Raw genomic sequence first — 168,189 nt, forward strand, 5'->3', positions numbered from 1 at the left:
AATGATAAGGCCGGATAAACTACATTGTCAATAGCGTTTATTTTCTGATTTTTTAAAAGAAAAATGGTTTGACAAGTGGAAGGATCCTCCATTACTATTCAAATACAACTTGTATACAACCTGTATCAAGAAAGGGATGTACCCATGAAAAAAACGTATTTGAAAGATGTGGCCTATCAAAAACTTAAAGAGAAAATTTTGACTGGTCATTATTCTGATAAGAATCATACGTCCGAAAATGAGCTCGTGGAAGAGTTCGAAATGAGCCGCACTCCCATCCGGGAAGCTCTGCAGCGCCTGCAGGCGGAGGGTCTATTGAAGATTTACTCCAACCAGGGTGTCTTCTTTCACAGCCCCTCGCTGAAAGAGACGCATGATCTATTTGAAATGCGCATGGCGATCGAAATGTTTGCCATTCGGAAAGCCGCTCAATTGATTACGAAGCAAAACATCGTTGAGCTGGAGGAAAACCTGGCCTTACAGCGAGAAGCGATCGATCAGGAAGACACCTACACCTACCTTCAGCACGATATGCAATTTCACCGCTCTCTCGTCGGCATCTCTGACAACGACATGTTTGTCCAGACCATGATTAATATTCGGGAGCGCATGTTTTATCAAGCGTATACCATTCTGAAAAAGAACCCTGCACGCATGCTGCTCTCCCACGAAGAGCACATCGCCATTTTGAATGCCTTGCAAACAGGCAATGCGGAGAACGTGATCAAGCAGATGGATGTGCACTTTGAAAAAGGTCGAATCGAGTTGTTCACACCTTAACGGCATACAGCTCCCTCTCTCTTTCTGCTGCTACTGGCGGCAGGATATCTGTTCTCCTACATGTATCCGCTTTCATAATGTTGCACATACGAATAAGCACCTTCTGCTCGTCCTCACTTCACGCTCTCTGGCATTGTCACACCTACAAAAGAGGAAGTGATCTCTGTGCAAATCGATCAAAACGTTGTGCAGCCTACGGATTCACCCCTGCTCTCGACGAGCAAAAGAAAACCGGGATACTTTCGCTGGTCCCTCGCCTTCCTCTTTTTTATCATCGGACTGATCGCTTATATGGACCGCTCCAATATCGCTGTCGTCGCCGAGCCTATGATGAAAGACTTGGGAATGAGCAAAGTACAATTCGGTCTCCTGGCTTCCTTGTTCTCCCTCGGGTACGCCGTCTCGCAAATCCCGGGGGGAATCCTTTCTGAACGGTTTGGAACGAGAAAAATCGTCACGCTCGCCCTGTTTTTCTGGTCTGTCTTTACGATGGCTACTGCCGCTGTCTCCAGTTTTTTTGCTATGTGCATCGTCCGTTTTCTTTTCGGGGTCGGTGAGGGTCCTTTGTATCCTGCCAATGCCGTGTTCAATACGTTTTGGTTTCAAAAGCATGAAAAAGCGCGCGCTGCCGGTGCCTTACTCGCTGGCTCGTATTTCGGCCCGGTGATCGCACCAGCTATTTCAGTCGCTATCTATCAGGTGTTGGGCTGGCACGGTGTCTTTTACGTATTCGGAATAATCGGAATCATCATCGCGGGCGGTTGGTACCTCATCGGGCGTGATAAGCCTGAGCAGCATCCTTGGGTTACGGAATACGAGCGCGCCCTGATTATGGGGAATCGCTCTGTCACGGATGGCGAAAAGAAAAAAGCGCCGTGGGGCCGACTCCTGCGCAATTCACAGTTTTGGGCAGTTGGCCTGCAATATTTGGCTGTCGCCTATATGACCTCGCTGTTTATGACCTGGCTCCCCACCTACTTGCTGGAGGCGCGTCATTTCTCCCTGCAGACGATGGGCTTTGCAGCGAGCTTCCCTTGGCTTGCCATTTGTCTCGTCGTTTTGTTTGGCGGGGGCTTTTCCGATGCCCTGCTGCGCAAAGGACACTCGAGAATGGTCGCGCGCGGCATTCCTGCCATGGCAGGCTTGGCTATCTTTATCGTCACGATTTATTTGGCTTCGATTACCACCGATCCTTGGCTGAATGTGCTTTGGCTGTCGCTTGCACTTGGCTCTCTCGGCCTGCCCGTCGTCACCTCGTGGGCGATCGCTGCTGACAAAGGCGGCGAGTTCTCCGGTTCGGTCAGTGGCTGGATGAATACGTGGGGAAATGTGGGCGCCGTCTTTTCCCCTATCATCTGCGGATGGATCGCGCAAAACATGGGCTGGGATATGGCTTTGCTCTCGAGCATCATCCCTATTTTGATTGCGATTTTCTTATGGTTTTTGATTAAGCCTGATGATTCATTGGCAGAGATATAATCGCGAGTAAAATCACGCTCTCTTCCCTCCTTTGCGGAAGAGAGATTTTTTTATAGGCTTTACCGAATCATCGGCTTGTATATAATGGACTTGTCACGACTGACGGAGGTGAGTCCATGTCCATCCGTATCAAACTGCTGCTTTCCTACACCGGGATGCTGGTCCTGAGCCTCTTGATGTTTGGAGTGACGGCAGGCTTGTTTACCATTGCTGCTACGGGGGATTTGCACAGCATACGCGATTTTTACAAAGTCCACTATCAGCTAAATCCACTCACCGAACAGGAAGAATCGATCTTCCTGGAGTTGAAATACCTCGCCAAGAACGACCCGGACGAGCTGCTGAACAAAGACCTGCTCATCGACTATGACTTCAAGCTGCGGACGGTTAGAGCCGGACTTTACGTGCGCCGGGAAAGCAACCAGGTTTTTGAGTCCTTTACCTTTCATCAGCCAGAGCTGGAGCAGTTTCTGCCGCCCTATGATTTAAACAACAGCCAGATTCGCAACACCTTTAACATCGGGGAGCGATTCTACGCCTACGCCAAATTCGACTTCGCCTATTCGGATGGCGCCAAGGGCAGCGTATTCGTCATTCGGGAACGCAGTCCGTTTGCCGAGGTGACTCGCCGCTTGCTCCCGATCCTGTCGTTTATCTTGATCGGCGTGCTCGTCATCGCCAACATGCTTCTCTATCGCTGGATTACCAAAAGCGTGATCAAGCCGCTGAATCTGCTGCGCAGCTCGGCGGAGCGCATCCAGGAGGGCGATCTGCAATTTGCCTTGGACCTGCATTCAAAGGATGAGATCGGCAAGCTGAACGAAGCGTTTGAAAACATGCGAAAACGGCTTCAGGAATCCGTCCAGCTCCGCCTGCAGGACGAGGAAAACCGCAAAGAGCTGATCTCGAATATTTCTCATGATCTGCGAACGCCGATTACCAATATCAAAGGCTACATCGAGGGAATTCGGGACGGGGTCGCCGATACGCCCGAGAAAATGGACAAATACGTGCAAATCATCTACTCCAAAGCAGTCGATCTCGACAAATTGGTCGACGAGCTGTTCCTCTACTCCAAGCTGGACTTGAAGCAGGTGCCGTTTACGTTTGAGCCCGTGAACCTCGCTTCGTTTCTCGATGACTGCATCGATGAGCTCCATTACAGCTTGCAGGAGCAGGGCATCCAGATAGCTTGGACCCGGCGAACGAGCAAGCCGGCATGGGTCCTCGCAGACGTGGAAAAGCTCAAGCGCACTGTCGTCAATATCATCGACAACGCCCAGAAATTTATGGACAAACCGCAAAAACAGATTGATCTGGCGCTGACCTTGGATGATCAGTGGGTCACCGTGGAAATCCGAGACAACGGCATGGGGATCCCCCCAGAAGCCATCCCTCATCTGTTCGAACGCTTTTATCGTGCGGAGCAGTCGCGCAACTCGTCGACAGGTGGCAGTGGTCTGGGGCTAGCGATTGCCCGTGAAATCATCGAGGGACATGGCGGGAAAATTTGGGTGACCAGCGAGCAAGGAAGTGGCACCAGCCTGTTCTTCACTTTAAAACGCACGTCTGTACACGGAGGCGAACACGCATGACACGAATCCTGATCATTGAAGACGAGACGACGATCGCCCAGCTGGAACGCGATTACTTTGAGCTCAACGGCTTTACCGTCGATCTGTGTCATCGAGGTGATGAAGGCTTGCAGCTTGCCCTGCGCGAGGAATACAGCCTGATCATCGTCGACCTGCAGCTTCCCGGATTGGATGGCTTTTCTTTGTGCAGCAAGATTCGTGAGGCCAAAGAAGTTCCCATCCTGATCGTCTCAGCCAAAAAGGAAGAGTTTGATAAAATCCGCGCCTTCAACCTCGGGGCGGACGATTACATTACCAAGCCGTTCAGCCCAAGTGAGCTGGTCGCCCGGGCCAAAGCGCATTTGACTCGCTACGAGCGGCTGCTGGGCAAACAGGAGAAGTCGCCTCAGGACGAGATCCATATTCGTGGACTCGTCATCGATAAAGCGTCCCGCCGGGTATATGTACGAAATCAGGAAGTCATTTTCACGACGCGCGAATTTACGCTGCTTGAGTTTTTAGCGACGCACCCGAACCGCGTTTTCAGCAAAAACGAGCTGTTTGAACGCATCTGGGGCATGGACTCCAGCGGGGACATTGCGACAGTGACCGTGCATATCCGAAAAGTGCGGGAGAAAATCGAAATAGACCCGTCCAATCCCCAATACATCGAAACGGTCTGGGGGGCAGGGTACCGCTTTACAGTTTGATTCAACCCGAGTTTAGCTTTTTTTAATATCTAGTTTCGTTTCTTTTAAGACCACGTTTCTAGGCAGTTTAGGTCTCTCCTCTATCCTGTGAGTAAGGCAAGCAGCACCAGCCAACACGATCCGATACGAGGAGGACTTTCTTATGAAAAAGATTTCAAATAAAGTAGCCGCTATGGTTTTAACCGCCGCATTGGGAACTGCCTCTCTCCCCTTTGCAGCACTGACCACGCACGCCGCCACTTCCCCACTCACAGCCCAGGAAATTACCGAAGCCGTTAACCAGCTGGCTCGCCAGGGAGTCATGCAAGGCTACAGCGATCGCTCGATGGGCGCCCACAACCAAATCAACCGTGCCGAGCTGGCCAAAATGGTCGTAAAGGCATTTAAACTGGAAGGCAAAGCAAAAAATCCTGCACAGCTGACAGACGTACAGCCGAAATCTTGGGCATACAAATACGCTTCTGAGCTGGTCGGACTGGGAATCATGCAGGCAGAAGATGGTCAATTCAATCCAACGGGAACCGTCACAGATGCCGAGCTCGTTCAGATCGTCTCGAAAGCTCTGGGCCGTGACGTGAAATCCGTGAACTACTGGATGGAACGCTTCTACTCCGGTAATCAGGCTGCATCTCGCGGCGAGGTTGCCTACCTGCTGAAAACAGCGCAAAAAGCGATCCCTTCCGACAAAGCGAAAATCACAAGTGTACAGTCATTGAACGCCATCACGCTGATCGTTACCTTTGACGCGCCACTGACTGCCGAGGATGAAGTCTTTGCAAAGGCAAAAGCCGATTTCGTCTTCAATGACGGACTGACACTGACAAACATGCCGCGGCTGAAAACGGGCTCCATCTCCACCTACATTGTACCGACTTCCGTGCAAAAAGCAGGCACAACCTATAGCCTGACCTACAAAGGCAATAAAGCAGGAACCTTTACAGGAAACGCAACCTTGCTGCCAATGAACGAAAGCAGACAGGTTACCAACGATACCTTTGAAGTCGAAGCACTGAAATCCGACAATGTCACCGACTACGGATATGTCATTTCTGCCTACAGCGCTGGCCGTGGAGACAATGCTTTCGTGCTGGATCAAAACAACCGTGCGAACGGCACCACGTATCAAATCATTTCGTCCATGCAGGCAAGACAAGTAACGATCACACCTGAGGGCGGTCAACCGATTGTGGCGAAATACGTGCCATTCACCCAGTCCACTGATGGTGTGCAGGAGCCAAAATTCCGACTGCCTGAAGGTCAGGTTTTGACTCCAGGTGTAAAATATACCGTCACTTCGGATTGGGCAACGATCAAGAATCCGTCATTCGTCGCAGAAGAGATCGATCCACTCGAAATCACCGAAGCAGAAGCGCTCTCGGAAACGTCGATTGCCGTGACTCTGGCAGATGATCCACGTGATGAGCTGTTCTCCGGACGCAGCGTAGAGCTGACGGCAGAAAATGGCGAGAAGCTGCTGGCTACCTACAAGTACTCCAGCCGCAAAGGGGCAGTCGGTATCTTTGACATCCAGCAAAACGGCAAGCTGTCTGCTGGCACTACTTACACGGTTACCCCTGTTGGCGATTGGGCTGGCGATTCCCAAGCTGAGCTGACTATGGAATAATAGGAAAAATGAGCCATTTCAAGCCAGCAGAAAGGGGAGGGGTCGCCTTGCTGCCCGTGATCATGAGTACAAAATCACTGATTGCGATCACACTGCTTCTAACAGGCTGTGAAATGAATATGAACACCTTGCTCCAGAGCCACGAGCAACAGGCGACCCAAACGGTGAATATGGAAAACAAAAAGCTGAATCAGTCCTTGTTGAAAGCCGCACAGGAGGGAGATACGGAGGCGATTTCCCACTTGCTTGCGGAGGGTGCCGACATCAATGCCACGGATGAGTCCGGCAGAACCTCTGCCATGATCGCCGTACACACCAATCAGCTGAATGTCTTTACGCTGTTGGTGGAGCAGGGGGCCAATATTAACATCCGGGATCAGCGCTTGGACAATCCGCTTCTTTACGCCAGCGCGGAAGGCAAGCTCGATTTCGTCCGAGCTGCGATAGCAGCGGGAGCGGATACGAAGGTCACCAACCGCTTTGGCGGAACGGGTCTGATCCCTGCGGCAGACCGTGGCCATGTCGAGATCGTCGAAGAGCTGTTGACCCGCTCCGATGTCGATATCGATCATGTCAATCGCCTCGGCTGGACAGCCCTGCTGGAAGCCGTCATCCTGGGCGATGGCGGTGAACGACACCAGAAGATCGTCAACCTGCTGATCGAGCATGGCGCCGATGTGAATTTGGCAGACCATGACGGGGTCACTCCACTGCAGCATGCGAAAAGCCGCGGGTATCAGGAAATGGTGGAAGCCTTGAAGCGTGCAGGAGCGAAGTGAAATTTTTCCTATATGAAAAAACGGCCGGAATCGCTCCGGCCGTTTTCTTCGTTTTTCTACCCGTTGATGAGAGTAGGATCATCATTCGTTTTGCTCGCTTTTGCTCTTTTAAACAAGTACGTATACAGCTTGATGTACTGCCCAACCAGGATCGCATTGATGATCGTACCTTCGCGGATAAACTTGATCTCCCCCAGGAAAAGCAGGCCGATGCACGCGGATACAACCAGCAAGGAGCAATCGAAAACCGTTTTGATGTTGCCCCATTTCTTTTGCGTCTTTTTAAAGAGAGTGTTCACGAACAAATCGACAGGGATCAGGACAAGGTTGGCTTGAATCATGAGAAAGAGTCCAAAGGCCAAGGCTGCATCTGCGAAAGCGAGAAGGATGACTTTTGCGTAGTAGACTTCGAGCTGAATGAAGCTGGTCAGCATGAGATTCAAATCCAAAAACAAGCTTAACGCAAGGGCTGGGATGAGCCCGGCAAAGTTCTTCAGCTTAAAATCCTTCGGCAGGACCAAATATGCGAAGAACAGCATGAGGAGCTCCAGCATGAACGAATACGTTCCTTGGGTCAGTCCCGGATAAATCAGTGTCATCGTTCTGGTCAAGCTGCTCTGCGGCGAGATCCCAATGCCTGCTCGGATCGCCAAGCTGATGCCAAGAGTCAATATATAAATGCCCACTAAATAAATGATCCATCGCTTGGTTAATGTCCCGCTCATTTGCAGCTCGCTCGAATGATTGCTTTGCATATACCATCCCTCTTTCTGATGAAAATTCACTAGCCTTTCAGATGAACCGATTTTTTCAAAATGCAGGGATTTTTGTTACCGCTTACAAAAGCATGAGTTCGCGGGGCAGGACGATGCTCTCTTCTCCCCAGCACCGGCCCGCCCAAGCCCTAGAACCCACTTCCTATCCTCTGCCCGCTTCGTTCTCTCTCTTTTATTCCATGAAGCGGAAGCGATGGAGGGAAATAAACAAGCTCAAAAGCTTATTTACAACCGGCTCCCCTTCGTTCTGGTTACCCAGCTCCTCCAAGGCCGCATCGATCGCACTCGCACTCGAGGTCAGCTCATCCACGGACATATTCGTCATCATGCCGTAAATTTCAATCGGCATCACACTTTTATTGGTGTGGTTCTCCGTTACGATGCAAGCTCCTGAATACTTGTCCGCCTCTTTGACGCAGTAAGCCATTTCATCACTTTCCTGCCCGACTACGACAAAATAAGGGATGGGGGCTGGCCACGAGGTTGCGACAGCACCTCGCTCCACAAATACACCTTTAAACAATCCATTGACGACATGACGTTTGCCATCTGCATAGCGGCGAATGACAGACAGGCGGCTATACGTTTCGCCATCGTATTCTGGTACGATCTTGCCATCTTTTACGGGCACCCATACTTCTTGATAAAACTTGGCGTGGCCGCGGCCGTACACATCGAATAGATACACCTTTGCTTTTGTACCGTCTTCAGAAATTTCCAACGGTTCAATATCCAGCTGCTCCGGTGCCAGGTCATCCAATCCGGATATGCCCTTCGTGACCATAGCCGAGTAGTCTATTTCCGTATTCTTTACCATTTTTTTATCTTTTGCAATCAGCTCGCCGTCTTTAAAGACGTAAAGCGGAGTAATTTTTGACAGGCTGTCCGTCAAGACGATGTCTGCGAAACGTCCCGGTGTCAAAGAGCCGATGAGATGATCCATATGGTAGGATTTTGCGGTATTGTACGTCGCCATCTTGATCGCCTTGATCGGATGGATGCCCATTTCCGCGCACAGAGAAATGATCCAATCCATATGCCCCATTTTCAGCAGACGCTCAATCGAGATGTTGTCCGTGCACAGCATGAAGTTCTCGGTAGGAAACTTGCGATCGACAATCGAGCGCAGCAGAGTCTTGATCACTTCACTGCTGCCTACACCAAACTTGATTTGGGTCGGGAAACCGTAGCGAATGCTCTTTTCGATATCGTCGCCATTCCACACGTCATGATTGTTCGATACGCCAATCGCGGGCAAATAGTTCAGCGTCATATCGGAAAGTGCAGTCAAGCCCCAGTGCCCGTTCATGAAACCGCCTTTCTCTCTTACCCATGCCGCCTTTTGGAAGTCATCCTCATCCCCCTTGCTGTATGTAAAATGTTCGAACTCTCCTAAACCAATGACGGGCTCCATTTCCAACACTTCTTTTGTTACCCACGCGGCTGTTTTCTTGCCAGGTGCAAAGGCATACAGGCGGTAGGGGAGCTTATCGTAATCGCGGAACAAATTTTGCGCGGCACGGACGCCATCTTCTCCAGCTGCACTCAAGAGGTCCAGACATTCTGCAAAAATCGTGGTGGTACCGCAGGGAACCATCGCCTCCGCCAGTGCTGTCGGATGTGCCAATTGCGATTCAAAGTGCAAGTGGGCATCGATCAGCCCCGGAATGGCATAAAGACCTTTCCCATCAAATACTTCCTTCACTCGGATCAGCGATTCATCTGGATTCAGTGCAACAATCCGCTTGTCGTAAATGAGCAGCGATCCTTGATAAACCGTCTCTCCGTGAACATCCAGGATGTTCAGGTTTTTCAACAGGAGGTCTGCTTCCTTTTTGCCATGCAGGACATCATAGATCGCGCGGACCTTTTCCAGGTGATTCGTTTCTGTCTGTTTCATGAGCGATTTCTCCCTTTCTTTCTTGGCATCTATATAAGAAGAGCTAGGCTCTTAACTTATCATCTTCATTGAGAATTTCTCTTTAGTTAAACGTTTAACTAACGGAGAAAAAAGAAGTGATGGACCGAAGTGTCTTTCTAGTTAATCGTTTAACTAAAAGGCAAGTAAAAGCCGTTCGACTTTTTATCTCGTTTTGACGAGGAATCAAACGGATTTTCGTTCAACGATAAATGGCTGCAGTACGGTCGTCGGTTCATACTCTTCCTTGCGAATTTGGCTGAGAATGATCTTTGCGCTTCTGCTGCCCAGCTCCCTGTTCTGCAGATCGACACAAGTCAGCTCTGGGGTAGAGATCTCGGACATCAGCGAATTCCCCAAGCTCAAGACAGCCATATCCTCAGGCACACGCAGATCGGCTTGCACGAGGGCCTTCGTCAAATAGACGGCGCTCAATTCATTTAAGACGAATACACTATCCACCTTGTTTTGAATGAGCGTGGGAACACAATCTCTGGACAGATCCATCCCCTCTTCGATCTCCAGAACCAAAGGCGTTTCTTTGCTCTTACTCGCTTGGCGGTAGCCTTCCAGAAAGTGATGCAGCAATTCATCTGGCAAATGCTTATGTACAAAAGCCATTTCCTTTTTGCCTTTTGCGAAAAGGTATTCTGTACCGAGCTTGCTTGCTTGTACCAAGTCCGGGTACAGCAATGGAAAACCGGTATATGGAATGCATCTGTTTGCGTACACAACCGGAATGTTCCAATCGATCACGCTTTGAATGCTATTTTGAAAGGACATATCGGAAAACAGGCCAATAAAGATAATGCCCGCGATCATGTTTTCGCGCATGAGCTGAAGAATCTCTTCCTCGTTTAAATTCAGGTTTTCTACCTCATAGATGTACAGATTATAGTGATGCTTCCCTAGCGTTTGACTGATGCCGGAAGTGATCTCGGAGTAATACAGGTTGTTAATCTTCGGCACGATGACCGCGACATTAAAGGTCTCCCTGCGCTTGAGCGACTTCGCGACGACATTGGGGACATAGCCGAGCTCTTTGATCGCACGCTGGATTCTTTCCTCGGTTTCTTTTTTGACGACGATATCGGAATTTAAGTACCGGGAAACCGTACAAGCGCTTACATTTGCCTGCTTTGCAATATCTTTTAGAGTTGCCACTGCGAAACCTCCCTGCTACGAGGTTAATCGTATTAGTTAATCGTTTAACTTATTTGTTGGGAATATCATATCATGTGAAAATAGTGAATTGCAAGAAAATTATCCGAGAGATGGATAGGCTGTTGGTCTGGCTGTAGGGGAGGGGAGGAAAAAGGAGAAAACGCTCCAGATACTTGGGTCCCTTGCTTAGGGGTCATTCCTGTATAGCTCCAAAGATCTTCGCTTATTTCTCCTTTTTCCTCAGCCAGCTTTTTGCTGCGAACACTCCATACGTTCTGACTGATGATTAATCTCCTTCTCCCTTTTTTCCGCATAGGAAAAGGAGCCGGAATTCCTCCAGCTCCTTTTGACTCGCTTTCGCTATCGGATAATATTTTTCCCGTAATAAATTTCGTCCATCTCGTTGTGCAGCCGCTCTGTGATTTCCCGCTGCTCCTCGGGCGACAGCTTGTCCTTGGTATAGCCGAACAGGTAGTTGTTTAAATCAAAGCGCTTCAGCTTGCATTTGGTGTGAAAGATATTTTCCTGGTAGACGTTCACATCGATCATGTCGTACAGCTCGATGACTTCATCCGGGATGTAATTTTGGATGGAGCTGATGTCATGGTCGATGAACAGCTTGTTGCCATCGATATCACGCGTGAAGCCACGGACGCGGTAATCAATGGTCATCGTGTCCGTCTCGAACGAGTGGATCAAGTAATTGAGGGCTTTTAGCGGAGAAATCTCCCCACAGGTCGACACGTCGATATCCGCGCGAAACGTACTGATTTCTTCGTCGGGATGGTATTCCGGATACGTATGGACGGTGATATGGCTTTTGTCCAGCTGCATCACTACCGAGTCGGGCAAAGGTCCCGGCGATTCCTCGTACGACTCGGTTGGGACCTCCACGACCGGCCCCTCCGAGACGAGAAAGGTAACACTGGCTCCCTGTGGGACATAATCCTGCTTGGCAATATTCAAGACGTGAGCACCAATGATATCGGAAACGGTCTTTAGAATGTGGGTGAGACGGTCTGCATTGTACTGCTCGTCTATGTACTCAAGGTACGCTTCCCGTTCTTCTCTCGTTTTCGTATAACAAATGTCGTACATATTAAAGCTCAGAGACTTGGTCAAATTGTTGAAGCCGTGCAAGGTGACATGCTGCTCTGTCATCGGTTTCACGTTTTCATCTCCCTTCCGCTATGCACTCTTTGCTAATTTACCCAATTGCATGCTTTCACCATCATGAAAAGGAAATTTTCTATGCAACAAGTCGCAAGTCCATTTTCTTGACCTAATAGGATCAAAAAAAGCTGAAGAAAAACGAACATTTCCCCAGCTTCTTTACTCTATTTAAGTGTTTTTTCAGCGGCTCCCTAAGATGTTTTTTTGCATGTCCCTTTTATAAGACAGCTGCGAGCAAATGGGACTGCTCCGGGATGCGGCTGACGATTTCTTTACCAATCTCGATCGAAGCAGTAGCAGCCGGAGAAGGCGCATTGCACACATGGACCGTACGTTTTCCTAAAATAATGTGAAAGTCATCCACCATATTGCCATCGCTCTTCAACGCCTGGGCCCGTACCCCTGCTGGTGCCGGAATCAGATCGTCTTCTCGAATCTCGGGAATCAGCTCTTGCAGACTGGCTGTGAAGCGCGCTTTACTGAAGGAACGATAATATTCTTCCATCCCTTCCTTCATAAATTTGCTGGCCAGCTTCCAAAAGCCTCCGTAGGTGAGCACCTCAGCAAGATCTGCCAGATTGATGTCCGTTTTCCGGTAGCCTTCCCGCTTGAAGCTGAGCACCGCGTTTGGTCCCGCGTCCACTTCTCCGCTGATCATGCGAGTAAAATGCACTCCGAGAAACGGAAATTTCGGATTCGGCACCGGATAAATCAGATGCTTTACGAGGTACCGCCTTTCTGGTTTGAGCTTGTAGTATTCCCCACGGAACGGTACGATTTTCATGTCTGTTTGATAGCCGGCGGCGGTCGCTACCCGGTCACTATGCAGTCCGGCACAGTTTATCGCCATCCGCGCCTTCACTGTGCCACGATTGGTCTCTATCGTTACCGCATCCGCTTCCTCCCGGATATTCTCCACTTTCGTCCCCAGACGAATTTCCCCGCCATGCTCGCGGATGATTTCAGCAAACTTCTCACTCACCTGTCTGTAATTCACGATTCCCGCCATTGGTACACGGATGGCAGCCAAGCCTTTGACGTGTGGCTCGATTTCTTTTAGTTCCTCTGCAGTAATCTTTTGAATCGCCAGCTCATTTTGCAAGCCGCGCGTATATAAGTTATCGAGCAGCGGCAGCTCCTCGGGTTTCGTAGCCACGATCACCTTTCCACATATATCGTGATCGATTCCATGCACCTGGCAAAATTCTGTCATAGATTTGCTGCCTTGTCTGGCAAATCGCGCTTTAAAACTGCCTGGCTTGTAGTAAATACCGGAGTGAATCACTCCACTGTTATGACCAGTCTGGTGCTCCGCTACCACCGCTTCTTTTTCAATGACTACCACTTTCGCATTAGGATATTGCCGAAACAGGGCCATACCCGTAGAGAGACCGACAATTCCTCCCCCAACCACTGCAAAGTCGTACATGAATTCTCCTCCTCATCTCTTGAGTATGTTAGTTTGTCAATTATCGTCTGGTACTGAAATGCCGGCAGCCTCAGCGAGATACTCAATTAGGTGCAGAACGCGAACCGAGCTACTCAATCCTTCTCGTTCGACTCCAAGCTTCATTTGCAGCAAGCAGCCAGGGTTTGTCGTAATGATGACCGCCGCATCGGTTGCCTTTGCGTGCTGCATCTTTTCATCCAAAATCTGCATCGAAGCATCGTAATGTACAATATTGTAGATACCAGCCGAACCACAGCACATCTCTGCCTGGTCCATCTCGATAAACAGTATGCCCGGTACACGTTTCAAGAGGTCGATTGGTTCCTTTGACACCTTTTGCACATGGGTCATGTGACAGGAACGCTGGTAGGTGACTCTTTCCTCACGCGGATTAAAAGGCGGTAATTCGCACAAGGCCAGGATCTGGCTAATGTCTTTGGATTTGGCGGAAAAAGCTTCTGCCCGCTCTGCCCACTCCTCCTCAGAAGCTAGCAAATGACCGTATTCGACCTTCATAGCTCCGCATCCACCCGCATTGTTCACGATATAATCCGCATTGACTTTCTCAAATGCTTCAATATTTCGCTTGGCGAGCTCCTTGGCTTCTTCCATTTCTCCGGAGTGGGCATGAAGCGCTCCGCAGCAGGTTTGATTTTGCACGACGATGACATCACAGCCTGCCTCTGACAGCAAACGAATCGATAGCTGATTGATACGATGAAACATGGCATCCATGATGCAACCGGTAAAAAAGGCGATGGTGAATTGCTTCGCTCTCCTTGCCTTTACTTCCCCGGGCGCTCTCTTCCGCTCAGCTGGCGACACAGGCGGAGGTACGATCGACTCGAAAGCTCCCAGATGAAAAGGGAGCGCTTTCGTAATCCCGGACGTACGCAGTGCCTTTTTCAGTCCACTTTTCTCATACAGCCACATAGCGTCTCCCGTCAGATTCATCATCTTTCGACTTGGAAACACCTTTTTCAGCATCGACTTGCGAAGTATGCGAACAGGTACCGTAAATCGTTTCCTTCTCACGATAGCAGCCCGCGTCGCCTCCAGAATCGCACCGTATTCCACCCCAGTCGGACAAGCTGTTTCACATGCGCGGCACCCCAAGCAATAATCAAAAGGCTCTTCCAAAACGGACAAATTCGTAATCCTGCCTTCTCCTACCATTTTGACGAGGTTAATCCTGCCGCGAGGGGAATGTGTCTCCTTGCCGAAGGCCATGTATGTCGGACAAACCGGCAAACAATAACCGCACTGGACACAATTGTTGGTTTTATCGTATAGAAGCTCTTCTCGCAATTGCTTTTGTGTTGACTCCACCCTAACTCAACTCCAATTTTTGTCCCGGGACAGGAAAAATCTTCCCAGGGTTCATGATCTCATTAGGGTCCCACGCATGCTTGATCCGCTTCATCATGTCCAGGCCAGCTGCGCCAAGCTCCATCTCCATAAACGGAGCCTTCATCGTGCCGATGCCGTGTTCACCAGAGAGAGTTCCTCCCAGTTCAACTGCAGCTTTGAATATCGCAGTGACAGCCTGTTCCACTCGCCGCATTTCTTCGTCATCCGTCTTGTCACAGATGATGTTCGGGTGAAGATTACCGTCCCCGGCATGTCCGAAAACAACGAGATGGATATTGTACGTTTCGCGAATTTCTTGCAAACGCTCACACATTTGCGGAATTTTGCTTCGTGGTACCGTCGCATCCTCTGAAATCTTCGTTGGCTTGATTCTTACAATCGCGGGAGAAACGAGCTTTCGCGCTTTCCACAGTTCTGCTTCTTCTTTTTTATCCTTAGCGATTCGCACTTCTCTCGCCCCGACAGCTTGGCACAAGGCAGCTGCCTGTTTCGTTTCTTCCTTTAGGGCAAGGGGGTGCCCATCAATTTCAATCAAGATGAGAGCAGCAGCATCTGTCGGAAGACCCAGTGGTTCGTACTGCTCGACGGCGACGATCGACGCCTGGTCCATCAGCTCCATTTTGGAAGGCAAGATTCCTGACGATAGAATTTTGGAGATTGCACTTCCCGCATCAACAAGGGAATCAAAGATTGCCATCATCGTCGCGGTTTGCTGCGGCTTGGGGATTAGACGCAATATTGCTTTTGTAATGATGCCGAGCGTTCCCTCCGACCCTACGATCAGTTTGGTCAGGTCATAACCGGTCACATTCTTTACGGTTCGTCCGCCTGTTTGAATGATCTCTCCTTCGGGTGTGATGACTTCCAGCCCGATGACATAATCCTTTGTCACGCCATATTTCAAGCCCTTGGGACCACCTGAATTTTCCGCCAAGTTTCCTCCGATCGTCGAGACGTGGGAACTGCTTGGATCAGGCGGGTACATGAGTCCTCGACGTTCTGCCGCTTTGTGAATCGCTGCCGTCAGCACACCGGGTGAGACGACGGCGACGAGATCCTCCTCGTATACTTCTAAGACATCATTCATGACGGATAAATCGAAGACCATTCCGCCTTTAACTGGAAGCGGTCCACCGCTTAAACTTGTCGATTGCCCTCGCGGATAGACAGGGATCTTTTCGCGGTTCGCGAGCTTCACAAGAGCAGCCAGCTCATCGACGCTTTTCGTCTGAACGACAGCATCCGGCAAATATGTTCCAAACGAACCGTCAAAAGAATAGCTGAAAAGGTCGCTCTCATCCGTCAGTACCCTACCAGTGGCTACGATCGCTTGGATCTGGGTCAGATGTTCGGCAGTCAATACCTTTCTTCGCATATTTTCCCTTCTTTCTTTAACCGTTTTGGTTAAAAACAGTTTATTTGCATTACAACTATTAAAACAATAAGTTCGCCAAACGAGAATTCACCTTTATAAATTGCGATTTTACAAAACAATAATAATATTCACAGGTGTGTTTGGCAAGAAAAATCACGTTATTTGTATTACAAATTCCACTCCGTTCTGGAAACTAAAAAAACGGCAGTCCAGGAGGCGTGCTACCTAGCCATCCAGACTGCCGTTGCATCTCTTCAACTGTCAGACAGACCTCTGCATTTTTACTGATTCAAACATAAATTCACCGTCAACCTGATAACGATATACTTCTGGTCGCGGGCAGTTCCTCAATCCATTCCTTCATCATCGTTAAATAACAAGAACAGCTTCTTCTCAGCATTTTTTAAATGTATGGAGCATTGCACTTTGGCCAGCTCCGGCTCCTCCGCTTCGATCGCGAGCACAATATTTTGGTGCTCCTTGTAGACGATCTCTCGTTTCCGCTTCAGCCCGATATTTTGCTTGAGCGTAATCGCAAGTGTACTCATGTAAAGAGAAGACAAGCTTTCCATCGTTTGAATCATCACTGGATTGTGAGTCGCCTGGATCAAGGCGCGGTGAAACGCAAAGTCCGATTCAACGCCAGTCTTGTCCTCAGTAGAGAGATCGTCCTCTAAGAGCTTTAATACTTTGTGCATTTCCGCCAAATCCTCGGGTGTACGTCGCAATGCTGCTAGATAGGCAGCCTGAGGTTCTAAAATTTGTCTCATCTCAAATAGATACCGGATATGCTCCGCATTTCCACCGTGCATGTTGAGATGCTGAATCAAAGAGAAAGGTTGGATATCTTCTACATAACTCCCCCCACCTTGCTGCGAAGTAATGATCCCCATCGCTTTCAACACACTGAGTGCTTCGCGGATTGGCACTCTGCTAACCCCGAATCTGGCACTTAACTCCATTTCTGTCGGCAGCTTAGAGCCTGGGGGAAACTTACCTTCCTCAATCATCGTCAGTAGCTCACGCGAAATTTTTTGCGATATTTTTTCTTTTTTATCCATATGTATCCTCCGCGTTTTTTTCTATGCGGTTCATGCGATGCTTCCGTGATGTGTTTTTCTGATTGTAACGATAGAACTAGGTTCTACTCAAGAACAGGTTTTGAAAAAATCACGGAGCTCACTCATCACAATAAATTTGTATTATAACTACCGAGAAATCATCAATTAAAAGTAGACAAATTCCTCGACCTTTTGTATTCTATATGAGTAATTGTACAGATTTTTTCTATTTCACACAATAGAACGCTGTATTTGTAACACAAATTTGTATTACAAATTTTTATTTCATTCTATTTTTAGAAAGGAGTCCTCATGCAAGTAGATATTTTATACGAAGGCTTCCCTGGTAAATCAAGCAGAGGCTTTTTAGGGTGGAGCAGCTGCGCATTGATCCGACCGAACCACTCGAAAGCGATCTTGTTTGATACCGCTGGATTTAATGAAAGATATTCATTACTATCTAGGCTGGATGCACTGCAAGTCGCCAACGAACAAATTGGAAGCGTTTTTATAAGTCACTTTCATTTTGATCACGCAGTCAATTACCCCCTTTTTGAAAATGCTCAATTTTATATGCATGAAAACGAAGTCGAGCACATCCGAATGAATGGAAGGACCGATCTAGCCGTCCCGGTAGAAATGTACCAAGCTCTCGCAGAGAGTGGACGGCTCACGCTTCTTACTGGTAGCGCGGGAGAAGTAGAAGGAATCCATTGGCGACTCACCCCGGGACATACGCCTGGACTGTGCTCCCTGTTTTTTGAGTATAATCACGAAAAATGGGTCCTGGCATCAGACGCAATCAAAAACAGATACGAGTTGATGACAGAAAAAGCAGCCATGACCTGGGACAATGACGAAAGCACAAAAAGCATCCAGATGATCAAGGAGTGGGCAGATATCGTCGTAACCGGACATGACGGAATCATCAAAATAATTCGTGAGCAAACCGGAACCATGGTCAAAGCACTGACGAATCCAACAGTAGAGATCACACTTCCCACCGATGCCAGCGGGAAACCAGACATCCGCTCGTTAAAGCTCTAATTTCAACGAACGATCATACACCATTCATCTAGGAGTGAAAGAAAAGCATGTTAGGGATCAAAAATGCAATCGATATTCACGTTCATTCCAGTCCAAGCATTTTCCCGCGTTCTGTTGACGATTTTGAGTTGGCTGAGCAAGCTCTGGCAGCCGGTATGCGGGCTATCGTTCTAAAAGCGCACGAGGAATCTACCGTCTCCAGAGCCAAGATCGTAACCAAATTTGTTAAAGGGATAGAAGTATATGGCTCTCTCGTGCTAAACGAATACGTCGGAGGGCTGAACCCTTATGCGGTAGATATAGCAATCCAGCAAGGCGCCAAAATCATTTGGATGCCTACTGGCTCCGCCAAGCACCACCTAGATTACTACGGAGGCAAGAGCGATTACAAGGAGCAAAAATCCACCATTCGGCTTCTGCCGCAAAAAGGAATCACGATTTTTGGTAATGACGGACAAGTTCTGCCTGTCGTATATGAGATCGTCGATTTGATCAAAGGCTCCGATGCTGTCCTCGCGACCGGACACCTTTCTCCACTGGAAACGAAGGCACTGGTCAAGATCGCTTCAGAACGCGGACTTGAGAAGATCCTTGTCGCCCATCCGGACCTGAAGATTAATAAAATGGACCTCTCGCTTCAGCTAGAACTGGTAAAGATGGGGGCCTTCGTAGAGAAGTCGATGTTGACGCTGATGCCTAGCTGGCAGTCCATCCAGCCTGCCGAACTCATCCACGGTATGAAGTTGCTCGGTTTTGATCGGTGTGTTCTGCAGACAGACTTTGGACAAGCCAACCATCCGACTCCAACCGAAGGCTATTCCCAATTTATCCAATTGCTATTTGATCATGGATTAAAGGAAGAAGAAATTAAAAAAATGGCCTGTGATGTCCCCGCAGAGCTACTTTCCTTATAAAAACATAACATAAAGAGAAGAGAGGTAAGTAAATGGAAAAAGTCCCGCAAATGAAAACTTCTTCCCGTCCAATTCCCTGGTACCGAGAAATCAACTCCAAACAATGGAAAACCCTAGTAGCCGCAAGCACCGGTTGGATGCTGGATGCGATGGACGTGACTTTATACGCCATGATCATTGTATACATTATGGCCGACCTGCAAATGACACAAACGACCGCAGGATTGTTGGCTTCTCTTACTCTGCTCAGTTCTGCCTTTGGCGGACTCATCTTCGGGATGATAGCCGATAAAAAAGGAAGAACGACTGCGCTGATGATCAGCATGATTGTCTTTGCCCTGTTCACAGCGCTGGGTGGATTTTCCCAGACGGTCACACAACTGGCGATTGCTCGCTTAATCGTCGGTCTCGGCATGGGCGGTGAATGGGTAGCAGGTGCCGCTCTCATCACAGAAAGCTGGCCCGCCAAGCACCGTGGGAAAGCCATGGGCCTGGTGCAAGGTTCATGGGCGATCGGTTACGGTCTAGCCGCTGTTATCAGTGGTCTCGTCCTCCCTACTTTTGGCTGGCGCGGCGTTTTCTTCGTTGGAATTATTCCTGCTCTGTTTGCTATTTGGGTCCGTCTCGGAACAGATGAGCCTGATATTTGGGTAGAAAAACAAAAAGAAAATGCAAAAGCGACCCACAAGGAAAAAGGCAGTAGCGTCGGTAAGCTGTTCGATAAAAAAGTTCGTCGCTGGACCATCTTGGGCTCGGCATTAAGTATTTGCGCGCAATTTGGATATTGGGGACTATTCACCTGGATCCCTACCTACTTGGCTACGCCTGTTGCAAAAGGCGGCGCTGGACTTGATTTGATGAAGCAAACGAGCTGGATTGTCATTATGCAGGTCGGGGCATGGCTCGGCTATGTCATCTTCGGGCTACTGGCAGATAAAATTGGTAGACGCATCACGTTCATCCTGTTTTTTGCCCTAGCTGCAATCCTTGTACCGCTGTACGGTTTCTCGCAAGACCCTGAAAAACTGCTGTTGCTTGGACCTCTGGTGGCGTTTTTCGGTTCTGGGTACTTCAGTGGTTTTGGCGCTATTCTTGCGGAGCTATTCCCGACCGCCATTCGGGCAACAGGTCAAGGCTTCTGTTACAACTTTGGTCGAGCCGTTGCCGCTTCCGCTCCCTTTACCATCGGTGTATTGGCAAATACTATGGGGCTTGGAGTCGCATTTAGCATTACATCTGTCGCTTTTGGTCTTGCTGCTCTGCTTGTGCTGTTCTTTTTGCCTGAGACAAAAGGAAAAGAACTTGCCTGATCCAGAGCAAGTTCCAAGAGCCTTTCAAAAGTCGGCTATCCCTCTACGCTGGAAAGCCGGCCTTTTTCTTTTGTGAGGAAAGCGAACGATATTTCCCACCTTCGTTGCGTTATTAAAGAACCTTTTAGACAAGACCTCTGTTCCTAGCGGCTCAACCGGACATGGGTGACAGCAGTCCATGTCCCGGTCTCTCCCGCACGTATAGAGGGATGCCTCATCGCAACATTTCCTTGCAGGACGTAATGGCGCAGGTTCAGCAGCGGTTCATCCTGGCTGAACAGCGTTCCTACATAAGAAGCAAACTCGGTCTCAAAAGCGATTTGTCTGGCCGCTTCGTTCCAGATTCCTTGAATGGGAATAAACGTGCCGCGAAAGTTCACAGCACCTTGCAGCCTGCCGTTGATGACATTTTGAAGAAACAGCGTCCCCTGCGAGGTCGGTCTTCCTCCAAATCTGGCCTGAATGTCCCAGGTCGTCGGGTAAGGCAAGCTTACTCTCGTCATTTGTCCGATTGCCACGGCTACCCTCTCCTTCATGCATGATGGTTACGATCGAGCAGAAAGGTACCCTACAGTATATGAACCCATGGGGAGGTGTCACGTAGGCAAACGTACATTATTGGGAGAGCCTTTTTTGCAGGACGAGCCAGGCCGGTTCCCTTTTACAGTTGGACAATCCAGCGTTCCAGCGCCGTCGAAATCAACAATAGCAGTATCGCTTCCATCGTATGGCAGCGTGGGATAATGAACGGACTCAAGAGTTTCCATCCTCCTTTTCCCTCCCGAATCAAACCCCTCTCGCTGCCATCGTAGAATATTTTCGTAAAAAATTCTGTAATAAGGCTCACAAAAAAGGCAATCCTCAGCCATTGTCTGACCTTCGGATTGCCTTTTCCTTTTCGTTTCGATTTGTTCCGGCTATGCCCGATCTACCCGCGTTATCCGCTCTGCCGCCGGTACACGCGGCTGTGCCTGAGGGATTGCTGCCGGATAGCCGATGTGGAGATTTCCCAGCACCTTTTCTCCCGGCAGGATGCCCATGGCTTCACGAAACTCTGGCTCGTGAATCCACGGATACGTCTCCCACGTAAGGCCAATTCCTTTTTCCCACGCGAGCAAGCTGAAATTGTGAATCACAATGCTCGTCGCAGCGAAATCATCCTGGCGTACAATCAGGTTTTGGCTCTCCTGCATGATGACCGTCATCAGCATCGGAATCGCCATGATCTTGTTGTAAAACTTTTCACCGACCTCTTTCTTCCTAGAGGCATCTGGTTCGCGTTTCTCTTTCATGATCCGTACAGCTTCCGCGATTCTTCGGCGCCCTTCTCCATACGTAAGGATAAAACGCCAAGGCTGCGTCATGTGGTAATTTGGCGCCCAGACAGCCGTATCCAAAAGCTCGGCTACCAGATCCGGATCTACCTCGCGATCCTCAAAGCGGTGAATGGAACGGCGCTCTCGCAATAACTGGACCAGGTCCATCAGATTCCCTCCTTATCTCTCACAAGCCTCATTGCCTACGCCTTCCCGCCTTTTCTTTTTGCCCTCGCCAGCAAGTAAAAAAAGTAGGGGACTCCGATAATCGAGATGACGATCCCTACCGGCAGTTCAACAGGAGTAAAAACGGTTTTCGCTATAAAATCAGACACGATGACCAAGAGCATGCCGATCGCCCCTGACAGCGGAAGAACCCGCAGGTGGCGAACCCCAACGATACGCTTTGCCACATGAGGCGCGATCAGCCCGACAAAGCCGATGTTTCCGGAGACGCTGACACATGCGCTAATCAAGCCGATGCTTGCGAGCAGCAGTCTATTTCGCTCCTTGTTCGTAGCTACCCCCAGGCTGATCACACTTTGCTCCGACAGCTGGAACAAATCGAGATAATACGCCTTTCGGATGAGCAGGGGCAAGAGCAGGACGATCCATGGGAGCATGGAAGTAATATGGGACCAATCTGCATTCCAAATGCTCCCGGTCAGCCAGACGGTAGCCATTTCAAAATCTTGGGCATCCATCTTGAGTGACAGATAGAGTGTTCCTGCCCCCATACCTGAGCCGATGGCAATCCCCACCAGGAGCAGCCTTTGCGTATCCAGAACGCCGTTGTGCCTGGAAAGCCAGTAGATGATCAGCGCTGTTCCGACACCGCCGATCCATCCGAAAAGAGGCATGCTGAACACAGACATCCAATCGGCGGCTTTGAGCTGTCCTTGAAAAAGGAACATAAACGCTACGATGCCGAAGCCTGCACCTGCGTTGATCCCGAGAATCCCCGGGTCAGCCAGTCCATTTCGCGTGATTCCCTGTACGACCGCCCCGGCGACACCCAAGCTCATGCCGACCAATCCGGCAATGACGATGCGCGGCAGCCGAAAGTCAAAGATGACCAGATCATGCTCGGGTATCGGGTCGATGCGCAGTAGGGTGCGGATTACGTCCATCACGCTCATGTCAAAAACGCCGTTGGTCAGACTGATGTAAAGTGCTGCTGCGATCAGAAGCACGGTGACGCTCCAGATGACCGCAAGCCTTGTACCCGCTGGTTTATCCATGCCTTCCTCCCCCCTTCTTGTAGATCAGATAGAGGAAAAAGGGCACACCAATGATGGAAGTCACAACGCCGATCGGAGTTTCAAACGGATAGTTCATAAAGCGGCTCAGCACATCGCAAAGGCCAAGGAATACCCCTCCGAGAACACCTGCACACGGAACGATCCACCGATAATCCAGTCCCACCAGAAAACGGGTGACATGCGGTATAATCAATCCCACAAAGGCGATCTTGCCTGCGAGCGCCACGGAAATTCCCGTAAGAATCACGACAGAGGCAGTTGCGAGCACCTTGACCGTTGTTGTTCGTTGACCTAGACCTGTGGAAATCTCTTCTCCCAGTGCCAGGATCGTAATCGATTTGGACATGGAGATTGCCAGGACGATTCCTACTACAGCGAATGGAATGGCAAGCTTCACCAGCTCGGGCTCAAGCATATGCAGCCGAGCATTATACCAAAAGCTGACGCTCTGCGAGACTTGAAAGTACGTAGCAATCGCTGCAGACAGCCCGCTGAGAAATGTACCCGTGATCGTACCAATGATCGCCATCCCTACCGGCGTCATGCCATTAGGCAGAAACCGGGCCAGAAACATGACCATCAATACCGCAAATACGGAGCCGATCAGGGAGCTTGCTATCATTTCGGTGGTGGTAGACTGTGGCAGCAGCACCATGCACAGGGTGATGGCAAAAGCGGAGCCATCTGTTACCCCCATGATGGACGGCGATGCCAGGTAGTTTCGCGTCATCCCTTGCATCAGAGCACCTGATATAGCCAAAAATGCACCGATCAAGAGAGCCCCGACGGCCCGCGGAATCCGGGAATGCATAATAATCTGGTGGTTGACATTCCCGGGATCAAACCGTAAAAACGCGTCCCGGACCGTGCTGGCATCGATATCTTTTGCGCCGTACAAGACAGAGAGCAGAATGACCAGCACAATCGCAACAGGCGCGAGGGATAAAATCACAACAGGAACGGTATTTCTCGTTGGCATCAGCCTAACTCGCTTTCCCTAGTTGGCAGACAGTTTTTCGACAGCAGCTTTCAGGAAGTTTGTTTTGCTCCATGCCGTACCGCCTTGTGCAAGAGGGTCGACCACGTTCACAAACACCTTCCCGTTTTTCACTGCTGTAATGCTTTGCCAGATTGGATTTTTTTGCAAATCGTCCAGCGCTTTCGGATTGTCTTTATTTTCATCCGGCGAGAACTGAACGAAGAGGTAGTCTGGATTCAGTTCACTGAACTTTTCCAGCGAAACGATTTCTTGTGCTTTCGCCGCTTTTACTTCTGCGGGTACGGCCAGACCCAGATCAGTGTACAGCGATGGATTGAAGAAGACCTTCTCCGGATAAATATTGATGTCGCCCTGGCGGATCCGAATGACGACTACTTTTTTGTCCTTCAATGCTTCCCCCAGCTTTGCTTTGGCAGCAGCTGCTTCATCCTTATAGGATTGCAGGGCCTTTTGGGCTTCCTCCTGCTTGCCAGTCAGCTCCCCGAGCAAAAGCAGATTCGCTTCCCAGTTGGTAGAGATGTGTGATACGGGAAACGTCGGTGCGATTTTCTCTAATTTCTGAGCAACCTCTGGCGGAAATTTGGACGACCCCAGGATTACATCTGGCTTTAGCGACAGAATCGTTTCCAGGTTGGGCTGGGTCTTTTCCCCGATCGACTGTGCCTGGGATGTCACCGGAGCAAACATCTCAGGGAACTTGCCGCCTACGGAAATCGCTCCGATCGGATTGACGCCGAGTACCAAAGAGTCCTCCATCGACTCCATGCTGCCCGTGATTACGATGCGATCTGCTTTTGCAGGGACTGTGTACTCCTTGTCCAGATATTTGATCGTACGAGTTTCTTGTTTATTCGTTGTTTCTGCCGGTTTTTCAGTTGCTGGGGCTGCTGCCTGACTGTTCGTTGGAGCTGCTGCTTCCTTTTGTCCTCCGCAGCCCGTAAGTGCCATAGCCAACAAGGCAACCATGCTCAAGCCGAGATAAAGCTTTTTCATGAATCGATGATCCCCCTCTACATTGGATACTTCATTTATTGATAATGATTATCAATGCAGATTGTAAAGCATCCACCTACCCACGACCATGGACGAAATCCAGAACTATTTGGGACGATCTCCTGTTAGCAGCAGAAACGCCTCGTCTACCAATCGATCATGCGCGGTGGCGGAATACTCCCTCCACGGATCAGCGGGTATGCGGGATACCTTGTTTGCACGCACGGCTTTCAGTTCCTTCCAGCCTATTGACTGTTTCAAAGCTTTCCAATACTCTAGCGTCTCCGCCTCCTGGCATATGAGAAGCAGCAAATGCTCTGGATCGAGCAAGGCCAGCTGCTCGAGCGTCATTTCCATGTCGTATTCGCGGGCATCGCTGGGAAATGCCGGATTCATTTGCAAATCGCCGTAAAAAACTTCTCCCATACTGCGATTGCAGTGAAGGTACATGCTCCCTTTCCAGATGCGGAGAATGGCTACCGTCTCGTTTTGCATGACACGATGAAGCTGTTCTCGCCGCTCTTCCGTCTTTCGGTTGAAAGCACGCAGCCAGCTTTCCGCCTCTGCCTGTTCCCCTACCCGTTCAGCTGTAGCCAGCAATTGCTCCCGCCAGCAGCTCTTCCCAGCCGGAATCGTAAAAACAGGAATGTCTCCCTCCTCCAGCCGCTCTTTTTCTACCGCTGTCAGATCATCCAGGCTCAAAATAAGATCCGGCCGAGCCTTTGTCAGTGTCTCGATATTGGCTTCCCAATCCTGCATTTGACGAAAGGCGCTCAGGTGTACGGGGACATCGTTTCGATACATTTTGTGATAGTAAGCCGTCCATTTCGGATGGAGCGGCGCAGCATACGGGATCATCTTCAAAGCCAGCATATAACCCATGAGCGGGGCATGATAGACCGCTATTTTTCTCTGGCGGCTTTTCATATAGACGGTAGGGGACACGCCTACTTCTTTTTTGAACTTGCGGCTGAAATAAAACTCGTCATGATAGCCAACCTGATGAGCGATGTCTCGCAGCTTTGTCGGCGACTTCGCCATCAGCTGCTTTGCTTTGTTCAGCCGCACCTCCCCCAGATAATCCATTGCACTGATGCCAAACGTCTTTTTATACAGATCGACGAAATATTTAGGGCTTACCTGTGCGATTCGGGCCAGCTGCTCGATCGACAGATCCTCCGCATAATGTTCTTCGAGATAGGCTTTCGCGAGCTTTACCGCATTTTTGGAATCGTTGCCGATAAAGTTCTGGTGCTTGAAAATATGCAGGAGCAATTCAGAGAAGGCGAGCTGTCCCTGAAAGCGGCCAAAGCCATCCTCCTGCTGCCAGTGGCCCAGTATGGTATGACATAGGATTCCAAGCTGTCCTGCGGATTGGATAGGAATCTCGCCAATGAAGGCTTCCAGCTTTTCTCCCTGTATGAGATGAGAATGCTCTGCTGACTCGCTGTACACATCGAAGCGCAAAAGGAACAGCTCTATTTCTTCCAATGATTCTGAATCGATCCCAAAGGTAGCGTGAGGCGGGCACAAGTAAACCGCGTCCTTGCGCAGCTGATGTCCCTCTGTCTCCAGTGTCAATCGCCCGTTGCCTCCCGTGACGACAACCATCACGTACGAGGGCGTAAACTGCTGCTGCAGCCGCCCGTGACGATCTCCTTTTACCCATTCAATGTCCCGCAGCTTGAACAAAACATCCCCAAGCCCGTTCTCCAAAAAATGATGAAACGTGGATGAATCCATATCTACCACCTCAACCTTCGTAAACTCCATCTATACATGATAATGATTATCAATTACAATTAATAGGAGTATACCAAATTACGCACCAACGAGCCAGTCATTCCAACGAATATCGACGATCCCATGGAAGGGAGTTACTCCAATGGATGTACCTGTAACAATTCCCCGCACCCACAAAAAAGTGATTCACTCCCGAAACAGGGAGTACCATCTCTTTGTCAGCATCCCAGTCGAAGCCCCGCCTCCCGAAGGCTTCCCCGTCATTTACCTTCTGGACGCCAACTCCGTATTCGGAACCATGACGGAAGCAGTCCGCGCCCAATCTCGCTTTCCTGAGAGAACAGGCGTCTACCCTTCCGTCATCGTCGGGATCGGCTACCCTACCGAGATGCCGTTTCATATCCAGCGCCATTACGACTTCACATCACCCGTACCGCTGTCCGAGCTGCCAGCGAGCCCGGATGGCAGTGCATGGCCAGAGCAAGGCGGCGCCGCGTACTTTCTGGACTTCCTCGAGGATGAGGTCAAGCCGATGATCGAAAAGGAATTCCCAGTCGATCCCAAGCAACAGACAATTTTCGGCCACTCGCTCGGAGGCTTGTTCGTTCTCTACGCCCTCTTCTCCCGTCCGTACAGCTTTCAGAATTACATTGCCGGAAGTCCATCTATTCATTGGAACGAACGGGTACTGCTGGAGAAAGAACGGGCATTTACGGGCATGCTCGAGGAAAAGAAAACGATCCGCTTGTTCCTTGGTCTTGGCGAACTGGAAGCCAGCCACCCTAGCCAGCTGAGCAAGAAAGCAGCTGAGATGTACGAGCGCCTGTCCTTGCTGCAAGACCAAAACGTCTGGGTCACCTATCGGGAATTTCCAGATGAAAGTCATATCTCCGTCCTGCCTGTTCTGATCAGTCAGGCCATTCGCTTTGCTTCGAAAAAAATCGGGCAGCCCCAGCAGTCTGTGTAGACCGCGGGGCTGCCCTGCTTTTTTCATTTCCCCCTCTCCCGTCTGGAATCAGGTCGTATCATTTCCATTATTTTGCTATACTCGTTATGTTTGGTGGAAAGCATGCCCATGTAAATTCGTTCATGATCAGGGCTGCAGCAGACTGCTCGCCCCTTTTCGATTCAAACGAAAAATAACCGTTTGGGAGGCGGCCATGGACCAATCACTTATGGAACATTTGAGCCAATTGCACGAAGAAGACGAGCATCAGGAAATTGTGGACTTGCTCTTAGCCATTTCCGAGGAGGAACGGGACTATGAGGCAGTCAACCGACTCGGCAGAGCGTACAACAACTTAGGACTATTTGAAGAAGCACTCCGGGAATTGAATAAAATTGCTGACAAAGGCAAAGAAGATCCACTGTGGCATTTTCGGGTAGGCTTTGCTTATTATCACCTCAAAAGGTATGAGGAAGCCGTACAGGCATTTCGAGATGCAGACAGGCTGGAAGCGGAAGATCCGAATACCGAGCTGTTTTTAAAATGGAGCTTGCGAAAGGTGGACAAACAGCAAAAGTATGAACAGCGGATGGCAGCAAAAAAAGCAGCCGCCTCGAAGTCCCAAGGGTCTGAATCAAAGCAGGTTCCCTTTTCAGGAATGTCACTGGCTGACTTTTGGGAAGACAGTGAATACGCGCGCGAGTCCTATCAATCCGAGCCACCCACTGATGAAGTCATCGCCTCTATCGAGGAAGAGCTGGGATACAAGCTGCCCTCGTCCTATCTTGCACTAATGAAGCAGCAAAATGGCGGAATACCGAAGAACACCTGCTTTCCAACAGAGGAGGCGACCTCATGGGCAGAAGATCATATTGCGATTTCAGGCATTCTGGGGATTGGGCGCGAGAAAAGCTATTCCCTCTGCGGGGATCTCGGCAGTCGGTTCATGATAGAAGAATGGGGGTATCCCGACATTGGCGTGGTGATCTGCGATTGTCCATCAGCAGGTCATGACGTAGTGATGCTAGATTATCGGGCATGCGGCAGAGACGGTGAACCTGAAGTGATACACGTCGATCAAGAGGATGATTATGAAATTACTTTCCTCGCTGAAAACTTCGAAGCGTTCATCATGGGCTTGGTGAGCGAAGAAGAATTCGATACCTCTGCGGAGGACAAGGAAGCTGACCTATACAAAGTCAGCCACGGGAAATTTTCCACCCTGCTCGAGGAGCTTTGCACCCGCGTATCGGAAGTGGACCAGATCGAACAGAAAATACGCAGGATCTGCACACGAATTGTGGAAGAAAAAGGCCATTTTTCTTTTCATGCGGATGAGCTGTCGTATCTGATGTACGATGTGCAGTTTTGGCTATACACCAAGTCATACCCCGATACCAGCCGCGAACAGTATGTGGCTAATTATGAGAAAATGATCGCCTTCGGTACCGGTGGTGAATTCCGTCAAGGCGGCTATGCCCCTGGCTGGATTACCGACTGGCTGGACAAACGCATGCAGGAAGGACATATCCTTCAGGAAAAGGGTCGCCTGCGGCCCGCAGAATCATTCGTTGCAGAAGTGATTCGCCAGCTGCAAGAGGTGTAATAGACTGGCCCCGTTCAGGCAAGCAACGAGAAGAGCCCACGTTCATCGCGGGCTCTTCTCGTTGCTGTCACGTTATCCTCTGGACAAACGAACACATAAAAAATGCCTTCACCCAGATGAACGAAGTCTGCCTTATTGACTGTCAATGCGAGTTTTTTTGGTAGGGAGCAAAAAACGAATGAGAGTCCGTCAAAACTGGGGGTAAGCAAGCTGAGATTGGAATGTAGATATGTCAATGCAGTATTTTATCTCAGAAAAAGCAAAAAGGCAGGGGATAATCCCTGCCTTTTGCGAACGAAAGTGAAAAAGAGCGAAAGTTAAAACGAACGAATGCTATCAACGGAAGGTTGCTAGCGAATATATTACTCATTTTATCAATGACTGTGTAATTGTCAAGGACTATTCTTTAGCACTTGCTGCTTGGCTTGCCCCAGACTTAACTTCAGCAATCGCAACATCTGAAACTGTACTAATTTTTTCCAATCCTTTAGTAGTCAATTTATTGCTTGGTTTTTTACTTGTTTGGTTTAAATTACGGTGAAAGAATTCTTTAGACTGTTTCTCAATCAACTTTTCCACTACCAAACGCTCAATTAACTGGCTACCTATGTCTTGTGGAATGCTAAGCTCGTTTTGAAACAATTCCTTTAACACAGGATCACCTAGGAACCTTGATTTGTCCGTCTCGTATTTGTCCGTCCACCCTTTAATTGCACGTAGTGCTGGTTCGATTAACGTATCAAGATCATACTCTTTTGTTTCGATTCCAAGAAAATCAAGGAGATCAACATGCTCATGAGCATAACGATTCATATCAAACTGTTTTGAAGTAGCGGAAGAAATCGAATAGAGTTCAACCCGTTTACCCTTATACATTAGTCGGCTCATGATTGGGATCATATCGCTGTCTGCAGTTACGAACACAAAGCAAGAAATGTTTGGATTCTCATTACAAAGCTCGATTGCATCCAGACACAATTCTATATCCGATGAATTTTTCCGGCCTTGCTCCTTTTTTCCATTTGCGTAAACATGACGAATCTGAATCCGTTTTTTCTGAAGACTAGTCAAATTTGATTTGATCTGCTCATAATCGGCGTATGATTTGAAAACCCGGATATTATCACGATTGTATGTACTTGTTAATTTTTCGAACAGATTTTTGGACGGGTCTTCACAATCGGGGTCATGCATGTAACCCTTGGATAGAGTCCAATAAATATTGTCATAATCTACAAAAATAGCAACATTGTCATACATGGAGGTCCGGTTAAACTGCCTGATTCCTTTGAAAATGGGATCAATGAAGCTACGATGCATAGACTCAGCCATAAATTCATGAAACTCTGGACTTAGCAATTCCTTTTCTACTGAGTTGGGCATTTGGACAACTGAACTTTGCGGTTTATCAGTTTCGCTCATTGTGAAATCACCACCGATTCAAAATTTGAAGTATGTTCATCTTCTTAAAGAATACCATCCTATTCCATTTCAGTCATCCAAAGTATAATTTCCCGCTCCAATTAAAATGCCCTTGCTCATTAGTAAAGGATTAACTTCATTGATCACAGTTATTATGTTTAGACTAAAATTTTATTTAACACTGCATTTTTATAGCAATTCTGTGGCGCCTTATATTACTTATGCGATTCCCTGATTAACTCAGTTAGCTCTCTAGCCAATATATCGATGCTTTCTGATATATCAACTCAAGATTATAGATCAATTTACAAATTGAGTCATCGACGCATCGTGGAATAGTAACGAACTAACTTAATGTGTCTATCATTATTGTGTTATGTCATGCACCTTCTATATTCGATAGCTACAAAGTATCTACAGAATATCGTTTATCGACGCGAATATTCACACGTTAAGGAGAGAACATTGTAAAAAATAGAAATGGCGCTATATACTAATCAAATGGATTTGATCGAAAAAATACAGCTGCTCCCACTTCATTCAAAAGGGTGATCTCTTTGAAAAAAATATTGCTGTTCCTCTATGATTCCTTTGCAGAATTTGAAATCGTGACTCTCTTAACGGCGCTCAAGGGAACGGATTACACCCTCGTGACGTTTTCGACCAAATCGGAAGGCGAAGCCGTTACCGGATTATCGACGATGCGCTACCTCCCTGCCTTATCTGTGAATGACATCGTGGTAGACGAGTACGCAGCACTGGTTATACCCGGAGGCTCGCCCCACCCTCTTTTGCAAAACCAAGAACTGATCAAAGTGATTCGCGCCTTCTATGACCAGGGAAAATTGCTTGCAGCCATTTGCGGCGGTCCTTCCTTGCTCGGTGCAGCAGGCATTTTACAGGAGATTACGTATACGGCCTCACTGGAGCCTGCCGACCTTGAGTACCGTGAAGTCATGAATTGGGAAAACAAACGAAGCGAGCTGCTGGTCATCGATAAAAACGTGATTACCGCAACCGGCTCCAACTATCTCCAATTTGCCGAGGCAGTTCTTCGTAAGCTTGGTGCTGTACTTCCAACGGAGGAGAACCCGCTGCAATACTTCCGCGAACCCTCCCTGTCGTAGCGAAATAAAGAACGCTCTCCGCGTTTTGTGTAACCTCATCTAGTAGGGAGAAACGAAAAGACAGCCGGTGCTTTTGCTGGCTGCCTTACTTATTCGGGCTCCACGTATCCGCTTTCTACGAAATGGCTCCTCCCGCTTTTCTCGCTTGTCTCTCGTGTAATTTCTTCATGGCGAATCGCGCTATAGGCTGTGCCAACAACAGTTCAATCCATAAAGCGATGCCGAAGTTTCTCGGCCAAATATGCAGGAACCTTTCAAACGGGGCCAAGCTGATTTCTCTCATCCCCACCCAGGTTCCGATCATCGATAACCAAAGGGATATCACCGTTACATTTAATAAAATCGTGAATAGGACGCGGGCATTGAAGCTATCTGTCTGTCCCACGAATTTTGGCAAAAGCTTGCCCACAATCGGTCCTGCAATCAACCGTACGGATAAAACGGCGATGATCCACATAATCGGAAGAATCTTTAGCGTTTCTAAGTACGTTTCCTTACTAAAGCCACGTTCCAGTCCCACAATAATGGGGGCGATCGTGTTTACCGAAATGATTGAGATAATCAATAAAAACAGGATGCCTTCTTTTCCGTTTCTAGGCAGCCTTGCATCCGCAAGCATTTTGTTCGTCACCTATGCATCATCCTTCTTTGTTTTTTGTCATGTTATAACAGGGGAAGGGTCCCTCATAAGTGAACATTCCGTGAACTTTCCTCCATCATTTTGCCCATAAACAAGAAAAAAGGAGCCGGATGATCCGAGCTCCTTTTATTTAAACCAGCCTTTTTCTTTAAAATGCGTAATCGCCTCGATGCGATTGCTGACCCCGAGCTTGTCGAGAATCACGGAGATGTAGTTGCGAACGGTCCCGGTGGTGAGGAAAAGCTGACTGGCGATTTCCTTGGTGTTTTTCCCGTCGGCGATCAGCTCCAGCACTTCCTTTTCCCGCTCCGTCAACGGGTTTTCCTGGCCGTACGCTTCGTCCACCAGCTCGGCGGCGTAGATCCGTCTGCCTGCCATGATGCTGCGGATCGAGCTGGCCAGCTCCTCACTGGGGCTGTCCTTGAGCAAATAGCCGTTCGCGCCTGCACGCAGCGCCCGTTCAAAATAGCCTGGGCGGGCAAAGGTCGTGAGAATCATCACCTTGCAGCCGCAGCCCTTCAGCTCCTCTGCCGCATCCAGCCCGCTTTTAATCGGCATCTCGATATCCATGATACAGATGTCCGGTTTATGCAGATGAACGAGCTTGACGGCATCCTCGCCGTTGCTCGCCCGTCCCACGACCTTCATATCCTCTTCCAAATCGAGCAGCGAAGCCAACGCACCCAGCAGCATCCGCTGATCCTCAGCAATGACGATACGAATCATACCCCAGCCTCCTTTTCCGGTTGTTTGAAGACGTTTGGTACTTTGATCGTAACAGTAGTGCCATTTTGAGCCGAGTCGATCTCCATGCTTCCATTTACAAATTCGAGACGTTCTTTCATGCCTCGCAAACCATTTCCGCGCAGATAGGCGCATTCCTCTGCCATGCCGATGCCGTTATCTTTCACCTTGAGCAGAAGATCGGTGCGCAAAGGCTCGATGACGACAGAGCAAATCGTCGCACCACTGTGCCTGACGACGTTGGTGACAGCTTCCTTCAGGCACATGCTGAGGACGTTTTCCGTCATCAGCGAGGTATTCTGCAGGTTTGGGTCTCCCTCGAGCACAAAATCAATCTCGGCAGCCTTCGTGATCTGCCGCACCCGAAACACTTCGTCCTCCAGCCGCGTCCCGCGCATCTGCGTGACCATATCACGCACTTCTTTCAGAGCGATTCGCGCCGTTTGCCGAATCTCCTCCAGCTCCGTCTGCGCTCGGCCCGGATTTTTGCTGATCAGCTTGGAGGCGAGGTCGCTTTTCAGCCCGATCAGACTCAGCTTTTGCCCCAGCGTATCGTGCAGATCGCGAGCGATTCGCTGCCTCTCCTCCAGTTTGACCAGCTCGGAAATCCGTTTGTTGGCGTCCTCCAGCTGACCTTGCAGCTTCTCACGCTTGTTCCAGTTATAGGTCGTGACCGGAAGCAAAATCACAGCCACGAGACTGACGAGGACAAAGGGCAGCTGGTTGAAGAACTCCGCATTTTTCGATAGGAAGCCCATATTGATCGTGACGACCGTACTGATCAAATGGATGGTGTACAGAGTAAAGAAGCCGATCTTGTTTTGAATGTGTCCGATAAAAAACGCCAGAAACAGAGAAAAGTACACGTAGCCGAACAGGACGGTCATCGCAATCGATATAATGATTTGCCAACTCGTCCAGAAGTAGACTGCCCATCCTTTCGACAAAAAGGAGAGCACGTAGCATACAAAAAACATCAAGATCATCACGATCCCAATCACCACTTCGTACGTGGAGGAGGACCGGAAGATGAAATAAAACGGAAGGATGTAAAAGACCACCCAGACATACGGACTTAGCCCCGTATTTTTATGAAGAATTTGATACCATTTCTGCATATTTGCCCACCTATTTCTTTGCACTTACGCTAAGTGTAGCGGAAACGAAGGGGGAATGGCAGGGTTATTTTCCTTCCAAGCTCGGTCTTGGTCCGGAGATTGTTTCCGCCATTGGCTCGGCAAGAGCAGCTGGACGGCGAATATCCTGAAAGCCGACGAATCTTTTCGCCTCTTCATCCCACAGTCGGAAGCGCAGTGATTTCAAGCTGGACTTCAAGGTGATTGTCGTGGCCATCTGGAGCGGCTTGGTCTCGTTGTGCGCTCTCTCCAGGTTGTAGTTCGGAACCTTAGGACTTAGATGATGCACATGATGAAACCCGATATTTCCCGTAATCCATTGCAAAACCTTTGGCAGCTGGTAGTAGGAGCTTCCCTCAACTGCTGCTTTTACATAGCTCCACTCGGCTTCTTCTTCAAAGTAGGAATCTTCAAAGGTATGTTGGACGTAGAACAGCCATACACCCATCAAGCCCGAGAAGAAAAAGATCGGACCTTGAATCATCAGAAACGCTTGCCAGCCGATGGCCCAGATGATCAGCGCGTATAAACTGGCAATCAAGACAGACGTCAAATACGTGTTGAGACGCTCTTTACGGCGTGCTCCCTTGCGATTGAAGCGGTATTGGAAAACGAACACAAAAGTAGGTCCGAAAATAAACAATGTGATGGGATGGCGGTACAAACGGTAAGCGATACGATGCCACAGCGGTGCAGACACGTACTCTTCGACCGTCATCATCCAGATATCGCCCACTCCGCGTTTGTCGAGGTTGCTGCTGGTTGCGTGGTGGATGGCATGGCTATTTTTCCACTGCTCATACGGACAAAGGGTCAAAACACCCGTAATATTTCCAAGAATGTCATTGGCCATACGGCTTTTGAAAAACGACTGATGGCAGCAATCATGAAAGATGATAAACGTGCGGACCGTAAACCCGGCAGCGACGAGCGTCAGGGGAAGGGTCAGCCAATACGAAACAGACAGGCAAAGATAAGCCGCGTACCAAAGCAAGATCAGTGGTCCAATCGTGTTGATCACTTGACGAATACTTGCTCTCGTATCCGTTTTTTCATAAGGAGCCACATCTTTCTTCAGATGGGCAATGTTCGCTTGATGCATGGGGTAGCCTCCTCGGATCTGACGCGCGCTGGACAAGAGCCAAACGCTGTTTACTTAACTTTCACTATTATTGTAGAAAATACAGACTTTTTGCTGAAGTCATAAACGTCAAGTCGAGGATATGACAAATGTCATACTTGAAAGCGATTTCTTCATGATTTTTACCAATACAGGAACATTTCGGAAGTAAAATGGTTTGCGTGCAAGCTTTACAAAAAAAAAAATGACCCGCAAGCCGATTCGTCGACTTGGGGTCACCTGTCTGTCTTTCCTTATTTCTTTTCGCCCGCTTGGCTCTGATAGACTGTCTTTCCTTCCACCAGCGTCAGCAAGACCTGCACGTCCTTGATCTTGCTTACCGGAGTCGTGAACAGGTTTTGATCCAGGATGACCAGATCGGCTTTTTTACCTGGCTCCAGGGATCCTGTGATGTCTTCTACATGGTTGGCATAGGCGCCATCGATGGTGAAGCTCGCGATCATATCTGCCAGTGTCGCCCGCTCATCCGGATTGGCGATCTTGTTCGGGTCGGTTTCCCCATCTGCGATCCGCGTTACGCCTTGTTGGATACCGTGCAGCGGATTGAATTCAGGGGTCACGATGTAGTCACTGGAGGAGGCGATGTGTACACCTTTCGTAATAAAGCTCTTCATCGGATATTCTTTTTCCGCACGCGCTTGTCCCAGATACGGTACTTCGATCTCATCGTAGTAGCCATCCTCCTGCATGAACCAGAACGGCTGCACGATGCCGACTGCGCCGAGCTTTTTAAAGCGCTCGATGTCCGTTGGGTTCACCAGCTGCAGATGCACGAGGGAATGGCGAGCGTCGTGCGCACCATTTTGCTTTTCCGCATACTCCATTCCATCCAGCGCGATGCGAGTGGAAGCGTCGCCGATCGAGTGGACGTGCAGCTGGAAGCCTGCTTTGTCCGCAGCTGCGGCGGTCTTGTTGTAATTGTCTACCTTCCAGATCAGCTCGCCGTTTGTTTCTTTATGCTCGTACGGCTTTTCCAGATAGGCGGTAGCACCCTCGACAACCCCGTCCATGAAGATTTTCACCGCGTTCACTTGGAACAGCGGATATTGTTCGCGCTCTCTGATTTTTACGAAATCCGCTATCTGCTCCGGTCCTTTATCCGGGTTGGCGGTAACCGCATTGCGGAAACGAATCGTCAGCTTGTTTTCTTTCGCCAGCTCTTCATAGGCTTCCAGCACGTTCGGATAACGCAGCATATCCGGGTCACGGACAGTCGTGACACCGCGCTCCACTGCTTTGAGCTGATACTCTTCAATACCCGATTTATATTGAGAAACCGTGTACCCACCGATTTTTTTCAGGACCAGATCCATCGCTTTTTCACGCAGCGTTCCAGATGGCTCTCCTGTCTTCGGATCGCGCTCGATGATCCCGCCTTCTGGATCCGCCGTATCTTTCGTGATACCCGCCAGAGCCAGCGATGCAGAGTTCACCCACAGGGAATGTCCGTCATCGGATGTCAGGGCGATTGGCGTTTTCGCATCGATTTCATCCAGCACCTCTTTGCGTGGACCGATGCCAGGTGCTACCGGGTTGGTCCAGCCGCGTCCCTGCAGAGTTGGCTCATTCGGATGCTCCTTGATAAAAGCTTTGATGGTCGCGACATACTCTTCGATGGACCCGCCGTCAAACAGGTCGATGGAAAAAATCAGTCCGGTCGTTTTGCTCGCATGTGTGTGACTGTCGATGAAGCCTGGCAGCACCATTTTGCCTTGCAGGTCCGTCACCTTGGTCGTTTTGCCAATGTACTTTTTCGCGCCTTCGCTGCTGCCGACGTACACGATTTGGTCGCCGCGAATGGCGACAGCCTGCTCTACGTTGCGATTGCGGTCTACCGTGTACACGACACCATTGGTAAATACCTGGTCCGCTGGCTGCAATACGGCTACTGCCGCAGGTGCTAAAGGCGCTCCCGGCGCTAAAGGCGCCCCAGACGCTAAAGGCGTCCCTGTCCCCGCCCCTTGCGCAAATGCCGCCATCGGGCTCATCATAGCCGTTATCAGCAATGCGCTTGTCATTTTCTTAAACAAATAGATCCCCACCTATGCTGCTTTGTTGCTTTTCTCTCTATTCGATCTGAAAGCACAAGGACGATTGTAGCACTGCAACTCAGAAAATTCCATGAGTTTCCTCGTTTCGGTATCTTCTCCCTCTATCAGCCTCCACCAATTCAGACTTGACACCTCGGAATTATATCTCTTAAATGGACGTAGACAATCATTTCAAATGAAATGGGGCGTAATCACATGGCCAAAAAACGGATCGATCACGTAGGTATGGTCGTAAAAGATTTTGAGAGGGCAATCGAATTCTATCAAACCATCGTAGGCTTTGAGCTGAAAGGGAAAATCACACATACAAACGGCGTCTTCCAGCTCGCCTTTCTCGGGTTCGGCGGCACGGATGAAACGGAGCTGGAAATCATCCACGGCTACAACGACAGCCTGCCCGCAGAAGGCAAAGTACACCACTTTGCCGTCCACGTCGACAACCTCGAAGAAGAATACGAGCGCGTCAGCAAGCTTGGCGCAGCCTTCGTCGAAGAAGGGATCGTCGAGCTGCCCAATGGCTATCGCTACTTCTTCATCTTTGGTCCAGAAGGAGAATGGGTGGAATTCTTCCATCGTCCCTAACCAGCTTTATTAGAAAACTTGACTCCGCCAAGCTTTGTGGCGGAGCCTTAGTACCCAAAGGGCACAAGTCTTGCTATCTCACTTCGTTCGAAGTCTCGCTATGTTGCACTTATCCTGGCTAAGAATCCTATACATTCTTACTGTACAAGAAAGGAGCCACTCTCTCTTAGAGAAAGCGGCTCCTTTGCATGGATCGAACGAATCTAGCATTTTTCCCGGGCAACCGGCTTTCGCATGACCAGCTCGCCGTCATACTGCTCACCAGTCTCCACAAATCCAAGGCGACGGTACAGCTGCAAGGCGGCAGCATTATGCGGATAAACCGTTAGCCTTACCTCCTGGCACTGGGAGAAGCGTTTGGTGATGTACGCAATCATCTCGAGCATCGCTGCTTTTCCGTACCCTTTCCCCTGGTGGGCAGCGTCGATGAGAAAGCCGTTGATCCAGTACATATCGGTTGTTTCTTCAACAAATGCATGCATGATGAAGCCCACCAGCTGCTCCTCGCGATAGATCGCAAAGGGCAGATACACTACGTTGTCCCCATCCGGTTTGATGGATACCTTCGCGAGCGATACCGCCACCGCCGGTACAAAATCCTTTTGATCCTCGCTTACTTGCAAGGCGATAGCCGCGAGCCAGTTCTCTCTCGTCACCGGCACCAGTCGAATGTTCATTCCAGACTCCCTCTCCTACTTGACCCCATGCAAAGCGTCCAGGGCTTCTGTTTCCGTCGGTAGAAACCAGAAGCGCTTCCCTTTATTGCTCTCGTGAATAAAGTCGCTTAAGCTTTTGCTGTTATAGCTGCCAAACTCTCCTACGATCGCCAGCTTCACCTGGTAGTTGGTATATTTTTGCAGGATTTCCCCAGCCAGCTTCGTCTTGAGCTCGAAGAAGTCGTCCACGATCTGTTCCTTTTTCAATAGGATCTTATCGCAGCCCTCGTTGTACTGGACGCTCACCATCAAGTCCAGCGCATCTTGGACATTTTGGATCACAATCTCCTCACTTACCACGACTGCTACCTTCGAATCGTTTCGTTGATCCACTCTGATTTCCATGGAAGGCTCCTCCCTATACTGGCTTGCCTAGATCCACCCTCTGCGATACATTTCCCCGATCGCGTGCGAGCGATTTTGCGCACCCAGCTTCTTGATGGCCGATTTGATGTACTGCTTCACCGTAAACTCACTAATGCTCATCGAGTCCGCCATCTCCACTGTATTTTCACCCCAAGCTATTCTGCGCATAACCTCTAGTTCCCTTTTGCTCAATACCTGCAAGTGGTTTTCTGCGCCCTGTGAATCGAGCAGCAATTTGCCCACCTGTCTCCCAAATTGGGTGAAATCCTCCAGCAGCTGCTCATTGATGCCGTCTTGCTCAAAATCGGAGCTGCATATGTACCCGATCACAACCGGACCATAGCAGATCGGTACAACAAGCAAGGTCTGGATGGTGGATGTAATGTCTTTGCTGCTCATTTGCTTCAGGTACTCCAGCCCTGTACAGAACTTCGCCTGTCTCTCCCGAATGGCAGCGTAAATAATCGGATACGAGCGAATATCTTCCCGGATTTCTCCAATATACACCAGACTCGATTCCTGGATCGAGATAATCCCTTCCGCGAGGTGACCCAGTGGAGAATATCTCATCAAAAAGGCATTGCGAACAGGAAACAGCTCGAGAAACAGCTGCAAGAACGTGTACATCTGCTCTTCATGACTGGAGATTGCTTCGAGCTTGTGCATGTGCTCCTGAATGGTAGTAGAAGGAAGCATCCGACCATCTCCTTTTGGGTTACTGGGCATACGAAAAATGGGGAATTTTCAGATTATACAAACAAAATTATCCTGTAGATAGTCACTTTTTGCAATGGAACCATCCACTTAAGAAAACCTCTATCGAGGCCTGATTCAAGGAGGAGCGACCGCGATTTAGCGGAAAGTTTTCATGCGCTCCGGATTTCATAATCGTAAACGCTTATAAAATCCTACACGTTGAGAAAGGGAAATACGAGATGGCAAATCTAACCCCGAATGCAGTCAAGCACGTGGAAATGTTTCAAGGAATGTCGAGCTTCCCGACCATGGAGCCAAAGGCCGTTCGAGACCTGCTGGCACAAGCCCCTCCGCTGGAAGTAGAGCTCGCCCCTCTCGCAAAGGTCGAGGACAGAAGGATTCCCGTTGAAAGTGCTACCGACATACGAATCCGCATCTACACACCTGAAGGAAATGGACCTTTTCCGCTCTTTCTCTACTTTCACGGAGGCGGCTGGGTCATCGGCGACATCGAAATGACAGACGCGAGCTGCCGCCTGATTGCCAATCGTACCGGAAGGGTGGTCGTCTCCGTGTCGTATCGTCTCGCTCCCGAGCATCCGTATCCGACACCGGTCAATGATTGCTACGCCGCCTTGCAGTGGGTCGCAAATCACGCTGACGAGCTTTCTGCAAACGCTTCCAATCTGGTCGTGGGCGGAGACAGCGCAGGCGGCAATCTCGCAGCCGTCGTCGCATTGAAGGCCCGCGATCAAAAAGGGCCTGCCATTGCCGCGCAAGTCCTGATCTATCCCGTCACCAGCCTCGACTATACGACTGGGTCGTATGAGCAGTTCCAGGAAGGCTTCGGACTGGATCGCGAACTGATGAAATGGTTTGGTCAGCTCTACGTTACCAGGGAAGAGGATCTGACGCATCCTTATGTCGCCCCTCTCCTCGCTGAAGATGTCAGCAGCCTGCCACCTGCCTATATCATTACGGCGGAAAACGATGTGCTCCGCGATGAGGGGCAAGCCTATGCCCGCCGATTGCAGGAAGCTGGTGTCCGCGTCGAGTCCATATGCGAGGAAGGACTGGTTCACGGCTACTTTTCCAACCTCCTGCTCTTTTCCGATCGCATCGAGGAAGCTATTGCGAAGATGGATCGTTTTTTGACTGAAACCACTAAATAGAAAGGCGGTAATCCCATGAATATTCCTTCTCGCGGCAACAACGACTTTGATGCCATCGTCATCGGAGCAGGCTTTTCCGGGCTGTACATGCTTCATCGTTTGCGGGAGGCAGGCTTCCATACGCGTGTATTTGAAACAGGGGATGGCGTTGGTGGCGTCTGGTACTGGAACCGCTACCCGGGAGCCCGTTGTGATTCCGAAAGTATTTATTACAACTATACCTTCTCCGAGGAGCTTCTCCAAGAGTGGACCTGGTCTTCGCGTTATCCCGAGCAGCCGGAGATCCTGCGCTATCTTAACTACGTCGCCGACAAATTCGATCTGCGCCGGGACATCCAGTTCCAGACGCGGGTCACAGCGGCGCACTATGACGAAGATAACCATCGGTGGCGAATCACCCTCAAAGATGGCACACAAGTATCTGCCACATACTTCATTTCCGGAGTAGGCTGCCTGTCCGCTGCGAATATCCCGAAGTTCAAAGGCTTGGATACGTTCCAAGGAAAGTGGTATCACACGGGGCACTGGCCGCAGGATGAAAAGGTCGTTTTCAAAGGGAAACGTGTCGGGGTTATCGGCAACGGCTCCAGCGGGGTGCAATCCATCCCCGTCATCGCCAAGGAAGCCGGGCATCTCACCGTTTTTCAGCGGACTCCCCAATACACGATCCCAGCCCGAAATCATCCGTACGATCCTGCATTCATCCGCCAGACGAAGGAGACTTACTCCCAGATCATTCCACAGCTGCACGAGTCGTGGGCGGGCTTTCCCATCGCGCCCAGCCCCCGTTCTGCGCTGGATGACTCCCCAGAGGTACGTCATCAGGTGTATGAGACTGCTTGGGAAAAAGGCGGCTTCTTTCTCACCTATACCTATAACGACTTGACCATAAACGAAGCGTCCAACGAAACGGCCGCTGCATTCATTCGCTCCAAAATCAGAGAGACCGTCCACAACCCCGAAGTAGCCGAAAAGCTGGTTCCCCATTACTACTTCGGAACCAAACGCCCGATTCTCGACACGCATTATTACGAAACGTACAACCGGGAAAACGTCACACTGGTCGATGTGAAAGCAGCCCCGATCGTCGAGATTACACCAAAAGGGATACGTACGACCGAGGCTGAGTACGAGCTGGACATCCTCGTATTTGCAACTGGCTACGATGGCATGACAGGTCCTCTGTTGAAGATCGATATTCGCGGAAAAAACGGTTTGACTCTCAAGGAGAAATGGGCAAATGGCGGTCATGTCCAAACCTATCTCGGACTCGCAAACGCCGGGTTCCCCAACTTTTTCATGATCACCGGCCCGGAAAGTCCCTCTGTTCTCGCCAATATGCCTCTGGCAATCGAACAGCACGTGGATTGGATCGGTGATTGCCTCCAGTACCTGCGCGGTCACGGCGTATGCGAGATAGAAGCAACCCCAGAAGCGGAGCAAGCCTGGAGCAAGCATTGCAAAGAGGTTGCCGACACCACCCTCTATCCCAAAGCCGATTCCTGGTACACCGGCGCCAATATCGCGGGCAAGCCTCGCAGCTTTTTGATCTACCTCGGGGGCTTTGGCGTCTACCGCAACATCTGTTTGGACGTCGCAAGCAAAGGATACGAGGGCTTCTCGCTGGTCACTTCTCCCAAAACCGTGTCATAAAAACGGGAAACAAAAGGAGGTCTTTTCATGCACAGTCAAAATCGTGTAGCCGTCATTACGGGAGCCGGGAGCGGGATTGGGCGATCAGCCAGCTTGCAATTAGCGTCGCAAGGAATGAAAGTCGTGCTCGTCGACTACGATGCAGGACTTGGGGAGGAAACCCTCTCGCTCATCAAGGAAAAGGGTGGGGATGGCATCTTCGTCCAAGCCGATGTTTCCCAAAATCGCGACGTCGAGAGCTTTGTAAAAGCGGCGCTCGACACCTACGGCAGCATCGACGTATTTTTCAACAACGCGGGAATTCTGGGAACGCCTGGACTGTTGGCGGACCAGTCCGAAGAGATGTTCGACCGCATCATAGCCGTCAATCTCAAAGGAGTCTTTCTCGGACTCAAGCACGTGCTCAAGGTCATGGAACAGCAGCAATCCGGTGTCATCGTCAATACCTCCTCGGCTGCCGGAATCGAGAGCTGCCCACATCTCGGCGTCTATGCTGCGAGCAAGCATGGCGTAGTCGGCTTGACGCGTACGGCAGCCGTTGAGTATGGCCCGAAAGGCATCCGAATCAATGCCATCTGTCCTGGCGGTGTCGTGACGAATATGACCAAAGGGATGGACATGAACAATCCCGAGCAGAACGGACCTGCCCGCCGCCCGGCTTCCCCGGATGAGATCGCCAATGTCGTCCGATTCCTGGCCTCTGATGAAGCCAGCTACATGAATGGTGCGATTATTCCAGTCGATGGCGGATTGACGAGTTAAATCGAAAAAGGAAACGGGCATGATCGCCACGCTACGGAAAGCGCAAGCCATCATGCCCGTCATCTATAGCAGCTGCTTCCTTTCCCTTGTTCTTCCACCGCTCTCCTTTCCACAAATAAAAAATGGAGGACTGTTCGCCTCCATTTCCATTCCTTGCTCTTCATTTGTGTATGCTTATGTCCAGTTAGCAACCGCTTCGATTTCTACCTTTGCCCCTTTTGGCAGTTTGGACACTTCCACCACGGCTCTGGCAGGGATTGCTCCCTCTGGAAAGAAGGACGCATATATTTTGTTGATCCCGTCAAAGCAATCCATATCGGTGACGTAGATCGTCGTTTTCACGAGATTTTCAAAGCTGAGCTCTGCTTCTTTTAAAATCGCACCAACGTTTTTCAGAGATTGCTCGGTCTGCTCGTAAATGTCCTGGGATACCATTTCATTGGTCTTGGGATCGATGGGAAGCTGTCCGGATATGTACAAGAACGTCCCCCTTGCCGCGACTGCCTGTACGTATGGTCCTACTGCCTTTGGCGCTTCCGTGGTTGCTATTCTTTTCATCAGAATGGCTCCTTTTCTTCCTACCGTTTTATTCACATCACACTGGACATCTGATTTTCCTTTGGCTGTGCCGGTTTCTGGTAAAAGGATCGCAATGTCGGGGAGAAGATCAGCATCAAGACTACGAGAATGACAAAGCTTCCGCCTGTTGTCAGCATGTTCATCTTGGGCGGGATCATCTGGCTGAGAGATCCGTACAAGAAGTTGCCGAATGCCATCGCCCCGGAAGCGAGAATGAAGTTGACACTCGCCACCCGTCCGCGGTATTCGTCGCTCGTCCTCTGCAAGAGAAAGGACAGGTTGATTGCCATGAAAACGGCTTGGGAAGCTCCTACCGTGAGACCGACGATAAACGCAAGCACAGGCGTATAGGTGAAGCCGAGAGCAAACAACGAGAGTCCGCTTGCCACTGCCATCGTCAAGTAGAGGATTCCCTGTCCCCGTGGTGTCGAAATGGAAGCGGTGCTCAAGTTTCCAATAATCGCTCCAAGCCCGATCAGCATCATGAGCGTACCGTAGATCCCGCCGTCTGCTGCCAAGTCATCGCGAATGAACTGCGGCAAAAGCGACGTATAGGCCATCGTCAGCAGACAGTGCAGCCCGACCATGACAATCAAAAGATTCAATATAGGTGTCTGGCGAATATAGCGGATGCCCTCCAGAATCGGGTGAAACAAATTACCGGACAGAGGTGCGCACTGTAGGTGCGAATCGCTGGACGAAACGAAATCGCCTGGGACTGCACACATGCCGCTGTGTACAACAAAAAGCACAGGGTAAAAACAGCTGCCGGCCCTACCCACACGAGCAGCGGACTGGCTAATGCGGATCCCAAGAACCCCGCTCCATGCTGCACACTTCCTTGCAGGGCAGTGGCATTAAACAGCGATTGTTTCGGGATCAGATCCGGCATGATCGCGTTGGTGCAGGTCATTTGCAGATTAAAGAAAACACCCAAGAAAAACGCGCTGGTAATGACGACAAACGGGTTGATGACTCCTACTCCGCTCAGGATCGCCAAGCACCCGGTATTGCAGGCGTTGCACAAGAGGGCAATCGACAGCAGCCTTTTCCGATCAAAGCGGTCAACCATCACACCAATGATAGGCCCGAACAAGACTCCCGGGATCATGGTGGCAAATACAGCTGCTCCAACGAGCGCAGTCGAATTGGAGAGCGAAAAAATCAGCCAGCTGGCGGCGACGGTAAACGCGTATTGACCGGAATTGGCCATCGCTGTACTCAGCCACAAAAAACGGAAATCGCGAATCCCCAGCGAAGCAAAAATTTTAGGAGTTTTCATCTCGCATCCCCTTTAGGGCCTATTCATCGTACGCCACGAGTGCATTGATGCTATGTGCGAGCGCTGCCCCCGCCTTCAACGCGGTTGCAACCAGGATGGTCTCTGCCAGCTCTTCTTTTGTCATGCCCAATTTTTTCGCCTTTTTGGTATGCGCATCGATGCAGTACGCACATCCTGTGACATGTGCGACTGCCACTGCAATCAGCTCTTTCTCTTTTTCACCTAATTTCCCCGGCTTCATCGCCTGGCTGGAAAACTGTACATACGCTCGGAACAGCTCAGCGTTTTCTTTGCGAAACTCATTGTAGTGCGCCATGTTTGCCAGTGTGTAAAGATCGTCCTCGCCCGTTTCGTCGTAGGCTGCAAGGGCATTGGCTCCATGGGCCATCGCCGAACCTGCCTTCAGCGCCGTTGCGACCAAAATCGCCTCTGCCATCTCTTCCTTTGTCGCTTCCAGGCGCTTTCCCTTTTTGACGTGAGCATCAATGCAATACGGGCAGCCGGTTACGTGTGCGACTGCGACTGCAATCAGCTCTTTCAGCTTGACGGGCAGCACTCCCTCCGCCATCGCTTGTTGATTAAAGGTGTTAAATGCCTGAAACGTGGTCGGTGCCAGTTTTCCTAACTCTGCGAGTCTGCGACTGTTCGAGCGTTTGTACAAGCTATCGTTGCTCATGGGTATTCCTCCACTCCTCTTTTTAATTGGCGACACTTCGGCAGCTGCTTACCGCCTTTGCAATTCGCTCGAGTCCTTCTTCGATCAACGAACGCGGGCAGGCCATATTCAACCGGATAAACTGCTCTCCACCCGGACCGAAGACATGCCCCTGATTCACGGCTACCTTCGCCTGCTTCCCCATAAATTCCTGAAGGCCTTTTGCGTCCATGCCCAGCTCCCGGCAGTCCAGCCAGACGAGGTAGGTGCCTTCCGGTTGAATCACCTTGATTCCTTTGATATGAGTCTCGATATACTCCGTTAAAAAGTCGAGGTTGCCCTGCAAATACACGAGCAGCTGATCCAGCCATTCGTCGCCATGCCGGTACGCCGCCTCAGTCGCAACGACCCCGAACGTATTGGTCATTCTCAGTACCAGCGTGCTCATCATTTTTTGGAAAGCTTCGCGATACTCTTGATTCGGGATGATGATGTTGGAGGTTTGCATGCCTGCCATGTTAAAGGTTTTGCTCGGAGCTGTGCAGATGATGCTGCTTTGGGCAAACTCCTCGGAAATAGCTGCAAACGGGATGTGCTTGTGCCCTTTCAATATCAGGTCGCCGTGAATCTCGTCAGAAATGACCATGACGTTATTTTCGAGGCAAATATTCCCGAGCTCCGTCAGCTCTTCCTTCGTCCACACTCTACCGCCAGGATTGTGCGGGTTGCACAGGATGAGCAGTTTGACGCTCGGGTCCATCTTCTGGCGCAGATCCTCGAAATCCATAAAATAGCGTCCCTCTTCGTATTTCAGAGGATTGTGGACGACTTCCCGTCCGTTATCGGCGACCACGCTGGTAAACGGATGGTAGACAGGCGGCTGGATGATGACCTTGTCTCCCGGCTGGGTAAAGACTTGAACCAGGTAGCTCAAGGCGGGCACTACTCCCGGACAGTGACAAATCCATTCCTTTTGCACGGACCATTGATGTCTTCTCTCCATCCATCCGATCACGGCCTCATAGTAGCTCTCCGGTCTTTCTGTGTAGCCGAAAATCCCGTGCTCTACGCGCGCTCTCAGTGCATCTGTAACCGGAGCCGGAACTTGAAAATCCATGTCGGCCACCCAAAGCGGCAGAAGATCTTTATCGCCAAAAATCCGATCTACTTCGTCCCATTTGACCGAGGCGGTATTCAATCGATTGATTACTTTGTCAAAATCGTAGCGCATTCGGCGCCCTCCTCTTTTCTACTCCGCTTTTCTACGAAAGGTTACGAACAGCCCCGCGAACAAAACAAGAACCATACCGCTAGCTACCCATCCTGCTACCGACCCACTTCCAAAAGTACTCGTAAAGAACGCGGCTAAGGATGCTGCATCATGAATACAAGTGGGCATGCGTGATCACCTCCTTTAATAATAATTTATTTCCATGATAAAATATTATCAATCAATAGTCAATCAACCTTTTTAAATTTTCAGACACTTACGAAAACGACCCTTTTCCAGCCAGTGAACTTCCTCTCCTTACTCCATGCGGATGGACGTTTCTCTGATCTAGTTAGGGTCCCTGCGATCCAGTCTGGCTGTCGCTTTACTGATCAATTTTACTGTTGTACCTGTACACCGTCGCTTCGGATGTCTTCAGATGCTTGGCGACCTCAGCAACAGCGCCTTTGATTAAAAATACACCTTTTTCAGACAAGCGTTGTACGACTCTCATCTTCTCTTCGGGCGACATTCTGTCAGGTGGAACATCTACCTCAGAAAGCGTTTTCATGATGATTGAAGTGGTAAGATCTTCAATCGAGGTGTGCAGATCTTCAATCGGATTTACAACCGCATCCAGACTCTTTCCTTCCAGATTTAAACCGCCAGGAGCCGCGGCACGCACCCCTTGAATCAGTTCCTCCAGATGATTTCGCGTCTCTACCAGCGAGCTGACATCCATATTGATGCAAAGCATCCCAGCTACATTGCCCAACTCGTCCTTAATGAAAAACGTGGAAGAACGCACTACCTTGCCATCTTTTGTCTTACCGGAGTAGTTGATCAGAAAGTCTTTTTCCAGATACGATTTTTCCTTCAGAATTTGCAAAGCCAAATCCGTCAAAGAGCCTCCGACTTTCCTGCTGCTTACATGACTGTTTTTGATCGCTACAATGGAGCTTTCAATGTTGCTGACATCATGAAGAACTACTTCGCAATGGCTCCCTAGCACACTTCCCAAAAATTCTACCAGGGGCACGTAGTTGCTGAGCTTTGATTCCAAACCTTTCACCTCGTGAGAATAATTTATTTCAATAATAATTTGTTTTCTAAGTGAGGTCAATCATCCTGCCTTTTTCAGGCAAAGGAAAGGAAGCCCCCAGTTGCGTACCGAGGGCAGCTAGGTGTATGCCTTCTACATGGCGAAGTGACAGGAAACCCAATGTCCCTTCCCCACTTCTTTTAGCTCTGGTATCTCGGACTTGCAGCGTTCTGTCGCCGCAGGACAACGCGTCCGAAAACGGCAGCCCGAAGGAGGATTGGCAGGAGAAGGAATCTCCCCTTCTAGCTTGATCGAGCTCCGCCTCTTCTCCGGGTTCGGCACAGGGATCGCGGAGAGGAGTGCTTTTGTATACGGATGCGTGGGGTGCGTGAACAGCTCGTCGGTCGGGGCTACCTCCACGAGCTTTCCTAAGTACATCACTCCGATACGGTCGGAGATATGCCGGACTACATCGAGACCGTGGGCAATAAACAGGTAGGTCAGGCCCAGCTTGCTCTGCAGGTCGCAAAGCAAATTAATGACCTGCGATTGAACAGAGACGTCCAGCGCCGACACGGCTTCGTCGCCCACGATGAATTTGGGCTGCAGGGCAATGGCTCGGGCGATCCCGATTCTTTGCCGCTGTCCTCCTGAGAATTCATGAGGGTAGCGCTTATACCAGGCCGGGTCCAGACCAACCCACTCCAGCAGCTCCTGCACGCGATATTTCAGGTCTTGGCCTTGCAAAGAGCCATGCGCGCGCAGTGGTTCCTCGATAATATCGCCGATCGTCCAGCGTGGATTCAGCGAGCCATACGGGTCCTGAAAAATAATTTGCATCTCTCTGCGCGCCTCACGCATCTCCTTCCCATTCATCTGAAAAAGATCGCGGTCTTCGAATAAAACACGCCCGCTTGTCGCCTGTTGCAAGCGAAGCAAGGTACGGCCGAGGGTAGTCTTGCCGCAGCCCGATTCCCCGACAAGTCCAAAGGTCTCTCCTTGGAAAATTTGAAAAGTCACCCCATCGACCGCCTTGATTTGCCCCGTTACGCGGTTCAGGATTCCTTTTTTAATCGGGAAGTACTTCTTCAGATCCTGGACGTCGATCAGCACGTTTCTGTTAGGATCCTCTTGGGTACCTGCCTCCGCTCGCTGTGTATCCCCTCTTGCTGTCTTTGCCTGAAAGAGAAGCACATCTTTGTCTCTTTCCGCGATTTCCTTTGCATGCCAGCAGGCTACCTGCCGCCCGTCCAGCTCTGCCAGCATGGGCTCGTGGGACTCACAGTGCAGGGTTGCATGCGGACAGCGGGGCTGGAAGCGACAGCCAGAGGGAAGATTCGTCAGGCTGGGGATCGTCCCCTTGATGGAGTGCAGTCTGCTTCCTCTTTCTACATCAATAGAAGGAATGGATTGCAGCAAGCCCTGGGTATACGGATGATAGGGCCGCTCAAACAGCTGATGAACAGTGGCTTGCTCCACGACCCTCCCTGTGTACATCACGATGATCCGGTCAGCCATTTCCGCCGCTACTCCCAAATCATGCGTAATCAACAAAATGGACATTTGAAACTCGTCTTTTAGCTCCCGCAGCAGGTCGAGTATTTGCGATTGAATCGTGACATCCAGCGCCGTCGTCGGTTCATCCGCAATCAGCAGCTCCGGATTACACGCCAAGGCGATGGCAATCATAGCTCTTTGGCGCATGCCGCCCGACAGCTCGTGCGGATACTGGTTCATCCGAATCTTTGGCTCAGGAATCCCGACGCGCTGCAGCAAATAGACGGCACGCTTCCTGGCGTCCTCCTTGCTCACGGGCTCATGGCGGAGAATGACCTCCATAATCTGAAAGCCAATCGTGAAAACCGGGTCCAGGGCTGTCATTGGCTCCTGAAAAATCATCGCAATCTTCTTCCCGCGTATTTTGCGGATTTCCTCTTGCTGCATTTGGGCGATATCCTGCTGGGCAAACCGTATCGTGCCGTCCGCGATTTGCCCGTTTGCGTGCTCAATCAGACGCATAATCGACAGCGAAGTGATGGTCTTGCCGCTCCCCGATTCGCCTACCAGACAGACGATTTCTCCTTTTTTGATGTGAAAGGATACTTCGTTTATCGCGGTCAGCAAGCCGGTTTTCGTCATAAAGTCAACAGTCAGGTCCCTCACATCTAAAAGTTCTTCCACGCGGCTTCTTCCTTTCCGAAAAGATCAGATCGAACGACCGGCTTTTGCATGCATTCATCTCTTATGGCTGATTTTGGGGTCAAAGATGTCACGCAGCTCATCCCCAATCAGGTTGACCGACAGAACGAGGAGCGTGATCGCCAGCCCCGGAAAAGTCGCAATCCACCACGCTACGGTGAGATAGTCCCGACCATCGGAGAGAAGCTGCCCCCAGCCGGGAATTTCTCCTTGCGAGCCTAGACCAAGAAAGCTCAGACCGGAGCTGACCAGAATGGAAACCCCTACTCCTACTGTCCCTACAACCAGCAGCGGAGAGAGGGAGTTGGGAAGAATATGCCGGAACAAAATGTGAGCGTGAGAAGTCCCGACTGCCTGTGCTGCATCGATAAACGTACGGCTTTTGACGCTGAGCACCTGGCTGCGCATGATACGGGCATAGCTCGGTACAGATGAAATACTGACCGCGATGATGACATTCATCGTACTCGGGCCCAGGACAGCTGCTATCGTCAATGCCAGCAATATACCCGGGAGCGTCATCAGAATGTCAATGAAACGCATGAGCAGCATTTCGGTCACTCCGCCTGCATACCCCGCAATCAATCCGATCGCTCCCCCAATCACAGCCCCAACCAATACGGATGCGATCCCGACAATGAGCGATTCGCGGCTGCCGTAGACAACCAGACTGAAGACGTCTCTGCCATAATGATCGGTTCCGAACAAATGCTGGATGCCAGGTCCCTGCAGGAGAGCGGTACTGTCCATTTCAGTCGGTGTCGATGTGGCGATCAAGCTGGGGAAGATGGCACAAAGAACCGTGAATGCCACGACCATGCTGGCAAAAATGACAGGCAGCTTTTGGACGTAGCTCGTTTTAGGGGAATGCCTGACCTTTGTCTTTTGTACGGTGCCTTTTACGGACGCAGGGGTGATTTGAGAAGACACGTCGTTCCTTCCTCCCTTCTCATGAAATAGGCCTGACTTACAGCTGGGCAAAATCAGGAACGGTTCCTGCTCGCATGACCCAATCGACATTCCATAGGTCCGAAATATTGCTGAGTGGATTGCCATCGACTGCGATGATGTCTGCTCGCATTCCCGGCGCAAGCGTTCCCACAGTTTGATCGATCCCACAGGCTTCTGCTGCGACGATCGTTGCGCTTTCGATGATTTCCTCGTTGGATAGTCCCACCATCCGAAGGGCTTCCAGTCCTCCGACGTACTTGTCATGCGGAACCAGATTGATTCCCGCATCTGTACCCGCGATAAACTTCATCCCCAACGCCTTCATCCGACTGATGTTTTGCAAACGTTCCTCCAGCCATTGACCGCTCATTCTTCCCCAACCCACATTGGTCGTCAAGCAGATGTGGATTCCTTTTTCCACGATTTTCTCTGCCGCTTCCTCCGAGTAGTCGTAGCCACTGGAAGTGACCCACGAACAGTGCTCAATCGTATCAACGCCGACATCGACGGCATCCTTGATCCCTACCGCACCGTGAGCATGAACGGCAATTTTTTTGTCCAGCCGATGCGACTCATACGTAGCAGTTTCCAGCTCTTTGCGATCAAACTGGTTGTACCAGGGCGCTGAGCCTTTCGTCATGAACCCGCCTGTATGCATGATCTTGATGAAATCTGCGCCTGCTTTCACATGATCGCGAACGGCTCTCTTGACCGCTACAGTATCGTCGCATTCGCAGCCCATAAACCAACAGTGCCCACCGGTGCTGGTGATGGGACGATTGCTTACAAGCAGGTTTGGACCGACAGCTGTTCCTTCCTCGATCGCCTCTTTCACGACCAGGTCCAGGAAGCTTCTCGCTCCCATTTCCCTGGCAGTCGTTACTCCAGAGCGCAGGAGCAGTCTCGCATTGTACAGCATGAGCACCAGAAGCTGTTCGTCGGTGCTTTTTTTCATACGTGTCACTGGATCTGCACTTCCGTCGAATCCCAGATGGACGTGACAGTCAATCATTCCAGGCATCAGTGTCCGTTCGCCGAAATCGATCACCTTCACATTGGGATCGGTATGCGCGCCTACGACATCTGCTGACCCGACTGACACGATAGACTCCCCATCTACCAGTACAGCACCATTCTTGATGACTTCCCCTTTTCTTCCGCTGAGAACGCGTTCTGCTTTCAACAAATATTTCATGGATGGCTCATCTCCCTAATTGGATGTTCGAACTCTCGGATCAATCACCGAGTAGGAAACATCGACGAGAATATTGACAACGACGTAGACGATTGCCGTAAACAGTACCGCTCCTTCCACAGTCGGAAAGTCTTTGTTCATGATGGCATCGACGATCAACCGCCCCAGCCCTTGTCTGGCAAAAACCGTTTCGATAATTACCGCTCCTGCGAGCAGCTCACCGATTTGCACGCCAACCATCGTGACAGCTGGAATCAGTGCATTTCGCAAAGCATGCTGGTACATGACGATCCTCTCTGACAGCCCCTTCGAGCGTAGTGTCATAATGAACTGTTCATTGATGACCTCGAGCATACTGTTGCGGACCATCCGGACAATAAAGCCTGCGCCCACCAAGCCGAGGGCACAAGCCGGGAGCACCAGCCTGCTGAAGCCGCCTGATCCGGTCGCGGGAAACCAGTTCAGGTGGACGGAGAATATGAGTATCAATAAGATCCCTGACCAGAAAGTAGGCATCGATATCCCCAGTAAACTGATGATCCGGATGACAAAGTCCGCCCAGCCATTTCGATGAATGGCGGAGATGACCCCCAGTACCGCTCCCAGCAAGACGGCAATTACGGTGCTCGCCAAGGTCAGCATCAGGGTGGAGACGAACTGCTCTCCAATCATCCCCATCACAGGCTCACTTCTGACGAAGGATTGCCCAAAGTTCCCCGTGGCGATGTGTCCCAAAAACGTGAAGTATTGCATGATTAAAGGCTGATCCAGTCCGAATTGCTGGCGCAGGTTGTTCATCGTCTCCTCGTCTGCCGGGGCACCCGCGAGCATGAGCGCGATCGGGTCGCCAGGCAGGAGGCGGAGAATGAAAAACACCAGTGTAGCTACACCGAATAGGACCGGAATGGCAGCGAGAATCCTCCGCACTAGAAAACCAATCATGGAAACCGCCTCCTACTTCTCCTCCTGCGTGGTTCTACTATTTTGTTTTCGCGACATCGTAGAACAAGGGGTACGCGCGCGAATCAAACTGAATGCCCGTGAATTCCTTTTGCGCCGCAACGGTATAAGGAAATACATAGGTTGGCAGAGTCAGTGCATTTTCGATCAGATACTCCTGTACCTTGGCGTAAATGTCAGAGCGAACCTTCAGATCTGTACTCTTTAAGCCATCCATTAATAGCTGGTCGATTTCCGGGTTTTCCAAGTGTCCGAGATTAAAGGCGAATTTTTGGGGAGTAGGTGTGTTGATCGAGTGGTAAATGGAGCGCAAGACGTCTGGGTCTCCCTGTACGAGACTTGTCCCAGTCATGTCATACTGCCCATTCATGATAGCGCTGACGACGGCGTTGGTCGCTTGGAGGTCGATTTTTACGGAGATTCCTATTTGCTTGAGCTGCTGCTGCATCATCGTACCGATATCATGGCGTTTTTCCCGGTTTGGCGTTCCAATCAGATAGTTCATCACCAGTGGCTGACCGTTTTTCATCCGGGTGCCGTTCGCATCCCGCTCGGTCCAGCCAGCCTCGTCGAGCAGCTGATTTGCTTTTGCCGTATCAGGCTTCCAGGAGTTTTCTACCTTTGGATCATAGCCGGCAGTGGAAGGTGTCAATGGCCCCCATGCCCTTTGGTAGGTGCCCATGTACAAGGTTTTTACGATGGTGTCCATGTCGATCGCCAGCATGACAGCTGTACGTACCTTGACATCGTCCCACGGCTGTTTGGTTGTATTGAGCATAAGCGTGTAGGGGGAGCCTGGCGATTGAGCTTCAAGCATCTGGATGTTGCTGTCGTTCTTGAAAGCAACGATGTTTTGCGGAGGAATGGTTTCCGCTGCGGAAATCTGGCCGCTTTGTACAGAGCCGACTCGTGTGGAATCCTCCGGGATGATACGGTAGATCAATTTGTCCAGGTAGGCTGCTCCTGTGTGGCCTGCGGTTTCGGGAGCCCAGTTGTAATCAGGATTTTTATTTAAGGCGATCTCACTCTTCTGAATCCATTTCTCAAAAACAAAGGGTCCTGTTCCTACTGGGTTTTGCCCAAACTTGTCACCGAATTTCTGTACGGCAGTCGGAGATGCCATTCCTAAAAATGCCTGGCTCAATGCTTCCATGAATGGCGCATGAGGCTGTTTGAAATTTACGCGGATGGTGTACTCGTCAATCACTTCCGAGGAATCATAGGGGCCAATCAGGGAGACGGCAAAGCGTGATTTTGTCTTTGGATCTACGATGCGATCAAAATTGAACTTCACGGCTTCCGCATTAAAGGGAGTTCCATCGTGGAATTTTACATCTTTTCGCAGGTGAAACGTAAACTGCTTGGCGTCAGGGCTGATCTCCCACGAGGTAGCCAGCCAAGGCTTAAAGCTGTGATCGGCGGTCTCTACCACGAGGCTGTCAAAAATCTGGCGGAACACCCGGTAGCCGGCAGCGCTCGGCTCTACACCAGGGTCTAAAACAGTGGGCTCACTAGCAAGACCGAAAATAAATTCTCCGCCGCTTGCCTTTGCCTCCGTACCGGGCGTACCTGATGCTGGGGCAGGCGCAGCGCTCTCCTTTCCACAGCCGGACAAGAGAGATGTCACGAGCAAAAGCGAACAGACTACCTGTTTCGTTCGGGTCAATCGCATATTCTGTATGCCCCCTTAGACTAGACCTTTTCACACGGATGAGAAGAAATTCTTCGCACGGCACGACAGTCGCTAAGACTTGCTACAGGTGATCACCCCGCTATTCCTATGTAATTTTGGTTTCTCTCCACTGATTTGATAATGATTTATTATCATGATAAATTATGTTTATAAACCAGTCAATATATTCTTAATATTTTGTTTATTTTGTCTTTTTCTATATCCCATAGAAAACTTACTGGCTAATAAAAAAGGACCAAATGCGAATCTGCGCATCTGATCCTTCCTAGCCTATCTATCAAAGCTTCAACTTCATCCCTTCATGAGTCGCCTGAAAGCCTAAGCGTTCATAAAAGCGATGGGCATCCTCTCTCTTTTTATCTGTTGTCAGCTGAACAAGGCGACATCCGCGTGCTTTTGCACGATCGATGGCCCATTCAATGAGCTGGCTGCCGATTCCTTTTCCTCGTACCGACGATGCCGTCCGCACTCCTTCTATCGTAGCTCTCCAGCTCCCCTGATGTGTCAAATAAGGAGTAAACGTAATCTGCTGCACACCCACAATTTCTTCCCCGAGGCATGCAACCACTACTTCATTATTCGGGTCGGCTTCGATCGCTTCAAAGGCTTTTCCATAGCTTTCCGGGAGAGGCGTTTCGTAGCGCTCCCTCGTTTTGCCGAGCTCATCGTCTGCCAGCATTTGTACAATTTGATCCAAATCGTTTGCGGTGGCGATTCTAAAGGTAACCATACCAGCCCTCCAAGCCTTCCCTTTTTCTATTCATCTTACCCTATGAAAGGAAGATTTTGGGCAAGAATCTATCGGTTAGCCGCAAGCACGGTAATATCCTTTCTCCGATACACACTCAGGATGATCCCGAACACCGCCATTTGAAGGACAAATTGTGTGCCGCCATAGCTGATAAACGGCAGGCTGACCGAGAAGATCGGAACGATGCCCAGCGCCATCAGAATGCTCCAGAAGAATGGCACAAAAAAGACAGCCATCAAGCCCCGGATCAGCAAGCTGCCAAAGCGGTCCTTTACTTGGCCCATCGCTCTTTGGATGCAATACAGCAGCAAAATCCCGATCAACAGCACGGCTCCTCCTACGATCCAGCCAAAGCTGTACACCAAATAGGCAAATACGAAGTCAGACTCGGTCACCGGCAGCTCCGCCAGCTGCGCGCCAAATCCATGACCCCACCAGCCTGCAGAACGAATCGCTTCGATCGATTGGACCGTTTGGTAGCCTGCGCCGAGAGGATCCTTGTAGGGATCGAGGAAAGCGAGCAGTCTGTTGATAGAGTAGGGCTTTGCAAGCAATAGACCGACTCCGCCCAGCAGGAGAGCAACAATAACGCTCCCAAACGCCCACACATGATTGGGCTTCATTTGCAAAGAGAACAACAAGGCGCCGTACCCCGCGACAAACAACAATCCCGGAAACAATCTTGCCACACTTATGTAAATCAAGAGCGGTACGAGGAACAGCGCCAGTGCTTGCGCAAATGTCTTCCAGCCCTCCCATTTCCACTGGCTAAATAGACCCGCCACAGACAAAATGAGGAGAAACGGACTCAGACTGAGAAAATCGATGCCGATGAACCCAACGTCCAGATAAATCATGGTGCCATTTACTTTCTTGCCCATAAAAAGCGAGCAGAGCATCAGCAGAAGCGTCGCCGTATACAGATGCTTGCAGTACGGCAAAAGCCTGCGGTAGTCGGTAAATAGAAGACCCACCAGCACTACAGCGCCCAGAACGAGGAAAAAAATCTGGCGTTGAAGCTGCGAGGACGCCAAGGATTGACTATCCAGCAAAGAGTAGAGCGTAAGCAGTCCCAAGCCGATCAAACCAGCGATCATGCCTAGCAGACTCCACTCGATTCGCGGTTTATGGGTGTGATGCAGCTCTTTTCCGATCAAAAGAGGATCGCCCATTTGCAAAATGGCTCTATCCACCGCGTCCGCTTCGCTCATACCTTCCCCCTGGTAATCCTCGATCCGATCCGCAAAATGCCCCTCCAGCTCTCGTGAAATGGCCTCATGGACTTCCTTGCTTTTGATCTGCGAACAAACCTGGCGTATGTACTCATCGATTTGTGCGTGCCGCCTCATGCCTGTCCCTCCCATAGCAATCGATCTACCGCAGTGCGAAACGATACCCATTCCTCTTTCTTGTCTTTTAAATGCCCCCTGCCTTCTTCGGTAATCTGGTAGTACTTGCGCTTTCTCTCTCCCTCCGCTTCCTGCCAGTAGGAATGCACAATGCCAGCAGCCTCCAACGTGTGCAGAATTGGGTAAAGGGTGCCTTCCTTCAAGGAAAACATGCCATTGGAGTTTCGCTCCAGCTCTTTGATCAGCTCATACCCGTACATTGCTTTTTTCTCCAGCATGGTAAGGACAAGGATAACCGTGCTTCCTTTCATTAACTCTTTGTTGATTCGCATGACGCTTCTCCTTTTTGAATACCTAGGTTTTCGATACATAGATTATCTATGTATAATCATACGAGTATCTTTAGGGAAACACAAGCTTGGAGAAAAAAAATCACCGCTCTCCGCTTGCGGAAGGGTGATTTTCGATTTCTTTATTACGCTTTTTGCTGCCAAATGTACGATTGTACCTTAAAACGGATGAATCATCTCCCAACTATTTTAGCCGCCTTCTTATCCTTTTTTACTTCATAGTTGGAGTCACTCTTATATTCAGACCAAGATTCCAAAATCATTCTTGGTTCCGCTTCTATCCGGTCTTTCACTTTTTCAATATCACCCATTTTAAATAAGCTCATTATTTCAATCAGATTTTTACGATCCCCTTCAAACAATGACAAAAAAAGAAACCTGAAATACTCAGGTCTCGATGAAGCTCGGGCGTTCGTTATGATAATTTTCTTCTACTCTATGCTGTGCTATTTCCTACATCTCAGCCCACGTATTCTCCAGCCACTTCTCAAAGTCCGTTCCTTTTTCACCCTCGTAGGCATCGTAGATATCTGTTCTCATTTTTTGCAGCTTCTCTTTAAAATCTTCAAACGTATGCCCCTTTGGCAAGCTTTTCTTGATGCGAACCAAGCTTTTTGTCGTGCCTTTAATTAAATCTCCTTTTTTCTGTGGCGGCAGCTCAACATCCTCGCCAAAGTTCTGGAGCTTTTGAAAGGCCGCCTCTTGAACCTTGTAAACGGAATCGTTGATCAACAAACGTTTTAATAGATTGATAGTTTGAGGATCTCTCCATCTGCCCAGCTCTTCCACTGCTTCCAAACGCTCCCGCCAATTGGAAGTTCGGTTCGCAGACTTTTTCAGATCCTCAAAATGAGGGGGAAACCCGTTTTTTATTTCACTCGTTTGCAAATTGCTCATTCTCCTTTAGTACCTCTTCTCTACCAGTATTCCCCACTCTCCTGTGAGCAACACCACTTTTTTACGCTCCAAAACGCTGACGATACCCACATCTTCTGCACATCTCCTCGACTGCCTCTCTACGTGAAAAGCCTTCGATGAGATTCGTTGCCCGCTCGCCATTGATAATATCAGAAAAGGAGGCTTGATTGATATTCCCCAGATTGATGACCCCTTCGCCATCCAGACAGCATGGCACGACCGTCCCGTTCTCGAGGATCGCCGCCTGTGTGCGGAGCCCATGGCAGAAGCCTTTGCCGTCATCCTCAGGGGCAGTCAGGCTTGGCCATTGGAACTCAATGTCCTGATTCAAATAAACGGTTTCGGCGATTCTGACACCGCTGCCCGGCACGACCTTCTCTTCAATCCTGTAATCCAAGCCAAACTCTTTTTCAATGATCTCCAGTGTCTCGCGGTTTCTGCTCTTTTGCAAGTTCGTAGCGTTGTCCTGCGTCAAATTCCAGAGGCGGAACGAGAAAATGACTTTATATTCTTCCGCCGCACGAACAAAGGAGAGGATTTCCCGCAAGTACCCTTCCCGGTTCGTAGAGCCCTCGTGACCGTCGAAGCTGTGCAAGGAAAAGTTCATTTGCCGCAGCGCCGGTTTGCCCAGCAGCTTGTGGCGGTTCTTTGCGATCAGCGTTCCATTCGTCGTGATATTGACCTTGAAGCCTTTCTCATGAGCGATATCCAGCAGCTCGTCGATTTTGGGATGCAAGAGCGGCTCGCCTTTGACATGCAAGTAAATGTAGTTGGTGTGCGGCTTGATCTCATCCAGTCTTTTCGCAAAGTCCTCGACCTTGATGAAGCTCTTCGCGCGCTCAGTCGGCGGGCAAAAGCTGCAGGAGAGATTGCAGACGCTGGTAATTTCTATATAAACTTTTTTGAACGTTTTCAAGATTTTGTCCCCATTCCGGCTGCCTGTGACAGGAGGTTGTTGGTTTACGATCATAACCTTCATAGTATCATAGGAGCCGTTTTACGGGTAACGGTGCTTTTTGGAGTATAGATTAGCTTTACAAATGAACAAAGAACAGAAGGTACCTTCTTAATTTTTATCAAACCAAGTCCTCGAATGTACACTAGCGAAAACAAATGTTTTTTATTTTTAGAATCCAAGTTTAGTAAGTATTAATTTTGCTATTGTGCTATAGTCAAGACTAGTCATTATTAACCGATTCTCTTCTACAGTTAATTCATTCCAAGTTTCTTCCCAATTATTTTTGTCTAATTCTGCGGCAAGCTCTCCGCTCCTTCCACCAACTGATCCTATAATAAATACTGGGATTCCTGCTCTACGGGCTAGGGATATTTCTTCGTCAACTCCTGGCATATGGCCTCCGTCAGTTGTCTTTCCTCCCATAACTATCAAAGCCCTCGCTTCTTCGTCATTTATCATAGTCTTTCGCAATTGTGTTAAACTATCTTCTCGAGAATTTGCCGCTTTAATTGGAAAAACTTTAGAATGGTTGTTCATTTCAGCTATGTTTTGATCTGTCACAAACCATTTTGAAATATAGAGATGTATAACTTCTTTATAACTAACTGGACAAGTTCTTTTGGCCATTTCTAAAATGGGGTATTGAAAAGTAGGATGTCCACCTAATATTACAATTCCTGAATGTTCAAGAATTGCTTGAGTTATCGAATGCACTGCATTCGATAAGTATTGCTGATATGTCGGATCACAGTCTGGAAAGGCACCTGAGATGATTATGCCTCTTTTTTTTAACTTATTTTTTGAGGAAGTTTCTAAGTAGCTTTCAAGACTATTTATATAATCATGAATTGAATCAACGTAACAATTGTCTGCAGTTGTTGATATTACCATATTTCGGGATTGAATAGGTGCTAACATTATTGCTGAATCATAGAAACTGCCCAACGCTGGATGTTCGTAGCCGTACTCAGATGCTAAAGGTCTGAAACTTTTCTTATCATTATGTTTAGGAAATCTTCCATACAACTGTATCAAATGAGTCATAGGTCGTTGCCAATAGCGAAATGGCTTTCGTGGAATATGTACTTCATAAAGCATTAATTTCTTATTTACCTGCTTTATAGTTAAATCATTAGCTTTGGCAAGTGATTTCAGTTTTCTAAATTGATCAAATAAAACTGTTGTATGCTCACGTGAAATTTTAAAAGCCTCATCGATCATCCTATTAACTAAATCCGGATCAAATTTGGTTTCTAAAGAACTAATTTCATTTATAACAAAATGCGGTTTACCAAGTGGAGTCACCTTTAGTTGATTTTGCTCGTTATGATTTCCAATTTTCACCCACACTATAGGTAAATTCATAGAAATTGCCATTTTAAGTTCTTTCGCAATCCACTCCGACTCATATGATTTTGGGGTATCTAAAAAAATTACAGCATCACTGTTACTAAGATTTTCTTCAATAATTTCTTGTGCATCTTCACCAACTTTTATATCAATAAGGTCACGAAATACTGATTCAGCTTGTTGTCTCAGAGATTTACAGAGAGCTGCTGCTAATTCCTCTCCATCTAATCTTCTATGGCTGATAAACAAATGCATCCTGTCTTTTATCAGTGTAGGTTGGATTTCTGAGAGAACATTCCTTGAAAATGCACTTGCAATTGTCGATAAATTTGCTTTAGTGAGAGCACGATTTCTTAAATGTTCTTCTACATCGTAACTCTGCGATTTAATAGCGCTAATTGGAGGTACTCTAAAACTCTTATCTATCGAGACAGGTAATATTTTGCAAGTTTTTTTTGTTGCTTCAAATAGAAATTCTTGTACGGGAATAGAATAATTTTTATCACTTCTAAAGAAGAATACTATTACATCATCGCTAGTTAGCGTTGTTTCTTCTAATACATTAAAGGATTTAATTGATCGAACATCAGCGTGCTCATAAAGTTCATCTTGGAAAAAATCATAAAACAATTGGGCTTCTTCATGGGCCCCAATTGTTAATCTAGGATGAATTGCTATTACAACCATGTAACTATCTTCCTCCTATATCTAATAATTACTTTTCATTTTTAAGTAAATTTTTTGAAAAATAAAATCTGCTAACTGTTCTGATGTATTACCTATTCCGTCCAAATGAGCCAAATTTTCCATTCCATCCGGTAATGGGGTATCATCTAAAATGATGGGAAGTATATACTCCCCATCAGAACAATTTTTATGTATTTTAATAATGCCTAATTCATACTGGCACCAGCTTTTTTGAAGATAATATTTGGACATAAACAAGATACATAACCGTCCAGAAGATCCAAATACTCTTTTGAAGTGATCTTTTAAGTCCTTTCCCCAAAGGAGTATTTGTTCGACCTCATCATAAAAAACATCTACATTTTTGGATATTAAAATTGTTGCAACTTCTCTTACAAGTTCTCGATTTTCACCAGCGAAAGAAAAGACTACATCATACTTTACATTTTGTTCCTCTTTCACCTTTTCATTTGGCGTGCCATAATTGATAACCTGGTCACCACTAACCATGTTTGTTATGTTAAAATTTCCGCCATTGATTATTATCCCTTTATTGGAGCTCATCTATAAATCTTCACTCCATTCCATTATGATTCCTTTACCACTGACTCAACTTTTTTTATAATGTTATGCTTAATTTGGTTACCTCCCACCAAATTTTCCACTTCGAAGTTGCCACCATTAATTGTGATTCCCTGTTGAATAATAGCTTCTTTTCGTTTGTTGAATTCCGAAACATCTACCCCTTGTGATTTTAAGTACTCAGTCATTCCCTCCATTAAATACCGCTCAACTTGTTTTTGATACATGATTACGTCTGCATCTTGAAAAAAGTTTTGCATTTTATCCGAAGCAACTATTTCTCTTAAACTCTGTGCTGCCCCGTAATCAAAAACAGGATTATCTTTAACCTGACGTTCTACCTTCCTGCTATTACCTCCTCGTTTATTGAGCAACAGATTAAGTCGCGAAATAAATCGAAAAGGGGCTAAAAAGGGACTTACTATTGCAGGAATAATAGAAATGAGAATTGTTTTCCCAATTATTGAAGCCGGAATACCCACTCGAAGCTGATCGATGGCATAATAATTTTTTTTAAGGGGTGGCAATAAATAGTAATTGACCTCAACAAACATTTGGCGATCATTTTTAGTCAATCTAAAGAAAGTAGAAAAAATAAAATTCCCCTGCCATCCAGAAATTTGTATTATTTTATAGTATCTTTTTTGCTCTGTGAACTTGCCTACATAATCTTGCATAACCTCATCACTAATTTTTGCATTGGGTGCTGATAATACATCCGGTAAAAATTCTGGATGGTTACGCAGAGTTTTACCATCAACGAACAGCCCGTCCTCTATGCTCATCCCTTTTATCTGTAAGTCTTTAATTTTCTCTCCCATGGTGTCATACATTTTTTTTAATGAGATATCAACATATTCATTCTGGTCCATTTCGCTTTGGGTACTAAACACAAATGACCAGCCGCCAATTCTATTACCTGCACCAACGAAAGGAGTATAACCACTATAATAGGTAGTGTTACCTTCTTCGAGTTGTTTAAGCTCTAACAAACGCTCAGCATAGATTGATTCAACCAAAGTTTCCTTATGCAACGAATTACCGAAGTTGTCTTTCGATAGATTGCGAGACACTTCCCAATAAGACCATAGCCTACTTCCACATATTACAAACAGTGTAAAAATAAACGCCCAAGAGGAAATCAAATTTGGAATGAAAGTTATTATTCCATAGATTAGTCCCTTATGGGAGAAATGGATAATAACATAAAATAACATAATGGCACTCAATAATAAATCAGTTGCTAAGTCCCTAGTTTGTATTCGTAAGCATTGCCGAACAACACGTGACAAATCAACCCCATAGTTCTTTGCTACGAATTTATATGGATTTTGCACTACATGCTCGAAAATAGTATCTCTAACATTCCGATTTAATTCCGCTGCAGCGCATAAGTAGCGCGTCACATCATATTTATACCTATGTTGATCACTTTTCATTTCTTTCCCTCCGCATTTAATCTACAGGTATTTGGACATAGTCCCAATAACCTACAATATTGGTTGATTTTCGACATTTTATAATATTATTCCTTTATTTGAAACGAATTTATATAATCATTCAAATTTCCAATTTGAGTGATTATATAAATATATCGATTAGATAAAGAACGTAGCAGAATCAATTCGAGGTTTGCATTTATTAACTTCAAAGAATGCACATTTCCCACTGAATAAAGACCTGTTATATTATTATTCCTTGGCCGATCACATATAGAAACTCTTTTTCACCCACAATCTATGTATAGTAAAGGAGGATTTTTGAACTATTTTAGAAAAAATAAAACTTAGTCCAACACTCGAAAGAAAGAACGTTAGGTACTTACTGAATTCAGAGTCCATTGCGAATTCTGTAGCAGTACTTAATTAGTGTCCTCAGGCTTGGGCAAAAAAGGGGACAACCCTTGACCTAACATGTCCTTTAGAAATCCCCAAGCTCAATATTTTGCAATCAGATAACCTACATACTTTAGAATTAATCAACCAGTACGAATTCTTATGTGACTTTTAACTTTCTTACGGACTACAAAGATACAGAGAAACTACAAGTAATATTGTACGCAAACCCACGTCCCACCTAGCCTCCTTCGTTCTCGAGAAATAAAAAAATAGCTCCACCTCTTTCTTGTGGAGCTAACCTATTCCCATTTTGATCACTTATCTAAGCGTCTTCAACGCCCCACTCCAAGCTACCACCTGATCCAGCATGCCATTGACATTGGTCAAGTGAAGGCTCGACGGCTTGAATACCGAAAAGTTCTCGAAATCCGTAAACAAGGATAAGGTAGGATGTGTTCGGACGTCCGCCACCAAAAGCTCACCCAATATTCCCCGCAAATGCTCGGCAGCTCGTGCACCGCCTGTAGAACCGTAGCTTACGATGCCGGCCGCTTTGTTGAACCATGGATCGCGTGCCGAGTCCAGCGCATTTTTCAGGGCACCGGTAATGCTGTGATTGTACTCCTGAACGATGAAGACAAATCCGTCCAGACTTTCAATTTTTGCCTTCCACGCAGCAAGTCCAGGCTCTTGTCCGGTTCCTTCACCAAAGAAAGGCAGTTTGTACTCCGTAATATCCACCACTTCGTACGCAGCATCTCCACGGCCGTCCGCAATTTGCTTGACCCATTGGCCAACCTGCGGGCTCACGCGTCCTTGCCGAGTGCTTCCCAGGATAATGCCGATCTTCAGCTGTTGGTTTGCCATCCTCATACCTCCAAGACATTAGGTTATTAACTTACTTTATGTTACTTAGGCATCGGAGCTTTTAGAATGGCTTCATAAAAATTAATGCTGCTCAGCTGAAAGTTATGATGAATGACACCATGAAAAAAAGCACAACCAGCACTTGTCTGGTCATGCCTTTTCCGTAATTTTGAGTTCTGCCTCACTCCATCGTCGTCAAATCCTTTTCCTCTACGACCTTCAGCTTGTATTTTTTGAAGCGCCGTGCGATATAGGCTTGCGTTACCCCGAGCCTCGCTGCTGCTTTTCTCGTGCTCTGCAGCTGTCTGTAGGTTTCCTCGATAATCTCCCTCTCGATTTGATTGAGGTATTCGGTCAAGGTCTGGTTGGCTGGCAAAGCATGCAGGGAAGATATTTGCCCCAGCTGTTCATTGCGAATTTTATCCGGAAGATCCCGCAGATCCATTTCCTTGTTTTCAACGGTAATGACTAAGCGCTCCAGCAGATTTTCCAATTCCCGAATATTCCCCGGCCAGTCGTAGTTGTAGAAAACATCGGTGAGGTTGCCAGACAAGGTATGGTCCTTCTGATATTTGTTATTGTATTTCTTCAAATAAAAGTCCAGCAGCGGGACGATGTCTTCCCTGCGTTCCCTAAGCGGTGGGATGTTGAGCGGCAGGATGTTGAGCCGGTAAAATAAATCGGCACGAAACTGTCCGGTTCTGGTCAGCTCTAGCAGGTTGGTATTGGTTGCGGCGATGATGCGGACATCCGCCTTCTGTACCTGAGAACCGCCGACGGGGATGTAGGTTTTGTTCTGCAAAAACTGAAGCAACTTTGACTGCAGATGCAAAGGCAGCTCGCTGATTTCATCCAGGAACAGCACACCGTTTTCTGCCGCTGCGATGAGACCTGTCTTGCCGTTTTGATTCGCACCGGTAAAGGCACCCTTTTTATAGCCAAACAGCTCCGACTCAATCAAGGCTTCGGGAATGGCGGCGCAGTTCAGGTGGACAAACGGCTTGTCGCTTCGATCACTGAGCTGGTGGATCTTCGCGGCAAATGCGCTTTTGCCGACCCCTGTTTCCCCGGTAATCAGGACGGTTGTGTCTACATCGGCGACTTTTTCCAGCCATTCGAGACTGGCTACATACGCTTTGCTTTTTCCGATGAAGGACTCTTCCCCGTTGTCCTTGTTTTTTTCCCAAATCAGCTGGCGGATCTGACTCTTGTAGCGCTGCAGCAGCTCTTCCGCCTTTTCCAGCTCCATGTTGGTATTCAATGTCTCGCTCAGCGTTCGGGCATGCGAAACGATGTATTCGATGTCGCCGTTTTCATCCGGGATAAAATCGCCCGACACGAGCAGCTTCTGATTGTTCTGGGTGACCTGCACCGTGTTGATGAAATGCTTGCTTTCCGTGACCAAACGGGCAATCGACGGATAGAAGAGGCCCCTTTTTTCCATTTCCAATACGTTCTGATTGACGAGATCGATGTCGGAAACCTCGAATAATCCCCGCTTCGCCGCATTATTGACCCACAGGACGTTTCCGTGTTTATCTAAAACCCAGAGAGCATCCCGAATCGAGTTCATGATATCGAGGAACAGTTTATTTCTTTCGTCGCGAAAAATAGCGGATTTCTCCATAAGCTCTCCCACTTTCTACGGGCGTTTGCACAAATATATCACAATATTTGAAACAAAGGTACAAATATGAGTCGAAATCGATTCGATTCACCCTGCTAGAAACAGAGGAAACGGGTGGAAAAGCGTCATTTTCGCGTTTTTTGAGTCGAATCCGATTCATTGAATTGATTAGTACAACACTCGCTCCCCCTCTCTTGCCTGAAAAGCCTGATTCTAGCAGGATTTTTGCTTTGGCACAGGGCTTGCTATAGAAGCTATACACGTTCATTTACAACCAGAGGGAGAGGATTACCGTTGCTTCATCTAATCAACAAGCACGTACGCGAAATCGAAATATCCGGGATTCGGAAAGTGGCCAATATCGTAGCGAACGACCCGAGCATCGTGAACTTTACAATCGGTCAGCCCGATTTTGCCACTCCGGAGCCCATCATTCAGGCGGGGATCCGGTCCCTACAGGAGAAAAAAACAGGGTATACGCACAATGCAGGGCTGCTTGATTTGCGTAAAGCGATCGCAAGCTTTGTGGACCGCAAATATGGGCTGCATTACGAGCCCGACGGCGAGATTCTCGTGACAGTTGGCGCGAGTGAAGCACTCGATATTGCCTTTCGCACCATTCTGGATGAAGGCAGTGAAGTTATTTTGCCAGCCCCGGTGTATCCAGCCTATGAACCGCTGATCAGGCTATGCGGTGCCGTACCTGTTTTTATCGATACCCGAGAGAGTGGCTTCAAGCTCAATGCGGAGATGATCCGCGCAAAATTAACGGACAAAACCCGCTGTGTCCTGCTTCCCTATCCGTCCAATCCATGCGGAGCGATTCTGAAAGAAGACGAGCTGCAGGACATTGCCTCTCTTTTACGCGAGAAGGATGTTTTCATTCTTTCAGATGAGATCTACAGTGAATTGACGTATGGAACTGCCCACCGATCGATTGCCTCCTTTCCCGGCATGAGGGAAAAAACCATCGTCATCAACGGTCTATCCAAATCCCATGCGATGACTGGCTGGAGAGTCGGCTTTATTCTCACCCCCAAATACCTTCTGGAGGAAATGATCAAAATCCATGTGTACAACACAGTGTGTGCGACCTCTGCCAGCCAGTATGCTTCCCTGGCGGCGCTCAAAACGGATTTGCCGGAAGCGGACAGGATGATCGAGGAATACCAAAAAAGAAGAGATTATGTCTACGACAGGGTCACTTCCATGGGGCTGCCGGTCGAGCGGCCAGATGGATCGTTCTATGCATTCCCTTCCATCGAGAAAACGGGAATGAGCTCGGAGGAATTTACCCACAAAATGATCCGGGAAGCAAAAGTTGCCGTCATTCCCGGCAGCGCTTTCTCCACCTATGGAGAAGGATATATCCGGATTTCCTATGCCAACTCGATGGACAACCTGAAAGAAGGCTTGGACCGAATGGAGCAATTTTTAGCAAAAATGAACGTATAAGAAAATCGGAGGTGCCTCGATGAAATGGTATAACTGGCTTGCCATCATCCCGTTCTTGGGATTTCTCGGCGGATTGGGATTCGCCAACCGTATGGAACCGTTTGTGCTGGGTCTTCCCTTTCTGCCATTTTGGATCGTGCTGTGGGTCGTCCTATCCTCGCTGATTCTTTCTGTGATTTATACATTCCACTACGCCAAGGATGAGGAGGAAAACCAATGAATGCATCTATTTTTGTCATTCTCGGCTTTCTATTGATCAGCATTTATTGGGCCGTTGGCGCCAGCAAAGGCCAGCAAAAGAGCATTGAGCAATGGGCCTTGGGCGGCAGGGGCATGGGAACCATCATTACGTTCTTCCTGCTCGCAGGAGAATTTTTCACCACGTTCTCCCTGACAGGGTTGATCGGTCTTGGGTACAACAGCGGTGTCTCCGCCATGTATTTCATGACCTATATTACGCTAGGCTGCGTGGTCGGATTTTGGCTCCTGCCCGCCATCCGCCGCTACGGCTCCAAGCACAATCTCATTTCTCAATCCGACTTCTATGCGAAAAAATACGACAGTCCCCTGCTCGGAAGATTGGTTACATTCGTTGGGGTCGTCTCCATGATTCCGCTGATGATCATTTCGTTAAAAGGCTTAGGCATTCTCGTATCTGTCGCTTCGTACGGTAGTATTAGCCCTACCATGGCGATCTGGATCGGCACCATTGCCGTTGTCATCTATACCATGCTGTCAGGCTTGCACGGTTCATCCCGGGTTGCGTTGATCAAGGACGTACTGACGTTTGGGATTCTGGTGTTCCTCGGCATCTATCTTCCCTACCACTATCACGGCGGGATCGCCTCCATGCTGCAAAGTGTCAGCTCGGTCAAACCCCAGCTTCTCACTTTGCCGGGAGCTGGCATGAGTGTGACCTGGTTTATCTCTACTGTTGTACTAAGCACCGTGGGCTTCTTCATGTGGCCGAATGCGTTTTTGTCTACCTTCTCTGCCAAAAGCGACAAGGCGCTCCGCAGAAACTCCATGATGCTGCCTCTGTATTCACTGATGCAGCTGTTCTCCATCATGGTCGCTTTTACGGCTGTGCTGAGCATTCCTGGATTAAAAGGGGCGGAGGGTGATCTGGGCTTGATCAAGCTTGCTTTGCAAACCTTCGATCCGTGGTTTGTCGGATTGATCGGCGCTGCCGGATTGCTAGGCGCCCTGGTGCCTTGCTCCGTTCTTTTGATCGCCTCCTCTTCGATGTTGACGAAAAACGTCTACGCGTCCTTTGCGCCAGCTTCCTCTGATCTGCAGCTTGCCAAGGTGGCAAAGGGGATTACACTGCTTCTAGCTCTTGTCGTCCTGTACTTTACGCTAAATGCCGGCAGCGCTCTCATCACGTTCTATTTGATGAGCTACAACTTCATCACGCAATTGGCACCCGCACTGTTTTTCAGCTTGTTGAAGAACAACTTCGTCACGCGGCAGGGGGCCATCTCCGGAATGGTTGTCGGCCTATTGCTGGCCATCTATGTAGGCATGACCAATATGACAACGGCTGCACTCTTTCCAGCCATGCCTTCGTTCATTCAAGACATCAACATCGGCCTGCTCATTCTCATCGTGAATCTTATTACGATGTTGATTGTCAGCTCGGTTACCAAGCCAAAGGACGTCGCGATTTGAGAGGAGAAGAAGATTTTAGGAGATCACAGCGAAATAGTAGAGGTCTCTACCGAAACAGTAACGGCACGAATCTTATTTGAGGGGAGCATCGCCTTTCGCGATCTTCCTCTACTACAAAGGAGGCAGGCTTACGATGGAAAAGAAAAATTGGGAGTTAGCCGTGCAGCTGCGTCATGAATTGCACCAGCATCCGGAGGTTTCGAATCACGAGGTATGGACCAAGCAGCATTTAATCGATTTTCTAAAAACGCACACCCGTCTGGAAATTGTGGATCGAGGAAGATGGTTTTATGCGATCTATCGCGCAGGGGAAGGAAAGCCAAACATCGCCTTCCGCGCCGATTTTGACGCGCTGCCGATGGAGGAAGGAATCGATCTCCCCCATGCATCCATGATTCCGGGAGTCTCTCACAAATGCGGACACGATGGCCACTCCGCTACGCTGGCCGGATTTGCTCTGGAGGTCGACCAAAAGGGGGCGGACAAAAACATCTACTTCCTTTTCCAGCACGCAGAAGAAACGGGTGACGGCGCTGCCGAATGCGCTGTATTTATCGAGGAACATCACATCGAAGAAATCTTTGCCTACCATAACATGAGTGGCATGCCGCACAACTCGGTGAACGTGATCGATGGCACCGCCCATTGTGCGTCCAAAGGAATGACGATCCATATGGAGGGCTCCCCTGCTCATGCCAGTCAACCCGAAACGGGGAAAAATCCTTCTTTTGCAATCGCCAAGGTGATCGATGCGATCCCCGAGCTCATCTCGCCCAAGAATAATGAGGGCTTGGTTCTCTGCACGGTTGTTCAGGTCCATATCGGGGAACGGGCATTCGGCATCGCGGCAAGCAAAGGCGACCTGCTCTTGACCATCCGAGCGCTCTACGAGGCAGAGCTGGATAAGCTGCAGCAAAACCTGGAGACCCTGGCTCAGGCGCAAGCCGAAATCTACGGTCTGAAGGTCAGCTTCTCTTACAACGACGTATTCCCGGAAACCGTCAATCACAAGGAAAGCTCCGACAAAATCAGAAGAGTCGTAAAGGAAAAAGGACTCACACTCGTGGAAATGAAAGAAGCCTTCCGCGGTTCGGAAGACTACGGACATTATACAAAGCTGACAAAAGGGGCCATGTGCTATATCGGAAACGGGGAAGATTATCCGCACGTCCATACGTACGAGTACGATTTCCGAGACGATATTATGGAGACGGCAGTAGAGGTTTTTAAAGGACTAGCTACCGTGTAGTTTCGTCTGTCTGTTACTACAATCTTTGTATATCCCCTGTCCACGGATGGGGGTTTTTTGCTGGAAAAGAATACATATATTTTCTCGTCCTTCGGGAAAGCTATTTCTAAATTATCTCAAATGGAGATTCTCATGGATAATCGTGAAATACGGGATCATCACCTCATCCGTCAATTCGAAAACAACGCTGACTTTAAAAGGGAGTATTCGGAGATGTGTGGTGTGGAGGTCCTCATCTGCTATTTAGACAGCTTAGTGGACACCGCCGCTTCCGTAGAGCTCAAAAAACTAATGAGAGAGCTGAACGTATCTCCTGACTCCTGGAAGCCACTGGATGCGAAGATCAATGTCGGGATCGATCAGCTGGAGAATGCCATTTTAACAGGGCATTTGGTCATTCTTCATGCAACGGGGAGCCTCGTGCTCAAACCCAAAATGCGGCAGCTGGAACGCTCGGTCACAAGTCCAGAAAGTGAAACCTCTATTCAAGGTTCTTCCGATGCGTTTACGGAGAGCGTCCTGTCCAACATCGGAATTCTGCGAAAGCATCTGCGGTCATCACGCCTACACATACAAGAGATGGACATGGGAGAAATATCGCGGCGAAAAATCGCTGTTTGCTATCTCCCGGGTACTCCAAGCGAGTCCATCGCCAAACGAATTCTCGCGTTATTATCCGCTCGAAAGAATCGGGAGATAAACAGCGTTCAGGATTTAGCAAAAGCTTTAGGACAACGTTATTGGAGTCCAGTACCTTTATTTTTCACATCGGAGCTGCCCGAAGATACTTCTACTCTCTTGTTGAAAGGACGAGTTGTTTTACTTCTGGATCAGCTGCCTTTCGCACTGGTCACTCCGACGATCATATCGGATTTATGGACCGTTGACTCCGACAAAAACATGTCGCAAAGCATTGTTGTGACGCTGTGTACCTTGCGAATCATCGGCATCCTCATTTCCTTGCTTGTCCCTGGATTGTACGTCGCGCTTGTCAGCGTCAATCCAGAGCTGTTTCGAATCGAAATGGCTTTATCCGTAGCCATGAGCAGAGAAGGCGTACCTTATCCCGCCATTATCGAAATGATATTGATGCTGATCGTCATCGAAATGATTGTATCCGCCAGCATTCGTCTCCCCAAAACAGTAGGTCCCACCATTACCATGGTAGGTGGGATTATCTTGGGTCAAGCCGCTGTTCAGGCGCAGATCGTGAGCAACCTGCTCCTGATTGTCCTGTCCGCGACCGTGATTTCCAATTATACCTTTGTCGGAACGCAGAACGCCCTGATGATTCGTCTGTTCAAATATTGCAACGTCCTGCTAGGATCGATATTTGGTGTTCTAGGAATCCTTGCAGGCTTAGTCGGCACTCTCTTTTATTTTGCCAGCATTACCTCATTTCAAGTTCCATTTTTAGGCTTTGGAATGAGAGCAGAAGGGACTGATGAGTAAAAAATGAGATTGTCGGTAGTTTTCATCGCGATTCATCTCAGTTTAATTTTTTACTTATACCCTAGTGATATGATAGGAGTCTCCCATTTTGGGCACTGGCTTTATATTATTACCGGCTTCTTGTTCGAGTTTCTGCTCCTGTTCCTTTACCTATCTGGCCTCTCTGCTTTTCCCAAAGAAGACATCATCAGTATCGTAAAAAAATGCGGTCTTTGGTGGGCTAGGCTGCTTTTGCTCCCTCTCCTCGCCTATTTTTTCATGAGCTTTGTCTTACTAAACCGCAGTCACGCCGAACTATTAACCATCATCTTCTTGCCGACAACACCGATCTGGGCCATACTGCTTCTCTTATTCATCATCCCCCTATTTGTTTCCATCCATGGCCATCGAACGATTCTGCGCGGCTCCTTTGCCTTGATGATCACCATCTTGCCGCTCATCTTATTCTCTTTGTTTTCTTGCTTTCAAAATATCAACATCCATTTCTTCTTTCCCATAGAACCCATGCCCACGTTTTGGTATGACGAGCATTTTTTAAATAGCTTGTTAGCTCATTCTCCCTTTTTAAGTTTAGGTATTTTCTCGAGATACTTGAGCTTTGCCGTCTCCAAGACACGGAAATACATCTACGCAGCGATGCTGTTTTTGCTTCCCTTTTACTTGCTCGCCGTCTATATCCCCATACTGACATTTGCTCCCGATACAGCCCAGAAGCTGCGCTATCCGATTCCGGTCGCACTGGATACCGTGAATGTGGAGTGGCTTTTTTTCGATCGGATCACTATGTTTTATGTGGTCTCAACTGTCTCATTCATTTATGTGTATACGTCCGTTTTGGTTTGGATCATGTCCACTCTCACTGTAAATTTATACACTTCCGTCTCCCGCACAAAAATATGCTGGGGGATTATTGGGATCGCTTATTTCATTTGTATTTTGGTGCCTGATTGGGAAACCATTGATTGGCTCATTTCCTTGGATACGCCCTTACGCTTGTACTGCCTTATCTTCATCCCGCTGCTCATTTATGGAATTGGCTTATATTACAGGAGGCGCGCTCTCACATGAAGCGATTTACATTGGTTTTCCTGAGCCTGCTCCTTGTTTTTCCACTCACAGGATGCTGGGACGCAAAATCGATTGATAAGCGCTTGCTTCCTGCCATCATGGGTGTGGAGCTTGACAAGGATAAAAAAACCTACATTGTGAGCCTGCGAATTCCCGATCCTCAAAGCAAGGATTTTCATACCGTACATGCCAAATCCAAAACGATAAGCGATGCCCTGGATCATATTCGCATGAATGAAGAGCGCAGTATCGATGTTTTGCATCTCACCCTCATCATCGTAAGTGAAGAGCTCGCGAAAAAAGGGATTGAGGAGTTAATTCAATATGCCATTCGATCGCGTGAGATTAAATCAAAAGCCCTTCTTGCCGTTGCCAAAGGAGACATCTACAAGTTACTGCAAAGCAGAAAGAATTTACGGAAAGAAAAAGGAATTGAAATGCTCGATTTATTTAGCCCCAATGCAGGCTGGACACCCAATGTTTCGCTGAACTACATATGGGAAGCTTACCGAGATATTCAAGCAAGCACGGTAGATATGGCTGTCCCTCTACTCAAGGAAGGCACAGAGACCCTTTTTGAAATGGAAGGCTCAGCCATCTTCCACAACGATAAGCAGGTCGGCACGATCTCAACAGACGAAACCTTTTTATATAATCTATTTCGGGATCGATTTACCAGCGGAATCGTCGAAATTACCCCCTCCGCTAGTCTTGAAATTGTCGATGCAAAAGTAAGTCATCGAACATCCTGGGTCTCGGATCGACCTAAAATATTCAGCACCTTACATCTGAAAGCGATTGTCGTGGAGGCGGACGAGAAAACCAGATTGAACACCAACATCTTGAAGCTGGAGCTGGAGAAGCTCCTGGAAGATCGCTTTCAAAAGCTTTTTGGCACAGCACGCAGTAAAAAGGCGGACATTTTCATGACGGGTGTCATTTTCCGCAGCAAGCTCGCACCCGATCAGGTTGATTTATGGGAAGACCAGCTGTATGAAAAGCTGATCATGGATTTAAAGACGGATGTCATTATTCGAAACACAGGGAATGTACGTTTAGGACAGTAAATAGCAAAGGACGGAAGACAAAAAAGCACCCTACCCGGGGTGCTAGCAAAGGAAACAGGCAACTTACGTATGGTTTCTTTCTGAAGCCAAAGCAATGGCCTTCGTTTCATGAACGGTGCCAAAGGGATGCTCAGGCGGTGCATAGATCGCGTACACTTTCAGCGGGGTATAACCCGTATTGATTACATTATGCCAAGTACCTGCTGGAATCATAATGGCATCGTCGTCACAGACGCTTTGTTCAAAATCTACTTGCTCTTTACGAGCCCCCATTTGCACAAGCCCTTGCCCTTCTTCAATGCGTATGAATTGATCCGTCTCGGGATGGACTTCTAAGCCGATGTCATCTCCAACATCGATACTCATGAGTGTGACCTGCAGATGCTTTCCGGTCCACAAAGCAGTGCGGTACGTATTATTTTGTAGAGTGGCCCGGTTTATATTCACGACTGCTGGCTGTGGCCCATAATCTCTTAATACAAGACTTCCGCTGTAAGAACTCTGGCTATAGCTCCCATAGGAATAGGGTGGACCCCAATGGTAGCTCCAGCTACTCGGGCTCCAGCTGCTGGGCATCAGATGATACCACGGGTAGTGATAATGGATAGGTCGATACATGTCTAAGCTCCTTTCTTCATACCTTGCACGTCTTTATCCTATGCATCTGCCTAGAAGAAGGTAAACGATTTGGGCACGAGTCCAGTAGCAAAAAAGACGGACCCGACATGTGTCAGATCCGCCTGAAAAGACTCTATGAATATCCATGCTCCCTATTTTGTCTGTGCCAATCCACTTTTCGGCTCGCCTAGCAGAGGCGTGGACAGAACGTAGATGCCGTGGTTGGAGAACGCCCACACCAGGTTGCGGTCCCATTCTACGAAAATGGAGTGGACGGGGTTGGAGTGCTCACTCGTTTCAAACCCGCTGCCATCGTTGCTCAAGTATTCCCCAGACATCTTTGGCACGAAGTAAGCACCGATTGTCGGTTTTTTCGGGTCTTTCAGATCAAAAATTTGCACGCCTGCATTGTAGAATGCATATGGCATCACCTGCTGGTTTGGTGTGCCTGGCTGGATCGCCGCATAACCGCTGCGCTTTGGACCGAAGCTGCCACGGCGTTGGCAGTAGTCTTTAAACGGCGCATTTTCTGGCGGAGTCGGTCTTGGCAGAACCGATGCAATCTTCGGATGGAGCGGATCGCGCACATCGATCGCGTAGATGTCTTTGTAAGGCTCATGGCAATCTTCTCCCAGCGGATAGCCGCTGTAGTACACCATGCCTGTCGTCTCGACCTTGGTCACGTCGATGTTGTCGCCTTCCGTACCGCTTACACTCATGGGCATGTCGATGTGGGAGACGGCTTTCATATTGGCTGGATCCGTAATGTCTACGACCCAGAAGCCAAAACCGCCCATAGCGGCATAGCCGTACTTTCCGCCCTCTTCCACCGATTTTGGAATGAACAGCGGCATTCTCGCTCCCATCCACGTCGTTTTGTTGCCTGCTCGTGGATTTTTGTTGTACTCTTTTTCCTCCCCTTTGCGCTGCCCTGGCACCCACCAGGTAGACAATCGCTTGGGTTTGGCCGGATCCGAAATATCAAAGGCCATTTGTCCTGCGGAGTACAAATAGCTCTTGTACTCGGTATTGGAGAAGCTATCGTCAGGCGCACCTGCAATAAACAAGTATTTGCCGCCATCGTACACAGGGACATCGAGTCCGCCCGAGCCTTGCTGAACTGCATCTGTTGCTTTTGCCTTTGGATCGAGCGCTGTTTCGGAGAGCAGCTTCCAATCGGTCCACAGCGGGCTCGTCACTTCATAGATGCGGAAGCCGCGAAGCATCTTGCGGTTTTTGATCGCCTCGATTTCTTCCGGATTCGTGTACTTGTTGGACAAAACACCATAACGCGGCACTTCGTAGACCTGTACGGCGATCATTTTCCCCAGTTCCTTGTTGTACTTCACATTGAACGGTCCAAATTGATGCTCGACTTTGGTATCAAACTCTTTGTAGGCGATGCGCTTCGTGTTTCGAGGATCGGTAATATCAAACACGTTGTACATGGTTGTTTCATAGTCGTACAAATAGCGGCGGCCTTGCCAGTCAAAGGTTGCCTGCCAGCTGTGGCCCCAGCCCGCTACGTACGGATAGAACGCTTCTACCTTCATGTTTTTGATGTACTGATTTTGATCCAGGTACGGCAGGCTTCCGTTGAAAGGCTGCGGTCCTTCGTTGTCCGGTGTCGCTTTTGGATGCGTAAAGGTACCCGTTTTTACATCGTACCCCCACGCTCCCGGTGCAGGTTCTTTCGGCTCTCCCGGCAGCAGCTTGTGCGCCTCCGTAGAATACGGTGCGGGTGCATCAGGGGCATTCACGTTCAGACCAGTACGCGGCGCCACGAATACGTCCTGCTGCTTGGCTGTCTCTGTACTTGCACTCACGTCGGACAGCGGAAATAATGCGCTTAGGGCCAGCGTGCTTGCGAGCAACGTCCCTACCAGTCGTTGTCTCTTCTCTTTTTTCATCGACTCGATCCCTCCAAACATTCGATTTCAAACCTATTTGTGCAGATAATCTGGTTGCTTATGAGGTGAGGTCTTTGTTGTTGCTGCTTTGCTTGGCTGAGGCTTCGTAGGCGGCTGGGTTTGCCTTTTTCCAGATGAAGTAGGCAATGGTGATCAGAAGAAGCAGAGGGAAGCCCATGGTCAGCGTGTCTTTAAACTCCGGCTGGAACCACGTGGAGAGAACCACAGCGGCCAAAAGGACTGCCCCGAAGATGGTCATGTACGGATAGCCGATCATGCGGACAGGAAGCCTGCGACCGCCCATCGCCTCCCATTTGCGGCGGAAAAACAGATGCGTGACGAATACCATAAACCAGGCGAACATCGCACCAAAGCTGGACAAGGAGATCATGACGACAAACGATTTGTCAGGAGCAACGATATTGATATAGGAAGCAATCGCGATCCCGATCGTCGACAATGCAAGCGCTTTCACCGGAACGCCCTTTTTACTCAGCTCCCCGAGTTTGGCAGGAGCGAAGCCTGCACGAGAGAGCGAGAAGACCATCCGTGTGGAGATGTACAGCTGGCTGTTCATAGCGGATAGGGCTGCTGTCAAAACGACGAAGTTCATGATGCCCGCTGCACCCGGAATGTTCATGATTTCAAAGACTTTGACGAACGGGCTTGCATCGCCGCCAGCGGATTTCCAAGGAACAACCATGAGCATCAGGGCAAGCGTGATGATGTAGAACAGGACCAACCGCACAACAGCGGATTTCAACGCCATCGGAACCGCTTTTTCCGGCTCTTTGGCTTCACCGGCACTGACTGCGATCATTTCAATACTCAAATAGCTGAACAGCGAGATGAAAATGGCAATCCACATGCCCCATAGACCGTTCGGGAAGAAACCACCGTTATTGGTGAAATTCTGAGCGCCGATCTCCGGATTGCTGCTTCCAAATACAACGAAGGCTCCAAATACGATAAACAGGATGATAGCGGCTACCTTGATCATGGAGAACCAGTACTCGACACTGCCGAACAGATTGACGCTAGTTGCATTGACATAGATCAGAACAGCGGAGAAAATCGCGATCCACACCAGTCCTGGCACATCGGGGAACCAATACTTCATGTAGACGGACATCGCCGATACTTCCGTCCCGATGGCACACACGAGGCTAAACCAGTACGCATACCGGACAGCAAAGCCAGCCCAGGGATTGATATAACGCTCTGCGTGGGCACCGAAAGAGCCCGTCGTCGGATGTGCGATGGTCATCTCCGCCAAGCAGCCCATGAGAAGCAGCGCAATTACAGCTCCGATCAAATAGCTGACAATGACGCTAGGGCCGGCGAAGCCGATGGCCATGCCGCTGCCGAGAAACAATCCCGTACCGATGGCTCCCCCGATGGCGATCATAGCGAGCTGACGCGTGGTTAACCCACGGTGCAGCCCTTTTTCCCTTTCCATAATGTCTTGAAAATCGTTTTTGCCTGACATCGCAATACCCCCTTTGAAATGGCGCTTAGGCGACGACCCCGCGCTTGTTTTCGAATTTTTCGTACGTCCTCGCAAGCATGATGGACTTTAGAATTTGCACGCTCTCCCAAACTTCCTCATACGTCGTGTAAAACGCTACAGGGGCCAGACGAAGGATGTTGGGGGCACGGAAATCCGGGATAATTCCTGCTTCCTTCAGTGCACGGGAAATGCGAACGGCCTCTTCATGCTCCAGGCTGACGTGGCCTCCACGGCGCTCATCCTCCACCGGGTTGGCTAGGGAAAATCCCATCCCTGCAAGCTCGCTCTCGATCAAATCCATCAGGTAGCGAGTCATCTTGAGCGACTTTTCCCGAAGCTTTTCTACAGTTACCTCCTGGAACATCTCCAGTGAACCGATCAGCGGTGCGACGCTAAAAATGTGTGGCGTTCCCGTCTGGTAGGCGCCCGCTGTTTCGCAGACGGTCAGGGTAAGCTCCATGTCAAACTGCTTATCTTTTTTGGAGCTGTACCATCCAGCCAAGCCTGGAAGTGTACCAAAATGCTTGCGATTGACGTAAATGCTGCCGACGCCGCCTGGCCCTGCATTGACGTATTTGTAGTTGCACCAGTAGGCAAAATCCACCTCCCACTTGCTGAATTCGTGCGGAATGGCTCCTACAGAGTGACATCCGTCAAAGCCGATCAGGATGCCTTTTTCATGCGCTGCCCTCGTCAATCTCTCGATGTCGAGCAGCTGACCGCTGCGGTAAAGTACGGTCGGCAGGACAATCAGTGCGACTTCCTCTGTCATCGCAGCGATGATATCCTCCTCCTCGATCATGCGCCCGTCTCTCGAGGAAACCAGGATCAAGTGCTCATCGGGATTGAGACCTTTTAGCCTGATTTGGCTTTGCAGGGCGTAAATATCTGTAGGAAAGTCCAGATCGGTGGCAATGATCTTGGTCTTTTTCCCTTCCGGCCGATAAAAGGTAGCTGCCACTTGATGCAGATTGATCGTCGTCGAACCTGTCACGATCACTTCCTCCGGGTCCGCACCTACGAGTGGCGCGCTCATTTGCCCCAGCTTCTCCGACAGGAAGAACCATGGATGCTTCCCTTTCGTCCATCCTTCGATACCTAGCTGCTTCCAGGAATCAACCAGGTCTTGCAGCGTCTGCTCTGCACGTTTGGACATTAAGCCGAGAGAATTGCCATCCATATAAATGCTAGGCAGCAAATAAAATTCGTCGCGGTAGCTGGCAAGCGGATCGTTTGCGTCCAGCTGCTGCGCGTAGTCTCTGGTGAGAGGAATAGGCGTTGTTGACATGGTTTGTTACCTCCTTGCATCCTTTGTGCGTCTTTTGCTAGATTTCATTTCTACTCGATTGGCAGCCGAAGGAGACACTTCCCATGCCATCCACGCTGACCTGGATGACATCTCCCGGCTGGAACAACACTGCTTCAGTGAGAGCTCCACTCAAAATGATCTGCCCTTTTTTCAAGCCGCTTCCTTGTTCGCCAAGCTTGTTGACTGCCCATGCCACTGACGCCGCGGGATGCCCGAGTACAGCCGCTCCCGAGCCCGTGGTTTGAATGACGCCGTTTATGGTCATGACCACTCCAGCGAGAGCCAAATCGAGTGACCCTGGAGCCACCCACCGGCTCCCGACCACGAAGGCTGCCGAGGAGCAGTTGTCTGCTACGACATCCGGCAAGGTAAAGCGGAAGTTTTCGTAACGGCTGTCGATGATTTCGATAGCAGGTGCGACATAGCGAGTAGCCCGCAATACGTCTTTTGCCGTGACATTCGTTCCCTGAAGATCCTCGCCCATCAGAAAAGCGATTTCCGGCTCTGCCTTTGGGTGAATAAAACGTTCGTGGGCAATCGTTTCCCATTCCGTCGCCAGCATCCCATCGGTCAAATACCCGTAGATGGCCTCGTGCACGCCCATCATTTGCTGCTTGGCCCTGCTGGTCAGCCCCAGCTTCAATCCGATGCAGCGCTCCCCTGCCTGTTCTTTTTTGGCGATCAGCTGCCTTTGAATCTCGTACGCATCCTCGATTGTCATATCCGGGTAGCGCTGCGTTATTTTCTCGATTTCGCGGCGATCCCGCTCAGCTGCGAGCAGCCATTCTACCAGGTCTTGCTTTGTTTCCGTTGTCATCGCCACCTGTCACACCCCCGCTCTTTGGATCTGCGCCCATTCTTGCGCGACATCGATGATCAAATCTTCCTGCCCGCCGACTGCCTTGCGACGACCTACCTCGAGAAGAATGTCACGCGGATCGATGCCAAAGCGTTTTCCGGCGCGCTCGGCATGCAGCAGAAAGCTCGAGTACACCCCGGCATAGCCCAAAACCAGACTACCTTTGTTGATTTCCTGTGCGTGCGGCAGGATCGGTCCGACGATGTCCTCCGCGAGATCCATCATTTTGTACAGATCGATTCCCACTTCGATACCCAGCCGCTGCAGCACGGCGATTAATACCTCTGTCTGTGCATTGCCTGCGCCCGCTCCCAGACAACGTACGCTGCCATCTATTCGCGTCGCACCTTCCTCGATGGCGACAAGCGTATTGGCGATGGCGAGGGACAAGTTGTTATGTGCGTGAAATCCGATTTCAATATCGAGAGAATCGCGCAAAGCACGTATTCGCTCACGAACCCCCTCTGGCAAAAGCGCACCAGCGGAATCCGTCACATAGACCGCCTGTGCCCCGTAGCTCTCCATCCGCTTCGCCTGCTCCACCAGCTTGTCGACCGGGGCCGAGTGAGCCATCATCAAAAACCCGCAGGCTTCCATCCCCAGCTCTCTCGCCAAATGAATGTGCTGCGCAGATACATCTGCCTCCGTCACATGCGTCGCTACCCGCACGAGGCTGGCCCCCAGCTTGTTTGCCTGCTTCAGCTCGTGGACCGTACCTACTCCCGGAATGAGGAGAACCGCGACCTTCGCCTGCTTGCAGGCAGCGACGGCCGCTTCGATCAATGCCATTTCGTTGACCAGCGAACGCCCGTACTGAATCGTCGATCCACCCAGACCATCCCCGTGGCTGACTTCGATATAGTGAACGCCCGCTTCATCGAGCCCTTGGGCGATTTTTTGCACCTGCTCTACCGTGAACTGATGGGCCACAACATGGCTGCCATCCCGCAAGCAGACCTCTGTCACTTTGATCGGTTTATCGCTTCTCCGTTCCAAGGCGCACTCCCCTCCCCGCCAAAAGATGACGCGCGATTTCTTCCCCAACGCGTACGGCCGCTGCCGTCATGATGTCCAGGTTGCCAGCATAGGGCGGGAAATAATCGCCGGCTCCCTCCACCTCGAGAAAAACGGTTACCCGCTTTTCCTCGAACAGGGGCTCCTGCTTCAAACGATATCCCGGAACGTACCTGCGAACCTGCTCCACCATCTCATAAATGGATGCACGGATCGCCGCTTCGTCCATGCTTTTCACCTCGCAATAGACGGTATCTCTCATCAGAATGGGTGGCTCTGCGGGATTCAGGATGATCAGGGCTTTTCCTTGATCGGCTCCCCCCACCAGCTCCAGGCCGCGGCGAGTCGTCAACGTAAACTCATCGATATTGGCACGTGTCCCTGGTCCTGCACTTTTACTGGCAATCGTCGTCACAATCTCTGCATAGCTCACGTTCGCTACCCGATTGATTGCATGTACGATCGGGATGGTCGCCTGCCCCCCGCACGTGATGAGGTTGACGTTTGCTACCGCTTGCTCGATCTGTTCATTTAGATTGACGGCCGGACATACAAACGGACCTCGTGCAGCTGGTGTCAAATCAATCGCGACTACGCCTAGCTCCTGCAGGATTTTGGCGTGCCGCACATGGGCTTTGGCTGAGGTGGCGTCAAAGACGATCTCTGCCAGCCCCGGATTTTCGGCCATAGCCTCTATCCCGTTTGAAAAGACCGGATACCCTCTCTCCCTCGCCCTCTGCAAGCCGTCGGACTCAGGATCAATCCCGATTACTGCTGCGATTTCGATCTGTTCGCTTCGCTCCAGCTTATACATCAGGTCTGTTCCGATGTTGCCTGATCCCAGGATGGCTGCCTTCACTTTGCTCATAGGAAATCTCCTCTCTACAGAAACGTCACGGAAACAGAGCCCAACGCACCGAATCTGGCTGTCACTCGATCACCCGAGCATACTGCTACTGCGCCACTCAGTGCACCCGGCAAAATCAGCTCTCCTGCCTTCAAGCTGATGCCAAACGCATGCAGCTTGTTCGCAAGCCACGCCACCGCATGGGCGGGATGACCGATAGCGGCAGCACCTGCCCCTGTTCCGACTTCCTCGTCATTTTTGTAGAGCGCCATGCCGACAGTACGCAAATCAAGTCCATCCAGCCGAGTATGCTGATCGCCCACCACGACTCGTGCGGAGGACCCGTTATCTGCCACCGTATCGACCAGCTTGATTTTCCAGTCTGCGATGCGGCTATCGATGATTTCCAGAGTGGGGACGACGTACTCTGTCGCCATCAGTACATCGAGGTAATTGATATTCGGGCCAACCAGATCAGCTCCCAGGACAAACCCGATTTCTGCCTCTACTTTCGGGAGAAGCAGCCCGTTTGTTTGAACGGACCCGTTATTGGCTACGGCCATATCGTCGAGCAGATGCCCGTAGTCCGGCTCGCAGACCCCCAGCATTTGCTGCATCGCTTTACTGGTCAGCCCTACCTTTTTCCCGATGACTGTTCTGCCTGCAGCCAGCTTGGACTCCATGATTTTCAGCTGGATTTGATAGGCGTCCGTATCTGTCAGCTCCGAATAGCGCTCCGTGATGGGCGCTACCGGCTGGCAGGATTTCTCCGCCGTGAGCAGCTCATCGGCTAACTGATTGATGATGTGTTCCATCTGTTGTCCGTTCCCTCCTTGCTTACAGCTTCATCGTGATCGTCTTGGCTTCCGTGTAGAAATCGAAGCTGTGACGACCGCCTTCCCTTCCAATTCCACTCGCTTTCGAGCCGCCAAATGGCGTACGCAAATCGCGAACGTACCAGCAATTGATCCACAGCAGTCCGGAATTGACGCTCGCTGCCACCCGATGGGCACGGCGCAGATCGTTCGTCCAGACCACGCCAGCCAAACCGTAAATGGAGTCGTTTGCGATGCGAATCGCGTCTTCTTCCGTCTTGAACGGGATCACCACCAGCACGGGCCCGAAAATCTCCTCCTGGGCGACTCTCATTTTGTTTTCGACGTCGTAGAGCACGGTCGGTTCGTAGTAGTTGCCTTTCGCTAGGCCCGCTACCCGTTTGCCTCCGCAAGCCAGCTTCGCCCCTTCCGCCAATCCGATCTGGACGTACTCCTCGACCGTTTCCAGATGGCTTTTCGATACAAGTGCTCCCATGTCTGTGTCCACATCGAGTGGATCGCCCACCTTGATCTGCTTAACCGCAGCTGCGAACTTGCCCAGGAACTGTTCGTAGACCGACTCCTGTACCAGAAGCCTCGAGCCTGCCAGACAAATCTCGCCCTGGTTGCGGAAAATGGCTTCCAGTGATCCTTTTACCGCTTCATCCAAATCCGCGTCTTCAAAGACGATGTTGGCTGACTTGCCTCCCAGCTCCAGCGATACGGGAATGAGCTGCTCAGCGGCATTTTTCATGATTGTCTTGCCCGTCGTCGTTTCCCCTACAAACGAGATTCTGCGCACATGCGGGTGAGTGGTCATGGCTGTACCTACTGTCCCCCCAGGCCCCGTCAAAATATTCAGAACTCCAGGTGGCAGACCTGCCTCGTTGGCAATCTCCCCAAGCATGAGGGCGCTGAGCGGTGTGTAGGAAGCTGGCTTTACCACAACCGTATTGCCTGCGGCCAATGCGGCAGACGCTTTCCAGGTCATTTGCATAAAGGGCAGATTCCACGGGATAATCAGGCTCGTCACCCCTGCCGGCGCGTATTTGGCATAGGACATGTAGCTGTGTTTATCGTAGTGCTCGTGGTGGACGTACTTGGCCATTTCTGCAAAGAAGCGCAGGTTTTGTGCAGCGCGCGGGATATCAAAGCCCAGGCTTTCCTTGATCGGCTTGCCTACATCCATCGTTTCGACTGTGGCTAGTTCCTGCACGCGGTCCATAATCAGATCAGACATCCGGCACAAAATGTCGGAGCGCTCCTCTACGGACTTCTTGCTCCATACGCCGCTCTCAAAAGCAGCCTGTGCGATCTCGATCGTGCGGTTTGTATCTCTCTCATCTGCGCACGCGACCGTCGCCAGCTTTTCGTTGGTAGCGGGGTTGATCGAATCAAACGTCTTGCCCGAGTTTGCGTCCACGTACTCCCCATTGATAAACAGTTTGGCGTCTCTTATTTGAATGCCGTTCATAATAACCCCCCTGCCTACTCCTCGATCTCCACTATCATCTCTATCTCTATAGCCGTATTGTTGGGAAGCTGCGCCATCCCGACTGCCGATCGCCCGTGCTTTCCCTTTTCTCCAAAGACCTGCACCAGCAAGTCAGAGGCACCGTTCATCACTTTGGGCTGTTCGGTAAATTCTTCTGTAGAATTGACGAAGCCCAATATTTTCACCACTCGCTTTACTTTGCCGAGCTCCCCTAGTTCTGCTTTTACCGCGCTCAAGAGGTTCAGCATCGACTGTCGGGCAGCGAGATAGCCTTCCTCTACCGTCAGATCGCGTCCCAGCTTCCCTCTGTATTGATCTACTCCCTGTCCCGCTGTAAACAGGAGATTGCCTGCGCGCACACTGGCGACGTAGTTCCCAACCGCCGTACGCAGCTGCGGCAATTCCAGATTCAGCTCCTGCAGCCTTTGTTCCGGAGTCACTGTTCCTTCTGCCATTTGTCTGTGCTCCTCTCAACGTGTCGCCTTCAGAAATTCAAGTGCGTTTGCGCCGAGCATCGCCTGCTTCTGTTCCTCGGTCAATGCAGCTGTCGCGCGAATGACTTTGCCTGGCGGGATTTCTTGCAGCAAAAACGGATAGTCGGTCCCCATCACAATCTTGTCGTGCCCGAACCGCTCTACCAGCAGCATGAGGTTCAACGGATCATAGTTAAGAGAGTCAAAATAGAAGTTTTTCGCGTAGTAGCTCGGAGGCTGCTCAGTGACACGAAGATGCGGCCACACGCTCCAGCCTTGATCCAGCCGAGGCAAGATGTACGGGAACGAGCCTCCCCCATGCGCAAAGCAAATCTTCAATCCCGGAAACTTCTCCATCACCCCGCCACTTGTCAGGCTGGCAGCAGCAAGTGCCGTTTCGCTCGGCATTCCCACGGTGTACATGAAGTTGTGACGCGGCATTCTCTCGCGCCCCAGCGTCTCCCACGGATGGACAAATAGCGGAACCTCCCACTTCTCGCACATCTCAAAAAACGGCAGGAGGTCTGGAGCGTCCAGATTTTGTCCATTCACATTTGTCCCGATCTCTATGCCTGTAAGCCCAAGCTCGTGGATGCAGCGGTCCATCTCGCGGATCGATGACTCCACATCCTGCAAAGGAACCGTTCCGAGGCCGATGAAGCGGTCTGGGTATGTACGGACCGTATCTGCGATAAAGTCATTTTGCAGTCGAGCCATCGCTTCCGCTGCTTCAGCAGGCGCCCAGTACGAGAAGGTCACTGGAATGGGTGACAAGACTTGCCGATCCACTCCATCTCGCGCCATGTCCTCGATTCGTCTTTTCGGGTCCCAGCATTGGTCTGTGATTTCCCGAAACAGCTTGCCGCCTACCATGATGTTTGCCCCGCACGAGCAGGTGCGCTCCATAACAGGCCAGCGATCTCCACCAAATCTCTGCGCGAAGTCAGGCAAGTCTTCCGGGATGATATGAGTATGAAAATCTACTCGCACTTCCACTCCTCCACTTCCTCCGACATCACATGGCCGCAATTTTTGCATGTCCGGATTTCTTCGTTTGCGTTGAAGCTGTGGATCGCTCCTTTGACCTCTGTTTCAATATCGTTTAGCTGAACGGTCACCCGGTGCATCTCATGGTTGCATGCGTCGCAAAACCAGAGGAAATCCTCCAGCTCACCCTGCTCCCTTTTGCGCTCGATCACAAGACCATACGTATCAGCGACGCGATGTGGAGAGTGCGGTACCATGGCCGGGAGCATGAAAACGTCTCCCTCTTTTACCGTTACGACCTCTCGCTTGCCTTCCTCCGTGATGCACTCCACGTAACAGTCACCTTTGATCTGGTAGAAAAACTCATCGGAGGGATCCACATGAAAATCACGTCTTCTGTTCGGCCCGCCCAAGATCATGGCAATAAATTCGGAATCCTCCCAGATGACCTTGTTGTTTACTGGTGGTTTTAGCAAATCCTTATTTTCGTCGATCCATTTTGTCAAATTGAATGCAGTCAGGCTTCTTGCCTTCATCTCGTATCACCCTTTTCAATTTTCTGTATTTTCTCGTAATTAGGATTATAGTGGGATTCCGACGTTGTGTCTATATTATTTTCGACTTGTTGTCGTAAATATTTTTTCTTACTTAACAAAGGATTTTTCATAAGCTACTGTCGTTTATGCTAGATGAAAAAAGTTATGTTATAGACGTAATGTCGAATTTATTTCGTGTAATCTCACGAGCATTTCCTCTCAGAATCGTGCCTTAGAAATCGAAACCTCGCCAAGCCATTTCGCGGAGTCTTATCTACAAAAAAACTCCCACTATGGGGAGCTACGACCTGGAAAAACTACCTGTAAATGGCGTCTACGTACATCGTTGTGAGTGTGTGCGCAATTTCTTCGAGCGAAACGGTGCTTTTCTGAAACACAATCTCCCACTGGTACATCTCGTTGGAAAAAAACCACGCGCGCGCTGCCACTTCGGCTTTTAAATCCGTACGTGCCAGCCCTTTCGCCTGGGAATACGTAATATCCTTGGTGATGCTTTGAATAAACCGCTGACGAATTTCCTCCCATTTTTCATTTACCGTTTGGGAGAGCCCGATGGCTTCGGAAAAGACCTTCATGATCTCTCTTTCCGTGTCGGCGATTTTTAAAAATTCGAACACCTGACTCAGAATGATTTCCTTTGCCTCTTCCTTTGAGGTAGGGAAAAAAGGCGTATGGGCGATATCGAAAAACTTGTTCATCACATCTTCCATCAAGATGATGAGCAGATCGTCTTTTCCCTTAAAATGACCGTAGGCGGTGCCGTAACCCGTTTTGGCATGCTCGATGATTTGCTTGATCGTTGTCTGTTGAAAGCCTTCCCGTAAAAAAACGTGATGCGCCGCGTTGATGATTTTGTTTCGCGTTTTCATCGAGCGCAAATGTCTTCCGTCCTCGATGTTGTTCTGTTGTCTCATGTCATTTCCCACCTACCACCTGCAAGGCATTTTTTATCGGATCCCACTCGTTTTCTCAGATTCATATTACCACACTCGTTTGCCAACCGGTAAAGCCGTCCTTTTCCCCATTAGAACGCTGCAGCCATAAAAGGTCAAGAAGTTTAATCAAATGAAAAACACCCGAAGGATCGTCTCTCGCAATCGTTCGGGTCTGTGCAGACAATTTTTACGTCGAATTTCTCTCTACCAAAACCGGCAGCAGTACCTGCTCTTCTTTCTCCCATACTTTTCCCTGGTTGACGATCCGCTCGTGCAGCATTTCAAATGCGTACCTGCCCATTCGATTACTGGAGCTGGAAACGGTCGTGATCTCCAGCAGCTCTCCGATCGGTTGATCATCACAGCCGATGATCGCGATGTCTTGGGGTATGTTCAGGCCCAGCCTGCTCGCCTCTTTATACAGCCCAGCTGCGATGTGATTACAGGAGACGATCATCGCGGTCGGCCGATTCTCCAGCTGCATGAGCTTGCTGGCTACCTCCATCCCGTCTTGGATCGTCACGCAATCCTCAAAGGCCCACTCAGGGGCTGGAGTCATGCCAACCGAGCGCAGCTTTTCCTCATACGCACGCTTGCGATGCTGGCTGTTGAAGCTGTTTTTTCGTCCCAGGCAGTACCCGATCCGGCGATGCCCCTTCTGGATCAGATACTCCATTCCGATGAGAAACGTCTGGTAGTGGTCGATATGCACGCTCGAGACTGTCGTCGTATCATTGGCTTCGCAGGTAATGATCGGCCCGTATTCCGCATACTCCGTGAGCGTATCGCAGGAATTGGCCCGGGAAAACATGATCAAGCCGTCGATTTTTTTGTTGGCCAGCAGCTGCAAAATGCTGCGCTCATGTTCAAGACTGTTGTTCGTTTGGCATACCATCAGCTTGTAATCGTGATGGGCTGCTTCCGCCGCGATTCCCTCGAGAATGGTACTGTAATACTGGTTGTTCACCATCGGGAGCGTCACGCCAAGCACCTTCGTTTTTCCCGTCGAGAGGTGAACCGCGTTACTGTTTTGTACGTAATTGTGCTCCTCGATAATCTGGAGGACTTTTGCTCGTTTTTGTTCGTTTACGTATTTGTGGTTGTTTAGTACACGTGAAACCGTAGAAACCGAAACACCGGCCAATTTCGCAATTTCTTTTATATTAGGCACTCGGATAACCCCTCTAAATGATCTTTCATCAAGTTTTATCACCATCAAAGCATATTCTGCTTGCTCTGAAAAGCGTTTCACATCGTATGCTCGCCTTATGTAGAAGGAAAGGAGTCTTAGATTGTGATTCGCTTAAAATTTGAATACGTTTTGTTTCTAGTCGGCTTGCTGGTTTTGGCGCTCGGTATCAACATGATGACGACCATTACCTCCTTTGGCCTGAGCCCTTACGATTCGCTCTTTATTGCCCTCTTTCAAAACTTCGGGATCTCCATCGGCTTCTGGATGTTTGCCATTAACTTTACCTTTGTTTGCATCGTCTTTTTCATGGATCGCAGCTATATTACGGTGGGGTCCCTTTTGGTGATGATTTTGATTTCTGTCTTTGTCGATCTGATCGGGTCGATCGATACGCTCATGGACGGCATCCGCACGTTGCCGCCGCTTCTGACGATGGCGCTCGGGAACATCTGCATCGGCAGCGGTATTGGGCTGTATGTATGTACACAGGTGTGTACTGCTCCACAGGAATCCTTTGTGCTCGTCATGTCGAACCGATTGAAATGGACATTTCGACGGACGGAAATTTTGCTGGCTTGCCTGTTTTTGAGCGCTAGCTTTCTGTTAGATGGTCCGATTTATTATGGAACGATCGTCCTATCCTTTACCACAGGGTACATTATTCAAGCAGCCATCAATGTCGGGAATAAGCTGCTTCAGCGGGTAAATGGCGTAAAGGAAGCGCAGGCAGCGTAAAGGCTGGACAGGAATTCTAAAAACAACGGAAAAGAGCCCAAGCGATTGAAATAGAGATCGCTTGGGCTCTTTGTGTACGTTTTCCTATCCAACTGGATTTTCTCGCTAAATTTTGTACATAGCCAAAGCAATTAGACTCCCTCTACTTTTGCAATTCCTATTACTTTACTTCTTGTTTCAATCGGATCATGGTGTACAACAAATGCCTTCGAAAAACGATTCATATACGATTGTTCATGTGACTTTGGAGTCAAAACGATCATTTTCCTTCCCAGTTCATGAACGTACAAATCAAAAACCTTTGATTTTCGATTTTCGTCAAGCGCACTGTCAAATTCATCGAGAACAATGAATCCCGGAGCTGTTTGGATATTTTGCAGCAGCGCTAGAGCAAATAAAAGGGAGCTGAGCGATTCTTCTCCTCCCGATACTCCTTTTCCTACTTTCCCGCCACGTGCTTTGATGCTGACATCCTCCATAGATCCGCGATGCCCTTCCTTCCGAACCTTTATATAAAGTTTGAAATGGACACGCTTTTTATGGTCCTCATAAGATTCCCAGTTGATGTCCCCTTCAAATTGGAAATGGCCCAAGTACGTCTTGAAGCGCTGCTGGATTTCCAAAACACGCATGTTTATCGTCGTTTCCATTTTATCGCGGAGTTGTTCGGCTCGTTCCTTGTCTTGTTCAAGCAATATGCTCGTCCGCTTGAATTCGCTGTCCAGTCGATCAAATTCGTTTTTGGCTGTCTCATAATTTGCAGGTGCTGCCGGATCGATACCGTCTTCCATCCTGGCTTGATTCCAGATTACCTTTCCTCTTTCTCGGTCATTTTGCCATTGCTGAAAGGATCCCACCCTTCCCTCGGAGTTATCCGTTAATACCAGGGAATACACATCCGGCATCAATTCCTTCATATCGGTTACTTCTTTGATGATTTGAACAAGCTCTCCTTCCGCCAGCTCTTTTTCATGCTCGCAGTTTACCTTTTGCTTCTTTCTCGAGCGTAGTCCCATGTCGATACTTTCCAGATCGTCGGACATTTTTCTGATTTTACGTTCGGTCTGTTTGAGCTTCGTGTCTAAAAGCTCGATTTCTTGCTCCAGCTTTGCAGACTTGTCATTTTCCTTCTTCTTTTGTTCCCTTTTCGCATCCGCTTGCTTGTCGAGTTCGTTTCGTTCCTCGTATTTATCTTTCAACTTCCCGAGTTCCTTGTAGAACTGTTCTTCTTCGAGTAATTGCTCCTCCAAAACGCCATGCTTGTACTGAAGGCGCGTGTAAACTCCTATCTCTGATTCCAACCGCTCTATTTCCTGCCTGAGTGTCTCTTCGTTGCTTAGTTCCTCCTTCCATTTCTTCCTCCATGCAGTCCGCTCATACTGCTTTGTCATGAAGGCTTCCGATTCCCTGACTTGATGGACAATGCTATTTAGCTCCTGCAAAGTCCTCGTATCAGCCAGAATCTGCTCCTCCAACCATGACAGCTTCTGTGAAAGCTGTCCGATCATCCTGTGTACTTCCTGTTTTCGGACATACAAAGCTTTTGCGCTCAGGATGAACCTTTCCTTTTCTTGCGGCCCTCGCATCCCTAACGAATCGATCAAGATCCCGTTTTGAATGGAAATCCTTTCACCCTTGAAACATTGCTCAACCCACCAGAGCGCTTTGATTGCATGCGGAATCTCTTCCTCCGTCAGACCTTCCCTGACCCGAATGCGAAGATCAGGAAGCTCCGTAACAGAACGGTCCGGCACAAGCTTCATCAAAGGCACATGGTACAGATCATTGGGCGGATTCACATCGACTCCGTTGAAAAACACCGTGTACTTGATCGCCTGAAGCAGTTGCTCGTCTTGCAGTTTTGCTGTTTCGGTCATTTCAATGAGCTCACGCAAAGGGTATGCCTTCACTTGTCTTGACCGAAACCATTTCATTGATTCCGCTTGACGGGCAGACAAATCGCGGCCTTCTTCAAGTAGCACCTGTTCCTCTTTTAGCTGACGCAATTCTTGGGACATGCTCCTTTTGCTCTCTTTATTCTCGTCGATCGTTTGTTCAAGAGCATCCATTCGTGCCTGGACCATATGGCTGCTTTTATACTCCCGAAGCCTTTCCTGATGCATAGCTTCCTGCTTCTCGGCAGACATCACTTTTTCTTTCAGTTCCGCAATTTGTTCTACTGTTTTCCGCCAGGTCTGCTTTTTCTCTTCTATCGCAGTCTTTACGTGATCATAAGCCTTGTTCGTTTCCTCTTTTTCTAACCTTAGCTTTTGCAGGGCAGCTTTGACTTCTTCTTCTGATCTCGTAATTTTGCTCTTGCGTTCGGTAATATCCCTCAGCTCTTTATCCAGCTCTGTCATTCGCTCCAGAATCGAACGGAGTTCCGTCTCGACATGGTCAATATTTTTTCTCGTCTCTTCCATCCATTCTTCTTTTGACACAATCTCTTGGTTGATAGCATTCATACTTTCTGCGGCACTTTCTTTTTGACTTATCTTTAATGCTTGTTCTTCGCCCATTTCTTCCATTTCTGCTTCCAACTGCTGCACAATAGCAAGCAACCTATCCTTCTCCCTGTAAAAATGGCGCTCTAACCGCAGCAACGACCGAATATACAGCTCTCCTCCTTCGCGCAGCCTATTTTGATTGTCCACATACCGGTCGAGAGCCACTTTTTTCATCGACAGCTCTTGTTTCATTCTCTTTACATTCAATTCAGAAGACCCCAGCGTTTCCTCCGTCTCCTTCAGTTTTTCCATGCTCTCTTCCCAGTCTCGTTGAACCTTGTCAATCCCATGCATTTCACTAAAAATACGAAAGCGTTCCTCCGGGTGCATAACCGCGAATTGATTGACCTCCTGCTGATACCAAATCAAGTAGAATAAATCCGGGTCTATTTTGTATTTATACTGCAGGTCTTTTTTGTAAGCCGTAAAATTGTAATAGCGATCCCCTGACGTGTACGAAACCGTTTCTTCCCATTGATCGATATGATCTCCTTTTGAAATCAAAAATTCCTTTTTAACAGGCTGACCCGGTTCTTGGACCATGTAAAGAGTAAATTCGATAAAGGAGGGAGCATCAATCTTCATCAAGCCATCGTTTTTAAAGAGAAAGGTTATTTTCGCTCTCCATGTTTCATTAGCCTGCAAATTGCGGGATCTCAGTCCCTCTGCATCTACTTTAGATGAATACAGGACCGCTCCCATGCAAAAGGAAATGGTGGATTTCCCTGCTCCATTCGGCCCTGTAATTAATATGTGACTATCAAAACCGGATAAATCCAGCGGGGTTGGCGGGTAATCTCTTACCCCAGAAAAAGTAAGCCTCCACGGAATCATTCCTGTTCTCCTTTCGGGTAAAGATTATAGCGCCGGAAAAACTTTAAAACTTCTTCTTTGTTCAGCTGGTGCGATTGGCTGAACTCGACTGTACGACGCAAAAAGGAATCAGAGAATAGGTTCGCCCCTATAGCCGTAAGCTGGTATGCCTTTTCCTGAGAATTGGTGTCGTACTCTTCAATTGCCCCGATCTTTTTCAATGGATCAATGTTCAATAAGATTCGCTGGTTCGCTTTGGTAGTTTCATGCCCCAAAGCGTTCAACAGCTGATCAAACAAAGTAAACTCATGCTGCAATACTTCCTGTTGATAAAACATGTAGAGGAGAATCGCCAAGCTTTCTTTTGTCAACGTGTTGCGAGCCGCTCGTGCTGGTACCCGCATTAACGCAACAACTTGATCGCGCTTCTCGTCATAAATCACTCGAAAATACCGACTAACCGCTTGGTTAAGTCTGGTTAAAAAGGAGTGAAATTTTTCCCCGTCATCTTGGATTTGCAGCTGCTTTTCCACTTCTTTTCGAGAAATACCAAAATTTCCGGATCGAATGGAGGCAGAGGAAGAGAAGAGGATGTTCATAAAGGTTAGCTCTTCAGCCTCTGTTAGAACGCCTTTTATTGACTGCATGACATTTAGTGGATTTACATTGATTTCAGCTCTTACTTCGCTTTCGGATGATATTGGCTCGATCTTCATGATTCATCCACTCCCATTTTCTTTCATACTCACGTAATCCTGTCTCTTCTGTTTTGGTGATTGTCATTTTTTTATTACCGACTAATGCAGAAATCGCAGTAAGAGCATTCACAGCATCGCTCCACTCGTCGGTCGTTGCTTCTATAACCACCTGTTCAATCAGTGCTTCTTCATGATTGGCCATATAAGACTCGATCTGCTCCGTTTCGATCATGGCTTTTGTGAGCATCCATTTCGAATCTCCCAGCAAAGCCTCCATCTCATGAATGGATATTTCTTCCACAAGAAATATCAACTCCTCTTCGACTTCGACCAGTGGTTCCACATAGGGCTCGTATGTCTCTAAATAGGAGACCGCTTCCTCAATGGCAGCAGCAGGAAGGGGCGCAGCAAACTTGACAGGAAACCACATACCGTCGACTGCCTCTTCTTCATACTGATTCTGCTCCATGAAACTTAGCATCTGATACACATTCGGCACATCCGATTCAAGCGGAGGATCAAACATTTGTATGATAAACTCGCGCACTTTTTCTGGTTGGATGGAGGAGGTCAATGGCGTTTTTTGCATATGAGTAAACTTCAAGTACTTGTTAATCATTCCTAGGCTTAGATTGGTTCCTTCTGCTAGAACGGCTGTCCCGTTTTGCATCAGGTTAGCCAAAACAATACTGTCTTCCAAGGTTTCAAATTGCCGAAGTCGTTCTTGCAGTTTTTGATCAAGCTCCTCCATTAACTGATGAATCAGCTCGAGCTGCGGGAGGGCGTTGCGGTCAGCCAGCATCTCCAGCTCACGCTCCTTCATCAGCTGAATGGCATTTTCGACATTGCGAATCATACTGGCGATCTTGTTCCCACCAGAAATCCCATGGTCGTCGTATGCTTCACTGATTTCAGCATCTCGTTTCGCCTGGAAAAGAGAACGTCCTATGTCATCACGCATGTAATAGGCCAACGAATCGTTAGCCAGGCGAATCAATGCATCCATCATCCGCTTCCCAAGATCTCTCATCTTCAACTGCCGCGACTGTTTGGAAATCCAGTTGTATTTCACCAAGATGTTAATGACCTGCTCCACACTCTTTTTAGAAGGCGGTTCTGGGTCTTTGTAACGATTTCGATAGCGGTAATAGACCGTCTCTGCATTTTCAATTGGGTCATCTAGGCCAAGAGCCTCTTCATTTAATAATTGAATGACACGTAAAAAACGCAAAATTTGACCAGGTGCGTGAAACGAAGCATGTGAACCCAATTCGCTTAATACTCCCGACAAAGACGCGATATCCCGCATTGATTGTATAATCTCAGGTCCAGACTCATCTGAATGAAAAATGGAAATCAACGGGCGATCCACTTTTTCCAATCCTCAGCACCTCCCAGAACCTGTTCCTGCTCTGTTCTATGTTGTTTCAAAAATGCTTTCATGTATTCCTCGTATTCCTCCCAGACGGTCATTACTTCAAGGTCATGCGTAATCCATTTAAAAGCTACGCGGTGCTGATCTACAGCCAAATATAGCTCCTTTGCGATTATCAAACCATCGGGATCATAGTCACACCAGATGATGATTTGCTCCGGTGCTCCGTTTTTCACCAGCTGCCGAATGCAGAGTCTGTGCGAGCTTCTGAGATGCCCATCAACACAAAGGACGAGAGAGTTTGTGTCCTGCAAAAAGCCTTGTTCGGCTGCCATTCGTGTCAGTATCGCCCGATTTTCAACCAGCCAAATTGTCGTTGCTTCCGTCGTGTACTCTTCTTCGGCAATTGCCAGATCTGTCAAAGCATGCACGGGTCCGAACCGATAAGCTGAAAACTGTCCCGCAATCATTCCGGAAAAATAAAGGGGTGTAATCTTCCCTAAGCTAGTCATTCCAAGAGAATCTGCCGGACATTGTGCCCACTCTTCTAATTGAGCAAGAAATTCATCCTTATAGGAATCAAATGCCTTCGATCCCCCAATCTCCCGATAATAATTGGCCCCAATTTCCTTCCAATCAAAATTCGCTCTTGAAAAGGCTAGACGTATGAATGCCACGATAAAGTGAAGAAAATTTATACGTTTGGAAACAGACCATCTTGCCGGAAAATGAGAGGATGACCCCAGCTCGCTATGCATTTGACCGGTTATTTCCGTAATCAGGCTGGCCAATGCGTGCAACCCCCTCTGTCTATGAACCGTATAGGGGATGTATGGGGTGTCTCCGAGGGTAGCCGCACTCTCGCCCAAGGTTCGAAGCAGCTCCTCAACCGCGTATTTTCGTTGCAGAGCTTTCTCGGATTCGTATTTGTGGAAGCGATATCCCATGCGATATTGCATCGAATCGACTGTTTTTCCATCTTTTTTAAACCGGACCTCCCTGATCACCCAGCCAAGCTCCAGCCATCGCATTGTTTTAGGTTCCCGGTCATCTAATGTAATTTTCCTTTTGGATGAGAAGAGCTTGATTAACTCTTCGTCAGGGTTCTCTGCGGAAGCATCCGGCTGGTTCGTCGATAATGTCAGCACTCCTGCTACCCGATAAGTTCGTTCCGTCCGTTTGATTATATTTACATCGATAAATGGCAATCCGGGTTGGTTGTTGCCCGTATCCATTTCGAGTTGCTCGGAGCCTTTCAGTATACTTTTTTCCATGTAGGATATGAGTAAAGGATCTAGCTTGTCCATCGTTTCCCCCTCTTCTTCTATTCCTTATAGTAACAAAACAATTCATTCCCGTTGGGTGGAATATCAGGGAATTTTATGAATACATACCCAAGCTTTTTCGACCAAGCCTTGTGAACAGGCAGTGAAGAGAAACCTCCTTTTTCCCAAATGAAAAAGACGGATCGAAACATACGTCCAGATCCGCCTGAAAAGATTCTATCTATTGATCAAAGGTTTTTAACTCTCGGTTTCGCCAAGTAGAGCAGTTTCCTACAGGTAGAAACTACTTTTCCTATTCGTAATGAATATATTTCCAACTATCTTTCAAAGCAGATGCATCTTAGCCTCTGCCTCCTCCCACGGCACCGAGTAGCCGGCCCCTTTGGCGCAGAAGATCGAGGATGATGTATAGAGAGGATCGGCGTCTTTCTGGTAGCCTTTCCGCTCGATCACTTCCTCCGCGTTATGGCAAAGATCGTAACCGCCAAACACGCAGCGGATACTGCCCCGCCCATGCGTAAAGGAGGCGAATTCGGTGCTGTAATTCATGAATGTGGACACTGGGACCCTCCCGGTAATGACTGCATGCGTATCCGACATCTGCGGTGGCTCAAACGTTCCTGCTGCCCGCTGTATATCAGACAGCACTCTTCCCATCTCGTCCATGCTCACCTTGATTTTGACGTCATAATAAGGCTCCAGCAGGAGGTTCTCCGCTTTCTCCAGTCCCTGCCGCAGCGCGCGGAAGGCAGCTTCGCGGAAGTCGCCCCCATGGGTATGCTCGTTATGCGCACGGCCTTTTAGCAATGTGATCTTCACATCGGTGACCGACATCCCGGTTAGCAGCCCATGATGCTCCCGTTCGTAGAGATGAGACTCAACCAGATTTTGGTAGCTAAAGCTAAGATCGTCCGGATGACAAACGCTCGCAAATTGGATCCCGCTGCCCCGCTCCCCCGGCTCCAGCAGAAGATGCACTTCTGCATAGTGCCGTAGCGGCTCGAAGTGTCCATACCCCGTCACCGTAGACTGGATCGTCTCTTTATACAAAATCTCTGGTTGACCGAAAGAGACTGCGAAACCGAAGCGCTCCTTCACTACCTGCTCCAACACTTCCAGCTGGATCAAGCCCATGACGCGAATGTGGATCTCTTGCAGGCTCTCTTCCCAAACGACATTCAGAGATGGATCCTCCGCATTCAGCAGGCGAAACGCCCCGAGCACTTGCTGTACGTGCAGGGAGCTGTCGAACTGTACTTTCGACTGCAGCGTAGGCTCCGTCTCGTAAGCAAATTTCTCAGAGTACAGCCCCACCCCGTGCCCAGCCTCCGCTTCAGACAAACCAGCGACTGCAAACAAATCTCCCGCGGCCACTTGCTCCACCGGCTGCGATTTCTTGCCGTTAACCAAGAGGAGTTGGGTTATCTTCTCTTCATAGGGAACCCCGCCGCTCTCGTAGCTGAGCAGCTCTCGCACCTTCAGTGTGCCACTCACCGCTTTGATGAACGTTAGCCTTTGCCCGTTTGCCGCATGCCGAATTTTATAAATGCGTCCCCCGAACGGAGCCGTTTCGTCATACGACACGGTCGTCAACAGATGCAGCTGCTCCAAAAATTCTACAACGCCCTCATCCTGCAGCGCCGAACCATAGCTGCAGGGAAAGAGACGCCCCTCTCGCACCATCCCCTGCATCGCGTCCAGCCAAAAAGCAGGGTCGTCTCGTCCCTTAAGAAACGCTTCCAGCAAAGACTCGTCCCGCTCCGCCATCATCTCCCGCAGCCCTTCATGGATGCTGCCCTCGACCAAGCTGCCCTTGATGGAACAAACATCCTCCGTCAGCTGACGGCGTATTTCTTCCTCCGTTCTGCCTGCATCCGCCCCGGTCCGATCCGTTTTGTTGATGAAGAAGAACGTCGGAATCCGATGCTTGCGCAGCAGCTGCCAGACGGTCTCCGTATGACCTTGGACACCCTCTACCGCACTGACAATCACGATGGCGTAGTCCATGACCCCAATCGCCCGCTCCATCTCGGAGGAAAAATCGACGTGTCCCGGCGTGTCGATCAGATAATAAACGTCGCCTTTGTAGTTCATGACCGCCTGATCGGCGAACACCGTAATGCCCCTAGTCCGCTCGATGTCATGGCTGTCCAAAAAAGCATCCTGATGATCCACCCGTCCCCGCGACCGGATGCTGTTCGTATGGTAGAGCAGCTGTTCCGCAAAAGTCGTCTTGCCCGCATCCACATGGGCAAACAAGCCGATTGTTAGGCGCTTCATGTTATCCCTCTTCCTTAGCTATTCTTTTATCATTAAAGCATAAGAATCGAGTCGGCAGATAGAGGTACCCTTTCTTCGTTCACGATGGAACGCTGAAGCGTCAGGGAAATGCTCAACAAAAGCCTGAAAAAAAACAGGGAAAAGAATGGAGGCAGCTGGTTTCCCGTTTCCCTCGATCTTTTCCCCGGAATGAAATTCGTCTTTGCAGCCATCCGTGCATGTATTAACACCTTACATGCTTGCGCTTGAAACCTAGCTGGTTTTTCTCTACTGCCTTTTGAATATTATCTGCAGCAGAAAGGAAGCTGCTTTTTCCCTTGATTCGTTTGCCTTCTACTGGCCCTACTGCTTTTGCCGTTTCGACCGCCAGATGATGGAGCGGCAAATAAGAGACTGCTACGGTGTAAATGAATTGATTCATCGCATACCTGACTCGCAGGGGTGCTTCGTGAATCGTGTTTTTCACCGTATCTAGCATGTCGGCCATTTTGCTTTCGGAAAACTCACTGTCCGGGCGATTTCCCAAAAGCCAGCAGTAGCAGCTCCATCCTGCGGACATTCGCAGCTCTTCGCCGCTTGCGATCCATTTATCGGCAACCTCTTGTGCAATATCCGCTTCCGCCAAGGTGACCGCAACCACATAATCGGACAGCATGTAAAAATAGGCCCCATCCATCCAGCGATCAAAATCCGCTGCAGTCATCGCCTTTGGGTCTGCGATTATCCCGGCAAAGTACATCGCGTCATAGTTCCCTGTAGCGTAAAGCTCCTCTGCCAACGGTTGATTGATCTTACTCTTTCTCACGATCGGCTTCATTTCGCCAGTAGCCACACCAAACAGCGGCTCGTGCGCGCCGTTGGCTATGTACATTTTCTTTAAGCGCTCCTTGCCGAGTGCTTCCAGCTCCTGCATGACCGTTTCTGCGTTCATGGTTTGAGCTCCTTTCTTTTTTGAAATGAAAGGTATGGAATCTCTTTATCATAGCAGGAAAAGCCATGGAAGTTAAAAAGCTGATTCTTTCTAAGAAGATGCACTTTCAATGTTAATTTACCAGTAATGCTACTGACTTTAGTGTTGGTCACGAAAAAGAGGCTTAAACTGCTTACTCTAGCTCTGTTAGCCACGATTCAATTCTTGCAACAGTCTGTCAGCCGCGAATACCAGCATCAAGGCGGTCAAGTTCGTGCTAGTATGTAACTGTCTTTACGTTTCGTAATTCACCTTCTAATTGTTTCATTTGCCGTTCTTTTGTCATTTGAATGGGGGCATATTTACTTATGCAACGGTTAACATCACTGCGGTTAACAGGTTTCACCAAATGCTCCGTACATCCCGATTTCAAGCTTTGCTGAATAGCCTCCTGCGATGAATTCGCGGTCAACGCTATCACTGGAGTTGGCGGCAGACCATGTTCCAATTCCCATTGGCGAATCGCTTCTGTTGTTTGATAACCATCCATAAATGGCATCTGAATGTCCATTAATACCAAGTCAAAACGCTTTAAACGAAATAATCTGACTGCCTCTACCCCATTCTCCGCTTCTTCGATCTTCACAGGGCTCTTTGAAAGATAAGCCTTAATCAAATTTCGATTCTCTTCCCTATCATCCACCAGTAATACTTGAACACTCGATGCTTCGATATGCTTCTTTTCCATTTTTGTGACAATCTCTACGATACTGGCAACTTCCTCAATCATGCCCATCTGAATGGTAAAGATGAATTTACTTCCCTTTCCCAGTTCACTCTCCACCATGATTTTTCCACTCATGGTCTCAATAAGATATTTAGAGATTGTTAATCCCAGTCCACTTCCTCCAAATCTTCTAGAAATGGAAGCGTCGGCTTGAATGAATTGATCAAAAATAGTTTCCCTGTGTTCAGGAGCAATTCCTATACCCGTATCCTTGATTACAAAGCCAAGTAGAACTCCTTGCTCCGTTTTTTGAACTATTCCTACTCGAATATGTATGCTTCCCTTATCCGTAAATTTGATTGCATTACCAACTAGGTTCATTAACACTTGCCGTATTCGTTTTGAATCACCAACCAAGATAGTCGGCACTTCAGGAGAAATCTCATAACTGAGCATCAAGCCTTTCTTATCCGCCAGAACAGACATTAGTTCAATAGTCTTTTCCATAAAAGCTTGAAAGTAAAATGGCTGTATTTCCAAATCAATTTTCCCGAATTCAAGTCTTGTCAAATCAAGCAGATCATTGATCAGAACAAGCAGCGTTTTCCCTGCATTTCGAGCAGCTTGAAGATATTGGCGTTGTACAGCTGTAAGAGGTGTCTCCCCTAACAGTTCCAGCATGCCTCCCGCTGAATGCAGTGGTGTACGTAATTCGTGGCTCATCATCGCCAAAAATTTAGATTTTGTTTCTGCAAGGTTTAACGCTTCATCCCTTGCCTCTTCTAGTTGCTTTTCTAATCGCACTCGCTCTGTAATCTCTGTCGCATATCCAGCAATACCCTTCACGGTCGTTTCATTCAGGTCATAAATAGGTTTTACATTTACTTGATAATACTCCTCTCCGACAACCAGCACATATTGAACCATCTCACCCTGAAAAGCTCTTTGAAGATCGCTTATATATTGACGGAAAATCGGAAGCACTCGTTCGTCATTAACAGGTGTTGCATCCATAACTGGGGTAGCACCTATATCTGAAAGAATTACCCCTTCCAAGTAGGTTACGACGATGTTACCACTAGCATCATATTTACACTTGAACAATACATCAGGCAGCATGTCCATTGTTTGTTTGAATTCTTCCGCAAGCAAAAGCCGCTTTCGTTCTAGACTCAAGGCAAGGAGCTGCCTCCTCGTGGCTGTCCGCAATAATATGAGCATGAAGATCGAGGAGATAAGCAGTAAGGAAATAATGAATAAATTCAGTTTAACTATCGTTGTCTCTAACCGCTTTTCACTCTGTACTAGCATCAACACCCGTTGGTCGGGTAAGGCTATGTAATGTTTGCGAAAGTTTTCCCCCTTGCTAGTGAAGTCATTGTTTTGATTTTCTTTTGTAGAGAGCAGTGCTAGTATTTTATCTTTGTCCTGTTCCAGAGCATACCTGTTATCCCCGTATAGTATCGGAACATCCGTTTGAGGCTCAATAATTTGGTTCCTCCTCCCTTTTAACCATGCACGAGTATTTAATACTGTGATTTCAGCTATATCATTATTATTGGTATTTAATTCCGCAATTAGGCTAGATATCCCCGTAAAGAGAATCAAACGGTCAATATTTTCTGAATGAACAAAGGTATTAATAATGAACTCTGTTTTCCCATCGTAGTAGTAAGCGTATTTATAAAATTTATCAGCATCCCAGTCAGACTTGGAAACGGGTCCAACCCAGTAGTGTCCCGATGCATATCCTTTGTCAACCGTAACCCGTCCATACGAAAACAACTGCTGAAAAGCAGTATACCAATATCCCCACGCTTTCGTATTTAATCCTATTTCTTCTTTTTCGCTTGACTGTACGATCTCGATTCCATTTTCTGTTTTGACCAATAAGGAAATGCCATAAACTCCCCATTGGTTTGCTAATTCCTTCAGTTCTTGACTACTGATTGATTGGGTCGGTCTCCCCTCCAAGTGATTGGAAACAGCTTTGGAGACAGCCTGTAACTTCAGATCAATTTCACGCTCCAGCTTTTCCGTAGCCACCTGTCTCGACTCAATCGCCTTGGTGATTACCCCCGTAGCTATACTAATTTCTTCTTCAAAATTATTATGGTACTCGCTGGTAATATATTGATACAGCACACCATAAGTAAACAATGTGATGATCGATATGATTATCCCTGACCGTATGAGAAATTGACGTAATACAGTATTGGACTTCATTCATCCTTACCCCTTATAGTCGAGATGCTTGTCTAAAAATAATCCAATAGTAGGTGTCTCATACGGTGTCGAGTATATCCAGAATGAAAAGATCTCTATTTTTCCGCAAATCACAGCATTCCCCTTCCAACATCACCAACGGACGTAAAGGTTCATCCGGATAACATAATACGACTTTACCATTTCTGCCGTCTTCAAAAATAACACGATGTCCAATAAAGCTTTCGGATAAGTATTTCAAAAAAGGTATGACATACCGGGGGTTCAATTTTTGTTTATACATTTCACTTTCCAAAACGATACCTGCCTGGAAAATTGTCTTCTTTCCTTTGTAAGACCTATTGGAAGAAATGGCATCAAAAACGTCCGCAACTGCCACAATTTGTGCAACTTCCGGAGTCTGCATTCCGAATTTCCCATAAGGATATCCCGACCCATCCATCCGCTCGTGGTGATAGAGCGCACCGTCTAAAATCGGGGCATCATCCGTCAGAGCTTTTAGCATTTCATATCCGTATCTGGGGTGGTTTCTGATCTCTGCAAACTCGTCTTGTGACAATCCACCGTCCTTTAGCAGTATGGCACGTGGGATTTTCAACTTCCCAAGATCATGGAAGAAACCGGCCAACGCAAATATTTCAATGCATTCCGTTTTTAAACCGATCAGCTTGGCTATGATCCCTGTAAGTATGCCTACATTAATGGAATGACGGTAGGTATACTCATCCGTTCCTTCCAGCTCGTGCACTTCATAGAGGAATCGACTATTTTTAACATACTGATGAAATAAAGGATAAAATGTATGATGAAATTCCAACAGAGGCGGCAATTTTGCATCCGCCACTAAGTGGAAAAGGGATTTTACTTTTTCTTCTGTAACCAGGTACTGCTGCTTTCTTACCGTTTCTTCCTGCACATTTTCAAGGTACTCGGGAGTAAGAACTACATTCCTTTGCTCTAAGTACCTTAGATGATTACTATCAAGTCTAACCCCTTTTACCAAAAGCAGCTGTCCGTCTTCTGCGAATACATTCTCTTTTAGAATGCGGCCGATTAATGCCACTCGTTCTCACCTGCCTTTTTATCCCTAACCCTTCACCCATTTCTCTTCGGCATGGGAATCTGTGATATTCTTCCATTTACTTTAATGAATATTACTTCCCTACACTCATCATAGACGTCCATTGCTGCCCCATTCATCACCAATCGAAGCTCAGATCCCGAGTGAACAGCAATCTTTTCACCTGCCTCCAAATAGATACGATGCCCTGATATTACTTCTCTTACTTCAATTTCCTTACCCGCAACCAACCTGCCTCCCCTGCAGGAGCTGTCCGATCGCTTGTAAACAACCTGATTTCCGGCATAAAGTTCGGATTGCACAGTCCCCGATCCTATTACATAAATATTACCAGTCGTCTCGATCCTTGTTCCGTTGGCGGAAGTAATAACCGCATCACTTTCTTCATAAATACTATCTTTAATTCTCTCATGTAATTTCACCATATAATCTGTTATAGATATGAGCTCCTGCTTCGTACTTTTTTGCTGCAGCAGATCACTTTTTCTGTACGTTCCCAGCATGCGATCCACCATCAATACTTCAGGCGGCACCATTTTACCCGCAAACTGCATGACCTCGGAATACTGCATGGCCAATTTCGCAATCATGGGGAATTTCATTTTTATTAGCAAATCAGCCAAATAACCATACGTAGCCCTTTTATCACCATTGCGCACAAAGCGCTCGAGCACTATATCAACACTGTCAACCAGTAAGGCGAACTGTTTCAAAAATTGATCCAGAATATTGTATACTTTGGAATAAAGTAGTCCCACTCGCCCTCCTGCTAGTTGGCTACCAAATATCGTCCCTGTCACATAAATATTTTGCGCTGATATCAGAGTCGATTTGTATACGTTTCCGTAAACCGTTATATTTCCAAAGGATTCTACGTGCATCTCTTCTTCCACGTCGCCATGGATAACGACATCACCGTTAAAGAAAATATTGCCGGTTTCCAAATTCACATTACCTTTGTGTTCATAAACGTGTTGGATATCAATGCATTTCGTTAAATCACCCGTGACAACGGGTCTACCCGAGCGTAAGGCAATACATTTCCCCCGAGAAATTTCTATGTGTTTTCCTGCCTTCACTGCCAGTTCTCTGCCAGACGGCGCTTCTATCGGTGTACCAAATACGGATATTCCATGCTTGCCTAGCTCTGGTGGATGGATCTCACCAAGCACCGTACCTGACTCTACAGAAGGAATGCTCCTGCCTTGGCGAAAATTCACCTTCCCATCTGTCTCTTCAAGCATCTGTGATGTAGCGTTCTCAAAATAGGTCTCCAACCAGCCATCCTTACCGGCTTGTGGAGAAATGCCTCTTGCAATCACTACAGGCTTATAAGTTGAATTGGACAATTCATGCATGACCGATACGATATCCGGAGCAACAATGCCCTGCTTGTGAAACTCTTCGTTGATTCGCCTCAAACACAATTTTATATCCCCGTCCAATTCTAATTGCGCGGACGGTGCTGCATGTACAGGTTTCAGATCTGATACTTTAGGACTCTCCAATAGCTGAAAATAAGCTTCAAGTTGGTCAGCTCTCACCCATATTTTGAAAAAGCTCCCCTTTTCTCGTAATTTCCACTCAACTTGATCACTGTTAAAAACCACTTTGCTTCCTTTCAATAGAATTCCGTTAACAAATACATCTACCGTATCCGATTCCAGCAAAAATGGCTGCTTTCCCATCTTCATTGCGTCTTTTATATATATCTGGTTATTAATTACCGATATATGCCCATCATTGTTGCTTTGTTCAAATGGATTCAAGCGATACGATTCGGAAGTCATGTAAGCTCTCCTCATCTAAAAGAATCTATTATATTCATTGGGTTATCTTCCAATCGGATCGAAATTAAGCATATGTCGTCTTTAGCGCTTGTCTCCTTATTCAGTTTTAATAAAACTTCATTCATGAAGGAGCCGCTTTCTAAACAATTCCCTTTTTTCAGGCACTCTTTTACAACTTCAATATTCTCTATAATTGACTTGCCTGGTTCTTCAACTACTCCGTCTGTATAAAGCAAAATATCGGTTACATTTTGCAGGGTGACCGTTTTTTTCAAAACCTTTAATTGGGGAACAAAACCTAATGGAGGGACTGTTTTTTCAAACGTCATAATCGAGTTATCATGAACCAAAGCAAGCCCAGGTGGGTGCCCAGCGTTGACGTACTCGGCAACTTTCTTTTCTAAGTCGATTACAATATAAAATGCCGTACAATAACGATTGCGTGATTTATGATTGGAGAAAAAACGAATCATATGATCATTAAGCAGCGTCATAACTTCGATAGGATCTATCACTTGTGTGACGAGATCCCGCAACAGCGTGCGAATGGACATGCTAACCAAAGAAGCTGATACGCCATGCCCCATTACGTCGCATAAGAAAATTCCATAACATCCGTCTCGAATCTTGTACCACCCGTACATATCACCAGACAATCCCTCAGATGGACGATATAATGCGTCAATCGATATACCCTCATCATGCATCGGTTTGCTAAGAACGCTCAATTGAACGCTTTTCGCTAGATCAATATCTCTTTGCAGCCTTCTCTCCCGTTCTTTCCGTTCATCCATTTCCCGTTTCAGAGCCAGAGTCGATCGAATCCTCACCAGTAATTCAGTTCGATTAAAAGGCTTCATAATATAGTCGGAAGCCCCAGCTTGAAAAGCCTGATCAAGATCCTGATCATCAGAACTTCCTGTCACCATCACAACTGGAATATCCCTTCCCCTATCACTTTCTTTAATCCGTCTCGTCGCCTCGATTCCATCAATCTCCGGCATTAAAATATCCATCAATACCAAGTCAATCCCCTGCAGTTTTTCATCCGATTTGCTATAGATCCCAAGAAGAGAAAACGCCTCTGAAGCTGAATTGGCCAACAGGATTTCCCTATATCCCGACTTTTCAAGAATTGTCTTTAAAAGCACCCGAGTTTCCAATGAATCATCCACAATGAGGATCAAGTCCAATCATTCGCTTTCCTTAGATTTTTCGCTTATTCTGGAAACTCCACTCTAATACTGTTCAAATACTTTGCATACTCGTCTAGCAGCGCTTCAATCGTTTGCGTGTCCCGCCTTTCAGCAGCTCTTTCTAACTCTCCGCCAACTATAGTAATAAAGTTAAATCCGTATCCGCTGCCAAAACCTTTCATACTGTGCCCCAATATCCGTATTTCCTCAAGCTCCTTGTTTTCCAACAGGTTTCGGAGAATGGAAACTTCTTTTTCACGGTTGATCAAAAACTCTGGGATCAATTCTTTCAATTCCAGATCCACCTGGACAATTATTTTCTGCATCCCGGTATGCTTGTGGATTTCGGTTAGAAGATCATGTTTTGTTACAGGTTTCGATAAATAGCTGTCGCAACCGGCTTCAAGACATCTTAATCTATCTTCTGGAAACGCGAATGCCGTCAAAGCGATGATAACTGCCTGACTGTTCCCTCTGGTCCGCTCCCAATCACGGATGGCCTTCGTAGCAGTATAACCATCCATCATGGGCATCTGAATATCCATCAAAATAAAATCAAAGTTCTTTGTCTTAATTTTTTCAAGTGCTGACTCCCCATTTTCAGCTTCCTCGATTAGACAAGGAGTGTCTCGTAAATAGGCTTTGAGAAGAAGGCGGTTATCCTTTGCATCATCGACAATTAGGATGGACAATTCCCGTTGATCCCAGATCATCTCTTTCTGCTCCGGCACCTCATTATAATTGTGATTGCTTTTAAGCAAGGGCAGTGTAAATCGGAAGGTAGTTCCTTTGTCCTCGTTGGGCTCCAGCCAAATCCTGCCTCCCATGCTTTCCACAATTTTTTTAGAAATCGTCAATCCCAAACCAATTCCCCCGTATCCTTGTGGGGCGAGCTGAAAGAAGGGTTCAAAAATATTAACATGCTGATCGAGTGGAATTCCAATCCCGGTATCTACCACCTCAAAGAGAAGTCTCTCCTCATCCTCCTTAAGGACGCGGACGTATACTCCGCCTATTTCCGTGAATTTTAGCGAGTTACCAATCAGATTTAACAGAACCTGCTGCAATCGATTAGAATCACCCAAGTAGAGTCCGCTTGCTCCTTCATCAATGTCAAGGGATAGAGAAATCCCCTTTTTGGCAAATGACCTTTCCAAAAGGTTCAAAATATCCTGGGTGAGGTCATCCAGCGAAAACTCAGCTTCCTCCAAGCTGATCTGCCCTGCTTCTATCTTGGATATATCTAAAATGTCATTTACGAGGTAACGCAAAGTACTGCATGCTTTTTTGCAAATATCCGTGTATCTTTTTTGCTGATCAGTAAGTGCTGTCTCCTGCAATAGTTCTGCCATTCCGATAATGGCATTCAGCGGGGTACGTATTTCATGGCTCATGTTGGCGAGAAATGCAGATTTTATATTTAGGGCATTAATGGCAGTGTCACGCGCTTCCTTTAGCTCGTCTTCAACTTGAATCCTTTGTGTGACATCGTTAATCATGACCATTCTTGCACTTCTACCAAAGAAGTTCATTCCTTGTGTATTAATCTCGACATAGATGAGGGTGCCGTCCTTCTTTTTGTGTCTCCACGTCTTTCCGAACGAATCGTCGCCCCACGCGTTTTCCCGCTTGATTTCCATGATGACCGGAATGTCCTCGATCGGGCGAATGTCTCGCATGGTCATGGAAAGAAACTCTTCCTCCGTATAGCCGTAATGCTGGAGCGTGGCATTGTTTACTGCCAGAAACTCCAAAGTTTCTATATCAAAAACGCACATCGGATTGGGATTGTGCTCAAACATCAAACGGTAATGTTCTTCCTTTTCAGTTAGTATCATCTCTGCCTTCTTTCGCTCAGAAATGTCGCGAGACACAATCACAAGCGACTGGACTTCGTCGTTCTCATCCAAGACAGGCATTGCATTGGACTCAAGGTATATCCAGTTTCCGTTTACTGCTCGAATCCGATATTCTACTTTGACTGGCAATTTTTCATTCAAACATTTAAGATGCCTGTCGATCAAGAGCGAAGTATCTTCCGGATGAACAAATTCAATTGGGTGGGAGCCTGAATCTATAGTAAGGCCCATCGTCTTTTCATGAGATGGAGAAGCATAGATCGCCTCCATGTAACGATCTACAACAAGGATCAGGTCACTTGAATTTTCCGCAATCAAACGATACCGGGTCTCGCTTGTCCGAATGGTTTCTTCCGCTATGCTATGAGAAATGGCAATACTCGCAAGATGAATGAAGGGCTCGAGGCTTTCCATCGTCTCCTGATCAAGGATTTGGGGGAAAGGAGAGTAACAAGAAAAAGTTCCAAATACTTCGTTGTTTCCGCTGAAAAGAGGAGTGGCGTATCCAGCACGCAAACCATGCTTGAGAGCTGTCTCCCGGTAATCCCCCATTAATGGATCGGCTGCAATGTCGGATACAATGACAGTCTCTTTTCGGTATGCTGCTGTCCCACACAAGCCAGAAGTAGGACCGACAGTTATCCCGCCTATTCCCTCAATACATTCGTGAGAGAGCCGCGCCCCTGCAACTTGACGCAAAATCCCCTCCTCGTTTAACAACAAAATAGAGAAGATCGTTTCAGGATGATGTTTTTCCATGATTTCGATCAGATTGTCCAATATGGACTCAAGTTTCTCCCCTTTTACGATTCGTTGGAGAATCTTTACCCGCTCCATGGCCACCGTCTCCACCCTTTTCCTTGTACTGACATTGTAAAAATTGAAAATAATTCCGTTTGTGTTAGGATCATCTAGATGATTAGATATAGAAACGTAGTAGAATTGTAAAGTTCCGTCTGCATGGTGTATCTTGAATTCCTCTCGTAATACATCCCCCTGCTTGGATAAGCTGGTTGTCCATGCAGCTTGCATTTTTGGCAGATCCTCTTGGTGAATGCACTCAAAAAATCTGCTAATGTTCTGTCCATACAGATCACCTAATCCTTTGCAAAAAGAAGGGCTCATGTATTGAATCTTTCCTGTTTGGTCGAGAATGAGAATGCTATCAAATGAATATTGTAGATACTTTTCTAGTCTCTTTTCTGATTGGATCATTGCCTTCTGTTTTAATTCTCTCAGGATTCCAGCTAGGAAAAGAATCAGAATCACAATGATAACAGTTACAAGTAAAAAGGTTCCTTCCAAGATCAATTGCCCATCGGTCTCCTTTCACCAAGTCCAATAGTCAATCGCCTGAATATCAAGGGCCGCGATTGTTTATTCTTTATGCAAATCCCATACCACAGCTTTTTTTCTTCCTGTTTATTGTTTAAGCATATATTGGCATAAAAAATGCTTTGTATTTCTATTCCATCCTCTATTCTCGTTCATGCGATTGTAGTCATTCTTGCCACAAAAGGCTTTTGCTGAGATTCTTGTGCTCTCTTTTATTGGTTTTTCTATATCGTTTTTCTATATCGTTTTTATACTCTCGTCTAAACTTTGGACACTATGGAAAGGAGGAAGTTGTGATGCCAACCACGTTGACTAAAAGTATATATTTCAAAATGGTGATGTTTTGGTCCGTTACCTTCCTCTTTGCTACAACCGGTTGCTTTTATACTTTTAGCATCACTCAATCTTGGGAAATTCCATTCCTCGCTTGTTTGTTTTACCTAAGTTTAGCCTGCTTTTTCACGAAATATTGGATAGAGCTCCCATACAAGGGGTATTATTCAGGATCCGCCATTCCTATACTATTGGCCACTGTCGACGTTGGCCTATGGTTTGGTGGTGTGATCTGCATTTTCACCTCTCTTTGTACTTTCATCATTTATAGACACTCGCTAAGAACAGAAGCCTTGAATTTCTTGCAGTATTGGATTTCCCTTTTGCTCGTAAGCCTATTTCTTGACTGGGGGAAATCACTCGACACGAATTCAATATGGCTTTATGCCAGTTTGCTCATGATTGCAATGTTCCTTTACGAGTTGACCTCGTTTATCCTCGTAAGTTTTTACGATTGGGCGAGCTCCAATAAGTCCTTTTTATGGACAGATGTAAAAGATTATGCAAAGGAAGCATTCATGCCAGTATTAATCTCCATCGTCCTGATTCCTTGGCCATACATCAACATGCACTATGATCGAACTTATTATTTGGTATCATTACCTATCCTCGTTGGGCTATTTCTTCTTTTCGGAAAATTGGTCAATTCATTTAATCGTATGAGAATGAAGACGAACTCACTGGTAGAATCCTTCGGCGAGATGATTGATCAAAAAACTAACAGGACACATCATGCTATTCAGGTTGGGAAAATCGCTGTACTGATTGGAGAAAAAGTGGGACTTTCACCGAAGGAACTAGACGTTCTGTTTCACGCGGCCACCCTTCATGATATTGGGAAAACGGCTCTGCTCGATCATCTTTGGACAAGAAGAGGGAAATTCACCGTCGCAGAAGAGAAAGAGTATAGAACCCATGTGAATAAAGGAGCAGAAATAATCAAGTCTATTAAAGGCTTGGAATCAATGAGCACAATCATTCTCCATCAACACGAACATTATGATGGTTCCGGATTCCCGGATGGACTAAAAGGGGAAGAAATCCCTCTATATTCTCGGATTATCCGAATTGCCAGCCGTATTGATCGACTGCAGGTCACTCCACCTTCACGAAGCCTAACTGAAGCTTTGTCATCTTTGGGAAAGAAAGAATTAGACCCCCATTTGGTTGAAATTTGCAAAACGATTAATATCAGCGGGCTGTACCCCGAGAACAATACTCCTGTTCCTCCTTCAAAGGCGTACGATTTCATCACCGAAATCAAGAACGAGTTGTACTCATCCGAGTTGACAAAACACATCGATGATTTGCAAATCATGATGTACTCTCAGCAGTCATTGCAAATGATCGATGGCGGAGTTTTCTCTTACCCAATAGACACCTTCAAATCTTGCATTGATGAAACTCTGAAATATAAAAAGACCAAGCGCGACATTGTTCGCTTTGACAACAATCAGCTTTTTGGGGTAACCTGCATCCCTTGGGAAGAAGAAAATGTCCTTATCATCGCACATCAACTCTCTGAGATTCTTCACTATGAACAAACCCAGAAACAGATATTAAGAAATATTTACAGGGATGTGCTTCATGCGGCTACGCAGGGGAAACTGGAGATTATTGATCATGAGGAATTTCAGACGCGATTTTTTGATTTTACTTTACCTGTTCTCATCCGTGTCAAAGAAGACATTGCCCTAGCTAGACAACCGTTTATGGATTTCTTGAACGGCTTATCTGTTTCAAAGGAACTCAAAATGAAAATCCTTCTTTGTGTAAATGAAGCGCTAACGAATGTCATCAAACACGCAGATATGGGACGATGCGGTTTTCGTCTCCTGGGAGAGCTCCTTGAGTACTCTATTTCAGATAATGGAAACGGGATCAATCTAGAAACCCTGCCCAAATCAACTTTGTTAAAAGGATTCTCCACGCAGCATTCAATGGGTCATGGCTTTAAACTGATGATCCAATACTGTGATCACATTGTTTTAAGCACTGGGAACCAGGGGACCTCTATCCTAATGCAATTTCGATTAGATGAGTCAGGATCGCCCAAATCCTCCGTCCATTGAAATCTCTTGTTGGTAACAAGTAACTTTCACTGTAATGGTAAAGGAGTAAAATACATGCTGTTTGAATTGTGGATGGTATCTATCGGTCTTGCCCTTTCCCTCGGAGGAAGGTTTCAACACCTGAATCAGGCTCACATTAGATATCCAGTCATACTAATTCTCTGTTTTATTGTTTATTTGTTTGGGTTTCTTTTTTATGATGTCCCACACGTTAAAGCAATCTCAGCTATTTTGTATCAGGGAGTGCTGTTTTCATTACTCATATTTCTCTTCTTGAATGTAAATACGATCGGTTTTCCCCTAATCCTTGCTGGGTTTCTTCTCAATCTGATCGTAATCGTGACCAACGATGGGGTGATGCCAGTTAACGAAAGAGGGATCATCCTCGCTGGTCTGTCGGAACAACTACAGCTCCTTCGGCAAGGCGACGGAAAACACGTTCTTATGGATCAGCACTCCAAGTTATGGTTTTTGGGTGATTTCATCCCGCTCCCTCGTCCATATGGGATGAGACAAGTCATAAGCCTTGGTGACTTTATTCTCTCCATCGGTGTAACTCGATTTTTGTACTGTTTGTTGTTGAATACAGAAAAAGACAAGGGAAAGGAAAAGAAAGAAGAAAAGGCCGTTCAGTGATAACTGAACGGCCTTTCTTTGATAAGAATAAAGATAGCCCTACGGAGATCTCGGGAATGGTGCTGTTGCTACGATGACTGTCGTAGCAAGGAGAAGAAGGGTAATGAACCAAGGTTTGGCCATCAATTTTCTCATAGCTATCCTCCATTCTAAAAATTCACCAAAATGTGGTCGGTGCTACCCTATTTAAAAAGCAATATTTGTGCCAACAATTTCTATTCTATCTAGTACTGTTCTTTCATTATTTTGAAGTTCATTTTCTACTTTTTAGATTTTTCGTTTATATTTTATCCAGAAAAATCTGGTGCACCCTCGTTTTCTTTGACCACAGCTGGAAATTATTTCTCCCCAGCCGCTTCGCTTCATAAAGGGCTTCATCTGCCCTCTTTAGTAATGTTTTGTAATTGTTGCCGTCCTCTGGATACCTTGCAATGCCCATCGAAATTGCCATGTTAATCTCTTGATCTTGGTGGAGCATGGGTTTGCTGCATTCATTGTAGATTTTCTCCGCAACCTCCCTTACGTATTCTTGTGATGTGATATGCCTTAGCAAAACGACAAATTCATCCCCTCCCAATCTGGCAATGGTATCTGTCTTTGATATGCACCGTTTGATTCGTTTTACAATCTCCTTTAGCACTTCATCTCCGCATTCATGTCCAAGGGTATCGTTAATCATTTTAAAACGGTCACAATCCAGATACATGACTGCTATTCCCTCTTCAAGGCGATTTGCATGATCAACAGCCTGTGTGAACCGCTCCTGTAACATCCGTCTATTTGGAATTTGTGTCAGCGAGTCAAAGTAAGCCATGCATCTCAGCTGGTCTTCATAAGCCTTTCTTTCGCGTATGTCCCGTTCCGTCAATACAATGCGAGCAATTTCCCCTTCCTCATCCACCACAGGAGTACCCTTTGCCTCAATCCAAATCCAGTCACCTCTAAGATGGGAGCGACGGAGTTCAACCGTACAGGAAGCCTTTCTCTCCAGCATGAGTCCAATGATCCGGCGAAATTCAGATTCATCTTCAGGATGAATTCCGTAGTAAATAGCCTCTTTCAACAGCATTTCTGGACTATGCCCGAGGTAGCTACCATGGGAGGGAGAGGCATAGATCACTTCGCCATCTACCGTGAACACCTTGATTAAATCAGATGAGTTATCTGCGATGATTCGATACTGCTCTTCGCTTTTCTGCAGTTTCTCTTCCTTCAATTTTTCAGCAGTGATATCTTTTACGATTGCATACATCCCAATCATTTTGCCAGCAAACATCATCGGGATGCTTTTGACCAAAGAATGTATTAGGTTCCCTTCCTTGTGGATACATCGGATAACGTATTCTTGCCCTTCCCCTTGAGCAGTTTCACGAAAATGAAACTGTGCTTTTTCAATATCACTCGGTTCAATGAATGAAAAGAAGGATTTAAGCAATAAATCTTTTTCGGAGAAACCAACAAGTATGTAGCCGGAAGGATTCACAGTCATGATTTTCCCTTCCATGTTAAGTGTAAAAACTGCGTCCGGATTATTATAGAAGAGTGAGTGATAACGCAGTTCGGTTAACCTCTGCGCCTGCATCGCCACCTGCTTGTCCATATGGGAAAAACCAATGGTTGCTCCTATCATCAGGCTGATCATAACGGAGATGATTCCAATTAGCGAATGGGAGATCCAGTCAGAATATACTAGACCCATATTTCCAAATACGTTCGGCGTAAATTCTATCTCTGTCATGGCCAGATAATGAGCCCCAGTAAGCGTCACGCCTGCACATAATGAGCCTGTCATTTTTCTGAGGAATAAAGATAGTCTCTCCATATGAAAAATCAAATGTAATGCCACGTAATGTCCCAAACACCCGATTAATATCGCGAAAGACACAATGAAATATGAACTGTAATGAATTCGAGCTGGTATGATTAATGACGACACAGAAGCTATATGCATGAAGATCAGACCGAGTCCTATAATTATACTGCTGACCAGAAATCGAAAAATGCTTGCTTCCCCTTTATTGACGGCGAATAGTGCCAAATAGCACATGATTACTACCACTGGCAGAGACGCAAATGCCCAGCGCCAGTCATAATTGACGGGGAGGGATACATGGAACGCCACCATACTAGTAAAAAACATCGACCATAGTCCTGTTCCCAGCGCGATTGCCCCTCCAAAGAGCCACCCTTTTCGTGTTCGTCCCAGTGTTTTCCCTTCACGAAACATCAAGTCCAGCGCTGTATAGAAAGCAAGGTTAGAGATCAAAACGGAGAGTATGACTATCCATGGGTTATATGTAGCATGTAATATTTGCATGGATATCCCTCCTTTCATGAAATTTCGTTAATCCTTCCGCAAGCCAGTTAACTTTTCTACCAGCAATTTCTCCAACTGATCAACTGGTAATGGTTTGCTATAGAGAAATCCCTGTACTTCATCACACTGCTGCTCCATGAGGAAACGTAGCTGTTCTTCCGATTCTACCCCCTCAGCGAGGACTCTCACTTGCATATTTTTTGACATTGCAATAATGGCGGATACGATTGGAGCTTGTGCGTGGCCAGATCTGATTTTTTGTATAAATGACCGGTCGATCTTTACTTTATCGATCGGAAACTGGTTCAAGTAACTTAGTGAGGAGTAGCCGACTCCAAAATCATCAAGGGACAGATGAACACCATGTGCTTTTATTTCCCGTAGCTTTTCCAATACTAAGTCAGTTTCAAACATATCGATATTTTCCGTGATTTCGAGGTCCAGATAACATGGATCCAGCTTAGTCTCAAGCAAAATTGTGGATATGATATGAACAAATGAATCTTGCTGAAGCTGCCTTGGAGAAAGATTCACCGCAATTTTTATCGGTGGCAGACCCGCCATTTGCCATTTCCTGTTTTGTGTACAAGCTGTCCGTAACACCCACTCTCCAATCGCTGTAATCAACCCCATCTCCTCAGCCAGCGGGATAAACACAACTGGAGATACCAATCCTCTCTCGGGATGCTGCCACCGAATCAAGGCTTCAGCACCAATGATCCTACCTTCCTCCACACAGTATTGAGGTTGGTAGTACAAGCATAATTCATTTCGTTCTAAGGCCCTGCTCAAATCATTAGCCATCTCCATTCGCTCACGATCATTCGTAAGACCGACGAACGATTGGAATGAATATTGGTTTCCCCCTTGCTTTTTGGCGCGATTTAGGGCGCTTTCTGCTTGTTTGAATAGATGATCAACGTTCAACATATCTCGCGTACACTGACATCCACCAATGCTAACAGTCAAAAATAACTCTTGTTTATCTAGAATTCGCAACGAAGACACTGCTCGAATCATGTTTTGTGCTGTTGTATGAAACTTCTCTGCACTAGAATCCATAAGGATGGCAACATATTTATTATCAAAACGTGCCAGAACATCGGTTTCTTTCAAACACCCCTCTAGTCGTTGCCCCACCTCATGTATGATTCGATCACAAAATAAATGTCCCATGGAATTGTTTAATAATCGGAATCGATCAATATCAATCAAAAAGAGGGCGAATTGATGGTGAGTCCCATCCAGTTGAATTAACTCGTCTACATAGTCTTCAATAAATCTCCGATTGGGCAGACCCGATACGGGGTCAAGATAAGACAATGAAACCATTGATTGTTCCTTAAATAACCGATTATCCTTAACCAGATGGTGCTCGCCCACTTTTTCCTCTCGAGTTAGACCACGTTTTATAGAAAGATACAATATACATCCAGTTAACACGATAAAAAGAAAGCCTTTGCCTGTCTGAAAAAAAGCCATACTGTTCAAATCATCTGCTAAATGGTCTACGACCTTATCTGAAAATATAATCCACAGTGCGCCTAGCAAGAGATAGAATCCCACAATCCTTATTGCCATCTGTTGTCTTCTATGCTCTTTCCTAGTCATTTTATCCACTATCTTCAAGGGGTCGCCTCCAGACCTGCAAACTTGATGATGAATCAAGAGTATATCGCCTTTGTTACCTGGTCCCGATCGTACTCATAGTTACTATCAAAGCAAATTTTATGCCATAAAAAAGCGCCCCAAATCATGGGGCACCTCACTTACCATTTTTATAAAACAAGAACGCGTATTTGTTCTCTCCATCCACAATGCGTCTAAGATATATACGTTCAAATGTCTATAATTTGAACACACGAAACTATCGCCGGTAGTTTATTCCATATTTCCTTATTTTGTTATAGATGGTGGCTCGGCTGATTCCAAGTTTCTTAGCCGCTTCAATTTTACTTCCTTGTGCCTGTTCCAAACTGTTCAAAATGGCCTGGCGCTCCAATTCTTCCATTGTAGATTTTGACTCCGTCTCGAGATGACCTAGAAAGCCAGTTATGTTCTCCACTCTGATATCCAACGCTGTCAGAAACTCACCATCACACAAAATCGCAGCCTGCTCCAAAACATTTTCTAACTGCCTGATATTCCCTGGCCAGTCATACTGAACGATTTTCTCCATTGCATCCCCGCTAACGCCACAAATGTTTAGTTCGTTGCGTTCATTAACTCGTTTTAACAAGTTTTCAATCAATGAAGGAAGATCATCCATTCTACTCCTAAGTGGCGGTATACAAATACGCACCACATGCAACCTGTAATACAAATCGGAACGAAATTTTCCTTCTATTACGCTTTGATACAGGTCAATATTCGTTGCAGCAATCAATCTGAAATCAATCCTGCTTGCTTTCGAGGATCCTACTCTAGTAATCTCACGTTCTTGAATGACCCGGAGCAATTTAGCCTGCATCTCTATTGGTATTTCTCCAATTTCGTCGAGGAACAATGTCCCCCCGTTTGCCATCTCAAAATATCCAAGTTTACCGTTTTTCCTTGCTCCCGTAAAAGCTCCCTCTTCGTAACCAAATAGTTCTGCTTCAAATAACTCTTTGGGAATCGCAGAACAATTGAGACCGATAAAGGGGCCATCATTTCTCTTGCTTTCATAATGAATTGCTTGGGCAAACACTTCCTTGCCCGTCCCGCTTTCCCCAAGAATCAATACTCCAGCATTCGTTTTTGCCACTTTTGTTGCGATACGAATGGCTTCAAGATAATCTGAATTGTTACTTGATATCTCGGCAAAGCTATAGCGAGGTATGAACGAAGAACTTTTGATAAGCATTTCTTTTTTCTTCGATATGTCTCCCACCAGCGAATTCAAGCTGTGCCGCAAAATGACCACTACTCCAGATCTTACATGAGATGAGATTTTCCGCTCATAAAGAATGAATTGGCGCTTCCCAATTGATACATTTTTCGCTATGGGAACAAAATCTTGAACCATCAAATCCTTTGATCGTGATTGGGGAAGTACTTCTTCAAAAACCCTTCCATACAAATCCCCTAATATATTTTGAGCAGCTTCATTCATAAATATGACTTGTGTTTTATGATCGAGGAAAAGAATGCAATCGGCAAGATTTTTTAACGCCTCCTCGAAAAATTCATACAGACCCGTTTGATACATCATCAATCTCCCTTCACCCGGAACCATACAGATATAAATATTATTACACTCGAATGGGTTGGCACGATAGTTGCTTATTGGAAAAACAATACGCACATGATTCTTCGCATACCTTTACCCCAATCTTGCCTTGAGCAAACTAAATTATGGAACCTAAGTGTCTGGAAGGAACCAGGCTATCATTGTTGAAGTATAGCTAAGGAAATAAACTTGACGGTCACCAAATGGTTCAGTTAGAACGAGCTCATTATGGTCACATACTACTATTGCACAGCCATCTAGCTAGGCAGTTAAGGATGGTCTAGAAAAGGGGAGAGTATAGGATGCTTAACATCCAAACGAAGCAAGATGAGATAACAGTCACGTTAAAACTAGATGGGATTATAGATTTGACGACTTACTCGGTTCTTCTTGCACGCTTAAAAGCAGAGATGGATAATGGCGTTCGTTCTTTTGTATTTGACATGGACGAAGTATTTCTCTTTGATTCTACGGGAATTGGGGAATTGTACTATTTTGTTTCGGAACATAAAGTATCCATCAATTTCGTCAATGTACCTTCTTTTATTCAAGAGACATTGGAAATGATGGGTTTCTTTGACGCATTGAAGCAAATTGAAACGGAAGTGGAAACTAACTAAGATAGGTTACCAAGAGCACAATAGATCAGGTCGTTCGTTTCATTTTTTTTAGACGAACGGCTTATTTGTTTTCTCGTTATATGAGTTGTGAAATCCTCGTTAATCCATCATTCACCTTCCTGCTGCAGATAAATGTGATATCGGTTTAATAAACGGTCCAAGTGTTGGCTAACAGCTATAACCATTGGGTCAGTGAATTCCCTATCCTCTTTTACTAGATCGATCAAGTGCTTTTTCAACAGTCGAATTCGATTTTCAAGAATTTCTATTTCCTTGTGATCCAGTATCATAGGAATCCTTTCCCCCAATAGATTTATTACATCTCTCCTCAATCTCGGTCATCCTTCATTCTTTAAAAAAGAAGACTCCTGATGAATTCAGAAGTCATTTCTTGAGTCTCACTCTCCAAGGTAGATACACCGTTTTTTCCTACTAAACTTTAAATCTACTGATTATCTGTTGTAATTCATGAGCTGTATTTGACAAAGAAAGCGCAGATGCCGAGATCTCCTCCATAGAAGCTAGTTGTTCTTCGGTAGCAGCTGAAATATTTTGTGTCCCAGAGGCATTCATTTCTGCAACTTCAGAAATTAGGTACACAGATTTACCAATCTTTTCTGCCCCAGTCGTCAATTGCAGCACCGATGAAACAACTTGGTGAATTTCATTAGCAACTAAGGAGACTGAGTTCTCGATTTGTTCAAATGCGTCACCTGCTGTATTGACTAAAACAATACCTGAAGAAACTTCATTCACGGTTTGTTCCATCGATTTTACTGCCTCGGCAGTTTCCATCTGGATATTGTGAATCAACTGTGAGATTTGTGTGGCTGAGAAGGATGATTGTTCAGCCAGCTTACGAACTTCGTCAGCTACAACGGCAAAACCACGGCCTTGTTCCCCTGCACGAGCCGCCTCAATAGCTGCATTTAATGCCAAAAGATTTGTCTGCCCAGCAATCTGCGTAATTAAACCAGATATTTTCTCAATTTCTTTGGAGCGTTCCCCCAGGCCACGGACCACATCTGACAATCGGTTCACATTTTCCTGCATAGATATCATCTGCTTCTCTGCTGATAGAATTGCATCATTACCGCTTTTCACTTTATTTGTCGTATCAAAGGTTGCATCAGAGACATGTTCGGTATTCGAGGAAATCTGTTGTACGCCCTCAGTCATTATTGTCATGATCTTTGAAGTATTCTCCGCACTTTCAGCCTGTTTACTCGCTCCTTCTGCTACTTCCTGAACCGTTAAGGCGATTTGTTGAGAAGCTTTACTGGTTTCTTCTGCACTAGCTGTTAATTCTTCTGCTGAAGCTGAAACTGTTTCTGCTGAAAGAGTAACTTGTTGAATGACCTTTCTTAATTCAGCAACCATTCTATTGAAAGATTGCGTTAGTTGGCCTACTTCATCTTTTGAGTGATACGTACCTTTTACAGTTAAATCGCCTAGTTCTGTTTTTGCCATCAATGATTGCATATCTCTTAGCGGCCGTACAATATTTCTGTGAATAATAAAACTAATAATACCGCTAAGAATAATGGAAGCGATAATTGTGATGATCATAATGGAAGTTGCTTTTGGCAAATCCAGTGAGTTCGAATAATTAATCTCGTCAGCTTTTTTTTCGGCGTAGTCAGATAGTTCTTGTGCAATTTTGCTAATTTCACTACGCTTTGTTTTTACATCCCTCAAATATTGCTGGTACGCATCGGTGTTGAGATTTCGATTTGCTAACTCGATTGTTTTCTGAGCAGCTGTTCGAAAATCAGCATACTTCCCTTCTAACTCTTCCCATTTCCCTTGTTGAAATGGGTCTAACGTGGTGCTCTTGTAGGTAGTCATCAATGTTTCATTTTCAGTAAATTTATTTTCAGTATTTGTGATTAGGGTCTTATTTACCTCAGCGTCTGTTGTAATCATGAGCTCTAACAAATAGCTATCCATTGAGCGTAAATTGAATCTGATTTTCGAAAGCAGCTTTATAGGAATCAGACCGTCTTGGTAGACTGTTTGAGAGTTCCTTGCCATCTTATTGATGTACATAGTTCCTGTAAACCCTACTCCAACAATGAAAATAACAGAAGTTAAAACAAGCAATAGCAGTTTGGTACCAACTTTTAAATTGCGAAAATACATTTAATTAACCTCCTGAGATGTAAAATCAAACAACGATAAAAAACAGCTTGTTTGATTTCTAGAAGCGTATAGACCCGAGTGTGCCGGTATATCCTCCCTTGTTTAGTTAGTAATCTTTTACTGGTAATCTTTTGTAGCAAAATTTATGCCAATATACAATTGTTCATAGATTGAATCACAAACATAGTTTGTGGATAGTTTTGTCTAATAATTATCATTGTCGTCTAATATTTAGCCACTTGAATTTGTATATTGTCAGCTTCAGGAAAGTAAAGCTGAGAGTGCTGCATATACACTGCGGAAAATAGCTACCCACTTATTTGCATCACAACGACCATGAACCATTCGAAGTAAAATTGACATGTAGGAGTATCAAAACTAGAAGTAGAATACACAATAACAAATAAAGGAATAAAAAATCAGGAGGGAATCATGGGAAGATTAGTTCATTTCGAAATTCATGTAGATGATATGGAGCGCGCTAAAAAGTTTTATGGAGAGGTGTTTGGGTGGGCATTTGAAGATTGGAGTGAGTATGCCGGAATGCCTTATTTTGGAGCTGTGACTGGTGATGCAACAGAGCCTGGAATAAATGGGGCTTTGATGAAGCGTCAAGGCGCTTCCCCAGAACCTGGAAAGCCTCTGAATGGTTATGCCTGTACAATGGGAGTGGAAGATTACGATTCAACGGAAGCAAAAATCCTGGAAAACGGAGGCAAGGTTGCCCTTCCAAAGTATGCTCTACCTGGAATGGCGTGGCAGGGATATTATATGGATACTGAAGGCAATATTTTTGGTATTCATCAGCCAGATGCAAATGCAAAATAGAATTTTCCTATGTTTGAAGAAAGAGAGTACTTCAATAGAGGTACTCTCTTTCTTTTTGGTAAAGACTAGTATACTAGAATGAACATCATTTTTTATTGTCTTACAAGCAGCGCCACCGACTCCACATGCCCCGTATGCGGAAACATATCCACCGGCTGCACTTCCACGACCTCATACATCTCCGCCAGCACCTTCAAATCCCTCGCCAGCGTCGACGGGTTACAGGAAACGTACACGACCTTCTGCGGCTGCATCTCCAAAATGGTCGTGAGCAGTGCCTCGTCGCAGCCTTTGCGTGGCGGGTCGACTACGATGACATCCGGCTTGATCCCTTTTTCCTTCCACGCAGGGATCACGACCTCGGCCGGGCCTGTCTCAAACGTAGCATTCTTCACGCCGTTCAGCTCCGCATTGCGGTTCGCGTCCTCGATTGCTTCCGGCACGATTTCTACGCCGTAGACGTGCTTGGACTTCTGCGCCAGAAACAGCGAGATGGTCCCGATCCCGCAGTACGCATCGATGACCGTCTCGGTACCTGTCGCGCCTACGTATTCGAGCGTCTTGTTGTACAAGACCTCGGTTTGTGCCGGGTTCACCTGATAGAACGAGCGCGCCGAGATAGCGAATTTGATCGCACCGATATAATCGTAGATGACATCGCTGCCCCAAAGCGTCACGGTCTTCTTCCCGAAAATGACGTTGGTCTTGTCCGGATTGACGTTTTGCACGATGCTGGCCACGCCGGTCACTTGAGTGCGGATCGCCCCTACCAGCTCTTCCACGCGCGGGATTGTCTCCTCGGTCGTTACGAGCACAACCATGACTTCTCCCGTTTTCACGCCAACTTTTACCACGACATGGCGCAGCAATCCGCTGTGACGCACTTCGTCGTAGGGCGAAATGTTCAGCGAGGTGGCGATTTTCTTTACAGCGGCTACGGCTTCGTCATTGGCCTGATGCTGGATCAGGCACTCGTCCATGTCGATGATCGAGTGGGATTTCTCCGCGTAAAAGCCGCCCACGAGCGCGCCGTTTTCCTCGCCGATTGGTACCTGGGCTTTGTTTCGATAGCGCCATGGATCGGTCATGCCGAGTGTCGGATGAACGGTGATCGCTCCTTCCCCCTCCACAGAAAAGCCGCCAATGCGACGTAGATTGTCTTTGACGATCTGCTGCTTGTGACGCAGCTGCTCCTCGTATACAAGATGCTGCAAGGAACAGCCTCCGCAACGGTCGTAGACAGGACAGGGCGGCATCGATCTCGCTGTGCTAGCCTCGATGACACTCGCCAGCTTCGCGAATCCGAAATTTTTCTTTACATGATCGACGCGTGCGCGCACTTTCTCTCCCGCAAGGGCACCGTCTACAAAAAGCGTATATCCTTCAATCCGGCCTACACCGGCTCCTTCGTGATTCAGTCCGGTAATCTCCACTTCCACGGTTTGTCCGACACGCACAGGCACATTCAGCTCTGCTTTTGGTGCCTGCTGCGGTCCGCGCCGCTTCTTTGTCATCTTCGCCACAGTTTCTTTGCTCCTTTATTCGGCACTTGCCTGATTCCCCTCGGGACAAACGTCAGGGATGCGTCGATGGCATCCCTGAGGTAGTTGCTATTCATTTTACTATCTTCCTACGGCACGAACAACTCGATATGGCCTGGCAAAGCTTCCACCACGCATGGCAGCTGTCCGCCCAGCTCTCCGTCCAGATTCAGCTGCACCGTTTCGCCTCCTGGAGAGGTCGCTTTGATGTAATCTGCCTGGAAATAGAGGATGTTCGGGTCCTTCAGGTGCTCGCCGCGCACTGCCTGCGTCGCCAAACGGATGAACTCGGCGATATTGGTCTTTTTCACGACGATAACGTCCAGCTTGCCGTCTGAGAGGTCCGCATCTGGGGCGAGCTTGTCGAAGCCGCCGACAGAATGGCTATTGGCGATGAGGAAGATCATGATTTCCTCGTCCAGGAGCACCTCTTTGCGGCTTTCCAGACGAACGCGGATCGGGTGCAGGGAGGGCAGCTTCTCCAGTCCTTTGACGTAATACGCCATCTGACCGATCATCGTCTTCAGCTTGCTCGGAACCTCGTACGTGAGATTCGTCAGCGAGCCGCCTCCTGCGATGTTGATAAAATAACGGTTATTGATCCGACCGAGGTCGATTTTCTTCTTCTTGCCTTTGGAGATAATCTCGCAAGCCCGGCTGATCGATTTCGGTATGCCGACAGCGCGGGCGAGGTCGTTGCTCGTACCACACGGAATGATTCCTAAGGACGGACGTGATTTCTGCTCGGCCATCCCGTTTACCACTTCATAGATCGTTCCATCTCCACCTGCAGCGATGATCAGGTCGTACCCCCTGGCAACAGCGCGTGCTGCCGCCTCGGTCGCATCCCCTTCACCCTTCGTTGCATGGCAGGATGTCTCGTATCCGGCGGATTCCATATAATCAAGGATATCCGGCAATCTCCGACGCACGATCTCCCGGCCGGAGCTCGGATTGTAGATTAATCTGGCTCGTTTCAAGGCAGATCCCTTCTTCCTTCCCTCGCTCACGGATATTATCGTTTCTCTACCCATCATATCCTGTATAGCCATTTTTGGGAATCGCTATGCTGTCTTGGGCGTGATAAGATAGAAAAAGATGGGAATCGAATGGATGGGAGGGGACAGTCGTGCAGCAAATCATCGTAGGTGTAGACGTAGGTGGAACCGCGATTAAAATGGCCTTGATTACCCCGGATGGAGAGCTGGTGGCCAAGACGCAGGAGCCTACTCCCGTCGCACAAGGCGAAGACGGGGTCCTGCAAAAAATCGCAGAGATGGCAGATGCACTTCTCGCGCAGCACGGGTACAGCAAAGCACAAGCCCTGGGAATCGGCGTGGGTGTCCCCGGTCCGATTGATGCAAAAAACGGAATCGTCATGCAAGCTGTCAATCTTCATTGGCGAAAGCCTGTCCCCCTCCGAGAGAAACTGAAAGCGCTGACAGGACTGCCTGTAGCTGTGGAAAATGACGCCAACATGGCTGCTTTGGGCGAGATGTGGCAAGGTGCCGGGCAAGGTGCGGAAGACCTCGTCGCCATTACGCTCGGAACAGGTGTGGGCGGCGGGATCATCGTCCACGGGAATGTCGTTCACGGCATCAATGGCGTCGGCGGCGAAATTGGGCATATCACCATGACACCAGGCGGCGGCTCGATCTGCAACTGCGGCAAGACCGGCTGTCTGGAGACCTATACCTCTGCTACTGCCATCATCCGCGAGGGCAAGCTGGCTGCAACGAGCGGTACGAGTCCCGCACTGGCTGCGGCACTGGCAGAGCACGGCGAGCTCAAGGCAAAAGACGTTCTCGATGCTGCCAAAGAGGGCGACACCGCCTCACTTGCCATCGTCGAGCAGGCCACCCTCTACCTCGGTCTAGCCCTGTCCCACCTGGCAATCCTGCTGAATCCCGCCAAGATCGTCATCGGCGGCGGTGTGGCGGCAGCTGGAGAGTTTCTCTTTTCGCGAGTCCGTGAGTCTTTCGCCCGCTTCGTCCCCTTCACGTACGTGGTAGAATCCACGCAGATTGTAGCCGCTACATTGGGCAACGATGCTGGTGTCTATGGTGCCGGCTGGCTCATCCGCTCCCAAATGACCGAATAAACCGCAGCTTCCGAAAATACAAAAGACGCTCCTGCGAAGAACCTCCCCCTTTTGTTAGACACATCTAACATTTGGAGGTGCCGTTCACGTTCGCCTGAGCGTCTTTTTTTCTGCCGATGCCAAAGCACATCTAGGAAACGGCTTCCACTTTTTCTGCTGCTTGTCCCTCCGCTTCTTCCTTCCCCGATACGATGAGAACAGCTCCCCCAAGCACGGCCGCGCCTCCCACAAGCTGAAGCCAGGTAAAGGATTCCCCTAACAGCAGGGCCGATGCGGCAAAGGTCACGACAGGCTCGAATGTGCTGAGCACCGAGGCTTTGGTTGAGCTGATCAGCTGCAGGGCCCGGAAGAATGTGCTGATGGCGACCACTGTAGAAAAGACAACGATACCCGCCAAGGCAAACCACCCCTGCACGTCAAAGGACAGATCGATCCCGCCATCCTTTTGGGCGACCAAAAACGTGGTGAAGCAGGCAAACAGTGCGATGTAAGCAGAGGTCACATACGGAGACAACCCCTTTACCACCCGATTGCCGACAATGATGTACACGGAGTAAAAAATCGCAGCGGCCAGCGCCAGGAACACGCCAAACGGATGAATCCCCCCAAAGGAAAGCCCCAGTACCATCGCCAGCCCTACGAATGATACGGCCATCGCGATGATCGTTTTTTTGCGCAGCTTCTCCTTCTCTACCAAAAAGCTGAGGATCGCCACAAACGCCGGAAACGTATACAACAGCAGGGCTGCCATCGATGTCGGAATATACTGAACCGCAGAGAAAAAGCTGAGCGACTGCATCGTGTACAGAATGCCGCCCAAAAGAAACAGGCTCAGCCCCTGCTTTTTTTTGATGCGAACAGACTCCTTTTTCCATAAAATCAACCCGAAGAAAATCGCTGAAGCAAACAAAAACCGCAAAAACAACAAGGTCGATACCGATAAGCCTGCTCCGTAGGCAAATACGGCGAAGATCGTCATGACACCGAAGCTTGCTGCTGACACAAATACCAGAAGGACACCCAAATAAAGCGGATTCACTCGCACTCACCAGCTTTCAACATTCATACCAGCAACAGGGCAGCTCGTTTTAATTTTTTACGACGGCTCCCTCCCTCCGGAATAATCGAGAGCTCCAGGCAATAATGACGACAACGTACAACAAAGAAGTGCCTAGTCCAACCAATCCGTGTACCGGATCGACTCTTCCGTAAAAGACTTCCTTGCAGAGAGCGACGCCATTGAAGATGGGCAGCACGTAATACGAAAAAGGAATATCCACCGGGTTCAGCGGCATCAGCATGTAGGAGGGCACCATCGCCACGAAGATGATCCCGCTCATATACGTCTGCCCTTCCTTGAACGACTTCGCAATCGTGCTCAGAACCAGCTCCAGGCCGGCAAACATCGCAGCGAGCAAAAGAATGGTCAGCACCAAAACCAGCAGGGTGGCAGGCGAAAAAAAGCCTAGGGAAAACCCAGCCCCTTCCGTATCCAACGGTCCAAAGCTCAGCACCAGTGACACCGAGACCAAGGAAGCCAGAGCGCTCATCGTACTCATCACCATCACAGCGAGCAGCTTGGCGGTTAAAATATGATTGGCGGCAATCGGGGCCGTCATCAGCGACTCCAGCGTCCCCCGCTCTTTTTCCCCTGCGACCAGATCATTGGCGGCGGCAACTCCCCCAGAGGCCAGAGAAACAACGAGCATCAACGGAATGATACCGGCCAGCATGCCACCGGACAAGCGTTCCTCCGTGGCCACGTTTTGATACGTCGAAGCGATCGGCTCGATGGCCTTTGGAGAAAGCCCCGCATGCTGCAAGCGTTGGGCTACGATCTCCTGACTATACGCTTTCACCGTCTGCTCGATCACATCCCGCGCATAGACGGATTTTTGATTGGTGGAGTCGTAGGCAACCGTCAGCGCCCCTGTTCTCCCCGCGGAAATCGTCTCGTCAAAGCCGGAAGGGATCGTCACAATAGCCCGCAGCATTCCCGCCTGCAGCGCCTGCTCTGCATTTTCCGGCTCCAGGATCCGTGCACCTGGTATTTTTTCTAGGGCAGCAGTCAGTCCGGATGTTCCATGGATCGCGATTGGTACGTAGGCACGCGCCTCTTTTTCGACATTGCTATAGGACATTCCCAGCAAAAAGAAAACGAACGGAATAATGACCAGAGGCACCAGAAAGGTTCCCAGCAATGTTTTGCGGTCGCGAAATAGGTCGAGAAGCTCCTTTTGAAACACCGTCCAGATGACACGTCTGCCCATCAGTTCTCGCTCCCTTCCACCACGGCCATGAAAATATCGTCCAGGTCATGAATCCCGTACTGCTCCCGCATGTTTTCCAGTGTGCCTGCAAAGCGCATGCTCCCTTTGTGAATCAAAGCCACTCGTTTGCACAGCTTGTTAATTTCCCCCATGTTGTGGCTCGAAAACAGAATCGTTTTCCCTTCCTCCTGCATGCGGGCGACCATTCTGCGAAAAATGTTGGCGGCCGTAACATCGAGTCCCGTAGTCGGCTCATCCAGAAGAACTACATCGGGATCGTGTACGAGGGTACGTGCGATCGCCACCTTCTGCTTCATCCCCCGGGAAAAGGAGCCGACTCGCCTGTCGATGAATTCTTCCATATCCAGCATGCGGCTCAGGCTGTCGATCCTCTCCTGCAGTCTTGCCTGCTCTAGGCCGTACAAGCTCCCGAAATACGCGATGTTTTCTCTTGCCGTCAACCGATTGTACAGCCCGACATCTCCTCCAAAGAGAATGCCGATCCTGCGCCGTACCTCGACCGGATCGCGCTGGACAGAGAAGCCGCTGATCTCGATATCTCCTGTGGTAGGCTGCAGAATCGTCGCCATCATGCGCATCGTCGTCGTTTTTCCTGCGCCGTTCTCCCCCAGAAGACCGTATACTTCCCCTGCCTCCACCCGAAACGACACATCGCGAACGGCAGTAAAATCGCCAAAGCGTTTGCTGACTTGCTTGACTTCAATCATCCGCATTCCTCCTTCCCGATGCATGCGGAAACAGCCCTTCGAGCATTTCTCTCTAAAACCTTGCTTTCACGTAAAAAGCAGCACGCTTGCCATTTTCTCCGGTGAAAGTCACCTGAATCGCGCCCGTTTGCCCAATCAGCAGGCGAGGAATGGCGGCAGAGACCACAAACTTGCGCTGTCTGTCGTCTACTCGCGCCTTTTGGACCGTTCCCGGCGGCGAAAAGATCTGATCCCCCTCCAGGTTGTAAAACGTCATCGAGATTTGCCCTGTGCCGCCGTTTGCTTCCCCATCGAAAAGAATGGTAGGAAAGGACGTGGGCCCAGCCGAAACCTTGCTGAGCCGAAACAGCGGGTGGCTTAGCTGAAGCTCTGTTCCTTTTTGCCAGTGCTTGAGATAGACATCGTACTCTTGAGTGGCGAGCCGGTGAAAAACTGAGGTGGTAGCTGTTGTTTGGTGTGGGGCGATGAACGGCTCTCCATTGGCAGCCAGAGAAAGAGACAATAACAGAGAAAGCATGCTGATCAACTCCAATAATTGGATGCCTATAGCATGCCCTACCCCTGCTATGCCGTATGTGAATCTTCTTTACGCAATCGAGTGTACGATAATGCCCGGATAACGTTCTTTCCATTTCGCGAGCGAGAAGTCCTCAAACAGGGCTACGAAGTCTTCCGTATTGTTGATGTAGTGTCGTTTTTCCGGAAGGTTCGGATATTTATCCGCAAACAAGAGGGCAACCAAATGAGTGACAGGGATCCCCTCCGCCTCTTGATCGTAAATGCCGCGTTCAGCCAGAACCTTTACGAAGTAGCGGACATAGGTAACGGTCAATGTCGTTTGCTGTCCGTTTTCCTCCCAGGTGGCTATCGAGCGGTCAAACGTCTCTGCTGGAGAGCCTCCTTTGCTCGGTGGAACGTTTTCGCCAGAAATAGAAATCAGCTTCATATCTGTCCTTCCCCCTCTTCAATCATTCGTGTATGTTCATTATAGGGGAGAGTGGAAAACGTTACAAATAATCCCTTTCGAGAAGGCTAACAAAAATTTTTCTACTCCTTTGTCAGAAATCCCGCATCGCTTAAGTCTATGTATCAAGTCAACAAATTAGCGAGGAGTTTTACGATGGATGCCAAGATCTTGAATCGATATGAAGACCAGGAAGAGGACATGACAGCAGACGACGTTCTGGTGGAACGAGCGAAGGATGGAGACCGGGAGGCGTTTGGAGAGCTGGTCAGACGGCATCGTGCCAAGGTTTATGGATATGCTCGCTCGTATACGCAGGAGTCGTTTATGGCCGAGGACATCGTGCAGGAAGCGCTGATTCGAGCTTTTTTACACCTGGGGAGCTTGATGGACAGCCGCCGCTTCTTGCCTTGGCTGCACCGGATCGTCCGCAACCAGGCTTACACGCGCCTGCAAAAAGGGCCGCAAAAGCGCGAGCAACCGTTCTCTGGCTTCATCGCAAACTCTGCCGATCAAGAGAAGACAGACTGGGAGGACTTGGACAGCATCCTGCACCGTTTGGGACGCAGATGGTCACAGCCCGTTGATCCCGCGACCAACCCTGAGGAAATCATGGTCCGCAGAGAGCTGCTCCAAACGATCACCGGCTTGCTCCACTGTCTCAATCCACGGGAGAGGAAAATCGTCGAGTCTCATTTCTTCGATCACCTGTCTCCACTGGAAATCGCCAGACTGTTTCAGATCTCCCAAGCCAACGTGTACCAGGTCCTGTCGCGTTCACGCAAAAAGCTGATTCAGGAAAAAACTCGTGTCGTTGTTGACCAATACGTGCAATCACGAAAGGAAGCGGGAATTATGAAAAAGGTCGTATTGAACACACCGGAAGCATTCACTCTCCACACTTGGGTTACTTGCGTCATGGCTCTTCGAGGTATGCTCGAGGCGGCGAATCGAAAACTGTCTCTCCCGATGGTAATGGGATTGAGCGGCCACGCCTTTCGATTGACTGTAGTGCCTGAGCATGTACACATTGCAGGACCAACCATGTTTGAATTTGGTCCGGTGCTAGCCCGCGGCCTGCGCAACCTCGGATTCACTTCTCGTTCCATCAGCGACTTCAAGCAAGCTGCCGGAATCGAAATAAATGCCAACCTCGTCGAGCCTTCCCAGCTAGGCGCAAATGCACGCGAAAAGAGACAGCTCTCTCAAGTGCTCCCGCAAGCGCTGGAGTTGATTCATCGCTCTGTGGATCGCGGTTACCCTGTATTGGCTTGGGATATGTTCATTCCCGAGTTCGCCCTGATCTACGGGTACGATGACGAGCAGAAGCTGCTTCATGCAGGCGATAACTGCGGCCACCAGGGGACGATTCCGTACGATCATTTGGGCCGCGGATTAATCGAGGACTTGTTTGTTCTCGCTTTGGATGAGTCGTTCGAAACAGACCAAAGGCAAATGCTGATCGGAGCGCTGCAAATGGCAATCTCGCATTATCGTGGTGAGGAGCCTGCGTTTGGAGCAACCCATGGACTTGACGCCTACGCCGATTGGCTGAACGCGTTTGAGAAACGTACCATCGAGCCAAACGGAAATGCATACACGCTTGCCATCGCCCTTGATGCTCGCCGCAATGCCTCTGCCTTTTGGAAGGAGATCGCGGAAACGTGGACTGACACAGCTTTTGATGCCATTCGTCCAGACTGCCTGCAAGCAGCTGCTCAGTACGGAGCGATTGCCGACGAATTTGCCCAGCTCTGCCGCCTCTTCCCGTTTCCTGCTGGAGGGGAGCCAAATGAACCTCAGCAAAGTGCGCAGGCTATCGAGCTGCTGACGAATATTGAAGCGAAGGAGCGCCAGGCTTTGGCTCTGCTGGAAAATATGCTGCACGCGCTGACTGCGTAATAGCCAGGAAAGGGCTGCCCTGTATGCTGGAATTCCAGCGGCAGGACAGCCTTTTTGGTTCAATCAATCCCCGGAAGAACAGCCTCCGTCGTCTATCGATTATTCTTTGCTGCTACTTCCCATTCGGACAGCCACATAGCTACGTCCGCACGCGTCAGAGCATCTTGCAGACGCGGGGATTTCCCTGCCTTCCAAAAGCTGAGCGCACTGTTTTCCTGGCCGAGCAGCTTATTGCCCATCTCGTTTGCTTCCTGCAAGGTTATGGGACGATCGGGATTTAACTGGTCCGCTCCTGCAGCTGGCTGCACCAAGCCAAGGCCCATCGCTTCCCGTACAACTGGGAAAAGAGGATGGCTTTCCTTTACATCAGCGAAGGACAGCACAGTTTCCGCTTCTTCCCCATAGAAGTGCATTGATCCGTAAAAGCGATTCGCGATGAGCAGGATCCGCAGAAACTCCCCTCGGGTAACCAGCTGGTCCGGGTTCAATCTCCCCTCCGAAACAGGCAAGTATCCCCGCTCGACTGCTTGCACGAGTACCGCACGCTGTGGATGATCCGTAATATCGCCAGGCAGCTTCGACTGCTTGTACGCAGGAAAGCTGACCCATTGTCCTGAACGCGCATCTACGATCCCCTCGTCACTCGTCATCCTGTACACGAGCTTCGGCTCCCGTCTCACCAGATAGCTTCCTTGCCGCCACTCTGGGTGTGGCATGAAATAGGTGAGCTGAAACGTCTTCTTCTCCCCTTCCGTTTGCTTCGCCCGTTTCCTATCGATGGCAGACGTTTGCTTCTCCATCTCCTCCAGCCCTTGGTAGGGAGGCAGGGAAAACAATCCTTTCACCTCTCCTGTCTGGGGATTCACCATGACCATGGTTTCCAGGCTTTCTACCGGAACTCCCTGCTTCAGCCAGCCAAATACAAGATTGTAGCTGCCACCGTCCTGAAAGAGAAACGATTGACTGTCTTCTGTCGGTGGAAGCGAGATCGGATAGAGACTTCCCAGTCGATCGGGTAAGAGCTGCTTGATGAAATCTGTCGCGATGGATTGCGCCTTTTCGTAGGTGATCCAACGCGGACTGGCTTGATCTGTGCCTACTGCCTGATCTTCTACTAGCGAAAAGGAAGTGACGTTTCCGTATGAATCCATCCCGATCGAGTATCGCTTCTCATCCTTTCCTCCCTCAGCAGGACGGACGTATAAGAATACGCTGCTATCGATTTGGCTCCCTTCGCCAAACTCGTCCATGCTAACAAAGGTGGAGCCTCCCGCGCTACCCTTCTCTGGCTGTGCGAAAAACATCGTTTTGGCGATTTGATCCGCCTTCTTTCTCAGCTCATAGTAGGCTAGTTCTTTTTGTTCGGTACCTGCTTGAACAGCTTTCCCCAACGCTTCGATCCTCTCAGGCTGGCTGACAATCTCCCCAAGCAGGTTCAGCGCTTGACCCGTCTGTGCATCGATCAGGGCAGGATCCTTTTCCGTGTAATAGTAGGAGAGGAGCATTTCTTTTTGCTTCAAACCGTATGGTAAGAGCTTTTCCCCCGCATAAGCGTAACCAAGCGTCGGCTGTGCCGTCTCGTCCCAGCGCCCTCTTGCCTCTTCCTCTGATAGCTGCGGAGCTGGATCGGGCAGCGTGCCATCAAACCAGTTGCGTTTGTAATGCACAATCTCCCCTCGCAAATCGACGGTCACCTGCAAATCGTTTTCCAGGAAAGGAACCCCCTTTTCCACACGCGTAAAGAAAAAGGAATAGGCACCCGCCTGTGGTGGATACGGATTCATTTCCTCATACAGATTTGGCCCCTCCGTATGCAGCAGCTCCATTGGCGCAACAGCTGTCAAAAACTGCTGTGCCACTTGCAGTGCTTCCTGCCGGGAGAGCAGCTTGGCGTCAGCAGCCATTTGCTTATCCCTTTTCAGCTGCGAATAATTGAGCAGCTTTCCTGTGACAGCATCCACTGTGATCCATTTGTGCTCCGTCTCCTCTTCCCCCTTGCTCCAATCGGCAGTCCATGCCGAACGACCACTCTCAAAGGACAGTTGATGGTCCGGGAACAAATCCGCCAGCTCGTATCCTTCCAGGGTGATTGGCAATGGTTTGGCGAATGCAACGGCTTGTGCTTTCGTGAGCTTTACTGCCTGTTCGGAGGCTGCAAGTACAACATTTCCCCTGAGCCCGTCCATAGCAGGAGTAAGAGCATAAAAACACCCAAGCACCCCCGTCAGTATGGCCGTCGCCCTCAGCTTTGCAAATCTCATAGTTCCCCCTCATTTTCCTATCATTTCCTTATTTTCACATTACTCATTATGCTCGAGAAAACGGGGATTGTCATCTTTGGATCGTGATTGAGCATAAAAAAGCGCCCTCCCATGAATCAGGAGAACGCTTTGGTAGTTGTCGGTCCAATCCTTACATTTCTTTCAATACTTCTGCAATCAGCTTGTTCACCATCGGCGGGTTCGCTTTGCCTTTGGTTTGCTTCATGACTTGGCCAACAAAGAAAGCAGCTGCTTTTTCGTTACCGGACTTGTAGTCAGCAACAGCCTGCGGGTTGGAGTTGATCGCATCGACGACGATTTGACGCAACGCGCCCTCGTCGCTGATTTGCACCAAGCCTTTTTCCTCTACGATCTTCTTCGGCTCTTTGCCTGTCTCGACCATTTCCTTGAAGACCGTTTTCGCGATCTTGGAGGAAATCGTGCCGTCTGCGATCAGCTTGATCATCTCACCCAGCCCTTGCGGCGTCATTTTCACGTCGGCAAAGACCAGATTGTTGGCGTTCAAGTGAGCCAGAAGATCCACCATCAGCCAGTTCGCTACTGCTTTTGGCTCTGCCCCTGTCTTGACTGTTTCGTCGAAGAAATCAGCCGTTTCCTTGGACATCGTGATGACACCCGCGTCGTCCTTGGACAGTCCAAAGTCGTTGACATAGCGCGCTTGGCGAGCATCCGGAAGCTCAGGAATCGTCGCGCGTACCGCTTCAATCCACTCTTCAGAAATTTGCATGCGCACGAGGTCAGGATCCGGGAAGTAGCGATAGTCATGCGCTTCCTCTTTGGAACGCATGGTCAATGTCTTCTTGTTTGCTTCATCCCAACGGCGTGTTTCCTGTACGACTTTTCCACCGGAGGAGACCACTTCGGTCTGACGCAGCACTTCATACTCCAAGCCCATTTGCACATTGCGGAAGGAGTTCATGTTTTTCAGCTCGGCCTTGGTCCCGAATTCTTCTTGACCATACGGACGGATCGACACGTTGGCATCGCAGCGCAGGGAGCCTTGCTCCATACGTACGTCGGAAACCTCGGTGTACTGAATGATCGCTTTGAGCTTTTCCAAATACGCACGTGCTTCTTCCGGTGTGCGGATATCTGGCTCGGATACGATCTCCACCAGCGGAACACCGACACGGTTGAAGTCTACCAGAGACTCTCCGCCGAAGTCACTGTGCGTCAGCTTCCCTGCATCCTCTTCCAAATGCAGGCGAGTGATCCCGATGCGCTTGGTCTCGCCATTTACTTCGATATCGATCCAACCGTTGTAGCCGATCGGCTGGTCGAACTGGGAGATTTGGTACGCTTTTGGAGAATCCGGGTAAAAGTAGTTTTTGCGGTCAAACTTCGTCTCACGGGAGATTTCGCAGTTGAGCGCCAGCGCCGCTTTCATCGCGAATTCAACTGCCTGCTTGTTGGTCACAGGCAGTACGCCTGGATGCCCCAAGCAAATCGGGCATGTATGGGTATTCGGCTCCGCACCGAATTCGGTTTTGCAGCCGCAGAAAATTTTACTGTTGGTGGATAGCTCGGCATGGACCTCCAAGCCGATGACGGTTTCGTACTTGCTCATGCTCTTACCCCCTCACCCATTCCGGCTTGCGCGTATGGAAGCCTACAGATTGTTCATAGGCATGTGCCACGCGCAGCACGGTGGATTCGTCAAACGCTTTCCCGATGATCTGCAAGCCGATCGGCAGACCTTTTTGGGAGAATCCGCACGGTACGCTAATCGCTGGCAAGCCTGCCAGGTTTACAGGCACGGTGCAGATGTCTTCCAGGTACATTTTGACCGGATCGTCCACGTTTTCCCCGATTTTGAACGCCGTAGATGGCGTAGTCGGATGGAGAATCACGTCAAAGTCAGCAAAGATGCTGTTGTAGTCCTGGATGATCAGGGTACGCACTTGCTGTGCTTTTTTGTAGTACGCATCGTAGTAGCCGGACGACAGGGCATACGTACCGAGCATGATGCGGCGTTTTACCTCTGGACCAAAGCCTTGGCTGCGGGACTCTTTGTACAGCTCGATCAGGTTGGACGCATTGTCGGCACGTACACCGTAGCGCACGCCGTCAAAGCGAGCCAGGTTGGACGATGCTTCCGAGGAGGACAGCAGGTAGTAAGCAGGTACCGCATACTCGGTGTGCGGCATGGAAACCTCGCTCCAGGTCGCTCCCATGCTCTCCAGCTGCTTCAGCGCTGCCAGCACGGCATCGCGCACCTCTGGATCAATTCCTTCCCCGATCAGCTCTTTTGGCACACCAATGCGCAGCCCTTTCACATCTCCCGTCAAAGCAGACAGGAAATCAGGAACTTCTACATTGGCGGAAGTGGAATCGTACGGATCATGTCCAGCGATTGCTTGCAGAACGAAAGCGGAGTCTTCCACGTTTTTCGTCACAGGACCGATCTGATCGAGAGAAGAGGCAAATGCCACGAGACCAAAACGGGATACACGGCCATAGGTCGGCTTCAGACCAACCACGCCGCAGAATGCTGCTGGCTGACGGATGGAGCCGCCTGTGTCCGAACCGAGCGTAAAGTAAAAATGACGTGCAGCCATTGCTGCCGCCGAGCCACCGCTGGAGCCGCCTGGAACGTACTCGGTGTTCCACGGGTTTTTGGTTGGGTAGAAGCCGGAGTTTTCGTTGGAGCCGCCCATGGCAAACTCGTCCATGTTCAGCTTCGCCACGATGACAGCATCGGCATCCTTCACTTTTTTGGAAACCGTCCCGTCATGGACAGGATCAAAGTTGGCCAAAAATTTGCTCGCGCAGGTGGTGCGTACGTCTTTGGTGATGAGGTTGTCCTTCAAGCCTGCAGGCAGACCATACAGCATGCCCAGCTCCTCGCCACCTTTCGCCAGACGCTCGTCCAGCTGACGGGCATGAGCAAGAGCCCCTTCTTCATCTACATGCAGAACGGATTTGATTTCGTCGTCGTGCTCCTTGATGCTGGCGATGGATGCCTGCACCAGATCCGTCACGGACAACTCCTTTGCGCGCAGGGCGCTATGTATTTCAGACAATCGCTTGTCGAACAGCGACACAGTAGGTTCCTCCCTTCACTTCTCCAGAAATTTACTCAAATACAGCCGGTACTTTGAACTGTCCTTCTTCGTGGTCCGGTGCGTTTTTCAGCACTTCCTCACGCGGCAGGGACGGACGGTTGACGTCTTCACGCATCACGTTTTTCACATCTGTCGCATGGCTGGTAGGCGCTACATTGGAAGTATCCAGTTCATTTAACTTCGCTGCGAATTCCAAAATCGCGTTGAGATCCTTTGTGTAACGTTCTGCTTCATCTTCTGTCAGTTGCAAGCGAGCCAGGTTGGCTACGTGCTCCACTTCTTTGCGAGTAATGGCACTCATGTTTCCACCTCCGAATCGTATCCATAACTTTGATCTTACTTGAAAACAGCGGGTTCAGTCAATTTTCGACGGTTTCTTCTATGGTAAAAAATCATTTACTGACGTTAACTTCACTCGGGCTGTTGTGGAGGGGCGGAAAAAGCAGAAAACGCTGCAGGCTAGTAGGGCCACTTGCTCGGGGGTCATTCCTGCACGGCTCCATTTCAAAAGCGGAACCGCGTCCAAAAGTGGCGTTTTCTGGGATGCCTCCCAGAGTTGGACGCTAAATGCGTGTTCCGCTTTTTCCACTCCGCCTCGGCTGTGTCCCTAATACCTTTCGCTTTTTTCTGCTTTTTCCTGGTCAGCTGATCCTGTCGTTCACACCTTCAAAGATTTTTAAAGCAAAGCTTGTTAGTATTGTTCTAGAGCTCTTATCAGCGTTCGTTAATCAGAAAAGCACTCCAAACCAACGAAAAAAGCCCAAGGGCTGAAATCATCAGCAGCCTTGGAGCTCTGTTGGCACGCAATCCTTGACGTGAATCCTTTACTCCGCCTTCTCTGCCAGCAGCTGGCCCATGAGCAGGCTTTTGCCAATCTCGATTCCTTTCGCCCACTCCAGTTGGTTGGATTCGAGCAGCAGGATGACCGTGGAGCCAAACTCGAACCAGCCTAGCTCTTCCCCTTTTTGGTAATGCGGGGTGTCCATGATGGGCTCATTGGTTTGGCGGCCATGCTTGATATTGGTAGTCGCAGTATTGTAGGAGACCTTCACACTTCCGACGAAGAGGGCACCTACTTTGACCAGTGCCAAATCGCCCATGTCTTTTGTTTGAATGTACGTGACGAGCCGTTCATTACGTGCAAAAAGACGATCCACATTTTCAATCCCCAGCTTGTTCACTGGATAGAGACGTCCCGGCAAATAGCTGTACCGGATCAAGTCTCCCTCGACTGGCATATGAATGCGGTGGTAATCTCTCGGGCTTAAATAAATGGTGATGAACTTTCCTCCGTAGTAGCGCTTGGCCTCTTCTACAGAACCACCGAGCAGCTCGACGACATCGAACTGTTTTCCTTTCGCTTGAATCAATGTACCTTCGCAAATATCTCCCATTTGAGAAACGGTACCATCCACTGGGCTGACGATGACGTGTTCGCCCGGTGCTATTGGCCTTGCTTCCGGTTTCAGTCGGCGGCAGAAAAATTCCTTCAAGGTACGATATTGACTTACCGGCTTTTCGATCACGGTAGAATCGATGTGATAATGGCGGATATAGCGTTGAATCGCCAATCGGCTAAATCTTGATGCAGTTATTTTCCCCATCGTCCGAGACATCGCGTTTTGTGGCAACCGATGAATCAAGACAGGAAGCAGCTTTTTACGCATAGGACAACTCCTTGTTTTTCCGATAAAGATACTTCGATCGAATTCCCAACCAAGAAGCTGAAAAAAGGATAACCTTACTTTACCACCTCAGCCAATACTCAGTAAACCCCGCCATCCTACCATCGCCTCATCATTTTCTTCCGCAATCTTGCTATACTATAAGATGGTGGACAAGCCTACTTTCAGGAGAAAACAGACATGTCAAAGCTCGACATTGAAACATTAATCAGTCAATACGGGGATATCCTGACCAGCTTTTTTCATCATATGTCAGACATGTTCTTTCTTATGTCTGTAGAGGAGTCTGAAAGTGAAGGACTCCAGTTTCGCTATGTCTTGATGAACCCTGCTGCGATGCAAGTAGCCAAGCTGACCGAAGAGGCTTACGGGAAGCGAATAGAGGACGTCTATCCCGAGGGGAAGGCATCCGTTTTGAACCGTATGTACAAAAAAGCCGTTTTAAGTGGAGCACCGATCCATTATACAAGCGAAGGGGAAGTGATCGGCGAGTCGATCCTTTCCCCTGTCTATAATAAAGACGGCGTATGCACGCATGTGTTCTCCGTTACCCGTGACATTACGGAGCGCAAACAGCTGGAATCCAAGCTGGAGCATATGGCGTATCACGATGTGCTGACCGGCTTGCCAAACCGTCGTCTGCTCTACATCCATCTGCACAATGCACTGGCTGCGGCAAAAGCCAATAAGGACATGGTAGCCGTCCTCTTTCTGGACTGTGACCATTTCAAGCAAATCAACGACACTTGGGGCCACAATACAGGTGATCAGTTCCTGCAGCTGCTCGGAGCCAGACTCAGCTCCTGCGTACGGGAGGGGGACACGGTTGCCCGTCTGGGAGGCGATGAATTCGTCATCATCCTCACCTCCCTCCAGAACCAGCAGCAGGTCGAAAAGGTTTCAAACCGGATCATCCGCGCACTCCAAGAGCCGTGGATACTGGAAGGACATACGTTTCACAGCACGACCAGCATCGGGATCGCTCTCTATCCAACGACTTCCAGCGATGCCGATCAGCTCTTGACTCACGCCGATAAGGCCCTCTACTTGGCAAAAGCCTCCGGACGAAACCAGTTTCGCTTTTATCAAGCTGAGTAATCGAGTGACCGGCCCTCAGATCTTCTGAAAATAAAACAGAAACAGCGACAACGCCGAGAACAAAAAGCTGACCACATACAGGACCACGACGGTCTGTTTGGCAGTCAGACCATGAGACATCAGCCGATGATGGACATGACGACGGTCTGCCTGATACATAGGCGACCCTGCAAGCAATCGGCTGATCATGACCTGCAAGGTATCGATGACTGGCAATCCCAAAGCGAGGACTGTCACCACAAGCGAGATGAGCGTAGCCCCTTTCATCGTTCCCTCGAGAGAAATGATTGCCAGTGCAAACCCCAGGAACATCGACCCCGCGTCTCCCATGAAGATTTTGGCCGGATAAAAATTAAAGCGTAAGAAAGCCAATGCCGCCCCCGCCAGTGCCACTGCCAGCAGCGCCGTCAAATCCTGCCCCTTTACCATCGAGAGAAAGAACAACGTCACCGCCGAAAAAATAGTCGCTCCTGCCGCCAATCCGTCTACTCCATCCAAAAAGTTCACCATGTTGATCAATCCAACGATCCAAATCACCGTAGCAAGAAACGAGATCCACAACGGAAACGTAGCAAAAGCACCATCGTCTCCCCCTAACCAGGTGAGACTGACGCCTCGAAAACGGATGTCAAAGAAAAATACCATCATTCCTACCGAAAGCTGTATCAATAATTTGGGTAACGCAGGAAAATCTTTTTGCTTGGCTTTATACGCATCATCGACCCATCCGATCGCCATTAAGATGGCTCCGCCTACTGCCAAAACCGCAACCGTTTTTTGCACCCCTGCAAAAAAAGCTGACACGATGAGCATACCGACAAACATCGCGATTCCGCCCGATAACGGCATCGGTTGGCTATGACCTTTTCTTCCCCGCGGGATATCCAGCAGCTGCGTTTTCCAAGCCAGCCAATGAGCGACCGGCATCAACAGATAGACCAGAAAAAAGGCGGATAATCCTGAAACTACATACGTAAACAGCGCTCTCACCTGCCCGCACGTCATTTTGTTAGTAGTGTGGACAAAAGGAGCCTAAAGAAAACTTCCCATTGTACAAGCCTGCTGGCGCAAAGAAAAAAGCCGCCCCAGATTTGAGGCGACTTTTGTAAAGACAAGTCTTACAGTTTTTCGGAAACCAGTTTTGCTTGGGTGAACAGCAAGAGGTAGTCTGGGCCGCCAGCTTTGGAGTCTGTACCGGACATGTTGAAGCCGCCGAATGGATGTACCCCTACCAAAGCACCTGTGCACTTGCGGTTGAAGTACAGGTTACCTACGTGGAACTCTTCACGCGCGCGCTCCAGGTTTGCACGGTTGCGGCTGATGACAGAACCAGTCAAGCCGTACTCGGTGTTGTTCGCGATTTCCATCGCATGGTCAAAGTCGCTGGCTTTGCAGAATGCCACTACAGGTCCAAAGATTTCTTCCTGCATGATGCGTGCATCTGGAGCTACGTCTGCAAATACAGTTGGCATGATGAAGTAGCCGGAGTCTGGGCCTTTTTCGCCACCTGCAACCAGTTTGCCTTCAGTTTTACCGATCTCGATGTATTCCAGAATTTTGTTGTACGCTTTATCGTCAACTACTGGGCCTGTGTAGAAATCGTTGCTGCGAATATCGCCTACTGTCAGGTTTTTCGTCAGTTCGACTACGCGGTTCAGCACTTGATCGTATACGTCTTGGTGTACGATCGCACGGGAGCAAGCCGAGCATTTTTGACCGGAGAAGCCAAATGCAGATGCCACGATGGATTGAGCAGCCAGCTCGATATCGCAGTCGCTGTCTACCACGATGGAGTCTTTACCGCCCATTTCAGCAACCAGACGCTTCATCCATTTTTGTCCTGGACGATGTTTAGCAGCCAGCTCGTTGATACGCAGACCTACATCGCGGGAACCTGTAAAGCTGATGAAACGAGTTTGGATATGCTCAACGAGGTAGTCGCCGATTTCGCTGCCGGAGCCCGGTACGAAGTTTACTACACCTGCAGGTACGCCAGCATCTTCGAGTACTTCCATGAATTTGGCTGCGATTACAGGCGTTGTGGAAGCAGGCTTCAGCACTACGGTGTTCCCTGCAACCAGAGCTGCTGTCGTCATACCCACCATGATGGCGAGAGGGAAGTTCCAAGGCGGGATTACGATTCCTACACCAAGTGGAATGTAGTACAGCTCGTTATCTTCATCCGGGATGCGAGGAAGATCATGGCGCTGGGACAGCTTATCCATTTGGCGAGCATAGTACTCCATGAAGTCGATTGCTTCTGCAGTATCCGCATCCGCCTCTGGCCAGCTTTTTCCTGCTTCTTTTACGAGCCAAGCAGAGAACTCATGCTTACGGCGGCGCAGGATTGCTGCTGCTTTGGTCAGGTAGCGGGAACGGGAAGTGCCAGGAACCTTTTTCCAGGTTTCAAATGTGCTTGCTGCTACTTGGATCGCTTTTTCAGCCAGTGCCTGGTCAGCCTGGGAAACAACACCCACTACTTGCTCTTTATTGGAAGGGTTGATGGAACGGGATTTCTTCTCGGTTTTGATACGCTCTCCGCCGATGATCAGATCATATTCACGGCCCAGCTCGCTTTCAACTTTTGCGAGCGCTTCTTCAAACGCCTTTTTATTTTCTGGTAAGCTAAAATTGGTAAACGCCTCGTTTTTGAATTCTACTTGCATTGTGACGCCTCCTTATCGAATTCTTCCATGTTTGGTTTCATTCTCTATACATATGCAAGGATCGTACCAACAAAACCGACTTCGCACACACTCGGATAGTGTTTGCATTTTTCTCGAAAAACAACAAGCGATGTCAACGAGCTTCCATAGACACTTTTGTATACCTCTACACACTTTTGCACACATGTGTCAGAAAGGACGACAACCTCTTACACTACTGGTCTATGTGAGAAAAACGCGGGAAGCACGCTTGTACGGCTCCATTACAAAAGCTTAAGCTCGCGTCCAAAGCGGTCGTTTCTGAGATGCATTCTCAGAGGTGGACCTAAAGGCAGGTTCTGCTTTTTCCATTCCGCCTCGGCTGCGTCCCTAATACCTCCGCTTATTTCCCTTTTTTCTTGGCCAGCCTTGACTTATCTACCTTTCCTTTTCTTGAGGGCTTTCCATGTAGTTTCATGGAATAACGCTACTTGGGGCAATGCCTACGACGAACGGGAGCTTCCTTCTCCCTTTGAATAACCGCTAAAAAAGGTGCCTAGAAACCACAAAGGCTCGCTGGAGAAGCAGGTTTCCAGGCGGAGCGACTCCGGAACCCTACTTAGCCGAACAACGAATTCACGGGTTCCAGAAGCGGTACCCCTGCGTTCCCTGCGTAGCGGCTACTCCTTTACCGCTTCCCCGTGAATCGTTGTGGTGCGGACAGTCTCATCTTCTACGTAGGGTGTAGGCCGGAGCGAAGATCGGAAACCTGCTTCTCCCCACCCCAGCTATGTTGATAAGCTCCTCTTCTTTCATAGTTATAAGTAAAAAAGACTCCTTCCCCATTTCGGTGAAAGAGTCCTTCGCATTTTTACTGTCGGTATATGTGCATGTACGGCTCGCCAGTGGCTGGTCGAATGTAGATCGCAAGCGGCTTGTTCATCGACTGGACATATAGATTGATATGCACGCTCTTGTCGAACAGCTGGTTGATGCTGCCTGCCGCAAATTGCGTAAACTGCAAGACCTCTGTGCGAGAGTCGTACTCCGCTGTAGCGGTGATCGTCAGCTCTGTCAGTTTACCGCCCATGAATCTTCCGACACCCGTCATCCCGACATACTCGCCGAAATACGATTGCACCTGACGCATCAGCTTGTCGTACTGCAGAGACTGCTGGGCGTACTTGCTCTCTACGTCCGAGCTTGGGAACAAGTAGAACTCCTCGTCAATCGGCTGCCATTTGGAGACCGATGCTTCATTGGCATTGACTGTCCCCGACATAATAAAATGCCCTGGCACCAGCGATGAGTTGGCTTCCGGTACTTGATACAGCAGGACCAGCATCGGCACTGTCGGAGTATTGACCCGGATCGACTGGACGATACGGGCAGCCAGCTGCTGACCCTTCGCCTGCAGCTCCTGCGTCGTGTACATTTTATCCTGCCCGGTCGCATCCTGATACTCAGGAGACAGGGACAGGCCCAGGACCATTCCTTCCAATTGCCCCAAGTGATCCTTTTCCTTGCTGAGGTAATCATGCTCGAGTACGTGTACCAAGATCCCTTTTTTCTTTTGTCCGTTAGCCGCGCCTGCCTTCTCCTGCGCGATCCATTCCGTCACCTGCTCCTGCTTGATCTGCTGCCCTTCCTGGAACAGATATTCGGAGGTCGGGAACGTTTCACGGGCAAACTCCATCAATCCCAGCTCAAGGTGGCTGAAATCGATCCGGTATTTGGTATCACTCAGCATACCGCGAGTCTGGTTTGGTTTATACGGCGGAATACTGCCGTAATAATCTTCGGAAACTTCTACCACCGGCGACAAGGATGGAGTTGCAGGCTCTGGTCCTGTTTCCTGGCCACGCGGCAGCAGCGAGCAACCCGTTGTTGCAATCACGAGAAGTAAAGCTGTCATCAGCTTGCATCCTGTCAAAAACTTCGCATTCATACGTTACTCCTTTTACTCCTAGAAAACTTGGCTAAGGTCTCGCCATAGTTGCAGCTTGTACTGGAGAGGACTTATCGTTCCTATCTGTGCTGTAAAGCAGGGCACCCTAGTTCCATTTGACCCATCGGTTATCGGAAAGCTTGTAAATCAGTGCAGATTCCCCTACTCCGACCCACTTGGTCTCTCCTTCTCCCGACGAGATCATGATCAGCTTCTCCGGTGAGCGTGCATCCAGAAGACGCCACTCGCCTTTTATTTTTTCAAAAATGCCCTGCTCGGTTGCCACAGCCAAAATGCCCGTGCGCTTGTCGACAGATAGAGAGTAGATCTGCTGCGCTTGCGGAAGCACCTCTGTCTTCCATTCCCCGTCCTCATTATAGAGCAAGCTGAATTGCGCCGCTACATAGAGACGGTTTTCCTCAGGGTTGAAATCCATAGCAAAAACTTCCTGGTCCATCGGCTGCCAGATGCTCCAGTTGTCTCCGCCGTCCGATGATTGGTAGATGCCCTCTCCGGAAACGAAAGCAAACAAGCGAATCTGGTCTCCCTCACGAATCCCTGCAAAGCTGCGGATATCGGCGGGAGAAGGCAAGCCAGACCCGATGGAGGTCCATTCCTTGCCGCCGTCGCTCGAATGCATCACACCCTGATTTCCTGCTGCGTAGATCTGATGTGGGTCTTTGGGATCGACAAACCAGCCGACAATGTCTTGATACTCAAGCTCGGTAGATAAAAGACTCCATAGCCCGCCAGGTGTCGAGCTGTACAGTCCTGAGTGAGTGCCTACCCAGATTCTTTCTGCGTCTGTCGTCATAGCCAGGTTATGTACCGTCTCCCCTTTTTCCAGCACATCCTGGTAGGTCAGGTCACCCTTTAGAGCCGCTGCCGTTACCGTGGGTGGTGGAGCTGGTTTGTTCTGCTCGCTGTCGTTGCAGCCAGACAAAAGTACCAAAACCATTGCTCCATATCCCCATCGTAGGAAGCCCTTCATGCTCTTCACGTCCCTTTCCTTGCTCTTCCGTCTGCCGTCGCCAAGGAATGATTGGCTAGCCGTTGCTTTCTAGGACCTGCAGGAAGCCTGCCTCGTCCATCACTGCCACACCCAGCTTCTCGGCTTTCTCCAGCTTGGAGCCAGCCTTTTCACCCGCAATGACCAGATCGGTTTTTTTACTTACACTGCCCGTTACTTTCCCACCGAGGCGGGCAATTGCTTCTTCTGCTTCTTGACGCGACATTTGCATCAGCGTACCGGTAAGCACAATCGTTTTTCCTGCAAATGGCAGATCGGCCCCGCTCTCAACACGCAAGCCTTTGTACTCCATATTGACTCCAGCCGCTTTCAAACGCTCGATAACGGCTTTGGCCTGTGGCTGCTCAAAGTAGTTGACCAGGCTGGCTGCCATCTTCGGACCGATTTCATCGATCTGGGTCAGATCCTCTTCGCTAGCTTGCATGATCGCATCCATGGTTCCAAAATGCTCCGCGATGACTTTTGCCGCTTTGGCACCCACCAGTCGAATCCCCAAGCCGAACAGGACACGCTCCAGTGAGTTTTCCTTGCTCGCCTCGATCGCTGCGAGCAGATTGTCCACGGACTTCTCCCCCATGCGCTCCATGCCTAGCAATACATCGCGCTGCTGGTGCAGGTAATAGAGATCCGCCACGCTGTGAATGATGCCATCGTTGAAGAGCTGGGCTACTACTTTCTCGCCCAAGCCATCAATGTTCATCGCGGTACGGGAGACGAAGTGAATCATGCCCTCCCGAATCAGTGCCGGACACATCGGGTTGATGCAGCGCAGCGCTACCTCTTCCTCCAGACGGACCAGATCACTGCCGCACTCCGGGCAATGGGTCGGCATGCTAAACGGCTGCTCTGCCCCTGTACGGCGCTCTGGGAGCACGGCAATGATTTCCGGAATGATGTCTCCCGCTTTTTTCACGACGACGTGGTCGCCAATCATCAAGCCTTTTTCCCGAATGATGTCTTCGTTGTGCAGCGAAGCGCGTTTGACTGTCGTTCCCGCCAGGCTTACCGGCTTGAGCAGTGCAGTCGGCGTCACGGCACCGGTGCGCCCTACAGACACTTCAATGCCCTCAAGCACAGTGACTGCTTCTTCCGCCGGGAATTTGTAAGCGATGGCCCAACGCGGGCTTTTTGCCGTAAATCCAAGCTCCTGCTGCTGAGCGTAGCTGTCCACTTTGATGACCATGCCATCGATTTCGTATGGCAGACTCGGCCGTTTTTCCGTCCAGCTCGCGATAAACGCGATCAAGTCTTCGATGTTGTCGAACACACGACGCTCCGGGTTGACCGCGAAGCCCAATGTCTCCAGCAGATCCAGTCCTTCGCTGTGGGATTCGACGGATTCTCCCTGCAATTCACCGATGCCGTAGATAAAAGTATCCAGCTGACGGGAAGCGGCAATCTTGGGATCAAGCTGGCGCAGGGAGCCTGCTGCCGAATTGCGCGGATTGGCGAAAAGCGCTTCGCCTTTTTCCTCGCGCTCCTTGTTCAGCCGCTCAAAAGCGCCCTTGGACATGTACGCTTCCCCACGCACCTCCAGCGTCAACGGCCGGGTCAGACGCAGCGGAATGGAGCGAATCGTCCTGAGGTTTTGCGTGATGTCTTCCCCCGTGGTGCCGTCCCCACGCGTCGCTCCCCGAACGAACTTCCCGTCTTCGTAGTGAAGCGAGACCGCAAGTCCGTCAATTTTGAGCTCACCTACATAGCGCACGGTCTGATTTCCGACAGCTTGGCGGACACGGCGGTCAAAATCCCGCAGGTCCTCTTCGTTAAAGGCGTTGCCGAGGCTCAGCATCGGTGTTCTATGTACCACTTTTTCAAAGAAGGGAAGAGGTTCTCCCCCTACTCGCTGGGTCGGAGAATCCTCGGATGCCAGATCTGGAAAGCTGCTCTCCAGCTCTCGCAAGTCCCGCACCAATTGATCGTATTCCTGATCGGAAATCTCAGGCTGATCTAGTTCATGGTAAAGACGGTTGTGCCGCTCAATTCGTTTCGTTAATTCCGCAATTTTTGTTTCCGCCGTCAGTCGATCCATCTACTCCACCCTTTACTATACCGATTCCACTACATTAACCCCGTTCGATTGGAGCAAATTTGGCCAGCAGCTTCTTGATTCCGGTCGGGCTTGGGAACGCAATATCCAGCTCTTTGTCGTCTCCGGTTCCTTTTACTTTTACGACTGTCCCTGTGCCCCACTTGCCATGCTTGACCCTGTCGCCAACTTTCCAATCCACGCCTGCCGCAGCGCCGTGTCCTGGAAGTTTGTCTCCCGCTTGGGCTGCCGGACGAGCAAACGGCGATCCAGCTGTCGCTGCAGAGCGCTGTGCCATCCCTACGCGAGGTGCACCTGCCTGGAAGCCTCCACCACCAAAAGCAGAGCGTCCAGCTTCCCGTTGACCGAAGCCTCCGCCCCCACCGCTGCCGTAGCCTCTGTCTGCAACGGGGCTGCCATCGAGCAGCTCTGCCGGAATCTCCTGCAGAAATCTGGAAGGCGCATTGACATTCGTCCGTCCAAAAAGAGTCCGCATACGGGCGCAGGTCATAAACAGGCGCTCCTCCGCACGAGTGATCCCTACATACGCGAGGCGGCGCTCCTCCTCCATCTCGGTCTCGTCAAAGAGCGAGCGGCTGTGCGGAAATACACCTTCCTCCAGACCGACGAGATAAACGACGGGAAATTCCAGACCCTTGGCACTGTGCAGTGTCATCAGCACGACCTGGCCTTCTGCGGCAACCTCCTCCTGCGCTCCGTCATCACCCAGCGAGTCGATGTCTGCTACCAATGCCAGATCCGTCAAGAAGGCGAGCAGGCTTTTGTCTTCGTTTTTACGCTCAAATTCTTGCGTAACGGACAGAAACTCCTCGATATTCTCCAGGCGCGCCTGTGCTTCCAGTGTTTTGTCTTCTTTCAGCATTTCCCGGTACCCCGAGCGCTTGAGCACTTCCTCCACCAGCTCGGTGACACTCAGATAGTCGGTCATCTGCATCAGGCTTGTGATGAGATCGTTAAAGGACAGGATGGCGTTGGTCGTACGAGCAGGCAGACCCATATATCCCGTCTCCTGAATCGCGTTGAAAAGCGACTGCCCGTTTGCGTTGGCGTAAGCTTGCAGCTTGTCTACTGTCGTATCCCCGATGTTGCGCTTCGGTACGTTGATCACGCGTTGCAGGCTGATGTCATCATCCGGATTGGAAATCAGACGCAAGTAAGCGAGGATGTCCTTGATCTCTTTTCTGTCGTAGAACTTCGTGCCGCCCACGATCGTATACGGAATGTTCGACTTGATGAACACTTCCTCCACCACGCGGGACTGGGCATTGGTCCGGTACAGCACGGCGAACTTGTCGTAGCGCTTGTACTGTGACATCTGTCTTCGGATCGAGTCCACGATAAAGTAGGCTTCGTCGTGCTCGGAATCTCCCTGGAAGCAGCTGATTTTCTCGCCGCTCACATTTTCCGTCCACAGCTTCTTTTCTTTACGCAGCTTGTTGTTCGCGATGACCTGGTTGGCTGCTTGCAGAATCGTTTTGGTAGAGCGATAGTTTTGCTCCAGCTTAATCATTTTCGCTTCGGGATAGTCTTTTTCAAAGTTTAAAATGATGGAAATATCTGCACCGCGCCATTTGTAAATACTTTGGTCAGCATCCCCTACGCAGCAAACGTTTCGATGCTTATCTGCCAGCATGGAAATCAACAGATACTGGGCACGGTTCGTATCCTGATACTCGTCGACGTGGATGTAGCGGAATTTTTTCTGGTAGAATTCCAGCACTTCCGGCACTTCTTTAAACAGCCGGACAGTCGTCATGATCAAATCGTCAAAGTCCAGAGACTGATTGTTTCTCAGCTTCTTCTGGTACGCCTCGTATACCTTGGCCGCTACCTGGGAGAACGGATCTCCCGCCAGACGGGTGAAGGTCTCTGGGTCGGTCAGCTCGTTCTTCGCGGTGCTGATCGCCGCCAATATAGAGCGCGGCTCATACTGCTTCGGATCGATGTTGAGATCCTTGAGGCATTGCTTGACGACCGACAGTTGGTCACCCGCATCGAGGATGGAAAAGCTGCGATTAATCCCCAAACGGTCAATATCTCTGCGCAGAATGCGTACGCACAGGGAGTGAAAGGTCGACAGCCAGGCATCCTGTGCCGCTGCCCCTCCGATGATGCTCGCTACGCGATTTTGCATTTCCCGCGCGGCTTTATTCGTAAACGTAATCGCCAGAATACTCCATGGCGCTACTTGCTTGACACTGATGAGATAAGCGATGCGCTGAGTGAGCACCTTGGTCTTGCCACTGCCCGCTCCGGCCAGAATCAATACGGGCCCTTCCGTGGTCAGAACAGCTTCCCGCTGCTCCGGATTTAAACCTGCTGTGATGCGATCAACAGAAGACATATGTATAAGTCCACCTTTCACGTTCCTAAGACGAAAGCATATGTTCCTATTTTCGCACAGATTGGAGCCGAGTTCCAGTTTGTATACGGAATAGGAAACATCCTCCTCTTATTTTTGTCCGGATGCCCTACAGACAGCCTCTGGCAAGAGGGGCTCATACATCATCATCGCTCGATTTTCCGTTATCCATTCTTCCTGCAGCCACTCTCCGTCCAGTGCGTACACATGGCGGTAAAGCTGGTTGGTACGCTCGTATCCTCCCCACAGGGACGGCTGCATGGTGTGTTCTTTTTCTACAATCTCATACTTTCGTGTCGGCGGCATGTCTGAACGCCATTCTCCTACCAAATGCGTATCCGTCACATAGACGTGGAGTTGGAAAGCATGGCTGGTCCGGTTGGCGATCTGCAAATCGAGGTAGTTGTAAAAGCAGGTCGCTCCGCTGCCAAATGGCTGCGTGCGATTCGCATCCGGAAAAACATCGTAGCTGTGACGATGCCGCTCCGTCACGGATAGCGTCGTGTGCAGGGTCATCCAGTAAAGCAGGTTGGACAACTGGCATAATCCGCCCCCCACTCCCGTCAGCACCCTTCCATGCGATAACAGCATCCCGTCCAGATAGCCTTTTTGACGAGTCGGCTTGCCAATCAGCCGCCAGTAGGAAAACGTCTCCCCTGGCTGCACCACGATCCCGTCCAGACACTGCGCAGCGAGTCGCAAATTCGTGACTTTGTTGTGCTGCATCCACATCTCGACGTCCTGAAGCTTTCGCAGTAATATCGTCCGATGCTGAAAGTGGACATACGGCAATAACTCAGTCTGACGTTTGCGCGCGTATTCCTTTTGCCCTAACAGCCATTGCACATGCCGCTTCCACCGATAGTAGCAAACGCCAGCAGCCAGTCTCCACCTGCTGCGATTCATCGGTTTCATCCCGTTCCCTCCCATACTTTTCTCATACAGGAGTAGACGGAAAAACATTCCATTTTGTTACAAATGCACCATCATTCGCAGATATTTTGACCCAGTAACAAACTTGGCTTCCCAAGCTAGGTGGCGGAGCCGTAGCTGCCCTTATGCTGGACAGGAATCTAGTACACTTCTCTCTGTATAAAAAAAAACCGAACCGGTGAACCAGTGGGGATTTATGTTTTATGTTTAAAGCCAACGCTGAAGAGAGGCCGTGTTCGAGTGTGTTTCGAATGCCTCTCTTGTACGTTTTGGCTAAATTGTGTGCGCGTTTCATTGGTAACAAATGTACCTTCACATCAAATGTTACGGAGTCGTCTGATGTTGCGATAATCTTCCGTCTTTGCGGGTTCCTTATTGCGCACCAACGCTTCGTGAAAGAGAACCCTCTTTATTTTGCGAAACGGCCTTGACCCGGTAAAGCACTGCCCCCGCAGCGGGCATTCCTTGCAGCCTTTTGTTTTGGCAGTGTAAATTTTTATGTAGCCTTCCTGACCTCCATCTCCATCGACATGAGTAAAAGAAAAGTGAATTACCTGCTGGACAACCAAGAATTTTTCCATAATTTAACAATGTGGTCGAACCCATTCACTTCCTCTTCCAATTTTCTTTCAGAAGAAATGCCATATAGATAGCCGATGAGCAGCATTTTCATAAGAGAACCGGATCAATTGACTTTCTGCCAACGGAAACTGGTGGTGCACCTTCTCATACACAAAGGAGAAATCAATCTGCTTTTGAACGTCACGCAGCAAATGATCCGGTGGGATATAGTCTTTCAAATTTAAAAGTGCAGCTGATGTTGTTTGCCTCTGTAATAACTCCCATCATGACTTATTACCCCAAACGTCAAGAAACCGTATAGAAAAGTTCTACACGGTTCCTGGAAAAACTACTTCTTTAATTACTTCGTCAACACTCCCTTTAAGCCTATGTGCCTTTTTCTTATACTTGCTACTTATTCAAATGAAGTGTTCATAATTTTATCGTTTAATAAATATCTTTTTGAGTATATTTTTTCAGATTTTCTTTCTTTAATTTATTGAAGTGTTCAACTTCATCCCCAAGATATTCTCTATCCTGTACGTCCTCATAAGATCTAAATTTTTTGAGTTCATTTAATGTACTAGTCTCATTTAAATCATACTTTCCTTGATACAAACCTAAAACAGAATAGTTCCCATCCTTTTTAGTTCTTAAATACAGTAGATATTTCCCTTTTTTATTCATCAAGTTATATCCTTCAATTGAATGAAAACCGTTCTCGCTTATGTATGCTGGCTCGTAAACTCCAATTTCCTCTCCTTTAGAAACCTCTCCCTTGTGTACTTTCTTCACCTCAACACTTGTTAATGTATTCGTGTAAGTGTCTCCCTCTTCGTACTCCCAAACCTTGGTCTCACGTTTTCCAGAGAATTTTACTTCTGCAATAACGTCTGCAGCGTTCTCGAGTGCCTTTATATCCGTGAATGATGCATAAGAAGCATCACGTATGTAAACATCTTTTTCTATTGAATTAGTTTCGGATGCCGCTTTAATGCTTGTTGAAGTTGAAAAATAAAGTGAAGAACCTAGTATTAAAGCGATTGCACTAACTGTAAATAAAGTCTTTTTCATTTAACTTAACCTCCTTATAGCTTATTAATATCTATAGTCCAGATTATCTAAATCGAGTTGGGTAAACTCGTCGTAATCGAAGAATATTGGATTACCCCAAAAACTCGTTTCAACTGTTCTCATGACCGAATCAGCTTCGGGGTTGTGCTTTAAAGAGAAAACGTGCCCGGTCTCATGTAAAACTGTCCAATCTCTATTAGCAGCAGTCATACCATCGTTGTCCATTAATTCATAATTTAATTGAATCTTTGCCCTATCCCACTGATCTCCAAATTGGGCCTCTACATAATTATCACTTGAGTTAATTTTATATGGCGTCATTAATCCATACCAATCATCGGTATAGTCGTTAGCATAATATCTCAACTCTGCGTCACCTGAAGAATTTACTCTCCAAAAGTTAAAGTCAGAACCGATTTCATTATTCACTTGATTTTCAAAAACTAATCTTGCATTTGCAGTCTCGTCATCAAGGTTGTATGTATCGATCGTAGAACTCTCCCAATAATCAAAATCTTCTAGTACATTTTCTGAAAACCCCCCTAACCACAATGCATCCCTTCCGTGAAGATCTGCATAGGCAATGCTTGATATTGATGTCAGAGCTGTGAGTAGAGATAGAGTAACAACAATTTTCTTCAATTTAATACCTTCATTTACAAAATATGTAATATTTTGTAATCCTAACATAAATGAATATAATTGGAAATATATTCATTTGAATTTTTTTGAAAGCTCAATTATTTTTTCAATAATTTCGGAATCACCTGAAGCTGAGTAGTATTTCTTATTAATTTCAATAATCAGATTGTTGTTTTGTGATGTATCCATCTTTTCAAGTGGAACGATAATTGTTGCATGATCATAAGAACCTATAAGATTCTTTGTTTTATAGGGATCATACTCTTGAATTTCACCAGAAATTTTAATTGTAGGAAGTAGATCATCAAAAATTTCATCAATTTCTTTTTTTGTTGATGGCGTCCATTCAGCCACAGCTGAACTGCTCTGGAAATCAACTAAGTCATCTTCATTAACTAAGATCTTTATTTGTTCTTTATACTGGCTGTTATCAACCTCTGAACTGCACCCACTTATTAATAACAAAGAGATAAGATAAAAAGCTCTCATGTTAACCCTCCCAATAAACTTTTTTTAATTATAACCATAAAAAGTAAAAAATGGGTCTATTTTAAATTTTAGAAATTAATCCCAATTATCCTATTAGCAGAACTCAGAAACAAAAAACCTGCACTTATGCACATACCCCTTTCAAGTAGACAGACATAAAAAAGCATAAGCAACCAGTGTCTTTTTGTACGCAACGGGAGCACACTGGTTTAGTTGCTTGCCATCCTTCTTCGGAATGTATTGACGCTTGACGGGCTGCGGATGGTAGTTGCCTTCTTAAGAAGTCGTTGACATTCGTGTAAGAAAAACACTTCGCCTCGCTTCCCAATGTCCGCTAACGTCTCTCCGTCAATCCCAGCCGAGCCCTTATTCGCTCGTACTCTCCGTCATGCCTCCCACAGGATGTCTAACCGGTAGACCTTGTCATACAGTACGTGAAATCTACGCTTCTTAGCCTTTTGGCATTCACTGACTCTTACCTCCTCAAGAAACTTGAACAAAGCAGGGCTCCTTCCCTCCCGCAGGTTGTGTTGTCCAGCGGTTCTTCGGTACTATGAGCCCCTCGGTCTCCCTTCTTGCAGACCACTCATTTCACCGTGCTAGCTTATAGAGGGCCTCTTTACGGTTCTGAAAAAAACCGTGCATGGGAGGGTCTCCCCAGTTCAGTGCATCTTCTTTCATCCCATGCCGATCCCCTTACGCCTGAGGATTCTTCGCAGTCGCTCCAAGCTCTAAACAGCTTCCTTGGCCTTCATCAATATGAGCGAGATTCGGCTTCCACTTTTCCCTCTTGCGCGGCCTTTTTGACGACGCGCCAGGATTCACTTTATGTTACGCCTGACATGATGCTCAACCCGTCTCTGACTGGTACTTCTTTCGATACGCTTCTGCGCACAGATTTCGCCATACGCAGGTATCCTAGCTACACGGGGGCTTTTCCCCTCCCGCGACCGGACTTTCACCAATTAGAAGATGCCTCTGGGCACGTCTCAAACGTAAAGAAACCGTATAGCAAAGTTCTACACGGTTCCTGGAAAACCCAATTGTTCATTACTTTGTAAACACTCCCAATGCAATCGGGGGAAATACGTCTTATTTCTTTGCCAAGTATTTGCGGATGTCAAACGCAACAGCCGCTACAATAATCAATCCTTTAATAATCAGCTGCCAGTACGGATTCACACCGATAAACGTCAGCCCGTAGTTAATGACGCCAAAGATCAGGACACCCGCCAAGACACCTGGCACGGTACCAATCCCACCCGAAGTCGAGACACCGCCGACGACGCACGCCGCGATGGCATCCAGCTCGTACATGTTTCCGTAGTTGTTGGTCGCACCGCCCGTACGCGCCGATTCCAGCACACCGCCCAGGCCGTAGAGGCCGCCAGCAATTGCGTAGATAATCATCAGGTTCCAAGCAACGTTAATCCCGGAAACTGTCGCCGCCTGCATGTTGCCTCCGATGGCGTACATGTTCTTTCCGAGCCGCGTCTTGTTGAAAACGACCCAGACGAAGAAGGCGACCACGATGGCGATAATGACGATGTACGGGACAGAATAGGGGCCACTCGGGCCGATGAATCCTGTCCCCAAATGCCCGAAGTCCTGCCGCAGTCCTCCAATTGGCTGCGACTGGTTGGGTTCCATATCAAAGTAAATCGAGTTGACGCCGTAGACGATGACCATCGTACCCAAGGTGGCAATAAACGGCGGCACACTGAAACGCGATACAATGATCCCATTGATCAGCCCAACGAGCAAGCCTGCTGCGATCGCGATCAAGATCGGAATCAGCAGCGGCAAATCCGGCAGATCAGGGAAAAAACGACGCGGGTAATCCTGCGATTGCAGCATGGAGGCCGAAATGACGGCTGTCAAGCCCACCACGCGGCCTGCGGAAAGGTCCGTGCCGCCTGTGATCAATACGAATGCCGCTCCCAAAGCGATGATCGCCCGGGTCGACGATTGCAGCAAAATATCCCGAAGTGTCGTAATCGAAAGGAAATTGGTATCGTAGACAGCGATTCCGGCGATCAGCACGACCAGAACGATGTAGATGGCATTTTGCGTTACGAAGCCTTGTATGCGCTTTTGAGTCAAACTGCTCATGTGAGATCCTCCCTCCCTGGTCAGCCCAAATGCATGGTAGCCAGTCGCATGATTTCTTCTTCTGTCGCATCTGCACCGGCAATGATACCGGAGAGTCTTCCATCGCACATGACCATGATGCGATCTGACATCCCGAGCAGCTCGGGCATTTCAGAGGAAATCATGATAATGCTTTTCCCCTGCCTCGCAAGATCTGCAATGATGGAATAGATTTCGTACTTGGCTCCGACGTCTACCCCTCGTGTAGGCTCATCGAGCAGCAAAATGTCCGGTTCAGTCAAAAGCCACCTCGCCAGCAGTACCTTTTGCTGGTTGCCGCCCGACAGGTTTTTGATCAAGGTCTTCATGGAAGGCGTCTTCACCCGCAGCTTGTCGATGTTTTGACTGACATCCTCCCGGCGCTTGCGTTCGTTGAGCAGCAGGTAGCGGGTCTGGTAGTTGGCCAGATTGGCAATCACGGTGTTTTCCAGAACAGGCAGGACGGGAATGATCCCCGTTACCCTGCGTTCCTCGGTCAAGAGCGCCATTTTGTGCTTCTTCGCTTCTTTCGGAGACTTGATTCGCACCTCTTTGCCATGCAGATGCACCTTTCCCGAGCGGATGGACCGCAAGCCGAACAGCGCTTCGATCAACTCTGTCCGCTGCGCCCCCACGAGTCCCCCTACCCCTAGAATCTCGCCTTTGCGCAGCTCGAAGGAAACGTTTTGGAAAGATTCTGCAAAAGCAGACGTCAACCCCTCAACCTTCAGCACGACATCCCCTGGCGTATTGCTTTTCTGCGGGTATCTCTGGGTCAGATCGCGCCCTACCATTCTGGAGATAATCAGATCGGTCGTCAGCTCCGAGGCGAGCCACGTCCCGATGAGCTTGCCGTCGCGCATGATGGTCACGTCATCGGAGATTCTCAGGATTTCCTCCATCTTGTGAGAAATATAGATGATCGCGACTCCCCTGCTCTTCAGTTCATGGATGATGGTGAACAGCTGCTCCACTTCGTTTCCGGTCAAGGAAGACGTAGGTTCGTCCATCACGATGACTTTGGAATGATAGGAGACCGCCTTGGCGATTTCAAGTGATTGCACCTTGGAAACGGAGAGGTTGCGCACGATTTCATGCGGGTTCAAATCCATTCCCAGATCCTCAAACAGCTTTTTCGTGTCGTTCACCATTTTTTTCTCATCCACAAACGGAAAAGGACCAAGCTTTTTGACTGGAAACCGGCCGAGCCAGATATTCTCCATCACATTTCGAAAGGGAACGGGATGCAGCTCCTGATGGATCATGGAGATTCCCCGGAGCAAGGCATCCTTCGAGCTGCCCAGTGTCACACTCTCGCCGTTCAGTACAATTTCGCCGCCGTCCGGCTTGTATATTCCAAACAGGCATTTCATCAAGGTTGACTTGCCTGCCCCATTTTCCCCCATCAAGGCGTGCACCGTTCCTGGCCGTACACGCAGCGTAACGTCGTCGAGCGCCTTCACGCCAGGGAACTCTTTCGATATATTTTTCATCTCGAGCAAATAAGCGTTTTGAGCCATGCCGATGCCTCCTCGCTGTGAAAGTCTTCGTCATGAAGCCTGCGTCTGGTGTGTCCCCCACCAGTTTAAATCTGGAGTGTCTCCCACCAGTATGTGTCTGGTGTGTTCCCCACCAGTATGTGTCTGGTGTGTTCCCCACCTAAGCAGGAAAAAAGGCAAGGGAGACAGATCGATTCTTCCATCAACCGACTCCCTCGCCTTTTCCTCGTCCCCTGTCAGCCCGCTGCCAGCAAGAGGCTATTATTTCGCGTCCGCCATGTTTTCCTTCGTGATTTTTTTATAAGGAACCCAGACATATTTGCCGTCTGTGATGTCAAAGCCAGTGGTATCCTTGTTTGGCGTTTCTCCTTTTGCCAGAGCTGCCGCGATGTTCAGCGTCGCTTTTCCTTGGTTGTTTGCATCGTTGAGCACCGTACCGAGCAGTGTGCCAGACTCCAGCTCTTTGAGCGCTGGTGCTGTCGCGTCTACCCCGACGACCGGCATGTATTTTCCGTTTGTAAAGTAACCTGCTGCCTTCAACGCTTCGATCGCACCCAGTGCCATGTCATCGTTGTTGGCAAGCACGGCTTCGATCTTGTCGCCCGATGCAGCGAGGAATGCCGCCATTTTCTCCTGTCCTTTTACGCGATCCCACATCGCTGTATCCTCGGCGACTTTTTCCACCTTGATACCAGCGTCTTCGATGGCTTTTACGGAGAACTTCGTGCGCAGCTCGGCGTCCTGGTGACCCGGCTCGCCTTTGAGCATGACGTACTGCAGTACGCCGTCTTTGTTTTTATCCGCTTCCGGATGAGCCTTCCAGTAGTCGACGAGCAGCTGGCCGGAGATCGTACCGGACTCTTCTGCTTTCGCGCCTACGTAGTAGACTTTGTCCCACTTCTGCATATCCTCTGGCATCGGCTCGCGGTTGAAGAATACGACCGGGATGTTCGCTTGCTTGGCTTTGTCGATGATGACACCAGCCGCCGTACGGTCAACCGGGTTGATGGCGAGAGCGTTTACTTTTTTGTTGATGAACAAATCCACTTTGTCATTTTGCGTTGGCTGCGCATTTTGGCTGTCAACGATGTCTACCTCTGCCTTGCCTTCAGCCGCTTTGGAAATCGCGTTGCGTACCCCTGTCATGAACGTGTCGTCAAATTTGTAGATCGCCACACCGATTTTCGGGTTGGCTGCCGGTGCTGCTGCAGGAGCTGGTGCTGGCGTGGAAGACGCAGGTGCTGCGGCTGGTGCCGGCGTGCTGCCACCCCCTGATGCGGCGGGCTGCGAACCTCCAGAAGATTGGGAACAACCGACCACCGAAAGAGTGACCGCTGCAACCAGCGTAGTTGCCATTAGCTTTCTCATGAAAACTTCCCCCTTTATCCCCTATGTGTACATCTGATATATAAAAAATGTAAGCGTTTTCCATCGCGGTTACCATCGAAAATCCTACGCTTTTTTATCAAAATTCTCATCAGTTTTTCTTTGTTATTTGACGAAGGGGAACAGCAGCTTCTGATTTTCCGACCAAAACATGTTTTCCCGATCGATCACCTTGGTTCCGGTGTCTACCCTTCCCGGCACCTGCTTGCCCTCGCTCGCATCCAACGCGTATTTGATGCCGAGATAGCCCATCGAAAACGGCTTCTGGATGATCGTCGCGGAGATGACGCCTTCCTGCAAATACTCCAGTACCTCCGGCGGACTGTCGATCGCCACGATTTTGACTGCGGACTGCATGCCCATTTTCTCGATTTCCTCCGCAGCTCCGATGGCTGTATTGGCGTCGAGCGCAATCATTCCTTGGACACCTGGATTGTGGTGAATCAGCTCGCGGGTCAGCTCTCCTACCAGCTTTTTGTCCAGCTGGACGTAGTCGACAGGCACGAGCTCTACCTGCCGATCCTGCTGCAGGACGTCACGGACGCCTGCTTCTCTGCTCATGACATTCGCTGTACTCCTGCTTGTGCCGAGCAGAGCGATTTGTCCTTTCTTTCCGATCAGCTGGATCATCTTTTCGGCTGCCTTTTTGCCCATATCGTAGTTGTCCGTCCCGATATAGCTTTTGACCTTTTCCGCCTGGCCCTCGGTATCGAGTGTGAGGATCGGGACCCTCTCCCCGCTCAGCTTCATCGCCTCTTCCAGGACACGGTCTTCGCTCGGCGCGACCACAAGCGCGTCATACCCGTCGAGAGTCGCCTGCTGGACCAGCTCCATCTGGCTCTGCGAATCCTCTTCGTAGTCGGGCGCGTAAAAGTTGAGATTGAGGTCGTATTCCCTCGCCGCCATTTCCGCTCCCAGCTTCACCGTACGCCAGTAGTCACCATGCTTCATACGCACGATCAGGGCAATCGTCTTTTTCTTGTCCGGGTGCGGGTCGTCCAGTCGGGATTCACAGGAGTACAGAACCCCTACCGCCACCAGCAGCACCACGATGAATAACGCGTATCGTCTCATTGATCCCATATGCTCAGCCCTCTTGTCCGTCGCCCTGGAAGCAGGGAATCCACACCTTGACCACGGTCCCTACCTCCAGCTCGCTCTCGATTTCCAGCCCGTACTCATCGCCAAAGGTTAGACGGATACGCTCGTGAACGTTATGAATACCGACGCCCGAGCCTCCTTCGCTCTTGTACGAGCCTGTCAGGACTTGCTCACGCACCGCTGGCGACATCCCGAGGCCGTTGTCCCTTACCTGAAGCAGGACTTTTCCCTCGGACAGCGAGGCGGATATGTGGATCTCGCCCGGGTCTGCCATGTACTCAATGCCGTGGTAGATCGCATTCTCCACGATCGGCTGCAGCAGCAGCTTCACCGTTTTGCAGGCGAGCACCGCGTCCTCGGCTTCGATCTCGTACTCGAACTTTTGCTTGTAACGCATTTTTTGAATGATCAGATAATGCCGGACATGCTCCAGCTCTTCCTGAACCGTAATCATGTTCTTCCCTCTGCTTAAGCTGATGCGGAACAGCTTGGACAGCGATGTGATCGTCGTAATCACGTCTTCATTTTTCCCGATGCCGACCATCCGCACCACAGAATTGAGCGTATTGTAGAGAAAATGCGGGTGAATCTGCGCCTGGAGCACTTCCAGCTCGCTCTTGCGCTTGGCCTCCTGCTCCTGGATGATTTGGCTCATCAGCTCTCTGACCTTTGCCATCATCAGATGAAAGCGCAAAGACAGCTGCTCGACCTCCTGGCTCCCTCGTATCGGTTCATTGACCGTAAAATCTCCCTGCTCCACCCGCTCCATCGATCGCTCGAGCATCTTGATCGGCTTTGAGATTTTTGCCGAGATGTAGGAGAGCACAAACAGCACCATCACGATGACAAAGATCAACAGCCAAATAATAAACCGGCTGATCTCGCTTTTCGTGGTGGCGATCTCATCCATGTAGGATACACCGATGATCTTCCAGCCGAGCTGATCGACTGTCTTGATGGTGATGAGGCGCTTGTCTCCCTCTGCCTCGTCCACGTAGCTGCCGTACGAATACTTCAGCGGCAGCGAGCGGTTTTCGTTTTTGAGGCCCACGTAAATGAGCTGCTGCTGCGGATGGTAGACGATATTTCCCACCAGATCGATGATGTAGACATACCCTCGCTTGCCCAATCCGACTCGCTGGCAAAGCTCGTCGATTTCCTTGAAATTCACATCGACCAAAAGGACTGCCGGAATATCTCCCCGATCTCCTTTGATCGTGATTCCCCGACTCATGGATACGACCCATGTATACTCGCCTTTGAACAGATTTTGAATATGCGGCAAGGAAAAGGACAGATTGTTCGGATCATCGATGGCAGATTGAAACCAGCTCTGCTCCGTCAGCTTGCTGTTTTTGCGCATCGGCTTTGACGGCGTCCCCATCAAAAGCTCTCCCTTTCGGCTGAAAACGGCGATGGAAACAATATCCTTCCGCGTTTCCACGATGGCCTCCAGCTGCTCGTTCAGCTTTTCCGAGGTGATGCTCTGGCTTCGTCTGATCTTGTCGTCCACCAGCTCAAAAATCTGCGTCGTCCCGTTAAGGTAACTGTCCAGATTGTATTTGACCTGCTCAAGAATTTGCTGGGTATTGAGGAACGCATTCTGCTCGGCGGTCTCGGAGAACTTGCTGTACAGCATCACTCCCACAAACAGCACGACGAGTACCGTGACGAGCGTAAAGGAGGTGGTAATGATAAACTGAATGCTCTTGGCCTTGATCGCGTCCACCACGCCAAACAGGAGCTTTTTCATCGCCTACTCCTCTTTGCCGCTGCTGTTGCGATATTCTTTGGCGGACAAGCCCACGTGCTTGCGAAAGCAAAAGCTGAAGTAGTTCGCGTCGCTGTAACCGACCTGCTCCGCGATCTCAAATGTTTTCAAATCGGTTGTTCGCAGCAGCTCTTTTGCTTTTTCCATGCGCAGCTGCAAGAGATAGGTCACAAACGTCGTTTTGGTTTCCCGCTTGAAAATACTGCTGAAGTAGCCCGGACTGATATGCAGATCCGCACACACCTTGTGGATGGAGATGTCTGGGGATTGGAAATGTCGATGGGTATAGGCAATCGCCTGATCGACGAGCCGCTTGTAGGTATGATGCCGTCCGCTCGCGATGCTGCTCATGATTTTCTCACAAATGTCGATGACCCGATTTTTGGCTTCCTGCACATTGTTAAAGGTGGCGATCTCTGCAAGCAGATGCGAATGACCACCGAAAAGCTGATCCATATCCAGCTCCGCTCTCTGGGCTGTTTTCAAAATCGTGGTGATCATTTCCAGTAAATAGATACGGTAGTCCTGAATAGAGATGTTTCCTTCCTCGACCTCGCAAAACAGCTCGTCTACGACGGTATGCAGCTCTGGCAGCGTTCCCATTTTAATGCAGCGGACCAGGTCGTGCTCTTTGCGCTCATCGAATCGTACGCTTTCTCTCGGCTGCTTTTCCACGTCATCGATAAAAATCAGCCGGTTGTTTCCGAGGATGCCTTTGTAGTCGAGAGCCACTGCAGCGTCTTGGTAGGAATAGGAGAGCTGCGTCACATCGCGGATCACCGTGCCGATCCCGACCGTTACAGTCACGCTCAAATACTTCTCGACTGTTCGCCGGATTTCTTCGGCCAGCATCTGCATCTGATGCTCCAGTTGGTGCTCCGTTTCCGTTTCCCTGCGCAGCAGGAGCACGACCAGATCGTTGTGCAAAAAGACTAGGCACGCATAGGCTCCCAGTTTCACCTGCTCCTGGGCAATATTTTTCACGGCAAACAAAAGAATCTGCTCCTCGTCCTTTTTCTTCTGATCAAGGCAAAGGACCGACACGAGAAACTCACTGCCTTGCAGCTGAACACTGTACTCACTGGCTTTGGCGAAAATGTCTTCCCTCGTCAGCTGGCGGGTCAAAAGGGAGGACAAAAAAACTTCCCGCAGTACCGGCAAGCTTTTTCGATAGCTCTCACGCAGCAATTGATTGTTTTCCCGGTGGGCAGCTTCCTCGTCCATCCGGTTTTTCACCTTCAGCAGTGCATCGATCAGCTCGATTGCAGAAAAGGGTTTGAGCACGTATTCGTCAATGTGGAGCTTGACAGCCTTTTGAGCATATTCAAACTCGTCAAAGCCTGTGAGAATGATAATGCGGGTCGCGGGAAACTGTCGACGTACGGCTTCGGCGAGCTGCAAACCGTCCATGAACGGCATCTTGATATCAGTCACGACCACATCCGGTCGCAGACGCTCCACCAGATCCAGCGCTTCTTTGCCATTCTCCGCTTTTGCCAGCACCTCGAAACCATGCTCGTGCCAATCAATTTCCTGACTGACCCCTTCTCTCACGTCTTCTTCGTCATCTACCAAAATTAATTTGTACATAGGCACCCCCCGCTGATTTACATGTACAACGGGGGGCGTGCGAACTCCTGCTTACCAGGTTTGATCGAGATCGTTTGCGTAGAACAGCAGCGCTTTTTTGTAGGCGAAAAGGCTCGGATCACTCGTCGTCTCCGCAAGGTTTTGCAAGAGCAATGTCATCGCCTCGTGATGCCTGCCGAGGTTGTAGTACGCCATGGACAGAAATACGGGAAAAGAGCGGTCGTCCGGGAACTGCTGCATGCCTTTGGCTAGCGTCTCTGCTGCCGCTTCATAGCGCCCCAGTGTGCGGTAGGTACTGCCCAATCCTAGCAGGGCGCCTGCCAGATCGTCCTCGGGGGAAAGTCCCAGCTCCATCGCCTTTTCGTAGTACGGAACGGCTTCTTTCTCCAGCCCGGCAGTATCGTGGCACCAGGCGCATTGATACTGGGCGACCGGGTTTTCCGGCTCTGCCTGAATCAGCTCTTTGGCAAGGGCAATCGCTTCGTCCAGCTTGCCTTCTTTTCGCAGCGTCGTAATTTGCTCGATGGCAGTGTTCATCTGTGATCTCCTTTTCTAAGGAAAAAGTCAATTGTGTCTCTTTCCCCAATCCTATCAGCAAGACCCCCGTTTTTCGCCCCGCAAATTAGAAAACTTGGCTCCGCCAAGCTTTGCGGTGGAGCCTTAGTTGCCCTTATACTGGCTAAGAATCTTATAAATTCTTAGTGTACAAAAAAAGAGACCCTCGAAAAGGTCTCTACTCACGGCCCTACCCTTTTACCGCCGCGACGGTGCTTAAGGCTGCCTGTAAATCATCATAAATCACATTTCCGACAACGATCGTATCCGCAATCGCAGCCATTTCAGCCGCTTGCTCCGGTGTGCGAATTCCTCCGCCATAGAAGAGGTGCGCTTCATCGGCACCTGCGCGGCAAGCTCGAACAATCGCCGGATCTCCATAGGCGCCGCTATACTCGACGTACACGATGGGAAGCCTGCAGATTTTCGTCGCTACCTGCGCATAAGCCTTGGCTTCTGCGGCACTCTCGATGGAGCGCGCTTTCGTCAGCTGGGCTACACCCGCATCCGGGTTGGCGATCAGGTAGCCCTCCGTAATGATGTCATCCCAATGAATGTAGGAGCCGTACGTTTTTAGACCTGACACATGAGGCGTAAAGATCCACTCCGGGTCACCCGCATTGATGACAAGCGGAATCAAATACGAATCAAAGCCCGGTACAACAGCATCGAGGGAGGAAATCTCCAGAACAGCTGGAACCGCGTAGCGACGAATGCGGGACATGAGCTCGAGCGTATTGTCAAAGGTGACACCGTACGTGCCGCCGACGATAATCCCATCTGTGCCCGACTCGCAGATCGCCTCCAAAGCTTCGTCATCGATGGATTTGTCCGGGTCTAATTTAAACGTATGGCGCCAGCCACGATAGTCAATCAACGATGCCTGCCTCCTACTCTATTTGCCGATCCGCTCCAGCGCCATCTGATACCCGTCATTGCCGTAGTTCAAGCAGCGCTTCACACGGGAAATGGTAGCAGTGCTGGCACCCGTCTCTCCCTCGATCTGGTTGTAAGTAAATCCTTTACGCAGCATGCGAGCTACTTCCAGACGCTGAGCGAGTGACTGCATTTCGTTTACCGTGCAAAGGTCGTCAAAAAATTGATAGCATTCTTCGATCGTTTCCAAGGACAAAACCGCTTCAAACAGCTGCTCAATACCCTTGCCCTTCAGTTTTTCCAATTGCATATTATTCACCCCGTTATCTGATCCGTTTCCGGTTTCCCACTTTACAATTTTTAAGCACTAAAGCCTTTTTATCATTATCTTAGAAGAAACCGGCGTGGTCTGCAACCCTTATCTTCCTACTGGAACTTCAAGGATTGCGCCAGCCCGGGGGATGTAGGCAAAATTTCTACCCAGGTATTCCCTGGCAAAAGAGGAAGCTCATCGGTGAGAGCCGCATCTGCATAAGCGCGAATTACGCCGCCCGAGCGTTTCCATTTGATCTTTTTCGCCCTACCTTGCTGGAGCAGATAACCGTCTCCTGGTCCCACGACATCGACTTGACGTCTGCCTTCGCTGTCCAGCACACGGTGCTTGGTGGAAATCACCAGCAGGTTGGTCACCGCGATCTGCTTGTTGTCGATGAGATCCACATGCGGTTTGCCTGCTGTAAATCGCATGTACTTCTTTTCCTTTTCGTCATAGACAAAGCCCGCTTTGTTCAGGGAATGAAAGGTCAAATCCACCTTGGTCGCAGGCTCGCCCTCTGTAATGACGGCATCCTGCGGCAGGAACGTAAAATGGGGAAGCTCTGCTGTCGTCCTCATATTTTTATCCTGCATGGCCTGCTCTAACAGCTCTGGCTTGGTGTACAGATTGTGCGGAGCTTTGCGGAAGCTCTCTCTCCAGAAATAACGGCTGTTTTGGATCTCATCGAGGTGGCTGTAGTCCGAGCGTGCGAGCGTGGTCAGCGCCTCCTGACTTCCTCCGGCGTGGACGAGCATCGCGTCGAAACCGATCCCGATTTGGATAAAATAGGGACGTATACTTCTGACGGGACCGATCACCTCGGGCTTCTGGCTTTGGAAAATGGAAAGAAAACGAGTCATTTCGCCTTCTGCCAGCACTTCGTAAACGATGTCTGCCTTGCTGATACCGCTTTGCGGACGGGCAGGAGGGGCGTTGTTGATCATCACCATGAGCGGCCTTTTGTTGTTTACGTCCTCCTGGCTCCCAAGACCTGTGAGAGGTGCCGTATATGGGTATTGCGGCGGCTGTTCGACTGGCGGAGGGGTTTGGACGGTCGGAGCGGGTGGCTCTGGAGCCGGTTTGGGTTGTGTTTCAACGGGTTGACCGGTACAAGCCGTGAGCAGGAGTAGGGATAGCAGCACGAGAGACGTTGGCATGCGCTTTTTCATGTGGTCGCTCCTTTCCAGATGTCTGGGATAGCTTTCCTAATTGTTTCGCGAGGTCGACAGCGAATCCTGCTTCCACACGTTTTCCACGATTCTCTTACGGGACTGCCACACAACCCCATTTTTCCTATGCTACAATACACTTACAGTTATCAATAACAGATGCAAAGCGAGGGCGAACATGATGAATACCCCTTACCTCGTCTATCTGGTGGACGATGAAACCAATCTCTTAGATTTGCTGCAATCCTATTTAGCCAGCGCAGGGTTCCAAGTCAAAGCGTTTTCCAGCGGGAATGAAGTGCTCCCCTTTCTCGACGAGGCACAGCAGCCCCACCTCTGGATTTTGGATATTATGATGCCGGATATCGATGGCTACGAGCTGCTCAGACTGATCCGCGAGAAATCAAATGTTCCGATCATCTTCATCTCAGCACGTGATCAGGACGTCGATAAAATTATCGGGCTCGAGCTGGGCAGCGACGATTATTTAGCCAAGCCGTTTCTCCCGCGGGAGCTGGTGATCCGTGCGAAAAAGCTGCTGCAGCGGACCTATGAAAAGCCAGGAAGTGCAGCTGCACAGACCCAGACCTTTCAGGATTGGGTAAATGTGGGTCCTTATATGATCTCAGAAAAAGGACGCCAAGTAAAAGAGAACGACGAACTCATCGATCTGACGACCAAGGAATTCGAGCTGATCGTCTACCTGCTCCACAACCAGGGGCTGGCTCTGAACCGCGAGCAGATCCTCACCTCGATCTGGGGGGAGGACTATATCGGCTCCGACCGTGCCGTAGACGATCTGGTTAAACGCATCCGGAAGAAAATGCCAAAATTCCCCCTGGAGACGGTCTATGGATTCGGCTATCGGATGACGCGTATATGAAGAAATTCCGTCTGAAAGACCTGCCGCTCTCCCGGCAGATTCTCATTTTGTTCATGATCCTGACCGGCGTGCTGGGCATTGGACTTGGCGTAGGCTATCCGCTCGCGGTGAAGCAATACCTGGTTTCCAATACCTACGCCCTGCTTGAGGACGAGTTTTACACGCTGTCCGAGCATATTACCTTCAATGAAAACAACGAGCTGCTTCCCGTTCCCGCGGCAGCCCCCTACTTTTTGCAGCTGCTTTTATCCCGCTACGAGTACTCGTTTGATATGATCGTGTACGCCGAAAACGGGAAAGAGCTGGGCAGCCGCAGTACGGAGCGGATTCCTTTCAGCGACAGCCGGGAGCTGTTCGCACGGGCTGCTGCTCATCCGAACAGCCAGCTGCAGCACGGAACGTTGGAGCGTGGCGATGAAAACTATTTGTTCGTCAGCAAACGGATGGACTATCACGGCTTCCCGTACTACATGGTGCTGTTTTCCAAGGAACAGGAGCTCAACCAGATCAACTCGATCCTGACCCGTCAGTTCTTGCTGGTCTTTAGCCTGTTGCTGTTGGTCAGCTGGTTGTTGGCGATTTGGTTCAGCGGCTATTTGAGCAAACCGCTGCGAAGTCTGGAAGAGCTGTGCAAAAAGATCGCACGCCGCCAGTTTGATATCTCCCTCACGATGGACCGTGGCGATGAGATCGGACAGCTGGCTCGTTCATTCGATTCGATGAAAAATCAATTGAAGGAGTACGACGAGTCCCAAGGCTATTTCATCCAAAATATTTCCCATGAGCTGAAAACCCCGATCATGGCGATCCAAGGCTACACCCAAGGGCTGCTAGAAGGCGTGTTTACAGGCCCTCAGGCTGAGAAGGGGCTTACGATCATCATGGAAGAGAGCAAGCGTCTGGAAAAGGTCGTGGGGCAGCTCTTGTACTTGACGAAGATCGAGTCTTTCTCGCAGATGGTACAGATCGATAAAGTCGATTTGGCAGAAATGATGCACCTCTTGAAGCAAAGGCTCTCTGTCCTCAATCAAAATATCGAATGGGAGCTGAACCTTCCCTCGGAGCTGATTGTCGAGGCAGATGGAGAGCAGCTGAGCACAGCCTTTGTGAACATCATGGAAAATCAGCTGCGCTATGCGAAAAGCCGCCTGATGATCACCGGCAGAATGATTGGCCAAAATGCGGTCATCAGCATCGCCAACGACGGTCCCCCCATCGAGGAGGCGTTACTTCCCAACCTGTTTCAGCGTTTCCGAAAAGGCAAATCCGGCAAGCATGGTTTGGGTCTGGCAATCGCCCGCGCTGTGTTTGAAGCGCATAAAGGGACGATCGTCGCCCGCAACGATCCGGATGGTCCTTGCTTCTCCATGACGATCCCCATTGATTTCAAAGGGTAGCAAAAATTAGAAAACTTGGCTCCGCCAAGCTTTGCGGTGGAGCCTTAGTTGCACTGATATGAAC

140 protein-coding genes are annotated in these 168,189 nt (G+C 48.9%); 33 read left to right on the plus strand and 107 right to left on the minus strand.

Translation table 11 applies throughout. The features are described 5' to 3' along the window. Positions 1-144: 144 nt before the first annotated feature. The 6 genes from EDM59_RS19090 to EDM59_RS19115 all read left to right on the plus strand — a co-directional run bounded on the left by EDM59_RS19090 (position 145) and on the right by EDM59_RS19115 (position 6,946). Complete coding sequence (locus tag EDM59_RS19090; protein WP_122925072.1) at positions 145-780, plus strand: GntR family transcriptional regulator; 636 nt, start codon at positions 145-147, stop codon at positions 778-780. Positions 781-945: 165 nt separating this feature from the next. Then, positions 946-2,259 (plus strand): MFS transporter, encoded by a 1,314-nt coding sequence (locus tag EDM59_RS19095; RefSeq protein ID WP_425456002.1) that lies wholly within the window; start codon positions 946-948, stop codon positions 2,257-2,259. A gap of 116 nt (positions 2,260-2,375) precedes the next feature. Then, positions 2,376-3,854: a sensor histidine kinase gene (locus tag EDM59_RS19100; protein WP_122925073.1), complete on the plus strand. Its 1,479-nt coding sequence runs from the start codon at positions 2,376-2,378 to the stop codon at positions 3,852-3,854. Continuing rightward, positions 3,851-4,543, plus strand: coding sequence for a response regulator transcription factor (locus EDM59_RS19105; RefSeq protein ID WP_122925074.1), 693 nt, complete (start codon positions 3,851-3,853; stop codon positions 4,541-4,543). Before EDM59_RS19100 ends, EDM59_RS19105 begins: the two co-directional genes overlap by 4 nt. A 142-nt stretch (positions 4,544-4,685) precedes the next feature. Continuing rightward, positions 4,686-6,167, plus strand: coding sequence for an S-layer homology domain-containing protein (locus tag EDM59_RS19110; RefSeq protein ID WP_122925075.1), 1,482 nt, complete (start codon positions 4,686-4,688; stop codon positions 6,165-6,167). A gap of 113 nt (positions 6,168-6,280) precedes the next feature. Continuing rightward, a complete protein-coding gene (locus tag EDM59_RS19115; RefSeq protein WP_122925218.1) occupies positions 6,281-6,946 on the plus strand; it encodes an ankyrin repeat domain-containing protein in 666 nt (221 codons plus the stop codon). 56 nt (positions 6,947-7,002) lie between these two features. Here EDM59_RS19115 and EDM59_RS19120 read toward each other — a convergent pair whose 3' ends face one another. From EDM59_RS19120 to EDM59_RS19160, 8 genes are all read right to left on the minus strand, one after another. Beyond that, the gene (locus EDM59_RS19120) at positions 7,003-7,701 is read right to left on the minus strand and encodes a YczE/YyaS/YitT family protein (RefSeq protein WP_122925076.1); all 699 of its coding nucleotides are present in this window, start codon (positions 7,699-7,701) and stop codon (positions 7,003-7,005) included. A gap of 193 nt (positions 7,702-7,894) precedes the next feature. Beyond that, positions 7,895-9,622 carry an amidohydrolase family protein gene (locus EDM59_RS19125; RefSeq protein WP_122925077.1) on the minus strand — a complete coding sequence of 576 codons (1,728 nt, stop codon included), beginning with the start codon at positions 9,620-9,622 and terminating at the stop codon, positions 7,895-7,897. Between the two features lie 204 nt (positions 9,623-9,826). Continuing rightward, complete coding sequence (locus tag EDM59_RS19130) at positions 9,827-10,804, minus strand: LacI family DNA-binding transcriptional regulator (protein WP_122925078.1); 978 nt, start codon at positions 10,802-10,804, stop codon at positions 9,827-9,829. Positions 10,805-11,164: 360 nt separating this feature from the next. After that, positions 11,165-11,965: an adenosylmethionine decarboxylase gene (gene speD, locus EDM59_RS19140; RefSeq protein WP_342769224.1), complete on the minus strand. Its 801-nt coding sequence runs from the start codon at positions 11,963-11,965 to the stop codon at positions 11,165-11,167. A gap of 229 nt (positions 11,966-12,194) precedes the next feature. Next, positions 12,195-13,406, minus strand: coding sequence for an L-2-hydroxyglutarate oxidase (lhgO, locus tag EDM59_RS19145; protein ID WP_122925080.1), 1,212 nt, complete (start codon positions 13,404-13,406; stop codon positions 12,195-12,197). A 36-nt stretch (positions 13,407-13,442) separates the two neighbouring features. Further along, positions 13,443-14,756: a (Fe-S)-binding protein gene (locus EDM59_RS19150; RefSeq protein WP_246011120.1), complete on the minus strand. Its 1,314-nt coding sequence runs from the start codon at positions 14,754-14,756 to the stop codon at positions 13,443-13,445. A gap of 1 nt (position 14,757) precedes the next feature. Then, positions 14,758-16,173 carry an FAD-binding oxidoreductase gene (locus EDM59_RS19155; protein WP_122925081.1) on the minus strand — a complete coding sequence of 472 codons (1,416 nt, stop codon included), beginning with the start codon at positions 16,171-16,173 and terminating at the stop codon, positions 14,758-14,760. 347 nt (positions 16,174-16,520) lie between these two features. After that, positions 16,521-17,234 (minus strand): FadR/GntR family transcriptional regulator, encoded by a 714-nt coding sequence (locus tag EDM59_RS19160; RefSeq protein WP_122925082.1) that lies wholly within the window; start codon positions 17,232-17,234, stop codon positions 16,521-16,523. A 312-nt stretch (positions 17,235-17,546) separates the two neighbouring features. Between EDM59_RS19160 and EDM59_RS19165 the strand changes: the two genes are divergently transcribed. From EDM59_RS19165 to EDM59_RS19175, 3 genes are read left to right on the plus strand one after another with little or no spacing between them, the layout of a single operon-like run. Beyond that, positions 17,547-18,281: an MBL fold metallo-hydrolase gene (locus EDM59_RS19165; protein WP_122925083.1), complete on the plus strand. Its 735-nt coding sequence runs from the start codon at positions 17,547-17,549 to the stop codon at positions 18,279-18,281. 47 nt (positions 18,282-18,328) lie between these two features. After that, entirely contained in the window at positions 18,329-19,195 is an 867-nt protein-coding gene (locus tag EDM59_RS19170) for a DUF6282 family protein (protein ID WP_122925084.1), read from the plus strand. 32 nt (positions 19,196-19,227) lie between these two features. Continuing rightward, positions 19,228-20,505 carry an MFS transporter gene (locus EDM59_RS19175; RefSeq protein ID WP_122925085.1) on the plus strand — a complete coding sequence of 426 codons (1,278 nt, stop codon included), beginning with the start codon at positions 19,228-19,230 and terminating at the stop codon, positions 20,503-20,505. 143 nt (positions 20,506-20,648) lie between these two features. Here the strand turns inward: EDM59_RS19175 and EDM59_RS19180 are convergent, their stop codons facing one another. From EDM59_RS19180 to EDM59_RS19210, 6 genes are all read right to left on the minus strand, one after another. Beyond that, positions 20,649-21,023: a hypothetical protein gene (locus EDM59_RS19180; protein WP_122925086.1), complete on the minus strand. Its 375-nt coding sequence runs from the start codon at positions 21,021-21,023 to the stop codon at positions 20,649-20,651. 399 nt (positions 21,024-21,422) lie between these two features. Further along, positions 21,423-21,989 (minus strand): nitroreductase family protein, encoded by a 567-nt coding sequence (locus EDM59_RS19190; RefSeq protein ID WP_122925088.1) that lies wholly within the window; start codon positions 21,987-21,989, stop codon positions 21,423-21,425. A 35-nt stretch (positions 21,990-22,024) separates the two neighbouring features. Then, complete coding sequence (locus tag EDM59_RS19195; RefSeq protein WP_122925089.1) at positions 22,025-23,062, minus strand: FecCD family ABC transporter permease; 1,038 nt, start codon at positions 23,060-23,062, stop codon at positions 22,025-22,027. Continuing rightward, a complete protein-coding gene (locus EDM59_RS19200) occupies positions 23,055-24,062 on the minus strand; it encodes a FecCD family ABC transporter permease (protein ID WP_122925090.1) in 1,008 nt (335 codons plus the stop codon). The genes EDM59_RS19195 and EDM59_RS19200 overlap by 8 nt, the downstream gene beginning before the upstream one ends. Positions 24,063-24,080: 18 nt before the next feature. Beyond that, the gene (locus tag EDM59_RS19205) at positions 24,081-25,076 is read right to left on the minus strand and encodes an iron-hydroxamate ABC transporter substrate-binding protein (protein ID WP_122925091.1); all 996 of its coding nucleotides are present in this window, start codon (positions 25,074-25,076) and stop codon (positions 24,081-24,083) included. Positions 25,077-25,181: 105 nt separating this feature from the next. Further along, on the minus strand, positions 25,182-26,819 hold the full coding sequence (locus EDM59_RS19210) for an ABC transporter substrate-binding protein (RefSeq protein WP_122925092.1): 1,638 nt from the start codon (positions 26,817-26,819) through the stop codon (positions 25,182-25,184). Positions 26,820-26,961: 142 nt separating this feature from the next. Between EDM59_RS19210 and EDM59_RS19215 the strand changes: the two genes are divergently transcribed. Further along, complete coding sequence (locus tag EDM59_RS19215) at positions 26,962-27,786, plus strand: alpha/beta hydrolase (RefSeq protein ID WP_122925093.1); 825 nt, start codon at positions 26,962-26,964, stop codon at positions 27,784-27,786. 193 nt (positions 27,787-27,979) lie between these two features. Further along, on the plus strand, positions 27,980-29,371 hold the full coding sequence (locus EDM59_RS19220; protein ID WP_122925094.1) for an SMI1/KNR4 family protein: 1,392 nt from the start codon (positions 27,980-27,982) through the stop codon (positions 29,369-29,371). Positions 29,372-29,770: 399 nt separating this feature from the next. On the opposite strand, the gene EDM59_RS19225 is transcribed toward EDM59_RS19220, so the two are convergent. Continuing rightward, positions 29,771-30,793 (minus strand): NYN domain-containing protein, encoded by a 1,023-nt coding sequence (locus EDM59_RS19225; protein ID WP_246011121.1) that lies wholly within the window; start codon positions 30,791-30,793, stop codon positions 29,771-29,773. 557 nt (positions 30,794-31,350) lie between these two features. Between EDM59_RS19225 and EDM59_RS19230 the strand changes: the two genes are divergently transcribed. Further along, on the plus strand, positions 31,351-31,920 hold the full coding sequence (locus EDM59_RS19230; RefSeq protein WP_183192954.1) for a DJ-1/PfpI family protein: 570 nt from the start codon (positions 31,351-31,353) through the stop codon (positions 31,918-31,920). A gap of 115 nt (positions 31,921-32,035) precedes the next feature. On the opposite strand, the gene EDM59_RS19235 is transcribed toward EDM59_RS19230, so the two are convergent. The 5 genes from EDM59_RS19235 to EDM59_RS19255 all read right to left on the minus strand — a co-directional run bounded on the left by EDM59_RS19235 (position 32,036) and on the right by EDM59_RS19255 (position 37,599). Then, on the minus strand, positions 32,036-32,539 hold the full coding sequence (locus EDM59_RS19235; RefSeq protein ID WP_122925221.1) for a DUF2798 domain-containing protein: 504 nt from the start codon (positions 32,537-32,539) through the stop codon (positions 32,036-32,038). A 147-nt stretch (positions 32,540-32,686) separates the two neighbouring features. Next, on the minus strand, positions 32,687-33,286 hold the full coding sequence (locus EDM59_RS19240) for a response regulator transcription factor (protein ID WP_092267240.1): 600 nt from the start codon (positions 33,284-33,286) through the stop codon (positions 32,687-32,689). Beyond that, positions 33,283-34,422: a sensor histidine kinase gene (locus tag EDM59_RS19245; RefSeq protein WP_122925096.1), complete on the minus strand. Its 1,140-nt coding sequence runs from the start codon at positions 34,420-34,422 to the stop codon at positions 33,283-33,285. The genes EDM59_RS19240 and EDM59_RS19245 overlap by 4 nt, the downstream gene beginning before the upstream one ends. Positions 34,423-34,486: 64 nt before the next feature. Beyond that, on the minus strand, positions 34,487-35,542 hold the full coding sequence (gene desA, locus EDM59_RS19250) for a Delta(5) desaturase DesA (protein ID WP_122925097.1): 1,056 nt from the start codon (positions 35,540-35,542) through the stop codon (positions 34,487-34,489). Between the two features lie 272 nt (positions 35,543-35,814). Then, the gene (locus EDM59_RS19255) at positions 35,815-37,599 is read right to left on the minus strand and encodes an amidohydrolase (protein ID WP_425456006.1); all 1,785 of its coding nucleotides are present in this window, start codon (positions 37,597-37,599) and stop codon (positions 35,815-35,817) included. 228 nt (positions 37,600-37,827) lie between these two features. Between EDM59_RS19255 and EDM59_RS19260 the strand changes: the two genes are divergently transcribed. Further along, the gene (locus EDM59_RS19260) at positions 37,828-38,214 is read left to right on the plus strand and encodes a VOC family protein (protein WP_122925099.1); all 387 of its coding nucleotides are present in this window, start codon (positions 37,828-37,830) and stop codon (positions 38,212-38,214) included. Between the two features lie 203 nt (positions 38,215-38,417). Here EDM59_RS19260 and EDM59_RS19265 read toward each other — a convergent pair whose 3' ends face one another. The 3 genes from EDM59_RS19265 to EDM59_RS19275 are packed head-to-tail and all read right to left on the minus strand — an operon-like array spanning position 38,418 to position 39,992. Continuing rightward, positions 38,418-38,891: a GNAT family N-acetyltransferase gene (locus EDM59_RS19265; RefSeq protein WP_122925100.1), complete on the minus strand. Its 474-nt coding sequence runs from the start codon at positions 38,889-38,891 to the stop codon at positions 38,418-38,420. 15 nt (positions 38,892-38,906) lie between these two features. Continuing rightward, on the minus strand, positions 38,907-39,275 hold the full coding sequence (locus EDM59_RS19270) for a DUF4180 domain-containing protein (RefSeq protein WP_122925101.1): 369 nt from the start codon (positions 39,273-39,275) through the stop codon (positions 38,907-38,909). Positions 39,276-39,302: 27 nt separating this feature from the next. Continuing rightward, positions 39,303-39,992, minus strand: a complete 690-nt coding sequence (locus EDM59_RS19275) for a response regulator transcription factor (RefSeq protein WP_122925102.1) — start codon at positions 39,990-39,992, stop codon at positions 39,303-39,305. A gap of 239 nt (positions 39,993-40,231) precedes the next feature. Here EDM59_RS19275 and EDM59_RS19280 point away from each other — a divergent pair, with 239 nt between their 5' ends. Genes EDM59_RS19280 through EDM59_RS19290 form a run of 3 tightly spaced genes read left to right on the plus strand, consistent with a single transcriptional unit; the run spans position 40,232 to position 43,579 of the window. Beyond that, entirely contained in the window at positions 40,232-41,164 is a 933-nt protein-coding gene (locus EDM59_RS19280; protein WP_122925103.1) for an alpha/beta hydrolase, read from the plus strand. A 15-nt stretch (positions 41,165-41,179) separates the two neighbouring features. Continuing rightward, the gene (locus tag EDM59_RS19285) at positions 41,180-42,817 is read left to right on the plus strand and encodes a flavin-containing monooxygenase (RefSeq protein ID WP_122925104.1); all 1,638 of its coding nucleotides are present in this window, start codon (positions 41,180-41,182) and stop codon (positions 42,815-42,817) included. 27 nt (positions 42,818-42,844) lie between these two features. Next, positions 42,845-43,579 carry an SDR family NAD(P)-dependent oxidoreductase gene (locus tag EDM59_RS19290; RefSeq protein ID WP_122925105.1) on the plus strand — a complete coding sequence of 245 codons (735 nt, stop codon included), beginning with the start codon at positions 42,845-42,847 and terminating at the stop codon, positions 43,577-43,579. Positions 43,580-43,753: 174 nt separating this feature from the next. Here the strand turns inward: EDM59_RS19290 and EDM59_RS19295 are convergent, their stop codons facing one another. The 21 genes from EDM59_RS19295 to EDM59_RS19395 form a co-directional block, all read right to left on the minus strand. Then, positions 43,754-44,137: a Rid family detoxifying hydrolase gene (locus EDM59_RS19295; RefSeq protein WP_122925106.1), complete on the minus strand. Its 384-nt coding sequence runs from the start codon at positions 44,135-44,137 to the stop codon at positions 43,754-43,756. Positions 44,138-44,169: 32 nt separating this feature from the next. Next, positions 44,170-44,763 (minus strand): MFS transporter, encoded by a 594-nt coding sequence (locus EDM59_RS31620; RefSeq protein ID WP_281274580.1) that lies wholly within the window; start codon positions 44,761-44,763, stop codon positions 44,170-44,172. Further along, complete coding sequence (locus EDM59_RS31625) at positions 44,760-45,440, minus strand: MFS transporter (protein ID WP_122925108.1); 681 nt, start codon at positions 45,438-45,440, stop codon at positions 44,760-44,762. Before EDM59_RS31625 ends, EDM59_RS31620 begins: the two co-directional genes overlap by 4 nt. Before the next feature lie 19 nt (positions 45,441-45,459). Next, on the minus strand, positions 45,460-46,116 hold the full coding sequence (locus EDM59_RS19310; RefSeq protein ID WP_122925109.1) for a carboxymuconolactone decarboxylase family protein: 657 nt from the start codon (positions 46,114-46,116) through the stop codon (positions 45,460-45,462). Positions 46,117-46,138: 22 nt separating this feature from the next. Continuing rightward, entirely contained in the window at positions 46,139-47,326 is a 1,188-nt protein-coding gene (locus EDM59_RS19315; protein WP_122925110.1) for a MalY/PatB family protein, read from the minus strand. Positions 47,327-47,690: 364 nt separating this feature from the next. Further along, on the minus strand, positions 47,691-48,377 hold the full coding sequence (locus EDM59_RS19320; RefSeq protein WP_122925222.1) for a helix-turn-helix transcriptional regulator: 687 nt from the start codon (positions 48,375-48,377) through the stop codon (positions 47,691-47,693). 123 nt (positions 48,378-48,500) lie between these two features. Then, on the minus strand, positions 48,501-50,528 hold the full coding sequence (locus tag EDM59_RS19325; protein WP_122925111.1) for a dipeptide ABC transporter ATP-binding protein: 2,028 nt from the start codon (positions 50,526-50,528) through the stop codon (positions 48,501-48,503). A gap of 54 nt (positions 50,529-50,582) precedes the next feature. After that, a complete protein-coding gene (locus tag EDM59_RS19330) occupies positions 50,583-51,476 on the minus strand; it encodes an ABC transporter permease (RefSeq protein ID WP_246011123.1) in 894 nt (297 codons plus the stop codon). Between the two features lie 37 nt (positions 51,477-51,513). After that, the gene (locus tag EDM59_RS19335; RefSeq protein WP_122925113.1) at positions 51,514-52,692 is read right to left on the minus strand and encodes an amidohydrolase family protein; all 1,179 of its coding nucleotides are present in this window, start codon (positions 52,690-52,692) and stop codon (positions 51,514-51,516) included. 15 nt (positions 52,693-52,707) lie between these two features. Then, positions 52,708-53,634, minus strand: coding sequence for an ABC transporter permease (locus tag EDM59_RS19340; RefSeq protein ID WP_122925114.1), 927 nt, complete (start codon positions 53,632-53,634; stop codon positions 52,708-52,710). Positions 53,635-53,671: 37 nt separating this feature from the next. Then, positions 53,672-55,324: an ABC transporter substrate-binding protein gene (locus EDM59_RS19345; protein ID WP_122925115.1), complete on the minus strand. Its 1,653-nt coding sequence runs from the start codon at positions 55,322-55,324 to the stop codon at positions 53,672-53,674. A 298-nt stretch (positions 55,325-55,622) separates the two neighbouring features. Next, positions 55,623-56,075, minus strand: coding sequence for a GNAT family N-acetyltransferase (locus tag EDM59_RS19350; RefSeq protein ID WP_122925116.1), 453 nt, complete (start codon positions 56,073-56,075; stop codon positions 55,623-55,625). A gap of 68 nt (positions 56,076-56,143) precedes the next feature. Next, the gene (locus EDM59_RS19355) at positions 56,144-57,445 is read right to left on the minus strand and encodes an FtsW/RodA/SpoVE family cell cycle protein (RefSeq protein WP_183192956.1); all 1,302 of its coding nucleotides are present in this window, start codon (positions 57,443-57,445) and stop codon (positions 56,144-56,146) included. Next, positions 57,442-57,777 carry a PadR family transcriptional regulator gene (locus EDM59_RS19360; RefSeq protein ID WP_122925118.1) on the minus strand — a complete coding sequence of 112 codons (336 nt, stop codon included), beginning with the start codon at positions 57,775-57,777 and terminating at the stop codon, positions 57,442-57,444. Before EDM59_RS19360 ends, EDM59_RS19355 begins: the two co-directional genes overlap by 4 nt. A 471-nt stretch (positions 57,778-58,248) precedes the next feature. After that, the gene (locus EDM59_RS19365; protein ID WP_183192966.1) at positions 58,249-58,683 is read right to left on the minus strand and encodes a HEAT repeat domain-containing protein; all 435 of its coding nucleotides are present in this window, start codon (positions 58,681-58,683) and stop codon (positions 58,249-58,251) included. Positions 58,684-58,753: 70 nt separating this feature from the next. After that, positions 58,754-59,629: a radical SAM/SPASM domain-containing protein gene (locus EDM59_RS19370; protein ID WP_122925223.1), complete on the minus strand. Its 876-nt coding sequence runs from the start codon at positions 59,627-59,629 to the stop codon at positions 58,754-58,756. Positions 59,630-59,839: 210 nt separating this feature from the next. Next, positions 59,840-61,708 carry a toll/interleukin-1 receptor domain-containing protein gene (locus EDM59_RS19375; protein WP_122925120.1) on the minus strand — a complete coding sequence of 623 codons (1,869 nt, stop codon included), beginning with the start codon at positions 61,706-61,708 and terminating at the stop codon, positions 59,840-59,842. A gap of 21 nt (positions 61,709-61,729) precedes the next feature. Next, positions 61,730-62,272: a TIR domain-containing protein gene (locus EDM59_RS19380; protein ID WP_122925121.1), complete on the minus strand. Its 543-nt coding sequence runs from the start codon at positions 62,270-62,272 to the stop codon at positions 61,730-61,732. Between the two features lie 23 nt (positions 62,273-62,295). Continuing rightward, positions 62,296-63,729, minus strand: coding sequence for a hypothetical protein (locus EDM59_RS19385; RefSeq protein ID WP_122925122.1), 1,434 nt, complete (start codon positions 63,727-63,729; stop codon positions 62,296-62,298). Positions 63,730-64,446: 717 nt separating this feature from the next. Next, on the minus strand, positions 64,447-64,995 hold the full coding sequence (locus EDM59_RS19390) for an NADPH-dependent FMN reductase (RefSeq protein ID WP_122925123.1): 549 nt from the start codon (positions 64,993-64,995) through the stop codon (positions 64,447-64,449). Between the two features lie 181 nt (positions 64,996-65,176). After that, positions 65,177-66,622, minus strand: coding sequence for a sigma-54 interaction domain-containing protein (locus EDM59_RS19395; RefSeq protein ID WP_122925124.1), 1,446 nt, complete (start codon positions 66,620-66,622; stop codon positions 65,177-65,179). 294 nt (positions 66,623-66,916) lie between these two features. Between EDM59_RS19395 and EDM59_RS19400 the strand changes: the two genes are divergently transcribed. From EDM59_RS19400 to EDM59_RS19430, 7 genes are all read left to right on the plus strand, one after another. After that, a complete protein-coding gene (locus tag EDM59_RS19400) occupies positions 66,917-68,077 on the plus strand; it encodes an aminotransferase A (protein ID WP_122925125.1) in 1,161 nt (386 codons plus the stop codon). Between the two features lie 19 nt (positions 68,078-68,096). Then, the gene (locus EDM59_RS19405) at positions 68,097-68,297 is read left to right on the plus strand and encodes a DUF3311 domain-containing protein (RefSeq protein ID WP_122925126.1); all 201 of its coding nucleotides are present in this window, start codon (positions 68,097-68,099) and stop codon (positions 68,295-68,297) included. Next, positions 68,294-69,748, plus strand: coding sequence for a sodium:solute symporter family protein (locus tag EDM59_RS19410; protein ID WP_122925127.1), 1,455 nt, complete (start codon positions 68,294-68,296; stop codon positions 69,746-69,748). The genes EDM59_RS19405 and EDM59_RS19410 overlap by 4 nt, the downstream gene beginning before the upstream one ends. A 133-nt stretch (positions 69,749-69,881) precedes the next feature. Then, complete coding sequence (locus EDM59_RS19415) at positions 69,882-70,997, plus strand: M20 metallopeptidase family protein (protein WP_122925128.1); 1,116 nt, start codon at positions 69,882-69,884, stop codon at positions 70,995-70,997. 132 nt (positions 70,998-71,129) lie between these two features. After that, positions 71,130-72,449, plus strand: a complete 1,320-nt coding sequence (locus EDM59_RS19420) for a spore germination protein (RefSeq protein WP_183192957.1) — start codon at positions 71,130-71,132, stop codon at positions 72,447-72,449. A 3-nt stretch (positions 72,450-72,452) separates the two neighbouring features. Continuing rightward, the gene (locus EDM59_RS19425; RefSeq protein ID WP_122925130.1) at positions 72,453-73,517 is read left to right on the plus strand and encodes a GerAB/ArcD/ProY family transporter; all 1,065 of its coding nucleotides are present in this window, start codon (positions 72,453-72,455) and stop codon (positions 73,515-73,517) included. Next, positions 73,514-74,584, plus strand: coding sequence for a Ger(x)C family spore germination protein (locus tag EDM59_RS19430; RefSeq protein WP_122925131.1), 1,071 nt, complete (start codon positions 73,514-73,516; stop codon positions 74,582-74,584). Before EDM59_RS19425 ends, EDM59_RS19430 begins: the two co-directional genes overlap by 4 nt. Before the next feature lie 63 nt (positions 74,585-74,647). On the opposite strand, the gene EDM59_RS19435 is transcribed toward EDM59_RS19430, so the two are convergent. From EDM59_RS19435 to EDM59_RS19500, 14 genes are all read right to left on the minus strand, one after another. Then, entirely contained in the window at positions 74,648-75,202 is a 555-nt protein-coding gene (locus tag EDM59_RS19435; RefSeq protein ID WP_122925132.1) for a cupin domain-containing protein, read from the minus strand. Positions 75,203-75,354: 152 nt separating this feature from the next. Further along, positions 75,355-77,112, minus strand: a complete 1,758-nt coding sequence (locus tag EDM59_RS19440; protein WP_122925133.1) for an LVIVD repeat-containing protein — start codon at positions 77,110-77,112, stop codon at positions 75,355-75,357. A gap of 58 nt (positions 77,113-77,170) precedes the next feature. Next, positions 77,171-78,601 (minus strand): amino acid permease, encoded by a 1,431-nt coding sequence (locus tag EDM59_RS19445; protein ID WP_122925134.1) that lies wholly within the window; start codon positions 78,599-78,601, stop codon positions 77,171-77,173. 25 nt (positions 78,602-78,626) lie between these two features. Beyond that, positions 78,627-79,910, minus strand: coding sequence for a kynureninase (gene kynU, locus EDM59_RS19450; protein ID WP_122925135.1), 1,284 nt, complete (start codon positions 79,908-79,910; stop codon positions 78,627-78,629). A 37-nt stretch (positions 79,911-79,947) separates the two neighbouring features. Further along, positions 79,948-80,754: a 2-keto-4-pentenoate hydratase gene (locus tag EDM59_RS19455; protein ID WP_425456005.1), complete on the minus strand. Its 807-nt coding sequence runs from the start codon at positions 80,752-80,754 to the stop codon at positions 79,948-79,950. Between the two features lie 3 nt (positions 80,755-80,757). Further along, complete coding sequence (dmpG, locus tag EDM59_RS19460; RefSeq protein ID WP_122925136.1) at positions 80,758-81,786, minus strand: 4-hydroxy-2-oxovalerate aldolase; 1,029 nt, start codon at positions 81,784-81,786, stop codon at positions 80,758-80,760. Further along, positions 81,767-82,672, minus strand: a complete 906-nt coding sequence (locus EDM59_RS19465; RefSeq protein ID WP_122925137.1) for an acetaldehyde dehydrogenase (acetylating) — start codon at positions 82,670-82,672, stop codon at positions 81,767-81,769. Before EDM59_RS19465 ends, dmpG begins: the two co-directional genes overlap by 20 nt. Positions 82,673-82,686: 14 nt before the next feature. Beyond that, positions 82,687-83,466 carry a 2-keto-4-pentenoate hydratase gene (locus EDM59_RS19470; RefSeq protein ID WP_122925138.1) on the minus strand — a complete coding sequence of 260 codons (780 nt, stop codon included), beginning with the start codon at positions 83,464-83,466 and terminating at the stop codon, positions 82,687-82,689. Between the two features lie 22 nt (positions 83,467-83,488). Further along, on the minus strand, positions 83,489-84,940 hold the full coding sequence (locus EDM59_RS19475; protein WP_122925139.1) for an aldehyde dehydrogenase: 1,452 nt from the start codon (positions 84,938-84,940) through the stop codon (positions 83,489-83,491). Between the two features lie 14 nt (positions 84,941-84,954). Further along, a complete protein-coding gene (locus EDM59_RS19480) occupies positions 84,955-85,416 on the minus strand; it encodes a RidA family protein (RefSeq protein ID WP_122925140.1) in 462 nt (153 codons plus the stop codon). Positions 85,417-85,431: 15 nt separating this feature from the next. Then, positions 85,432-86,430, minus strand: a complete 999-nt coding sequence (locus EDM59_RS19485) for an amidohydrolase family protein (RefSeq protein ID WP_122925141.1) — start codon at positions 86,428-86,430, stop codon at positions 85,432-85,434. Then, positions 86,415-86,957 carry a 3-hydroxyanthranilate 3,4-dioxygenase gene (gene nbaC, locus EDM59_RS19490; RefSeq protein ID WP_122925142.1) on the minus strand — a complete coding sequence of 181 codons (543 nt, stop codon included), beginning with the start codon at positions 86,955-86,957 and terminating at the stop codon, positions 86,415-86,417. Before nbaC ends, EDM59_RS19485 begins: the two co-directional genes overlap by 16 nt. A 317-nt stretch (positions 86,958-87,274) precedes the next feature. Further along, positions 87,275-87,892, minus strand: a complete 618-nt coding sequence (locus EDM59_RS19495) for a TetR/AcrR family transcriptional regulator (RefSeq protein WP_122925143.1) — start codon at positions 87,890-87,892, stop codon at positions 87,275-87,277. A 208-nt stretch (positions 87,893-88,100) separates the two neighbouring features. Beyond that, the gene (locus tag EDM59_RS19500) at positions 88,101-89,084 is read right to left on the minus strand and encodes a LacI family DNA-binding transcriptional regulator (RefSeq protein WP_122925144.1); all 984 of its coding nucleotides are present in this window, start codon (positions 89,082-89,084) and stop codon (positions 88,101-88,103) included. A 123-nt stretch (positions 89,085-89,207) separates the two neighbouring features. Between EDM59_RS19500 and EDM59_RS19505 the strand changes: the two genes are divergently transcribed. Next, positions 89,208-89,840, plus strand: a complete 633-nt coding sequence (locus EDM59_RS19505) for a YczE/YyaS/YitT family protein (protein ID WP_122925145.1) — start codon at positions 89,208-89,210, stop codon at positions 89,838-89,840. A gap of 131 nt (positions 89,841-89,971) precedes the next feature. Here the strand turns inward: EDM59_RS19505 and EDM59_RS19510 are convergent, their stop codons facing one another. From EDM59_RS19510 to EDM59_RS19565, 11 genes are all read right to left on the minus strand, one after another. Beyond that, positions 89,972-93,181, minus strand: a complete 3,210-nt coding sequence (locus EDM59_RS19510) for an SMC family protein (protein WP_122925146.1) — start codon at positions 93,179-93,181, stop codon at positions 89,972-89,974. After that, positions 93,178-93,876, minus strand: a complete 699-nt coding sequence (locus EDM59_RS19515) for a hypothetical protein (RefSeq protein WP_122925147.1) — start codon at positions 93,874-93,876, stop codon at positions 93,178-93,180. Before EDM59_RS19515 ends, EDM59_RS19510 begins: the two co-directional genes overlap by 4 nt. Next, complete coding sequence (locus EDM59_RS19520; protein WP_122925148.1) at positions 93,833-95,239, minus strand: hypothetical protein; 1,407 nt, start codon at positions 95,237-95,239, stop codon at positions 93,833-93,835. Before EDM59_RS19520 ends, EDM59_RS19515 begins: the two co-directional genes overlap by 44 nt. Further along, on the minus strand, positions 95,215-96,540 hold the full coding sequence (locus tag EDM59_RS19525; RefSeq protein ID WP_122925149.1) for a DUF2399 domain-containing protein: 1,326 nt from the start codon (positions 96,538-96,540) through the stop codon (positions 95,215-95,217). Before EDM59_RS19525 ends, EDM59_RS19520 begins: the two co-directional genes overlap by 25 nt. Positions 96,541-96,843: 303 nt before the next feature. Continuing rightward, positions 96,844-98,799: an elongation factor G gene (locus EDM59_RS19530; RefSeq protein WP_122925150.1), complete on the minus strand. Its 1,956-nt coding sequence runs from the start codon at positions 98,797-98,799 to the stop codon at positions 96,844-96,846. A gap of 223 nt (positions 98,800-99,022) precedes the next feature. Then, positions 99,023-99,730, minus strand: a complete 708-nt coding sequence (locus EDM59_RS19540; RefSeq protein WP_122925152.1) for a DNA alkylation repair protein — start codon at positions 99,728-99,730, stop codon at positions 99,023-99,025. 256 nt (positions 99,731-99,986) lie between these two features. Beyond that, positions 99,987-102,662 (minus strand): response regulator, encoded by a 2,676-nt coding sequence (locus tag EDM59_RS19545; protein WP_122925153.1) that lies wholly within the window; start codon positions 102,660-102,662, stop codon positions 99,987-99,989. Between the two features lie 58 nt (positions 102,663-102,720). Next, positions 102,721-103,725 (minus strand): HD-GYP domain-containing protein, encoded by a 1,005-nt coding sequence (locus EDM59_RS19550; RefSeq protein ID WP_122925154.1) that lies wholly within the window; start codon positions 103,723-103,725, stop codon positions 102,721-102,723. Between the two features lie 32 nt (positions 103,726-103,757). Then, complete coding sequence (locus EDM59_RS19555; protein ID WP_183192958.1) at positions 103,758-105,533, minus strand: FapA family protein; 1,776 nt, start codon at positions 105,531-105,533, stop codon at positions 103,758-103,760. A gap of 11 nt (positions 105,534-105,544) precedes the next feature. After that, positions 105,545-106,726 carry a PP2C family protein-serine/threonine phosphatase gene (locus EDM59_RS19560; RefSeq protein ID WP_122925156.1) on the minus strand — a complete coding sequence of 394 codons (1,182 nt, stop codon included), beginning with the start codon at positions 106,724-106,726 and terminating at the stop codon, positions 105,545-105,547. A 26-nt stretch (positions 106,727-106,752) separates the two neighbouring features. Next, positions 106,753-109,899 (minus strand): PAS domain S-box protein, encoded by a 3,147-nt coding sequence (locus EDM59_RS19565; RefSeq protein WP_122925157.1) that lies wholly within the window; start codon positions 109,897-109,899, stop codon positions 106,753-106,755. A gap of 320 nt (positions 109,900-110,219) precedes the next feature. On the opposite strand from EDM59_RS19565, the gene EDM59_RS19570 reads away from it, so the two are divergent. Further along, positions 110,220-112,328: an HD domain-containing phosphohydrolase gene (locus tag EDM59_RS19570; protein WP_122925158.1), complete on the plus strand. Its 2,109-nt coding sequence runs from the start codon at positions 110,220-110,222 to the stop codon at positions 112,326-112,328. 54 nt (positions 112,329-112,382) lie between these two features. Continuing rightward, positions 112,383-112,964: a DUF5317 domain-containing protein gene (locus EDM59_RS19575; RefSeq protein ID WP_122925159.1), complete on the plus strand. Its 582-nt coding sequence runs from the start codon at positions 112,383-112,385 to the stop codon at positions 112,962-112,964. A gap of 280 nt (positions 112,965-113,244) precedes the next feature. Here the strand turns inward: EDM59_RS19575 and EDM59_RS19580 are convergent, their stop codons facing one another. From EDM59_RS19580 to EDM59_RS19590, 3 genes are all read right to left on the minus strand, one after another. After that, positions 113,245-115,281, minus strand: coding sequence for a sensor domain-containing diguanylate cyclase (locus EDM59_RS19580; RefSeq protein ID WP_183192959.1), 2,037 nt, complete (start codon positions 115,279-115,281; stop codon positions 113,245-113,247). Between the two features lie 27 nt (positions 115,282-115,308). Then, positions 115,309-116,901: a putative bifunctional diguanylate cyclase/phosphodiesterase gene (locus EDM59_RS19585; RefSeq protein ID WP_246011128.1), complete on the minus strand. Its 1,593-nt coding sequence runs from the start codon at positions 116,899-116,901 to the stop codon at positions 115,309-115,311. Positions 116,902-117,148: 247 nt separating this feature from the next. Then, positions 117,149-118,474 carry a sigma-54 interaction domain-containing protein gene (locus EDM59_RS19590; RefSeq protein ID WP_183192960.1) on the minus strand — a complete coding sequence of 442 codons (1,326 nt, stop codon included), beginning with the start codon at positions 118,472-118,474 and terminating at the stop codon, positions 117,149-117,151. 320 nt (positions 118,475-118,794) lie between these two features. Between EDM59_RS19590 and EDM59_RS19595 the strand changes: the two genes are divergently transcribed. Further along, positions 118,795-119,112 (plus strand): STAS domain-containing protein, encoded by a 318-nt coding sequence (locus EDM59_RS19595; RefSeq protein ID WP_122925163.1) that lies wholly within the window; start codon positions 118,795-118,797, stop codon positions 119,110-119,112. Positions 119,113-119,219: 107 nt separating this feature from the next. Here the strand turns inward: EDM59_RS19595 and EDM59_RS31785 are convergent, their stop codons facing one another. Together EDM59_RS31785 and EDM59_RS19605 are read right to left on the minus strand one after the other, a co-directional pair. After that, positions 119,220-119,402 carry an aspartyl-phosphate phosphatase Spo0E family protein gene (locus EDM59_RS31785; protein ID WP_122925164.1) on the minus strand — a complete coding sequence of 61 codons (183 nt, stop codon included), beginning with the start codon at positions 119,400-119,402 and terminating at the stop codon, positions 119,220-119,222. Positions 119,403-119,544: 142 nt separating this feature from the next. Continuing rightward, positions 119,545-121,254, minus strand: a complete 1,710-nt coding sequence (locus tag EDM59_RS19605) for a methyl-accepting chemotaxis protein (RefSeq protein ID WP_122925165.1) — start codon at positions 121,252-121,254, stop codon at positions 119,545-119,547. A gap of 432 nt (positions 121,255-121,686) precedes the next feature. On the opposite strand from EDM59_RS19605, the gene EDM59_RS19610 reads away from it, so the two are divergent. After that, positions 121,687-122,082, plus strand: a complete 396-nt coding sequence (locus EDM59_RS19610) for a VOC family protein (protein ID WP_122925166.1) — start codon at positions 121,687-121,689, stop codon at positions 122,080-122,082. 92 nt (positions 122,083-122,174) lie between these two features. Here the strand turns inward: EDM59_RS19610 and rlmD are convergent, their stop codons facing one another. Further along, on the minus strand, positions 122,175-123,605 hold the full coding sequence (gene rlmD / locus EDM59_RS19615) for a 23S rRNA (uracil(1939)-C(5))-methyltransferase RlmD (RefSeq protein WP_122925167.1): 1,431 nt from the start codon (positions 123,603-123,605) through the stop codon (positions 122,175-122,177). Positions 123,606-123,712: 107 nt separating this feature from the next. Next, positions 123,713-124,603 (minus strand): diacylglycerol kinase, encoded by an 891-nt coding sequence (locus EDM59_RS19620; RefSeq protein WP_122925168.1) that lies wholly within the window; start codon positions 124,601-124,603, stop codon positions 123,713-123,715. Positions 124,604-124,752: 149 nt separating this feature from the next. Here EDM59_RS19620 and EDM59_RS19625 point away from each other — a divergent pair, with 149 nt between their 5' ends. Continuing rightward, positions 124,753-125,724 carry an ROK family glucokinase gene (locus tag EDM59_RS19625; RefSeq protein ID WP_122925169.1) on the plus strand — a complete coding sequence of 324 codons (972 nt, stop codon included), beginning with the start codon at positions 124,753-124,755 and terminating at the stop codon, positions 125,722-125,724. 130 nt (positions 125,725-125,854) lie between these two features. Here EDM59_RS19625 and EDM59_RS19630 read toward each other — a convergent pair whose 3' ends face one another. From EDM59_RS19630 to EDM59_RS19650, 5 genes are all read right to left on the minus strand, one after another. Then, entirely contained in the window at positions 125,855-126,763 is a 909-nt protein-coding gene (locus EDM59_RS19630) for an EamA family transporter (protein ID WP_122925170.1), read from the minus strand. A gap of 49 nt (positions 126,764-126,812) precedes the next feature. Continuing rightward, on the minus strand, positions 126,813-127,994 hold the full coding sequence (locus EDM59_RS19635) for an ABC transporter permease (protein WP_122925171.1): 1,182 nt from the start codon (positions 127,992-127,994) through the stop codon (positions 126,813-126,815). Continuing rightward, positions 127,994-128,722: an ABC transporter ATP-binding protein gene (locus EDM59_RS19640; protein ID WP_122925172.1), complete on the minus strand. Its 729-nt coding sequence runs from the start codon at positions 128,720-128,722 to the stop codon at positions 127,994-127,996. Before EDM59_RS19640 ends, EDM59_RS19635 begins: the two co-directional genes overlap by 1 nt. A 52-nt stretch (positions 128,723-128,774) precedes the next feature. Beyond that, entirely contained in the window at positions 128,775-129,239 is a 465-nt protein-coding gene (locus EDM59_RS19645; RefSeq protein ID WP_122925173.1) for a hypothetical protein, read from the minus strand. Positions 129,240-129,308: 69 nt separating this feature from the next. Beyond that, a complete protein-coding gene (locus EDM59_RS19650; protein WP_122925174.1) occupies positions 129,309-129,668 on the minus strand; it encodes a hypothetical protein in 360 nt (119 codons plus the stop codon). Positions 129,669-129,842: 174 nt separating this feature from the next. Here EDM59_RS19650 and EDM59_RS19655 point away from each other — a divergent pair, with 174 nt between their 5' ends. Next, positions 129,843-131,588, plus strand: coding sequence for an RNA polymerase sigma factor (locus EDM59_RS19655; RefSeq protein ID WP_122925175.1), 1,746 nt, complete (start codon positions 129,843-129,845; stop codon positions 131,586-131,588). A gap of 92 nt (positions 131,589-131,680) precedes the next feature. On the opposite strand, the gene EDM59_RS19660 is transcribed toward EDM59_RS19655, so the two are convergent. The 5 genes from EDM59_RS19660 to asd all read right to left on the minus strand — a co-directional run bounded on the left by EDM59_RS19660 (position 131,681) and on the right by asd (position 138,602). After that, a complete protein-coding gene (locus EDM59_RS19660; RefSeq protein WP_122925176.1) occupies positions 131,681-133,849 on the minus strand; it encodes a YcdB/YcdC domain-containing protein in 2,169 nt (722 codons plus the stop codon). A gap of 151 nt (positions 133,850-134,000) precedes the next feature. Continuing rightward, a complete protein-coding gene (gene gatB, locus EDM59_RS19665; protein WP_122925177.1) occupies positions 134,001-135,437 on the minus strand; it encodes an Asp-tRNA(Asn)/Glu-tRNA(Gln) amidotransferase subunit GatB in 1,437 nt (478 codons plus the stop codon). 4 nt (positions 135,438-135,441) lie between these two features. Continuing rightward, positions 135,442-136,914 (minus strand): Asp-tRNA(Asn)/Glu-tRNA(Gln) amidotransferase subunit GatA, encoded by a 1,473-nt coding sequence (gene gatA / locus EDM59_RS19670; protein WP_122925178.1) that lies wholly within the window; start codon positions 136,912-136,914, stop codon positions 135,442-135,444. A 31-nt stretch (positions 136,915-136,945) separates the two neighbouring features. After that, positions 136,946-137,236: an Asp-tRNA(Asn)/Glu-tRNA(Gln) amidotransferase subunit GatC gene (gatC, locus tag EDM59_RS19675; RefSeq protein ID WP_092267360.1), complete on the minus strand. Its 291-nt coding sequence runs from the start codon at positions 137,234-137,236 to the stop codon at positions 136,946-136,948. Between the two features lie 523 nt (positions 137,237-137,759). After that, positions 137,760-138,602, minus strand: coding sequence for an archaetidylserine decarboxylase (gene asd, locus EDM59_RS19680; protein WP_092267362.1), 843 nt, complete (start codon positions 138,600-138,602; stop codon positions 137,760-137,762). Between the two features lie 198 nt (positions 138,603-138,800). Between asd and EDM59_RS19685 the strand changes: the two genes are divergently transcribed. Then, positions 138,801-139,718, plus strand: coding sequence for a sensor domain-containing diguanylate cyclase (locus EDM59_RS19685; protein ID WP_122925179.1), 918 nt, complete (start codon positions 138,801-138,803; stop codon positions 139,716-139,718). A 15-nt stretch (positions 139,719-139,733) separates the two neighbouring features. On the opposite strand, the gene EDM59_RS19690 is transcribed toward EDM59_RS19685, so the two are convergent. From EDM59_RS19690 to EDM59_RS19800, 21 genes are all read right to left on the minus strand, one after another. Continuing rightward, positions 139,734-140,708, minus strand: a complete 975-nt coding sequence (locus tag EDM59_RS19690; protein ID WP_246011124.1) for an MraY family glycosyltransferase — start codon at positions 140,706-140,708, stop codon at positions 139,734-139,736. 128 nt (positions 140,709-140,836) lie between these two features. Beyond that, positions 140,837-142,384: an L-glutamate gamma-semialdehyde dehydrogenase gene (pruA, locus tag EDM59_RS19695; protein WP_122925180.1), complete on the minus strand. Its 1,548-nt coding sequence runs from the start codon at positions 142,382-142,384 to the stop codon at positions 140,837-140,839. 850 nt (positions 142,385-143,234) lie between these two features. Continuing rightward, positions 143,235-144,311 carry a CamS family sex pheromone protein gene (locus EDM59_RS19700; RefSeq protein WP_122925181.1) on the minus strand — a complete coding sequence of 359 codons (1,077 nt, stop codon included), beginning with the start codon at positions 144,309-144,311 and terminating at the stop codon, positions 143,235-143,237. Between the two features lie 106 nt (positions 144,312-144,417). After that, a complete protein-coding gene (locus tag EDM59_RS19705; RefSeq protein WP_246011125.1) occupies positions 144,418-145,269 on the minus strand; it encodes a WD40/YVTN/BNR-like repeat-containing protein in 852 nt (283 codons plus the stop codon). Between the two features lie 88 nt (positions 145,270-145,357). After that, positions 145,358-147,373: an NAD-dependent DNA ligase LigA gene (gene ligA / locus EDM59_RS19710; RefSeq protein WP_122925182.1), complete on the minus strand. Its 2,016-nt coding sequence runs from the start codon at positions 147,371-147,373 to the stop codon at positions 145,358-145,360. A gap of 34 nt (positions 147,374-147,407) precedes the next feature. Beyond that, entirely contained in the window at positions 147,408-149,735 is a 2,328-nt protein-coding gene (pcrA, locus tag EDM59_RS19715) for a DNA helicase PcrA (RefSeq protein ID WP_122925183.1), read from the minus strand. Between the two features lie 108 nt (positions 149,736-149,843). Further along, positions 149,844-150,668 carry a VanW family protein gene (locus EDM59_RS19720; protein ID WP_122925184.1) on the minus strand — a complete coding sequence of 275 codons (825 nt, stop codon included), beginning with the start codon at positions 150,666-150,668 and terminating at the stop codon, positions 149,844-149,846. A 335-nt stretch (positions 150,669-151,003) separates the two neighbouring features. Next, positions 151,004-151,267, minus strand: coding sequence for a transposase (locus tag EDM59_RS31820; protein WP_122925185.1), 264 nt, complete (start codon positions 151,265-151,267; stop codon positions 151,004-151,006). A 427-nt stretch (positions 151,268-151,694) separates the two neighbouring features. Continuing rightward, complete coding sequence (locus EDM59_RS19735; RefSeq protein ID WP_122925187.1) at positions 151,695-152,321, minus strand: hypothetical protein; 627 nt, start codon at positions 152,319-152,321, stop codon at positions 151,695-151,697. A 24-nt stretch (positions 152,322-152,345) separates the two neighbouring features. Continuing rightward, on the minus strand, positions 152,346-152,963 hold the full coding sequence (locus EDM59_RS19740; RefSeq protein ID WP_122925188.1) for a hypothetical protein: 618 nt from the start codon (positions 152,961-152,963) through the stop codon (positions 152,346-152,348). 72 nt (positions 152,964-153,035) lie between these two features. Beyond that, the gene (locus EDM59_RS19745) at positions 153,036-153,452 is read right to left on the minus strand and encodes a hypothetical protein (protein ID WP_122925189.1); all 417 of its coding nucleotides are present in this window, start codon (positions 153,450-153,452) and stop codon (positions 153,036-153,038) included. A gap of 1,092 nt (positions 153,453-154,544) precedes the next feature. Further along, complete coding sequence (gene mglC / locus EDM59_RS19755; RefSeq protein ID WP_092267373.1) at positions 154,545-155,564, minus strand: galactose/methyl galactoside ABC transporter permease MglC; 1,020 nt, start codon at positions 155,562-155,564, stop codon at positions 154,545-154,547. Between the two features lie 20 nt (positions 155,565-155,584). Next, positions 155,585-157,102 (minus strand): sugar ABC transporter ATP-binding protein, encoded by a 1,518-nt coding sequence (locus tag EDM59_RS19760; RefSeq protein ID WP_122925190.1) that lies wholly within the window; start codon positions 157,100-157,102, stop codon positions 155,585-155,587. Between the two features lie 240 nt (positions 157,103-157,342). Continuing rightward, positions 157,343-158,449 carry a galactose ABC transporter substrate-binding protein gene (locus tag EDM59_RS19765; protein ID WP_092267375.1) on the minus strand — a complete coding sequence of 369 codons (1,107 nt, stop codon included), beginning with the start codon at positions 158,447-158,449 and terminating at the stop codon, positions 157,343-157,345. 123 nt (positions 158,450-158,572) lie between these two features. Then, positions 158,573-159,550, minus strand: coding sequence for a substrate-binding domain-containing protein (locus tag EDM59_RS19770; RefSeq protein ID WP_122925191.1), 978 nt, complete (start codon positions 159,548-159,550; stop codon positions 158,573-158,575). A gap of 4 nt (positions 159,551-159,554) precedes the next feature. After that, positions 159,555-161,321 (minus strand): sensor histidine kinase, encoded by a 1,767-nt coding sequence (locus tag EDM59_RS19775; protein ID WP_122925192.1) that lies wholly within the window; start codon positions 161,319-161,321, stop codon positions 159,555-159,557. A 3-nt stretch (positions 161,322-161,324) separates the two neighbouring features. Continuing rightward, positions 161,325-162,929 carry a response regulator gene (locus EDM59_RS19780; RefSeq protein ID WP_122925193.1) on the minus strand — a complete coding sequence of 535 codons (1,605 nt, stop codon included), beginning with the start codon at positions 162,927-162,929 and terminating at the stop codon, positions 161,325-161,327. 51 nt (positions 162,930-162,980) lie between these two features. Beyond that, positions 162,981-163,466, minus strand: a complete 486-nt coding sequence (locus EDM59_RS19785; protein WP_122925194.1) for a tetratricopeptide repeat protein — start codon at positions 163,464-163,466, stop codon at positions 162,981-162,983. A gap of 208 nt (positions 163,467-163,674) precedes the next feature. Further along, positions 163,675-164,361: a heptaprenylglyceryl phosphate synthase gene (gene pcrB / locus EDM59_RS19790; protein WP_122925195.1), complete on the minus strand. Its 687-nt coding sequence runs from the start codon at positions 164,359-164,361 to the stop codon at positions 163,675-163,677. 18 nt (positions 164,362-164,379) lie between these two features. Next, positions 164,380-164,670: a YerC/YecD family TrpR-related protein gene (locus EDM59_RS19795; RefSeq protein ID WP_092267381.1), complete on the minus strand. Its 291-nt coding sequence runs from the start codon at positions 164,668-164,670 to the stop codon at positions 164,380-164,382. Between the two features lie 116 nt (positions 164,671-164,786). After that, positions 164,787-165,845, minus strand: coding sequence for a DUF3048 domain-containing protein (locus EDM59_RS19800; protein ID WP_122925196.1), 1,059 nt, complete (start codon positions 165,843-165,845; stop codon positions 164,787-164,789). 181 nt (positions 165,846-166,026) lie between these two features. Here EDM59_RS19800 and EDM59_RS19805 point away from each other — a divergent pair, with 181 nt between their 5' ends. Then, entirely contained in the window at positions 166,027-166,728 is a 702-nt protein-coding gene (locus EDM59_RS19805) for a response regulator transcription factor (RefSeq protein ID WP_122925226.1), read from the plus strand. Continuing rightward, on the plus strand, positions 166,725-168,125 hold the full coding sequence (locus EDM59_RS19810) for a HAMP domain-containing sensor histidine kinase (protein WP_122925197.1): 1,401 nt from the start codon (positions 166,725-166,727) through the stop codon (positions 168,123-168,125). Before EDM59_RS19805 ends, EDM59_RS19810 begins: the two co-directional genes overlap by 4 nt. Positions 168,126-168,189 lie beyond the last annotated feature (64 nt).

Origin of the sequence: Brevibacillus nitrificans, from assembly GCF_003710965.1 — a bacterium.
Taxonomy (GTDB): Bacteria; Bacillota; Bacilli; order Brevibacillales; family Brevibacillaceae; genus Brevibacillus; species Brevibacillus centrosporus.

What these genes read in the sequence shown, in the direction of transcription:
- EDM59_RS19175 (WP_122925085.1), top strand. Translation starts at nt 19,228, where the DNA reads ATGGAAAAAGTCCCGCAAATGAAAACTTCTTCCCGTCCAATTCCCTGG.
- EDM59_RS19735 (WP_122925187.1), bottom strand. Translation starts at nt 152,321, where the DNA reads ATGAAAAAGACTTTATTTACAGTTAGTGCAATCGCTTTAATACTAGGT.
- EDM59_RS19745 (WP_122925189.1), bottom strand. Translation starts at nt 153,452, where the DNA reads ATGAGAGCTTTTTATCTTATCTCTTTGTTATTAATAAGTGGGTGCAGT.
- EDM59_RS19555 (WP_183192958.1), bottom strand. Translation starts at nt 105,533, where the DNA reads ATGACTTCCGAATCGTATCGCTTGAATCCATTTGAACAAAGCAACAAT.
- EDM59_RS19640 (WP_122925172.1), bottom strand. Translation starts at nt 128,722, where the DNA reads ATGATTGAAGTCAAGCAAGTCAGCAAACGCTTTGGCGATTTTACTGCC.
- nbaC (WP_122925142.1), bottom strand. Translation starts at nt 86,957, where the DNA reads ATGAAGGCAAGAAGCCTGACTGCATTCAATTTGACAAAATGGATCGAC.
- EDM59_RS19190 (WP_122925088.1), bottom strand. Translation starts at nt 21,989, where the DNA reads ATGGACCTGGTCCAGTTATTGCGAGAGCGCCGTTCCATTCACCGCTTT.
- EDM59_RS19395 (WP_122925124.1), bottom strand. Translation starts at nt 66,622, where the DNA reads ATGGAGAAATCCGCTATTTTTCGCGACGAAAGAAATAAACTGTTCCTC.
- EDM59_RS19090 (WP_122925072.1), top strand. Translation starts at nt 145, where the DNA reads ATGAAAAAAACGTATTTGAAAGATGTGGCCTATCAAAAACTTAAAGAG.
- EDM59_RS19405 (WP_122925126.1), top strand. Translation starts at nt 68,097, where the DNA reads ATGAAATGGTATAACTGGCTTGCCATCATCCCGTTCTTGGGATTTCTC.
- EDM59_RS19570 (WP_122925158.1), top strand. Translation starts at nt 110,220, where the DNA reads ATGCCAACCACGTTGACTAAAAGTATATATTTCAAAATGGTGATGTTT.
- EDM59_RS19155 (WP_122925081.1), bottom strand. Translation starts at nt 16,173, where the DNA reads ATGCGAAGAAAGGTATTGACTGCCGAACATCTGACCCAGATCCAAGCG.
- EDM59_RS19720 (WP_122925184.1), bottom strand. Translation starts at nt 150,668, where the DNA reads ATGAAACCGATGAATCGCAGCAGGTGGAGACTGGCTGCTGGCGTTTGC.
- EDM59_RS19540 (WP_122925152.1), bottom strand. Translation starts at nt 99,730, where the DNA reads ATGAACGCAGAAACGGTCATGCAGGAGCTGGAAGCACTCGGCAAGGAG.
- EDM59_RS19780 (WP_122925193.1), bottom strand. Translation starts at nt 162,929, where the DNA reads ATGTACAAATTAATTTTGGTAGATGACGAAGAAGACGTGAGAGAAGGG.
- EDM59_RS19170 (WP_122925084.1), top strand. Translation starts at nt 18,329, where the DNA reads ATGTTAGGGATCAAAAATGCAATCGATATTCACGTTCATTCCAGTCCA.
- EDM59_RS19160 (WP_122925082.1), bottom strand. Translation starts at nt 17,234, where the DNA reads ATGGATAAAAAAGAAAAAATATCGCAAAAAATTTCGCGTGAGCTACTG.
- EDM59_RS19805 (WP_122925226.1), top strand. Translation starts at nt 166,027, where the DNA reads ATGAATACCCCTTACCTCGTCTATCTGGTGGACGATGAAACCAATCTC.
- EDM59_RS19795 (WP_092267381.1), bottom strand. Translation starts at nt 164,670, where the DNA reads ATGCAATTGGAAAAACTGAAGGGCAAGGGTATTGAGCAGCTGTTTGAA.
- EDM59_RS19425 (WP_122925130.1), top strand. Translation starts at nt 72,453, where the DNA reads ATGAGATTGTCGGTAGTTTTCATCGCGATTCATCTCAGTTTAATTTTT.
- EDM59_RS19270 (WP_122925101.1), bottom strand. Translation starts at nt 39,275, where the DNA reads ATGGAAATCAGAGTGGATCAACGAAACGATTCGAAGGTAGCAGTCGTG.
- EDM59_RS19545 (WP_122925153.1), bottom strand. Translation starts at nt 102,662, where the DNA reads ATGAAGTCCAATACTGTATTACGTCAATTTCTCATACGGTCAGGGATA.
- EDM59_RS31625 (WP_122925108.1), bottom strand. Translation starts at nt 45,440, where the DNA reads ATGAAAACTCCTAAAATTTTTGCTTCGCTGGGGATTCGCGATTTCCGT.
- EDM59_RS19590 (WP_183192960.1), bottom strand. Translation starts at nt 118,474, where the DNA reads ATGATGTATCAAACGGGTCTGTATGAATTTTTCGAGGAGGCGTTAAAA.
- EDM59_RS19260 (WP_122925099.1), top strand. Translation starts at nt 37,828, where the DNA reads ATGGCCAAAAAACGGATCGATCACGTAGGTATGGTCGTAAAAGATTTT.
- EDM59_RS19285 (WP_122925104.1), top strand. Translation starts at nt 41,180, where the DNA reads ATGAATATTCCTTCTCGCGGCAACAACGACTTTGATGCCATCGTCATC.
- EDM59_RS19220 (WP_122925094.1), top strand. Translation starts at nt 27,980, where the DNA reads ATGGACCAATCACTTATGGAACATTTGAGCCAATTGCACGAAGAAGAC.
- ligA (WP_122925182.1), bottom strand. Translation starts at nt 147,373, where the DNA reads ATGGATCGACTGACGGCGGAAACAAAAATTGCGGAATTAACGAAACGA.
- EDM59_RS19495 (WP_122925143.1), bottom strand. Translation starts at nt 87,892, where the DNA reads ATGAGACAACAGAACAACATCGAGGACGGAAGACATTTGCGCTCGATG.
- EDM59_RS19765 (WP_092267375.1), bottom strand. Translation starts at nt 158,449, where the DNA reads ATGAGAAAGCTAATGGCAACTACGCTGGTTGCAGCGGTCACTCTTTCG.
- EDM59_RS19605 (WP_122925165.1), bottom strand. Translation starts at nt 121,254, where the DNA reads ATGTATTTTCGCAATTTAAAAGTTGGTACCAAACTGCTATTGCTTGTT.
- EDM59_RS19800 (WP_122925196.1), bottom strand. Translation starts at nt 165,845, where the DNA reads ATGAAAAAGCGCATGCCAACGTCTCTCGTGCTGCTATCCCTACTCCTG.
- EDM59_RS19650 (WP_122925174.1), bottom strand. Translation starts at nt 129,668, where the DNA reads ATGAAGCTGATTTCTATTTCTGGCGAAAACGTTCCACCGAGCAAAGGA.
- EDM59_RS19445 (WP_122925134.1), bottom strand. Translation starts at nt 78,601, where the DNA reads ATGTCAGGCAAAAACGATTTTCAAGACATTATGGAAAGGGAAAAAGGG.
- EDM59_RS19240 (WP_092267240.1), bottom strand. Translation starts at nt 33,286, where the DNA reads ATGATTCGTATCGTCATTGCTGAGGATCAGCGGATGCTGCTGGGTGCG.
- gatC (WP_092267360.1), bottom strand. Translation starts at nt 137,236, where the DNA reads ATGAGTGCCATTACTCGCAAAGAAGTGGAGCACGTAGCCAACCTGGCT.
- EDM59_RS19475 (WP_122925139.1), bottom strand. Translation starts at nt 84,940, where the DNA reads ATGAACGGCATTCAAATAAGAGACGCCAAACTGTTTATCAATGGGGAG.
- EDM59_RS19215 (WP_122925093.1), top strand. Translation starts at nt 26,962, where the DNA reads ATGGATGTACCTGTAACAATTCCCCGCACCCACAAAAAAGTGATTCAC.
- pcrA (WP_122925183.1), bottom strand. Translation starts at nt 149,735, where the DNA reads ATGTCTTCTGTTGATCGCATCACAGCAGGTTTAAATCCGGAGCAGCGG.
- EDM59_RS19100 (WP_122925073.1), top strand. Translation starts at nt 2,376, where the DNA reads ATGTCCATCCGTATCAAACTGCTGCTTTCCTACACCGGGATGCTGGTC.
- EDM59_RS19525 (WP_122925149.1), bottom strand. Translation starts at nt 96,540, where the DNA reads ATGGACAAGCTAGATCCTTTACTCATATCCTACATGGAAAAAAGTATA.
- EDM59_RS19435 (WP_122925132.1), bottom strand. Translation starts at nt 75,202, where the DNA reads ATGTATCGACCTATCCATTATCACTACCCGTGGTATCATCTGATGCCC.
- EDM59_RS19280 (WP_122925103.1), top strand. Translation starts at nt 40,232, where the DNA reads ATGGCAAATCTAACCCCGAATGCAGTCAAGCACGTGGAAATGTTTCAA.
- EDM59_RS19235 (WP_122925221.1), bottom strand. Translation starts at nt 32,539, where the DNA reads ATGCTTGCGGATGCAAGGCTGCCTAGAAACGGAAAAGAAGGCATCCTG.
- EDM59_RS19480 (WP_122925140.1), bottom strand. Translation starts at nt 85,416, where the DNA reads ATGGCAGAAGGAACAGTGACTCCGGAACAAAGGCTGCAGGAGCTGAAT.
- EDM59_RS19340 (WP_122925114.1), bottom strand. Translation starts at nt 53,634, where the DNA reads ATGATTGGTTTTCTAGTGCGGAGGATTCTCGCTGCCATTCCGGTCCTA.
- EDM59_RS19775 (WP_122925192.1), bottom strand. Translation starts at nt 161,321, where the DNA reads ATGAAAAAGCTCCTGTTTGGCGTGGTGGACGCGATCAAGGCCAAGAGC.
- EDM59_RS19575 (WP_122925159.1), top strand. Translation starts at nt 112,383, where the DNA reads ATGCTGTTTGAATTGTGGATGGTATCTATCGGTCTTGCCCTTTCCCTC.
- EDM59_RS19760 (WP_122925190.1), bottom strand. Translation starts at nt 157,102, where the DNA reads ATGGCTCAAAACGCTTATTTGCTCGAGATGAAAAATATATCGAAAGAG.
- EDM59_RS19205 (WP_122925091.1), bottom strand. Translation starts at nt 25,076, where the DNA reads ATGAAAAAGCTTTATCTCGGCTTGAGCATGGTTGCCTTGTTGGCTATG.
- EDM59_RS19245 (WP_122925096.1), bottom strand. Translation starts at nt 34,422, where the DNA reads ATGCAGAAATGGTATCAAATTCTTCATAAAAATACGGGGCTAAGTCCG.
- EDM59_RS19430 (WP_122925131.1), top strand. Translation starts at nt 73,514, where the DNA reads ATGAAGCGATTTACATTGGTTTTCCTGAGCCTGCTCCTTGTTTTTCCA.
- EDM59_RS19410 (WP_122925127.1), top strand. Translation starts at nt 68,294, where the DNA reads ATGAATGCATCTATTTTTGTCATTCTCGGCTTTCTATTGATCAGCATT.
- EDM59_RS19375 (WP_122925120.1), bottom strand. Translation starts at nt 61,708, where the DNA reads ATGGTTGTAATAGCAATTCATCCTAGATTAACAATTGGGGCCCATGAA.
- EDM59_RS19200 (WP_122925090.1), bottom strand. Translation starts at nt 24,062, where the DNA reads ATGCCAACGAGAAATACCGTTCCTGTTGTGATTTTATCCCTCGCGCCT.
- EDM59_RS19595 (WP_122925163.1), top strand. Translation starts at nt 118,795, where the DNA reads ATGCTTAACATCCAAACGAAGCAAGATGAGATAACAGTCACGTTAAAA.
- EDM59_RS19465 (WP_122925137.1), bottom strand. Translation starts at nt 82,672, where the DNA reads ATGAGCAAAGTGAAGGCAGCCATCCTGGGATCAGGCAACATCGGAACA.
- EDM59_RS19120 (WP_122925076.1), bottom strand. Translation starts at nt 7,701, where the DNA reads ATGCAAAGCAATCATTCGAGCGAGCTGCAAATGAGCGGGACATTAACC.
- EDM59_RS19380 (WP_122925121.1), bottom strand. Translation starts at nt 62,272, where the DNA reads ATGAGCTCCAATAAAGGGATAATAATCAATGGCGGAAATTTTAACATA.
- EDM59_RS19685 (WP_122925179.1), top strand. Translation starts at nt 138,801, where the DNA reads ATGTCAAAGCTCGACATTGAAACATTAATCAGTCAATACGGGGATATC.
- asd (WP_092267362.1), bottom strand. Translation starts at nt 138,602, where the DNA reads ATGCGTAAAAAGCTGCTTCCTGTCTTGATTCATCGGTTGCCACAAAAC.
- EDM59_RS19530 (WP_122925150.1), bottom strand. Translation starts at nt 98,799, where the DNA reads ATGAAGCGCCTAACAATCGGCTTGTTTGCCCATGTGGATGCGGGCAAG.
- EDM59_RS19360 (WP_122925118.1), bottom strand. Translation starts at nt 57,777, where the DNA reads ATGCGAATCAACAAAGAGTTAATGAAAGGAAGCACGGTTATCCTTGTC.
- EDM59_RS19265 (WP_122925100.1), bottom strand. Translation starts at nt 38,891, where the DNA reads ATGAACATTCGACTGGTGCCGGTGACGAGAGAGAACTGGCTCGCGGCT.
- EDM59_RS19440 (WP_122925133.1), bottom strand. Translation starts at nt 77,112, where the DNA reads ATGAAAAAAGAGAAGAGACAACGACTGGTAGGGACGTTGCTCGCAAGC.
- mglC (WP_092267373.1), bottom strand. Translation starts at nt 155,564, where the DNA reads ATGAGCAGTTTGACTCAAAAGCGCATACAAGGCTTCGTAACGCAAAAT.
- EDM59_RS19420 (WP_183192957.1), top strand. Translation starts at nt 71,130, where the DNA reads ATGGATAATCGTGAAATACGGGATCATCACCTCATCCGTCAATTCGAA.
- EDM59_RS19515 (WP_122925147.1), bottom strand. Translation starts at nt 93,876, where the DNA reads ATGAAGATCGAGCCAATATCATCCGAAAGCGAAGTAAGAGCTGAAATC.
- EDM59_RS19635 (WP_122925171.1), bottom strand. Translation starts at nt 127,994, where the DNA reads ATGGGCAGACGTGTCATCTGGACGGTGTTTCAAAAGGAGCTTCTCGAC.
- EDM59_RS19385 (WP_122925122.1), bottom strand. Translation starts at nt 63,729, where the DNA reads ATGAAAAGTGATCAACATAGGTATAAATATGATGTGACGCGCTACTTA.
- EDM59_RS19655 (WP_122925175.1), top strand. Translation starts at nt 129,843, where the DNA reads ATGGATGCCAAGATCTTGAATCGATATGAAGACCAGGAAGAGGACATG.
- EDM59_RS19350 (WP_122925116.1), bottom strand. Translation starts at nt 56,075, where the DNA reads ATGGTTACCTTTAGAATCGCCACCGCAAACGATTTGGATCAAATTGTA.
- EDM59_RS19510 (WP_122925146.1), bottom strand. Translation starts at nt 93,181, where the DNA reads ATGATTCCGTGGAGGCTTACTTTTTCTGGGGTAAGAGATTACCCGCCA.
- EDM59_RS19105 (WP_122925074.1), top strand. Translation starts at nt 3,851, where the DNA reads ATGACACGAATCCTGATCATTGAAGACGAGACGACGATCGCCCAGCTG.
- EDM59_RS19295 (WP_122925106.1), bottom strand. Translation starts at nt 44,137, where the DNA reads ATGAAAAGAATAGCAACCACGGAAGCGCCAAAGGCAGTAGGACCATAC.
- EDM59_RS19660 (WP_122925176.1), bottom strand. Translation starts at nt 133,849, where the DNA reads ATGAGATTTGCAAAGCTGAGGGCGACGGCCATACTGACGGGGGTGCTT.
- EDM59_RS19110 (WP_122925075.1), top strand. Translation starts at nt 4,686, where the DNA reads ATGAAAAAGATTTCAAATAAAGTAGCCGCTATGGTTTTAACCGCCGCA.
- gatB (WP_122925177.1), bottom strand. Translation starts at nt 135,437, where the DNA reads ATGAGCAAGTACGAAACCGTCATCGGCTTGGAGGTCCATGCCGAGCTA.
- EDM59_RS19290 (WP_122925105.1), top strand. Translation starts at nt 42,845, where the DNA reads ATGCACAGTCAAAATCGTGTAGCCGTCATTACGGGAGCCGGGAGCGGG.
- EDM59_RS19310 (WP_122925109.1), bottom strand. Translation starts at nt 46,116, where the DNA reads ATGAGCAACGATAGCTTGTACAAACGCTCGAACAGTCGCAGACTCGCA.
- desA (WP_122925097.1), bottom strand. Translation starts at nt 35,542, where the DNA reads ATGCATCAAGCGAACATTGCCCATCTGAAGAAAGATGTGGCTCCTTAT.
- EDM59_RS19165 (WP_122925083.1), top strand. Translation starts at nt 17,547, where the DNA reads ATGCAAGTAGATATTTTATACGAAGGCTTCCCTGGTAAATCAAGCAGA.
- EDM59_RS19610 (WP_122925166.1), top strand. Translation starts at nt 121,687, where the DNA reads ATGGGAAGATTAGTTCATTTCGAAATTCATGTAGATGATATGGAGCGC.
- EDM59_RS19580 (WP_183192959.1), bottom strand. Translation starts at nt 115,281, where the DNA reads ATGCAAATATTACATGCTACATATAACCCATGGATAGTCATACTCTCC.
- EDM59_RS19810 (WP_122925197.1), top strand. Translation starts at nt 166,725, where the DNA reads ATGAAGAAATTCCGTCTGAAAGACCTGCCGCTCTCCCGGCAGATTCTC.
- EDM59_RS19785 (WP_122925194.1), bottom strand. Translation starts at nt 163,466, where the DNA reads ATGAACACTGCCATCGAGCAAATTACGACGCTGCGAAAAGAAGGCAAG.
- EDM59_RS19210 (WP_122925092.1), bottom strand. Translation starts at nt 26,819, where the DNA reads ATGGATTCATCCACGTTTCATCATTTTTTGGAGAACGGGCTTGGGGAT.
- EDM59_RS19645 (WP_122925173.1), bottom strand. Translation starts at nt 129,239, where the DNA reads ATGCTTTCTCTGTTATTGTCTCTTTCTCTGGCTGCCAATGGAGAGCCG.
- EDM59_RS19355 (WP_183192956.1), bottom strand. Translation starts at nt 57,445, where the DNA reads ATGAGGCGGCACGCACAAATCGATGAGTACATACGCCAGGTTTGTTCG.
- EDM59_RS19700 (WP_122925181.1), bottom strand. Translation starts at nt 144,311, where the DNA reads ATGAATGCGAAGTTTTTGACAGGATGCAAGCTGATGACAGCTTTACTT.
- speD (WP_342769224.1), bottom strand. Translation starts at nt 11,965, where the DNA reads ATGACAGAGCAGCATGTCACCTTGCACGGCTTCAACAATTTGACCAAG.
- EDM59_RS19225 (WP_246011121.1), bottom strand. Translation starts at nt 30,793, where the DNA reads ATGAGCGAAACTGATAAACCGCAAAGTTCAGTTGTCCAAATGCCCAAC.
- kynU (WP_122925135.1), bottom strand. Translation starts at nt 79,910, where the DNA reads ATGTCAACAACGCCTATTCCTCTCACCAGAGACTACGCGCAGCAGCTG.
- EDM59_RS31820 (WP_122925185.1), bottom strand. Translation starts at nt 151,267, where the DNA reads ATGGAAAAATTCTTGGTTGTCCAGCAGGTAATTCACTTTTCTTTTACT.
- EDM59_RS19415 (WP_122925128.1), top strand. Translation starts at nt 69,882, where the DNA reads ATGGAAAAGAAAAATTGGGAGTTAGCCGTGCAGCTGCGTCATGAATTG.
- EDM59_RS19705 (WP_246011125.1), bottom strand. Translation starts at nt 145,269, where the DNA reads ATGGTTTTGGTACTTTTGTCTGGCTGCAACGACAGCGAGCAGAACAAA.
- EDM59_RS19125 (WP_122925077.1), bottom strand. Translation starts at nt 9,622, where the DNA reads ATGAAACAGACAGAAACGAATCACCTGGAAAAGGTCCGCGCGATCTAT.
- EDM59_RS19390 (WP_122925123.1), bottom strand. Translation starts at nt 64,995, where the DNA reads ATGGCAAACCAACAGCTGAAGATCGGCATTATCCTGGGAAGCACTCGG.
- EDM59_RS19345 (WP_122925115.1), bottom strand. Translation starts at nt 55,324, where the DNA reads ATGCGATTGACCCGAACGAAACAGGTAGTCTGTTCGCTTTTGCTCGTG.
- EDM59_RS19335 (WP_122925113.1), bottom strand. Translation starts at nt 52,692, where the DNA reads ATGAAATATTTGTTGAAAGCAGAACGCGTTCTCAGCGGAAGAAAAGGG.
- EDM59_RS19275 (WP_122925102.1), bottom strand. Translation starts at nt 39,992, where the DNA reads ATGCTTCCTTCTACTACCATTCAGGAGCACATGCACAAGCTCGAAGCA.
- EDM59_RS19770 (WP_122925191.1), bottom strand. Translation starts at nt 159,550, where the DNA reads ATGGGATCAATGAGACGATACGCGTTATTCATCGTGGTGCTGCTGGTG.
- EDM59_RS31785 (WP_122925164.1), bottom strand. Translation starts at nt 119,402, where the DNA reads ATGATACTGGATCACAAGGAAATAGAAATTCTTGAAAATCGAATTCGA.
- EDM59_RS19115 (WP_122925218.1), top strand. Translation starts at nt 6,281, where the DNA reads ATGAATATGAACACCTTGCTCCAGAGCCACGAGCAACAGGCGACCCAA.
- lhgO (WP_122925080.1), bottom strand. Translation starts at nt 13,406, where the DNA reads ATGTACGACTTTGCAGTGGTTGGGGGAGGAATTGTCGGTCTCTCTACG.
- EDM59_RS19315 (WP_122925110.1), bottom strand. Translation starts at nt 47,326, where the DNA reads ATGCGCTACGATTTTGACAAAGTAATCAATCGATTGAATACCGCCTCG.
- EDM59_RS19470 (WP_122925138.1), bottom strand. Translation starts at nt 83,466, where the DNA reads ATGGAACACATCATCAATCAGTTAGCCGATGAGCTGCTCACGGCGGAG.
- EDM59_RS19255 (WP_425456006.1), bottom strand. Translation starts at nt 37,599, where the DNA reads ATGACAAGCGCATTGCTGATAACGGCTATGATGAGCCCGATGGCGGCA.
- EDM59_RS19195 (WP_122925089.1), bottom strand. Translation starts at nt 23,062, where the DNA reads ATGGATAAACCAGCGGGTACAAGGCTTGCGGTCATCTGGAGCGTCACC.
- pruA (WP_122925180.1), bottom strand. Translation starts at nt 142,384, where the DNA reads ATGCAAGTAGAATTCAAAAACGAGGCGTTTACCAATTTTAGCTTACCA.